This window comes from Gymnodinialimonas phycosphaerae (assembly GCF_019195455.1).
In the GTDB taxonomy this organism is placed as follows: Bacteria; Pseudomonadota; Alphaproteobacteria; order Rhodobacterales; family Rhodobacteraceae; genus Gymnodinialimonas; species Gymnodinialimonas phycosphaerae.
This window is the reverse complement of sequence record NZ_JAIMBW010000001.1, coordinates 505,809-733,411: the sequence shown is the minus strand read 5'-3', so window position 1 is coordinate 733,411 and position 227,603 is coordinate 505,809. Positions and strand designations below refer to the sequence as shown.

Annotated in this window: 211 protein-coding genes, 2 tRNA genes, 2 pseudogenes and 1 riboswitch (1 of these 216 only partly in view); of the genes and pseudogenes, 96 read left to right on the top strand and 119 right to left on the bottom strand. The window is 63.2% G+C overall.

The window, feature by feature from the left end; translation table 11 throughout:
• Positions 1-83: 83 nt before the first annotated feature.
• From KUL25_RS03650 to KUL25_RS03605, 10 genes are all read right to left on the bottom strand, one after another.
• Complete coding sequence (locus tag KUL25_RS03650) at positions 84-1,013, bottom strand: XdhC family protein (protein ID WP_257891688.1); 930 nt, start codon at positions 1,011-1,013, stop codon at positions 84-86.
• Entirely contained in the window at positions 994-1,449 is a 456-nt protein-coding gene (locus tag KUL25_RS03645; RefSeq protein WP_068361970.1) for an SRPBCC family protein, read from the bottom strand. Before KUL25_RS03645 ends, KUL25_RS03650 begins: the two co-directional genes overlap by 20 nt.
• A 108-nt stretch (positions 1,450-1,557) precedes the next feature.
• Positions 1,558-2,166 (bottom strand): nucleotidyltransferase family protein, encoded by a 609-nt coding sequence (locus KUL25_RS03640; protein ID WP_257891687.1) that lies wholly within the window; start codon positions 2,164-2,166, stop codon positions 1,558-1,560.
• Positions 2,153-2,932 (bottom strand): XdhC family protein, encoded by a 780-nt coding sequence (locus KUL25_RS03635; RefSeq protein ID WP_257891686.1) that lies wholly within the window; start codon positions 2,930-2,932, stop codon positions 2,153-2,155. The genes KUL25_RS03640 and KUL25_RS03635 overlap by 14 nt, the downstream gene beginning before the upstream one ends.
• The gene (locus KUL25_RS03630) at positions 2,929-4,110 is read right to left on the bottom strand and encodes a vWA domain-containing protein (protein WP_257891685.1); all 1,182 of its coding nucleotides are present in this window, start codon (positions 4,108-4,110) and stop codon (positions 2,929-2,931) included. The genes KUL25_RS03635 and KUL25_RS03630 overlap by 4 nt, the downstream gene beginning before the upstream one ends.
• Positions 4,107-4,982 (bottom strand): AAA family ATPase, encoded by an 876-nt coding sequence (locus tag KUL25_RS03625; protein ID WP_257891684.1) that lies wholly within the window; start codon positions 4,980-4,982, stop codon positions 4,107-4,109. Before KUL25_RS03625 ends, KUL25_RS03630 begins: the two co-directional genes overlap by 4 nt.
• A gap of 106 nt (positions 4,983-5,088) precedes the next feature.
• Positions 5,089-7,515 carry an aerobic carbon-monoxide dehydrogenase large subunit gene (locus KUL25_RS03620; protein ID WP_257891683.1) on the bottom strand — a complete coding sequence of 809 codons (2,427 nt, stop codon included), beginning with the start codon at positions 7,513-7,515 and terminating at the stop codon, positions 5,089-5,091.
• Positions 7,512-8,006, bottom strand: a complete 495-nt coding sequence (locus KUL25_RS03615; RefSeq protein WP_068361952.1) for a (2Fe-2S)-binding protein — start codon at positions 8,004-8,006, stop codon at positions 7,512-7,514. Before KUL25_RS03615 ends, KUL25_RS03620 begins: the two co-directional genes overlap by 4 nt.
• A 13-nt stretch (positions 8,007-8,019) precedes the next feature.
• Positions 8,020-8,874 carry an FAD binding domain-containing protein gene (locus tag KUL25_RS03610; protein ID WP_257891682.1) on the bottom strand — a complete coding sequence of 285 codons (855 nt, stop codon included), beginning with the start codon at positions 8,872-8,874 and terminating at the stop codon, positions 8,020-8,022.
• 117 nt (positions 8,875-8,991) lie between these two features.
• Positions 8,992-10,122, bottom strand: a complete 1,131-nt coding sequence (locus KUL25_RS03605) for an MHYT domain-containing protein (protein WP_257891681.1) — start codon at positions 10,120-10,122, stop codon at positions 8,992-8,994.
• Between the two features lie 251 nt (positions 10,123-10,373).
• On the opposite strand from KUL25_RS03605, the gene KUL25_RS03600 reads away from it, so the two are divergent.
• From KUL25_RS03600 to KUL25_RS03590, 3 genes are all read left to right on the top strand, one after another.
• Positions 10,374-10,562, top strand: a complete 189-nt coding sequence (locus tag KUL25_RS03600) for a hypothetical protein (RefSeq protein ID WP_257891680.1) — start codon at positions 10,374-10,376, stop codon at positions 10,560-10,562.
• 75 nt (positions 10,563-10,637) lie between these two features.
• Complete coding sequence (locus KUL25_RS03595) at positions 10,638-10,832, top strand: hypothetical protein (RefSeq protein WP_257891679.1); 195 nt, start codon at positions 10,638-10,640, stop codon at positions 10,830-10,832.
• A 58-nt stretch (positions 10,833-10,890) separates the two neighbouring features.
• Complete coding sequence (locus KUL25_RS03590; protein WP_257891678.1) at positions 10,891-11,121, top strand: hypothetical protein; 231 nt, start codon at positions 10,891-10,893, stop codon at positions 11,119-11,121.
• Here KUL25_RS03590 and KUL25_RS03585 read toward each other — a convergent pair.
• The 4 genes from KUL25_RS03585 to KUL25_RS03570 are packed head-to-tail and all read right to left on the bottom strand — an operon-like array spanning position 11,118 to position 17,666.
• Positions 11,118-11,618, bottom strand: coding sequence for a cyclic nucleotide-binding domain-containing protein (locus tag KUL25_RS03585; protein WP_257891677.1), 501 nt, complete (start codon positions 11,616-11,618; stop codon positions 11,118-11,120). The two genes, KUL25_RS03590 and KUL25_RS03585, sit on opposite strands and share 4 nt — an antisense overlap.
• Positions 11,618-14,239, bottom strand: a complete 2,622-nt coding sequence (locus KUL25_RS03580; protein WP_257891676.1) for an ATP-binding cassette domain-containing protein — start codon at positions 14,237-14,239, stop codon at positions 11,618-11,620. The genes KUL25_RS03585 and KUL25_RS03580 overlap by 1 nt, the downstream gene beginning before the upstream one ends.
• 2 nt (positions 14,240-14,241) lie before the next feature.
• Complete coding sequence (locus KUL25_RS03575) at positions 14,242-16,389, bottom strand: NHLP family bacteriocin export ABC transporter peptidase/permease/ATPase subunit (RefSeq protein ID WP_257891675.1); 2,148 nt, start codon at positions 16,387-16,389, stop codon at positions 14,242-14,244.
• Positions 16,389-17,666, bottom strand: coding sequence for an NHLP bacteriocin system secretion protein (locus KUL25_RS03570; protein ID WP_257891674.1), 1,278 nt, complete (start codon positions 17,664-17,666; stop codon positions 16,389-16,391). Before KUL25_RS03570 ends, KUL25_RS03575 begins: the two co-directional genes overlap by 1 nt.
• 171 nt (positions 17,667-17,837) lie before the next feature.
• On the opposite strand from KUL25_RS03570, the gene KUL25_RS03565 reads away from it, so the two are divergent.
• On the top strand, positions 17,838-19,331 hold the full coding sequence (locus tag KUL25_RS03565; RefSeq protein ID WP_257891673.1) for a class I SAM-dependent methyltransferase: 1,494 nt from the start codon (positions 17,838-17,840) through the stop codon (positions 19,329-19,331).
• An 86-nt stretch (positions 19,332-19,417) separates the two neighbouring features.
• Positions 19,418-19,672: a hypothetical protein gene (locus tag KUL25_RS03560; protein WP_257891672.1), complete on the top strand. Its 255-nt coding sequence runs from the start codon at positions 19,418-19,420 to the stop codon at positions 19,670-19,672.
• A 482-nt stretch (positions 19,673-20,154) separates the two neighbouring features.
• Here the strand turns inward: KUL25_RS03560 and KUL25_RS03555 are convergent.
• From KUL25_RS03555 to KUL25_RS03510, 10 genes and pseudogenes are all read right to left on the bottom strand, one after another.
• Positions 20,155-20,740: pseudogene (locus KUL25_RS03555) on the bottom strand (transposase); the annotation flags it as partial.
• 805 nt (positions 20,741-21,545) lie between these two features.
• Positions 21,546-22,844, bottom strand: a complete 1,299-nt coding sequence (locus tag KUL25_RS03550) for a TRAP transporter large permease (protein WP_257891671.1) — start codon at positions 22,842-22,844, stop codon at positions 21,546-21,548.
• Positions 22,841-23,350 carry a TRAP transporter small permease gene (locus tag KUL25_RS03545; protein WP_257891670.1) on the bottom strand — a complete coding sequence of 170 codons (510 nt, stop codon included), beginning with the start codon at positions 23,348-23,350 and terminating at the stop codon, positions 22,841-22,843. The genes KUL25_RS03550 and KUL25_RS03545 overlap by 4 nt, the downstream gene beginning before the upstream one ends.
• Before the next feature lie 7 nt (positions 23,351-23,357).
• The gene (locus KUL25_RS03540) at positions 23,358-24,335 is read right to left on the bottom strand and encodes a TRAP transporter substrate-binding protein (protein ID WP_257891669.1); all 978 of its coding nucleotides are present in this window, start codon (positions 24,333-24,335) and stop codon (positions 23,358-23,360) included.
• Positions 24,336-24,593: 258 nt separating this feature from the next.
• On the bottom strand, positions 24,594-26,147 hold the full coding sequence (locus tag KUL25_RS03535; protein ID WP_257891668.1) for an FAD-dependent monooxygenase: 1,554 nt from the start codon (positions 26,145-26,147) through the stop codon (positions 24,594-24,596).
• A 2-nt stretch (positions 26,148-26,149) separates the two neighbouring features.
• Positions 26,150-27,595: an aldehyde dehydrogenase family protein gene (locus KUL25_RS03530; RefSeq protein ID WP_257891667.1), complete on the bottom strand. Its 1,446-nt coding sequence runs from the start codon at positions 27,593-27,595 to the stop codon at positions 26,150-26,152.
• A gap of 1 nt (position 27,596) precedes the next feature.
• Complete coding sequence (locus KUL25_RS03525; protein ID WP_257891666.1) at positions 27,597-28,613, bottom strand: amidohydrolase family protein; 1,017 nt, start codon at positions 28,611-28,613, stop codon at positions 27,597-27,599.
• A complete protein-coding gene (locus KUL25_RS03520) occupies positions 28,610-29,386 on the bottom strand; it encodes an IclR family transcriptional regulator (protein WP_257891665.1) in 777 nt (258 codons plus the stop codon). The genes KUL25_RS03525 and KUL25_RS03520 overlap by 4 nt, the downstream gene beginning before the upstream one ends.
• Complete coding sequence (locus tag KUL25_RS03515; protein ID WP_257891664.1) at positions 29,383-31,332, bottom strand: TRAP transporter permease; 1,950 nt, start codon at positions 31,330-31,332, stop codon at positions 29,383-29,385. Before KUL25_RS03515 ends, KUL25_RS03520 begins: the two co-directional genes overlap by 4 nt.
• Positions 31,333-32,286 (bottom strand): TAXI family TRAP transporter solute-binding subunit, encoded by a 954-nt coding sequence (locus KUL25_RS03510; RefSeq protein ID WP_257891663.1) that lies wholly within the window; start codon positions 32,284-32,286, stop codon positions 31,333-31,335.
• Positions 32,287-32,429: 143 nt separating this feature from the next.
• Here KUL25_RS03510 and KUL25_RS03505 point away from each other — a divergent pair, with 143 nt between their 5' ends.
• Genes KUL25_RS03505 through KUL25_RS03495 form a run of 3 tightly spaced genes read left to right on the top strand, consistent with a single transcriptional unit; the run spans position 32,430 to position 35,687 of the window.
• A complete protein-coding gene (locus KUL25_RS03505) occupies positions 32,430-34,139 on the top strand; it encodes a thiamine pyrophosphate-requiring protein (RefSeq protein ID WP_257891662.1) in 1,710 nt (569 codons plus the stop codon).
• Positions 34,108-34,872, top strand: a complete 765-nt coding sequence (locus KUL25_RS03500; protein ID WP_257894812.1) for a sulfite exporter TauE/SafE family protein — start codon at positions 34,108-34,110, stop codon at positions 34,870-34,872. The genes KUL25_RS03505 and KUL25_RS03500 overlap by 32 nt, the downstream gene beginning before the upstream one ends.
• 23 nt (positions 34,873-34,895) lie before the next feature.
• Positions 34,896-35,687: a nitroreductase family protein gene (locus KUL25_RS03495; protein ID WP_257891661.1), complete on the top strand. Its 792-nt coding sequence runs from the start codon at positions 34,896-34,898 to the stop codon at positions 35,685-35,687.
• Here KUL25_RS03495 and KUL25_RS03490 read toward each other — a convergent pair whose 3' ends face one another.
• Both KUL25_RS03490 and KUL25_RS03485 read right to left on the bottom strand, forming a co-directional pair.
• Positions 35,688-36,884, bottom strand: a complete 1,197-nt coding sequence (locus KUL25_RS03490) for a cytochrome P450 (RefSeq protein ID WP_257891660.1) — start codon at positions 36,882-36,884, stop codon at positions 35,688-35,690.
• 248 nt (positions 36,885-37,132) lie between these two features.
• Positions 37,133-37,915 (bottom strand): helix-turn-helix transcriptional regulator, encoded by a 783-nt coding sequence (locus tag KUL25_RS03485; RefSeq protein ID WP_257891659.1) that lies wholly within the window; start codon positions 37,913-37,915, stop codon positions 37,133-37,135.
• Between the two features lie 147 nt (positions 37,916-38,062).
• On the opposite strand from KUL25_RS03485, the gene KUL25_RS03480 reads away from it, so the two are divergent.
• The 14 genes and pseudogenes from KUL25_RS03480 to KUL25_RS03415 all read left to right on the top strand — a co-directional run.
• Positions 38,063-39,592, top strand: a complete 1,530-nt coding sequence (locus tag KUL25_RS03480) for an aldehyde dehydrogenase family protein (protein ID WP_257891658.1) — start codon at positions 38,063-38,065, stop codon at positions 39,590-39,592.
• 55 nt (positions 39,593-39,647) lie between these two features.
• Positions 39,648-40,847 carry an amino acid ABC transporter substrate-binding protein gene (locus tag KUL25_RS03475; protein ID WP_257891657.1) on the top strand — a complete coding sequence of 400 codons (1,200 nt, stop codon included), beginning with the start codon at positions 39,648-39,650 and terminating at the stop codon, positions 40,845-40,847.
• 65 nt (positions 40,848-40,912) lie between these two features.
• On the top strand, positions 40,913-41,779 hold the full coding sequence (locus KUL25_RS03470; RefSeq protein ID WP_257891656.1) for a branched-chain amino acid ABC transporter permease: 867 nt from the start codon (positions 40,913-40,915) through the stop codon (positions 41,777-41,779).
• The gene (locus KUL25_RS03465) at positions 41,776-42,711 is read left to right on the top strand and encodes a branched-chain amino acid ABC transporter permease (protein ID WP_257891655.1); all 936 of its coding nucleotides are present in this window, start codon (positions 41,776-41,778) and stop codon (positions 42,709-42,711) included. The genes KUL25_RS03470 and KUL25_RS03465 overlap by 4 nt, the downstream gene beginning before the upstream one ends.
• Before the next feature lie 2 nt (positions 42,712-42,713).
• A complete protein-coding gene (locus KUL25_RS03460; RefSeq protein ID WP_257891654.1) occupies positions 42,714-43,445 on the top strand; it encodes an ABC transporter ATP-binding protein in 732 nt (243 codons plus the stop codon).
• Complete coding sequence (locus tag KUL25_RS03455; RefSeq protein WP_257891653.1) at positions 43,438-44,580, top strand: ABC transporter ATP-binding protein; 1,143 nt, start codon at positions 43,438-43,440, stop codon at positions 44,578-44,580. Before KUL25_RS03460 ends, KUL25_RS03455 begins: the two co-directional genes overlap by 8 nt.
• Position 44,581: 1 nt before the next feature.
• Positions 44,582-46,057 carry an aldehyde dehydrogenase family protein gene (locus KUL25_RS03450; protein ID WP_257891652.1) on the top strand — a complete coding sequence of 492 codons (1,476 nt, stop codon included), beginning with the start codon at positions 44,582-44,584 and terminating at the stop codon, positions 46,055-46,057.
• Entirely contained in the window at positions 46,057-46,863 is an 807-nt protein-coding gene (locus KUL25_RS03445) for a coniferyl-alcohol dehydrogenase (protein ID WP_257891651.1), read from the top strand. The genes KUL25_RS03450 and KUL25_RS03445 overlap by 1 nt, the downstream gene beginning before the upstream one ends.
• Positions 46,864-46,879: 16 nt before the next feature.
• On the top strand, positions 46,880-48,433 hold the full coding sequence (locus KUL25_RS03440; RefSeq protein ID WP_257891650.1) for a flotillin family protein: 1,554 nt from the start codon (positions 46,880-46,882) through the stop codon (positions 48,431-48,433).
• Positions 48,434-48,959: 526 nt separating this feature from the next.
• Positions 48,960-49,574: a PIG-L deacetylase family protein gene (locus KUL25_RS03435; RefSeq protein ID WP_282563139.1), complete on the top strand. Its 615-nt coding sequence runs from the start codon at positions 48,960-48,962 to the stop codon at positions 49,572-49,574.
• Positions 49,571-50,527 carry a VOC family protein gene (locus KUL25_RS03430; RefSeq protein WP_257891649.1) on the top strand — a complete coding sequence of 319 codons (957 nt, stop codon included), beginning with the start codon at positions 49,571-49,573 and terminating at the stop codon, positions 50,525-50,527. The genes KUL25_RS03435 and KUL25_RS03430 overlap by 4 nt, the downstream gene beginning before the upstream one ends.
• A 4-nt stretch (positions 50,528-50,531) precedes the next feature.
• Positions 50,532-51,203: a 4-carboxy-4-hydroxy-2-oxoadipate aldolase/oxaloacetate decarboxylase gene (locus KUL25_RS03425; RefSeq protein WP_257891648.1), complete on the top strand. Its 672-nt coding sequence runs from the start codon at positions 50,532-50,534 to the stop codon at positions 51,201-51,203.
• A 68-nt stretch (positions 51,204-51,271) separates the two neighbouring features.
• Entirely contained in the window at positions 51,272-52,321 is a 1,050-nt protein-coding gene (locus tag KUL25_RS03420) for a 4-oxalomesaconate tautomerase (RefSeq protein WP_257891647.1), read from the top strand.
• 34 nt (positions 52,322-52,355) lie between these two features.
• Positions 52,356-52,491: pseudogene (locus tag KUL25_RS03415) on the top strand (transposase); the annotation flags it as partial.
• Positions 52,492-53,113: 622 nt separating this feature from the next.
• Here the strand turns inward: KUL25_RS03415 and KUL25_RS03410 are convergent.
• From KUL25_RS03410 to recA, 13 genes are all read right to left on the bottom strand, one after another.
• Positions 53,114-54,229 (bottom strand): site-specific integrase, encoded by a 1,116-nt coding sequence (locus tag KUL25_RS03410; protein WP_257891646.1) that lies wholly within the window; start codon positions 54,227-54,229, stop codon positions 53,114-53,116.
• A gap of 6 nt (positions 54,230-54,235) precedes the next feature.
• On the bottom strand, positions 54,236-54,382 hold the full coding sequence (locus KUL25_RS21825) for a DUF6538 domain-containing protein (RefSeq protein WP_345790921.1): 147 nt from the start codon (positions 54,380-54,382) through the stop codon (positions 54,236-54,238).
• 142 nt (positions 54,383-54,524) lie between these two features.
• Positions 54,525-54,614: transfer RNA gene (locus tag KUL25_RS03405), tRNA-Ser, on the bottom strand.
• A 159-nt stretch (positions 54,615-54,773) separates the two neighbouring features.
• On the bottom strand, positions 54,774-55,496 hold the full coding sequence (locus KUL25_RS03400; RefSeq protein WP_257891645.1) for an alanyl-tRNA editing protein: 723 nt from the start codon (positions 55,494-55,496) through the stop codon (positions 54,774-54,776).
• Positions 55,493-57,859: a DUF3772 domain-containing protein gene (locus KUL25_RS03395; RefSeq protein ID WP_257891644.1), complete on the bottom strand. Its 2,367-nt coding sequence runs from the start codon at positions 57,857-57,859 to the stop codon at positions 55,493-55,495. Before KUL25_RS03395 ends, KUL25_RS03400 begins: the two co-directional genes overlap by 4 nt.
• Positions 57,856-58,881 carry a cysteine synthase A gene (locus KUL25_RS03390; RefSeq protein WP_257891643.1) on the bottom strand — a complete coding sequence of 342 codons (1,026 nt, stop codon included), beginning with the start codon at positions 58,879-58,881 and terminating at the stop codon, positions 57,856-57,858. Before KUL25_RS03390 ends, KUL25_RS03395 begins: the two co-directional genes overlap by 4 nt.
• Positions 58,882-59,034: 153 nt before the next feature.
• Positions 59,035-60,162 (bottom strand): NUDIX domain-containing protein, encoded by a 1,128-nt coding sequence (locus KUL25_RS03385; RefSeq protein WP_257891642.1) that lies wholly within the window; start codon positions 60,160-60,162, stop codon positions 59,035-59,037.
• The gene (locus tag KUL25_RS03380; RefSeq protein ID WP_257891641.1) at positions 60,163-60,603 is read right to left on the bottom strand and encodes a TrgA family protein; all 441 of its coding nucleotides are present in this window, start codon (positions 60,601-60,603) and stop codon (positions 60,163-60,165) included.
• A 35-nt stretch (positions 60,604-60,638) separates the two neighbouring features.
• Complete coding sequence (locus KUL25_RS03375; RefSeq protein ID WP_257891640.1) at positions 60,639-61,850, bottom strand: SAM-dependent methyltransferase; 1,212 nt, start codon at positions 61,848-61,850, stop codon at positions 60,639-60,641.
• Positions 61,851-61,946: 96 nt separating this feature from the next.
• Entirely contained in the window at positions 61,947-63,353 is a 1,407-nt protein-coding gene (locus KUL25_RS03370; protein ID WP_257891639.1) for a cryptochrome/photolyase family protein, read from the bottom strand.
• A 54-nt stretch (positions 63,354-63,407) separates the two neighbouring features.
• Positions 63,408-63,695: a DUF1330 domain-containing protein gene (locus KUL25_RS03365; RefSeq protein ID WP_068363008.1), complete on the bottom strand. Its 288-nt coding sequence runs from the start codon at positions 63,693-63,695 to the stop codon at positions 63,408-63,410.
• An 18-nt stretch (positions 63,696-63,713) separates the two neighbouring features.
• A complete protein-coding gene (gene alaS / locus KUL25_RS03360; protein WP_257891638.1) occupies positions 63,714-66,395 on the bottom strand; it encodes an alanine--tRNA ligase in 2,682 nt (893 codons plus the stop codon).
• A 162-nt stretch (positions 66,396-66,557) separates the two neighbouring features.
• Positions 66,558-67,631 carry a recombinase RecA gene (gene recA / locus KUL25_RS03355; RefSeq protein WP_068363011.1) on the bottom strand — a complete coding sequence of 358 codons (1,074 nt, stop codon included), beginning with the start codon at positions 67,629-67,631 and terminating at the stop codon, positions 66,558-66,560.
• A 219-nt stretch (positions 67,632-67,850) separates the two neighbouring features.
• Here recA and KUL25_RS03350 point away from each other — a divergent pair, with 219 nt between their 5' ends.
• The gene (locus KUL25_RS03350) at positions 67,851-68,447 is read left to right on the top strand and encodes a gamma-glutamyl kinase (RefSeq protein WP_257891637.1); all 597 of its coding nucleotides are present in this window, start codon (positions 67,851-67,853) and stop codon (positions 68,445-68,447) included.
• An 8-nt stretch (positions 68,448-68,455) separates the two neighbouring features.
• On the opposite strand, the gene KUL25_RS03345 is transcribed toward KUL25_RS03350, so the two are convergent.
• The 6 genes from KUL25_RS03345 to KUL25_RS03320 form a co-directional block, all read right to left on the bottom strand.
• On the bottom strand, positions 68,456-70,714 hold the full coding sequence (locus tag KUL25_RS03345; RefSeq protein WP_427854475.1) for an ATP-binding protein: 2,259 nt from the start codon (positions 70,712-70,714) through the stop codon (positions 68,456-68,458).
• A 196-nt stretch (positions 70,715-70,910) separates the two neighbouring features.
• Positions 70,911-72,080 (bottom strand): RsmB/NOP family class I SAM-dependent RNA methyltransferase, encoded by a 1,170-nt coding sequence (locus tag KUL25_RS03340; RefSeq protein WP_257891635.1) that lies wholly within the window; start codon positions 72,078-72,080, stop codon positions 70,911-70,913.
• A 36-nt stretch (positions 72,081-72,116) separates the two neighbouring features.
• The gene (gene guaB / locus KUL25_RS03335) at positions 72,117-73,565 is read right to left on the bottom strand and encodes an IMP dehydrogenase (protein WP_068363021.1); all 1,449 of its coding nucleotides are present in this window, start codon (positions 73,563-73,565) and stop codon (positions 72,117-72,119) included.
• A 69-nt stretch (positions 73,566-73,634) separates the two neighbouring features.
• On the bottom strand, positions 73,635-74,363 hold the full coding sequence (locus tag KUL25_RS03330; protein WP_257891634.1) for an RlmE family RNA methyltransferase: 729 nt from the start codon (positions 74,361-74,363) through the stop codon (positions 73,635-73,637).
• A gap of 20 nt (positions 74,364-74,383) precedes the next feature.
• Positions 74,384-75,019: an MSMEG_1061 family FMN-dependent PPOX-type flavoprotein gene (locus KUL25_RS03325; RefSeq protein WP_257891633.1), complete on the bottom strand. Its 636-nt coding sequence runs from the start codon at positions 75,017-75,019 to the stop codon at positions 74,384-74,386.
• Positions 75,020-76,231 (bottom strand): Ppx/GppA phosphatase family protein, encoded by a 1,212-nt coding sequence (locus tag KUL25_RS03320; protein ID WP_257891632.1) that lies wholly within the window; start codon positions 76,229-76,231, stop codon positions 75,020-75,022.
• A 324-nt stretch (positions 76,232-76,555) separates the two neighbouring features.
• On the opposite strand from KUL25_RS03320, the gene KUL25_RS03315 reads away from it, so the two are divergent.
• Entirely contained in the window at positions 76,556-76,867 is a 312-nt protein-coding gene (locus KUL25_RS03315) for a virulence factor (protein WP_257891631.1), read from the top strand.
• Positions 76,868-76,907: 40 nt separating this feature from the next.
• Entirely contained in the window at positions 76,908-77,846 is a 939-nt protein-coding gene (locus tag KUL25_RS03310; protein ID WP_257891630.1) for a methylenetetrahydrofolate reductase, read from the top strand.
• Positions 77,847-77,946: 100 nt separating this feature from the next.
• On the opposite strand, the gene KUL25_RS03305 is transcribed toward KUL25_RS03310, so the two are convergent.
• On the bottom strand, positions 77,947-78,135 hold the full coding sequence (locus tag KUL25_RS03305) for a hypothetical protein (RefSeq protein ID WP_257891629.1): 189 nt from the start codon (positions 78,133-78,135) through the stop codon (positions 77,947-77,949).
• Positions 78,136-78,283: 148 nt separating this feature from the next.
• Between KUL25_RS03305 and KUL25_RS03300 the strand changes: the two genes are divergently transcribed.
• The 5 genes from KUL25_RS03300 to KUL25_RS03280 all read left to right on the top strand — a co-directional run bounded on the left by KUL25_RS03300 (position 78,284) and on the right by KUL25_RS03280 (position 85,345).
• A complete protein-coding gene (locus KUL25_RS03300) occupies positions 78,284-80,098 on the top strand; it encodes a helix-turn-helix domain-containing protein (RefSeq protein ID WP_257891628.1) in 1,815 nt (604 codons plus the stop codon).
• A gap of 113 nt (positions 80,099-80,211) precedes the next feature.
• On the top strand, positions 80,212-81,279 hold the full coding sequence (locus tag KUL25_RS03295) for a methyltetrahydrofolate cobalamin methyltransferase (protein ID WP_257891627.1): 1,068 nt from the start codon (positions 80,212-80,214) through the stop codon (positions 81,277-81,279).
• A gap of 4 nt (positions 81,280-81,283) precedes the next feature.
• Complete coding sequence (locus KUL25_RS03290) at positions 81,284-81,976, top strand: hypothetical protein (RefSeq protein WP_257891626.1); 693 nt, start codon at positions 81,284-81,286, stop codon at positions 81,974-81,976.
• Positions 81,977-82,036: 60 nt separating this feature from the next.
• Positions 82,037-83,209 carry a CaiB/BaiF CoA transferase family protein gene (locus KUL25_RS03285; RefSeq protein ID WP_257891625.1) on the top strand — a complete coding sequence of 391 codons (1,173 nt, stop codon included), beginning with the start codon at positions 82,037-82,039 and terminating at the stop codon, positions 83,207-83,209.
• Positions 83,210-83,302: 93 nt separating this feature from the next.
• Complete coding sequence (locus KUL25_RS03280; protein WP_257891624.1) at positions 83,303-85,345, top strand: ASKHA domain-containing protein; 2,043 nt, start codon at positions 83,303-83,305, stop codon at positions 85,343-85,345.
• Here KUL25_RS03280 and bchJ read toward each other — a convergent pair.
• The gene (gene bchJ / locus KUL25_RS03275; protein WP_257891623.1) at positions 85,342-85,956 is read right to left on the bottom strand and encodes a bacteriochlorophyll 4-vinyl reductase; all 615 of its coding nucleotides are present in this window, start codon (positions 85,954-85,956) and stop codon (positions 85,342-85,344) included. The two genes, KUL25_RS03280 and bchJ, sit on opposite strands and share 4 nt — an antisense overlap.
• Entirely contained in the window at positions 85,928-87,580 is a 1,653-nt protein-coding gene (bchE, locus tag KUL25_RS03270) for a magnesium-protoporphyrin IX monomethyl ester anaerobic oxidative cyclase (RefSeq protein WP_257891622.1), read from the bottom strand. Before bchE ends, bchJ begins: the two co-directional genes overlap by 29 nt.
• 213 nt (positions 87,581-87,793) lie before the next feature.
• Here bchE and KUL25_RS03265 point away from each other — a divergent pair.
• Positions 87,794-87,867 (top strand) — tRNA-Gly (locus tag KUL25_RS03265).
• A gap of 28 nt (positions 87,868-87,895) precedes the next feature.
• On the opposite strand, the gene KUL25_RS03260 is transcribed toward KUL25_RS03265, so the two are convergent.
• Both KUL25_RS03260 and gph read right to left on the bottom strand, forming a co-directional pair.
• Positions 87,896-88,078 carry a hypothetical protein gene (locus KUL25_RS03260; RefSeq protein ID WP_257891621.1) on the bottom strand — a complete coding sequence of 61 codons (183 nt, stop codon included), beginning with the start codon at positions 88,076-88,078 and terminating at the stop codon, positions 87,896-87,898.
• 29 nt (positions 88,079-88,107) lie between these two features.
• Positions 88,108-88,749, bottom strand: a complete 642-nt coding sequence (gene gph, locus KUL25_RS03255; RefSeq protein ID WP_257891620.1) for a phosphoglycolate phosphatase — start codon at positions 88,747-88,749, stop codon at positions 88,108-88,110.
• Between the two features lie 64 nt (positions 88,750-88,813).
• Here gph and KUL25_RS03250 point away from each other — a divergent pair, with 64 nt between their 5' ends.
• The gene (locus KUL25_RS03250; protein ID WP_257891619.1) at positions 88,814-89,302 is read left to right on the top strand and encodes an acyl-CoA thioesterase; all 489 of its coding nucleotides are present in this window, start codon (positions 88,814-88,816) and stop codon (positions 89,300-89,302) included.
• Here the strand turns inward: KUL25_RS03250 and pgi are convergent.
• From pgi to KUL25_RS03210, 8 genes are all read right to left on the bottom strand, one after another.
• Entirely contained in the window at positions 89,299-90,912 is a 1,614-nt protein-coding gene (gene pgi / locus KUL25_RS03245; RefSeq protein WP_257891618.1) for a glucose-6-phosphate isomerase, read from the bottom strand. The two genes, KUL25_RS03250 and pgi, sit on opposite strands and share 4 nt — an antisense overlap.
• Before the next feature lie 5 nt (positions 90,913-90,917).
• Entirely contained in the window at positions 90,918-91,592 is a 675-nt protein-coding gene (gene pgl / locus KUL25_RS03240) for a 6-phosphogluconolactonase (protein WP_257891617.1), read from the bottom strand.
• On the bottom strand, positions 91,589-93,031 hold the full coding sequence (gene zwf, locus KUL25_RS03235) for a glucose-6-phosphate dehydrogenase (protein WP_257891616.1): 1,443 nt from the start codon (positions 93,029-93,031) through the stop codon (positions 91,589-91,591). The genes pgl and zwf overlap by 4 nt, the downstream gene beginning before the upstream one ends.
• Before the next feature lie 127 nt (positions 93,032-93,158).
• Positions 93,159-94,358 carry a 4Fe-4S dicluster domain-containing protein gene (locus KUL25_RS03230; protein ID WP_257891615.1) on the bottom strand — a complete coding sequence of 400 codons (1,200 nt, stop codon included), beginning with the start codon at positions 94,356-94,358 and terminating at the stop codon, positions 93,159-93,161.
• A complete protein-coding gene (locus KUL25_RS03225) occupies positions 94,355-95,311 on the bottom strand; it encodes an agmatinase (protein ID WP_257891614.1) in 957 nt (318 codons plus the stop codon). Before KUL25_RS03225 ends, KUL25_RS03230 begins: the two co-directional genes overlap by 4 nt.
• Before the next feature lie 122 nt (positions 95,312-95,433).
• Complete coding sequence (locus KUL25_RS03220; protein ID WP_068354083.1) at positions 95,434-96,030, bottom strand: HNH endonuclease; 597 nt, start codon at positions 96,028-96,030, stop codon at positions 95,434-95,436.
• A 172-nt stretch (positions 96,031-96,202) separates the two neighbouring features.
• Complete coding sequence (locus tag KUL25_RS03215; RefSeq protein WP_257891613.1) at positions 96,203-96,868, bottom strand: alpha/beta hydrolase; 666 nt, start codon at positions 96,866-96,868, stop codon at positions 96,203-96,205.
• Positions 96,865-97,476, bottom strand: coding sequence for a DNA-3-methyladenine glycosylase family protein (locus tag KUL25_RS03210; RefSeq protein ID WP_257891612.1), 612 nt, complete (start codon positions 97,474-97,476; stop codon positions 96,865-96,867). Before KUL25_RS03210 ends, KUL25_RS03215 begins: the two co-directional genes overlap by 4 nt.
• Before the next feature lie 96 nt (positions 97,477-97,572).
• On the opposite strand from KUL25_RS03210, the gene KUL25_RS03205 reads away from it, so the two are divergent.
• The gene (locus KUL25_RS03205; protein ID WP_257891611.1) at positions 97,573-98,805 is read left to right on the top strand and encodes an MFS transporter; all 1,233 of its coding nucleotides are present in this window, start codon (positions 97,573-97,575) and stop codon (positions 98,803-98,805) included.
• A 51-nt stretch (positions 98,806-98,856) separates the two neighbouring features.
• Here the strand turns inward: KUL25_RS03205 and KUL25_RS03200 are convergent, their stop codons facing one another.
• The 5 genes from KUL25_RS03200 to cysS all read right to left on the bottom strand — a co-directional run bounded on the left by KUL25_RS03200 (position 98,857) and on the right by cysS (position 103,996).
• Entirely contained in the window at positions 98,857-99,603 is a 747-nt protein-coding gene (locus KUL25_RS03200; protein ID WP_257891610.1) for a squalene/phytoene synthase family protein, read from the bottom strand.
• Positions 99,600-100,325, bottom strand: a complete 726-nt coding sequence (locus KUL25_RS03195) for a class I SAM-dependent methyltransferase (RefSeq protein ID WP_257891609.1) — start codon at positions 100,323-100,325, stop codon at positions 99,600-99,602. The genes KUL25_RS03200 and KUL25_RS03195 overlap by 4 nt, the downstream gene beginning before the upstream one ends.
• The gene (locus tag KUL25_RS03190) at positions 100,322-100,798 is read right to left on the bottom strand and encodes a hypothetical protein (RefSeq protein WP_257891608.1); all 477 of its coding nucleotides are present in this window, start codon (positions 100,796-100,798) and stop codon (positions 100,322-100,324) included. Before KUL25_RS03190 ends, KUL25_RS03195 begins: the two co-directional genes overlap by 4 nt.
• The gene (gene cimA, locus KUL25_RS03185; RefSeq protein ID WP_257891607.1) at positions 100,795-102,417 is read right to left on the bottom strand and encodes a citramalate synthase; all 1,623 of its coding nucleotides are present in this window, start codon (positions 102,415-102,417) and stop codon (positions 100,795-100,797) included. Before cimA ends, KUL25_RS03190 begins: the two co-directional genes overlap by 4 nt.
• Positions 102,418-102,655: 238 nt before the next feature.
• Positions 102,656-103,996, bottom strand: a complete 1,341-nt coding sequence (cysS, locus tag KUL25_RS03180; RefSeq protein ID WP_257891606.1) for a cysteine--tRNA ligase — start codon at positions 103,994-103,996, stop codon at positions 102,656-102,658.
• A 226-nt stretch (positions 103,997-104,222) separates the two neighbouring features.
• On the opposite strand from cysS, the gene KUL25_RS03175 reads away from it, so the two are divergent.
• Entirely contained in the window at positions 104,223-104,549 is a 327-nt protein-coding gene (locus KUL25_RS03175; RefSeq protein WP_257891605.1) for an MmcQ/YjbR family DNA-binding protein, read from the top strand.
• Between the two features lie 79 nt (positions 104,550-104,628).
• Positions 104,629-105,840: a pyridoxal phosphate-dependent aminotransferase gene (locus KUL25_RS03170; RefSeq protein ID WP_257891604.1), complete on the top strand. Its 1,212-nt coding sequence runs from the start codon at positions 104,629-104,631 to the stop codon at positions 105,838-105,840.
• Positions 105,841-105,859: 19 nt separating this feature from the next.
• Here the strand turns inward: KUL25_RS03170 and KUL25_RS03165 are convergent, their stop codons facing one another.
• The 10 genes from KUL25_RS03165 to KUL25_RS03120 form a co-directional block, all read right to left on the bottom strand.
• Positions 105,860-106,450, bottom strand: a complete 591-nt coding sequence (locus KUL25_RS03165; RefSeq protein WP_257891603.1) for an outer membrane protein — start codon at positions 106,448-106,450, stop codon at positions 105,860-105,862.
• A 223-nt stretch (positions 106,451-106,673) separates the two neighbouring features.
• The gene (locus KUL25_RS03160; RefSeq protein WP_257891602.1) at positions 106,674-107,300 is read right to left on the bottom strand and encodes an outer membrane protein; all 627 of its coding nucleotides are present in this window, start codon (positions 107,298-107,300) and stop codon (positions 106,674-106,676) included.
• Between the two features lie 203 nt (positions 107,301-107,503).
• Complete coding sequence (gene eda / locus KUL25_RS03155; protein ID WP_257891601.1) at positions 107,504-108,145, bottom strand: bifunctional 4-hydroxy-2-oxoglutarate aldolase/2-dehydro-3-deoxy-phosphogluconate aldolase; 642 nt, start codon at positions 108,143-108,145, stop codon at positions 107,504-107,506.
• Between the two features lie 172 nt (positions 108,146-108,317).
• On the bottom strand, positions 108,318-110,135 hold the full coding sequence (gene edd / locus KUL25_RS03150) for a phosphogluconate dehydratase (RefSeq protein WP_257891600.1): 1,818 nt from the start codon (positions 110,133-110,135) through the stop codon (positions 108,318-108,320).
• A 101-nt stretch (positions 110,136-110,236) separates the two neighbouring features.
• A complete protein-coding gene (locus KUL25_RS03145; RefSeq protein WP_257891599.1) occupies positions 110,237-110,602 on the bottom strand; it encodes a DUF2200 domain-containing protein in 366 nt (121 codons plus the stop codon).
• Between the two features lie 92 nt (positions 110,603-110,694).
• Positions 110,695-111,828 carry an ABC transporter ATP-binding protein gene (locus KUL25_RS03140; RefSeq protein ID WP_257891598.1) on the bottom strand — a complete coding sequence of 378 codons (1,134 nt, stop codon included), beginning with the start codon at positions 111,826-111,828 and terminating at the stop codon, positions 110,695-110,697.
• A gap of 12 nt (positions 111,829-111,840) precedes the next feature.
• On the bottom strand, positions 111,841-113,502 hold the full coding sequence (locus tag KUL25_RS03135; RefSeq protein WP_257891597.1) for an alpha-glucosidase: 1,662 nt from the start codon (positions 113,500-113,502) through the stop codon (positions 111,841-111,843).
• A 24-nt stretch (positions 113,503-113,526) separates the two neighbouring features.
• Positions 113,527-114,747, bottom strand: coding sequence for a carbohydrate ABC transporter permease (locus KUL25_RS03130; RefSeq protein WP_257891596.1), 1,221 nt, complete (start codon positions 114,745-114,747; stop codon positions 113,527-113,529).
• Between the two features lies 1 nt (position 114,748).
• A complete protein-coding gene (locus tag KUL25_RS03125; protein WP_257891595.1) occupies positions 114,749-115,726 on the bottom strand; it encodes a carbohydrate ABC transporter permease in 978 nt (325 codons plus the stop codon).
• 195 nt (positions 115,727-115,921) lie between these two features.
• The gene (locus KUL25_RS03120; protein WP_257891594.1) at positions 115,922-117,271 is read right to left on the bottom strand and encodes an ABC transporter substrate-binding protein; all 1,350 of its coding nucleotides are present in this window, start codon (positions 117,269-117,271) and stop codon (positions 115,922-115,924) included.
• A 274-nt stretch (positions 117,272-117,545) separates the two neighbouring features.
• Here KUL25_RS03120 and KUL25_RS03115 point away from each other — a divergent pair, with 274 nt between their 5' ends.
• From KUL25_RS03115 to KUL25_RS03105, 3 genes are read left to right on the top strand one after another with little or no spacing between them, the layout of a single operon-like run.
• Complete coding sequence (locus KUL25_RS03115; RefSeq protein ID WP_257891593.1) at positions 117,546-118,580, top strand: substrate-binding domain-containing protein; 1,035 nt, start codon at positions 117,546-117,548, stop codon at positions 118,578-118,580.
• A gap of 18 nt (positions 118,581-118,598) precedes the next feature.
• Positions 118,599-119,900 (top strand): GH1 family beta-glucosidase, encoded by a 1,302-nt coding sequence (locus KUL25_RS03110; RefSeq protein WP_257891592.1) that lies wholly within the window; start codon positions 118,599-118,601, stop codon positions 119,898-119,900.
• 19 nt (positions 119,901-119,919) lie between these two features.
• The gene (locus KUL25_RS03105) at positions 119,920-120,867 is read left to right on the top strand and encodes a glucokinase (RefSeq protein ID WP_257891591.1); all 948 of its coding nucleotides are present in this window, start codon (positions 119,920-119,922) and stop codon (positions 120,865-120,867) included.
• Positions 120,868-120,932: 65 nt separating this feature from the next.
• Here the strand turns inward: KUL25_RS03105 and KUL25_RS03100 are convergent, their stop codons facing one another.
• On the bottom strand, positions 120,933-121,823 hold the full coding sequence (locus tag KUL25_RS03100) for an aldo/keto reductase (protein WP_257891590.1): 891 nt from the start codon (positions 121,821-121,823) through the stop codon (positions 120,933-120,935).
• The gene (locus KUL25_RS03095) at positions 121,820-122,974 is read right to left on the bottom strand and encodes an LLM class flavin-dependent oxidoreductase (RefSeq protein WP_257891589.1); all 1,155 of its coding nucleotides are present in this window, start codon (positions 122,972-122,974) and stop codon (positions 121,820-121,822) included. The genes KUL25_RS03100 and KUL25_RS03095 overlap by 4 nt, the downstream gene beginning before the upstream one ends.
• A gap of 110 nt (positions 122,975-123,084) precedes the next feature.
• Between KUL25_RS03095 and KUL25_RS03090 the strand changes: the two genes are divergently transcribed.
• Positions 123,085-123,807: a GntR family transcriptional regulator gene (locus KUL25_RS03090; RefSeq protein WP_257891588.1), complete on the top strand. Its 723-nt coding sequence runs from the start codon at positions 123,085-123,087 to the stop codon at positions 123,805-123,807.
• A gap of 22 nt (positions 123,808-123,829) precedes the next feature.
• On the top strand, positions 123,830-124,912 hold the full coding sequence (locus KUL25_RS03085) for a Gfo/Idh/MocA family protein (RefSeq protein ID WP_257891587.1): 1,083 nt from the start codon (positions 123,830-123,832) through the stop codon (positions 124,910-124,912).
• Positions 124,913-124,972: 60 nt separating this feature from the next.
• Here KUL25_RS03085 and KUL25_RS03080 read toward each other — a convergent pair whose 3' ends face one another.
• From KUL25_RS03080 to KUL25_RS03070, 3 genes are all read right to left on the bottom strand, one after another.
• Positions 124,973-126,841 carry a polysaccharide biosynthesis protein gene (locus KUL25_RS03080; protein WP_257891586.1) on the bottom strand — a complete coding sequence of 623 codons (1,869 nt, stop codon included), beginning with the start codon at positions 126,839-126,841 and terminating at the stop codon, positions 124,973-124,975.
• A gap of 228 nt (positions 126,842-127,069) precedes the next feature.
• Positions 127,070-127,789, bottom strand: a complete 720-nt coding sequence (locus KUL25_RS03075; protein ID WP_257891585.1) for a VIT1/CCC1 transporter family protein — start codon at positions 127,787-127,789, stop codon at positions 127,070-127,072.
• Positions 127,789-129,192 carry an FAD-linked oxidase C-terminal domain-containing protein gene (locus tag KUL25_RS03070; protein WP_257891584.1) on the bottom strand — a complete coding sequence of 468 codons (1,404 nt, stop codon included), beginning with the start codon at positions 129,190-129,192 and terminating at the stop codon, positions 127,789-127,791. The genes KUL25_RS03075 and KUL25_RS03070 overlap by 1 nt, the downstream gene beginning before the upstream one ends.
• A gap of 73 nt (positions 129,193-129,265) precedes the next feature.
• Between KUL25_RS03070 and KUL25_RS03065 the strand changes: the two genes are divergently transcribed.
• Positions 129,266-129,745 carry a hypothetical protein gene (locus KUL25_RS03065; RefSeq protein WP_257891583.1) on the top strand — a complete coding sequence of 160 codons (480 nt, stop codon included), beginning with the start codon at positions 129,266-129,268 and terminating at the stop codon, positions 129,743-129,745.
• Positions 129,746-129,757: 12 nt separating this feature from the next.
• Here KUL25_RS03065 and ispG read toward each other — a convergent pair whose 3' ends face one another.
• From ispG to KUL25_RS03045, 4 genes are all read right to left on the bottom strand, one after another.
• Positions 129,758-130,891 carry a flavodoxin-dependent (E)-4-hydroxy-3-methylbut-2-enyl-diphosphate synthase gene (gene ispG, locus KUL25_RS03060; protein WP_257891582.1) on the bottom strand — a complete coding sequence of 378 codons (1,134 nt, stop codon included), beginning with the start codon at positions 130,889-130,891 and terminating at the stop codon, positions 129,758-129,760.
• Positions 130,892-131,087: 196 nt separating this feature from the next.
• Complete coding sequence (locus KUL25_RS03055) at positions 131,088-132,491, bottom strand: helix-turn-helix domain-containing protein (RefSeq protein ID WP_257891581.1); 1,404 nt, start codon at positions 132,489-132,491, stop codon at positions 131,088-131,090.
• Positions 132,492-132,827: 336 nt separating this feature from the next.
• Positions 132,828-134,051 (bottom strand): 5-aminolevulinate synthase, encoded by a 1,224-nt coding sequence (gene hemA, locus KUL25_RS03050; protein ID WP_257891580.1) that lies wholly within the window; start codon positions 134,049-134,051, stop codon positions 132,828-132,830.
• 211 nt (positions 134,052-134,262) lie between these two features.
• On the bottom strand, positions 134,263-134,841 hold the full coding sequence (locus tag KUL25_RS03045; RefSeq protein WP_257891579.1) for a recombinase: 579 nt from the start codon (positions 134,839-134,841) through the stop codon (positions 134,263-134,265).
• A gap of 210 nt (positions 134,842-135,051) precedes the next feature.
• Between KUL25_RS03045 and KUL25_RS03040 the strand changes: the two genes are divergently transcribed.
• On the top strand, positions 135,052-136,455 hold the full coding sequence (locus KUL25_RS03040) for a M20/M25/M40 family metallo-hydrolase (protein ID WP_427854384.1): 1,404 nt from the start codon (positions 135,052-135,054) through the stop codon (positions 136,453-136,455).
• Between the two features lie 278 nt (positions 136,456-136,733).
• On the opposite strand, the gene KUL25_RS03035 is transcribed toward KUL25_RS03040, so the two are convergent.
• The 3 genes from KUL25_RS03035 to KUL25_RS03025 form a co-directional block, all read right to left on the bottom strand.
• Positions 136,734-138,089 (bottom strand): MATE family efflux transporter, encoded by a 1,356-nt coding sequence (locus tag KUL25_RS03035; RefSeq protein WP_257891578.1) that lies wholly within the window; start codon positions 138,087-138,089, stop codon positions 136,734-136,736.
• Positions 138,090-138,587: 498 nt separating this feature from the next.
• On the bottom strand, positions 138,588-139,511 hold the full coding sequence (locus tag KUL25_RS03030) for a nickel/cobalt transporter (RefSeq protein ID WP_257891577.1): 924 nt from the start codon (positions 139,509-139,511) through the stop codon (positions 138,588-138,590).
• Positions 139,499-140,167, bottom strand: coding sequence for a DUF1007 family protein (locus tag KUL25_RS03025; RefSeq protein ID WP_257891576.1), 669 nt, complete (start codon positions 140,165-140,167; stop codon positions 139,499-139,501). The genes KUL25_RS03030 and KUL25_RS03025 overlap by 13 nt, the downstream gene beginning before the upstream one ends.
• Before the next feature lie 177 nt (positions 140,168-140,344).
• Between KUL25_RS03025 and KUL25_RS03020 the strand changes: the two genes are divergently transcribed.
• The 7 genes from KUL25_RS03020 (at position 140,345) to KUL25_RS02990 (ending at position 145,717) form a co-directional block, all read left to right on the top strand.
• Positions 140,345-140,845: a hypothetical protein gene (locus tag KUL25_RS03020; RefSeq protein ID WP_257891575.1), complete on the top strand. Its 501-nt coding sequence runs from the start codon at positions 140,345-140,347 to the stop codon at positions 140,843-140,845.
• A gap of 357 nt (positions 140,846-141,202) precedes the next feature.
• Positions 141,203-143,164, top strand: a complete 1,962-nt coding sequence (gene parE, locus KUL25_RS03015; RefSeq protein WP_257891574.1) for a DNA topoisomerase IV subunit B — start codon at positions 141,203-141,205, stop codon at positions 143,162-143,164.
• Positions 143,157-143,588, top strand: coding sequence for a hypothetical protein (locus tag KUL25_RS03010; protein ID WP_257891573.1), 432 nt, complete (start codon positions 143,157-143,159; stop codon positions 143,586-143,588). The genes parE and KUL25_RS03010 overlap by 8 nt, the downstream gene beginning before the upstream one ends.
• A gap of 257 nt (positions 143,589-143,845) precedes the next feature.
• Positions 143,846-143,977 (top strand): hypothetical protein, encoded by a 132-nt coding sequence (locus KUL25_RS03005; protein ID WP_255359640.1) that lies wholly within the window; start codon positions 143,846-143,848, stop codon positions 143,975-143,977.
• Positions 143,978-144,031: 54 nt separating this feature from the next.
• A complete protein-coding gene (locus KUL25_RS03000; RefSeq protein ID WP_257891572.1) occupies positions 144,032-144,448 on the top strand; it encodes a PaaI family thioesterase in 417 nt (138 codons plus the stop codon).
• Positions 144,449-144,571: 123 nt separating this feature from the next.
• Positions 144,572-145,258 carry a hypothetical protein gene (locus KUL25_RS02995; RefSeq protein WP_257891571.1) on the top strand — a complete coding sequence of 229 codons (687 nt, stop codon included), beginning with the start codon at positions 144,572-144,574 and terminating at the stop codon, positions 145,256-145,258.
• Between the two features lie 15 nt (positions 145,259-145,273).
• Positions 145,274-145,717, top strand: coding sequence for a DMT family transporter (locus KUL25_RS02990; protein WP_257891570.1), 444 nt, complete (start codon positions 145,274-145,276; stop codon positions 145,715-145,717).
• Here the strand turns inward: KUL25_RS02990 and KUL25_RS02985 are convergent.
• The 5 genes from KUL25_RS02985 to KUL25_RS02965 all read right to left on the bottom strand — a co-directional run bounded on the left by KUL25_RS02985 (position 145,714) and on the right by KUL25_RS02965 (position 149,845).
• Positions 145,714-147,522, bottom strand: coding sequence for an ABC-F family ATP-binding cassette domain-containing protein (locus KUL25_RS02985; RefSeq protein WP_257891569.1), 1,809 nt, complete (start codon positions 147,520-147,522; stop codon positions 145,714-145,716). The genes KUL25_RS02990 and KUL25_RS02985 overlap by 4 nt on opposite strands.
• A 143-nt stretch (positions 147,523-147,665) precedes the next feature.
• Positions 147,666-148,265: a peptidylprolyl isomerase gene (locus KUL25_RS02980; protein WP_257891568.1), complete on the bottom strand. Its 600-nt coding sequence runs from the start codon at positions 148,263-148,265 to the stop codon at positions 147,666-147,668.
• Entirely contained in the window at positions 148,258-148,761 is a 504-nt protein-coding gene (locus KUL25_RS02975; protein WP_257891567.1) for a peptidylprolyl isomerase, read from the bottom strand. Before KUL25_RS02975 ends, KUL25_RS02980 begins: the two co-directional genes overlap by 8 nt.
• 33 nt (positions 148,762-148,794) lie before the next feature.
• Entirely contained in the window at positions 148,795-149,307 is a 513-nt protein-coding gene (coaD, locus tag KUL25_RS02970) for a pantetheine-phosphate adenylyltransferase (RefSeq protein ID WP_068365038.1), read from the bottom strand.
• A gap of 103 nt (positions 149,308-149,410) precedes the next feature.
• The gene (locus KUL25_RS02965; RefSeq protein WP_068365035.1) at positions 149,411-149,845 is read right to left on the bottom strand and encodes a CBS domain-containing protein; all 435 of its coding nucleotides are present in this window, start codon (positions 149,843-149,845) and stop codon (positions 149,411-149,413) included.
• Positions 149,846-150,292: 447 nt separating this feature from the next.
• Between KUL25_RS02965 and KUL25_RS02960 the strand changes: the two genes are divergently transcribed.
• Entirely contained in the window at positions 150,293-150,991 is a 699-nt protein-coding gene (locus tag KUL25_RS02960) for a class I SAM-dependent methyltransferase (protein ID WP_257891566.1), read from the top strand.
• Between the two features lie 194 nt (positions 150,992-151,185).
• Here the strand turns inward: KUL25_RS02960 and KUL25_RS02955 are convergent, their stop codons facing one another.
• Complete coding sequence (locus KUL25_RS02955; protein WP_257891565.1) at positions 151,186-152,088, bottom strand: LysR family transcriptional regulator; 903 nt, start codon at positions 152,086-152,088, stop codon at positions 151,186-151,188.
• Between the two features lie 170 nt (positions 152,089-152,258).
• Here KUL25_RS02955 and KUL25_RS02950 point away from each other — a divergent pair, with 170 nt between their 5' ends.
• Together KUL25_RS02950 and KUL25_RS02945 are read left to right on the top strand one after the other, a co-directional pair.
• Positions 152,259-153,758 (top strand): CoA-acylating methylmalonate-semialdehyde dehydrogenase, encoded by a 1,500-nt coding sequence (locus KUL25_RS02950; protein ID WP_068365081.1) that lies wholly within the window; start codon positions 152,259-152,261, stop codon positions 153,756-153,758.
• A gap of 93 nt (positions 153,759-153,851) precedes the next feature.
• Positions 153,852-154,277, top strand: a complete 426-nt coding sequence (locus KUL25_RS02945; protein WP_257891564.1) for a hypothetical protein — start codon at positions 153,852-153,854, stop codon at positions 154,275-154,277.
• Positions 154,278-154,610: 333 nt separating this feature from the next.
• Here KUL25_RS02945 and KUL25_RS02940 read toward each other — a convergent pair whose 3' ends face one another.
• Both KUL25_RS02940 and KUL25_RS02935 read right to left on the bottom strand, forming a co-directional pair.
• Positions 154,611-155,186, bottom strand: a complete 576-nt coding sequence (locus KUL25_RS02940) for a hypothetical protein (RefSeq protein WP_257891563.1) — start codon at positions 155,184-155,186, stop codon at positions 154,611-154,613.
• 327 nt (positions 155,187-155,513) lie between these two features.
• On the bottom strand, positions 155,514-155,975 hold the full coding sequence (locus KUL25_RS02935; RefSeq protein ID WP_257891562.1) for a DsrE family protein: 462 nt from the start codon (positions 155,973-155,975) through the stop codon (positions 155,514-155,516).
• 259 nt (positions 155,976-156,234) lie between these two features.
• Here KUL25_RS02935 and KUL25_RS02930 point away from each other — a divergent pair, with 259 nt between their 5' ends.
• Positions 156,235-157,362 carry a carboxylate-amine ligase gene (locus KUL25_RS02930; protein WP_257891561.1) on the top strand — a complete coding sequence of 376 codons (1,128 nt, stop codon included), beginning with the start codon at positions 156,235-156,237 and terminating at the stop codon, positions 157,360-157,362.
• A 68-nt stretch (positions 157,363-157,430) separates the two neighbouring features.
• Here KUL25_RS02930 and KUL25_RS02925 read toward each other — a convergent pair whose 3' ends face one another.
• Entirely contained in the window at positions 157,431-158,114 is a 684-nt protein-coding gene (locus KUL25_RS02925; protein WP_257891560.1) for a VPLPA-CTERM sorting domain-containing protein, read from the bottom strand.
• A gap of 288 nt (positions 158,115-158,402) precedes the next feature.
• On the opposite strand from KUL25_RS02925, the gene KUL25_RS02920 reads away from it, so the two are divergent.
• From KUL25_RS02920 to mmsB, 3 genes are all read left to right on the top strand, one after another.
• The gene (locus tag KUL25_RS02920) at positions 158,403-159,548 is read left to right on the top strand and encodes an acyl-CoA dehydrogenase family protein (protein WP_257891559.1); all 1,146 of its coding nucleotides are present in this window, start codon (positions 158,403-158,405) and stop codon (positions 159,546-159,548) included.
• 69 nt (positions 159,549-159,617) lie between these two features.
• Positions 159,618-160,661: an enoyl-CoA hydratase/isomerase family protein gene (locus tag KUL25_RS02915; protein ID WP_257891558.1), complete on the top strand. Its 1,044-nt coding sequence runs from the start codon at positions 159,618-159,620 to the stop codon at positions 160,659-160,661.
• On the top strand, positions 160,661-161,533 hold the full coding sequence (gene mmsB / locus KUL25_RS02910) for a 3-hydroxyisobutyrate dehydrogenase (RefSeq protein WP_257891557.1): 873 nt from the start codon (positions 160,661-160,663) through the stop codon (positions 161,531-161,533). Before KUL25_RS02915 ends, mmsB begins: the two co-directional genes overlap by 1 nt.
• Before the next feature lie 8 nt (positions 161,534-161,541).
• Here the strand turns inward: mmsB and KUL25_RS02905 are convergent, their stop codons facing one another.
• Entirely contained in the window at positions 161,542-162,042 is a 501-nt protein-coding gene (locus tag KUL25_RS02905; protein ID WP_257891556.1) for an SRPBCC domain-containing protein, read from the bottom strand.
• A gap of 168 nt (positions 162,043-162,210) precedes the next feature.
• On the opposite strand from KUL25_RS02905, the gene KUL25_RS02900 reads away from it, so the two are divergent.
• The 4 genes from KUL25_RS02900 to KUL25_RS02885 all read left to right on the top strand — a co-directional run bounded on the left by KUL25_RS02900 (position 162,211) and on the right by KUL25_RS02885 (position 164,678).
• On the top strand, positions 162,211-162,627 hold the full coding sequence (locus KUL25_RS02900) for a DUF2852 domain-containing protein (RefSeq protein ID WP_257891555.1): 417 nt from the start codon (positions 162,211-162,213) through the stop codon (positions 162,625-162,627).
• A 253-nt stretch (positions 162,628-162,880) separates the two neighbouring features.
• A complete protein-coding gene (locus KUL25_RS02895; RefSeq protein ID WP_257891554.1) occupies positions 162,881-163,318 on the top strand; it encodes an RDD family protein in 438 nt (145 codons plus the stop codon).
• A gap of 113 nt (positions 163,319-163,431) precedes the next feature.
• The gene (locus KUL25_RS02890) at positions 163,432-164,286 is read left to right on the top strand and encodes an arginyltransferase (RefSeq protein ID WP_257891553.1); all 855 of its coding nucleotides are present in this window, start codon (positions 163,432-163,434) and stop codon (positions 164,284-164,286) included.
• Positions 164,286-164,678, top strand: coding sequence for a VOC family protein (locus KUL25_RS02885; protein WP_257891552.1), 393 nt, complete (start codon positions 164,286-164,288; stop codon positions 164,676-164,678). Before KUL25_RS02890 ends, KUL25_RS02885 begins: the two co-directional genes overlap by 1 nt.
• Positions 164,679-164,818: 140 nt before the next feature.
• Here the strand turns inward: KUL25_RS02885 and KUL25_RS02880 are convergent, their stop codons facing one another.
• The 4 genes from KUL25_RS02880 to KUL25_RS02865 all read right to left on the bottom strand — a co-directional run bounded on the left by KUL25_RS02880 (position 164,819) and on the right by KUL25_RS02865 (position 171,679).
• A complete protein-coding gene (locus KUL25_RS02880) occupies positions 164,819-167,173 on the bottom strand; it encodes a TRAP transporter large permease (RefSeq protein ID WP_257891551.1) in 2,355 nt (784 codons plus the stop codon).
• Between the two features lie 51 nt (positions 167,174-167,224).
• The gene (locus tag KUL25_RS02875; protein ID WP_257891550.1) at positions 167,225-168,133 is read right to left on the bottom strand and encodes a TRAP transporter small permease subunit; all 909 of its coding nucleotides are present in this window, start codon (positions 168,131-168,133) and stop codon (positions 167,225-167,227) included.
• A 124-nt stretch (positions 168,134-168,257) separates the two neighbouring features.
• Positions 168,258-169,343 (bottom strand): TRAP transporter substrate-binding protein, encoded by a 1,086-nt coding sequence (locus KUL25_RS02870; RefSeq protein ID WP_257891549.1) that lies wholly within the window; start codon positions 169,341-169,343, stop codon positions 168,258-168,260.
• A gap of 452 nt (positions 169,344-169,795) precedes the next feature.
• On the bottom strand, positions 169,796-171,679 hold the full coding sequence (locus KUL25_RS02865; RefSeq protein ID WP_257891548.1) for a PhoX family protein: 1,884 nt from the start codon (positions 171,677-171,679) through the stop codon (positions 169,796-169,798).
• A gap of 485 nt (positions 171,680-172,164) precedes the next feature.
• Between KUL25_RS02865 and KUL25_RS02860 the strand changes: the two genes are divergently transcribed.
• The 5 genes from KUL25_RS02860 to KUL25_RS02840 are packed head-to-tail and all read left to right on the top strand — an operon-like array spanning position 172,165 to position 176,300.
• The gene (locus KUL25_RS02860; protein WP_257891547.1) at positions 172,165-173,910 is read left to right on the top strand and encodes an acetolactate synthase 3 large subunit; all 1,746 of its coding nucleotides are present in this window, start codon (positions 172,165-172,167) and stop codon (positions 173,908-173,910) included.
• Positions 173,907-174,476, top strand: a complete 570-nt coding sequence (locus KUL25_RS02855; protein WP_257891546.1) for a hypothetical protein — start codon at positions 173,907-173,909, stop codon at positions 174,474-174,476. Before KUL25_RS02860 ends, KUL25_RS02855 begins: the two co-directional genes overlap by 4 nt.
• On the top strand, positions 174,473-175,120 hold the full coding sequence (locus tag KUL25_RS02850; RefSeq protein ID WP_257891545.1) for a hypothetical protein: 648 nt from the start codon (positions 174,473-174,475) through the stop codon (positions 175,118-175,120). Before KUL25_RS02855 ends, KUL25_RS02850 begins: the two co-directional genes overlap by 4 nt.
• A 14-nt stretch (positions 175,121-175,134) precedes the next feature.
• Positions 175,135-175,692, top strand: coding sequence for an acetolactate synthase small subunit (gene ilvN / locus KUL25_RS02845; RefSeq protein ID WP_257891544.1), 558 nt, complete (start codon positions 175,135-175,137; stop codon positions 175,690-175,692).
• A gap of 2 nt (positions 175,693-175,694) precedes the next feature.
• Entirely contained in the window at positions 175,695-176,300 is a 606-nt protein-coding gene (locus KUL25_RS02840) for a hypothetical protein (protein ID WP_257891543.1), read from the top strand.
• A 222-nt stretch (positions 176,301-176,522) separates the two neighbouring features.
• Here KUL25_RS02840 and KUL25_RS02835 read toward each other — a convergent pair whose 3' ends face one another.
• Complete coding sequence (locus KUL25_RS02835) at positions 176,523-176,792, bottom strand: EF-hand domain-containing protein (RefSeq protein ID WP_068364248.1); 270 nt, start codon at positions 176,790-176,792, stop codon at positions 176,523-176,525.
• A 315-nt stretch (positions 176,793-177,107) separates the two neighbouring features.
• Between KUL25_RS02835 and KUL25_RS02830 the strand changes: the two genes are divergently transcribed.
• From KUL25_RS02830 to KUL25_RS02820, 3 genes are all read left to right on the top strand, one after another.
• Positions 177,108-177,692, top strand: a complete 585-nt coding sequence (locus KUL25_RS02830; RefSeq protein ID WP_257891542.1) for an RNA polymerase sigma factor — start codon at positions 177,108-177,110, stop codon at positions 177,690-177,692.
• 133 nt (positions 177,693-177,825) lie between these two features.
• Entirely contained in the window at positions 177,826-178,968 is a 1,143-nt protein-coding gene (locus KUL25_RS02825; RefSeq protein WP_257891541.1) for an aromatic ring-hydroxylating oxygenase subunit alpha, read from the top strand.
• Between the two features lie 4 nt (positions 178,969-178,972).
• Positions 178,973-179,194, top strand: a complete 222-nt coding sequence (locus KUL25_RS02820; protein WP_257891540.1) for a hypothetical protein — start codon at positions 178,973-178,975, stop codon at positions 179,192-179,194.
• 12 nt (positions 179,195-179,206) lie between these two features.
• On the opposite strand, the gene KUL25_RS02815 is transcribed toward KUL25_RS02820, so the two are convergent.
• Together KUL25_RS02815 and KUL25_RS02810 are read right to left on the bottom strand one after the other, a co-directional pair.
• On the bottom strand, positions 179,207-179,800 hold the full coding sequence (locus KUL25_RS02815; RefSeq protein ID WP_257891539.1) for a hypothetical protein: 594 nt from the start codon (positions 179,798-179,800) through the stop codon (positions 179,207-179,209).
• Positions 179,784-180,257, bottom strand: coding sequence for a lytic transglycosylase domain-containing protein (locus KUL25_RS02810; protein WP_345790918.1), 474 nt, complete (start codon positions 180,255-180,257; stop codon positions 179,784-179,786). Before KUL25_RS02810 ends, KUL25_RS02815 begins: the two co-directional genes overlap by 17 nt.
• Before the next feature lie 287 nt (positions 180,258-180,544).
• Here KUL25_RS02810 and ssb point away from each other — a divergent pair, with 287 nt between their 5' ends.
• The 4 genes from ssb (at position 180,545) to trpE (ending at position 185,850) form a co-directional block, all read left to right on the top strand.
• On the top strand, positions 180,545-181,075 hold the full coding sequence (ssb, locus tag KUL25_RS02805) for a single-stranded DNA-binding protein (RefSeq protein ID WP_257891538.1): 531 nt from the start codon (positions 180,545-180,547) through the stop codon (positions 181,073-181,075).
• A 117-nt stretch (positions 181,076-181,192) separates the two neighbouring features.
• Entirely contained in the window at positions 181,193-182,380 is a 1,188-nt protein-coding gene (locus KUL25_RS02800) for an aminotransferase (protein WP_282563138.1), read from the top strand.
• 95 nt (positions 182,381-182,475) lie between these two features.
• Positions 182,476-184,329: a SurA N-terminal domain-containing protein gene (locus KUL25_RS02795; RefSeq protein WP_257891536.1), complete on the top strand. Its 1,854-nt coding sequence runs from the start codon at positions 182,476-182,478 to the stop codon at positions 184,327-184,329.
• Between the two features lie 12 nt (positions 184,330-184,341).
• Positions 184,342-185,850, top strand: a complete 1,509-nt coding sequence (gene trpE, locus KUL25_RS02790) for an anthranilate synthase component I (protein WP_257891535.1) — start codon at positions 184,342-184,344, stop codon at positions 185,848-185,850.
• 283 nt (positions 185,851-186,133) lie between these two features.
• Here the strand turns inward: trpE and KUL25_RS02785 are convergent, their stop codons facing one another.
• Complete coding sequence (locus KUL25_RS02785) at positions 186,134-187,927, bottom strand: divergent polysaccharide deacetylase family protein (RefSeq protein ID WP_257891534.1); 1,794 nt, start codon at positions 187,925-187,927, stop codon at positions 186,134-186,136.
• A 250-nt stretch (positions 187,928-188,177) separates the two neighbouring features.
• Here KUL25_RS02785 and KUL25_RS02780 point away from each other — a divergent pair, with 250 nt between their 5' ends.
• The 7 genes from KUL25_RS02780 (at position 188,178) to lexA (ending at position 193,699) form a co-directional block, all read left to right on the top strand.
• Positions 188,178-188,759 carry an anthranilate synthase component II gene (locus tag KUL25_RS02780; RefSeq protein WP_257891533.1) on the top strand — a complete coding sequence of 194 codons (582 nt, stop codon included), beginning with the start codon at positions 188,178-188,180 and terminating at the stop codon, positions 188,757-188,759.
• Entirely contained in the window at positions 188,756-189,772 is a 1,017-nt protein-coding gene (gene trpD, locus KUL25_RS02775; RefSeq protein WP_257891532.1) for an anthranilate phosphoribosyltransferase, read from the top strand. The genes KUL25_RS02780 and trpD overlap by 4 nt, the downstream gene beginning before the upstream one ends.
• Positions 189,773-189,902: 130 nt before the next feature.
• Positions 189,903-190,421 (top strand): DUF3592 domain-containing protein, encoded by a 519-nt coding sequence (locus KUL25_RS02770; protein ID WP_257891531.1) that lies wholly within the window; start codon positions 189,903-189,905, stop codon positions 190,419-190,421.
• Positions 190,422-190,437: 16 nt separating this feature from the next.
• A complete protein-coding gene (gene trpC, locus KUL25_RS02765) occupies positions 190,438-191,232 on the top strand; it encodes an indole-3-glycerol phosphate synthase TrpC (protein ID WP_257891530.1) in 795 nt (264 codons plus the stop codon).
• The gene (gene moaC, locus KUL25_RS02760) at positions 191,232-191,711 is read left to right on the top strand and encodes a cyclic pyranopterin monophosphate synthase MoaC (RefSeq protein WP_257891529.1); all 480 of its coding nucleotides are present in this window, start codon (positions 191,232-191,234) and stop codon (positions 191,709-191,711) included. Before trpC ends, moaC begins: the two co-directional genes overlap by 1 nt.
• Positions 191,708-192,904 (top strand): molybdopterin molybdotransferase MoeA, encoded by a 1,197-nt coding sequence (locus KUL25_RS02755; RefSeq protein WP_257891528.1) that lies wholly within the window; start codon positions 191,708-191,710, stop codon positions 192,902-192,904. The genes moaC and KUL25_RS02755 overlap by 4 nt, the downstream gene beginning before the upstream one ends.
• Positions 192,905-193,012: 108 nt before the next feature.
• Positions 193,013-193,699 (top strand): transcriptional repressor LexA, encoded by a 687-nt coding sequence (gene lexA / locus KUL25_RS02750; RefSeq protein WP_257891527.1) that lies wholly within the window; start codon positions 193,013-193,015, stop codon positions 193,697-193,699.
• Positions 193,700-193,900: 201 nt separating this feature from the next.
• Here the strand turns inward: lexA and KUL25_RS02745 are convergent, their stop codons facing one another.
• Positions 193,901-195,439 (bottom strand): FAD-binding domain-containing protein, encoded by a 1,539-nt coding sequence (locus KUL25_RS02745; RefSeq protein ID WP_257891526.1) that lies wholly within the window; start codon positions 195,437-195,439, stop codon positions 193,901-193,903.
• Positions 195,440-195,535: 96 nt separating this feature from the next.
• On the opposite strand from KUL25_RS02745, the gene pepN reads away from it, so the two are divergent.
• The gene (pepN, locus tag KUL25_RS02740) at positions 195,536-198,109 is read left to right on the top strand and encodes an aminopeptidase N (protein ID WP_257891525.1); all 2,574 of its coding nucleotides are present in this window, start codon (positions 195,536-195,538) and stop codon (positions 198,107-198,109) included.
• On the opposite strand, the gene KUL25_RS02735 is transcribed toward pepN, so the two are convergent.
• A complete protein-coding gene (locus KUL25_RS02735; RefSeq protein ID WP_257891524.1) occupies positions 198,106-198,843 on the bottom strand; it encodes a heparan-alpha-glucosaminide N-acetyltransferase in 738 nt (245 codons plus the stop codon). The genes pepN and KUL25_RS02735 overlap by 4 nt on opposite strands.
• Before the next feature lie 151 nt (positions 198,844-198,994).
• Here KUL25_RS02735 and KUL25_RS02730 point away from each other — a divergent pair, with 151 nt between their 5' ends.
• A complete protein-coding gene (locus tag KUL25_RS02730; RefSeq protein WP_257891523.1) occupies positions 198,995-199,408 on the top strand; it encodes a hypothetical protein in 414 nt (137 codons plus the stop codon).
• A 3-nt stretch (positions 199,409-199,411) separates the two neighbouring features.
• On the opposite strand, the gene KUL25_RS02725 is transcribed toward KUL25_RS02730, so the two are convergent.
• Together KUL25_RS02725 and KUL25_RS02720 are read right to left on the bottom strand one after the other, a co-directional pair.
• Positions 199,412-200,362: a lytic transglycosylase domain-containing protein gene (locus tag KUL25_RS02725; protein ID WP_257891522.1), complete on the bottom strand. Its 951-nt coding sequence runs from the start codon at positions 200,360-200,362 to the stop codon at positions 199,412-199,414.
• Positions 200,363-200,480: 118 nt separating this feature from the next.
• Complete coding sequence (locus KUL25_RS02720; RefSeq protein WP_257891521.1) at positions 200,481-201,113, bottom strand: transglycosylase SLT domain-containing protein; 633 nt, start codon at positions 201,111-201,113, stop codon at positions 200,481-200,483.
• 231 nt (positions 201,114-201,344) lie between these two features.
• On the opposite strand from KUL25_RS02720, the gene KUL25_RS02715 reads away from it, so the two are divergent.
• The 5 genes from KUL25_RS02715 (at position 201,345) to KUL25_RS02695 (ending at position 205,641) form a co-directional block, all read left to right on the top strand.
• Positions 201,345-202,949: a calcium-binding protein gene (locus KUL25_RS02715; RefSeq protein ID WP_257891520.1), complete on the top strand. Its 1,605-nt coding sequence runs from the start codon at positions 201,345-201,347 to the stop codon at positions 202,947-202,949.
• Positions 202,950-203,010: 61 nt separating this feature from the next.
• A complete protein-coding gene (gene gatB / locus KUL25_RS02710) occupies positions 203,011-204,525 on the top strand; it encodes an Asp-tRNA(Asn)/Glu-tRNA(Gln) amidotransferase subunit GatB (RefSeq protein WP_257891519.1) in 1,515 nt (504 codons plus the stop codon).
• 106 nt (positions 204,526-204,631) lie between these two features.
• Positions 204,632-204,859, top strand: a complete 228-nt coding sequence (locus tag KUL25_RS02705) for a hypothetical protein (RefSeq protein WP_257891518.1) — start codon at positions 204,632-204,634, stop codon at positions 204,857-204,859.
• A gap of 4 nt (positions 204,860-204,863) precedes the next feature.
• Positions 204,864-204,995 (top strand): hypothetical protein, encoded by a 132-nt coding sequence (locus KUL25_RS02700; protein WP_255359636.1) that lies wholly within the window; start codon positions 204,864-204,866, stop codon positions 204,993-204,995.
• 217 nt (positions 204,996-205,212) lie between these two features.
• Complete coding sequence (locus tag KUL25_RS02695; protein ID WP_257891517.1) at positions 205,213-205,641, top strand: DUF4177 domain-containing protein; 429 nt, start codon at positions 205,213-205,215, stop codon at positions 205,639-205,641.
• Here KUL25_RS02695 and KUL25_RS02690 read toward each other — a convergent pair.
• Positions 205,603-205,875 carry a BolA family protein gene (locus KUL25_RS02690; protein WP_257891516.1) on the bottom strand — a complete coding sequence of 91 codons (273 nt, stop codon included), beginning with the start codon at positions 205,873-205,875 and terminating at the stop codon, positions 205,603-205,605. The two genes, KUL25_RS02695 and KUL25_RS02690, sit on opposite strands and share 39 nt — an antisense overlap.
• A gap of 78 nt (positions 205,876-205,953) precedes the next feature.
• On the opposite strand from KUL25_RS02690, the gene KUL25_RS02685 reads away from it, so the two are divergent.
• A complete protein-coding gene (locus KUL25_RS02685; protein ID WP_068358491.1) occupies positions 205,954-206,586 on the top strand; it encodes a J domain-containing protein in 633 nt (210 codons plus the stop codon).
• Between the two features lie 128 nt (positions 206,587-206,714).
• Positions 206,715-207,911, top strand: coding sequence for a BaiN/RdsA family NAD(P)/FAD-dependent oxidoreductase (locus tag KUL25_RS02680; RefSeq protein ID WP_257891515.1), 1,197 nt, complete (start codon positions 206,715-206,717; stop codon positions 207,909-207,911).
• A 71-nt stretch (positions 207,912-207,982) separates the two neighbouring features.
• Here KUL25_RS02680 and KUL25_RS02675 read toward each other — a convergent pair whose 3' ends face one another.
• Positions 207,983-209,431 carry a TrkH family potassium uptake protein gene (locus KUL25_RS02675; protein ID WP_257891514.1) on the bottom strand — a complete coding sequence of 483 codons (1,449 nt, stop codon included), beginning with the start codon at positions 209,429-209,431 and terminating at the stop codon, positions 207,983-207,985.
• 201 nt (positions 209,432-209,632) lie between these two features.
• On the opposite strand from KUL25_RS02675, the gene KUL25_RS02670 reads away from it, so the two are divergent.
• Positions 209,633-209,845 carry a hypothetical protein gene (locus KUL25_RS02670; protein WP_257891513.1) on the top strand — a complete coding sequence of 71 codons (213 nt, stop codon included), beginning with the start codon at positions 209,633-209,635 and terminating at the stop codon, positions 209,843-209,845.
• 66 nt (positions 209,846-209,911) lie between these two features.
• Positions 209,912-210,229 carry a hypothetical protein gene (locus tag KUL25_RS02665; protein ID WP_068358482.1) on the top strand — a complete coding sequence of 106 codons (318 nt, stop codon included), beginning with the start codon at positions 209,912-209,914 and terminating at the stop codon, positions 210,227-210,229.
• A 94-nt stretch (positions 210,230-210,323) separates the two neighbouring features.
• Here KUL25_RS02665 and folE2 read toward each other — a convergent pair whose 3' ends face one another.
• The 4 genes from folE2 to metZ all read right to left on the bottom strand — a co-directional run bounded on the left by folE2 (position 210,324) and on the right by metZ (position 214,006).
• Positions 210,324-211,412: a GTP cyclohydrolase FolE2 gene (gene folE2, locus KUL25_RS02660; protein ID WP_257891512.1), complete on the bottom strand. Its 1,089-nt coding sequence runs from the start codon at positions 211,410-211,412 to the stop codon at positions 210,324-210,326.
• A gap of 118 nt (positions 211,413-211,530) precedes the next feature.
• On the bottom strand, positions 211,531-212,325 hold the full coding sequence (locus tag KUL25_RS02655) for a glutamine amidotransferase (protein ID WP_257891511.1): 795 nt from the start codon (positions 212,323-212,325) through the stop codon (positions 211,531-211,533).
• Positions 212,322-212,816, bottom strand: coding sequence for a GNAT family N-acetyltransferase (locus KUL25_RS02650; protein WP_257891510.1), 495 nt, complete (start codon positions 212,814-212,816; stop codon positions 212,322-212,324). Before KUL25_RS02650 ends, KUL25_RS02655 begins: the two co-directional genes overlap by 4 nt.
• Positions 212,813-214,006, bottom strand: a complete 1,194-nt coding sequence (gene metZ, locus KUL25_RS02645; RefSeq protein WP_257891509.1) for an O-succinylhomoserine sulfhydrylase — start codon at positions 214,004-214,006, stop codon at positions 212,813-212,815. Before metZ ends, KUL25_RS02650 begins: the two co-directional genes overlap by 4 nt.
• Positions 214,007-214,064: 58 nt before the next feature.
• Positions 214,065-214,143, bottom strand: a riboswitch (SAM riboswitch).
• Positions 214,144-214,479: 336 nt separating this feature from the next.
• On the opposite strand from metZ, the gene KUL25_RS02640 reads away from it, so the two are divergent.
• From KUL25_RS02640 to KUL25_RS02620, 5 genes are all read left to right on the top strand, one after another.
• On the top strand, positions 214,480-215,415 hold the full coding sequence (locus tag KUL25_RS02640; protein ID WP_257891508.1) for a 5-bromo-4-chloroindolyl phosphate hydrolysis family protein: 936 nt from the start codon (positions 214,480-214,482) through the stop codon (positions 215,413-215,415).
• 4 nt (positions 215,416-215,419) lie between these two features.
• Positions 215,420-216,622, top strand: a complete 1,203-nt coding sequence (locus KUL25_RS02635; RefSeq protein WP_257891507.1) for a toxic anion resistance protein — start codon at positions 215,420-215,422, stop codon at positions 216,620-216,622.
• Between the two features lie 7 nt (positions 216,623-216,629).
• Positions 216,630-217,562, top strand: a complete 933-nt coding sequence (locus KUL25_RS02630) for a DUF2927 domain-containing protein (RefSeq protein ID WP_257891506.1) — start codon at positions 216,630-216,632, stop codon at positions 217,560-217,562.
• Positions 217,563-217,637: 75 nt separating this feature from the next.
• The gene (locus tag KUL25_RS02625) at positions 217,638-218,417 is read left to right on the top strand and encodes a VPLPA-CTERM sorting domain-containing protein (protein ID WP_257891505.1); all 780 of its coding nucleotides are present in this window, start codon (positions 217,638-217,640) and stop codon (positions 218,415-218,417) included.
• Between the two features lie 199 nt (positions 218,418-218,616).
• Complete coding sequence (locus KUL25_RS02620) at positions 218,617-219,729, top strand: SPFH domain-containing protein (protein WP_257891504.1); 1,113 nt, start codon at positions 218,617-218,619, stop codon at positions 219,727-219,729.
• A gap of 710 nt (positions 219,730-220,439) precedes the next feature.
• Here the strand turns inward: KUL25_RS02620 and KUL25_RS02615 are convergent.
• The 6 genes from KUL25_RS02615 to KUL25_RS02590 form a co-directional block, all read right to left on the bottom strand.
• Complete coding sequence (locus KUL25_RS02615; RefSeq protein ID WP_257891503.1) at positions 220,440-220,985, bottom strand: cytochrome b; 546 nt, start codon at positions 220,983-220,985, stop codon at positions 220,440-220,442.
• 80 nt (positions 220,986-221,065) lie between these two features.
• Positions 221,066-221,317, bottom strand: a complete 252-nt coding sequence (locus tag KUL25_RS02610) for an HP1242/YdcH family protein (RefSeq protein ID WP_257891502.1) — start codon at positions 221,315-221,317, stop codon at positions 221,066-221,068.
• Positions 221,318-221,332: 15 nt separating this feature from the next.
• Positions 221,333-222,211 carry a polyphosphate kinase 2 gene (ppk2, locus tag KUL25_RS02605; protein WP_068358444.1) on the bottom strand — a complete coding sequence of 293 codons (879 nt, stop codon included), beginning with the start codon at positions 222,209-222,211 and terminating at the stop codon, positions 221,333-221,335.
• A gap of 209 nt (positions 222,212-222,420) precedes the next feature.
• The gene (locus KUL25_RS02600; protein WP_257891501.1) at positions 222,421-224,559 is read right to left on the bottom strand and encodes a malate synthase G; all 2,139 of its coding nucleotides are present in this window, start codon (positions 224,557-224,559) and stop codon (positions 222,421-222,423) included.
• 63 nt (positions 224,560-224,622) lie between these two features.
• Positions 224,623-224,763, bottom strand: coding sequence for a DUF2256 domain-containing protein (locus tag KUL25_RS02595; RefSeq protein WP_082916587.1), 141 nt, complete (start codon positions 224,761-224,763; stop codon positions 224,623-224,625).
• Between the two features lie 87 nt (positions 224,764-224,850).
• Entirely contained in the window at positions 224,851-226,920 is a 2,070-nt protein-coding gene (locus KUL25_RS02590; RefSeq protein ID WP_257891500.1) for a ComEC/Rec2 family competence protein, read from the bottom strand.
• 195 nt (positions 226,921-227,115) lie between these two features.
• Between KUL25_RS02590 and gltX the strand changes: the two genes are divergently transcribed.
• Positions 227,116-227,603: the 5' portion of a glutamate--tRNA ligase gene (gltX, locus tag KUL25_RS02585; RefSeq protein WP_257891499.1), read on the top strand. It continues 910 nt past the right edge of the window; the window shows 488 of its 1,398 coding nt (coding positions 1-488); it begins with the start codon at positions 227,116-227,118; the stop codon falls past the right edge of the window.

The following is a 227,603-nucleotide window of genomic DNA, read 5'->3' as shown; positions in this document are numbered from 1 at the left end:
CGGGGGGGCTGCTTCAATTATCGTTTGATATCAGATTCGTATCACGAAAGGGCCTCCCCGGCAAAGCCCCCCGCGAACCAGCGCTAGGGGCGCAGGGTCGCAATGACCTCGGCCAGGGCCGACACGGCAATGGAGGAGGCATCGCGCAACGACGGCACCAAGCCGATAGGCCCGCGCAGGCGCGCCAGAGATGCCGCGTCAACGCCCATCTGCCGCAACGCTTCCTTGCGCAGGGCATGGGTGCGCTGGCTGCCAAGGCTGCCGATGAACCGTGCCTCCGTGTCCAGGGCGGCGCGCAGCAAGGCGGGCTCCCAATCATGGTCATGGAACAGGGTCAGGAAGGCCGAATGGGCATCCAGCATGGAAAGGCGCGGCGCGGCGTTCGGAGAGGTCAAATGGATCGGGGCGGCGTCCAGCACGGGTGCCACGGCCTCAAGATCGGCGGCATCGGGGGACATTGCATGTACCTCATAGCCCGTTGCCGCGCCGATCTGCGCCATCGCCCGGAAGATCGCCCCGCGCCCGGCCAGAACGAGCCGATGGCGGGGCGGATAGGTGAAGGTACGCGTCAGGACGGGCGCATCCTCTTCAGGGCCGTCAAAGCGCAACGACACGGTCTCACGGGCGGCGAATCCCGCCGCCGCCGCCACGATCGCGGCGCGATCGGGGGCCGGATCGATCAAGACCGACAGCGCCCCGCCGCAAGGCAGTTTCAGATCCACATATCGTGAGCCGTCGCCGTAGCGGATCAGCTTCTTCGACCCGCTGCGAAGAGCGTCCTGGGCCTGCAAGCGGATGTCCCTGTCGATACAGCCGTTCGACAGATACCCGGTCATCTCTCCGGCCTCATCCACCAGCGCGAGCGAGCCCACCTCTCGTGCTGCACCCCCTTCGATCGCCAGCGACGTGATCAACACGAACGGCCGATCCGCACGCACCAGCGCCGCCGCCGACGCGATCACGTCCGAGGCATGTTCCGCGTAGGTCAGGCTGTCAGGCGGCAGCGTCTTCATTGACGACCTCGGCGAAGGATTTGAAGAACTTGGCGGCCAGCTTCTTCGCGGTGCTCTGGATCAGGCGGCTGCCCAACTGGGCAAGTTTACCGCCGATGTCCGCCTTGGCTTCATAGCGCAGAATGGTCACATCCGGGCCATCGGCCGTCAGCGTCACATCCGCGCCGCCTTTGGCATGACCCGCCGCACCGCCATTGCCTTGCCCCGTCAGCGAGAACGCATCTGGCGCGCCCGTGGTGTCAAGCTGCACATCGCCACTGAACTTGGCCTTCACGGGGCCGACTTTCAGAACCACCTTGGCCTCCAGCTCCGTATCGGAATGCTTGGTCAGCTCTTCACATCCGGGGATGCATTGCTTCAGGATTTCAGGATCATTAAGGGCCGCATAGACAACGTCCTTGGGGGCGTTGATGATGATTTCGTCTGCCAGTTCCATTGCGATGTCCTTCTTAGCAACAGGGAAATTTGATCGAGGCCAGGATTTCGGCCTGCGCGGGGGTAAGCGCCGCTTTTCGGCGCCAACGACTTGCGAGGCGTCTGAGCGCTAACATGGGGACGCGCCTTCATTCAGGGCGTCATAGGCCTCGGGCGTGTCGATATCTGCATAGAAGCCCGGGGCGCTCAGCGGGTGAAACTGCACGTGCTCGGGGTGAGCGCGGGTGAATTTCTTGCACCCGGGCGAGGCTGGATCTTCCAGAAGACGCGCGCGCAGGGCTGCGGGGATGACAATCGGATTGCCGCGCCGGTCGTTGTGCAAGGGGATCGAAATGCGGTCCCGGTCACCCGCAAGATGCGCGGCGATCAGCGCACGCAGGTCTTCAGCGCTCAGCAATGGCTGGTCGCCCAGGCCGATCAGAAGAGGCAAATCCGCTGGCGCCGCGCGCAGGCCACAGGCCACCGATGTGGGTTGGCCCTGCGCGTAATCACGGTTGAAAACGATGTCCGCCCCGCTGCCCGCCAACGCGGCTTCGATCTCGGGCGCCTCGTGGCCGGTGACGACGATGACAGGTCGCGCAGTGATCCGGGCATAGACACCCACCATATGGCGGATCATCGGCAAGCCCCCCACGGGCAGAAGCAACTTGTTGCGCGCACCCATGCGCCGCGACAGGCCCGCCGCCAACACGATGACCGCAACGTCATGCTTCGGCATGTTTCACCGCCACCCGGCGCGTCTGCACCAGTTGCGCCAGGATCGACAGCGCGATCTCTTCCGGCGTCACGGCCCCCAGGTCGAGCCCTGCTGGCGCCTGCACCCCGTCGATGCCGCCCTGATCCACCCCCGCCATCGCCAGCTTCTCGGCCAGCACGGCATATTTGCGGCGGCTGCCCACAAAGGCCACGTAGTCGGCCCCGGCGGCGAGCGCCTGGGTCAGGGCGTCCAGGTCGCCCTGCCCTTGGGTCGCCACCACGATGAAGCGCTTTTGGCCCGGCTTCGCCACGCTTGGATCGGCGGCAATGGCCCAATGAAACTGGGGTGCCAGTCGGACCAGTGCCTGCGCCACCGGCGAGGTTCCCATGACCACGAGTTGCGGCGTGGGCAGGCACGGCTCGATAAAGATGTCGACCGTGCCCCGCGACGGGCAACCGTTACGTGCGAACCGAGTGCCGTCGACCTCGTCCCCGGCAGCCACGCCCTTTTCGGCCAACAAATCCTCGGGCGCGACGGACACGAGTTGCGGTACGCCGCTTTTCAATGCCTCCAGCGCGGCACGTTTCACCGCGCCCCGTGTGCAACCGCCCCCAAGCCAGCCCTGCACGATAGTACCATCGGCGCTCAGCAAGGCCTTGGCCCCCGGTTTCGCCGCCGTGGATCCCGCCGTACGCACGATGGTGGCGAAGGCAAAGGCCTCGTCCTTGGCGCGCAGGGCCGATGCCGCTTCGGCCAGATCGTCGGAAAGGATCTCTGCGGGCGTCATAGGCTGGCCAGCTCCGCTTCCAGGGCCGCAAGATCGGCCAGCGTATTGGCCGCCTTGAAGGCGGCCAGATGGGGCAAGGCTGCCGCCATACCTTCGGCCACCGGGGCGTAATCCGCCCACCCTTTCAGGGGGTTGAGCCAGATGATCTTGCAGCCTCGCTTGCGCAGCTTTGCCAGGGCCTCGTCGATCTGTGCGGGCGGTTCGGTATCGTAGCCGTCCGACAGGATCAGCACCACGCTGCGTCCATCGACAAACCGCTTGGCGTAGGTGTCCGCGAACCGCATCAGCGAGGGTCCGATCCTGGAGCCGCCGCCAAATCCATCAGCCATCAGCGACATTCGCCCGATCGCGCGCATCGCATCCTTATCGCGCAGCGCCTCGGTGATGCGCACAAGGCGGGTGTGGAACAGGTAGGCATCCGCCGCCGTGTCAGCACGCAAAAGGCCCGCAAGAAACGCCAGGAATACCTGCGCATAGACGCTCATCGAGCCAGAGACATCGCACAGCGCCACGATCTTGCGGGTCCGGTCCGGGCGCTTCTTACGCAATAGGCGCAGGGGCTCGCCGCCAGTCGCAAGGCTCTGGCGGATGGTCTTGCGGAAGTGCAGCCGGTCGCCCCTGCGCGCCGCGATCCGGCGGCGAGAGCGTCTGTCGCGCAAGGCTGCGCCAAGGCGGCGGGCGACCGCTTCTGCCTCGGCGATTTCCTCAGGGCGCACCAGATCACGCAGGTCGCGGCGATTGAGGTTGCGCTGCCGGGTCGCGATCAGCTTTCCGGTGCCGTCGCTGTCGGCCTCTCCGCCCTCGGCATCTGGCGCGGTGGCGCTGCCGCTGGCGCCTGCGTCTTCGCCCTGGGCATCGCGCGAGGAATGGACATCATCGTTCGCCGTGGCGGTTTGCTTCGGGATCACCTTCTGCTTCACCCGGCCCATGTCCATCCAGAAACCATCGAAGAGATCATCGAACCGCTCGGCCTCTTCCTTGCATCCGGTACAAACGGCCCGCAGCGCACGGCGCGCGTCGTCGGGGCGAATGGCGTTGACATGGGTCAGGGCGGCCAGGGCAACGTCGGCCTCCGCCACGCCCAGGCGCAAACCATTCTGGCGCAGATGGGCGATGAAACCCGCGACGCGCGCCGCGGGACCGGGGTCGCGACCGGCGAACTTGGTGACCCGGCTCATGCCGCCTTGCCCGCAATGCGGCCCGCAACCTCGGACGTGATCTGCGCCTGGTCGCTTTGGGTCTTCAAGAGCGTGGTGAGCGTGGATTGCAAAATAGCCGGATCATCGGTCAGGTCCGCAATGCCAAGCCCCATCAGCGCCGCCGCGAAGTCAAGCATCTCGGCCACACCCGGCGTCTTCTCCAACTCTTCCTCGCGCAGCTTTTGCACGAACCCCACGATCTGATCGGCGAGCCTTGCCTCGACCTCTGGGCAGCGCGCCCTGAGGATCGCCAGCTCCGTCGCACGATCGGGATATTCAACGTAGGTATACAGGCACCGGCGGCGCAGGGCGTCAGACAGATCCCTTGTGCCATTGGAGGTCAGGATCACAATCGGCCGGGTGGTGGCCGTGATGGTGCCAAGCTCAGGAATGGAAATCTGAAAATCCGACAGGATTTCCAGAAGGTAGGCCTCGAACTCCTCGTCCGCGCGATCAATTTCATCTATAAGAAGAACGGGTGCGACGTCCTGCGTAATCGCCGCCAACAGCGGACGTTCCAACAGGAATTCCCGTGAAAAAATGCGCTCTTCCACGGTTTTACCCGTTTCTCCAGCCTCGGAAGCCGCGCGGATCGTCAACAATTGGCGCTGGTAGTTCCATTCGTAAATCGCCTGTGCCGCGTCCAGCCCCTCATAGCACTGCAACCGGATCAGCGCGGTGTCCTTGACCGTGGCCAGCGTGCGCGCGACCTCGGTCTTGCCAACGCCCGCCGCCCCTTCCAATAACAACGGCCGCCCCAGCGACAGCGCCAGTTGCAAGGCCACGGCCAGATCGTCCGAGGCAACATACCCACAGGCCGCCATATCTTCCTGCAATGCGCGATAGGTCATTGACGCTCTTGTCCCTTTCATCTTGCCAGAAAAACTCCGGAGGGGGTCCGGGGGAGGCAGCGCCTCCCCCGCGTGGTCGGATTTCGCGAAGCGAAATTCGAAGCCTCTAGTCGTGCAAGCCCAACTCGTTGGCTGTGCGCCAGATGCGCCAATGATCGTGGGGCATGTTGGTATGCGTGTTGCCGAAGGGCCGGAACGCATCCTGCACCGCATTGGAGAAACACGGCACGCCGCCCACGTGGGGGCTTTCGCCCACGCCTTTTGCGCCAATCGGGTGGTGCGGCGACGGCGTGACGGTGAAGTCGGTCTCGTAATTCGGGACCTCCCAGGCTGTGGGCAAGAAGAAGTCCATCAGCGTGCCCGTCTTCACATTGCCCATGTCGTCGTAGGCAATCTCCTGCCCCAGGGCCACGGCGAGCGCCTCGGTCAAGCCGCCGTGAACCTGCCCTTCGATGATCATCGGGTTGATCCGTGTGCCGCAGTCATCCAGCGCATAGAAGCGGCGGATTTCCGGCACGCCGGTGTCCACGTCGATATCCATGACACAGACGTAGGCGCCGAACGGATAGGTCATGTTGGGCGGATCGTAGTAGCTGACCGCCTCCAACCCCGGCTCTAGTCCCGGAATGGCCTGATTGTAGGCCGCGAAGGCGATTTCCTTCATCGTCTTGAACCGCTCGGGCGCGCCCTTGACGACGAAACGATCCACGTCGAATTCCACGTCGTTGTCGTGGACCTCCAACAGATAGGCCGCGATCATCTGTGCTTTCGCGCGGATCTTGCGGCCTGCCATGGCCGTGGCCGCCCCCGCAACGGGGGTGGAACGCGACCCGTAGGTACCAAGGCCATAGGGGGCCGTATCGGTATCGCCTTCCTCGATGGTGATGCTGTCGGCTGGCAGGCCGATTTCCGAGGCGAGGATTTGCGCGAATGTCGTCGCATGCCCTTGCCCTTGGCTGATCGTGCCCAACCGCGCGATGGCCGAGCCTGTGGGGTGAATGCGGATCTCGCAGCTGTCGAACATGCCGAGGCCGAGGATATCGCAGTTCTTCACCGGGCCTGCACCCACGATCTCTGTGAAGAAGCTCAGGCCAATCCCCATCAACTTGCGCGTCTTGCCCGCCTTGAAGTCTTCGACCCGCTGGGCTTGCTCTGCCCGCAGCCCGTCATAGTCGACGGCCTTCAGCGCCTTGTCCCAGGCGGTGTGATAGTCGCCGGAGTCGTATTCCCACCCCAGCGCTGCGGTATAGGGGAACTGCTCTTTCTTGATGAAGTTGATCCGGCGAAGCTCTGCCGCGTCCATGTTCAGCTTGATGGCCAGAACCTCGACCATCCGCTCGATGAAATAGACGGCCTCCGTCACCCGGAAGGAACAGCGATAGGACACGCCGCCAGGCGCCTTGTTGGTGTAGACACCATCGACCTCAAGGTAGGCGGTCGGAATGTCGTAGGACCCGGTGCAGATGTTCATGAAGCCCGCCGGGAACTTGGTGGGGTCGGCGCAGGCGTCAAAGCCGCCGTGGTCGGCTGTCACGTGGCACTTGAGGCCGGTGATCTTGCCCTCTTTCGTCGCGGAGATCTGGCCCGTCATGTGGTAGTCGCGGGCGAAGGCGGTGGTCATCAGATTGTCCATCCGGTCTTCGATCCACTTGACCGGCTTGCCCGTCACGATGGAGGCCACGACCGAGCAGACATAGCCCGGATAAGCCCCCACCTTGTTGCCGAAGCCACCGCCGATATCGGGCGAGATGACGCGGATGTTGTGTTCCTCGATGCCCGAGATCAGCGACACCACCGTGCGGATCGCGTGGGGGGCCTGGAACGTGCCCCATAGCGTCAGCTTGCCGTTGACCTTATCCATGCTGGCCACGCAGCCGCAGGTTTCCAGCGGACAGGGATGGGTGCGGTGGTAGTACATGCTTTCTTCGGCCACGACCTCGGCGTTGGCGATCACCTCTTCGGTCGGGTCCTTGTCACCCGCTTCCCAGGTGAAGATGTGATTGTGGTGCTTGCGCGGTCCGTGGGCACCCGGCGGGATGGTCCCATCCTCGGCCACCAGATCTTCGCGCAACACGACGTCTGACTTCAGCGATTCAAACGGATCGACGATCACGGGAAGCTCTTCATAGTCGACCTCCACCAGTTCGATCCCGTCGGCGGCGGCGTAGCGATCCTCGGCCACGACAAAGGCGACCTCCTGGCCTTGGAACAGCACCTTGCCGTCGGCCAAAACCATCTGCTTGTCACCTGCCAGCGTCGGCATCCAATGGAGGCCAAGCGGCTCCAGATCCGCAGCCGTCAGAACGGCGAGGACGCCGGGGACTTCCATGGCGGCAGAGATATCGATGTTCTTGATCCGGGCGTGGGCATAGGGCGAGCGGACGAAATCGCCAAACAGCATCCCGTCCAGCTTGATGTCATCGACATATTTGCCTTTGCCTTGGGTGAAACGGGCGTCTTCGACGCGCTTGCGCGAGCAGCCCATGCCTTTGAGGTTATCAATACGATCCTCGCGTGAAACTTCGTCCTTCATTCCGCAGCCTCCTTTGCAGCTGACATTTCAGCCGCGGCGGCCTGAATGCTTTTCACGATGTTCTGGTAGCCGGTGCAGCGGCAGAGGTTGCCGGCCATCCCGAAGCGGATTTCCTCTTCCGTGGGGTTGGGGATTTCCTCCAACAACTTGGTGGCCCGCGTGATCATGCCCGGCGTGCAGTAGCCGCATTGCAGGCCATGGTGTTCCTTGAAAGCGGTCTGCAAGGGATGCAGATCGTCCGGCCCCCCGATCCCTTCGATCGTCGTGATCTCGGCCCCTTCGGCCTGGACGGCGAACATGGTGCAGGACTTCACCGACTTGCCGTCGATCGTGACCGTGCAGGCCCCGCAATGGGACGTCTCGCAGCCAATGTGCGGCCCGGTGATGTTGAGCCGCTCGCGCAGGGTGTAGATCAACAGTTCGCGCGGCTCGGCCAGGAACTCTTCCTCTTTGCCGTTCACCTTCAACGTGATGTGCATCTTTTTTGGCATCTGCTTTCCTCCCTTACGCCCGCGACCAGGCGCGCTCGATGGCGCGGCGCAGAATGACGCCCGCCACATGGTTCTTGAATGCGACGGGGCCGCGGTTGTCCTCGGTCGGGTCGATGTCGCCCAACATCGCTGCCAGAGCCGCCTTGAGGGCTGCATCGTCCAGCGAGGTGCCGACCAGCGCAGCACCGGCCGCTTCGGAATAGATCGGCGTGTCGCTGAGGTTGGTCATCGCGATCGCTGCCGAGGCGCAGGTGTCACCTTCCTTGACGATCTGCACGGCGGCGGCGGCAGTGGCATAATCACCAATCTTGCGCTTCTGCTTCTCGTAGGCGTAGCCGCCCCTTGGCATCGGAAGCGTGACCTTGGTCAGAACTTCGTCGTCCTCGCGGGCGGTCATGTAGGCCGCCTCGTAGAAGTCCCGAGCCGGGATATCGCGGGGACCACCGCGCCCGACGACGGTGAACACCGCATCCAGGCACTGCATCAGGCCGGGCATGTCGTTGCCGGGGTCGCCATTGGCGACATTGCCGCCGACGGTGCCCATGTAGCGCACCTGGGGATCGGCGATCTGCAAGGCCGCCTCACGCAGGATCGGCGCCGCCTCGGCCAGGGGGCCGTGGTCGATGATGTCCGCCTGGGTGACCATGGCGCCGATCGAAATCGCGTCGCCGCCGATCTCGATATCGGACATGCCGCCCACATCCTGAAGATCGATCAGATGCGGCACGTCGGCCATGCGCAACTTCATCATCGGGATCAGGCTGTGCCCCCCCGCCATGACGCGCGCATCGTCTCCGTGTTCTTCAAGAATAGACAGCACGCCGTCCATGTCCTTGGGGCGATAATAGTCAAATGCCGCTGGAATCATCGGCTTTCTCCTCCCTTGAAGCGAATGTTCTGGCTTGAAGGAGAAGCTGCATACCAAGGCATGCGAGGGCACTAGAAAATCAATGAAATACTGCTCTTTTGCACGAAATGCGCCCGCTCACGCACCAATTGCGCCGGCCTGTAGTGTCAGCGCATCTTGGATCAGCTTCAGCTTGGAGCGGCTGACCGGGGCGGGCGGCATGCCGTCGCCCTCGAAGATGCACCGCCCCTTGTCCTTGGTCCTCTCGAACCGCGAGACGCGGGCCGGATTGACCAGATAGCTGCGGTGCGTCTGCAAGAACCCGACAGGCAGAAGGCGCTTGCACGCCTCGGTCACGGGCCACGCGCAAAACAACCGCTCGGACCCGGTGTAGATCTGTGTGTAATGGCCATCGGCCCGCACGAAGAGAACATCGTCGGAGCGGATGAAAACCTTGGCGCCATCCCGCTCGCAAGGGATTTGAAGGCCATGGCCGCGCGCATTGGGCACCGCGGCGGCTGTGGGCTGGTTTTCGGGCGCGCGGGACGCGGCCTCAGCGGGGACCAGATACGTTACGCTGACCCAAAGGCAGGCCCCGAAGATCACAAAGCTGAAGAAGATCACCCCAAGCGCCAGCGTCTCATTGCTCATGGCGGGGCCGAACTCGGCCACGCTTGGCTCTGCAACGAAACGGGTGCCCGACACCGCCAGAAAATGCACCGAGCACACCGCAATCGCAAAGCAGATCGTCCCCAGCACGATATTGCGTTTGGTCCGCTGTCCGTAGGCGATCCAGAACGCCAGCATGCACAGCCCGATCGCCACGACCGACGAGAAGACGACCCCCGGCACCGTGTAGGTGGCGCGGCACATCTCCAATCCCGCCATCCCGATGTAGTGCATCACCAGGACGCCCACCCCAACGATCGCCCCCGCTGCCGCAATCATCACAGGCGTGCGCTCGGTAAAATGCAGCAAGATCAGGGCCGCCCCCACCAGCAAGATCGCACAAAGCGCCGAGACCAGCGTGATCGCCGCGTCATAATAGAATGGGATTGGCATCTTCAGCCCCAACATGGCGACGAAATGCATCGCCCAGATGCCGCCCCCAAGGGCCACCGCCGCCAGCGCGATCGACGCCTTCTTCTGGAACAGCGGCTTTTTCGAGAGGTCGCGCGTCAGCGACAGGCCTGTGAATCCCGCCACAAGCGCCACGACACAGGACATCGCAACCAAAAAGCCGCTGTGACTGACACTCAGGATTTCCATATCGCACAAGATGACCAAATCTTGTGCGCTTTGCAAACCCCGTAAGCCCCACGCCAGTGCCGGATGCCAGACGACACCCGGGATCAAGAGAAGAGAGCGGCGGACAATGGCCACAAGCACGCCGCCAGGCGCGGATTGCGTCCCTGAGTATCAGATTCGTTTCATTGTCAAGACCGGACTCCCTTCGTTGCGCGAAATGGAGTATTGTAGCTTTGTATGTTCATCGAAATTGAAGACTGAAGGACTTTTAAATGACTGACAAAGCGAAAACCGAAACTCTCACCGACGCAGATCTGGACGACGTTCAGGGCGGCTATGAGAAAATCGAATGGACCGTTCGCAAGGACTCGGGCGAAGCCCACTTGAAAGGCGCCGACGGCAAAGGCCTGAAGCAACAGCGCGATGGCGACGGTTATCTCAAGATCACGATGGAGAATTGATCGCAGGCGATCACACCACGCGCGCCATTCGATTTTCGGGTGGCGCGGTTGGGCTTTATTTAAAGGATCGATGCCATGACCGATAAACCCGAAACCAACGACCTGACCGACACGGACCTTGATGGCGTTCAGGGCGGTGGCCTTCTGCTGCCCGCCGTGCAAGCCGCGCGGGACAGCAAGGCCGTCTTGCAGTTTGACGAGGCGGACGCGGTGAAGCGCGCCCCGCGCGACAAGCGCATCGTGGCCCAATCGGGCGACGGCAGCATCTAGCGCGGCGCTTGTTGCGCTGACGGCGAAATCCCCTCTCAGTGACCATAGGAGATATCCCATGACCGACACCACGAAACCCGCAAAGCCACAGGTCGAAGACCTCACGGCGGAAGAGCTCGACTCCGTCACCGGCGGCTACCTCAAGATCGGCGATATCGCGGGGGAGTCCATGAAACTGCGCCGGAGCGTGGATCGCAAAGGCATGATCCTGTCGCGCGATGGCCGGAAGCCCTACATCGGCGAGACCGAGAAGAACATCGTGGCCCAAGCGGGCGATAACGAAATCTAGCGCTGCTGCCCTTCCAACAGGCTGATCAAGCGTAGCATCCGGTCGCCTGCGACATGCAGCGTGTCCAACAGGCCCTCGTCCAGCTCGTCCGCGTCCGCACCCGGTGCCATGGACCGCAAGCGATCCGACAGGAACACCGCCAACGCGCGGTAGAAGCGGGCGGCAAAGCCTTCGTCATCGCGAAACTGCGCCAGTAGCGCCTTTTGCGGGACGGCCAGAACGCGCGAGGCCTCCGCCACCGTGATCGTGGCGCTGGCGCCCGCCTTTTCCACGAACGACATCTCGCCCATGATATCGCCGACGCCAAGCTGCGCGACGCGGGCCCCCTGCACCGTGACGTCGCAGCCGCCTTCGGTGATGATGAACAGATCGCTCACCTGCTCCCCCTCCGTGATCAGACGGTCGCCTGCCGAGAGCCGCCGCAGCGTGCCGTTCTGCGACAGCCAGATCAGGTCCTGATCCTTCAGATCGCCCAAGATAATCAACCCCTTGCGCATCACACGTCCTCTTCCGTCAATTGCCGTCGCGCCAAGTCAGCGAAGCGCCCGTTCTGGGCCATGAGATCGTCAAACCGCCCCTGTTCGACGAATTTCCCGTCTTCCAACACGCAGATCTGGTCCGCGTGGCGCACGGTGGACAGGCGATGCGCGATGGTGATGCGCGTGACCTGAAGCCGATCGAGCGTTTCTGACACGACGGCCTGCGTGGCGTTATCCAGCGCCGAGGTCGCCTCGTCAAAGAACAGGATGTTGGGCTTGGCCGCCAAGGCCCGCGCGATCAGGATGCGCTGGCGCTGCCCGCCCGACAGCGTGCTGGCGCCTTCGGTGATCGGCGTGTGGATGCCCATGGCGAAGTATTCCAGATCCCGCGACAGCCCGGCCTGATCGGCGGCGCGCAGGCAGTCTTCAAGATCCGTGTCCGAAGCCCCGCGAATGTTGTCGAGGATCGACCCCGCGAACAACTCGGAGGCTTGCAGCACCACGCCGATCTGGCCGCGCACGCGGGTCAGGTCGAGGTGGCTGAGTTCCTGCCCATCGTAAAGGATGGTGCCGGTCTGGGGGGATTCGAACCCCAGCAACAGGCGCAGAAGTGTCGATTTACCGGACCCAGATGCGCCGACAACGGCCATGTGCTGACCGGGTTTGACCTTGAAATCCAAGCGGTTCAGCACCGGCGCACTTCCCGGCTGGTAGGCGAAGGTCAGGCCCGAGGCCTCCAGTTCGCCGCGCAGGACACCGGGGTCCTTGCGCCCCAACGCGACCTCGGGGGCGGCCTCAAGGATGGGGCGTGCACGGTCCATCAGGGGTTGGGCTGCGTAGATCTCCAGCAGCGCCGACGACAGGCCGATGAAAGCCCCCTGGAACGCCCCGAAGGCGGCCAGAAAGCCGATGAAGACACCCGCCGGGGCGTCCGCTGCCGCCAAGGCGCCAGCCCCCGCGAAGAGGATCATCAAGGTGATGGTCTGATACGCGTCCGAGAACGCGCCAAATCCCACCCCGATCTTGCCGGCCTTGATCTGCACCGCGCGTTCCTTGGCATAGACATCCAACCAGCGAGCAATGGCGCGATCCTCGGCGGCAGAGGCGCGCAGCTTGGCGACCCCGTCCAGCGTTTCATAGGTCAGCGCCGAGATATCGCCATCCAGCGCTGCCGCTTCGCGCAGCGGCCCCATCTGCAACACCCGCGCGATGGCCACGGCGACGATATAGACGGCCACAAGGCCAACCCCGATCAGCGCCAATTGCGGATCATACGTCAGCAGGACGGCCAGATAGACCAGCGACAGGACGGTCGTCAGCACAGCGCTGAACGCGATGGAGATCACAAGGCCGCGCATCTGTTGCAGGTGGCCGATGCGTTGGTTCAGGTCGCCCGGCGCGTAGCCCTTGAAGAAGCTCGTTGGCAGCCTCAGCAGACGGTCCGTCACCGCTGAATCCAGCGCCACGGCCCCTGCCCCGCCAAGGCGGGTGACGGCCAGACTTTGCGCGGTGCTGAGCAGCGTGGAAAACAGCGCCGCCACGCCGAGGGCGACGGCCACGCCAAACAAGAGCCCCACCATGCCCGCAGGCACGATGTCGGACAAAAGCCAGACGATGGCCAGCGGCGTCAGGACACCGAGCCCCGCCATGATCAGCGCCGCGAAGGCCGCCACCATGCCGTCGCGCCGGTTGCTGGTGCGCAGCACGTAGCGCGCGAGGGACCAGAAGCCCAAGACGTCCTCGGGCAGCGGGGCCGAGACGGTGTAGGCCACGTGGTCGACATCCTCCGCCGCGCGCGCGCTCAGGCGCACGCCGTCCGGGTCACGGTAGCGGCGACCGTCCCAAATCAGGGCCTCGCCCCCCCCGGGCGTGGCGGGCGCGTGGGACGTGTCGCTGCGGCGAATCAAGAGCGGGCCTTGGTCGCGCTTGTGCCATCCAGCCTCTAGCACGACGGCGCGCGCGCGCAGTCCCGCGCGGCGGCACAGGGACGGCACCTGCCCGTCGGCACGCAACGCGGCCAGGCTGCCCGCCTCCATCGGCACCCCCAGCGATTGCGCGATGGCACCCAGCGCTGCCGCCGTGCGGTTGGCGGGCACATCGTCGTCGGCCGTGCCGCGGGACAGGCGCGACACGAGGCGTGCGTCCTCCCCTTCCCGGCCCTGTGCGTAGTCTTGCGCCAGCGCCGCAATGGCCGCCTCGGTCGCCTCGAACGGGTCCACGATATCGACGGCGTCCAGGTCTGAGGTTTCCAAGTCTGCGGTGTCCGGGTCGGCGGTGTCCGAGGCGGCGGCGTCCAGATCGGTGGCGTCCGGGCCGGGCATCAAAGCCGTCAGGCGATCCAGCCACTGCTGCGCCACGGCGCTGAATGCAGGGTCATTTTGGTCAAGGGAGGTCAGGCGCGCGGGTTCGGTGGCCACGATCTGCAAATGCACATCTTCCGGGCCGCGCATCGCCAGCAGCCCGTCGCCAACCGATAACTCGGCCAGAAAATCGCGCCCCGTGTCCCCAACGACATATACCTCGACCTCTCCGGCCTCGATTACCCAGGCGATGGACCCAATGGGCAGCACGATCGGCGCGCCCCGGTCCACCGTCAGGGGGGAGAGAGTGTTCGCAGTGGAGTTGGGAAAATCCATCATCCCTATGCCTCGATCAAATGGGCGTAGAGGCCCCGGGCAGCCATCAGGTCCTGGTGGCGCCCCTGCTCGGCGATCTGACCCTGATCAAGGACGATAATCTCGTCACAATCGCGGATCGCGGACAGGCGGTGGGCGATGACAATAGCGGTGGTGCCGCGCCGCCGGATCGCCTCCATCACCCGGTGCTCGGTCATGGCGTCCAGCGCCGAAGTCGCCTCGTCCAACACGATGACGGACGGGTTCGTCGCCAAGGCGCGCGCAATCTCCAGCCGCTGCCGTTCCCCGCCCGAGAAGTTCTTGCCGCCCTCTGTCATTTCGGCGTCATAGCCGCCCGGGCGCTGCGCGATGGTGGCGTGGATCTGCGCATCATGGGCGGCGCGCACCAGGTCGGTTTCCGGGATCGTGTCATCCCACAACGTCAGGTTTTCGCGCACCGTGCCTTTGAACATCACCACATCCTGGCGGACGTAAGCCAGGCGCGCGGCCAAGGCCTCACGGGTCCAACCGGCATGGGGCCGCCCGCCGATCTCGACCGTGCCGGCGCTGGGATAGGCCATGCCGGTGATCAGCTTGCCCAGCGTCGATTTGCCTGACCCGCTGGTCCCGACCAAGGCCACCCGTTGCCCCGGGTGCATCGACAGGTTCAAACCGTCCAGCAAAGGCGCTTCCAACGGGCTGTATCCGAAGGACACATCGCGCAACTGCACCGAGCCCGAGGGGACTGCATCCGCCCGCACCGGCCTGTCAGCGGCAAATCCGGGATCAAGGTCTTGCTCCATGATGTCATCAAGGCGCTGTGTGAAGGAGCGGACTTGCTGCAACTCGGCCCCGAAGCCTGCAAGGCCCGTGACAGGTGCGGCAAAGGACGCAGCCAGTGATTGCAGGGCAACCAACTCGCCCAAGGTCAATTGCCCCTGCATCACCGCGTAACCGCCCGCGATCAGCACAAAAATCCCGATGATAATCGAGACGAGCCCCGGAAGCGGCGAAAGCCACGCAGACGCGCGCGCGGCGGCCTGGGTGCCATTGGTTAGATTGGCCAACAGCCCGGTCCAGCGCGTGTAAAGCATGTCCTCCGCGCCCGAGGCCTTGAACGTCTCCATATCCTTGAGGCCCGCAACCTTGGCCCCGGTCAGCTTGCCGCTTTCGATCGAGATCTTGCGAAACCTCTCGGACATGAGGCGGGTCGAGACCGCCAGAATGACCACGTTCAGCGCCGCCAACCCCGCCACCCCCAGGGTGATCATCGGGTGATAGGTCAGCATCGCCACCAGAAACAGCGTCGCCGTGATGACGTTGAGGGCGGCGCCTGTCAGTTGCGCCGTCAGAAGCGACACGAGGTCTTCGTTAAGGCGCACACGATCCGCGATCTCGCCGGAAAAGCGTTGCTCGAAAAAGGCAATCGGCAGGCGCATCATGTGTTGGAACAGGTCTTGCCCATTCCTAAGCGTCATCGCCTCGCCCAATCGCAGAAGCGTCATGCCCTGAAGCTGGATCAGGATGAAGCGGGCCACCGCCGTCAGCCCCATGCCGATCAGCAAGGGCACCAACCAATCCTCCAACGACCGCACGAGGATGTAATCGACAAAGATCTGCGAGAAAAACGGCACCAGAATGCCCGGCACCACAAGGGCCAGGGACACAAGGAACGCAAAGAACAGCGCGCCGCCAAAGCCGCGCATCCGGCGTAGGAGCGACGGGATCAGGGCCGGACGCGTGTCGCCGCGCTTGAAGCCCTCGCCCTTGGCAAACGTCAGGACCACGCCGGTGAAACTGTCCGAAAACTCGGACAGCGTTTCGACCCGGCGGCCCGAGGCGGGGTCGTTGATGTAGACCCGGTTGCGCCGCACACCTTCGACCACAAGGAAGTGGTTGAAATTCACGAAGGCGATCATTGGGCCCTTCATCGTGCGCAGCGCCTCCGGCTCAGCCTTGAGGCCCTTGGCGGTCAAGCCGAAGCTGCGCGCGGCCTTCAGAAGCGACGATGCCTTGGCCCCGTCGCGCGACACGCCGCACAGCGTCCGCAACTCATCCAAAGGCGCAAAGCGGCCGAAATACCCCAGCACCATGGCCAGGGACGCCGCGCCGCATTCAGCGGCCTCAAGCTGCAAGACGCTTTGGGTGCGCGCCCGGCCCGTCGCCCCAAACATCAGGGGGTCGCGTCCTCAAGAAGCCGCGCCAACCGCACGGAGGCCCCGGGGATCACGAGATCGATGATCGGGCGTTCCTCCAGCACGATCTGCCCGCCCAGAAGCGTACCGGCATTCACCCCCGACACCGGCCCGTCCGAGGCCGACCACGCAAACCCCGTTTCCGTGTCCGCATCAGGCAACAGGCGGATGCGCACTTCGATCGGCGCGCCTTCCAGCGAAAGCTGCTGAACCAGTTGATCATTCTGCAAGACCCGGCGCATGCCCTCCGGCGTTGCCGGAAGTTCCGAGACGGCAATCACCTCGCCGTGGATATGCCCGAAAACCTCACGTTCGACCGTTGTGGGCGCGATCTCGGCCAACATGCCGGGCTCGATCCGTTTGCCCTCTTCCGGTGGCACGAACATCAGCGCCACCAAGGCGCGCCCCTCTCCGGTTTGGGTCAACGTGGCCAGGGTGCCGCCCAGGGGCAGCACGTCGCCCGCGTTCACCTGCAATTCGACCACACGGCCTGTGTAGGGGGAAACGATCACACGCTCTTCGGACAATTGCGCCTCCAGGCGGGCAATCACGCGGACCCGTTCATCAATCGCCAGGCGTTCTTCGAGCAATTCGAATTCGCGCGTGGCCTCCCGTTCGCTGGCCTGAAACTCGATATCCTGCGCGTCCTCCACCAGGTTGGATATCCGCTCTTCCAAATCCGCCACCGCGATCTGCGCTTCAAGCAGACGGCTTTGGGGGACCACGTTGCGCTCGGCCAGGGGCACAAGCTCCAGCGCCAGTTCTTGCAGGACCGGAAGACGTGCGCGCAGGGCTTCCAAGGTCCGCTCCAACGCGGCCAGACTGCGGGCATCTGCGCTGGTCTCGCGCGCCAACCGCGCGTCCTGGGCCGCAAGAAGCTGGCTGTAGCGTTCCTGCTGATCCGCCAGAAGCGCCTGAGCACCCGCCAGTTCGCGGCGCAGTTCCGAGCGGGACAGGCGGGCGACCACTTGCCCTTCCTCGATCAAATCCCCAGGCGCGATGTCGATGGATTGCAGCAATCCGCCCTGTTCCGAGACGAGTTCCACCAGCCCCGCCTCATCGATCAGGATCCCTTCGCCCCGCACCTTGATCGGGGCCATTGTCACGCCCGCCCAAAACACGCCCGCACCGATCAGTGACGCAAGGCACAGAAGGACCAACCAACCCGACGCCCCAACCAGTCGCACCGGCCGATCCAGTCGTTCCGGGCTGGCCATCCGTTCCAGCGCAGCTTGGCGAAAAATCTTGCGCGCCACCTAAATCTCCTCAAACAATGGAGGGGAGTGTAAACAAAAGGCGTTACATCACAATAGGTAACGGCGCGTTGTTGCGGCCCGCAGAGCGGTACCGGTTGCAACCAACGTAATCGAGCGGGCCCCTTCGGTGGTGCAACAGCCGAACCATGACAGCGCAGGCGGATCGCGACAATGTCAAATGAGCTTGATGGATACTTCTCTGAAACCGCCTACCCCAGCCTGTTTCATGAACGTCTGACCCCCGCCAATCTTTCCGCCATGGCGCGGCGGCACGGATGGGCCGCCCCCGACCTTTGCCGCGCCTTCCGAATGCTGGATATCGGTTGCGGCGACGGGCTTGGATTGGCGCTTACGGCGGCCAGCCACCCGGAAGCACGGTTCGAGGGGCTTGACGGAATGGCCGAGCACATTGCGCGGGGACGCGCCTTCGGGGCCGGGTTGGACAACCTGGACCTGACCCACGCCCTGTTTGACGAGGCGCTGGCGCAGCAGGGCCCGCCCTGCGATTTCGTCACGATGCATGGGGTGATCGCCTGGGTGCCGCCGCTTGTCCGCGGCCAAGCGATGGATCTGGCGGCGCAGCGCACCGCCCCCGGTGGCATTTGCGCAATCAGCTACAACGCACTGCCGGGATGGACCGACGATCTTATCTACCAGCACACGGTGTATAATTTGGCGCGCAGCAAGGACGGCAGTGGGTTTGAACGCTTTCGTGCCGCCCATGATCAGGTCCGCGCGATGGCAGAGCTGAATTTGCCGGGCCTCGGCGCAGACGTAGCGGATCGCGTCGAAGAAACGTTCGCGCAAATGCCGCCCGACTATTTTCCCCACGAATACCTCAACGACGCGTGGCAGCCGCTCTGGAGCGCTGACGTCAAAGCACAGATGGCCGCGCGGGGGCTGACTTACCTAGGCCAGGCCATCATGGACCGCACGCGCCCGGACCTGACCCTCAGGTCCGGTCAACGGGCCGCGCTGGAAGAGGTTGAGGATGACATTTATCGCGATAGCCTTGTGGACGTGATCCGAAACACCCGGTTTCGCATCGACCTTTACGGCAAGGACCCGCAGCACGAAGCGCCCGAGGCATTCGATACCACGTGGCTCGTTGCCCATTGTGACGCGGATGTTGAGCTGATGGTGCGCGGGCCTGCGGGCACGATCCGCTTTGACAATCCCGCCGCGCGCGGCGTCGTGACAGCGCTGCAAAGCGGCCCCGCGCGGCTGGATCGCTTGGCCGAGGATCTTGGTCTTGGGCTACCCGATATCCGCAACGCGGTCGACTGCCTGCTGATCGCGCGCCTTGTGAGACCTGCGGCACCACCCGCTGCGACGGAGGTCGCCGAAGCGCTTAACACGCGACTGGCGAATAGCGCGCTGACGCCGCAAGGCCCCGATATCCTTGCCTTGGCCGGAGCCCATGGGCCAATGGACGCGCGCGCCATCGAGGTTGCCTTGCATGCAACGTCACCCGCAGACATCCTGTCTGCCGCCGCCTCGGAACCGGTGATCCGCGCGCGATACCTTGCATCGGATGCCGATCTGGATGACCCAGAAACGGCGATTTCCGCCGCCGAGATCAGCCAGGAAGTCCGCCGCCGCATGATCCGATTGGGCGTTGCGGTAAGGAATTCCTCCCTCCCGGAACCGCGGGCGGCGCGTTAAAAGTATTGATGCGTGCGACCGGCCTGCATAACGTTTCGCCCGCAAGATACAGCCTTTGAAAGATACCATTTAGTTAGGAGATTGCTATGAGTGACATGAAAAAGACCACCGAGAACAGCAAGGTCGAGTTGACCGACGATGAACTGGACGGCGTCCAAGGCGGCTACACGGCTGCGGATGGCGCGCACAAGGGCGGGACGCCACTGCGGGGTGGCATCATGAAAGAGCACGACGTGAAGGGGTACACGGAAAATGACAGCAAGGGCAAAGGCGGCAAGTCGTTCCAGGACGGCTCGGACCTGCGCATCGGCGCGTCCAAAGAAAGCTTCCTGAAGCGCTGATCGGTACGGACCGCGCAAGCGGATATCGCCAGTCGATTGACCAACACGCCCGCGCCCCCGGTCCCAGACGGTTTCATCTCCGGGGGCGTCGCTGTTTCAGGACACCGCAAGGCTTTGGTCTCGGCGGCCAACAGCCTCGGACCCCTCCATCCGAACGCGTCGCCTGAAGGTGGTGTCAGCAGGTCAAGTGGGGACGGAGTAAAAAAGGACGACCTTCGAAACAAGCACCATGCGCTCAAGCGGTCGGAGGCGGCAGCGCGATAAGGGAAATGGCGGACAGACAGTCCGAAGGCAGCAAACCTGAAAACAACTATATTATTGTTTTAGTTACATTTGTTCAATCTGCGTGCTGCAAGTTGTGCAGCAAGAAATGACGAGGGAAGATAGGGATTCAAAGACATTCGGGCTGGAAAAGCCCTGTCGCCTTCGAACGGAAGGTGGCTTAAACGAGCGCTAAGGACGGCATAAAAACGGGACAGGTCGACATTGCTGGTCGTGACTTCGACAGCCTGAACCTCCAGCGTTTCTTCGTCGATCCCCGTATGTATCTTGCGCCAAATGCGCCGCTTCGAGCCGCCATGTTTGCGGGCGTTTCATTAACTACCCGGAAGGCGCATGCAAGGCATGTTGCCGAGAGGGCGCCTTCCCCCTCAACCTTGATACCGGAGCTGTCGATGAGAAGATTAAGCGGGCCGGTTCCACCTCTATATGGACGACTGACATTCAGTTTCTTCGGGCCCCTCTCACACATGTAGCATGTGTCGCCGGACAATGGACGGCACAGCGTACTGAAATCAGGCGCAGCCCAATCCAGGCCGACCAATTACAGTAAGATTTCCACGAAGCCAGTCGTCTGCCGCAGCGGTAGCCCGAACGGCAGCTTCAAGCTCAGACAGGTTTGGATCGCAGCATCGCCGAACTGCTGCTGCCGACCACGTTTGCCTGTCGGCACTGGCATCCAGATCATTTCAGGATCAAACCAAATCGACAACGATCCGTGCTGCTTCAGGCTAGCATTGTAGGACGACCAATTCGTCGTCTTGTACTCGTACGGGTCCAACTGCTCATGGCTACCAGCTATCATGCTGTACTCGCGAGATGAATCCCCTCATTCCATTTGTGCAAAAAGGCCCGCGCGACAGTAACAGTGCTTATTTGCGCGCTTGAGATGACTATGAATTCTGTACGTTGAAGCTGACCGCCTCAGATACGACTGGTATGGCGCAGATAGGGAATTGGTCTGCCTCGTCCGAGGCATTGGAGCGGCGCGTTGAGGCGATTGAGACCAGCGATTACACCACCCACGGATGCGCCGAAGGCGACCAGAGCCATGGGCGCGTTCCGGTCCGAAGATCCGTTTGGCCATTTGTTTGAGATCTATTGCCACACCAACCGCAATAGGGCCAATGACACCGATCAAAACGGCACTAAAGAACCCCGCCCAAGCGTTCACAAGGGCAGCCCCGCGGCGGTCCGACAATGGGCGCATCGGTGCGTGCTGGTTCACGATCAACAACAAGACGTAAGATCTTGCCTGCACCGAGTAACAAGGCGATGCCAAGGGTCGTCCGCACCAGTCACCTACGCCACCGATCAGCGCGAAAGCACTCCACGCGCCGCTGACATTTTTCTGCAAGACGGTATCCATATTGAGACGAGCCGCCATAAGCATGCCATTCAAGGCACGTTCTTTTTGTATGTAAGGGAACCTGCGGGCAACCGGAAGGGGTTGGCAAATGCGGGCGCACGCCTGATCCGAGCGCCGGATTGGGGAACCAGTGTGCTGGACCGAGACGGACCTTAAGAGGGGCCACGCATGGGGCCTCGAAACGTTCGAGGCATTCCAAACCCACGGCACGCCGCCTGCCAAGCGCTAGTTGATCATCGCGTTGGGCAGCATCAAGGCAATCTGCGGGAAGGCCAGCAAGATTAGGATCGTCACCAACATCATGAGCCAGAACGGGATCACGCCAACGAAGATGTCTGACAGCGGCACCTTGGGCGCCACGGACTTCACGATGAACACGTTGAGGCCCACAGGTGGCGAGATTAGTCCCATTTCAAGCGTTAGCACCACAAGTACGCCGCACCAAATCGGATCGATGCCTTGCGCCACGATGATCGGAAAGAAGATCGGCAGCGTGAGGACCAGCATGGCGAAGCCCTCTAGGAACGTGCCGAGGATCAGATAGATCAGCAAGATCAGCCCAAGGATCGCCATCGGCGACAGGCCCAACGCGTCGATGAACTCCCCCACTGCAGACGGGATATGGCTGAGCGCGAGGAACGGGTTGATCATATGGGCGGCGATCAGGATCAACATGACCGTGGCCGTCGTGACAACACTGCCGCGCAGAGCCTCAAACAGGATTTTGAACGTGAGTGTACGGCGGATTAGGGTAATCACCATCACCGCCCCGACAGCGGAGGCCTCGACGGGTGAGAAATAGCCGCCATAAATGCCACCGATGGTCAGCGCAATAACGCCAAGGATCGGGGCGGCAGCAACAAACGCGCGGGTCTTCTCGGACAATGTGGTGCGCGGGCCAGCGGGGCCGAACTCTGGCTTGATGACACAGATTGCGGTGATCGCCAGTACAAACAGGGTCAGCAAAAGGATGCCCGGTAGGATGCCCGCAAGGAACAGGCGGCCGATGGATTGTTCCGTGAGGATCGCGTAGATCACGAAGCCCGTCGACGATGGGATCAGGATGCCAAGTGTGCCGCCAGCTGCCACAGCTCCCGTGGACAAGCGTTGGTTGTAGTTGAAGCGGTCCATCTGCGACAGCGCCACGCGGCCCATGGTCAGGGCCGAGGCGACAGATGATCCCGACAGCGCGGCGAAACCTCCGCACCCCAGGATCGTGGCGGACGCCAAGCCGCCTTTAACAGATCCAATAATCGCGTAAGCAGCATCGTAAAGCTGTCGGCTCATTCCCGTGGCAGCAGTGATATTGCCCATCAAGATGAACAATGGGATCACAACCAGTTCGGGCGACGACGCAAGGGTGAAGCTTTCAGATGCCATCAGGTTGAAAGCCGACGACATGCCGTTGAGCACCGATATTCCGATAAATCCTACCAAAAAAATTGCGAATGCCACGGGCACCCGCAGCATTAAGAGGATCAGGAGGGCGCCCATTCCGAGTAGCCCGGTTGCGGTATCTGTCATTGGAGGTGTGTCTCATCACGGCGCACGTCGCGCCCAGTGAACGCGATTTCAACCGCGCGAAGGACCATGCCAAGAGCCGTGAATATCGCCAATCCACACAGGGCGTATTGGAACCACGCCTTAGGCAGGCGCAACAGGTTAGTGGAGAGGTTCAACATCTCCGAGATTTGGGCGCTCTCGTATACGGCCCAAGCTAGTGTCACAAAGATCACGGCACCTAGAACGGCGGACCCTGAATCAATGGCGCGGTTCAAGGCCGGCGGAAAGGACCGCTCCAACAGATCAACTGAAATATGGCCACCGCGACGGTCACACAAAGCCATGCCACCAAAGACGACGATAACCATGGACATGATCGTGACATCCAGCGCCCCATAAATCGGCATACCAAATTGGCTGCCAATGACATCCGCTAGAATAACGCCCACCAGCACCGCCAACGCGATTGAGCCGATAAGCGCGGACAGGCCGATCAGCCTGTCCGCAATGGTTCTGACAAGGTCCATAAGGCCCTCAGTTGCCGTTCATCGCGGCCAACGTCTCGGCACCACCGACGGCCTCAACGTAGCCGTTGCTCACTTCCGAGACGGCTGCCGCGAAGACTGCAATTTCTTCCTCCGTCAGATCAATGATGACGTTGCTTGCATCGGAGCGTGCTGCGATCATGGCTTCATCTGCAGCGGCATACCATGCCTCTTCCGCGGAGCGGGACAATGGCATCCCGATAGAGGCGTCCAATGCCGCGCGGTGCTCATCTGACAGGCCGTTATAGACGCCTTCGTTCATCACGGTGAAGACCGTCAGACGGCCCAAAGGCGCGCCTACGGTGATCGAGTCCGCGACTTCATCCAAACGGAAATCAATCAGCGTCGAGGCTCCCGTAATCACGCCGTCAATCTCGCCCGTGTCCAAGGCTTGGTAGACTTGGCTGATCGGCATCTGCTGCGGCGTCGCGCCCAAGGCCACTGCCACATCCGCCGCCGTTGCCCCCGCCACGCGTGTGTCGAGGCCAATCAGATCGGCGGGCGAGCGGACTTCAACGCTGCCCATTATCAGCACGTTCGGCTCGGACGTCCAAAGTGCCAATGGCACGGTACCGGGGAATTCACCTGCAAGGTGATCTCCGTAGGCCGCCCAAAGCGCTTCATACCCCGGCAAATCTACAGGGATAGCGCCCGGAAGTTCGGCAATCATCGTCTGCTCAAACTGCGAAGAAGTGTAGCCCGGAAGAACCCATGTGATCTCAGACACGTTTTGCAACGCGCGCACGTATTGCTCCACCGGCCCGGCGCCCAATTCGCCGCCGTGATAGCCGCACACGATCAGCTCTCCATTGGTGGCAGCAGTCACCTCGGTGTTCAACCGCTCAATCACGGATGCGTTGATGGTGTGAAAGGGCGGCGTGAAATTCGCGAACTTCAATTCTTCGGCGTAAACGGCTGTTGTGGCGAGCAAAAACGCCGCCCCAGCCAGAACTGGTTTGATGAACATTGGTATCCTCCCGGTGCCCCCAATTGGGGACCTGTTACCGGGCCACGGCCCCGGTGCCGTCACCATGCTGGCCTGAGTGTTCCCGGTGCTGTCACGATCGTCGTTGATTGGCCAGATGCCAGGCATTAGGCCGATGAGTTGTTTGATCGGACACACCCCTGTCCGACCAGAATGCGCCCCACGTTCAAGCTATAGCATAGGCTGGCGTCCCCAAGAACTGACCATGCTCTGTTGCACGCTGTTGTCTGAACTGGCTCCTCATGACTGCGCACCAATTGCCATCCGCAGGATCTGGTCCGCATCGCCGGCTTGTCCGCACCACGACACAAATCCATCTGGCCGCACGAGGATAAGCGGCTGCACGTAATCGCGCCGCTCCTCCTCAAATGTGTCCGCCACAATGGTCAGCGGAATGCTCAAGGCCTGCGCTGCCTCGGCAAAATCCACACTATCCACCCCGAAGGCAAACAAGGTGAAGCCAGCGCCCAAGGTCTGATAGGTCGTGCGCCCGTCAGACAGGGCGCGCGGGGCGATGTGGTGGCCCGCGCGGGCGTCAAACCTGTGGTCGCCGCGCGCGCTCGGAGTGCCATCCCCGTCTACAATGGGCGAGCCTTGGTAGTTAGGCTCGTACGCAAGAACCTCCTCGTCGCCCTCATTGCGGGCGCTCCACTTGGTGGCAAATTCTGCCGGGTCCTTCTCCGGACTATAGGTTTGAAGGAAGTCACGGTCCTCCTCGATGAAGTTTCCGATGAAGTCGCGCCCGAGGGAAGCGAAAACGGGTCGGCGTTCTGCGTCGTAACTGTCCAGCAAGGCGTCACCTGCCCATCCATCCAGCGCGGCCGCAAGTTTCCAGCCAAGATTGCGCGCATCCTCAAACCCGGTGTTGATCCCATAGCCGCCGTAGGGGGGGTGACTGTGGCTGGCATCCCCCGCCACCAACACACGATCCTTGCGATAGCGATCGGCCAGCGCAAACCGCAGGTCCCAAAAGCCAACGTAAGATATGTCGATCTCAAACGACGCGCCGACAGCCTCTGTCAGGATCGCCTCGAAGTCCGTATTTTTGCGTGTCGTGTCCGTGGGCACGGGGGCATGGAAAAACCACTCCGTCACACCATCGACGCGGCCCAAAAATTTCCAATAGCCGTTCAACTCTGGATCGAGCGCGTTGTAGAAGGACCGGGGCGGATGGTACTTGGCCAGCAGATCGCTGAGGTCGGGCGATTTGAAGACGATCAGAACCATCTTGCGGTCGTGAGCAGTAATGGTCTGCGTGATGCCCGCAGCATCGCGGGTGGCGGAGTTGCTGCCATCGCAGGCCACCGCATATCGCGCGCGCAGGACACTGCCGTCATCCGCTGTGATCATCACGCCGTCGTCGTCTTGGTCCAGCCCTTTAAACGACAGCCCATAGCGTAAGTCTATTGTATCGAGCTCCGCCGCACGGGCGCGCAACACCTTCTCCGTCTGGTATTGCGGCATTCGGTCCACGCGCTGCCCGTAGTAGGGCTGCACATTTTCTCGTGCCAGCCAATCATAGGCGTAATCGCTTAGGATCGTGCGGTACGTCACCAGCCCGCCGTTGGCCAACCCCGGTGGCATCACCCTTGCGGCCCGCATCTTGGGCTCACATCCCCAACTATCGATATTTTCCAAGGAGCGTTGGGTCAGGTTCTGACCCTTTGGCACCATCTGCGGTTCTGGATGGCGTTCCACCACGGCCGTTTTGATGCCCCGTTGGCCGAGGTCGATGGCAAGTCCCATACCCACAGGGCCGCCGCCAATAACGATAACTTCGTGGGTGAAATCCATTGCTAGACCCCCTGCCCGACCGTGCCGGGTTCAAAATAAACATGTTTGGTCTCAAGAAAATCCGACAGGCCCTCGCCACCATGTAGCCGGCCCATTCCCGACTGCCCGAAACCACCGGTTTCCGCTTCGGCAAACAGGCGAAGGTGTGAATTCACCCAGACCGTGCCAGCGCGTATGGCCCGGCTAACCCGCATTGCGCGTGCCACGTCTGTTGTGAAGACCGACGCCGCAAGGCCGAACACGGTCGCATTGGCCTTGGCAATGGCTTCAACTTCATCTGCGAAGGTCTCGATGGACACGATGGATCCAAAGAGTTCCTCTTGAATGAGGCTCGTTTGCAAGTCATCGATGCGGAACAGCGTGGGTGACAGGAACGCGCCGATGCCCTGCGCTTCGCCACGCAGAACCATCTGTCCCTCATCGCCTGCTTGCTCGATAAGCCGCAACAGACGCGCTTGATTGGGCATATCGATCAACGCGCCCATCTGGCTGGACGGATCGGTGCCGGGACCCACGCGCACCGCGCGATACGCAGCGATCATTTTGTATTCGAACGTCTGAGCTACGCTCTCGTGGACCAGGAACCGTGCTGCCGCGACACAGATTTGCCCCGCCATGTTGAGCGACCCGTGAGTCAGTTCGCGCACGGCCTTGTCCAAATCCGCATCGGCGAAAATGACGGCGGGCGCTTTGCCTCCCGGCTCTAATCCGACCCGTTTCAACGTCTTCGATGCACCTTCCATGATTTTCTTGCCGGTGGCGCTCGACCCGGTGAAGGAAATCACGTCGATGTCGGGTGAGGCGACCACGGCTTGGCCCACTTCGATCCCGTTTTCGTTAACGGAGTTAACCACCCCTGCGGGCAGGCTCGGTGCGCCTGCGATGCATTGCATGATCCGCGCATGAACCAGCGGCGTCTGAGCGGCGGGCTTGATCACGCAAGTGCACCCTGCGGCCAAAGCAGGCGCCAGTGAGCGCACCAAAAGCGTGACCGGCGCGTTCCACGGCACGACGATCGCTGTTACGCCAGCAGCTTCGCGTGCGAACAGCGACATGGCACCGGGGCCGATTTCCTGCATGGTGCCGCGTACGGATCGCGCGAGGCCTGCATAATATCGCATCTCGGACACACCGGCCATGGTCTCACCCATGGCCGCTGCGCGCAGTTTGCCGTTCTCTGCCACGACCAGTGCTGCTATCTCATCCTTCGCGGCCTCCAATGCGTCCGCAATCTCATACATCGCCGCTGCACGAATACGGGGGGACGAGGCCCATGTACCTTCCAGGAAGGTGGCGCGCGCAACTGTTGCAGCCTCTTCCAACAACGCAGCTGATCCCGGCAAAAATTGCCCCACGACCGAGCCGTCGGCCGGGTTCGTGCTGTCACAGGGCGCGCTGCCATCGTCGCGCCATGCGCCCGCAATGAAATGTTGTGCGATCCGCGTCATTCTACAGCTTCAACCCCAACAACTTCACCGCGTTGTCTTGGAATATCTTCTGGCGCTGCGCGTCAGTAATTTCCAATTCTTCAATGATCTTAATGGTTTCACGAATGTACATGGGACCTTGTTCGGGATCGAATGGCGCATCAGACGCAAACAACACGCGATCATCCGAAAAGAAATCCATGGCATGGGTGATAGCGCGGGACGATCCAAAGGTTGCCGTATCCGCGTAGTATTCCTTGAAATATTCCAGATGTGGCCGCTTCAATCCGCGCCGCACGGCGGCAAGGTCTTTGTCGGTCGTCCGCGCCCCCATCTGGTCCCAACCGGCGCCGACACGGCCTTCAAAAAAGGGCACCATGCCGCCTGCGTGGTGTGTGATGATGTTGAGGCCGGGGTAGCGGTCAAAGTGGCCTGAGAAGACCAGCCGTGCCATGGCGGCAGAGGTCTCGTAAGGCCAACCAAACGTCCACCAAATCTCAAACTCCGACTGCTCCTCCGCCAGATAATCGGTGAAGTTCGCCCCGCGTGCTGGGTGCATCCAGATCGGTTTGCCAGCCGAATGCATGTATTCAAAGAACGGCTCGAACTCAGGGCGGTCCAATGGCCTGCCAGATACGTTGGTGAAAACCTGCATCCCACACGCGCCGAGGTCCTCGATATTGCGGCGCGCGTCCTCCACCATCGCGTCAGGGTTCGACATCACTGCCGTGCCGATAAAACCGGGGAAGCGGTCAGGATACTTTTGGCACAACTCCGCCATGCTATCCGATGCTATGGTCGCCAGTTCCAGCGACTTTGCGGGGGCCGCGTATTTCTCATAGGGAGGTGACGCGATGGAGAGGATTTGGCAGTAATCATCGCCGAACATATCCATCACCTCGAACCGGCGGTCGAGGTTCGTCATCATCGGTACAGCCTCAGACCTGCGCGTGATGTCGGTTGTGGAGCCCAGATGATCAATCAGCGCATCGTGGAATGGCTTCGGCCAGATGTGGTTGAATACGTCGATCTTTTTCATGTGAATTCTCCGACAGATTTTTGGGCAAGAGGCTGCTGTGTGTCCGCCATAGCGGCGCTAATGCTTTTGGTGGCCGCGCGAAGCGCGGAATGAAGCGCGGCATGGTCAATCCCCGAGTAGTCTGCCTCCTCCATGCTGACGCACAGCGACGCGATTGGGTTTTCTCCGGCGTCAAAGACTGGCGCTGCGGACCCGACGATGCCGGGCGTGACTTCTCCATGAGCTACAACGAATCCATCTTGCCGGATGGTGCGGAACACCTCCTGCACTTCAGCCTCAGAAGTGGCGATCCGGTTGGCATCGGGTCGTTGCGCCAGAATTTTGCGCTGTCGGCGTGGCAAGAAGGCCAAGATCGCTTTGGATGCAGCCCCCCCCAAAAGTGGCATCGGGCGCCCGCGTGGGTAGCTGGTGCGCGCCATGGCGTCGCGGCTGACGGAGGCGACGCATAAAGACCGTTCGCCGTACCAGCGCACCAAGAATGCGGTGCCGGGAAATTGCGCGGACAGGTATTTTAGGTGGTCCTGCCCGAAAGTGACCAATGGGTCTGATTGGCGGGCGAGAAAGTCCATTTCAACGAAGCGGGGGCCAAGCCCGTAAGCCGCCCCGTGAACTGGCGCAAGGAATCCGGTTTCCTTCAGCACCTTCAGGTAGCGGTAGAGGGTGGGACGCGAAAAGCCTAGGACCTCCATCATGTCCTGCGGGGTCCATTCCAGATGATCCTCGGTGAACAGATCCAGGATGCTTAGCAGCCGCTCGCCGCTGCCCGCGCTCATGCGCTTTGCTCCCGACGGGTGGCGCGGTTTCGAATGACATCCAGCGCCATAAGGCTTAGGCCGCCCGCAACGCCTACGATATCCGTGACAGCCGCACCGGGGAACGCCCCTGCTGGGACCAGGGCGATCAATCCGAACGCCGCAAACCCTACGCGCATCACCATCGACAAATGACCCGAGAAATAGCCCGCGAGCGCGCTTGAAACCAACCAAACGCCCATGCCCGCGCTGGCGATCGCGATTGTGATGTCCCAGCTTTCGCCTTGCAGCAACAGCGTGGGCGACAAAACGAACAGGACCGGGATCACATAGGCGGACCAACCAAACCGCATCGCGGCCCATCCTGTCGCCATTGCGGGCGCTTTGGCGATGGAAGCGGCGGCAAAGGCCGCGAGTGCAATGGGCGGGGTGATCATTGACATCATTCCGAAGTAGAGGACGTACAAATGCGCCCCAATTTCATTGATGCCGACTGCCACCAAGGCGGGCGCAACCAAGGCCGCCAACAAGACGTAGACGCCAAGTGTCGGAAGACCCATACCAAGAACAATGCAGACAAGTGCTGACAGAAACAGCAGCAGCGCCGCTGAGCCACCGCCGATTTGCACCAGCAGATACGTCAGGTTGAACGACAGTCCCGTGACGTTCAGGACGCCGATCACGATACCTGAAGCGGTTGAGATCAAGATGATCTCAGTCACGCCATGGCCGCACTTTGACAGGCTTCCTGCTATGGCACGCAAGCTGGGGCGTGCGCCGCGATAACCGATCAGCAAGGACGAGGCGATCAGCACAAGGCAGGCCCATGTTGCGGCCCTTTCCGGCTGATAGCGCAGCCAAAACAGCATGTAGATCAACGCGGCGAAGGCGAATGCGAAGTGGACACCGACGATAACCATACGTCCTTTGGGGATTTCAGACCGAGGCACAGGGCGGATGCCAAGGCGTGCCGCTTCCAGGTCCGCTTGGATGAACAAGGCCACATAATAGAGGATCGCAGGCACGAGAGCCGCCAAGACGATATCGGCGTAGGGAACGGCCAGGAACTCGGCCATCAGAAACGCAGACGCGCCCATCACGGGCGGCATGAGTTGCCCTCCGGTCGATGCGACGGCTTCAATCGCGCCAGCCTTGTGGGCGGGGTATCCGTCCCGTTTGATCATTGGAATCGTGACCACGCCGGTCCCAACGACATTGGCAACGGCAGAACCTGAGATGGAGCCAAACAGGCCCGATGCCAGAACCGCGATTTTCATCGAACCACCCCGGAACCTCCCCATCGCGATCATCGCCGCATCAGTGAAGAACTGTGACCCTCCGGTGATGCCCAAAAGCGTGCCGAAGAGGATGAAGGCGACCACGATGGTTGCGGCAACAGACATCGGCAATCCCAACATGCCGTTGCTGTCCAAAGCCATATAGCCCGCCAGCAATTGCCAATTCTGGGCACGGCCTTGCAATCTGCCGGGAAACACGTCTCCAAATAGCGCGTAGAGGATGAACACGGCGATGATGATCACCAAAGCCCATCCCGTCGCGCGCCGAAGCGCCTCAAGTGTCAATAAAACGATGATGAGGCCGGGCAGCCAGGCGTCCACGGGACGCGAGAAGATCGTCAGCACGAGGCGTGGATATTCGACCGCTACATAGCCCGCCATCGCCGCCGCAATCAGTGCAAGCGCGACGTCGGTGTAGGGCACGCGGACCCGCTGGGTCCCACGCACGCGGGGCAGTATCAAGTAGGATACCGCAAGTGTCAGTCCCAGAATGGCTGCGAAAAGCTGTTGCGGGTAAATGTTTAGGCCAATGACCCGCTGAAACGACACCGCCCACCCGATGGCCAGCAGCGTCATCAACGCGGCCAACACATCTGCGACCGGTCGCCAGATGTTGGAGGACAGGCCGGACCCGGCCCCTCCCCCCGTGATTTCAGGTGTTGCGTTCACCTATTCCAGTCCGACTTCTTCGAAGAAGGCCAAAGCACCGGGGTGATACTGGGTGACGCCCAAAGCGCCACGCATGTTTTCGGGCCGGAACGCACGCATTGGAGGGAAGGTTTCGCCCATGATCGTGCCGCCCTCATACATGGCACGTGCCATGGCGGCGACCACATCATCGGGCACATCTGCGTGGGTAAAGACGACCTGTGGGAACGCGATATACGTGGTCTCTTCCAAGACACCGGGCATGGCACCCTCAGGCAGCGACATGAAGAACGCGGTCGGCCAATGCGCCTGCGCGGAGGCCAAGGCTTCATCGCTGTCGTCGCCCACACCCAACGCGCGCAAACCGCCTACTGCGGCGTCCGCTTCACGTACCTTGCCCGCACCATGGGCGAAGATGAAACCAACGGTATCGCCCGCCATGAACGCATCTGCGCCCGCCACGACCGAGGCCACATTGACCGGAACAATGTCATCGCGGGTCATCCCTGCGGTGGCATAGAAGGCTGACAGCTGCGGCAGAATGGTGTTTTGCGCGGTGTAGCCATCCGTCATCGGCAGGCCGGCCAGGTCTGCGACTGACATGATACCGCTGTCGGCGCGTACGAAAATAGCCTCAACCAACGGCTGAAGGTGGCCAACGATGCGCAAATTCGGGTTCTCGACCCCGTTCCACCACTCCGCTCCGGTGATCGCGTATTCAACCTCTTGCAGATTCGCCACGCCAAACTCGATCCCACCAGTATTGACGAAGGGGATAAATTGGTTGGGGCTGGTGGCGGGTTGGATCGTGGCATTCAACCCGCTTGCGTTGGCCGCGTTTGCCACTGAGGTACCGATGTTGTGGAACAGTGATCCCGGGTTGGACGTCGCGATACCCACGGCTTGCTGTGCGTGCGCCGCACCACCAAGCCCAAGTGTAGTGGCGACAAACGCGCCGAAGAGTACCTTATTCATGGTCTATTTCCTCCCTGGAAAGTTGCGATCGCCCTCCCCGGAAACCGCAAAAATCTCACATAATGAGATTCGTGACGAATATTGCTTGCGAGAGGAAACAATTCAAGACAATTTGAGAGAGTGGCGGATTTTTGGGGGGCGCCGTGGACACTCACGAACATCACAAGCCAGCAACTGGGGCGGAGGCGTTGCTGACTGGTCTCAAGTCCAGCGGCATCGACTATGTTTTTGCGAATGCAGGCACGGACTTCCCCCCAATTATTGAGGCTATGGCCCGACTGCCCGTTGATGCCTCTCCGGTTGCAATCACCGTTCCCCATGAAACCGCAGGCGTCGCCATGGCGCACGGGCACTACCTTGTCACGGGGCGCGCGCAGGCGGTGATGTTCCACGTGAACGTCGGCCTCGCGAATGCGGTCATGGGGGTGATCAATGCCGCCAGCGACAATATCCCCGTCCTCGTCATGTCAGGGCGCACGCCGATCACGGAGACGGGTCGACCCGGCCACCGGGTGACACCGATCCACTACGGCCAAGAGATGTTCGACCAGACGTCATTGCTGCGCGATGTGGTGAAATTCAATTACGAGCTTCGGTACCCAGAACAAGCGGGAGAGCTGGTGGGCCGCGCCATGGCTTTGGCGAATTCTGCACCAGAAGGCCCCGTTTATCTGAGCCTCCCACGAGAGCCATTGGCAGAGGCCTGCCCCGACTGGAACAGCCCTCAGCCCACTACGAGACCAAGAGCGACGCCAGCCGCCCCTGATCCAGCCGCGATTGTGACGCTCGCCGACTGGTTGCGCGCCGCCGATAGCCCGACAATCCTGTGCCAACGCGGTGACCCAGACGGCCAGCTTGGCGCGGCGCTTTCTACCTTCGCCACTCACCACGGCATCCGCGTTGTCAGCCCGTTCATGACACGTAACCTGCTGTCCTCGGATCATCCAAACTTCGCGGGCTTTGCACCGGATGCGGTGTTCGATCAGACGGACCTTCTGATCGTTCTCGACAGCCCAACACCTTGGATTGCGGCAACTAATAGTCCACCGCCCAGTTGCAAAGTTGTCCACATCGGCCCCGATCCCCATTTCGCCCGGTTGCCGATGCGCGGGAACCAGACGGATATCGCAGTGCAGTCCGATCCGCTTTTGGCCCTTGCAGCGCTGGATGCGGCCCTTGCGGCACCCTTGATCAACGCAGACAAACGGAACGCTGCGCTGGCAGGTCAATCCGCTGCGCGCCGCACGAAGCTTGCCGCCGTCGCGCGCAATGCTGTTGGAGAGCCGATGGGCGCGGAATGGCTCAGTCACTGTATCAGTAACGCGATGGGCGACGACGCCGTGGTTTTCTCGGACCTCGGCGTGTTGCCGGGTTCCATGGACCTTGCCGGGCCGAACCGTGTCTTCATCAGCCCTCATTCCGGTGGCCTTGGATGGGCGATGAACGCAGCCCTTGGCGCGCAGCTTGCGGACCGGGAACGTTTGGTAATCGCATGCGTGGGCGACGGGTCGTATATGTTCGCCAACCCCGTAGCAGCCCACCAAATCGCGGAAGCCTTGCAGCTTCCGATCCTGACCATCGTCAAGAACAACGCGATGTGGAACGCTGTGCGCCGCTCCGTCATCGGGGCCTACCCGGACGGGGCCGCCGCCAAGGCCAACGAGATGCCGCTGACATCCCTTGCCCCTCTGCCCGACTTCACGAAAGTCGCACAGGCGAACCGTGCGCACGCAGAAAAGGTTGCGTGCGGGCAGGACCTGCCCGCAGCCCTCAAGCGCGCCATCAAGGTCATCCGAACCGAGCGACGCCAAGCCCTGCTTGATGTGTGTGTGGCCGTATCAGATGCCCATTGATCCATTGTCCATTGCGCTCGCGATCATAGGCATCGTGATTGGCGGCATCGTCAAAGGAGCAACCGGCGCCGGCGCGCCCATCGTGGCCGTTCCGCTCTTGGCAGTCGCTTTCGATGTGCCAACAGCAGTCACAATCTTTACGATCCCCAATCTGATTTCCAACATGTGGCAAGCGTGGCAATATCGCGAACATAACCTTTCGCGGCGCTTCATCTTGCCCCTTTTGATCGCCGCTTTTGTCGGTGCGGGACTTGGCACTGTGATGCTGATTAGTTTGCCATCGGAATTCCTGACCACGGGCGTCGCGATCGGGTGCATCGCCTACATCGCTTTCCGTCTTGCACGTCCCGATTGGAGCTTGTCGCTAAAGACCGCAACCCGCGTTGTTGCCCCCGTAGGGCTTGCCGCTGGGGTCCTGCAAGGTGCCATCGGGGTCTCTGCCCCGATTTCCGTTACCTTCCTCAGCGCCCTGAAACTTGACCGCCCCGTTTTCATCGCCACAATCTCAGCTGTGTTTGTCGCGATGTCTTATGCGCAGATCCCATTGATCGCGAGCGCAGGGTTAATGACGCCCACGCTGATCGTGTTCGGGTTCGCCGCGCTTGGCCTTGTGCTTATTACAATGCCGTTGGGCGCAGCCTTAGCGCAGCGCTGGTCGCCTGCGGTGTTCAGTAACATCATTCTGGTGATGCTGGCCGTTATTGCTTTGCGCCTGCTCGCCAACTTGTTCTGACCACTTCCCCGAAAGGATATGACATGGAAACTACCCCGGCAGTGGACCTCGCAAAAGCGGAGGCTGAAGTTGATTTGCCCGAAATCGGGGATCGTAGCCGCTATAACGCGTTGATGGAGGTCATCCGCAACCGCGTGACCGTGCGCAAGTTCGACCCGGATTACGTCGTCCCGGAAGAGCATTATGACATGATCATGGAAGCCGCCCGCCACGGCCCGTCAGGCGCAAACGCACAGCCGTGGCAGTTCATTGTCGTCAAGGAAGCGGACAAGAAGGCCAAGATGGCCGACTATTTCGTGGCCGAGCAACGGTTCCGCGCGAAGGCCAAGATGAAGTTCCCGACGCCTGATTATCGTGGCCTCGCCACGGCGCCCGGCTTTGTTGTCGTCTGCTCGGACATGCGGTGGGTTAACGCCTTCCCAATCCTGAACGACGGATCCGATCTGGACGCGCGCTACAAGGAAAATGCGGAGCGGATTTTGCTTCAATCCGTAGCCGCCGCGACGATGTCCGCCCATTTGGCCGCTGCATCCCTTGGCTATACGGTCTGGTGGGTCACGGCGATTGGACAGGAAGAGGCCCAAAAGGAACTGCGTCCTCTGCTTGGAATTCCGGAGGAAATCTCAGTCCTTGATATCTTCCTGTTCGGACCACCTGCGAGCGCACCCTACAAGCGTTGGCGCAGACCTATCGAGGAAATCCTGCATCAAGATACCTACAACACGGACCACTTTATGTCGGATGAGGATATGGCGGAGTGGATCAAAACCCGCCGTCACAGGGTGATGTTCAAGGATGCGTCAAAGATCGATTGATCATGCCAGACGAACTGGAAGGTTGATCGGTCCCCGAAATCCAAACCCGCGCCATTCCACCACAGACGGGTCAGGCAAATCCATATTGGGGAACCGCTCGAACAGCTTTGGCAGCATGATGTCAGCAATGGCACGACGTGCCACATGGGTGCCTTGGCAGAAGTGCGGGCCGTTGCCAAAGGCTTGGTGCGGCTTCTTTTCGCGGTAGACGTCATAGAATTCCCCGTCCCCGTAGATTTCTTCATCGCGGTTGGAGGACGCTTGGATCGTCATTACCGTGTCACCCTTGGGGATCACATAGCCGCGAATTTCCGTGTCCTCCTTTACCAGCCGAGACGACGCTTGGATCGGTGCCACCCAACGCACGCCTTCTTCAAACGCGCCACTCCAATTGTCGGTGCGCTTGACCTCTTCCAACTGATCGGGATTTGTCAGAAGTCCGTAGAGGATCGTTGACAGCGCATCGCGCGGCTCATTGATGCCGCCGCCAATGGCGATCTTGATGTTGGCGTAAATCTGGGATTCTGGGATCGGGTCGTCAGAATTGACCATCACCGACAGCGCCGAGGAATTGGGATTGGCGCGGTGGGCCACGGACACGCGATCAAACAGCGCATTCATCTCTGCATTGGCCTGGTCTGAGTGTTCAAATGGTTCGGGCCGCCAGCCAAAGTTACCCGATCCGTCGATCAATATCTGGCTCCACCGCTGCATCTCCTCGTCTGTGGCCTCAGGTATGCCCAACAGCACCGCCAACCCCCGCGCCGCGTAGGGCCCAGACAGAAGCTTATGCAGATCAACGACTTCACCCTTGGGCAAACGATCCAGATATTCGTCCGCGATGTCGCTGTAGGCGGGCATCCATTCGCCCTTGATGACGCGCGGATTAAAGGCCGGCGCCATCGCCATCCGTTCACGCAAATGCTCTTCCCCATCTTTGCGCATCAGCGTGTGCGCGTTGAACGCGCGCTGCATCGGCGTGTTGGGATCATCCGAGCTGAAAATTTCAGGGTGGTCTTTGACATACTTCGTATCCGCCGCCTTGGTCAGCAACGTGCGGTTGGCGGACTGGACGCGCAATACCGGCGATTGGGCACGCAGGCGGCGGTAAATCGGATAGGGATCGCGGTCCAACTGATCCAGCGATATCTCTGTATCAAGTGGTGCAAACGCGCTGTCAGCGGTTCGTGCTCCCATAACGATATTCTCCCGGTACGGCTTAAAGACACAGGAACGATCACTCGTCCACACATGCAGATCGTGCATATCAAAACGGCGTTTGGAGCGTTTCGTCCATAGCTAATGCTGCGATCCTTGCCGCCTATGATTTTTCAATCAGTTCCCGCGCAAAGATTCTTGACCTTGGATTGCGCCTAGAAAATGTCAAAGAGCAGCGCTGGGGGGGGACCCAGACCGGAAATATCCGAGGAAGCCAACGCGCGTAGTTACGGCCAATCGGCGTAGGTCCGCGATTGCAGGAGTTCCGCGACGTTGTCCCTACGCCGGATGGCTTTGCGGAATGCGCCCGGTGGAAATCCGGTATGGGTTTTGAAGAACGCGCTGAATTGCGGCGTGCTGCGAAACCCAAGATAGTCGGCGATCTGATCGAGCGTTAAGTGTGAACGTTGCAACAGGGCCTGCGCTTCCACTGTCAGCCGGTCCAAGACAAGACGCTGAGGCGGAATACCTAATTTGCGCGTGCAGATATCGTGCAGCCGGTCTGATGACATTCCCAACTCCTGCGCAAAACGTTGCACGGGCCAGCGGTCGCACAGATGCGACTCGACCAGATGACGAAACGTCTCCAACGTCAGATCCACATCGCGGTGATCGGCGGCTGGGGTAACGTCTGCCGTGCCCACCCGCCAAAGCGAGACCATCAGAATGCGGATCTGCGCCTCGATCACGGTATCCATTCCCGTCTCGACCGCGTCCAACTCCCGCAGAATGGCGGAAAAACAAGCGGCGAGGCTTTGCTCAATGTCCGACTTCATGGACAGATCGAGGGTAAAGTCGCGCGCTGACATCAACCGCAGGGCGGCGACTTCGGGTTTGTGACCTATGGCATTCGATAACGTGGCCTCCCCCAGCGTCATGATCGCCCCATTGCTTCCCGCATGGGCCCGAATACGAGTGTTTGCATCTTTCGGCCCCCAGATGATCGCGGGGGCCGCGACCGTTTCCTCTCGGTCGGCTTCAAGGCGCGTGATAGCCCCAGAAGAGACCATGATGCATTGTGAGGTGCGTCCTGGAAAATCGACAAGACCACCCAGAATGCGATCATGCAGCCCGCTGCGAAACGCCTCTGCGTGGATGGTCGATTGGTGCGCCAATGGCACGGATTTGAGGGAATGACATGAGTTCACCCCCCGATAATGACATTACTTTCCCGGATATCAATATTTTTTGCCCGATTTCTGGGGCGTAGGGTAAACGGACCGCGGTTCACAGTATCCGGCTGCGGGACACCGCGCTGCCATGGGAAGGCTTGCTGCGGAAATGGGGGAGGACACCTAGTGAGCGTGGCGAAGCCTGCTTTGGGCACATTGCAGACGAGCGGCACACATGTGGCCCCCTCGTCATCGCATAGTGTTGAGACCGCTACATCGGCTGCCGCGTCAGCCTTTGCCGATTGGTCCCATCGGCCGATTGCAGAGCGCGCCCGCACGATCGCGTCCATGGCTGATCTATTGGAAGACCGACGAGGTGATCTGTACGCCGTAGCCGAGGAAGAACTGGGCGCCACACGTTCGTGGATCGATTTCAACATCGACTTGGCCAAAGGCATCCTGAAACATGTTGCAAGCTTAGGTCCTGCCCTTGAGGACAAGACCGTGGTGCATGGAACGCCCGAGACCCGGTCTATCATTCGTCGTCAGGCGGCAGGTGTGGTTTTAGGGCTGGTTCCGTGGAATGCCCCGATAACGCTTGGCGTGCGCGCCGTGGCGGGGCCGCTGATGTGCGGCAACACGGTGGTGATGAAGGGTTCTGATATCTGCCCGCGCACCCATCAATTGCTGGTCGATATCCTAAATGGATCTGGCCTGCCCGAAGGTGCGCTAAGCTGCGTCGTCGGTACGCAGGATGATGCCCATGACATCATGGTCGCGTTGATTGCGGATCCTTGCGTGCGGCGGATAAATTTCACCGGATCGACCCGCGTGGGCCGCGATGTTGCGATTGAAGCTGCACGCCATTTGAAGCCTGCGCTTCTCGAGCTGTCTGGAAAAGCGCCGCTCATCGTGTTGGAGGATGCGGACCTCGACGCCGCAGTGGAGGCTGCTTGTTTTGGCGCCTACTTCAACCAAGGCCAGATTTGCATGTCGACCGAGTGGATTATTGTCGTGCACTCCATTGCAGACACCTTTGTGTCCAAGCTGACGTCCCGTGTGGCCCAGCTTGCGGCAGAGACCGGACCTGACCGTGGCCGAATGATCTCGGCCAAGGCAGTTGAACGGGTGCGCGCTTTGGTCGAGGATGCAGTCTCGAAGGGTGCTCGATTGTTGGTTGGGGGCGAAACAGCGGCCGACCAGATGCAGCCGACACTTCTGGATGGCATAGCGTCCAACATGCGGGTGTTCCGAGAGGAAACCTTCGGGCCACTGGCAAGTGTGATGCGGGTGCAGGATGCGGAAGAAGCGATTTCCATTGCCAACGCATCCGATTACGGCCTGAACGCCGCTATCTTCACCGCAGACCTGAACCGCGCGCAAGCGATGGCAGAGACGCTTGAATACGGCGTGGTGCAAATCAACGGACCCACAGTTCACGATGATCCCGCGATGCCCTTTGGCGGTATGAAATTAAGCGGTCACGGGCGATTTGGCGGCGAGAGCGTCATTCACGAATTCACCGAACAGCGCTGGATCGCGATCCACGAGGTTGGGAGCACACCAAGACTGTAACATCCCCGGCGGGCCCCTGCCCGCGCGAGGAAATATTGCAAATGGAGGATACGCAATGAACCGCAGACCATTTTTGAAGCTGACAAGTGCCATCGCAATCGCGGCGGCCCTGACAGGCACAGCCGCCGCCGCCGATACGATCCGAATTGGCGCTGTAGCGCCGCGTACCGGTCCACTTGCCGGTGGCGCGACCGTGACCCAATGGCCCTCGATCGAGTTGTGGGTCCATCAAGTGAACGAGGCCGGCGGCCTCAATGTCGATGGCGAGATGATGCTGATCGAGCTGATCGAATATGACGACCAAACCAACCCCGGCGAGACGATCCGCGCCGTGCAGCGTCTGGCAACCCAAGACAATGCCCACTTCATCATCGCACCCTACGGCACAGGTCTGAACCTTGCCGCAGCGCCGTTGTTTGATCGCTACGGCTATCCACAGATCGCGGTTTCGGCCATCACCGACCAGCAAGGCGCATTGGCCGAGCAATTTCCAAACATGTTCTTCACATTGGGCACCACGACGGCCCTCGCATCGGACCTTGTGGATGTGTTGGAAGGCATGCGGGACGCGGGTGATCTGGGCAACCGGGTGGCGATGGTGAACGTGGCGGATGCTTTTGGGATTGAGCTTGCCACCGCAGCTCGCCCCCTGTTTGAAGAGGCCGGGTTCGAGATTGTCTATGACACCTCCTATCCCCTTGGAACACAGGACCTTTCCCCGGTCATCAACGGAGCGGCCGCGGCGGAACCTGATGCGTTCGTCGCGTGGTCCTATCCACCCGACACATTCGGTTTGACCGAGCAGGCGATGATCGCAGGGTTGGATGTCGACGCCTTCTACACCGCCGTGGCCACCCCCTTCCCCGGCTATGGCGCACGCTTCGGTCCGGCGGCTGAAGGGGTTCTGGGCGCGGGCGGTGTGAACCCCGACAGCGAAGCATTCCAAGCCTATGCGGCAGCGCATCTGGAAGTCACGGGGGCCGAGCCTGACTACTGGGCATCGGCCACCACCTACGCTTCGCTTGAGATCCTGGCACAGTCGATTGAGGCCGTCGGCCTCGACCGGGCGGAGGTGTCTGACTACCTGCGCGAAGCCACGTTCGAGACCATTCTTGGCCCGATCAGCTTTGATGAGAACAACTCCAACGCGGCCTTCTGGACCGTAGGTCAATGGCAAGGCGGTGTGTTTCGCGGTGTCGCATCACGCGACCGTGACGGGGCTGTTCCGGTCATCCTGAAAGATGGCTGGGAGTAAACCTCAATCTTCCGGGGCGGCGAAGGTTTCGCCCCGGCTTTCTTCTTAGATCATGGCGGTTGCGCGTGGAAATTCTGATAACAGGTCTTTTGCTTGGCGGCACCTACGCACTGATCGCGATGGGGCTGAACCTGCAATATGGCGTGGCGCGGATCATGAACCTCGCCAATGGCGAGATTCTGGTGGCGGGCGGCTATGTGGCCTTCATCGCCTATACCGCCGCGCAGTTAAGCCCGCTTCTGACCATCTTCATCGTGGCCCCGCTGGCATTCGGAATAAACTGGCTGATCTACCGCATCATGCTGCAACCGCTGGTCACACGTGCCAAGAACCGCGGCCAGCTGGAGACCGATAGTATCCTTGCCACCTTCGGGCTGTCTTTCATCGGCGTGGGCCTGATGCTCAGCTTTTTCGGCGGTGATTACTTTTCTTACAGCTTCATGGCGGTCCCGGTCGAACTTTTGGGCAATTCCTATGGCGCGAACCGGGCGATTTCCTTCGCCATGGCCGTGGTGATCTGCGGCGCGCTTTATATCTGGCTCAACCGCTCCCGCGCGGGCCTGTCGATCCGTGCGATTGCAACGGCCCCGGCGTCTGCACGGCTGGTGGGCATCGACGTCAAGCGCTTGTCGGCACTGGCCTTTGCCCTTGGTGGCGCGGTGACGGCGGTGGGCGGTGCGTTGATCTCCACCTACCTGACCTTGGACGCCTCCACCGGCGTCGTATTCACGCTAAAGGCGCTGATCATCGTTATCATGGGCGGGGTCGGTGACGTGCGCGGCACGATCGTCGCAGCGCTTCTACTGGGAGTGCTGGAGACAACCGTGGCGACGCTGATTGATCCCGGTCTCACCCTTGCAGCGGCCTACGTCATGTTCCTCGGCATCTTGTTGTTCCGCCCACAGGGCCTGTTCGGAAAGAAGACAACGTGAGCCTGACTTCAGTCGATATCCGTACCCTTGTACTGGCTGGATTGGCACTGGCCATTTGCGCCGGTTTGCCCCTGATTGATCAGGGCTATTGGCTAGGCCTAGGCGTCACGGTCATTATGTTCACCGTATTGGCCACATCCTGGGCCCTGTTTTCAGGGCCGACGCATTACATCAGCCTCGCGACTGCGGCATTCTTCGGGGTTGGCACCTATGTCACTGGATTGGGGTTCGATACGCTGCCGTTCTGGTCACTGGTGGGCATTGCAGGGATCATCGGGGCGGTATTGGCGGCCCTTGTGGGGCTCGCGACACTGCGCCTGTCGGGAGTCTACTTCGTGATTTTCACGCTGGGTCTGGCCGAGTTGGTGCGGCAGGTGATCACATGGGTTCAGAACTCCACCGGCGCACGCGGGCTCTATGTCCTGATGGATCTGGATGAGGCCGATATCTACTGGTGGTTGCTGGGTCTGGCTGCCGCGGTCTTCCTGACCGGTTGGCTGGTGGGTCGATCCCGCCTTGGGTTCGCGCTGCGTATCATTGGCGATGATGAAACGGTTGCCGCCCATTCCGGCATCAACACGGCGCGCGCCAAAGTGCTGTTGTTCATGGTGCCCGGTGCCGTCGCCGCAATGACCGGCGCGATCCTTGCGCCGCGCTATGTCTATATCGAGCCGTCGCTGGCCTTCGCCCCCATCCTGTCTTTTCAGGTGGTCATCATGGGGCTTCTGGGCGGGGCCTCGCGCCTCTGGGGGCCACTGTTAGGTGTGATCCCGTTCACCATCCTTTTGGAGACCGTCTCGTCTAACTTCCCGAACCAGACGACACTGGTGATCGGCATCGCGTTTCTGGTCATCGTCTATGTCCTGCCCGGCGGGTTCGTCGGCCTCATGGATCGCGTCACAGCGCGGATCAACCAACAGGGAGGGTCGTAGCCATGACGCAGACTGTCTTGTCATTAAGCAATGTGACCAAGCGTTTTGGTGGCCTGATTGCCGTGAATGCGATGGATTTTGATGTGGCCGAGCATGAAGTTCTGGGGCTTCTCGGGCCTAACGGTTCGGGCAAATCAACGACGCTCAACCTGATCTCGGGTGCCCTGCCCTTGAGTGGCGGACATGTCAGTTTGTGGGGCAACCGGATTTCGGGCCTGCCCGCGCAGACCATCACCCGCAAAGGCGTCAGCCGGACGTTTCAATTGGTCCGCCTGCTTCCGTCCATGAACGTGCGTGACAACGTGGTGGCGGGCGCGGTTTTTGGCCATCGCCGCCGCTGGGGGCGCGAGGCGATCGATCATGCGGATATGTTGCTGGAAAAGGTCGGCCTTGGTGGCAAGGGCGACATGCCGATTGGGCAACTGACCTATATCGATACCAAGCGGGTCGAATTGGCGCGCACCTTGGCGAGTGATCCAAAAGTGCTGTTGCTGGATGAATGGCTTGCGGGTCTGAACCCCACGGAATTGCAGATCGGCATCAGCCTGATCCGGTCTTTGCGGGACGAGGGGCGGACGGTCATTCTGGTGGAACATGTGATGGATGCGATCCGATCACTTTGCGACCGGTGCGTGGTCATGGCGGCGGGCGCGAAGATCGCGCAGGGCACGCCGACGGAAGTGTTGTCAGACCGCGAAGTGATCCGTGCCTATCTGGGAGACGACGATGCTTGAGTTGCACGATGTCACCGTCCGCTATGGCCAGCACCGCGCGCTGGAGGGGGCCTCCGTCCATGTGGCGAAGGGTGAAATCGTGGTTATTCTTGGCGCGAACGGCGCGGGAAAGTCGACGCTTCTGAAGGCCGCCAGCGGGATTTGCGAAGGGGTTGTCGAGGGCAGTGTCCGACTGGATGGGACCGACCTGACGCGGCTTGCGCCCAACAAGATCGTGGATGAAGGGCTTGCGCTGGTGCCAGAGGGGCGCGGGGTGTTTGCCGATCTGACCGTGCGAGAGAACCTGACATTGGGCGCCTATTCCGCGCGCGCGCGCCATGAAGAGCAGGTGACGTTGGACCGGGTGTATTCCCTCTTTCCCAAGCTGCGCGAACGCGCCAGACAAATCGTGAGAACGATGTCTGGGGGCGAGCAGCAGATGGTCGCCATCGGGCGCGCCATGATGTCAAACCCTACGATCCTGACGCTGGATGAGCCGTCGCTTGGTCTGTCGCCGCTCTTGTCGAAGGAGTTGTTCCATAACCTCGCAAAGGTGCGCGACCTTGGGATCGGCGTGTTGATGGTGGAGCAGAACGCCAAGCAATCGCTTGGCATCGCGGACCGGGGCTATCTGATCGAGAACGCCCATGTCGTGCACGAAGACACCGCGGACAACCTGATGAAGGACCCGGCGGTCCAGGCGGCCTATCTTGGTGCGGGCAGTGACGCCCCTGCTTCGGTGGCAGAACCTGATATGCCGGAGACGGTGGTTGAGGCCTTCGCGATCAAGCCGCGCAGTCAGCAAACGCAATCAGCGGACGCGATCCTCGGTCGCTCCGTCGCCGACATGGTGGCCGCCGCAAGCCAACAAAGCGTGACAGCGACGGCGGTGAAACGCCCAACAACAAGCGTGCCAAGCCAGGTGCCAACAGACCGCCTCGCGGGCGCGATGGCCGAGATTGAGCGTGCAGCAAAGGCGGCCCGCAATCGACCCCGAACCGCCGCACCTACGCGCAGTTCGCAGGCCCCTGCCCCCGCGGCACCGCACCCGAGCGCGCCGCAGGACAAACCAACGCCTGTGATCGAAGTCTACCGCGCGCCGCGCGTCGAAGTGTATCGCCGACAGCCAGACGGCGCCGGCTTTGAGAGGACCTGAGATGTTAGACAGCCCAAGCAATTCCGCCCATATCAAGGGCATGTTCATCGGCGGTGACTGGGTTCCCGGCACCCGCACCTTTGAGGATATCAACCCTTCCACAGGGGCGGTTTGGGCCCATATCCCCGATGGGGGGCGCAGTGAAACACGCGCCGCCATCGACGCCGCGCAGGCCGCGTTCCCCGCTTGGGCCGCGCTGCATTTTCAAGAGCGCGCGATGATGTTGCTCAGGGCCGCCGACATCTGGGACCGACGGAAGATGGATTTCGTCGCTGCCGCCCAGGCGGAGGGTGGCGGCTGGTTTGGCAAAGGCATGTTCGAGGCGGGCTATGTGCCCGAAGTGTTCCGGGCAGCTGCTGCAATGTGCTACAATGCGATTGGCGAAATGCTGCCGTCGTCCCATGGCAAGGTTTCAATGGTGGAACGGGTGCCGATGGGGGTGGTCTCAGTGATCAGCCCCTGGAACATGCCCGGCATTTTGACCGCGCGTGGCTTCGCCTTTCCCCTGGCGGCAGGCAATACGATTGTCCTTAAACCATCTGAGGATACGCCCTATGCGGGCGGTTTGTTATTTGCCGAAATCATGGAAGAGGCGGGCATCCCCAAGGGCGTGTTCAACGTCATCACGTGCTCGCGTGACCGCGTATCGGAGATGGGTGACGAGATGGTCGAGAACCCGCAGGTTAAAGGCATCTCGTTTACCGGATCAACGCCCGTAGGTCGCCAAATTGCGGCCAAGGCTGGCGCGCACCTTAAGAAGGCCTGCGTGGAATTGGGCGGCAAGGACAGCCTGATCGTGCTGGAGGATGCGGATATGGACCGCGCCACATCCGCCGCCAGTTTCGGCGCGTTCATGCATCAGGGCCAGATCTGCATGTCAGTCGAAAAAGTACTGGTGCAAGAGAGCATTTACACCGATTTCTTGCGCCAATTCGTAGCCCGCGCGGCCAAACTGAAAAACGGCGACACCGCCGACAAGGACAATGTCATTGGCCCGCTGATCAATGACCGCCAGGTGGAGCGTGTGAAGTTTCACATCGAAGATGCACTGGCCAAGGGGGCCGAGGCCGTGCTGGGTGGCCGCGTCTGGGACCGTTTCGTTGAGCCTACGATCCTGACCAACGTAACGCCCGATATGGCCGTGTGGCGGGATGAGACCTTTGGGCCGGTGGCCGTCGTCGTGCCCTTCAAGACGGACGCAGAAGCCATCGCGCTGAACAATGACACCGAATATGGGCTGAGCTCCGGGATTATCACGGCGGACGAGAACCGCGCGCTGGAGATGTCCCGAAAGTTGGAGACGGGCATGTGCCACGTCAATTGTTCCTCCGTGAACGATGAGCCGCACGTGCCGTTTGGCGGGTCCAAAGCGTCTGGCGTCGGCAAGCACGGAGGGAAATGGTCGATGGAAACCTTTACCGAGACGCGCTGGATCACGCTTGATCGCGGCCATCGTCCGTTTCCGCCGGTGTTTTGATGGGCTGGGAACGGGCACAGATCCTTGAGGGGAAGACCATCCTCGTCACCGGGTCAGCCTCGGGCATCGGGCTGGAAACCGCGCGGGTCTGCACCGCTATGGGTGCGCGCGTGTTGGGCGTAGATCTGACAAAGCGCTTTGACCACGTGGAAGAATTCTACCGCGCCGATCTATCGGACGGCGCCACAATCGACGCGCTGATCGATGTCCTGCCCAAGGGGATCGACGGCATCGCGAATATCGCGGGCCTGCCACCGACCGCACCTGCAGATAAGGTGCTGGCCGTGAACCTGTTCGGGCTGAAACACCTGACGCTTGGACTGATCCCCAAGCTGAATGACAGCGCCAGCATCGTGAACTTGGCGTCCTTGGCAGGCTTCGGCTGGCAAGGCTCCATCCCTGCAATCCGCGCCAGTGAAACCGTGCATGTCGACGGTGCCGCGCGCTTTGCAGCAGAACATCAGATCACCAATGAGGGCGGGCGGAGTTACTTCTTCTCCAAGGAAGCGCTTGTCACCTGGACGATGCAAAATCGCTGGACTTGGCGGGATCGCGGTATCCGGATGAACAGTCTTAGCCCCGGCCCGGTCGATACGCCGATCCTTGGCGACTTCCTTGAAACGCTCGGCGCGCGCGCAGAAGAAGACGCGCGCGTCATGGATCGCCCCGGCACGCCTGCCGACCTCGCCCCTATCATCGCATTTTTGCTGTCAGACATGACCGCATGGATTCGCGGCACGAATATTCCCGCCGACGGCGGCATGTCATCCAACATCCTGTGCGAAATGCACGGGCTGTCATCTTGAACCGGAGGCCTCACCCATGACCGCACTGGCTTGGATTATCATCATTCTGGTCGCTTTGGCGATCATCATCGCACTGGCCGCAACCTTCTATCAGCGCGCCACGAACGAAGTCGCTTTGGTGCGCACTGGCTTGGGCGGCAGGCGCGTTGTGATCGATGGCGGGGTCTTGGCGATCCCGTATTTCCACGAGATCAACCGGGTGAATATGCAAACCCTGCGCATGGATGTCGCGCGATCGGGCGAGTCATCCCTGATCACCAAGGATCGCCTCCGGGTGGATGTGGGCGCAGAGTTCTATGCCAGCGTCACGCCCAATGACGACGCTGTTACCCGGGCCGCCCAAACCCTTGGCAAACGGGTGTTTCAACCCGACCAACTCAAGGGATTGATTGACGGCATGATGATCGACGCGTTGCGGTCAGTGGCGGCGCAAATGACCATGGATGAATTGCACGAAAACCGCTCTGACTTCGTGCGGCAAGTGCGCGATGCATTGACCGAGACACTTGCCAACTACGGCCTGCAACTCGACAGCGTGTCGCTTACCGCGTTGGACCAGACGCCTTTCGCGGCGTTGGATGAAAACAACGCCTTCAACGCGGTCGGCATGCGCAAATTGGCTGAGGTCATCGCCAAATCCAAAAAGGAACGCGCCGAGATTGAGGGAGATAGTCAGGTCTCCGTCGCCCGCGCCGCGATGGAGGCGGAGCGCCGCAAGCTGGAGATTAACCTTGACCAGCGTCGGGCCGAAATCGCCCAGACACAGGAGATTGAGACGCTGATCGCAGCGCAGATGTCCGAGATTGCTGCGCGGAAGGCCGATAGCGAACGCGCTGCCGCCCACTCACGAATCCAAATGGAACAGGACATCGCCAGTGCAGATATCGCTAAGGAGCAGGTGTTGCGACAAGCTGAGATTGCGCAGGCGCTCGCCTTGGAAGTGGCTGAGCAAGACCGAGCAATATCCTTTGCCGCCAAATCGCAAGAAGAAAGTCGCGCTCATGCGGACGCCGATACCGCGCGGATCGAGGCGGTGACCGCAGCAGAAGCCGTCCAGACCGCCCGCCAAATGGCGGAGGCGGAACGACGTAAGGCGCTGGCCCTGATCGCAGCACAGGAACAAGCCGAAGCCGCCGCAGCGCGCGCCGCCATCACGGCCGCCAGCGACAAGGCAACGGCCGCTGACAAGACCGCCGCAAAGCGCGAAGAGGCCGAGGCGATGAAGGCTATGCGTATGGCGGAAGTCGAAGCCAACCGCGCCCAAATTGACGCAGAAAATGCGCGCTCAGAGGCCCAGGTGGAGATGGAGTTGGAGCTGGCACGCCTGAAGGCGATGCCGCTCGTGGTTGCGGAAATGGTGAAACCTGCGGAGAAGATCGATGGCATCTCCATCAATCATTTCACTGGAATGGGTCGCACCGAGGACGGTCAATCCACCTCTCCGGTCAACCAGACTGTTGATGCAATTCTTGACATGGCTGTGTCGCTTCCGGCGATGCAGAAGTTGGGGGATGCCGTCGGCGTAAATCTCGAGAAGACGATGTCTCCCAAGCGCGGCAAGTATAAATAGTAACCGCGTGCCGGAGATGCGACTGGATTAACCCGACCGCAGACTTCGATGGTGCGTTGCACTATCTTCCGTTTCTGCTTGCGCTATGCAGTTTGGGGGCGTTGGGCCTCAACCACGATATTGGCGCTGCAATAAGGTAAAGAATTTGATATGTATCATGCTGCGCCAAGGCGCTCAGGGCGCTCCTCGAACCGTCTTTTTTGCAGCACAATTCGTTGGGCAATTTGCTGCAAAAACGCGGGTGTTTCCCGTAGCGGGCATCGCTGGACGGGATAGCCCCCTACTGACAGGAACAAAATTCGGAATGCGCGCTATAGCAAAAGTTTATCATTTGTCGCACGTTTCCGATTTCTATTCTCATGCGTTCTGAGGTCATTTTCGGATCATGGACACTATGCAGAGGCTGCCAATGGAACACAAAAAAACCGCTCTTGTCCTGTCCGCACATGCCGCAGATTTCGTTTGGCGGTGCGGTGGTGCTATCGCGCTTCATGCTGAGTTGGGGTACGATGTGACCATCGCGTGAATGTCTTTTGGTGAACGGGGCGAAAGCGCCAAACTATGGAAAGAAGGCAAGACACTGGATGAGGTAAAATCCATCCGCCGGGCCGAGGCGGAAGCCGCCGCAGATGCTCTTGGGGCAGCGCATCTGGAGTGCTTTGATCTGGGTGACTATCCGCTGGAACTGGACCGGGACGACAAGGGCAAACTCGTCGATCTGATCCGCAAGGTGCAGCCATCGTTCATGATGAGCCACAGCCAATACGATCCCAATAACACGGACCACATGTATTTGACGCAAGTCGCGCTGGAGGTCCGGATGATCGCACAAGCCTGGGGTCACAACCCCGGCGAGAAGGTCCTTGGTGCGCCGCAACTCTACCTATTTGAGCCGCACCAGACCGAGCAGATGGGCTGGAAGCCCGATACTTTCCTCGATATCACGCCCGTCTGGGACAAGAAGCGTGCCGCCATGGAACACATGCAAGGCCAAGTTCATTTGTGGGACTACTACACGCGTGTCGCGCAACAGCGTGCGAACCATTTCAAGCGCAACTCTGGTGGCATGTCTGGCGGGCGGGATTGCAAATATGCCGAAGGCTTCCAGTCGATCTTCCCGCGCACGGTGGATAAGTTATGAGCGGGCCGTGCACGGATATAGCCCATTTGGGCCAGGTGGAGATGTTGACGGATCGCTTTGAGGAAAGCCTGGACTTTTTCACGCGTGTCTATGGGTTGAAGGTGTCAGCGTTGGCGGGCGACAGTGCCTATCTGCGCGCGTGGGACGATTATGAGTTCGCCACTTTGAATCTGACCGCCTCGCACACAACCGGCGTGGCGCACATCGGCTACCGCGCCACCTCGCCCGAAGCGCTGGAGCGGCGGGTAGCGGCGATTGAGGCCAGCGTTTACAAAGTGCATGGCTGGACCGACGGCGACCAAAGCCACGGGCGCGCGTTCCGCTTTGAAGACCCGTTCGGCCATGTGTTTGAGATTTACTACGACACAGTGCGCTACCAAGCGGACGCCGCCGGCCGCCCTACCCTGAAAAATACTGCCTCAGCCTTCACTGGTGCCGCCCCAAGGCGGATCGATCACGTTAACCTTTTGGCCCCCGATGTCGCGGAGTTTCGTACGTTCATGGAGACGTGCTTGGGCAGTCGCGTGACCGAATATATCCAACTCGACAATGGTCGCACTGGCGGCGCTTGGTTCACGATCAACAACAAGACCTACGATCTGGCCTGCACGGAAGATCACTCGGGTGGCACGGCGCGATTGCACCACCTGACCTATGCCACGGACCAACGCGAGGACATCCTGCGCGCGGCCGATATCTTCCTGCAAAACGGTGTGCATATTGAGACAGGCCCCCACAAACACGCGATCCAGGGCACGTTTTTTCTGTATGTGTGGGAGCCTGCGGGCAACCGGGTGGAGCTGGCAAATTCAGGCGCGCGTCTGATCCTTGCGCCTGATTGGGAGCCCGTGTGCTGGACCGAGGCGGACCGCAAAAAGGGCCAGGCGTGGGGGTTGAAGACGATCGAGACATTTCACACCCACGGCACGCCGCCCGCCGCCAAGAAGGAGTGAAGCAATGGGTATAGTGAGACAGCACATTGACCGAGCAGACCCCGCAATCATTGACGCCTTGGGCCGCGCAGGCGTGGCAACGGTCCATGAAGCGCAGGGCCGGACCGGCTGCCTTGCGCCGCATATGCGGCCCATATTCCGCGGGGCGCAAATCGCGGGATCAGCCGTGACCATAAGCGCTCCACCGGGGGACAACTGGATGCTTCATGTGGCGATTGAAGAGCTACAGGCAGGCGACGTTCTGGTGCTCGCGCCGACATCCCCTTGTACGGACGGCTACTTCGGCGATCTGCTGGCCACCTCTGCCATGGCCCGGGGCTGTCGGGGGCTGATCATCGACGCAGGCGTGCGCGATGTGCGCGATCTGGAGGCGATGGGGTTTCCCGTATGGTCCAAAGCGATCTCGGCCCAAGGCACGGTGAAAGAATCGCTTGGGTCGGTCAATGTGCCATTGGTTTGCGCGGGTCAATCCGTAGAGGCGGGTGACGTGATCGTGGCCGATGACGACGGCATTGTCGTGGTGAGGCGAGCGGATGCGGAAGTGGTCTTGGCGGAGGCTGAAAAGCGCCTTGCGATGGAGGAGGCCAAACGTGTGCGATTGGCCTCTGGCGAGTTGGGTCTCGACATGTATGAAATACGCGAACGGCTAGCTGCCAAAGCTCTGCATTATGATTGAAACTTTTGGAAAACGCCAGATGCTTGACGGATATCTGTGGCATATCTCCGGTATATCCTGGCCGCGGGATGTCTGAAGGCGTGCGCTGCATGTGGATGCGCGGCGGTACGTCGAAGGGTGGCTACATTTTGGCCGAAGACTTGCCCAATGATCGCGATGCTTTTCTGATGCGCATCATGAGCAGCCCAGATCCGCGCCAGATTGACGGGATGGGCGGGGCTGATTCCCTGACGTCCAAAATCGCGGTCGTATCCAAGTCCGCGCGCGATGGTGTGGATGTGGACTACCTGTTCCTGCAAGTGGGCGTGGAACGGGAAATTGTGTCGGACGGTCAGAACTGCGGCAATATCCTTTCCGGTGTCGCGCCCTTCGCAATTGAGCGTGGCTTGATAACCGCGCAAGACGACTATACGCGCGTTGTGGTTTACATGGAGAATACCGGGCAGACAGCTATTGCGACGGTACAGACGCCGGATGGGATGGTGAGCTACTCCGGGAACGTTGCGATCGACGGCGTGCCGGGCACGGCCGCGCCTATCCCTTTGGAGTTTGTGGGCACAGCGGGCTCTACCTGCGGCGCACTATTGCCAACGGGCAACGTGGTGGATGTGATCGAAGGCGTGGACGTCACGATGATCGACAACGGCATGCCTGTGGTGATCTTGCGTGCTTCGGACATGGGCGCTACGGGCGCTGAGACCCGCGAAGACTTAGACGCCGACACGGACCTGAAAGCGCTGCTGGAGGTGATCCGGCTGGCTTGTGGCCCACTGATGAACCTTCGTGATGTCTCCGACAAAACGGTGCCCAAGATGACCCTCATCAGCCCACCGCAAGACGGCGGCGCGATCTCGACCCGGACGTTCGTCCCGCACCGTTGCCACGCCAGCATCGGTGTGTTGGGAGCGGTCAGTGTGGCGACGGCTTGCCTGCTCCCGGGCGCGCCTGCGGCGGAACTGGCACATGTACCGGCCGGCTCGGAAAAGGTCTTGGCCGTGGAGCACCCAATCGGCGCGACGAAGATTGTGGTGCAGGTCTCAGACGCCGGAGACGTCACCTCTGCCGCGATCCTGCGCACCGCGCGCAAGTTGATGGACGGCAAGGTGTTCACGTCATGACCGACAGGCCATTGGGAAGCAATGACCGAGAGGGAGCGATGCGACCTTCCACAAATGGCGGTCCAAATTCGGCGGCATCGAAGTATCGAATGCGAAAAAACTAAGGGGTGCTGGCGGCCGAGAATGCCAAGCTAAAGAAGCTGCTGGCCGAGCAGATAATGCACTGCGCGGCAGGCTAATTAAACCAACCAGATGAGCCAAACTCGCTCCTAGTTCACGTCGCTCTTGGTTCCAACAACCCTGACGACGGACAGCACTCCACTGGCACCGATATTGACTCACGATATCAGATAGTTGCTGGATTTTCCGGCACTGCGGGCTTCGACCCGGCACGCAAAAAATCAAACGACAACAACACCTTGGCACGCCACCGTGCCAAGCCTTTTATCTTGCGATACATCCTGCGATACATCCTGACTGTCCCGGCACACCCATCGACCGTGTCTGTCTGCTGCCGCCACGGGTGGAGCGCTTGAGAGATAAACCGTCCGATTTGTACGCCGCTTCTGGCCGTATTGCGACCAACGCGCTTTGGCCCTGCAAAGTGCCGGTCGATGGACCCATGCTGCTCAGTATGAAGACGCCGCTGTCCATTCGAAGTCCCTGTGCCAATCCGAGCCAGTCGGTCGATGCCGAGCGGATCGAGGCGGAGCTCCTGAAGGTGGCAAAGCTGGTGGCGCAGGACCCGGCCTTTACGCCGGTCTTCGAGCGGTTGGAGGCGGAGTTGGCCGCGACCGTGAAGGAGGATAGCCGGATGTCAGAAGCGCAGCGCCGGGCGCGGGCGTTGCTGGCTCAGAAGGCGATGCGTCCAACGAGATCCGCGACGTGTTCCAGCGACGCGCCTTTACCGTACCGCTCGCGGTCAAGTCGATGACCGAAGAGATCCCGACGGATGCGATCGTCGATGCCAGAAGCGAGCATGCGATCCTCGAAGGAATGACGCAGCGAGTAGAAGGAATGGCGCGGCGTCTCGAGCAGCCCATTGGTGCGCAGGAATTTGTTTACTACGACACTGAGGCTTGCACTGTTGCGATAGCGCGGGAAGCCGTCGGGGAAATTCTTGAAGGCTTCAAGCGAAACACCAGTAAGCGGGATCACCCGCCGCGCAAAGTGCGACTTCAGCTGACGGCCATCGGCTTCAATCGAGATATGCGGCACTTCGCAATCGAGCCGGATCGTGTCCGTCGACAACGCAGCCCCTTCAGAAGGGCGATAGCAGGTGTTGATCATTCCGAGGAAAATGCCACGCGCCTGATCGTTCAGCCCATTCAGCGCTCCAGGCACGAGCAGACGGATCCTGATCCAGTCTTCGCTGAACGGCGGACGGGTCCGGGCCTCACCCTGTTTGAACGACAACTCACCCAACGGCAGATCCAACCCGAGCCGCTTCATCGTGTTCTCAGTCTTAAGCACGTCACCCAGATGGATCAGGTCCTTGTTGGCCGAGTTCGCCGTGACCTCGCCCGCCTCGATCCGGTCGAGCCAGTGCTGCCGGAAGTCCAGCATGTCGTCACGGGTGATGTTGGCGATGTCTTTGTCGCCAATGATTGCGACGAAGTTTTTGATGGCCTTCTTGCGGGGCGCTTCCCAGCGGCACAATTGGTCCTCGCTTTTGCCAAAGGTCTTCTCGTGGGCAAGCGTCCAATAGAGATCGAGCGTCTTTGTGACCGTCATACAAGGCTGAGGAGTCGTCCCAAGAAGGGTAGCCCCGTCAATGGGGTCAGGTTGGTCAACCAGAGCAGGAATGGCCTCCACACGCTCGACAACGTCTTCTACAGGCAACTTCGCGACGGCACCGACGTCCAGATACTGAAAGCCTCGAACACGAGCCAAGTCACGTGCTGCCTCATAACACACTTCAGCATCTGCACTGTTCCCGGCCAAACGCGCTTCCCACGCCTCAATCATCAGGCTCTAGGACCGATCCGCCTTGCTTTGGGCGACAGTCTCCGAGTCTGTGTGCAAGCTGATCCAAACCGTTCCGCGCGGCTCAACCCCGCAATACCGTCGCGGAACGCGGCGGCGGAGATGGTAGAGACGACCTCTTTTTGTGATGCTCATGGCGGAAATTCTTCGCGTTTGTGCAGAAAATTGTGTAGCAAAATGTGCAGCATATCAAGCGGACCGAGAGACACCGTAAGCGCGAAAATGCCGAACTTCGCACTATTATCAATAGGTTATGCGAGTACTACAGAAGGGAGAATGGCGGACAGACAGGGATTCGAACCCTGGAGACGGTCTCCCGCCTACACACTTTCCAGGCGTGCGCCTTCGACCACTCGGCCACCTGTCCGTTGAAGGAGCGTTTAGCGGCTATCAGGTCATGTTTGCAAGGGGGCAATCCCGAGAAATATCAGCGCGGCGTTGCCTTGAAATCGCAACAGTGGCCGAAATGCAAAGGCGGGGCTGCCTGCAACGACAGACACCCCTGGCCAATAGCCCATCTGAATGCTCAGGATGCGAACGCGATGGTGACGCGGCGGTTCTGCTTGCCCTTGTTCTCGACCTTGGTGATGACCAGTTTTCCGACCTCTCCGGTACGTGCGACATGGGTGCCACCGCAGGGTTGCAGGTCCACCTGGTCGGTGTCCTCTCCGATCCGCACAAGGCGGATCCTGTCGGCCCCGCGCGGTGGCTGGACAGAAAGCGTCTTGACGAGGCCGGGGTTGGCGTCCAACGCCGCTTCGGTCATCCAATCGACGCTGACGGGCAGATCCCGCGTCACCAGCGCGTTCAATTTACCCTCCAGGATCTTCTTGTCCTCAGGCGCCTCCGGCATGTGGAAATCGAGCCGCCCCTTGTCAGCGGCAATCGAGCCGCCCGTCACCGGCAGAGGGATCACCACGGACAGCAAGTGCAGCGCCGTGTGGATGCGCATGTGACCCATGCGGCGGTCCCAATCGAGGCGCTGCTCGACCTCGGCGCCCACCGGCGGCAGGGACGCGGGCTCAGCGGGGACCAGAACGATGGTGCCCCCTTCCCCCTTCATCGCCGTGGCGATGGGGATACGGCCACCGTCCCAGATCAACGTGCCGCTGTCACCGGGCTGCCCGCCACCGCGCGCATAGAAGATCGAGCGGTCGAGGATTACCCCGCCCTCCTCGGACTGACCGATCACGCGGGCCGTGGCAGAGGTACGGTAGGGGTCATTCAGGAACAGGGTCTCGGTCGTCATTCTTCAACGTCCTTCACGGGAACGGGCTGCGGCTGCGGCTGGGACAGGGCCTCGGGGTTGCGCAGCCAGATGTCGCGCTGTGCGAAGGGGATCTCGATCCCTTCACGGGCCAGGGCCTCGGCGATGCGATGGTTCAATTCCGTGCGCACGTTACCAAACAGGTTGATGTCGCGTAAAATCACCCGGACGCGGAAATCGAGGCTGTCGGCACCGAACCCCATGAAATCGACGCCAGGTTCGGGGAATGTGACCACATCGTCGTGGCTCTTGGCGACTTCCATCAAGATATCGGCCACGCGCCTCGTGTCAGTGCCATAGGCCACGCCCACGGTCAGCATGACCCGGCCCACGGTGTTGCCGCGCGTCCAGTTGGTCACGGTGCCCGAGATGAAATCGGCGTTGGGCACGATCACATCGGTCTTGTCGAAGGTCTCGATCGTGGTGGACCGCACGGAGATGTCCTTGACGATCCCCATGTTGCCCGCAACCTCGATCCAGTCCCCTTCGCTGATCGGCCGCTCAATCAGTAGGATGATCCCCGACACGAAGTTCGACACCACGTTTTGCAGGCCGAAACCGATGCCAACGGACAAAGCGCCCACGACAAAGCCCAAGGCGGTCAGGTCGATGCCGGCGCTTGTCACGGCAATCACGCAGGCCAGCGCGATGCCGACATACCCTACCCCCGCCGTGACCGCATTGCGGGCGCCCACATCCAGCTTGGTCCGGGGCAGCACGGTCGATTTTAGCGCCCCTTGCAAAAGCCGCGTGGCCAGAAGTCCTGCCGCGAAGACCAGGATCACGGCAAGCACGACACCGGGGGTGATCCGGGTGTCGCCCACGGTGAAGCCTTCGATCACGCGGGCATAGAGTTCCCCCAGCCGTTCGGCCCGCACGCCCCATGCCAACGCCACCAGCGGCGCCGCGACCAGGAACAGGAGGAAGTTGACCAGCACAGGCAGCAGCGCCTCGGACGCGGCCTCGGGCGTGGCACGGAAGATCACGGCGTAAAGATCCCGCACGACCGCCTGCAATACCTGCAAGACACCCAGCGCGAATAGCGTAATCGCGGTGGGCACCATCAAGGCCTCGGCCGCGTTCAGATAGCCGATCAGCGACAGGATCGGTCCAACGACCGCCACCAGCGACAACGTGCGTCCAAGGATGTTCACCACCCCCAGGCTGAAGCTCGACACCTCGCCGTCGGACGCCTCGCCCCGGATGCGCTGCATCAGGCTGGCAAAGCGCCAATACATCCAGGCCAGGCCAACATAGACGGGCAGCACCAGAACGCCCCGCGCGTCGGGCGGCACGATATCAAGGGCCGCCACCACCTCCATGACATTGGCAAGGCCCGTGAACACGCCAATGAACACCATCGTGCGACGCACAGGCCCGCGCAGCAACAGCCCTGCCTCGAACAAGGCCGCGCGTTCTTCGTGCTTCGGAAACAGCCGGCCTGCCAGCCACAGCGCGGCATAGGTCGACAGAATCAGGCCCAGGGTGGCATCGGCCAGCATCTGCCCGTCCTCGGTCAGAAAGCCCGACACATCGATCGCGCCGACCAGCAAGACGCACCCGATCAAGGGCAGCAAAAACTGCCCCAGCGAAACGAGGAAGCCAAGCGCGACCCGACCGCGCCGATGGTCGGCATCCAGAAACCGGTCGCCGATACGCGCCACCAAAGGGCGCCCCCGCAGGATCAAGGCGATGCCGATCAGCAGCAGACCCAGGATCACCGGCGCGTTATCGACGATCTCGGCGCGGACTTCGGGGTCTTGCAGGCGCGCGTTGGTTTCCACCCGTTGCTCACCTGCCAGATCAGCCAGCGCAGCCAGGGCCCTGGCCCAGTTGACCGGATTGGCTGGGGTCGGTTCCAGTTCCAGCAATTCCTGCGTCTGGCGTTCTGCGACGATGGCATCGATCTCGGAAACCAACCCGTTCGCGCGGTTGAAGGCCTCATTTGCCTGCAAACTGGGGGCTTGGGCGGCGCGCAGGGCCTCGTTCAGGGCCGTGCGACGGCTGGCGATGGTTTCAGGCTCGGTTTCGCCCTCGGCAGGTGCCGCGCCAAGGGCGTCGATCTGGCTCTGGATCGTGGCGATGCGTTCATCGTTGCGCGCGTCCTCGGCCAGAAACCGGGCGCGCCATTCCACCAGATCACCACGGCGCGCGGTCAGCAGCGAGGTGGAGGCCCGCCCCCCCTCGATCAGCGCCTCGGTCGAGGCCGCCGCACGTTCCCACGCGTCATAATCCGGCTGTTCCGCCGCCGCGGTCGTTTGCGCGTGACCTGGCAAGGGCATCGCGGCAAGCGGCGCAAAAGCGAGGAACAGGGTCAGAAGGAAGCGAATGAGCGGCATAATCATTCCGCGAACACGGACGGCACGTCGCGGCCCGCTCCGTCCATCCACGGCGGCACCGGCAGGCCCTTTTCGCGCAGGAATTCAGGGTTGAAGAGCTTGGATTGATAGCGCGTGCCATAGTCGCACAGGATCGTCACGATCGTGTGCCCCGGCCCCATGTCGCGCGCCATGCGGATCGCACCCGCCACGTTGATCCCGCTTGATCCGCCAAGGCACAGGCCTTCATGGGCCAGGATGTCGTAGACAAGCGGCAGGGCTTCGGCATCGGGGATCTTGTAGCAGTCATCCGGCGTGAAACCTTCGAGGTTGGCGGTGATACGCCCCTGCCCGATGCCTTCGGTGATGGAGTTTCCGCCCGCCTCCTGCCCCGTGTAGAGCTTGTAGAGGCCCGATCCCTCGGGGTCCGACAGCGACACTTTCACGCCCTTGGGCTGCAACGCCATGCCCACGCCCGCCAGCGTCCCACCAGATCCCACGGCACAGGTGAAGCCGTTCACGCGGCCTTCGGTCTGGTCCCAGATCTCGGGACCCGTCATGTCGATATGGGCTTGGCGGTTGGCCACATTGTCGAACTGGTTGGCCCAGATCGCGCCGTTGGGGTCGCTTTGCGCCAGACGCTCGGCCAAACGACCGGAGTATTTCACATAGTTGTTAGGGTTCGCGTACGGGACCGCCGGAACCTCGATCAATTCAGCGCCCGCGATGCGGATCATGTCCTTCTTTTCCTGGGACTGGGTGTCGGGGATCACGATCACCGTCTTGAACCCAAGCGAGGCACCGACCAGCGCCAGGCCGATCCCGGTGTTGCCCGCCGTGCCCTCCACGATCGTGCCGCCCGGGCGCAGATCGCCGCGCGCCACGGCGTCACGGATGATAAACAGCGCGGCACGGTCCTTGACCGACTGGCCGGGGTTGAGGAACTCGGCCTTGCCGAGGATCTCACAGCCCGTCGCCTCGGACGCGGCACGCAGACGGATCAGGGGCGTATTGCCGATGGCAGAGGCAAGGTCGGAATGAATCGTCATGGCGCGGGCCCTCGGTGGCTGTCGGCGCATACCCATGCGCGGTGAAAATCGGCGCATCTCCATGCGCGGGGTAGGTCTTGCGCATGTCCATGCGCGGGGGGATTCAGGGCATGGATAGGCGGGCGCGCGGGCGAACTCAACCCAACCTGCCCCTCACCCCAATCTAACGGTCGAACGCAGGCGGTCGCGATGCATCATCAGGTATTGCATCGTCAGGATCAGCGGCGCATTCGCCATGTCGCCCTCTGCCAGCATCCGGCAGGCCAGATCGTAGGGCACAAGGTGGCTGAGGATATCCTCCCCCTCGCCCGCGTGGCCGCCAAGCCCCGCGACGCCGCCCGGCAGATCCGCAACGGCGAGATACGAGAACAACACCTGGGCGATGCCGCCCGGCGTGGGGTAGTAGCGTCCGACGAAATGCAGTTGACCAAGCGTCAGGTTGGCCTCTTCGCGCGCCTCGCGGCGGGCCGTGGACTCGGGCGTTTCTCCGGCGTCGAGGATACCCGCGATCGGCTCCAGCAGCCATGGCACGGCGTCGCCGTGGGCGTAGGGGCCCATGCGGAACTGTTCGATCAGCAGGATGCGGTCACGCACCGGGTCGTAGGGCAGAACGGTCACCGCATCCGCCACCCGGTAGACCGACCGGTTGAGCGGCCCCTGGGTCGCGCCATCAAAGCGCGTGTGGCTGAGGCTGCGTTCTTCGGTATTGAAGAATCCGTCATGGATATGGGTCGTGCCGTGGTCCCTGACGTTATCCCGCGTCAATCCCGCCCCCACGTGGGCGGGCCTGCGCCAGTGCCCTGCGCGCACCGTGGCTTCGGCGCGGGCGTGGATGATCGGGAACCGGCGGCCGACGTCCAGCGGGTCCTGCTGACCCATCTGGCGCATCATCTCGGCGGCAGCGTGCAGCTGCACCTCGCCCCACTGCCGCGCCCATGTGGGCAGTGACCAGTCCGCGCCGGGCGTGCCGGTCTGCTCAAGAGGAAACCACGCCTCTGCGTCGATCTCTGTCTCGTCCCAGATCACTTTCACGGCGCGGCGCTTGTAGCCGAAGCAGGCCTCGTAGAAATCCAGCCGCAAAAGCGATTGCGGCTCCGGGATGATCAGCACACCCTGGGCGCTGGCGTCATCGCGTTTTTCCAGCATTGGCCAGGGCTTTCCCGCCACCCAGGCGGCACGATACCCCGCCAGCGAGGCCGGCTCCATGCGCACTTCGGTGCCCGCCACCAGATCCAGCAACGGCTGGTGGCACAGGGTGCCGAACAAAAAGATCGGGGTCATCTAGCGCCACGCCCGCCCGGCGATTTCCGTCACGATGCCGCCGATGATCCCCCCCAGCAGCAATACGCCCCAAATCCCCGGCGTCAGCGATTGCTGGAAATACTGCAAGAACAGCTCCATCGCTTCAGTCAACGCCTCTCCGGGGGCAGAGTAGCGCAAATCCATCGAGCGCAAGAACATGGTGCGCAGCGCGAACAGCGCGAGGCCGAAAAGCGCGATCTGCGCCCCCGCCCGCATGCCATTGGAAGCCGCGAAAACAAAGCCCGCGCCAGCCCGGCGTCCGACGACCATCCACCCCTGCAAGAAGCCGATGATCGCGATCGTGATGTTGAAATAGGTCGCGGGCGTGCCTTCCTCGAAGGTCAGCTTCGCCTGCATCGCCGCGTAGTAACCGATCGCGAAGAAAACGATCGAGCCTACCAATTTTGCGCCCGTGGGCATGTGCCTGTCCCTTACCCTATCGGTGCGGGGCCGTATTAGATCGGCTTGCGCACCGTGATCTGCGTCACGTCGCAGTTTCCAAAATGGAACGTTGCGGCGCAAGAGGCCAGGTAAAAATTCCACATCCGCCGGAACCTGTCATCGAAACCAAGGGCGGCGATCTGGTCCCATTTCGCGTTGAATGTCTCGTGCCAACGGCGGCAGGTCTGGCTGTAGCTCTCGCCGAATTCCACCGAATGGGCGATGTGAAGTCCGGCCTTTTCCACCTGCTCTTTCAGCACCTTTGGGGCGGGCAACATGCCACCGGGAAAGATGTATTTCTGAATGAAATCAACACCATTGCGATAAACCTCCCACCGCTTGTCCTGCACCGTGATGATCTGCAAGGTCGCCTGCTTTCCGGGCTTAAGACGGTCGCGCAGGGTATCGAAGTAGACGGACCAGTATTGCTCTCCAACGGCCTCGAACATCTCGATGGAGGCGATGCCGTCATATGTGCCCTGTTCGTCACGGTAATCCTGCATCTTGATCTCGACCATGTCGCTAAGGCCTGCATCGGCAATGCGTTTGACCGCGTAATCGTGCTGTTGTTGGCTGATCGTAAGGCCCGTCACCTTGATGCCACGCTCGCGCGCCGCGTATTCCGCAAAGCCGCCCCAGCCGCAGCCGATTTCCAGCACATGGTCGCCCGCCACGGCACCCATCTGATCGACCATGGAGGCGTATTTGGCGATTTGTGCCGCCTCCAGGCTTTCCTGTCCGGTCTCGAACAGGGCGCTGGAGTAGGTCATCGTATCGTCCAGCCACAGGCCATAGAAATCGTTGCCCAGATCATAATGGGCCGAAATGTTCTTGCGCGCCTGCTTCTTCGTGTTGCGCATCAGCCAAAAGCGGAACTTTTCATAGGCGCGGATGATGCCCATGCCCAGGAAACCGTCATACACCTCGTCATTGTCGGCATGGACCACGTCCAGAAAGCCTTGCAAATCCGGCGTAGACCACCACTCATCGAGATAGGCATCACAAAAGCCCAGATCGCCCTCGCGGATCAGGCGGGCGAAGATATCAACGTTGTGAATGTCCAACTCGCCCACCGGGCCAGGCTTGGACCCTTCCACGCGAAACAGGCGTCCATCGGGCAAGCGAAAGTCGATGCGGCCATGCTCCAGCCCCTGTGCCCGTTCAAACACCGCCTTGAAATATCGTGGGAGGTCTTTTTGCCCCTCAACTGACGTCAGTACATTCATTTTCTTGCCCTTATCCCGATCGCATACATGTAAGCCGTCCCGGATTTGGGCAAGTGGCTTTTGTGCCTTATGTAAGCGTTTCTGGACACGTTTCGGTTAGAAGTCCCGGTTTTCATAGGCATTTAGCGCCCTCTTTCGCCCGTCTGCGGCACTAACGATGGGCGCGTCGGGGTAATCCATGTCAGGGCCAAGATCCCACGTGCGCGGCACGGCGTCAAAGTAGGCCAGCGCGGTGTCTTGGGGTTGGCGGGTGATCTCGGCCAGCCAGCGCATTCGGTAGCGCCCGGCCTTGTCGAACTTTTCGGCCTGGGTTTCGGGGTTGAAGACCCGGAAATACGGCGTCGCATCGGGGCCGGAGCCCGCCGACCACTGCCACCCCATCGCGTTGGAGGCCGGATCCCAATCCACCAGGCACTCCTCGAACCAGTCCATGCCGATTTTCCAATGACACATCAGATGCTTGGTCAGGTAGCTGGCCACCAGCATCCGCGCGCGGTTGTGCATCCGGCCCGTGACGTACATTTCGCGCATGGCGGCATCGACGATGGCCATACCGGTGCGGCCTTGTTTCCAGGCCTTCACCTCTTTGAGACGTTCATCCTCATTCCAGGGGAACGCGTCCCACTCCTCGCGCCAATTGGCGGTCGTGATGCGTGGCGTGTGGTACACGAGGTGGTAGGCGAAGTCGCGCCAGACGATCTCTTTCAGAAATGTCTCCGCCCCCGGTTTGCCGTCGGCCATGGCACGTTGGCCCGCGTGCCAGCAGGCGCGGGCAGAAATCTCGCCATAGGTCAGGTTTTCAGACAGCAGCGACGTGCCGTTCTTGGCCAGGTTGTCACGGGCATCGGCGTAGTCGTCGATGCCATCTCCCATGAAAGACCCCAGCCGCCCCTGCGCCGCCTGTTCGCCCACGTTAAGGTGCGGGGCCACGATGTCAGCGCCCCGGTTCATCGCGTCGCCCAGGCCCCAGTCCGCAATATCGTCCGAGGCGGGCCAACTGCCGGGGGCCGGGATTTGCGGCACAGGCAGCGCCTCCCCCGGTGAGCGGTCGCGCACCGCCTTCCAGAATGGCGTGTAGACCTTGTAAAAACCGCCCGTCTTGGTCTCGACCGTCCAGGGCTCAAAGAGGACATGGCCGTTGTGGCTGACGGCCTTGATCCCATCGTCCTTCAGCCCGGACTTCACCGCCTCGTCGCGCTTGCGGTTATCGGGATCGTAGAGGCGATTCCAATGGACGCCGTCCGCTCCGACCTCCGCGATAAGGGTCCGCAGCACCTCCAGCGCGTTGCCGCGGCGCAGGATCAGCCGCGATCCGACCGTGCGCAGCGCGTCGCCAAAGGCTTCCACCCCAAGGCCCAAGCGCCACTTCGGCGCCGCGCCGTGCCCCTCGACCACCTCGTCGCAAATAAACACCGGCACCACAGCGCCGCTTTCACAGGCTGCCACAAGCGCCGGATTGTCCGAAAGGCGGAGATCCCGCCGTACCCAATAGATCGTTGTCATGCTTGCCCCTTACCTCTGGCGAAAGCTAGGGCGAGACGCGCGGCGTCAAGGCCCTCACGACGCCTCGACCAACACCAGATCCCGTTCCGATGCGCCGACGGCGTGGGTCATGGCCTGCTTGTAGCCGTCCGACTCGTAGCACGCATTTGCCGCCTCAAGGCTGGGGAACACCGCCACCACGTTACGCGGATGGGCGCGGCCCTCCTTCTGGATCGCGGGGCCGCCGCGCGCCAGAAAGCAGCCCCCGTGGGCGGTGATCACCTCCAGCGCCAGCGCGGCGTAGCGCGCATAGGCGGCGTCATCGGTGACGGTCACATGGGCAATCCAAAAAGCCTGGGGCATGGTGCTATCCTTCTTGTTTCATTGGGCCAGAACGGCTTTTGCCGCCGCAATCGCAGCCTCCGCGTTGGAGGCATCCGCCCCGCCCCCTTGTGCGAAATCGGGACGCCCGCCGCCACCCTTGCCGCCCAACTCGGCCACGGCCGCGCGCACCAGATCAACGGCGCTGATCTTGTCCTTCAAGTCATCCGTCACACCCGCAGCCACCGCCGCCTTGCCGCCGGTGTCTGCAATCAACAGCACCGCGCCGGACCCCAGACGCGCCTTGTGCTCGTCCACGATCCCAGCCAGATCCTTGCCCGTCACGCCGCTAAGCGCCTGAGCATGGAACGCGATGCCATTCACTTCGGTCGCCTCGGGGGCCTGCGCACCGCCTGCCATCGCCAATTCGCGGCGCAATTGCGCCACCTCGTTCTCCAGCTTCTTGCGGTCGTCCTTCAGGGCCTTGACGCGGTCGATCACATCGCCGGGTTGCGCGTTCAGCTCCAGCGCCAGCGCGCCCATCCGGTGATCCTGCGCGCTGAGATAATCGAACGCGGCAGGCCCCGTCAGGGCCTCGATCCGGCGCACGCCCGCCGACGACGCGCTGTCGCCCAATGTCACGAAGACCCCGATGTCGCCGGTGCGCCGCACATGGGTGCCGCCGCAAAGCTCCAGCGAATAGGTGTTGCCGTCCGCCCCTTTGCCCGAACCGTCCTGCACCCCCATCGAGACGACGCGGACCTCATCACCGTATTTCTCGCCAAACAAGGCCTGCGCCCCAAGGCCGCGCGCGTCGTCCGGCGTCATGATCCGCGTCTCGACGGGGGCGTTCTGGCGGATATAGGCGTTCACCTCATCCTCCACCTTCGCCAGGTCTTCCAGTGAAAGCGCCTTGCCGTGGCTGAAATCGAACCGCAACCGATCCGGCGCATTGAGCGATCCGCGCTGCGCCACATGGTCCCCCAACGCGCGCCGCAGCGCCTCGTGAAGCAAGTGCGTGGCCGAGTGGTTGGCGCGAATGGTCGTGCGGCGGGAATGGTCGACCTCCAACCGCACGGCCTCGCCGATCTTCAGCGTGCCGCTTCGCACGGCCAGCCGATGGCCGAACAGACCCCCGCCAAATTTCTGCACGTCTTCGACATCCGCCGCGAAGCGTTTCTGGGGATCATCATGGCCTGCCTCAAGGCTGCGCACATATCCCTGATCCCCGACTTGACCGCCGGACTCGGCGTAAAACGGCGTCTGGTTGAACACGACCCAAGCCGTTTCACCGGTCTTGAGCGACGCCACCTCGGCGCCATCGGCCACGATGGCCAGCACCACGCCTTCAGCCACTTCAGTGTCGTAGCCCAGGAATTCCGTCGCGCCGTTCTTTTCGGCCACGTCAAACCAGATCGTCGCATCCGCCGCATCGCCAGAGCCAGACCACGCCGCGCGCGCCTTGGCTTTCTGCTCGGCCATTGCCGTGTCAAAGCCCTCGGTATCCACGGCGCGCCCCTGCTCGCGCAGCGCGTCCTGCGTCAGGTCGAGCGGGAAGCCATAGGTGTCATAAAGCTTGAATGCCGCCTCACCGGGCAAATTCGCGCCCTCGGCCAGACCAGCAACCTCTTCATCCAGCAGCTTGAGGCCGCGATCCAGCGTGGTGCGGAACCGCTCTTCCTCCAGCTTCAGCGTCTCGGTAATCAGCGCCTGCGCTTGCCCAAGCTCGGCATAGGCCTGCCCCATCTGGCTGACCAACGCAGGCACCAGGCGATACATCAACGGATCCTTTGCGCCCAACAGATGCGCATGGCGCATGGCGCGGCGCATGATCCGACGCAGCACGTAGCCGCGCCCGTCGTTGGACGGCATCACCCCATCGGCGATCAGGAAGCTCGTGGAACGCAGGTGATCCGCGATCACCCGGTGGTGCACGTTCTGGTCCCCGTCCAGATCGGTGGAGGACGCGTGGGCCGAGGCCTCCATCAGCGCCCGCATCGTGTCGGTGTCATAGTTGTCGTGGCTGCCTTGCAACAGCGCGCCGATCCGCTCCAACCCCATTCCGGTGTCGATGCTCTGCATGTCCAGTGGCACCATGGAGCCATCGGCGAACTGCTCGTTCTGCATGAAAACGATGTTCCAGATCTCGATGAACCGATCCCCGTCCTCCTCGGGCGAGCCCGGAGGTCCCCCCCAGATGTGATCGCCGTGGTCGTAGAAAATCTCGGTACACGGCCCGCAAGGCCCCGTTGGCCCCATCTGCCAGAAGTTGTCGGAGGTGGCGATGCGGATAATCCGATCCTCGGGCACACCGACCTTCTTCCAGATATCATAGGCTTCGTCATCGGTATGATAGACCGTCACCGACAGACGGTTCTTGTCGATCCCGAAGTCGCGGGTGATCAGTTCCCACGCATAACGGATGGCGTCTTCCTTGAAGTAATCTCCGAAGCTGAAATTTCCCAGCATCTCGAAGAACGTATGGTGACGCGCGGTGTAGCCGACGTTGTCCAGATCGTTGTGCTTGCCGCCCGCGCGCACGCATTTTTGAGACGAGGTAGCGCGCACGTAGTCGCGCCGTTCGACCCCCGTGAACAGATTCTTGAACTGCACCATGCCAGAGTTGACGAACATCAGCGTCGGATCATTGCGCGGCACCAGGGGGCTGGAGGGCACGATCTCGTGCCCTTGTCGCCCGAAATAATCAAGGAAGGTCGAGCGGATATCGTTGAGGCTGGTCATGGCGCGGCGGTCCCGTGGCTGGAGGTGCGGCGCATGATGTACCCTCGCGCCCAAGCGCTGTCCACGGTCCCGTCACGAAAAAGGGTGGCCTCGCGACCACCCCTTCCCTGCTTGTTCATCCTGCGGCGGGGCCAGCTCAAGCATTCCCCCGCTGCGGCGTCTTCATTCGTCGTCGTCAAGAATTTCCGGATCGTCCTTGGCCATGTCGAAGTCAAGGCCATGGGACGCACGGATCTTGTCTTCGATCTCCAGCGCGGTCTCGGGATTGTCGCGCATGAAGGACTTGGCATTCTCACGCCCCTGCCCGATCCGCTCATCTCCGTAAGAGAACCAGCTGCCGGACTTCTCGATGATGCCCGCCTTCACGCCCATGTCGATCAGCTCACCGTTCTTGGAGATGCCCTCGCCGTACATGATGTCGAATTCCACCTGCTTGAACGGCGGCGCCACCTTGTTTTTCACGACCTTGACGCGGGTGGAGTTGCCGACGATTTCGTCGCGATCCTTGATCGCGCCGATGCGGCGGATGTCCAGACGGACGGAGGAATAGAACTTCAGCGCGTTGCCGCCTGTCGTCGTCTCGGGCGAGCCGAACATGACGCCGATCTTCATGCGGATCTGGTTGATGAAGATCACCATGCAACCGGAACGGTTGATTGATCCAGTCAGCTTGCGCATCGCCTGGGACATCAGACGCGCATGAACCCCGACCGAGCTGTCGCCCATGTCGCCTTCCAGCTCGGACTTCGGCGTAAGCGCGGCGACGGAGTCAACCACCACCATGCTGACGGCACCCGAGCGCACCAGCGTGTCGACGATTTCCAGCGCCTGCTCTCCGGTGTCGGGCTGCGAGATCAGCAACTCGTCCAGATCGACGCCCAACTTGCGCGCATATTGCGGATCAAGCGCATGCTCGGCGTCCACGAAGGCGCAAACCCCGCCCTTTTTCTGCTCTTCCGCGATGGCATGAAGCGTCAGCGTCGTCTTGCCCGAGGATTCTGGCCCGTAGATCTCGATGACCCGGCCCTTCGGCAGCCCCCCGATCCCCAGCGCGATATCCAGCCCGAGCGACCCGGTGGAGGTCGACTCAATGTCCTTTAGGACATTGTCGCCGCCCAGTTTCATGATGGAGCCCTTGCCAAACTGGCGTTCAATCTGCGCCAGAGCAGAGTCGAGGGCTTTTTGCTTATCCGCAGATTTACGATCGGTCATGTCGAGAAGGTTCGCCGTTGCCATGGAGTTCAGGTCCTTATGTCATGCCGCAGGGTCTGGCGGCAATGGGGCCGGTTGTGGGGCGATCCCGCTTGCCCGGCATTGTCATGTTCTTGCCTTGTTCTCAAAATCGTTAACAAACAAAACGAGAACAATTCAAGTTAATTCTTCTGTGCTGTGATCTTTCACGGGGAGGCGTTAACAATCGGTTACTCGAATGCGGAAAAGTGAAGGGATCGGCACGTGTTGGTGTTTTGGAAGGCGCGATTGGTGCTTTTGGCGGTCCCCAAGACGGGCACGACCGCCTTGGAGCAGGCATTGCTGCCCTATGCGGATTCGGCGATTCTGAACCCGCCCCAGCAAAAGCACTGCACCGTTCGGCGATACCGCAACCAGGTGCAGAAGTTTTTCGAACAGCGCGGCCAGCGGAAGTTGGAGCTGATGGCCGTAGTCCGCGAGCCCGTCGGATGGCTTTCCAGCTGGTACCGTTACCGCGCCCGCGACGAAATCCGCGGGACGGCAAACTCCACCGCCGATATCAGCTTCGACGACTTCGTCGCCGCCTGGCTGCAGCACACACCGCCTGAATTTGCCAAGGTTGGTCGGCAATCACGGTTCGTGTCCGAGGAAGATGGCACGCTCGGCGTCGATCATCTGTTTCGCCATGACCAGTTGGACCGCGCGGTCGCCTTTCTCGAAGGGCGCGTGAAAGCGCGCCTCGATGTCGGGCGAAGCAACGTGTCCCCGGCGCGTGACGTGGGTCTGAGCACCGAGATGGACGCGCGGTTGCGCGCGGAGGCGCCTGAAGAGTTCGCGCTTTGGGCCCGGTTGGGCAGCTGACCAAGGCGTCAATGCAAGTGCCGCCGCACCGTTTCCGTCAGGTCCGTCAGCGAGAACGGCTTGGGCAGGAAGACAGAGCCCGGCACGCCGATTGACCCCTCCTCCATCGCGTCCTCCGCATAGCCGGACACGAAGACGACCTTCGTGCCGGGCCGATCTTTCAAGGCCTCACGCACCCAGGTCGGACCGTCCATGCCCGGCATGATCACATCGGTCACGAAAAGATCGATTTCGAGGCCCGCATCGGACAAGGTCTCCAGCGCCTCTTCGGCGCAACCGGCCTCCAAGACCGTATAGCCGCGCAAACGCAGCGCCCGCGAGGCAAAGGCCCGCACCGGTGCTTCATCCTCGACCAGCAACACCACGCCGGGACGATCATCCGTCAACGTCTCGTTGATCTCCGTCGCCTTAGCCTCGATCACTGCGGGCGTGGCTTCGGTTTTCACTGCCTCATGGGCGGGAATATAGATGGTGAACGTGGTGCCCGAGCCCACAACGCTGTCGACGAAGATATAGCCGCCCGTTTGCTTCACGATGCCGTAAGCCATCGAAAGGCCGAGGCCAGTCCCCTCCCCCGTGCGCTTGGTGGTGAAGAACGGCTCGAAGATCCGGTGGAGTTTGTCGGGTGGAATACCGTGGCCCTGATCGCGCACGCGGATCGTCACATAAGAGCCGACCGGCACAACCGCCTGATCGCGCGCCATCGGCTCGGTCAGATGCACCATGCGGGTCTCGACCCGCACTTCGCCGCCGTCCACCATCGCGTCGCGTGCATTCACCACGAGGTTCATGATGACCTGGTCGAGTTGGCGCCGATCGGCCCGGATCTGCGCAAGACCGGGATCGTTCGAGAGAGACAGCGTGATCCGCTCGCCCACCAGCCGATTGAGAAGATGGGTCAATTCACCGATCGAGTCGCGCAGGTCCAGAACTTCGGGTTCCAGCGTCTGCTTGCGCGAGAACGCCAGAAGCTGCCCCACGAGACTGGCTGCACGGTTGGCATTCTGATTGATCTGCACCAGGTCCGCGTAGTCGGGGTCGCCCTGATCATGGCGCAAAAGCAAAAGGTCGCAATGGCCGGTAATGGCAGTCAGCAAGTTGTTGAAATCATGGGCCACACCACCCGCCAATTCGCCGATCGCCTGCATCTTCTGGCTTTGGACGAATTGCTGCTCCAGGGTTTTCAGCTCGGTCGCGTCGTGCAAAACCGCCAGAAGCGACGGCCCGGTGCCATCGACGATCCGGCTGAGCGAGATCTGCAGAAACGTCTCATCCCGGCGCTGCTTGGCGCGCGCCACTTCCGAGCGGTTGGACACCCGTTCAGCCAGCGTATCGGCCACCCAATCGCCGACCGGACGGCCCAGGTTCTCGACAAATCGAGACATCGGGCCCGTCATAGATGCATCGATCCCCAAAAGCTTTTGGGCGTGGTGATTGGAGGCCAGAACCTCACCATCCGCACTGATATGCAGCAGCGCCACGGGCAGAGATTCGAACGCACGCGCGGCGACGGAGGCGGCAGGTGGCTCGGCCAGGCCTGGCACGGCGTAGACTTCCCGACGACCGTCCTTGGAGGGCACGACAATGGGAATGACCTCGATCTTGCCATCAGCGCCAGACAGGCTGGACCGTCGGCCCGCCACAAGCGGATGATCCGGAAAGACATCTTCAAGTGTCGTTGCGCGCCGTCCCAAAACCTCCCGCATCGCGGAATTCATCGACAAGATCGTATCGTTGTGGCTGACCACCATCATCGGCAGGCCAATCCACTCTCCATGACGCGAGTTCGCATCGGCCATATCATCAATGCGCCAAATGACACCGCCGTTCAAACGGTGCGCGGCCAAGCGGACGGTGCCACGAGGGGTCACCACGATCTCATGGGCAGAGGGACGCCGCCCCAGCGCGGTTTCCTGACGGAATACAACCGCGGCCGCATTGGGAAACAGGGACGATACGGCGCGGGCCATCGGCAGGCCCAAGCGTTCCCCGAAGCGCCGTTCAGCGGCGGCGTTCTGCAACACGATCGACCCGTCGTCATCGGTGCAAAAACACGGTGCGGGGTCATGCTGGATCAAGGCAAAGGCGGACTGGAAGGTATTCTGCACCCGCCAGATCCGCCAGATATCACGCAGCGCCACAAGGGCCGCCGCGGCAAGGCAGCCGCCGGTTGCGGCCATCAACCCAAAACGCAGTTCTGGCCCCGGTGCAAGCAGCGTTGCAACACCCGCGACCGCCCCCAACACCAGCAAAACCGTGGGCTGCACGAAAGGTTTGATCCCCCGTGCATCGGTCACTACGCGATCGACAGCCTCGTCAGTCAAAATTCAATTCGCCTTCTCTTGGATACCGTCACCGCCACGCGGCGTTGGCCCGACGTCCTCGGAAACCTGAGCCGAAATGGTTAAATTAACCTTAAGGTCATCTCGAAGACTGTATGATTTCTCATCACATGGCCAGATTTTACAGCGGGTGAAGTTCCGCCGCAAAAAACCCGTCCGATGCGGTCAGGGGTGTATCACAATGGCTCGCGCCGGCTTGCCAGCCGGGATGACGCGCCAGAAACGCGGCGATTTGTGCCTCGTTCTCGGCCTCGAAAAGCGAACAGGTCATGTAGACCAAACGACCACGAGGCGCGACCAGATCAGCCGCTTCTTCAAGGATGGAGGCTTGGGTTTTCACCAATTCTTCAAGGGCTTGCGGGCTAAGGCGCCACTTGGCCTCGGGATCACGCCGCCACGTGCCGGACCCGGAGCAAGGCACATCGGTCAACACCAGATCAAAGGGCCCACGCGCGTGCAGCTGATCGCTTGTCAGCGGTGTGATCCGCACGTCCGCACGCGTCGCGCGCGGCTCAAGATCCGCCATCCGTTGGGGCAGCGCATCATGGGCGAAAACCTGCGCCCGTGTCCGATCTGCAATAGCCAACGCCTTGCCCCCGCCCCCGGCGCAATAATCAAGAATGCGCCCGTCGTCCGGCCAAGCCACCCGCTGCATCGCCGCCTGCACGGACAAATCCTGAGGCTCCACCAAGCCCGCCAAGTAGCTGGAGGCCTGCCGCAGCCGCCGCGCGCCCTCGGTCACTTCAAGCGCTGTTGCCACCTCAGAATGCGGCTGCGTGACCAATCCATCCTCGGCCAACGCACGGGCGGCGGCCTCCCTTGTCCCACGCCGCAGGTTCACGCGCAGCCACAGGGGGGCGCGGTGCGCGAAGGTTTCCAGAAGATCCGCCAATGCATCGGGCGCGCGCGGTGCCAGAAGCGGCAAGGTCCAGTCGGGCACGTTCAAAGCCGGATCAAGGGGCGGGGCGTCCACGTCCCTTTCCGCTTCCCTTTCCGCTTCGTCCAGCGGGTCTGGCGCGTGACCTATGCCGGAGAATATCTCGTCCAAAGCAAGGCCCTGCAACCGCGCCAACCCCAGGATCAAGCCGCGCCCCGCAGGACCGCCGACTGCCTCGCAACTGCCCTTCCGGCGCAGTACGTCATAGACATGATCGCGCACAGCCGCACGATCCTTGGAGCCCGCATAACGCGCCCCGCGCGCCCACCGCGTCAGGGCCTGTTCAACCGGCGCACCGTCACGCCATGCGTCCAGAACCTCGATCGCCGCCGCATAGCGTGCTGCCGGTTGCATCTTAAACCATCACTTCAAGAGCGTTGCACAACCCACTCATCCAATACGATAATTCGGGCTTTCACGCGTGATTTGCACATCGTGAACGTGGCTCTCTTTCAGACCGGATCCCGTGATCCGGACGAACTGACACTTCGTGCGCATTTCTGCGACAGTGGCCGACCCGGTGTAGCCCATCGCGGCGCGCAGGCCACCGATCAACTGGTGCACCACCGCCCCCGCCGAGCCCTTGTAAGGCACCTGCCCTTCGATCCCTTCAGGCACCAGCTTGTCACTGGCTGCGTCCTTCTGGAAATACCGATCCGCCGAGCCCCTTGCCATGGCGCCAAGCGACCCCATGCCCCGGTAGGATTTGAACGATCGGCCCTGGTACAGGATCACCTCGCCAGGGCTTTCGTCCGTGCCCGCGATCATCGAGCCGACCATCGCACAATGGGCCCCCGCCGCGATCGCCTTGGCAAAATCGCCAGAGAACTTGATGCCGCCATCCGCGATCACCGGAATGTCGCCCGCCGCTTCCGCGCAATCGGAAATCGCCGTCAGCTGCGGCACGCCCACCCCCGCCACGATCCGCGTGGTACAGATCGAGCCCGGCCCGATCCCCACCTTCACCGCATCCGCGCCCGCGTCGATCAGGGCGCGCGTGGCCTCGCCGGTCGCGACGTTGCCCGCCACGACCTGGACCTCATTCGACAGGGATTTCACCCGCTCCACCGCAATCGCCACGCCCTCGGAATGACCATGTGCCGTATCGATGACGATCAGGTCGCAGCCTGCCTCGATCAGTGCCTGGGACCTCTCGAACCCCGCGTCGCCCACCGTCGTGGCTGCCGCCACCCGCAAGCGCCCCAGCGGGTCCTTGCAGGCCATGGGGTTCAGAACGGCCTGCTCGGTGTCCTTCAACGTCAGAAGGCCCGTCAACACCCCCTTGCTATCGGTGATCAACAGCTTCTCGATCCGCCGCGCCCGCATCAGGCTGATCGCCTCGTCGCGGTCCGCGGGTTCCCGCAAGACCGCAAGGTTCTCGGAGGTCATCATCGCGGCGACCGGCGTCTTGTCGTCCTGGGCAAAGCGCATGTCGCGATTGGTCACGATCCCCAGCACGCGCCGGGCCTCGTCGACGACCGGGAAACCCGAGAACCCATAGCGTTCCATCAGCGCCTTGGCGTCGGCCAGCGTCTGATCCGGCGTCAGTGTCACGGGCGAATACACGATCCCGCTCTCGAACCGCTTCACACGGCGCACTTCACGCGCCTGCGCCTCCACGTCCAGATTGCGGTGAATGACGCCCATGCCGCCGGCCTGCGCCATGGCAATCGCCATGCGCCCTTCGGTCACGGTATCCATGGCGGAACTCAGCAGCGGGATGTTCAAAGCGATGCTTTTGGTCACCCAGGTCCGCGTGTCGGCGTCGGACGGCAGGACCGAGGATTTGCCGGGAACCAGCAGAACATCGTCGAATGTGAGGGCCTCGCGAATCTCCATCAGGAGCACTCCTTTGAAGGGGTTCGGTTGGCACGTCGCTATCCCATGGGGCGACCAGAGGGGCAAGGCCTAAATGTGGTGTTGCGCGCCCTCGTCCCGGCCCCGGAAGCCGGTCGCCACGACGAATTTCTCCGAGCTGTCGGCACGCGACGCGCCGGGCTTCACATTCGCGACCTTCTTGAAGCGCTGTTTCAGCAACGTCTGCAACGTCCCCTCCGCGCCGCCAGCAAGAACCTTGGCCACAAAGGTGCCGCCGGGCTCCAGCACGTCGAAGGCCAGGTCAGCCGCCGCCTCACACAGCGCCATGATGCGCATGTGGTCGGTCTGTTTGTGCCCCGAGGCTGAGGCCGCCATATCGCTCATCACCACATCGGCGTTTCCGCCTAGCCATTCCTTCACCTTCAGGTCCGCGTCATCTTCCATGAAGTCCAACTGGTGCAGCTCACAGCCTGCAATCGGCTCCATCTCTTGCAGATCGAGCCCGATGATCCGGCCCACGGCCTTGCCGCTTTTCTCGCCCAACGCATTGACGCGCTTCACGGCCACCTGACACCATCCCCCGGGCGCACAGCCCAGGTCCACGACCCGCGCGCCGGGCACGAGGAAGCGATATTTGTCATCGAGATCAATGATCTTGTAGGCCGCACGTCCCCGGTAGCCGTCGCGCTTGGCGGCGGCCACGTAAGGGTCGTTCAACTGCCGCTCCAGCCACCGGGTGGAGGACAACTTGCGCCCGCGCGCGGTCTTTACCTTGACCTTCAGATCGCGCTGACCGCGTCCGCTGGTGTTCTTAACCATCTTGGCCTCACTCGCCTGCCTCATTCATCATAGAGGCGGCCTTCATCATTGTATTTAAGGCGCTTCTCCACGTCCTCCAAGGGGACGTCAAGGCGGCCTTGGTCGTGGATCGCCTGACCATACGTCGGAAGTGCGTCCACCGGCCCGGCATTTTCCGGCTTCCACAGACCCGACCGCAGGATCGCCTTGCCGCAATGGTAGAACGCCTCCTCCACTGTCACCACCACCGCGAAATCCGGCACCCGGCCCTTGATCGCCATCGCCTCGCGCAGGGGCAAATCCCGTGCGATCACCGCCGCGCCGTTAACCCGCACCACCTCATTGCGGTTCGGGACAAGAAACACGAGGCCGATGCGCCCGGTCTCAAGAATATTGCCGAAACCCATGAACAGGTGATTGCCGGGACGGTCGGGAATGGCGAGCGTCTTGTCATCCAACACCTTCACGAAACCCGCCGGATCGCCCTTGGGCGAGGCATCCACGCGGCCGTGCGCGTCCACGGTGGACATCACCAGAAACGTGGAGTGTTCGATCCACACGCGACAGTGGGTGTCGATGTGATCCAGAACCTTGTGGCGTTGGGCGATGTGGATGCCGTCCACGACGGCGCGAACCTGCTCCTCCGAGGTTACGGGATCGGTAACGGTGTAGCCCACTTAATACGGCCCGTCTTCCAGCACCCCGTCGCGGCTCATCTGTGCGTAAAGAAGCCCCTCGCGCAGCCCCCGGTCCGCAACGCTCAACCGATCCGTGGGCCACGCCCGCAAGAGCGCCTGCAAGATCGCAGCGCCGGACATGATCAGCGTCTGGCGATCGCGCCCGATGCGCGGATCGCGGCGGCGGCCATCGGGGCCAAGGGCAAGATAGCCGTTGATCACCGTATCGATCTGCGTCGATGTCATCCGCAGCCCGTCCACCTTGTTGCGATCATAGCGGCGCAGGCCGAGGTGCGAGGCCGCAACGGTTGTGACCGTCCCGCTGGTGCCGATGATCTGGAAACCTTCCAACGTCTGGTCTGCCGCATCGGTATAGGGCGAGAACTCCGCCAACTGCTCCTCGAAATACCATGACATCAGCGCGAACCGTGCGCCATCGTCGGCCACGTCGTCATACATGTCCTTCAGGGTCGCCACGCCCAGCGGGATCGAGATCCAATCCACAACCTTGGCACGCGGGAAGATGCTGTCGTCGTAGTCAAACCCCTGGTGCAGCCGCATGATCGCCTTGGGCCGTTCCAGCTTGGGCACGCGGGACAGGTCGATCCACACCAACTCGGTAGAGCCGCCACCGATATCCACCACCAGAAGCTGCTCGGTCCGCGTGGACACAAGCGGCGCGCAGCTGACGACCGCCAATTGCGCCTCTTCCTCGGGCTTGATGATCTCCAACTCAAGGCCGGTCTCACGCTTCACCAGTGCAATGAATTCGGCCCCGTTCACGGCCCTTCGGCACGCCTCCGTCGCCACCAATCGCGCGCGCTCCAACTCTACCCGGTGCTTGCTCAACTTCTTCTGGCAGATCTTCAGGGCACCGACCGCCCGCGCCATCGACGCGCGGCTCATCCGGCCCGAAGCCTCCAGCCCATGGCCCAGCTGCACCGACTTGGAGAAGCTGTCGACCACGTGCAACTGCGACCCCTTGGGCTGCGCAATCAGCATCCGGCACGAATTCGTGCCGAGATCCAGCGCGGCATAGAGATCATCCGGGTCAGGCCCGGACTTGTGGGCCTTGGCAGGCCCTGTGCGGCGTTCAACGGGCGAGACGCCGATATGCGTCCCCTTTGGGCCGACGCCGGGCGCCCCTTTCGGAGCCACCGGCGCGACGGGTCTGGGGAACGGGCCGTCTGAGCCGGGGCGCTTGGGCGACATGGCGCGGTCCTATCCAAATACGTGTTGGCGCAAAGCCTACCGCGTTCACCGATTTCAAACAATGCCTGTGACACGGTGCACGTCATGATGATGATGCACCTCATGATGATGATGAGCGTTTTGGGCCTGCCCCGCTCTGGCCGGCGGCGGGCCTTGCCCGATATCAGGACCCACACAAAAGGGCGCGCGTCGTTTTGATCGGACGTGATGTCGAAAACAGGACCACTGTGCAGCCCCACGCCGCATAATGTGCCTCAACCGGGCCGGATTCGCGGCCCCAACCGGAGCCCGGGCGCGGATGCGCCCCTGTGTTGGAGAAAACCCATGCCCGCCATCACCCATGTCTTCTGGCGCGATATCCCCGCGCAGGTGATCATCGGCAAGGGTCGCACCGGCGCGAAAGCCCCCCTGCCCGAGCGGTTCGAGCAAGCCATTGACCGCGCCGCCATGAAGGTCGGTGCCAAGGATGAGGACGCCTACCTGGCCGGATTCCACCGCGTCGTCGTCGGGCAGGCCGAGGGCGATCTGCTTGAGGTCGCGACCGCCGAGGCCGCGAAACTGGACGCCGCCTATGACAATGAGCGTCTCAAGACTCTGATCGACGCCCAGGGGCATGACCCCGCCAAGACCGCCTAGACCCTTGCCCTCAAAAGCGCCAACCCGGTGGGAGACACTCATGGCCCTTCTCAATTTCCGCAAGCCCGCCCCCGCGCAGACCGGCCCCTCGCCCGAGATGGAGGCGCTGCTGCGCGGCTATTCCATCGAGGTCATGCCCCGCACGGCCGAAAAGGTGGACGACTTCCGTCACTACCTGCCCGCAGGCACCCGCGTCTACATCGCGCACATCGACGGCACGCCGATCGAGGACATGGTGGCGACAGCGGCGCGCATCCGTGCGGAAGGCTATGAGCCGATGCCCCACTTCGCCGCCCGCTCCATCCCCGATGCGGCCACGCTCTCCGATTGGATCGCGCGCTACCAGGGCGAGGCCGACGTGCGCCAGGGCCTGATCCTTGCGGGCGGCATTGCCGAGCCGCGCGGGGATTTCCACTGCTCCATGCAGCTTCTGGAAACGGGGCTTTTCGACAAGGCCGGCTTCACCCGCCTCCACGTCGCGGGCCACCCCGAGGGCAACCGCGATATCGATGTCAAAGGCGACGCGGGCGTGATGGAGGCGCTGCGCTGGAAGCAAGCCTTCAATGACCGCACCGACGCCGCCATGGCCATGGCCACTCAATTCGCCTTTGAATCCACCCCCGTGATCGCCTGGGCCGAGCGTCTGAAGGCCGAGGGGATCACCCTGCCGATTCATCTGGGCATCGCGGGCCCCGGCAAGCTGCAAACGCTGATCAAATTCGCCATCGCCTGCGGGGTCGGAAACTCGCTGCAAGTGCTGCAAAAGCGGGCCAAGGATGTCACGAAACTGCTGCTGCCGTTCGAGCCGAATGAGATCATGGCGGATCTGGCCACCTACAAGGCCGCCCACCCCGACAGCCTGATCGAGGCCATCCACTTCTTCCCCCTCGGCGGGATCAAAACGAACGCGAAATGGGCGATCCAGAATGGGGGGGCATCGACCGAGCCCGTCAACGGGCCGGAGGCGGCGTTTGCATGAACTTTGCCCCCCTGCTCAAGCTTGAGCAAGGGGCTAAGTATCTGATATCAAAAGAAAACAGAATTTCATTAACCTTTTGCTCAGGGTTTTACCGCGCGTCTCAGTGCCTGCTGGCCCAGGCCAAAAGGGCATGCAGGATCAGCCCCGGCAGGTAGACCTCGGGCTTGCCGGTGACATAGGCGACGTAGCCGTACCAGCCGGAGAGTTGGCAGTAGAGGCTGCACTTGCAGGCGTAGAGGCGGGCGGCGGTGCGGATGCCGTCGCGGAACGTCTTGGGTTCGGTCTTCATGTCTTTGGTCCTTGCGATGAAGGACCCGCGGGTCAGTTGATTTCTTGGTCGACTGCCCCGAATATGAACGAGCGCCACGGCAAAGGACCGGCCGCAAATATCAGAACTTGTTGGCGTTTGTCGGCTTTCGTTGGGGTTTGTAGGAAAAATGGAAAGCCATTTCGGCCAACGCTTCGGCGTCCTGATCGCGCGCAAACGCGAAGAGCGCGGTTGGAGCCTCGCGCAACTGGCCGTTGCGGCTTACGGCGATGACAGCAATGGCGGGGAAACCCGCAAAGCAGACGTGCAAAAGCTTGAAGCCGGAAACTCCCGTAAACCCAACGCCGCCACGATCCGCAAATACCGCCTCGCCCTCGATCTGACGCAGGAGGAAATCGACGCGTGCCGGACACCGGAAGAGATTGAACTGGCGCAGTTCGCAAAGGCCCTCTTTGACGTTATCGCCGAAGGGGCCAAGGCCGCAGGCCTGACCGAAGACCTCGCACTGGCCGTGTCTGAAAACTACGCCGAAAACAACCACGGCAATTTTAAGGGCGCTTTGGCCAGTTTGAAGGATGCTTTGTCCAAGGCCGCCGAGGCGCAACGGCGGGGCGACTTCGGTTCCAACTTCGAGACGGACGCCGAAAAGTTCATCCAGCACATCAACGCCCGCAACCGAGAAGGCGAAATCGACGAGGCCTACACCGACCTCCAAGCCGAGGCCGCGAGCCGCGCCGAGCGGCGCGAAGCGATGCTGGCCGAGGACACCCGCATCCTCGACCTGCTGATCACCCAAGCGGCCATGGCCAATGATGCCGACGGCTATGCGCAGGCGCAGCTGCAACGGGTGCAACTCGACAGCCCTAGCGCAGAGGACACGTTCAAGCGCCTGCGCGCACTCCAAGGCGAACGCTACGAAGAGGGCCTCCGCCTCGGTACGCCCTTCGCGCTGACCGCCGCCGCAGGCCTCGCACGCAAATGTGCCGAGATCGCGCCCACGCCTTACCGCCGCACCATGGCACAAAACGACCTAGCCATCGCGCTGGAAGCCCAAGGCATCCGCACCCAAGGGGCGGCGGGCAATACCCTGCTGACGGAGGCCGTGGACAGCTACCGCGCCGCCCTGCGGGTCTACATTGAGGCCGACCACCCCGTGGACTGGGCCATGACGATGCAAAACCTCGGCGGCGCGCTGCAAACCCAAGGCAGCCGCACCCAAGGGGCCAAAGGACATGCCCTGCTGACGGAGGCTACAGACAGCTACCGCAGCGCCTTGCGGGTTTTCACCGAGGCCGACCACCCCGTGGACTGGGCCGGGACCATGCAAAACCTCGCCGTCGCGCTGGAAACCCAAGGCAGTCGCACCGACGGACCCGAGGGCCCTGCTCTGCTGGCGGAGGCCGTGGAGAGCTACCGCAGCGCCTTGCGCGTCTACACCGAGGCCGAACGCCCCGTGCAGTGGGCCGGGACGATGCAAAACCTCGCCATCGCGCTCAAAAATCAAGGCACCATTACTCAGGGGGCTGAGGGCAACGCCTTGCTGGCCGACGCCGTGGACAGCTATCGTTCCGCTCTGCGGGTCACCACCGAGGAGGACCACCCCGTGCAATGGGCCATGACGATGCAAAACCTCGCCATCGCGCAGCAAAACCAAGGCACCCGCACCCAAGGGGCGGCGGGCAATGCCCTGCTGAAGGAGGCCATGGAGAGCTACCGCGCCGCCCTACGCGTCCGCACCGAGGCCGACCACCCCGTGGACTGGGCCATGACCCAGGAAAACCTCGCTGTTGCCGAAGTTGCCCGCGCCGCGCACGACACCACCCCCGACCCGCGCCCGCACCTCGACGCCGCCCTTATCCATGTGGACAATGCCCTACGCATCTACGACCCGGTGCACATGTCCTACGACCACGCCAGAGCCGCGCGCCTCCGCACCGAAATCCTCAAAGCCCTCGACGCCCTGCCCCCCTCATCATCTTCATGAGCGCAATGGCCCGTGACGTCGCGGCCAAGCGCGGCTATGTCGCCTCTGTGCCGTCGCCCCTGCGCCGCCCCCACTAGGGTCGCGCAAAACGGCCCATCAAGGAGAGCGGAACCGTGACGCGTACCATCATTGAATCGAAAACCAAGACCACCGTCATCGGCTTTGATGAGCCGTTCTGCGTCATTGGCGAGCGGATCAACCCCACCGGCCGCAAGATCCTGAACCAGGAGTTGGAGGACGGCGATTTCAGCCGCGTGGAGGCCGACGCGATTGCTCAGGTCGCCGCGGGCGCGACAGTGCTGGACATCAACTCGGGCGCGGTCTTTTCGGGCAAGATGGCCGAGGACCCGCGCTATGCGGACAACAACTTCGTCGAGCCGCCCCTGATGAAGCGGCTGATCGAGATCGTGCAGGCCGTGACCGATTGCCCGCTGTGCATCGACAGCTCCGTGCCCGGCGCGCTGGAGGCGGGGCTTGCGGCCTCTGAGGGGCGTCCGCTGCTGAACTCCGTCACCGGCGAGGAAGAGCGGCTGGAGGTGGTCCTGCCGCTGGTCGCCAAATACAACGTGCCCGTGGTGGCGATTTCCAACGACGACACCGGCATCAGCGAAGACCCGGACGTGCGCTTTGCGGTGGCCAAGAAGATCGTGGAGCGGGCGGCGGATTTCGGCATTCCGGCCCATGATATCGTGGTGGACCCGCTGGTCATGCCCATCGGCGCGATGGCGACGGCGGGGCACCAGGTGTTTACGTTGGTGCGGCGTCTGCGCGAGGAATTGGGGGTGAACACCACCTGCGGGGCGTCGAATATCAGCTTCGGGCTGCCCAACCGGCATGGCATCAACAACGCCTTCCTGCCGATGGCCTTCAACGCGGGCATGACCAGCGCGATCATGAACCCCGTGGCGCTGCCCGTGGGGCCCAAGGCGATCGCCGCCAAGAAGGCGCTGGTGGAGGCCGCCGGGATCATCTTGCCCGAGGGCATGGATGATGAGGCCTTCGTGAAGATGTTCGGCATGGGGTCGACCAAGCCGCGCCCCGGCAAGGAGATGGAGGCGATCCGCGCCGCCAACTTCCTGCTCAACCACGATGATGGCGGCGGCGCGTGGATCGCGTTCAACAAGGACCCGGATGCCGCCCCCCGCCGGGGCCGCGAAGGCGGACGGCGCGGGCGGGGCTAAGCGCGTGCCCCAGCCGGGACAAGACCAGCGTCCCGGCCCATGGCTTGCCCGCATCGCCTTGCGCCTTCTGCTGATCGCGGCCATTGCCCTGGTCGCGAGCAAGCTGATCTCGCTCTCCATGGATCTGACCGCGCGCTTGCCCGAAGCGGGCCAGGGTCCGATGCAACTGGTCCTCGTGCTGAGCGCCCTGGCGATCTACGCCTTGCTGATCGCCATCCCGTTCGTGCCCGGCATCGAGGTCGGCATCGCCCTTCTGCTACTTCGCGGCGCGTCTATTGCGCCCGCCGTCTACCTGGCGACGCTGACCGGGTTGCTGCTGGCGTATTTCATTGGCCGCCTGGTGCCGGATGCAACGCTTGAGCGGGCGTTCCGCGACGTCCGCCTGCATCGCGCGGCTGACCTGATCGCGCAAAACGCGGCGATGACGCCCGAGGAGCGTGAAGGCGCGTTGCACGCCCGCCTACCCCTGTGGCTACGCGCGGCCCTGACCCGCTATCGCTATGTGACCCTTGCGCTGCTGATCAATCTGCCGGGCAACGCCTTTCTGGGGGGCGGCGGTGGGTTGATGATTGCGGCAGGCCTCAGCCACCTTTTCGCGCCGCGCCAAACGATCCTTACGCTGATGCTGGCCGTGCTGCCGTTCCCCTTCACCATCTGGTGGTTCGGTACCGGCATGTTGGGACTGTCATCAGGGTGATATCCATGACCAGATAGGCATCTGCCAGACTTCCCTTGGACCGGACCGGAGCCGCCCCACATGCCCTCGCCCCTTGAAAACCTGATGATCCTTGACCTGACCCATGTGCTGGCGGGGCCGTTCTGTTCGCAGTCCCTTAGTGCGCTGGGGGCACGGGTCATCAAGGTCGAGCGTCCGGGAACCGGCGACGACACCCGCGCCTTCCCCCCGTTCAAGGACGGCGAAAGCGTCTATTTCAACGGCCTGAACCACGGCAAGCAATCCATTGCCCTTGACCTGAAAGCCCCGGAAGACCGCGAAATTTTCGAACGCCTGCTGGCCCGCGCCGATGTGCTATTGGAGAACTACCGCCCCGGCGTGATGGATCGTCTCGGCTATGGCTATGAGGCCCTGCACGCCCGCTTTCCGCACCTGATCTATGGCTCTGTGTCGGGCTATGGCCAGACCGGGCCGGATGCCTTGAAACCGGCCTATGACATGGTTGTGCAGGCCCGCGGCGGCGTCATGTCGATCACCGGTGAAAAGGGGCGCGAGCCTGTGCGCGTCGGCGCCTCGGTCGGGGATATCGTCGCCGGGATGTACCTGGCCCAGGAGGTCCTCGCGGCGCTCTATGATCGCGACCGCACGGGGCTGGGGCAGATGATCGATGTGGCCATGCTCGACGGGCAACTGTCGATCATGGAACATGCCGTCGCCATGGTCGCGGCAGGCGGCCCCGCGCCCGAGCCTGCGGGCGCGCGCCACCCCTCGATCACACCGTTCGAGACGTTCCACGCGGAAGACGGGCTTTTCGTCATCGCCGCAGGCAACGACACGCTGTTCCAGCGCCTTTGTGACGCGCTCGGCCACCCCCATTGGGCGACCGCGCCGCGCTTTGCAACCAACGCCGCGCGCTGCGAAAATGCCCGCCTTCTCAAGCGGATGATCGAGCTGGAGACCCTGTTGCGCCCCAAGGCCCACTGGATCGACCTGTTGGAAAAGGCCGGCGTGCCCACCGGCGAGGTTCAGAACGTCGCCCAGGCCATGCAAGACCCGCAGATCCTGGCGCGCAACATGGTGATCGAGGTCGCGGGGCGGGACGGCCGCGCGCCGCAAAAAGCCGCCGGAAACCCTATCAAGATGAGCGGCCTGCCGGACCCCGCCACGCGCCCGCCCGCGCCCGCGCTCGACGGGGATCGGGCCGCCATTCTGGCATGGCTGGATGAGGGGCCGGATGCGGGGCCTGCAACCTGACGTTTCCCGCCCGCCCAAGGCCGCATTTCGGCTGTCCCCGCCGGGCCTTTGCGCTAGTCTCCGGCCCATGACTTCCAGCGCGGACACAGCCCCATGACCGACCAGACCCCCCTTGTGATCTTCACCCCCTCGGGCAAGCGCGGCCACTTTCCCGTGGGCACGCCGATCCTGACCGCCGCGCGGCAGTTGGGGGTGGACCTTGATAGCGTCTGTGGCGGGCGGGGCATCTGCTCCAAATGCCAGATCGCGCCTGCCTACGGGGATTTTCCCAAGCACGGCGTCACCGTCCGCGATGGCGCACTGAGCGACTGGAATGAGGTCGAAGCGCGCTATGACCGCGTGCGCGGCCTGAAGAAGGGCCGCCGTCTGGGCTGTCAGGCCAAGGTGGAAGGCGATATCGTCGTCGACGTGCCGCCTGAAAGCCAGGTGCACAAACAGGTCGTCCGCAAGGCGGCCTCCACCAAGCCCATCGTGATGGACCCGGCCACCAAGCTGGTGATGATCGACGTGGTGGAACCGGACATGCATTCGCCGTCCGGCGATCTGGAGCGGGTCGCCGACGCCCTGCAAGCGCAGTGGGATATCGGCCCGGTCACGGCACGCCTGCCCGTGCTCAAGGCGTTGCAACCGGCGCTGCGCAAGGGCAAATGGCAGGTTTCCGTCGCGGTGCACACGCCTGCGGGCAGTGACACCAGCCAGATCCTTGGCGTCTGGCCCGGCTTCCATGAAGGGGGGCTTTACGGGCTGGCGGTTGATCTGGGCTCCACCACCATCGCGGCCCATTTGTGTGACCTGTCCGATGGGCGCGTGCTGGCGTCATCGGGCCTGATGAACCCGCAGATCCGCTTTGGAGAGGACCTGATGAGCCGGGTCAGCTACGTGATGATGAACCCCGGTGGCGATGCGGAAATGACCGCCGCCGTGCAAGAGGCGCTGAACACGCTTGCCGTGGATATCGCGACAGAGGCGGGCATCGACCCCGCCCTGATTTTCGAAACGGTGATCGTCTGCAACCCGGTCATGCACCACCTGCTTTTGGGCATCGACCCGGTGGAACTGGGCCAGGCGCCCTTTGCGCTGGCGACCTCTGGCAGCCTGACCCTGGATGCGCGCGACATTGGCCTGTCCGACATCGCGCCCACCGCGCAGCTGTATCTGCTGCCCTGCATCGCGGGCCACGTGGGCGCGGATGCGGCCGCCGTGGCGCTGGCGGAGGAGCCCAACACCTCGCAAGACCTTGCGTTGATCGTGGATGTCGGCACCAATGCCGAGATCCTGTTGGGTGACACCAACGGCGTCCTCGCGTGCTCTTCCCCTACCGGGCCTGCGTTCGAGGGCGCGCAGATCAGCGCGGGCCAGCGGGCGGCGCCGGGGGCGATCGAGCGGATCGAGATTGATCCCGTGACCAAGGAACCGCGTTTCAGGGTCATCGGTGTGGATGCGTGGTCTGACGACGCCGATTTCCCCGCCGACACCCAGATCACCGGCATCTGTGGCTCTGGCATCATCGAGGCGGTGGCCGAGATGCGCATGGCGGGCCTGCTGGATGCCTCCGGCCTGATCGGCAGTGCGGAGGCCACCGGCACCGCGCGCTGCGAGCCCACGGGCCGCACCCACGCCTACCTGATCCATGATGCCACGGCGACGGGCGGTCCCCGCGTTACCGTAACCCAGGGCGATATCCGCGCCATTCAACTGGCCAAATCGGCGCTCTATGCGGGCGCGCGCCTGCTGATGGACCAGCGCGGCGTCACCAAGGTGGACCGCGTGGTGCTGGCGGGTGCGTTTGGCGCGCATATCAGCCCCAAGCACGCGATGGTGCTGGGGATGATACCCGATGTGCCGCTGGACAAGGTTCAATCGGCGGGCAATGCGGCGGGCCACGGCGCGCGCATTGCGCTGTGCAACCGCGCCGCGCGGACGTCCATTGAGGCGATCGTCCGCGATATCCACAAGGTGGAGACGGCGGTGGAGCCGCGTTTTCAGGAGCATTTCGTCAACGCCAATGCCATCCCCCATGCCACCGATCCGTTCCCGGAACTGGCACAGGTCGTGACCCTGCCCAACGTGGCGTTCGGTGCCAGCGGCTCGGCCCCGGGCGACGGCGGCGGGCGACGCAGGCGACGACGCGGTTAGGCCCGGCGCACCTCGAACCGGCAACGGGTGCCGGGGGCCTGCGCGCCGCAGGAGACCTCGGTGCAGGTGGCGCGCGGTGTTACCAGCGTTTGGTAGAGGTGCCCGAAAACGCCCGCATGCCAATCACACAGGCAGTGTTCACTGACCTCCCCTGCGATCAGCGGGTTGGCCTCGATCTCGAAGGTCCAGGCATCCCGGACGTGCAACGTGCCCGAGCCGACAAAGGTCCAGGCGTTCCGGGAAATCGCCCTGGACAGCAAACGCGCGGCGGCAAAGGGTGGCAGGGCCTTCAGCACACGCTGCGCGGGGCGCGGGATCCGGTGCGCGAGGATGTAATCGGCCGTTCGCCGCCCCGCCTCCGCCGCCATGGGCGCGGCCCGTTCAGGCGCGTCATGGCGCAACTGGCGATGCAGTCGCGCCGCGTCCTCTTCAGGGATCATCCGGGTGCCGTCGGGCACTTGGTCAATACCCGCCGCCGCCAGTATCCGCGCGCGCCCCTCCTGCCCGCCCCATTGGTCAAGCACCGGCAGCATCTGCAAGATCGCGTTCGGTCCAATCAGCGCGGCGGCGTTCTGGCCATCCTCAGACGTCCTCCATTTGCTGCGTGCCACCCCCACAGGCCTTTACTCTAGCACCGTTCGGCATCTTGAAGTCACGCTTGCGCTCGATCGTCTGGGCCTTCACCGCCTCACGCCGCTCGGCCGCCTTGGCTGCCTTGTCGGCGGACGCCTCCCAATCATCCATCTGCGCCTCGGCAATGGTGCGGGTCTCGTCAAAATGGAAATCCAGTTTGTGCTTCGACTGTGGCCCCGTATAGCCGACCTTGCCAAGGTCATAGAACGTGCGCCCCACGCCCGCCTTCAGGAAGGCATAAAGACACCCCAGCAGATACCGCCGCCGGAAGCCCGTGCCGCGCCAGGGGTAATGGAACAGCGCCTTTTTCATGTAGAAGCGGCGGTAGTTGTTCATCACCCCGTCCAGCAATTCCCCCCGCTCCATCGCGGCGGGCTTCATGATCGGGGTCACAAAATTATACCGAGAGAAATCAAACACTTCCACCTGGTCCTTCAACTCCTGGAACAGCGGCGTGAAGGGCCAGGGCGTATACATTGACCAGTTGGCCAAATCCGGCTGCCAGTCCCATGCCATCTGGTAGGTTTCCTCCAACGTCTCGGGCGTCTCGTTGTCGAGGCCCACGATGAACTGCGCCTCCACCAGGATATCGGCCTCTCGCAGGAGGCGAATGGCTTCCTTGTTCTCCTCGACCTTTGTTTCCTTGTTGAACACGTCCAGCTTCATCTGCGCCGCCGCTTCCGTCCCAAGGCTTACATGCACCAGCCCCGCCTTGCGGTAGAACTTCAACAGATCGCGGTCGCGGTAGATGTCCGTCACCCGCGTGTTGATGCCCCATTTCACACGGTCGGGCAGGCCCCGGTCGATCAATTCCTGGCAGAAGGCCACGAATTTCTTCTTGTTGATGGACGGCTCCTCGTCGGCCAGAATGAAGAAGCCGACGCCATGATTATCCACCAGATCCTCGATCTCATCGACGACGTCCTTGGGGTCGCGAACGCGGTAGTCGCGCCAGAATTTCCACTGCGAACAGAACGAGCAGGTGAACGGACACCCCCGCGCCAGGTTCGGGATCGCGACACGGGTGCCGAGGGGAATGTAGATGTACTTCGACCACTCCAGCACCGACCAATCGGGCTTGATCTTGCTCAGGTCCTTGACCGTTGAGGCCGCAGGCGTCGCCACGATCTGGTCGTTATCGGTGAACGCCAACCCCTTTATCTTGTGCCTCTCGGCCGGGAACCGCCCGTCTTCAATGGCCAGCATCAGCTCGGTGCAGATCTCTTCCCCCTCACCGCGCACGATCACGTCGACCCAGGGCGCCTCGCTTAGCACCTGCTTGTACATGAACGTCGCATGCACGCCGCCCATGACCCGCACCGCCCTGGGCACCACATCCTGCGCGATCTTCAGAACGTCTTCTGCCCGGTAGATCGACGGCGTGATCGCCGTGACCCCCACCACATCGGGGGCGACTTCCTCGATCTGTTTTGCCAGATCGGCGTCAGTCAGATTGTCCGTCATGGCATCGATGAAGTGAATGTCGTCAAAGCCCGCTTGACGCAGATGACCCGTCAGATACGCCACCCAGGCCGGCGGCCAGGTCCCGGCAATTTCTGCGCCCCCAGACCTGTAGTTCGGATGTACGAAGAGTATGCGCATGTCGGCCCCCTGAAATATGTACATCTAAGTTGACACATAAAATGTCAGGATAACTTGACACAGATCAAAGACCCCGGCGCAAAACCGGCCCCCGCCCGCCAGCCACGCCGACCCGACCCGGCCCGGCGCGCGCCCCGGCACGTGGGCGCAATGCATCACCGATACCGCCACAGGTTGACGAGCCCCCGACCCTCGCTTATCTCACAGGCAAGGGCGGGTATGGTGAAAAGGTATCACGGCAGCTTCCCAAGCTTTAGTTACGAGTTCGATTCTCGTTACCCGCTCCAAGAACTTCCTGAACTTTTGCGACGCCTTCTACCGCGTCGTCCGGCCGCCGCCTTTGCGGTGTTTCCTGCGGGCCCTGCGTGTACGGGCCCTACTGTGGTTGCGCGTGTTGGGCGCCTCTCGGTCGCGCACGAAAACGACCCAAAGGGCTGCGGCGATGATCGCCGCGACCACGGCAGCGACGCCACCAAAGGCCCACAACATGATCTCCACGGCGCGTCTCCTGCTTCCAACGCCCGGCGTCACACCCCGAGGCTGACGATCACATTAGGGATCTCGGACCAATCGTCAAACGCGGCGGTGTGGGGCAGATCCTCCACCGGCGTGGTGCGATATCCGGGTGTGAAAAGCACAAACGGCACGTGCGCGCGTGCGGCGGTTTCGGCATCCACATCACTGTCGCCCACATAAATCGACGGCCCCGTGCCCAGGGCGTCGAAGGCCGCCAGAAGGGGCGCGGGGTCAGGCTTTCGCTGGGGCAGGCTGTCGCCGGTCAACACCGTATCAAAGAGATCAGCCCACCCCAGATGCGCCAGCACCGCTTGCGTCGGAAGGTGCGGTTTGTTGGTGCACAGGCCAAGGCTGTGGCCCCGTTGCTCCAACCGCGCCAGGGCCGCCTCTACGCCGGGGTAGATCAGCGTCTGCGTCACCGCGCCCTCATAGTGGTGGAGGAAGCGCGGCACCAAGGGTGCGGGGTCGGGAAGGTCGCGCGCCCGCGCCATCCGCTCAACGAACACCACCGCGCCCGCCCCCACGAAACTGCGCGCCTGGTCGACGGACAGCGGGGCTTCGCCCACCTCTGCCAGGGTCGCATTGGCGGCGGCGGCGATATCGGCCACGCTATCGATCAGCGTGCCATCAAGGTCGAACACGATCCGGGCCATGGAAGGCTCCCTTGCCAATGCACTTCGCCTGGTGATTACATCATCGCGCACCGGAGGACCATGAATGCCCGACATCCCCTATCACACCCCCCTGCCCGCCGAGACCCTGCGCGCCCTTGGCATCCCCGCGCCGTGGACCTTCGGCCTGGCCGACCGGGTCCGGTTCGGAGAGTTGGACGCCATCGGCCACGTCAACCACACCGCCTATCTGCGCTGGTACGAAAGCTTCCGCCTGCCCTTCCTGGCCGCGCGTGGGGTGACGGATTACGGCCCCGCGTCGCCGAAGCTGGTGCTGAAACAGGTGCAGTGCAGCTATCTGGCCGAGATGGGGATGGGTGAGGATTACGTCGTCACAGGCCGTGTCAGCCACTTTCGCACGACATCCTTCACCATGGCCTTTGCCGTCTGGCGCCTGGGCGACACGATGGACTGCACGTCCGAGGGCAGCGCCATCGTCGTTCTGCTGAACCGCGATGCGCCGGGCCGCTACGCGATCCCTGACGCGGGCCGCGCGGCGTTCCTGTCCGAGGACGGCGCAGTGGCAGAGGGCTAGATGCCGCCCGCCGCCCTTACCGCCGCCACCAGCGCAAGTGTGGAGCCATCCTTGCCCGCCCCCTCATCGGCCCCGGACAAGACAGGCTCCAGCGCGACGGCCAGCTCCTTGCCCAACTCAACGCCCCATTGATCGAAGGAGTTGATGCCAAGGATTACCCCCTCCACGAACACACGGTGTTCATAAAGCGCGATGATCTGGCCAAGGGTAAACGGCGTTAACTGATCATAGAGCAGCGTGGTAGAGGGGCGATTGCCCGAGAAGACACGGTGCGCAGCCTGTCGCGCCAACTCCGCCCCCTCAAGCCCCTTCGCGGCCATCATTTCGCGGGCCTCATCCAGGCTGCGGCCCCGCATCAAGGCCTCGGACTGTGCCAGGCAATTCGCGACAAGAAGGCGGTGGTGATGCGCAAGCTCTGGCTCGTGGCCCTTGGCGGCGACAAGGAATTCGCAGGGGACGACGCGCGTGCCCTGATGGATCAACTGGTAGAACGCGTGCTGTCCGTTGGTGCCGGGCTCGCCCCAGACGACGGGACCAGAGTTCATCGCCAATGCGCTGCCGTCCATGGCCACGGATTTACCGTTGCTCTCCATTTCCAACTGCTGAAGATAGGCGGGCAAACGGCTTAGACGGTTGTCATAGGGCAACACGGCGCGGGTCGCGTGGCCTTGCACCTGATTGTGCCACATCCCCACCAGCGCCAACAGCACCGGCAGGTTGTCCGCCAGATCGGCGTCCTGGAAATGCCGGTCCATGGCGGCCGCGCCGTCAAGGAAGTGTTGGAACGCCTGTGCGCCCACGGCGATCATCAGGCCAAGTCCGATCGGCCCCCAAAGCGAGTAGCGCCCGCCGACCCAATCCTCGAACCCGAACGTGCGCCCGGGCGGGATTCCAAATTCCCCCGCCTTGTCGGTGGCCGAGCTGAGCGCGACGAATTGCTTTGACGGATCCGTGACGGTCCTCGCCATCCAATCGCGCGCCGTACGCGCGTTTGTCATCGTCTCGATCGTAGTGAATGTCTTTGACGCCACGATAACCAGAGTTCGTTCTGGATCAAGCCCTTGCAAGGCGTCGTTAATGTCAGCCCCATCGACGTTGGAGACATAATGCACCCGAGGACCATCGTGATACGGGGCCAAAGCCAGTGTCGCCATTTTGGGCCCAAGGTCCGAGCCCCCGATGCCGATGTTGATCACATCGGTGTAGCTACCGCCCTGCCCGACGATACTGCCATCACGCACGGCCTGTGCGAAATCCAGGCATCTTGCGCGGGTCGCCAGAACCACTGGCATGACATCTTCGCCATCCACAAGGATCAGCCCAGAGGCCGCGCGCAGGGCCGTGTGCAGAACGGCGCGCCCTTCGGTCTCGTTGATCTTCTCACCGGAAAACATCGCCGCGCGGCGCGCTTCAACACCTTTGACACGCGCCAGTTCCAGCAGCAGCGACAGCGCCCCGTCGTCCAACTGCGTCTTGGAAAAATCGAAGTACAGCCCATCCGCCCGCGCCGAAAACTTGGCGACACGGTCTGACTTATTGAACAGTTCCAGAATCTTACTCTGTACCTTCGCCGCGTTGTGCGCCCGCAGTTCTGACCAGATCTCACCCATCATCGTCACTCCGTCCAATGGACTGTTGCGCCAGCCAGGACCGCTCGGATCGGCGCCTGTTCAACTGGCAAATGACGCGCGCGCTCCAGCGCCTCGCGTTTCTCGGCACCGGTGATTACCACGTGCTTGCTCATCGCGCCGTTCAGGACCGGCGCCGTCAGGGTGATGCGTGGCTCGCCCGCGCCCTCGGCACGCATCGGCATCAGCAAAGGCGCGTCCGAGGCCAACGCCGCCGCCAGATTGTCGGCACCGGGAAACAGGCTCGCAGTATGCATATCCGCGCCCATTCCCAGCAACAGGACCGAGATCGGCAGATGCGGCGCAAGGCCTTCGGACAGCTCTGCCATCGCATCCTCTGCGGCCATTCCAGCCTTGAACAATGGGATCAACGTCGCGCTGGAAGCCTTTGATACCAATAGCTTTCGCCTTAGCAATGCCGTGTTGGAACGGGGGCTGTCTTCATCAACCCACCGCTCATCATTCAGCACGACCGAGACCCTGTCCCAATCCAGTGCCTGCTCGCTCAAGACATCGAAAATGGGCCCCGGCGTGGTCCCCCCCGGCACGCAGAGCGTCGCGCGGTCGTTACCGCGCAGAGCCGCTGCAAGCTCTCCGGTCAAGCGATCCGCGAGGTCCAGCATCATCAAGTCACGGTCGGGGTATTCGACGAATTCCTTCATGCCAAATCCCTCCAACGGCGGCCATCGCGATGCATCAGCATCAACGCCTCTTCCGGGCCAGTGCTGCCTGTCTCGTAGTCGACCGGTTTGTCGTTGCGGGCCTTCCAGCCCTCGATGATCGGGTCGGTCCAGGCCCAGGCTGCCTCTACCTCATCGCCGCGCATGAACAACGTCTGGTCGCCCCGAATGACATCCATGATCAGCCGCTCATACGCGTCCGGCACATGGCTTGCGTCATGGCCCAGCGCGTCGGCGAACGACATGTCGAGGGGCACATCAACAAGGCGCATCCCCCCCGGACCCGGTTCCTTGATCGTGACCCGCAGATCGATGCCCTCATTGGGCTGCAACCGGATCGAAAGCACATTGGCCTTGTTGCCGGCGTCTTCTTCGAAGATCGAATGGGGCGTCTCCTTGAAATGCACCACGATCTCGGACCCGCGCGCCTTCAGGCACTTGCCCGTGCGCAGGTAGAACGGCGTGCCGTTCCAGCGCCAGTTCGCCACATGCAACTTCATCGCGATGTAGGATTCGGTGCGCGATGCCGGGTCTTCAACGTCGTCCAGATAGGACGACTTCCCCACATATTGCCCCCGCACGATATCGGTCGAGGCCACCGGATCCAGTGCCCGGATCACCTTCAGCTTCTCGTCTCGCACGGCGTTGGGCTCGAACCTGTTGGGCGGCTCCATCGCTGTCAGGCACAGCAGCTGCATCAGGTGGTTCTGCACCATATCGCGCATCGCGCCGGACTTGTCGTAGTAGGCCCCACGCCCGCCCACGCCGACTTCTTCGGCCACGGTGATCTGGACGTGATCCACGTATTGAGCGTTCCACAGCGGCTCGAACAGGACGTTGCCAAAACGGATCGCCATGAGGTTCTGGACCGTTTCCTTGCCCAGGTAATGGTCGATCCGGTAAATCTGGGTCTCTGCGAAATGCTCGGCCAGCGTCGCGTTCAGCGCCTGCGCCGAGGCAAGGTCACGCCCGAACGGCTTTTCCACAACGATGCGCGCGTCGGCACGCGCGATTCCATTGGAGTGCAGCCGCTCGGCCAAGGCACCGAACAGGCTGGGAGCGACCGAGAAATAGAAGGCCTGCGTGACGTCATCACGCATCTTGGCCTTCAGTTCCGGCCAGCCCGCCTCGCCCACGGCATCAATCGCCAGGTAGTCCAGACGCTCCAGAAACGCCTTCACAAGCGTCTTGCCCAGTTCTTCCTTCGGGAGGAATTCCTTCAGGGCCTCATGGACCCATTTGGTCCATGCCGCAGCGGTTTGCTTGGTGCGCGCCGCCCCGATGATCCGGGCGTCCTCGGGCATCTGACCATCGCTGAACCGCCGGAACAGGGCGGGCAAAATCTTCCGCCGGGCCAGATCGCCTGTGCCGCCAAAAATGACCAGATCAAACGGGTCGACCGGAATGACGCGCGAGACCATGACAGGTCCTCCTCAAATTGCGTTAGCGCTAACAGCGCCCTTCTATCCGACACCGCAACGGAATGTCTAACAAAACCGACGCGGGCAAGACCAGTCTTTGACGGGTCGCAAAAATGCGCCACCCAAGTCAGGGACGTCGGGCCGCCCACCATTCGCGGGGCTTGACCCGCGCCCGCGCGCGCCGTCCGGCCCAGCGCCGTGCAACCTTACGGCCCCACCCGCCCAACTCGCCGACCGCAAGCCGATACCACAGCCGATCCAGCACGCCCCGGCGCGGCATCGTGAACGGGCAGACCCGCATGCAGATCGCGCAATCGGACCGCAGCTTCGCCCAATATCCAAAGCACGCCTCCGCGTCCGAGGTCCATTTCTTGACGCCGTTGATCGCGGACGGCCCCTTGCCCCCGAACGCCGGTGCGCCAAACGGCAGCGCCTTGACCGGGCAAGCCACCGCGCAGACATCGCAGCCCTCACAATAGTCCTTCAATCCCAAGGGCTTCACGGCATCGACGGCCAGAGGCATGTCGGTAAAGATCTTCGAGAACCGGACCCGAGGGCCATACTCTGGCGTCAGCACCATCTGGTTGCGTCCGTATTCCCCCAACCCCGCCTTGACCGCGTAGGGAATGACAAGGGCCGTGTCGTTCATGCTGGCCACCGCGCGGTAGCCGAGGTTGCGGATATAGGCCGCGACCTGCATCACAATTGCCGCCTCGTGCGAATATTCGCGCCCCGTCGCCGCCCCCGCCAGTGCGCTGGGATAGGTCTCGACAAGATCCGCATCCATGGCGTGGCCCATGACGATCACCTGGCCCAGACCCTCGGGGAGGTCATTCGGCACAGCCTCCATCGTGCGCACATCGGGCCGGGCGGAATAATGCCAACGCGCATCGAAATCGGTGATGCCCACCAAATCGGCACCAAACAGCTTGGCGATGGCCTTCATCTCTGCCGCCTCCGCCTCGGGCGTGCCAAGCTCGGCCTTGTCGGGCGCCACCGGCGTGTCGTCGCGGATCGCCCCCTGAAATCCCTCGCGCAGACCCTCCGCCGCGCTCCGCTCGGACACAATGTCCGAAATCAGCCACGCCGCATTGCGCAGCGCGAAGTCCTTCTGCGTGAACCCGTCGCCCCGGCGCGGCGCGGCCTCCATCCGGTAGCTGGCAAAGAACGCGTCGGTGTCGTTGGATGTCACCCGCTCGTCCCAGAACGCGCGGGTGAAAATGTCGTTGCGCTGATCGAACCGCTCGAAATCGTCCGAGATCTCGAACCCCGCCGCCTGGTCGCTCGCCAGCAAATGCTCTGGCGTTCGGTTCGCCGGGTAGCTCACGGCTGCATCGCGCAAATCAGCTCGAACATTACCGAGGCGCCCAACCACGACGTGATCCCGCCATTGTCGAACGGCGGCGAGACTTCCACCAGATCGGCCCCGATCACATCCAGCCCCCGCAAGGCCCGCACACAGGAAATCGCCTCGAACGAGGTGGGCCCACCGACCTCGGGTGTGCCGGTGCCGGGCGCGAAGGCGGGGTCGACGAAATCGATGTCGAAGGACACGTAGGTGGGTGCGTCGCCCACGACTTCGCGGGCGACCTGCATGACGCTGCCCCAGCCCCGCTCCATGCATTCCTCGATCGGCAGGATCCGAACGCCCTTTTGCGCGCCGTAGTCGAAGTCCGAGGTGTTGTAGGACGTCCCCCGCATCCCCGCCATGACGCAGCGGGTCGGGTCAAGGCACCCCTCCTCGATCGCTTGGCGAAACGGGTTGCCGTGGGTCAGGGTCTTGCCGCCGAAGTACGGCGGATAAAGATCCGTATGACTGTCCAATAACACCAACCCAAACGCCTCGCCGCGTGCCGCACGCAATTCCCTTAACACCGTTAACGTACACAGATGATCGCCGCCCACCATGAAAGGCAGGATGTCTTGCCCCAGGACCCCGCGCACAAACGCCTGCGCGCTTTCCAACGCCTCGTCCTGATCTACCGGCGACATCGCCACATCGCCCAGGTCCGCGATATTCGCGGCCTGGAACGGCAATTGCCCGGTCGCGCGGTTCATTTCCCGGATCATCGTCGAGGCGTCGCGCAACGCGCGCGGTCCATGGCGTGCGCCGGGCCGGTTCGATGTGGCCCCGTCCCAGGGCAGCCCGAAGATGCCGATATCCACCTCGGCCCGCTTGGGGTCATTGGCGGCCAGGTAGGGCAATCGCATGAACGAGGGCACGCCCGCGTAACGCGGCAAATCTGTGCCCGAGGGCGGCAGGAAGAACGGATCGGACATGGGAACTCTCCTTGGCAAGACCTTCAGCTACGCTAGCCCTGCGCGTCGGCCCTGTCACCCCGCGCACCGCGCTCCTTCATCTTGCCAAATACAACTCAAATCCCAAAGTCGGCCCCAGTCGCCTAGGCCTCCAATTCGGAATCCCAGTACAGGAAATCCATCCAGCTTTCGTGCAGATAATTGGGAGGGAACCGCCGCCCCTGATTGTGTAACTCAGCCGCCTCCGGCTGTCTCGGTGCGCGGCGCAGCGACAACCCCGACTGCCGCAGGGATTTCGAGCCCTTGCGCAGATTGCACCGCGAACAGGCCGCCACCACGTTTTCCCATGAGGTGATGCCGCCACTGGCCCGTGGCACCACGTGGTCGAAGGTCAGATCGCCCTTCGCCCCGCAGTACTGGCAACTGAAATGATCACGCAGGAACAAGTTGAAGCGCGTGAACGCGACCCGTTTCTGGGGCTTCACGTAGTCGCGCAGGACCACGACAGACGGGATGCGGATCACCGTCGAGGGGGAATGCACGAAGTCATCGTATTCCGCCACGATCTGCACCCGGTCCAGATACACCGCCTTCACCGCTTCCTGCCACGGCCAAAGCGACAGCGGCAGATAGCTGAGCGGGCGGTAGTCCGCGTTCAGGACCAACGCCGGATTGTGTTTCAACGCCCCCGGGGCGCGCACAAACGATGTCTTGAAATCATTTTCGTCGCTGGTCTGCATCACAGTCCTACCCACCCGGTTCGCCCACTCAAGCGCCAGGGCGAGAGCACCCGCCCAAGCCATGACGCCACTATATCTAGGTGCGACCACGGGGCAAGCAAAACGACATGATGTGGTCACACCCGAATCTTAGGGCGCTCATGCAACGATCAGATGACAGCGAAATCGCACGCTACTCCGGCAGTTTGTCCCGCAGGAATGCCAGCGCCACCGATAGGCCATCGGGCGCAATGCCGTGGGCCGTGCCTTGCATGACGTGGGCGTAGACCTCTTCCCACCCGGCGGCTTCCAGGCCTTCGGCGGCCTCGGGCAGCGATTGCGGTGGCACCACGTCGTCGGCATCGCCATGGATCAGCAGAACCGGCGGGCGCACCACGACGTCATCGACCAAAGCCTCCGGGTCCAGCAACCGGCCCGAGAAGCCGACGACGCCCGCGAAGGCCTCATCCCGGCGCGGCGCGACATGCAGAGAGATCATCGTCCCCTGGCTGAAGCCCACCAGCGCCGTTTCCGCCGCCGTCACGCCATGTTCCGCCATCACATGGTCGAGGAACGCATTCAGGTCGATCACCGCGCGGGCCATGCCTTCGGCTGCGGCCGCCTCGCTGGATCCGTCGATCCAGGGGATCGGGAACCACTGAAATCCCGCCGGGTTCATCGCCGAACGCTCGGGCGCGTCGGGGGCCACGAAGACCGTGTTGGGCAAATGCTCTGCCAGCGGATCGGCAAGGCCCAGGAGGTCGCGGCCATCGGCACCGTAGCCATGCAGGAACACCACCAGGGACGTCACATCCCCCGAATGAGACGGCTTGGTCCCATAATCCAACACATCAGTCATATCGCGCCCTCTCGCTTGGTCTTTTCCCGGTAGTAGGCCCAGAGCGCGCGCGCGGCAATGGCCCGAACCGGGGACCATGCCTCGGCCATTGTGCGCATCTCTTTCTCGGACGGGCGTGCGGGCAGGTCGAACAGCAGCTTCGCCCCCTCCTGCAACGCCAGATCCCCCGCCGCGAATACATCGGCGTGGCCCAGCGCGAACTTGGCGTAGATCTCCGCCGTCCAGCGCCCGATGCCGGGCACGGTGATCAGCGTTTGAACGACGTCCGACGCCGAGGCACCGCGCAACGCGCCGTAGTCCAGCCGCACCTCGGCCAGCGCGCGGGCGTAGCGCACTTTGGGACGCGACAGTCCACAGCGCTTCAAGTCCTCGTCCGTGCTTTGAAACACGGCCTCTTCACGGTCGAACCCCGCCGCTTGCAACCGGCTCCAGATTGCGGCCGCCGACGCGGTGGAGACCTGCTGGCCGACGATCGCATTCATCAAGGCCCCGAACCCGTCCGGCCGCCTGCGCAACGGCAAAGGCCCTGATATCATGGTGAATTTCGGCTCCATCTCGCAGAGCTGCGCAAACCCTCTGGCCAGGTCTTCTTCGGTCTCGATCCGCATTGCGCTTCCCTTGTCCCGGCCCCGATCGACCGCCGTCCCCAAATGTGACATCCGCTCATCTGGACGCCCGTTTGCAAACCCTATACCGCTCTCACCATGACCGACAGCACCCCCCTTTTATCGCACCCAGACGATACCGCGGCCAAGCGCAATGTGATTGTTCTGGTCATGGCACAGGCGCTTCTGGGCGCGCAGATGCCGATGTTGTTCACGATCGGAGGTCTCGCGGGCCTGATGATCGCACCGTCGCCTGCCCTGGCGACGCTTCCGATTTCGTTGATCGTCTTCGGCTCCATGACGACGGCACCATGGATTTCGCCGCTGATGCAAAAATATGGCCGTCAAATCGGCTTCTATGTGGGCGCCCTGGGCGGCGGTCTGGGGGCCGCGATCGCGGGATATGGCCTGTGGATCGACAGTTTCCCGGTCTTTCTTCTGGGCTCGTACTTCAGCGGCATCTACATGTCGGCACAGGGCTTTTACCGCTTCGCCGCGACGGATACCGCCTCGTCCGCGTTTCGCCCCAAGGCGATTTCCTACGTGATGGCCGGGGGGCTTATATCGGCGCTGATTGGCCCGCAATTGGTCAAGGCCTCCAGCGAGGCGACGGTGATCCCCTTCGTCGGCACCTATGCCTTTATCTTTGCAATCAACCTCATAGGGTCCGGTCTGTTTGCGTTCCTGCAATTGCCCAAGCCCAAGGCCGCCCATGCCGATGATCCACGGGGGCGCACGCGGGCCGAGTTGCTGCGCGATCCCAAGATCATCGTGGCGATGATCTGCGGGGCCGTCACCTATTCGCTGATGAACCTGATGATGACGTCAACGCCGCTGGCCGTCGTGGGCTGTGGCTTCACGACCGGCAATGCGGCCGATGTGGTTTCGGCGCACGTCATTGCCATGTTCGCGCCCTCGTTCTTCACCGGCCACCTGATCGCACGGTTCGGGACCACGAAAATCGTCGCCACGGGCCTTTTGCTGCTTGCCGCTGCGGGCGTCGTGGCCATGACCGGGGTCGAGCTGTTCCAGTTCTTCGGCGCCCTCATTCTTTTGGGTGTCGGCTGGAATTTCGGTTTCATCGGCGCCACTGCCATGTTGACCGCCTCCCATGCGCCGGAAGAGCGGGGCACAGTTCAGGGCATGAACGATTTCGTCGTCTTTGGGTCGGTCTTCATCGCTTCGCTCAGTTCCGGCGTGCTGATGTATTCGGGCGGCGAGGATGTCGTGGCCGGCTGGACGTCGGTGAACCTTGCGATGGCCCCGTTCCTTGCCTTGGCGGGTGCGGCACTGATCTGGCTGGCGATGCAGCCGCGCCAGCGCGTGGCCTGACACCGCTCGTGTCACCAGCCACCTGACGCGTTCCAAGTGGCGCTATGACGCCTAGAGCCGCCGCAAGAAGGCCGCCGCAAGAAGGCTGAGTTTCTCGCGACCGGGCGGCAGGTCCAGCCGCCCCTCGGCCACGGCCAGGGGATCGGCCACGGCGCGCTTCAGGATCGCCTTTGCGCCCGCCACCTCGAACAGCGCCGCCTGCGCAGGCATCGCCACATCAATACGCCCCGGCCACGCACGCAACGCGTCTTGCGCCAGCGAGGATATTGCCGCCGCCCGCCCATCAAGCAGCGGCACTCGCCCACGGGCTTCAAGCGCAGGCACCGCCACCAGATACCGCGCCAAGCCAGCGGCATAGCCGATGGCGTCCGTGGCGGGCGTTGGCGTGCCGCCCAAGGCTCGCAGGGCGGTGTCGATCAACCCGCCAGAGGTGCGTTGCAGATACTGCGAAAACGCTGCCTCGTCCTCGAACGGATCCTTGTAGATGTCCCAACGCCGGGCCGCGATCACCTGATCCAGCGTCGCCGCGCCCTGCGCGTCCAGAAACCCCAGCGCATCGACCACCTCGTGCCGCCGTGCCCGCCCATCGGAGATCTCTTCAAGGGCATCGCGCCACCATTGCAGGCGCATCTCGGCGATCATCGGCTCTTGCGTCACCCACGGCGCGCGGCTGACCTCGATGTTGAACGCATAAAGCGGCAGCAGCACCTCGCGCGCCGCCAAGGGCGCGGCCATCGCGGCGCGAAACCGGCGCGGATCGCCGCGCGCAACCAGATCTGCACAGGCCTGAACGCTCACAGCGGCCTCACCACGGACAGAAGATAGCCCGTTTCGGTGCGGTTGGCGCGCCAGGCGGCGATCTCGGCTTCGGCCTCGTCCAGGGCGGCGTGCATGCGGGTGTCGGCCGTGCGGCGCAGCTCTGCGATCCGTGCCTCCATCGGACGATAATAGCTTTCCCACGCTACATCCGACAGCTTGCGCGTGGCCAGCGTCTCGTACCCCGCCAGGCGCACCTGCGCGGCGATGCCCTGCGCATCGGTCAGGCGCGGGTAGTCTTCCCAAAGGGCCTTCACCACATCCGAGGGCGGCCCATCGGTGAACACGCACGGCTCCGAGAAGGCAATCGCGCCCCCTTCGGCCAAGGCCGGACGCCAGAGCGGCAGAAGCTCTGCGATGCCATGGAAATAGACCGCGCCTGCGGACCAGATGAAATCAAACGGGCCGGTGATCCCGGTGTAATCGCCCGCGACCAGATCAACCCGCCCATCCGCGCCCCAGCGCGCCTTCGCCGCGTCAATGAACGGGGCGTGGGCATCAATCGCCGTCACATGGGCGTCCTTGGCGGCGCGCAGCAACGCGCCGATATCGCCCCCCGGCCCCGAGCCTGCATCGCAGATGCGCGCGCCCGGCACGAGGTCAGCAACCTCCGCCGCCCAAGCCACATCCGCCGTCTCCCCCGGCCCTTCGCGGGGCAGGTCGGCGTGGATGGTAAAGAAGCTTTCGCGGTCCCAAGTGCTCATGGCCAATCTCCACAGGGGTCGGCAAATATGGGATGATCCGCGTCGACCTGCACCAGCGTACGGTCGAAGAACTCCCGGGTGTCATTCATTCCGAAAGCCGCGATGACCTCGAAAATCGGGTTGTCCGGCCCCGTGCCCACCCAACGCCCGCCCGTGCCGTCGGCAAAGCGTACATCCAGCATATCGAAAAGCGTATCGGCACCCGGCATGGTGTCCATCGTCATGGGCAGGCCCGCCAATCCGGGCGACAGCCGCGCCCAGGTCTGCACGAAACGCCCCGGCTCACGCAGGGTCACCAGATCACCACCGCCGTCTTCCTGGCCGAGGCCCACGATCACACGGTCATCTGCCAGGACGATTTCCACGACCGGGCTGCCATTTCCGTAAGAGGCGACGTTGCACAGGCGCACCGGTTCCGACGCCGCAAGCTGCGTGGCGCTGAGGCACAGGGCAACAGAAAGCGTCGATTTCATTGAACCTCTGCCCCCTCATGGACCAGCTTCCATGTCACCGCATCCAGCAGTGCTTCGAAACTGGCATCCACGATGTTGGGCGACACGCCCACGGTCGACCAGCGCCGCCCATTGCTGTCTTCGCTGTCGATGATCACGCGGGTCACGGCCTCGGTCCCGCCCTGGGTGATGCGCACCTTGAAGTCGACCAGATGGATATCTTCGATCAACCCCTGATAGGGCCCCAGATCCTTTGCCAGCGCCTTGGCCAATGCGTTCACCGGCCCCCGGTCGCTGCCCGTCGCATCCATGCTTTCACTGACCGACAGCTTCTTTTCGCCGCCGACCTTCACGACGACCATCGCCTCGGACAGGCTGACCATCTGGTTGTACTTGTTCTTGCGCCGCTCGATCGTGACCTTGTAGCGCTTGACCTCGAAGTACTCGGGCAAGAGGCCAAGGGCACGGCGGGCCAACAGCTCGAAAGAGGCCTGAGCCGTGTCGAAGCTGTATCCCTGATCTTCGCGTTCCTTGATCGTATCAAGAATTTGCGCCAGCGCCGGGTCGCTCTTTTCGACCGATAGCCCCGCCTCGGCCAGCCGTTTGCGCAGGTTCGATTGGCCCGCTTGGTTGGACATCGGGATGATGCGGGTGTTGCCGACCGTTTCGGGGTCGATATGCTCGTAGGTGGTGGGGTTCTTGACGATGGCACTGGCGTGCAGACCCGCCTTGTGGGCGAAGGCGCTGGCGCCGACGTAGGGGGCCTGGCGCTGGGGCACACGGTTGAGAATGTCGTCGAGCATCCGCGAAAGCCGGGTGAGACCCAATAGCTTCTCGACGGCGATTCCGGTCGTGTAGCGGCTTTTGTAGGGCTCCTTGAGCAGCAGCGTCGGGATCAGCGTGGTGAGGTTGGCGTTACCGCACCGCTCCCCCAGGCCATTCAGCGTGCCTTGGATCTGGCGCGCGCCGGCCTCCACCGCTGCAAGGCTACCGGCCACGGCGGTTTCCGTATCGTTGTGGGTGTGGATGCCGACGTGCGTGCCGGGGATGCCGGAGGCGATGACTTTAGCGGTGATGTCAGCGATTTCCGAGGGCAATGTGCCGCCGTTGGTGTCGCACAGAACAACCCAGCGCGCGCCCGCAGTGTGGGCGGCATGGACGCATTCGAGCGCGTAATCGGGATTGGCCTTGTAGCCGTCAAAGAAATGCTCGGCGTCGAACAGCGCCTCGCGACCCTGCGCCACCAGGTGCGCGATGGAGGCGCGGATATTCTCGACATTCTCGGGCAAGGTGATGCCAAGGGCCTCGGTCACGTGGAAATCGTGGGACTTGCCGACGAGGCAGACGGTCCCGGTGTTCGCGTTCAGGACGGCGGCCAGAACGTCGTCATTTTCGGCCGAGCGCCCTGCCCGTTTGGTCATGCCGAAGGCAGTCATCCTGGCTTGCGTGGCGGGAGCGTCATCGAAGAAGGCGGAATCCGTGGGGTTCGCGCCGGGCCAGCCGCCTTCGATATAATCGAGGCCGAGGGCATCGAGGGCGTTTGCGATGCGGATCTTCTCGGGGGTGGAGAATTGCACGCCTTGCGTCTGCTGACCGTCGCGCAGGGTGGTGTCGTAAAGGTGGAGGCGGGTTTTGGTCATTGGGGGCCTCCGGCGGGGGTGCTCAAGCTTGAGCATTTATGTAAGCTGTTGTTTTCGCTGCTTTTTGATTTGTACGTTAACGCATCTTTAGCCATTTCAGAGCCACTTCGGGCGGGTCGCTTGCGGCCCGTCCAGCCCCTGACCGCCCCGTCGCACCATAGGTGAGCCCCTACGGGGCGACGCGGGGGCTTCACCCCCACCCGCGGTCCGGGGCTGGACTTGTGTTCTGTGCAAGACATTAGAGGCCCTCCAGTTTGGAGGGGTCGAAATCGGGGCCGGGTAGGAGCTCTACGCCCTCTTTGGACATGCGGACTTCGATGCCAGCGGCAGTGAGGGCCGTCTTGAGCGCATCCACGACGGAGAAATCTTTGCTTTGCATCGCTTTCTCCCGCGCGTCCGAAAGACATTCGACAAAGGCAGATAGATCCACCCCATCCTCTTGCGCCCACTCCGGCACCGCGCCGCTCCACAGGCCCATCACCGACAGCGACGCTCCAAGTTCGGCGCCGTCAAGTTTGTGCATCTCGGCCAAGGCCTGATGGGTGTTGAGGTCATCGGCAAGGGCGGCGACAACTGCCTTGGGCACCGCGTCTCCGGCCTCTGCCAGCCCATACCACTTGCGCAGCGTCTTCTCGGCCTCTGCCCGCTTCTTCTCGGTCCAGTCCATCGGCTTGCCGTAGTGAGTACCAAGGAAGACCATGCGGATCACCTCGCCCGGCACACCACTGTCCAACAAATCGCGCACGGTGAAGAAGTTGCCAAGGCTCTTGGACATCTTCTTGCCCTCGACCTGCAACATCTCGTTGTGCATCCAGATGTTCGCGAACTTGTGGCCTGCCGCGCAGGACTGCGCGACCTCGTTTTCGTGGTGCGGGAACATCAGGTCTGCGCCGCCGCCGTGGATGTCGAATTGCTCTCCCAAGATCGCGTGGGCCATGGCGGAGCATTCGATGTGCCAGCCGGGGCGGCCCCTGCCCCATGGACTCTCCCACCCCGGAATGTCATCGGCCGACGGCTTCCACAGCACGAAATCCATCGGGTCCTCTTTGTAAGGGGCCACTTCGACGCGCGCGCCCGCGATCATGTCATCGACCGAGCGGCCCGAGAGCTTGCCGTAATCCTCGAACGAGCGCACCCGAAACAGAACATGGCCGTCGCGGGCATAGGCGAAGCCCTTGGCGATCAGATCCTCGATAAAGGCAACCATTTCAGCGATGTAGCCCGTCGCGCGCGGCATATGCGTCGGGTCAAGCACGCCCAAAGCGCGCGTGTCGTCCAGATACCATAGCGCCGTCTCGGCGGTCAGATCCGCGATCTCGCGCCCCTCCTCGGCCGCGCGGGCGTTGATCTTGTCGTCCACGTCGGTGAAATTGCGCACGAAGGTGACGTTGTCCTTGCCATAGACATGGCGCAGCAGGCGAAACAACTGGTCGAACACCACCGCCGAGCGCGCGTTGCCGATGTGAGCGCGGTCATAGACCGTGGGCCCGCAGACATACATCGAGACCTTCCCGGGCACGATTGGGTCCAGCACCTCTACACGGCGGGTCTTGGAGTTTTTCAGGCGGATATCGACCATGGGGCAAGCTTTCGGCAGGCGGAAAAAGGGCGCGCGACCGGGCTAGCAGATAGGAAGAACCATTAAAACCACACGTGCCCGGACCGCTTGAATTAGCGGGGAATACAGATCGTCGTACAGGGCAATGTGTAAAACATGGGGCACGGGCTAGCACATTTGTATCTGCGATAACAAGCCGCAGGTACTTGCACCTGCAATAATTTCAACGCGCCACTATCTTGCGACCATGCAGGAGCTCTTCGTCGACATATACGCCAAAGGCCTGTTGGGCACCGCCCGTACGACGCCCTTCGGCGAGGGCATGGTGATCTGGACCGTGCATGGCCATATGTTCGCCGCCTACACAACCGGCGGCGAGGGCCTGTCCCTGCGCATTGGCAGCGACCTGATGGCGCAAATGCTGGTGGGACAAAAGCGCGCTGTGACCTCTGCGTACCTGAAGGGCACGGGCTGGGTTCTGTTTCCGTGGAACACCCCGCCGACCGAGCTGCGCGACTGGATCGGCCGGAGCTACCGATTGGTGCTGAGTGACCGCAACGCGGGCGCGCCGTAGGGGGCCGTAGGGGGTTGCGCCCGCGCGCCGGTGCACGCACCTTCGCGCCACCACACCCCTCGATCCCGGAGCGCCGCCCATGCCGACCTATTCCAACCGCCTCATGGGGCTGACCGGTGGCGGCGACGATGGCTGGGGGCTGTTCTACCGCGCCCGTGCCCTGAAGGACGCCGGAGAGCCGGTGCTGGAGCTGACCATCGGCGAGCATGACACCCGCACGGCCCCCGACATCCTGGACGCGATGGATGCCTCGGCACGGGGCGGACACACCGGCTATGCGGCCGTTCCGGGCACGCGATCCCTGCGCGACGCCGTGGCCAAGCGTTTGTCATCATTCAGCGAATTGACCTATGGCCCCGAAAACATCCTGATCACCCCCGGCGGACAATCCGGCCTTTTCGCAGCCCACAGCCTGGCCTGCGACCCCGGCGATACGGCGCTTCTGATCGATCCCTATTACGCCACCTACCCCGGCACGATCCGGGGCGTCGGCGCGGTGCCAAAGCCCGTGGCGACCCACCCCGAGGATGGCTTTCAGCCGCGTGAGGCGGATCTGATGGCAGCCAGCCTGGGTGCCAAGAGCCTTCTGATCAACACGCCCAACAACCCCACCGGCGCGGTCTATTCCGACGCTACGCTGGAGGGCATCGCGCGGGTGGCCGGGGCGCGGGACCTTTGGGTGATTTCGGACGAGGTCTACGACAGCCAGATCTGGGAGGGCACGCACCGCCCCTTCGCCAGCCTGCCCGACATGTTCGAGCGGACCTTGACGGTGGGGTCCCTGTCGAAAAGCCACGCGATGACGGGGTCTCGGTTGGGGTGGGTCGCAGGGCCCGCGGGAGCGGTGGCGCAGATGATCAACCTGGCCACCCACACGACCTATGGCGTGCCGGGCTTCATCCAGGACGCCGGGTGCTATGCCCTGTCGCTGGGGGTGGAGGCGGAAGCGGCGGTGGCCGCGCCGTTCCTGCGCCGGCGCAACATGGTGCTGGAACGCCTGGCACAGCAACAGGCGAGCAACTCCTTGCAGATCAGGGCCATTCCCCCGTCCGGGGCGATGTACGTGATGCTGGATATCCGCGCCACGGGCCTGAGCGGAAACGACTTCGGCGAGGCGTTGTTGGAGGAGGAACGCGTGGCGGTGATGCCGGGCGAAAGCTTCGGCGTGGCGGCGGCGGGCCATATCCGCGTGGCGCTGACGCTGCCCGATGAGGTGTTCGCCACGGCGCTTGACCGTTTGTTCGCCTTCGCCGCCCGCCAGATGGACGGACGCTGCGCGGCGACAGCTTAACGCCGTTAACGATTGGGACCTAGAAGTTGAACGTTGCCGTCAGGCTGACCGTATTCAGGTCAATATCCGTGTTGGGCAGCGGAAAGTCGGTGAAGCGGTGCTGGATGATCTCGGCACCGAGGGTGATGTCATCGTTCAGGGCGTAATCAACGCCGACGCCAAAGAAATAGCCAAGGCCCGAGGCGTCGAAGTTGGGCAGAATGACCGGCTCTTCGAAGCGTGCGGTGGAAACACCGGCCGTGGCATAGGGCAGGAAGACGCCGGCATCATAGCCAACCTCCAGACCGCCGCTGAACAGCCTGCTCATCTCCCGCGTGGGCACGCCGGGGGCCTCGATGGCGCCGTTGGTCCACTCCACCTCGACGCCGATGACAAGATCGCCCAGATCCTGGCGGTAGCCCGCCACAAGCCCGTAGTGCAGGCCGTCGATCTCGGGCTGTCCGGTGGGCGTGCCTTGGCCGTAGATGACATTGGCGCCCGCATAGAAACCGGTCCACGTCATCTCGACCGGCGGATCAATCATCAAGGGGGGCCGAGCGGGATCTGTCACACCGCCTGCGAAGACAGGGGCCGCAACGAATAGCGATATCAGGGTCAACGCAGTACGCATGGGTGCCTCAGGGGTTTTTTTTAGCTTCTTTTCCTGTCTGATAGCCTGACCGGCATCCCTGCGACAAGCGCCGCGACGGCCCTGCGTGTGGAGTTATCCACAGCCGTTGCCGAATTGTCGGCCCGTTGTCAGGGGCGCCAGGAAAGGCCCGCGCCCCTCCTGTGAAGGGCGCGGGCCGTTGTCTGAAATCATTGTCTGGGAATCGTTGTCTGCAAATCCCGGATCAGAAGCGGAAGGCCGCGCTGACGCCGAAGGTCGTGGCCGAGATGTCGAGGCCGGAGTTGTCGAAATCCTCAAACTCGTGCTGCAGCACTTCAGCACCCAGGATGATCTGGTCGGTGACGAGATAATCGACGCCAGCGCCGAAGAAATAGCCGTTGTCTTGCAGATCCGCGCCCCCCACGGTGGCGGATGCCTGCGCCACACCGACGGTACCGTAAAGCAGCGCCGGGCCGGCATCATAGCCAACCTCTGCGCCCAGACGGTGCACGGAATCAAGCGAGCCGATCGTGGTGCCCACGGGATCGTCCAGATCGATATCGGCCCAGTTCAGGTCCAGTTCCGCACCCACGACAATGTTGCCCAGGTCGTAGCGGTAGCCGCCAAAAACGCCGTAAAGCACACCATCGCCATCGGCGGCGTCCGCACCGGCAAGGGTGTTGGCATCGACATCGCCATACTCAAGCTGGATACCGCCATAGAAGCCGGACCAATCATAGCCGACCGGTGCAGGGGCCGCGGCGACAGGGGCGACGGGCGCCGGATCTGCCGGGGCCACGTAGCCCCCTGCAAAAGCCGCCACGGGGCTCAGGAGAACCGCAAGCGTGCCTGTGAATACTGCGTATTTCATTATAAGATATCCTCTTGTTCGTGTCAGGGTCCGGAGCGCATCCGGGTCTCCAACGCATTGATCGCGCGTTGGTTCCTGCTGACACCTACGAGGATCGTGCGAGATTTCACCTCACACCCGCGTGAGGGCGCGGCGACGGCCAGAACCTGCTGATCGGCCCCTTCCGGATCAGCAAATCGCCGCCACGTCCGTCCTGTTTTCGGCTATCGCGGAAGGGCGGCCGCCTCGCGGGCCAAACGCTCGATCTCGGCCCAATCGCCCGCTTCCACGGCGGACTTGGGCGCAACCCAGGACCCGCCCGCGCAGACCACGTTGGGCAACGACAGGTAATTGTTCACATTGGCCATGGTCACGCCGCCGGTGGGACAGAAGGAGACCTGCGGGATCGGCGCGCCGATGGCCTTGAGTGCAGGCGCACCGCCATTGGCCTCGGCCGGAAAAAACTTCAGCAGGTCATAGCCTTGCTCGAACAGGAACATGACTTCGGACGCGGTGGCGGCACCGGGCAGAAGCGGCAGTTCATTGGCGGTACACGCGTCGATCAGATGCGCCGTGGCGCCGGGCGAGACACCGAAGGTGGCGCCTGCGGCCTTGGCGTTTTCCACGTCCTGGGGCGTCAGCAGCGTGCCCGCGCCCACAACGCCGCCTTTGACCTTCGCCATCTCGGTGATGACCTCCAACGCGCAAGGGGTGCGCAGCGTGACTTCCAGCGCCGGCAACCCGCCCTTGACCAGCGCCGTGGCCAGCGGTGCGGCATGGGCCACGTCATTGACGACGAGGACAGGGATGATCGGGGCCAGGGCTGCGATGCGGTGGGCGGCGAGGGATTGGGCTTGGGGGGTCATGGCAGGCTTTCAGGGTCAGGCCGGGGTGTGTGGGGCGAGGACGGGAGCCTCCGGCGGGGATATTTTAAGAACGGGGAAATGGGGGATCGCGCTTGCGGGTGGATTGGAGGGGGACGGGTTGGAGGAGGTCGGGTTGGAGGTTGGCGGGTTGGAGGTTGGCGGGACGGCTGGCTTAAACCACAACGCCCGCGCCAGTGGTAGCCGGACCTGCGGTTTGGCGGAAGATTTCGAACAACTCACGCCCCACGCCGTGGGAATTGGCCGACAGGTCGGGGGTGGCGTGGGGGCGGGCCTCGACACCTTCGGTGAGGACATCGAGGGTGCCATTGGTGGCGTCGACGCGGATCATGTCGCCGTCTTGCAGCTTGCCGATAAGGCCGCCGTCAAGCGCCTCGGGCGCGACGTGGATCGCGGAGGGGACTTTGCCGGATGCGCCCGACATGCGGCCATCAGTGACGAGGGCGACGCGATGGCCCCTGCCCTGAAGGATGGAGAGGAGCGGCGTCAGCGAGTGGAGTTCCGGCATGCCGTTGGCCTTGGGGCCCTGAAAGCGGACGACAACGACCACGTCGCGGTCCAGTTCCTTGTTTTTGAACGCTTCTTTCACCGCCTCCTGGGAATGGAAAATGGCGGCGGGTGCCTCGATGCAGTGCCTCTCGGGATCAACGGCCGAGACTTTCATCACGCCAATGCCAAGGTTGCCTGAAAGCTCTGCCAGGCCGCCGGTTTTGGCGAAGGGGTCCGCGGCGGGGCGCAGGATCTTGTCGTTGAGGGTGGTCGTGGGGCCGGGGCGGTAGTGGAAGGCGCCGTTGTCGAGCGCGGGTTCTTGCGTGTAGAGGGACAGGCCGTCGCCTGCGGCGGTCTTCACGTCGTCGTGCATCAGGCCCGCGTCCAGCAGTTGGCCGATCATATAGCCAAGGCCACCGGCGGCGTGGAAATGGTTCACGTCGGCCAACCCGTTGGGGTAGACCCGCGCCATGAGCGGCGTGGCGGCCGATATGTCGTTGAAATCGCTGCATTCCAGGATGATGCCCGCCGCCCGCGCCATGGCGATGAGGTGGATGACGAGGTTGGTGGAGCCGCCCGTGGCCATGAGGCCCACGAGGCCGTTCACGAAGGCTTTCTCGTCAAGAATATCGCACACGGGCGTATAGGCATTGCCAAGCGCGGTAATGGCCGCCGCGCGTTCGGTTGCGGCCACGGTAAGCGCGTCGCGCAGGGGGGTGCCGGGATTGACAAAGGACGCGCCGGGCAGGTGCAACCCCATGAATTCCATCAACATCTGGTTGGAGTTCGCGGTGCCGTAGAAGGTGCAGGTGCCGGGCCCGTGGTAGGAGGCCATCTCGGCCTCCATCAGCTTGTCGCGGCCCACTTCGCCGTTGGCGAATTGGTTGCGGACGCGGGCTTTCTCGTCGTTGGGCAGGCCCGAGACCATGGGGCCTGCGGGGACGAACAGCGCGGGGATATAGCCGAAGGTGGCCGCCGCGATGACGAGGCCGGGGACGATCTTGTCACAAACGCCGAGGTAGAGGGCGGCGTCGAAGGTGTTGTGGCTTAGCGCCACCCCGGCGGCCATGGCGATCACGTCGCGGGAAAACAGGCTGAGTTCCATGCCGACCTGGCCTTGCGTGACACCATCGCACATGGCCGGCACGCCGCCGGCGACCTGGGCCGTGGCCCCTGCCCCGCGCGCGGCGTCCTTGATCTTTTGCGGATAGGTTTCAAAGGGTTGGTGGGCGGAGAGCATATCGTTGTAGGCCGTCACGATCCCGATATTGGGCGCACGCGCCGCCACCAGAGCCCCCTTGTCGTCGCCCATTGCGGCATAGGCATGGGCCTGGTTGCCGCAGGTCAGATGGGCGCGGCGCGGGCCGTCCTCGGCCAACTTGCGCATGCGGTCGAGGTAGGGCTCCCGCGTGGGGCGGGACCGCTCGATGATGCGGTCGGTGATGGCGGCGATACGGGGATCAACATGAGATGCGGCGGACATGGGCTTGCTTCCTTGAATCTGTTGCCGGGCACATATCATGTTAGCGCTAACATGTCTAGAGGCGAACAGACGGGGCGCGACGGCGTGCGTGGGCGAAAAAACTACGACCCGCGCAGGATCTTTTCCATCTTTCGTCCCTTCGCCAGTTCATCGACCAATTTGTCTAGATACCGGACCCGCTGGACCAGTTGATCATCGATGTCTTCGACGCGAACGCCGCAGATGACGCCGGTGATGCCACTGGCGTTGGGGTTGATTTCCGCGCGGTCAAAGAAGGTCTCGAAGGTGGCGTCCGCGTCGAGGTAGTGTTGCAGCGCCCCGTCATCGAAGCCAGTCAACCAGTTGATAACGCGGTGCAATTCGTCCCGCGTACGGCCCTTCTTCTCGACCTTGGCAAGATACATCGGGTAGACCTTTGCGAAGGACATCTTCGCGAAGGTTTCATGGGCTGATTTCGGATTTCCCATTGTGACCTCGGGCAATTTGGACCGCCCGAACTATAACATACGTCTCGCAGTAGGCTGAACCGTCCTGTGTCACGTGCAGTCCCCTGCCCGCCTCAGTGCGGCTGCACACCCGGCAAAAACACGTCTTCGTCGCGGTAGAGCAGCGACACGCCGTCCTTGAACACATGCACCTTGTCCGGCGTGGCGTTCAGCTTCACCGAGGTGCCGCGCAGGGACTTGTGGATGCCTGCAAGCTTGCCGATGACGGGCTCATGATCCGGGTGCGCGCGCTCGAAATAAAGCAGGGTGACTTCACCAAGCGCCTCGGTAATCTCCACCTTGGCCTGGAAGGCGAAATCGTCGGCGTTGGTTTCCACCATATCCTCGGGGCGGATGCCGACCTCGACCACCGCGCCCATATCCTCGGGATTGGAGGGGTAGTTGGAGGTGATCGTGCCCCCGCCCTCGTTCATTTCCAGCGTCGTCACCTCGCCAGTGCCGACGATCTTGCCGCCCAGAAGGTTCATCGCGGGCGAGCCGATGAACTTGGCCACGAAAGTGGAATTGGGCCGTTCATAAAGTTGCAGGGGGCTGCCCACCTGCGCCACGCCGCCGCCCGCCAGCACGACGATGCGCGAGGCCAGCGTCATCGCTTCCACCTGGTCGTGGGTGACGTAGATCATCGTGCTTTCGGGCATCTCTTCCTTGAGTTGCGCGATCTGGATGCGGGTGGCGACGCGAAGCGAGGCGTCGAGGTTGGAGAGCGGTTCGTCAAACAGATAGACCTTCGGGTCCCGCACGATGGAGCGCCCGATGGCGACACGCTGGCGCTGGCCGCCCGAAAGCGCCTTGGGCAGGCGGTCGAGGAAGTTTTCAAGCTGCAACTTCTCGGCCGCCGCGTTGACCTTGCGGTCGATCTCTTCCTTGCTGTCGCCCGCGATTTTCAGGGCAAAGGCCATGTTGTCGCGCACGGTCATGTGGGGATAAAGCGCGTAGGACTGGAACACCATCGCGATGCCCCTTTCGGACGGCGGCACGTCGTTGACGACCTGGCCGTCAATTTGCAGCTCGCCGCCGGTGATCTTTTCAAGGCCCGCGATCATGCGCAAAAGCGTGGACTTGCCGCAGCCAGAGGGGCCGACGAACACGATCAACTCGCCCTTTTCGATATCCAGGTTGATATCGCGCAACACCTGAACGGTGCCGCCATAAGTCTTTTCGACATCGGTGAGTTTGAGATTTGCCATCTGCGTCGCTCCCTATTGATTTACGCGCAGCGCAAGGGCTGGCTGCCATGGGCCGAGGTGTAGTTTTCCATCCGGCGCAAGGCCAGTCGATCCGAGTTCTTGTCCGACTTGCACCCAGTGCCCCGCAGGCGCGTCAAGCGCGGCAGGCTCGCCCGAGAGGTTGATGGCGACAAACAGCGTCTCGTCGCCCTGGGTGCGGGTGAAATGCAGCACGTCGCCGGTGGCCGTAACATCCGCGTGGGTGCCTTTCACCAGCGCCTTATGGGTGTGACGGAAGGCAATTGCGCGGCGATAATGGTGCAGAAGCGATCCGGGATCAGCCTCTTGCGCGGCGACGGAATAGGCCAGGTGTTCGTGGCTGACCGGCAACCACGGCTGCCCGTTGGAAAAGCCGCCGTTCTGGTTCGACGGTTCCCACACCATGGGCGTGCGGCACCCATCGCGGCCCTTGAACTCGGGCCAGAACTCGATGCCATAGGGGTCTTGCAGCGCCTCGAACGGCACATCGGCCTCGTGCAGGCCCAATTCCTCGCCCTGATAGAGGCACAGCGATCCGCGCAGGCACATCATTAACGTCGTTAACGCCCTGCTTGCTGCTGGCGGCAAGTCCCAACGCGTGGCATGGCGCACCACATCATGGTTGGAGAACGCAAGGCAGGCCCACCCATCGGGCGCGGCCTTGTCGATGCGCGTCAGAACATCGGCAAAACGCGCCGCGGTCGGGCGCTCTTTCGCCAGGAATTCGAACGAATAGCACATGTGGACCATGTCATCGCCCGCCGTGTACTGGCCCATGATCTCCAGCCCGAACTGCGCATCCCCGACCTCGCCCACGGCCGTGGCGGCGGGGTATTCATCCAGCACCGCGCGGAAGCGCTTGAGGAAGTCGAGGTTCTCGGGCTGGTTCTTGGAATAGAGGTGCAGCTGGTGGTTGTAGGGGTTCACCGAGGGCGCAATCGTGTCGTCGCGCTTTTCCTTCGGTAGCGCGGGGTTGGAGCGCAACTCGTCATCGTGGAAGTAGAAGTTGATCGTATCGAGCCGGAAGCCATCCACGCCGCGATCCAGCCAGAACCGCACCACGTCCAGAAGCGCGTCCTGCACCTCTGCGCAATGGAAATTCAGGTCGGGCTGGGAGACGAGGAAGTTGTGCAGGTAATACTGCTCGCGCCGGGCGTCCCAATGCCAGGCCGATCCGCCGAAGATCGACAACCAGTTGTTGGGGGGCGTGCCATCCTCTTTCGGGTCCGACCAGACGTACCAATCGGCGCGGGGGTTGTCGCGATCCTCGCGGCTTTCGGCGAACCAGGGGTGCTGGTCCGACGTATGCGACAGCACGAGGTCGATCATCACCTTCAGGCCCAAGGCGTGGGCCGTCTCGATCAAAACGTCGAAATCGCTGAGCGAGCCGAACATCGGGTCCACATCGCAATAATCGCTGACGTCGTAGCCGAAATCCTTCATCGGAGAGGTGAAGAACGGGCTGATCCAGATGGCATCCACCCCAAGGGACTGGATGTGCGACAAACGCGAGGTGATCCCGTTGAGATCCCCGATTCCGTCGCCGTTGCTGTCCTGGTAGCTGCGCGGATAGATCTGATAGATCACCGCACCCCGCCACCAATCGGCATCGGCGGCAAGGATTTGATCTTTCGACAAGGTTTGGTGGGCGGTCATGGGCAAGAACTCTGTGCTTGAGATTTACTTCACGGACCCGGCCAGAAGGCCGCGCACGAGGTAGCGTTGCATGGAGAAGAAGACGATCAGCGGGATCGCGATGGAAACGAAGGCCGCCGTCGCAAGAATGCCCCAGTCCCCCCCGCGTGAGCCCAGAAGATCGTCGGCGATCTTCACGGTCATCACCTGCGCGTCCCCGGTCGAGGGCAGGAAGACCTTGGCCACCAGCAGGTCATTCCAGGTCCACAGGAACTGGAAGATCGCAAAAGAGGCCAGCGCCGGGAAGGACAGCGGCAGGATGATCTTGGTGAAGATCTGGAAGTCTGTCGCGCCGTCGACCTTGGCGGATTCGATGATGTCGCGCGGCAGGCCGACCATGTAGTTGCGCAGCAGGTAAATCGCCAGCGGCAGGCCGAACCCGGTATGGGCCAGCCATATCCCCAGGAACGATTGCCCGATGCCGATCTGGTTGTGCAGGTTCAGCAGCGGCACCAACGCCAGTTGCAGCGGCACCACCAGAAGGCCCACGACACAGGCGATCAGGAAACCACGGCCCGGAAAGTCCATCCACGCCAAGGCATAGGCCGCGAAGGCCGCGATCAGGATCGGGATGATCGTGGCCGGGATCGTCACGGTCAGCGTGTTGATGAAGTTGCGGAAAATCCCCGCCTCTTCGAACAGAAGATCTCCGAATGTCGCGCCCGAAGCGATCTCTTGCGCGCGCTCATCCTCGTCCAGACCGGTCAGGACCTGGGCATAGTTGTCCATGGTGAAATCGGGTGGGCTTTCGGCCAGAAAATAGAGCCTTGGGCCCCGTTCATCGATCGGCTCGGGCGAGGTATAGACATAGCTGCCATCGGCATTGACCACGACCGTCCCGCCGTCGCGGTTGTCGACGGTTTCCCCGGCGGCATAGGCCCCCGGTTCGCGCCCGACCAGACCGAAGGCGGCGATGGAATTCGCGCCCGAGGTGAATTGATCCTGCACCTCTCCGGTCTCGAAGATATTGCCTTGGGCCACGTAAAGATCACCGTCGCGCGTCGGCGTGTCGTCGGCCCTTGTGCGGTACGTCAGCTCCACCGAGAACGGCGCCTCCCACCAGCCCGAGACGCTGATCTGGTCGCGGTCCCGAAACGAGGACACGAAAAGACCCACGGTCGGGATCAGCCACAAGATCACGATGATGAAGACGGCGACGTTGGTGACGATGGAGAGGCCAGACTTGCGCCCTGCAATATTATCCATATCAACGCATCTCCTTGCGGGCTTGTACGATGTTCCAGATCATCACCGGCAGAACCACCAGCATGATCACGAAGGCCACGGCAGTCGCCTGCCCGTCATCGCGGAACATGAAATCCATCATGAAGGACGGCAGGATCTCGGTGCCGTAGTTGCCCCCGGTCATCGTGTAGACGATGTCGAAGACCTTCAGGACGAGGATGGTGATCGTGGTCCAGACCACGACGATGGTGCCGATGATCTGCGGCACCTTGATCTTGAAGAACACCTGGAACGGGTTGGCGCCGTCGATGATCGCGGCCTCGATGGTTTCCTCGGGCACACCGCGCAGGGCGGCGGACAGGATCACCATGGAAAAGCCGGTCTGGATCCAGATCAGGATCACCATCAGAAGGAAGTTGTTCCAAAACGGGATTTGCAGCGGATCGACCGGATCAGCGCCAAAGCTGGTTGCGATGGCGTTGATGATGCCAAGGTCCGGGTCTTGCGCGTAGACGAATTTCCAGATCAGCGAGGCCCCCACGAAGGAGATCGCCATCGGCATGAAGATGATCGATTTGGCGATATTGCCCCACTTCAGGCGGTCGGTGAGTTGCGCGATCAGCAGGCCCATGAAGGTCGTGACCGCAGGCACCACGAGCGCCCAGAGGATGTTGTTGAGGAAGGCCTGCCGGAAATCGGGGTTGTTGAACAGGCGCACGTAGTTGCCCGCGCCCACGAACTCGGTGCCCGCGCGGTCGTACATCGACCGGAAGAACGAGCCCACGACGGGGTACATCAGGTAAAGGCCAAGGGCGAAGATCGCGGGGAACAGGAACACCCAGGGGCGGATCATGTTCGCGCGGTTGATATTACGGCCCGCATTGGTCCCCTTGGCGGGGAACAGCACCTTATCGAGGAACAGGTTGGCGAAGTAGAAGTAGCCCACACACCCGCCGACACCGACGACGATGGTGATGATGCCTTGTAGAACTGGCGACATGCGCGCGCCCTCCCCCCGAGTGCTATGTTTGGCCGGTGACGCGCTTCGGTAGCCGCCCGCCCGCAATCCGGGCCTTGGCCCGGGGTCTTCATCGCAATCCGGGCCTTGGCCCGAGACCTTCATTGCAGACCGGGCCTTGGCCCGGGGTCCGCCCCCCCGTCCGAGACGGAGGGGCGGCTGTTTCAGATCAGAGGCTTACTGGATTTCAGCCCAACGGTCCTGGATGCGGCCCGCCACGGAGGCAGCGTCTTCGCCGCCCACATAGTCGACCATGCCGGACCAGAAGATGCCCTGACCGATCTCGGACGGCATCAGGTCGGACGCATCGAAGCGGAAGGTCGTGGCCCCCAGCAGGATGTCGTTCATCTGACGCAGGGTGTCCGAGGCGAACAGCTCGGAGTTCACACCGCTATGCGGTGTCAGGAAGCCGGATTGCGCCATCCACACTTCGTGGCTGATTTCCGTTTGCAGGAACGCCATGAAGGCTTGAGCGGCCTCACTGTCCTGCGTGATGCCGAACAAGGTGCCTGCGCCCAGAACCGGAGAGCCCAGATCTTCACCTTCGAACGCGGGGAAGTAGAAGAAATCGGCGTCTGCATCTTCGGGGAAGAACGTCGGGATGAACGACGCCTGACGGTGCATGTAGCACTCGGCCGGGAAGGTGAAGAGGCCCAGGGGGCTTTCGCGGAAGTCGGTGGCGGACACGGCTTCCACGCCGCCGTTCACATAGTCGCCGTTGCGGGCGAACACGCCGAAAGTCTCGATCGCGTTGATCACTTCAGGGGCGTTGAACGGGATCTCGTTGGAGACCCAGGCGTCATAGACCTCGGGCGATTGGGTGCGCAGCATGATGTCCTCGACCCAATCGGTCGCGGGCCAGCCCGTCGCGCCGCCCGATCCCAGACCGATGCACCACGGTGTCGCGCCATCGGCCACAATCTGATCGTTGAGCGCCAGAAGGTCTTCCATCGTCTCGGGGATGTCATAGCCGGCTTCGTCAAACGCCTCGGGCGAGTACCAGACCAGCGATTTCAGATCGACTTTGTAGAAGAAGCCGTAGAGGCCTTCGGTGCCATCTGCCCCCACTGCGGTCCCCAGCGACACCCAGCTGTCACCGGCGGCATAGTTGGCACGGATCCAGTCGGCAGTCTCAGGCGCCAGCGGCGTCAGGGCGCCGCGCGAGGCGAGGTCCGTCATCAGGCCGGGCTGCGGGAAAACGGCGATGTTGGGGGCAGAGCCCGCCTGCGTCGCGATCACGATGTCCTGCTCGAAGTTGTCGGAGCCGGAATATTGCACCGTAGCACCCGTCGCGCTTTCGAAATAATCGAGGACCGAGTTCACCAGTTCCGCGTCCGCGCCCGTCCAGGGGCCGGTGATCGTCAGCTCTTGACCGCTAAGGTCGAAGGCATCGGCATAGGCGGTGTAGCTGTCCCAGTTGAAATCGCCCTCGCCCACAGGAAAGATGTGCGCGATGTGGCCATCGGCCAATGCGCCACTAGCGGACAAAGCCAGCGCCGCGGCGCTGGCCAGATAAATCTTCTTCATTGGTGACCTCCCAGTCATTCGCCGCGCGCAGGGGCCAAAGGCGTCGTGCCACGGCAGTCTCGTATCAGGGCCCGGCGCGCGTCTTCCAAAGCGCTTTGGGGTGGCGGCACCCTTGCCCATGCGACGCCCGCTGTCAATCCATCTGTGAAGATTCGCATAAGACACTTGAATTTAACCTATTTTCTTTACTCGCGCAAAAATTGACCCTTTGACATCACCGCCGCCCTTTGCATAACTTTCGCGGACAACTTAAGCGCTTTGGAACTCTTCCACGATGAACCTCCGGGAATTGTCCGAGTCCCTCGGACTCAGCCAGACGACCGTCAGCCGTGCCCTCAACGGCTATCCCGAAGTTCGGGAAGCCACGCGCCTGCGCGTGCAGGAGGCGGCGAAGGCGGCAAACTACTTGCCCAATGCCCGTGCGCGCCGCCTGGCGACGGGCCGCGCCATGTCCATCGGCCACGTTATGGTCTTGAATGGACGCGAAGAATTGGTGAACCCGATCTTCGCCGACTTCATCGCAGGCGCGGGCGAAGTCTACGCCCGCGAGGGATATGACCTGCTGTTGTCGATGGTCCCCGTGGAGGGCGCCGAGGCCGCCTATCGCCAGATGGCGGCCAATGCCTCCGTCGATGCGGTGATGGTGCAGGCCCCCACGCTTGACGACCCGCGCGTGCCCCTTCTGCAAGAATTGGGTCTGCCGTTTCTGGTTCATGGCCGCACCGCTGCACCCGAGGGGTACAGCTGGCTCGACGTCGCCAACGTGCGCGCGTTCCGGCGCGCGACGGACCTGCTGCTGGACCTTGGGCACCGCCGAATCGCCCTGCTCAATGGGCAAGAGAACCTTGACTTCGCCCTGCGCCGCCGCCGTGGCTTTGAAGAAGCGATGGCCGCACGCGGGGCCGCCGTGCACCCGGAATTCATGCACGCCGAGGTGATGACCGAACAATATGGCTACCGCACCGCCTGCGCCCTGCTGGACCGGGACGACGCGCCCACCGCTTTCGTGGTGTCGTCGATCATTCCCGCCATCGGCGTGCGCCGCGCCGCCGGAGAGCGCGGCCTGCGCACCGGTCGCGACGTCTCGATCATCTGCCACGACGATGTGCTCAGCTACCTCGATAACGACGGTATCAACGCGCCCGAAGGGCCCGCCTTCACTGCCACTCGGTCCTCCATCCGTGCGGCGGGGCGGCGCTGTGCCGAGATCCTGCTGTCGCTGATCGATGACCCCGACCAGCCCCCCATCCAGGAGCTTTGGGAAACCGACCTGACCCTGGGCCGATCCACCGGACCCGCACCAAGTTAACGCCGTTAAGGATATTCAATGGACTTCAAACGCTCCGACTTCCCCAAGGGCTTCCGCTTCGGGGTCGCGACCTCTGCCTACCAGATCGAGGGCCACGCAAAGGGCGGCGCGGGCCTGACCCACTGGGACAGTTTCGCCGCAACGCCCGGCAACGTCGTGCGGTTCGAAGACGGCGCTTTGGCCTGCGATCACTACGACCGCATGGACGAGGATCTTGACCTGATCAAAGGCCTGGGCGCGGATGTGTACCGCTTTTCAACCTCCTGGGCGCGGGTGATGCCCGAAGGGCGCGGCCCGGTGAACGCCGAAGGGCTGGACTTCTACGACCGCCTGGTCGACGGGCTGCTTGCGCGCGGGATCGATCCCGCCGTGACGCTTTATCATTGGGAATTGCCGCAACCGCTGGCCGATCAGGGCGGGTGGCGCAACGCCGACATGCCGAACTGGTTCGCCGATTACACCGAAGCCATCATGGGCCGCATCGGCGACCGGACATGGTCCGCCGCCCCCATCAACGAGCCGTGGTGCGTCAGTTGGCTGTCGCATTTCGAGGGGCACCACGCGCCCGGGCTGCGCGACATCCGCGCCACCGCCCGCGCCATGCACCACGTCCTGCTGAGCCATGGGCGCAGCATTCAGGCGATGAAAGCCCTGGGGGTGAAGAACCTGGGCGCCGTGTGCAATTTCGAATGGGCGACGCCCGCCTCGGACAGCGCGGCGGATGCCGCCGCCTGCGCCCACTACGACGCGATCTACAACCGCTTCTTCCTGGGCGGGTTGTTCAAGGGCGCCTACCCGGAAGAGGTGCTGGACGGGCTGGCCCCCCACCTGCCCCACGGCTGGCAGGACGACTTCGCCACGATCCAGTCGCCGCTCGATTGGGTCGGCCTGAACTACTACACCCGCAAACGGATCAGCGCTGTGGACGAGCCCTGGCCCGCCTACGCCTACGCCCCGCCCCAAGGCTCCCTGACCGACATGGAGTGGGAGATTTATCCCGATGGGTTGAAGAATTTCCTGACCCGGACCGCTCGCGAATACACCGGCGACCTGCCGCTATACGTGACGGAAAACGGCATGGCATCCGCCACCACGCCCGACCCGGACCGCATCTCCTACCTCACCGATCACCTGCGCAGCGTGCAGGCCGCCGTCGCCGAGGGCGCGCCCGTCGCGGGCTATTATGTCTGGTCGCTGATGGACAATTACGAATGGGCCCTGGGCTACGAGAAACGCTTCGGCCTTGTCCATGTGGACTTCGAGACCTTGGCAAGGACGCCCAAAGCGTCCTATCACGCACTAGCCGACTGGTGGCGTTAACACCGTTAAGGAATTGAACATGGTCCCCGCAGCCCTCTCGCTGGTCGCCGATATCGGTGGCACCAACACGCGCGTGGCCCTGGCCAATGCCGCCACGGTGCGGGTGGACAGCGTGCGCCGGTATCGCAACGCGGATTTCGACGGCATCGGCTCGGTCATTGCGCAATTCCTGGCCGACAGCGGCCAGGATGATACCTGGATTACAGGGGCTTGCGTCGCCATGGCGGGGCCTGTGCACGACGGTGTGGGCACGCTGACGAACCTCGACTGGCGCATCGACAAGGCAGTTCTCGCCGACGCGCTGAGTGCGGAACGGGTCGCCGTCCTCAACGACCTTCAGGCCCAAGGCCACGCGATCGGCAACATCGCGGCGGCGGATCTGACAGAGGTCTTGCCGCAGCCCCCCGCCGCGGAACTCGCCGCAAAACTGGTCATCGGGCTTGGCACCGGCTTTAACGCCTGTCCGGTGTTCGACACGGCGGCAGGGCGCTTCGTGCCGCCGTCAGAGGCCGGCCATGTGAGCCTTCCGACCTCGATCATCGAGCTGCATCCACTGCTGGAAAACCTGTCGGATTCCGGCGGCTACCCGTCCGTGGAAGAGGTCCTGTCCGGGCGCGGCGTCAGCCATCTGCATGCGGCGCTTCACGGGGAAAAGGTCGATCCCGCCGATGTTCTGGCGCGCATTGGCGACGGGGAGGCCCTGGCCTGCGACACGGGCGCCTTGTTTGTGAAAGTCCTGGGCGACGTCGCTGGCAACCTGGCGTTGTCGCACCTGCCGTTCGGCGGCGTTTTCCTTGTCGGTGGCGTGACCCGCGCCTTCGCGCCCTATCTGGATCAGTTCGGGTTCGTGGAGGCGTTCCGCTCCAAGGGCCGATTCTCGACCTTCATGGAGCAGTTCGGCGTGTCGGTCGTCAGCGACGACTATGCGGCGCTGACCGGGTGCGCGAGCCATCTGGCCCGGGGCTGACGCCCCTTTTCCGGCCGCTCCCTCCTCCGGTTTTCGCCTGTCGGGCGAACACCGTCCTCGCAGCTTCAGGCGACCTCGTGACCAAGGGCGGCGGTGTAGATCTCATACCAGTCCTGACGGTCCAGCGTGACTTTAAGAGCGTCCGACAAGCCGCTGATACGGCTCAGGTTATTTGTGCCCATCACCGGCAGGATCTGGGCCGGGTGACGCAATAGCCACGCCACGGCAACGGCATCCGCACCGACACCATGGTCCGCGCCGATCCGCTCCAGCACGGCACGAACCGCCGCGCCCTCGTTCCCGAACAAGGCCCCTCCCGCCAGCGGCGACCACGCCATGATCGGCTGCCCTTGGCGCTGGTGGAACGCCACGTCGCCGTTGGTGAACGGCGTATGAAACAGGACCGAGGCCTCGATCTGGTTGGTGGCCAGCGGGGTCTGCATCGCGGATTGCAGCAGGTCCCAATCCCAGGGCCGGAAGTTTGATACGCCAACCGCCCGCACCTTGCCCGACGCCACCAACTTGTCCAGACACGCGCCCGTTTCCGCATGATCCATGAGCGGATCAGGCCGATGGATCAGCAGCAAATCGATCACGTCAATATTCATCAATTTCAATGACCTATCGACCGACGTTGAGAAATATTCCGCGCTGGTATCGTAGTATTTCACCCGCTTGTCGGTATGCATTCCGATGGGTGCCACGATATCGCACTTCGTCACGATCTCGATCTGGTCGCGCAGCGCGGGGGCGGCCTTCAGGGCGTTGCCCAAAAGTTCTTCCGCCGCGTAGCCGCCATAAATGTCGGCCTGATCCATCGTGGTGATGCCTTGCGCCAGGCAGGCCTCCACCTTCGCCTGCACGTGGGCGGGCGAGGTGTCCTCGTCATCGCCCAGACGCCACATGCCGTACACAATACGGGACATGTCTATCCCGCCTACATTAACGCGCTTCATCGTCTTTCTCCCACGCCCAAGGGCGTCGCTGGTGCCGAGGCGGGGACGCGCCCGTAAGCCTCTGGCAATGAACATGTTTTCAACTCGGGCATGACCAAACGTCCGAAGTGCTTGCACTCATCCATATGGGGATAGCCCGAGAAGATGAAGGCGCGGATGCCCATCTTCGTGTAGTCTTCGATCTGGGACAGGACCTGATCGGCAGAGCCCACCAAAGCCGCCCCGCAGCCAGACCGCGCACGGCCAATGCCAGTCCACAAATGCGGCTCTACGTAGCCGAATTTATCGGCCAATTCGCGGGCCTTGGCTTGGTGTGAGACACCAAGGGAGCCGCTATCGAGCGCGCGTTCGCGGATCAACTGCCCGTATTCGTCATCAAGCTTGGAGGTCAGGTGCTCTGCATATTCCCGCGCCTCGGCCTCGGTATCGCGCACGATCATGTGGACGCGCAGGCCGTAGTCCAGTGTTCTACCATATTTTTCAGCGACTTGGTGGACGTCCTTCATCCTCTGTGCCAGCGCCTCTTTCGGCTCGGGCCACATCAGGTAGACATCGCAATGTTGGCCGCACAGCTCCAGCGCCGCAGGGGAGTAACCGCCGAAATAAAGCAGCGGCCCGCCGGTCTGATAGGGTTTGGCTGGGTCTGTGGTTAATCCTTTGAAGTCATAGACTTCACCGGTGTAGTTAATCTCATCCTGGGTCCAGGCCTGCTTGAGGATTTCAACCACCTCCCGGGAACGCTGGTAGCGGTATCCACTATCGGCCTTCTCCCCCGGAAAATCGCTGGAGATGATGTTGACCGTTAAACGACCCTCCAGCATGTGGTCGAGGGTTGCGATCGTGCGTGCCAGCATGATCGGCTGCATCTCGCCGCAGCGCACGGCGGCCAACATGTTGATTTTGCTGGTGATTGGCGCGCAGCCCGCGACGAATGACAGGGTGTCCTGGCCGACCTGATAAGACGAAGGGCACAGGATGTTTCGGAAGCCCTGCGCCTCGGCCTCCTTCACCAGACCGCTGCAATGACCCCACGACGACCGTAAGCGCCCGTCAGGCACGCCCAGGAACTCGTAATCGTCCGAGCAGAGCGCCGAGAACCAGCTGACCTCCGCCGCGTCCAGATCTGCCGATGTGACCGGAACAACCGTCATGCGTCGCCTCCCATTTCGTTCAAGCTTGACCGCCCTTGGACCAAGGCGTAGCAATCCAAGGAGGGTATATCAATGGTATATCAATTTCGGACCGCGCACGGGAGGGCGTCATGACCGAGCCCACCACCACCGGCGCGCTTCCAACGTATCTGCGCATCGCCGAGGCGCTGACAATCGACATCGGCGGCGGGCGCTTGTCGCCCGGAGAGAAGCTGCCCCCCGAACGCACCATGGCGGCCGAGCGGGGCGTGGCCGTCGCCACCCTGCGCAAGGCGCTGAAGCTGCTGGTCGAGCGTGGGCTGATCGAACGGCGGCAGGGGTCGGGCAATTACGTACTGGGCGGCGGCAAGAACATCGGGACCTACGCGCTGTTCCGGCTGGAGTTGAAAGACATCGGCGGCGGCCTTCCCACGGCGCGGCTGTTGGACATCAAGAAGACCGCGAAGCCCGAGGGGCTGCCCAATATCGGGCGTACGTTCGACACCGGCATTCGGATGCGGCGGCTGCGGTTTCTGGCCGACTGGCCTGTTGCGGTGGAAGAAATCTGGCTGGACCTGCGCTGGCACGACGACAATGGGTTGAACGCGCGCACCGTCTCGGAATCGCTCTACCGGACCTACGCGGAGCGGCTGCACCTGCATATCCAGCACGCCGAGGACGTGATCAGCGCGGCCCCCCTGCCCGATTGGACGCCGCCGGAGTTGGGTCTGGCGCCGGGCACGCAAGTGGGCTTTATCGAACGGCGCGCCTATGACCAGCATGGGCTGCCCTGCGAGGCGTCGTGGACATGGTTCGACCCGGCGCGCGCGCAATATTTCTCCAAGGTGCCATGACGGCCAACAAGGGACAGACGACATGACAAGATACGGCCTGATCGGGGCGGGCATGATGGGCCAGGAGCACATCCGCAACATCGCGCTTCTGGCGGAGTGCGCCGTGACCGCGTTTTTCGAGCCCGATGATCCGATGGCCGCGAAAAGTGCCGCGCTGGTGCCGGATGCCGTTCGGTGTGACAGCCTCGACGCGCTGTTGGCGCGCGATGATCTGGACGCGCTGGTCATCGCCTCGCCGAACCATTGCCATGTGGGGCAACTCAAGCAGATCGCGGCGACGCGCGCGCTGCCGATCCTGTGTGAAAAGCCGCTTTACACAGCACCCGCCGACGCCGCCGAGATTGCCGCGCTGGAGGGCTACGCCGCGCCGATTTGGGTCGCGATGGAATACCGCTTCATGCCGCCCATCGCCAAATTCCGCGAGATGGTGGCGGAGGCCACGGGCGGGATCAAGATGCTGACGATCCGCGAACATCGGTTTCCGTTCCTGGAAAAGGTCGGCGATTGGAACCGGTTCAACCGCAACTCCGGCGGCACGTTGGTGGAGAAATGTTGCCACTTCTTCGACCTCATGCGGTTGATTCTAGAGGACGAGCCGGTGCGCGTGATGGCCAGCGCCGGGCAATCGGTTAATCATCTTAACGAATCCTATGGCGGCGAGACTCCGGACATCTGGGACAACGGCTATGTCATCGTGGATTTCGCGGGCGGTGCCCGCGCGATGCTGGAGCTGTGCATGTTCGCCGAGGGCAGCGAGTACCAGGAAGAGATCAGCGCCGTCGGCCCGCGCGGCAAGATCGAGGCCCGCGTACCCGGCCCCACGCGCTTCTGGAACCATGACATTGGACCCGCGCCGATGCCCAAGGTCATCGTCAGCCCCCGCATGCCCACCACGGGCCGTGTCGTCCACGAGACGCCGGTGGACAAGGATCTGCTGACGGCGGGGGATCACCACGGGTCGACCTACTATCAGCATGTGCAGTTTCTGAAGGTGGTGCGGGGGCAGGCCCGCCCGCAGGTAACGCTTGGGGACGGCGCGGCGGCGGTGCGCATGGGCATGGCCGCGCAGGAAAGTGCTCGGACGGGTCAGGCCGTGACTCTGTAGAGCCCAAAGCCTTGCCCGTGGCGGGACACGTCCCCGCCTTGGGGCCGGCCCCTGGCGCCCCTAGCCGGTGGTGGGCCCGGTGCCGTCCTTCAGGGGCACGTGGTAGCCCTTGACGAAGCCCTCCACCGCCTTGCGGACGCGGGCCGTGTCGCTGGTGTCGATCGCGGTGCGCAGCTCTTTCATCATCCCGGCCACCTCGATCTGGCTCTGGCAATCCTCCTCGGCGCGCAGGATCTTCTCGTGGGGCGTGGCAACCATGGAGCCCTCGTCGATCAACAGCTCTTCATAAAGCTTTTCACCGGGGCGCAGGCCACTGATCTCGATCGCGATGCCGGGACCATCGGGTTTTTCCTGCACCACCGAGCCAGACATCTCGATCATGCGCTTGGCGATATCAAGGATGCGCATCGGTTTGCCCATATCCAGCACGAAGACATCGCCGCCCTTGGAAAAGGCGCCTGCCAGCAGCACGAGGCGCGCAGCCTCGGGGATGGTCATGAAGAACCGCGTCACCTCGCCATGGGTGACGGTCACAGGCCCGCCGGCACGGATCTGGTCCTGGAACAGCGGCAGCACGGACCCGGACGAGCCCAGAACATTGCCGAAGCGCACCATGGAAAAGCGCGTATTCGTGGGCCGGGAGGCCATGTCCTGAATGACCAGTTCGGCCATGCGCTTGGTCGCGCCCATGATATTCGTCGGCCACACCGCCTTGTCGGTTGAGACAAGGATGAACCGCTCACACCCCGCGGCCTCGGCGGCGGCGGCGACCGTCTGGGTCCCGAGGGTATTGTTGCGCGCGCCCTCCAACTCATTCTCTTCGACCAGCGGCACGTGCTTGTAAGCGGCGGCGTGAAGCACGATTTCCACCGCCTCCTGGGCCATCACATCCTTGACCCGGCGTGCATCCGTGACCGAACCCAAGCGCGCCGTCACATCGATGCCGCGCGCCAAAGCGGCGGCACGCAATTCGCGATCGATCTGGTACAGCGCCAGCTCGGATCGTTCAAAGAAAACGATGCGCGCAGGCTTGCATTCAAGCAACTGGCGGCACAGCTCGGACCCGATGGACCCGCCTGCCCCCGTCACCATGACCGACCGCCCGGCATAAGCCTTGGCGATTTCCGGCACATCCAAGGCGACCTTGTCGCGCCCCAGAAGTGCATCTAGCGACACGGTCTTTAGCCCGGCCCCTTTCCCCGAGATCAGATCCACGTAGGAGGGCAGGACCTGCACCTCGCAGGGCAATTCGGCCAACCCGGCCAGCACCTTATCCAGCTTCGGTTTCGGCAGCGACGGCATCGCCACCAGGATCCGCTCGACTTGGCCCTGCTCGACCATCTGGCGCAACCGCGCCGGGGCGGCCACCGTCAGGCCCGAGATGATCAAGCCCCGCAGCGAAGGGTTGTCGTCAACGAAGATGACGGGATGCACCTCTGCGCTTTGGCGCAGCGCCGAGGCCAATTGAATGCCCGCCGCCCCTGCCCCATAGATTGCCACCGGCACGCCCGCGACCTTGCGCCAAGGACGTTGCAACAGCAGGTAAAGAAGGGTGCGCCCCACGACCGACAGGCCGAAGAACAGGGCGGCGAAGATGATCGGAACGGACCGGGGCGCGCCGAGGCTGAGCAAATAGCTGGCAGCCATGGCCGCCACGCCGAACACCGCCGACGCCGCCGCGATGCGCGACAACTCGGAAATGTCGAGCGCCGTCAATTTGATCCACGGCAGGCGGAACGCCACGATCAAGAGTGGCCCGAATAACGTCATCACCACGAAAAGTGGCAAAGAGCTTATTGCCTGTTCCAGCGGCAACCCGGTGCCGAAACGGAGCGCGAATGCCAAATACAGAGCGATGGGCACCAAGGCACAGTCGAACGCCAAAAACATGAACTTCTTTTGCCGACGCGTCATGGACTTCAGGCTCATCGCGACCTCCGAACGGCGTGCGCATTGCCGGAAGGCAGGGCCCTGCACGCTCAATTTTGGAACCAATAAATTAAAGTTCGACTAAAAATCATTAAGGTTTGGTTAATGCATATTTCTATGCTGCGGCTATTCTACCTGATGGCCCCTGTCAAATATTCCCGCAAGGGTATTGAATGCCCCGACGGCGGCGTTTTGAGCGGCATTTCGCCGACATCGCGGCAGGGTGGTTCAGACCGCCTGACCCACCAGGGCGCCGATTGCCGTGGTCGCCGCCATCGCCAACGCCCCCCAGATCATCACGCGCGCCGCCGCACGCCCACGCGGGGCGCCACCGGCCTGAGCCCCCAGCGCCCCCAGCGAGCCCAAAGCAATCAGCGTGGCCACGGCCACCCACGGCACCACGCTGGTCAGCGGCGCGACCCAGGCCACCGCCAATGGCACCGCCGCCCCCGCCGCAAACGTCATGGCCGACACGACAGCCGCTTGCACCGGGCGCGGCGGCGACAGATCGGTCAGCCCGATCTCGTCGCGCAAATGGGCCGTCAGCGCATCTACCTCGGTCAGTTCCGTGGCGACGCGGGCGGCCAGTTCCGGCTGCAAGCCCCGCTCTTCATAGATCGCCGTCAATTCGGCCAGTTCGGCCTCGGGGTTGGTGGCAAGTTCGGATCGCTCGCGTTCGATATCGGCCTTCTCGACGTCGGCCTGGCTGGAGACCGAGACATATTCCCCTGCCGCCATGCTCAGCGCCCCGGCTGCCACCCCGGCAATACCCGCCAGGATGATCGTCGCCCGATCCCCCGAGCCCGCCGCCACCCCCGCCAACAGCGAGGCGGTCGACAGGATGCCATCGTTGGCCCCCATCACGGCCGCGCGCAGCCACCCCGAGCGGCCCGACAGGTGCGGCTCGATATGGGCGGAGGGGACGCTAGAGGATTCAGGACGCGCCATCAGAGGTTCATCTTTCCAGGGTTGAAAATGTTGTCGGGGTCTATGCCGCGCTTGATCGCGGCCATCATTGCCATGGCACCGGCACCCAGTTCCCGTTCCAGGTACTTCGCCTTGCCCTGCCCGATCCCATGTTCGCCGGTGCAGGTGCCGTCCATCGAAATCGCCAGATCGGCAAGCCAGCCGACATAGCCTTCGGCGCGCGCGATCTCGGAGGGGTTTTCCATGTCGACCAGCAGCAGCGTGTGGAAATTACCGTCGCCCACATGGCCCACGATGGGCGCTTTCAGGTCCAACTCGGCCAGTTTCGCTTCGGTCTGTGCGACGCAATCGGCAAGGCGTGACAGCGGCACGCAGACATCGGTGGAAATCCCCTGGGCCCCCGGGCGCAGTTGCAGGGCCGCCCAATAGGCATCGTGGCGTGCCTGCCACAGCCTGGTGCGGTCTTCCTCGCGGGTGGTGAAGGTGAATCCTGTGCCGCCGTGATCCGCCGCGAGCTCGCCAAAGGCCTCTGCCTGTTCGGTCACGCCGGTGTCGGAGCCGTGGAATTCCAGCAATAACAGGGGCGTCTCGGGAAGGGTCAGCTTGGAATAGGAGTTACACGCGCGCACTTGCAGCGCGTTGAGCAGTTCGATCCGCGCAACGGGGACGCCGTATTGAAAACACGCGATGACCGCGTTGCAGGCATCCTCGACCGTGGGGAAAGAACACGTCGCCGCCGAGGTCGCCTCGGGGATGCCCTGCAACTTCAGGGTCAATTCGGTGATCAGGCCAAGCGTCCCTTCGGAGCCGACCATCAGCCGCGTCAAATCATAGCCCGCGCTGGTCTTGCGCGCCCGTGCCGCCGTATTCACCACCTCGCCCGAGGGCAACACCGCCTTCAGGGCCAACACATTGTCCTTCATGGTGCCGTAGCGCACCGCACAGGTGCCGCTGGCCCGCGTCGCCGCCATGCCCCCAAGCGAGGCATCGGCACCGGGATCGATCGGGAAGAACAGCCCCGTGTCGCGCAGGTGGGTGTTTAGCGCCTTGCGCGTCACACCGGGCTGGATCACCACGTCCATATCTTCGGCATGGACCGCAAGGATCGCGTCCATCTGGCTGAAATCAAGGGATATTCCCCCCGCGGGCGCGTTCACGTGCCCCTCCAGCGAGGTGCCGGTGCCAAACGGAATGATCGGCACCCGGTGCGTGGCGCAGATGCGGACGATGTCCTGCACTTCTTCAGTGCTTTGCGGGAAAATCACCGCATCGGGCGGCTGGTTGCGCAGCCAGGTGGTCGTATGGCCGTGCTGTTCGCGCAGGGATTGCCCGGTCTCCACGCGGGGACCATAGGCTTGTGTCAAAACGGCAAGGGCCGTGGCGATGCCATCCTCATTGCGCGGTAGATCAGCGAGTAGCGCCATCTTGTCGTCTCCCCCGTACGTCCATTGCACCCGATCATAGGCAGCGCGGTTCTCGGAGACCAGTGGAGGATGCATGGACGGTAGAAACGTCGCAGTGATGGAGCGATCCATCACACTGCCCGCCCCCTTGGTCGCGGTACGCGATGCCATGACGCGGCCCGGCCTGATGCAGGCGGTCTGTGCGCCGATCCTTCGGTTCCGCTTGATCCATCCCCCCGCCTGGCCCGACCGCTTTGGTCCGGGCGCCTACGCGGTACAGGTTCGGTTCCTTGGTGTTCTTCCCCCGGGGCGACAGGTCATCAACATATCCTTCCCCCCCTGCCCGGAGGGACAATTCCTGATGCGAGACAACGGGCACGCCGCACTGATCGCGCGATGGGACCACCGCCTGACCGCCATAGCGGATGGGACGGGTCGCACGCGCTATACCGACCGGGTGGAAATCGAGGCGGGCTGGAAAACGGCCCTGGTCGCGGCTTTCGCGCGGGCCCTGTTCGCGCACCGCCAAAGGCGCCTGCATCACTTGGCAACGACCGGGTTCGCGGGGATCTGAGGGGCGCGGGGCCTATTGCGCCGCCTTCTCCGCCGCGATGCGCTCGGCCTCAAGCTCTGCGGCCTTCTTTTCCACCTGTTCGACGATGTGATCGACCATCTGGTCATTGCTTAGCTTGTGGCTCTGCTTGCCCGCCAGGTAGACCATTCCGCTGCCCGCGCCGCCGCCGGTGAAGCCCACGTCGGTCATCAGCGCCTCGCCGGGGCCGTTGACGACACAACCGATGATCGACAGGGACATGGGCGTCTTGATATGCTCCAGCCGCTGCTCCAGCTTTTCTACTGTCTTGATCACGTCAAAGCCCTGCCGCGCACAGGACGGGCAAGAGATGATGTTCACGCCCCGGTGGCGCAGGCCCAGGGATTTGAGGATCTCGAACCCGATCTTGACCTCTTCCACCGGGTCGGCGGACAGCGACACCCGCATCGTGTCCCCGATACCGGCCCAGAGCAGATTACCAAGGCCGATGGCGGATTTCACCGTGCCGCCCACAAAACCGCCCGCCTCGGTGATGCCCATGTGAAAGGGCGCGTCGGTCTGCTCGGCCAATTGCTGATAAGCGGCCGCCGTCATGAAGATGTCCGAGGCTTTCATCGAGATCTTGAACTCGTGAAAGTCGTTGTCTTCCAACAGCTTGATGTGATGCATGCCGGATTCCACCATCGCGTCGGGGCACGGCTCGCCGTATTTTTCCAGCAGGTGCTTTTCCAGGCTGCCCGCGTTCACGCCGATGCGGATGGAGCAATTGTTGTCGCGCGCGGCGCGCACCACTTCCTTCACGCGGCTCGCATCGCCGATGTTGCCCGGATTGATCCGCAGGCAGGCCGCGCCCGCCTCGGCCGCTTCGATCCCGCGTTTGTAGTGGAAATGGATGTCGGCCACGATCGGCACCGGGCTTTCGCGGCAGATCTCGTGCATCGCGCGGGCGCTTTCGGCGTCGGGGACAGAAACGCGGACGATATCGGCCCCCGCCTCGGCCGCCGCGATCACCTGCTTGATCGTGGCCTTCGCGTCGGTGGTCAGCGTGTTCGTCATCGTCTGCACAGAAATCGGCGCGTCGCCGCCCACGGGGACGTTGCCCACCATGATCTGGCGGGATTTCCGGCGGTCGATATTACGCCACGGGCGGATCGGATTGTGGGACATGGGAAGCCTTTTTGCGCTGCTTGCGGCTCAAGATAGACCTGTCAGGCGGACTGGACAACGGCGCGCGGGCGCGGTGGGGCAAAAAGACCCCGACGCCTGCGCGGGATGGTCGCGTCGGATTGAGTTGTATTTGGCAAGATGAACGGGGGAACGGCGCGCCAGGGATGGCTGGGATCGGGAATGTGGCCCCAGTGCATTAGGGGCGCTGTTGCGGGCGCGGGTCGCTGGCGGTGGGCGTCTGCACGGTGACAGGCAGCGCGTTGCTGGCGGTGATTGCGGCGGCCACATCGGCGGGGATCTCGGGGAACAGCCCCAGCGGTTGCGGCGCGGGGTCCGTGGGATTGTAGGCGGTCACGGGCGCTTGCGGCACGACGGGGGCGACATCGGGCACGGTAGTGGCATCGAACATCAGCGAGGCGACCTGGGTCAGGTCTGGATCGGCCTGCGTATCGGCGATCTGGTAGGTGGCGGTGACGGCATCGGCGGACAATTCCACATCGCGCACGATGGTGGCACCGGGGCCTGCGGGGCCAAGGGCCACACCGTTGACCGCAAAGTAAAGTGAGCCCGCATTGCCCGAGCGCAGACGCGGCGCGGAATCGGTCGTGGGGACCACGTAGCTGTCGCCCGCGTTCAAGGTCGCCTCATAGATCGTGGCCCCATCGGCAGAGGTCACGCGCACCCAGGTGGGACGGGTGGCGAAAATCATCACCTCATCGGCGCGGCCTGCGGTGACCCGCACCGTGCCCTCTGCCGCGGCTGTGGCCGGATCGGCGCTGGCGATCACGTCGGTGCCCGTGGCGGGCCGGGCGGTGCCACCGGCAAGCGTGCCAACCTCATCGGGGTTCAAACTGGCCAGCGCGCCGTCGCGCGGGGTCAGCACCGGCGCTTCAAGGGCTTGCGGACGATAGAGCGTGTTGCCCGCCTCGGGGCCGGGCATGGCGATATCGAAGGACTGATCGGCCCCGAAGGCCCCTGTCCCGGTCTCGACCCCCACCAGCGGGTCAAGCTGTGCCAAGGGCACGGCAGGGGCTTCATCGATGGGGGCGATTTGCAGGCGCTGGATGTCGTTCAGGATCGCCCAGGCCCCGTAGCCGATGCCGACGGCCAGCACGACCAAGACGGCAAAGGAGCCCAGCGCACCCGGCTCGATCCGCGAAAACAGGCTGTCGCGGGTGGGCGCGTAAGAGATGCGCGAGGATGACATCACCTCGTTCGGGTCCATCCGGCGCGGCGCGCTGGAGACCTGACGCTTGACCTCGGAGGCCTGATTGTTGGCGCCACCGTGGATGCCGCGAAAGCCCGTTTCGTCGCAAAAGCGGCGGAAGGTCCATTCCGGATCGATCCCCAGATACCGCGCGTAAGACCGGACGTAGCCCGCGATAAAGCCCTGCGACTGGAACGCGCCGACATCGCCGTTTTCGATGGCTGCAATATAGGTGGCGCGAATGCGCAGCTCCCGCTCCACATCAAGGAGCGATTTGCCGAGGGTTGCGCGTTCTCCGCGCATCAGATCGCCAAGGGGGACATCAAGCAGGTCATAGCCATCGAAGGCGGGAACGGCGGCGTTGCCCGGCGCGGCGGAAACGTCTTGAGACATGGCTTCAGACACGTCCGCCTGACCCGTTGCCTCATGGTCCCAATACTGACCGTTGTCCTGGCCCATGCGGCCTGCCCCGATTCTATGGCTAGCCCACCATGCCTAGTGGTCGAGCGCCCAAGTGTCCCTAGATGTTACCCCATATGGCATGATTCCCAAAGGATAACCGCAACCTTTTGACCCTGCTATCATGGGACGTTGCACGAATGCACCCCGCAAGCACGGCAAATTAGGGGTGTCGGCGGGTTTGCGCGCATCATTTCCATTGCATTTTAAGGGACTAGAAGAAGCCGACGGAGATGCGGCAAAATCACTGGCGCGCAGGATTTAGGAGCGTCAGCCCGCCAGTTCCTGCCTGTTCAACGCGCAATGGGACCATAGACCGTCCATCGCGCGGACCAGCCCGTCGATCATGCCCATGTCGTGCACCGGTGAGGGGGTGAAGCGCAAACGCTCGGTCCCGCGGGGCACGGTGGGGTAGTTGATCGGCTGACAGTAGATGCCGAAATCCGCCAGAAGGGCGTCGGAAATGGCTTTGGTGTGCACCGGATTGCCCACCATCACGGGCACGATGTGCGACCCATGATCGATCACCGGAAAGCCCATGACCTTCAGGCGCAACTTCAGCACCGCCGCGCGTTCCTGATGCAGATCACGCAGGGCCTGATCCGTCTTCAGATGCCGGACAGAGGCCGCAGCCCCCGCCGCCACGGCGGGCGGAATGGAGGTCGTGAAGATGAAGCCGGGCGCGTAGCTGCGTACCGCGTCACACATCTTGGCGCTGGCCGCGATATAGCCGCCGTGCACGCCGTAGGCCTTGCCAAGCGTGCCGTTGATGATGTCGACTCGGTCCATCAGGCCATCACGCTCGGCCACCCCTGCCCCGCGCGGGCCGTAAAGGCCGACGGCGTGGACTTCATCAAGGTAGGTCAGCGCGCCGAATTCGTCGGCCAGGTCACAAAGCTCTTTGATCGGGCCGAAATCGCCGTCCATCGAATAGATCGATTCAAACGCAATCAGCTTGGGCGCGGCCGGATCGTCGGCCTCCAGCAACTCGCGCAGGTGGGCCACGTCGTTATGGCGGAAGATGCGCTTGGCACCGCCGTTGCGGCGCACCCCCTCGATCATGGAGGCATGGTTCAGCGCGTCGGAATAGATGATCAGGCCGGGAAACAGCTTGGGCAGCGTCGACAGCGTTGCGTCATTGGCGATATAGGCCGAGGTGAAGACCAACGCGGCCTCCTTGTTGTGCAGGTCGCACAGCTCTGCCTCCAGCGCCTTGTGATAGACCGTCGTGCCCGAGATGTTCCGCGTCCCGCCCGAGCCTGCGCCCGTCGCTTCCAGCGCCTCGTGCATCGCCGCCAGCACAACCGGGTGCTGGCCCATGCCAAGATAGTCGTTGCCGCACCACACCGTGATCTCTTGCTCCGAGCCGTCGGGCCGGGTCCAGACCGCATGGGGGAACTGACCGCGCTTGCGCTCGATGTCGATGAATGTGCGGTAGCGGCCTTCCTCGTGCAGCTTGCCGATGGCTGCGTCGAGCGCGGTGTCGTAGTTCACTGGCGGTCTCCCTTACGGGGCGCGCGGTGGCCCCCTCAGATCGATGGCTTTGTGCAGGACGATTCCCGCGTTGGCCTGACATATGGTCCGAAGACCGTTTAGGCCAAGCTACATTTTGCCGCGATGGAAGCTTTGATCTGAGTCAATTCCGCCCCCCAAAACGGAAAATCGCCCCCGCGACGTGCCGCGAGGGTCAGGGTGCGCCCGCCGCCTATTGGCCGAGGCGCACGTCGAAGGCCGGGTAGCCAAGGCTGTCAGAGAAGGAAAACCCGCCGTGGCAATCGTGGCAAAAGCTTTGCTGGATGCCCATGGGATTGCCGTTGGGCTGGACGGCGGAATAGACCCAGCCGTCGGTCTCGGGGCTTTGGTCCGTGGCCACGCGGGTCATGATGAACAGCGGCCCAATGCGCGGCGCGCCGTCACGCAGGGTGTAGGATTCCTTGGCGATGACGGTGCCGACGGGCATCTCGAAGGCCTCATCGTCGCCCTCGTAACGGATGTACTCGGCATGGCCCACCTCATTGACGAAGGTGTTGAGGAACCGCCCGCCATGGAAGCCCGGCGCGGCGGGGCCGGTCGCGGCAGCCTGCCATTCGCGGTAGACAGCCGCGACCGCGTCGTCGCCTGCGCCATAGGCGGCGGGCAATTCATCGCGCACGCAGTCGTAGAGCGCGTCGATCTGTTCCTGCGTGAAGTCCGCGATGTCGGCCTCGAACGTGCAGTCCTGGGCCTGCGCAGCGGTGGCCGAAAGCGCAATCGCAGCGGCAGAAAGTAGAAGGCGGCTATTCATGGTGATGTCCCTGTTGTTTTGTGTCCCGTGGTATGCGGACGCTAATGCGCGGCAGGCGTCGATGGGAAATCACGCCCGATCACGAAGCAGCGAGGCGGCCTTGTTGAATGGCCGTGGGGGTCGAGGGGGGCATGCGCATTCGCGTTGCACCGCCCTGCCCGCCCCTTCAAGATGCGCAAAACGCCATTCACCGACAGGAGCCCTCCCCCCATGTCTGACATGTCTGACAAGTCCGCCACGTCCCTCGATAAGGTCCTGGACCACGTCGATGCCGACCTCGACGCTGCGATGGCGCGCCTGATGACCCTTCTGCGCGTGCCCTCGATCTCGACAGATCCGGCTTATGACGCCGATGTCGCCCGCGCCGCGCATATGCTGGCGGAAGATCTGGCCAGCCTTGGGTTCGACGCCTCGGTGCGCGAGACGACGGGCCATCCGATGGTCGTGGCCCATGGCCCCGATGAGGGGCCCCATGTGCTGTTCTACGGGCATTATGATGTGCAACCCGTCGATCCGCTGGAGCTGTGGCACCGGGACCCCTTCGACCCGGCGATCGAAGAGCAGAACGGTAAAAAGGTCATCCGCGGTCGTGGCGCAGCGGACGACAAGGGCCAGTTGATGACCTTCGTCGAGGCCTGCCGCGCCTGGAAAGCCGTGACGGGCAAGCTGCCCGCGAAGATCACGATCTTCCTGGAGGGAGAAGAGGAAAGCGGATCGCCCTCGTTGGTGCCGTTCCTGGAGGCCCATGCGGACGAGTTGAAAGCAGAGGTCGCCTTTATCTGCGACACGGGCCTATTCGCGTCGGGCGTGCCCGCCATCGTCACACAACTGCGCGGCATGTTGCAGGAGGAAATTACCGTGACGGGGCCGTCCATAGACCTGCACTCCGGCATGTTCGGGGGGATCGCGATGAACCCGATCCGGGTGCTGTCCAAGGTGCTGGCGGGATTGCACGATGACACGGGCGCGGTGACGGTGCCGGGCTTTTACGATGGCGTGCCCGACATCCCGGACGACTTGCGCGACAGCTGGGACGCCCTGGGCTTCAACGCAGAGGCGTTCCTGGGACCGGTCGGCCTGAGCCATCCGGCCGGCGAAGCGGGTCGGACCGGGTTGGAGATGATCTGGTCACGCCCCACGGCCGAGGTCAACGGCATCTGGGGCGGCTACACGGGCGCGGGTTTCAAGACCGTTCTGCCAAGCGAGGCCCACGCCAAGATCTCTTTCCGGTTGGTGGCGGGGCAAGACCCATTGCGGCTGCGCGAAAACTTCCGCGATTGGGTGCAGGCGCAGATGCCGCCCGATTGTTCGGTCAGCTTCACCGGCCACGGCGCCTCACCCGCCGGTCAGATGGACACGAGCCATCCGATCTTCGAGATGACCAGGCAGGCGCTGAGCGATGAATGGCCCAAGGAGGCGGCCTACATCGGGTGCGGCGGCTCGATCCCCGTGGCGGGGTATTTCAAGACGGTATTGGGGATGGATTCCGTTCTGGCGGGCTTCGGCAACGACGACGACGCGATCCACTCGCCCAACGAAAAGTATAATGTGGAAAGCTTCCACCGGGGTATCCGATCCTGGGTGCGGGTGTTGGGTGGATTGGCCGAGGGCTGATCCCGGTGGCTGATGGCGCGCCATGGGGGGCCAGCCCCCCACCCCCCCCGGATATTTGGAGAACGGGGAAGATGGCACGTAACGCTTTGTTAACCAGCGTTGGATAATCTGAAGACGCGGTACAGGCGGGGACGCCGATGGCCGTGAACGGGGAAGGCCCTCGGACGACCGGGGGCTGACCTCCCCCATTCCCCGTTCCTCAAATATCCCCGCCGGAGGCTCCGGACCGTGCCAAGGGCGCACGCGGCAGGCCTCCGGGCGATGGCGGTTTCACGTGTTCAGGCGGGACCGAGGTCCAGCCGTTTGGCAATGCGCCAGAACCGCACGACGAGAACGAGGCCCGCAACGGCCAGGCCGATGGCGAGCCCGGCCCAGATCCCCTCGCCCTCCCACCCCAGCGGAAAGCCCAGGATGTAGGCAAGCGGCACGCCGATGATCCAATAGCTGATGAAGGCGTAGACCATCGGGACACTGGTATCCTGGGCGCCCCGCAAAAGGCCCAGCGCCATGACTTGTGCCGCATCGACCAGTTGAAAGAAGCACGCCACGATCAGAAGGCTCGCGCCGATGGCGACGATCCGGGGCTTGAGCGGATCGGCGGGATCCACGAAGAGGCCCACCAGCGGTTCGGCGAAAGCGATCAGCAGCACGATGGTCGCCGCAACCATCAGGCCCGACAGAAGCAGCGCCGCAAGGGCCGATCGGCGCAGGCCAAGCGCGTCGTTATGGCTCCAGCGGCGGCCCACGCGCACGGTCGCGGCCGAGCTGAGGCCGATGTGCACCATGAAGGTAACCGAGATGATTTGCAGCGCGATCCCATGGGCCGCCAGCTCCAGCGTGCCGATCCAGCCCATCATGATCATCGTGGCCATGAACAGCCCAGCCTCGGACAGTAGCGTCACGGCGATGGGCCATCCAAGGCGGAAAACCTGGGCCATGGCCTCCCAATCCGGGCGCCAGAAGCGTGTGAAAAGCGCGTAATCGCGCAATCCTTCGGCGCGGGCGGCGTAAAGGGCGAGGATGGCAAAGATCAGCAGGTGCGTGAAGACCGAGGCAGCCGCCGCCCCCGCGATCCCCAACTCCGGCGCGCCGAGATTGCCGAAGATCAGCACCCAGTTCACGCCCGCATTCAGCACCACGCCGCCGACCCAGGCCCACAGAACGATGTTGGGCCGCTCCAGCGCGCTCAAATGCGAGCGTAGCACCACAAGCAGGACCCCCGGCCAGATCGCCCACCCCGCGATCCGCAGGTAGGTTTGCGCATCGGCCGAGACCTGCGGCGTTTGCCCGGCCAGAAGCAGCAGCGCCTCTGAGAACCAGAAAAGCGGCATGACGCAGGCGGCGAAAATCAACGAGATCCAAAGCCCCATCCGCGTGACCCGGCGCACCTGCGCCGCATCATCGCCCGCGGCGGCAGAGGCGACCATGGGCATGACGGCAAGTCCGAACCCCATGCCCAGGATCAGGATCAGGTGGAAATACGAGGAGCCAATGGCCACGGCGGCCAGTTCCTCCACGCCATACCAGCCGGTCATCACCGTATCGGTGACGCCAATGAAGACCTGCGCCAACTGTCCCCCGATCAGGGGAAGGCCAAGCTTCAGCGTGGCGCGGATATGATCTGCGAACGTCATGGATCGGCCATAGGGCCCGCGCGGCGCCGGGGCAAGAGACTGCCGCGCTCGGTGAAGTCGCCGTAACGGCTCTGTCGCGGCCCTGTCATGGCCTTGTCACGGCTCTGTCCGGAACCTGACCGGGATTGCGCCGGGATTGCGCCGGGTCCCAGACGCCCTTCGGGCGCCTGTGCCCCGTCGCCGGGGGGCGGGCCTTCAGGACGCTGCGCGACCTGAAGGCCCGCCCTCGCATCACGCCACACGTCTGGGCCTGTGGCCTCTGCACGTCTGGGCCATTGGCCTCTGGGGGGAAGACAAACGGAAGCGGTCAGCGCGCGACGCAAAGCCGCCTTTATCCAAAGCGCCACACCCGCCGCGATGCGCCCGCGCCGTGACGCGGGGCTGCCGCAGGCAGCGCCGCCCACGGCGCGCGGTCCGGCGAGGCAAAGGCGCCGCAAGGCGACGTCCGAGACGGAGACCCGCCCGCCACGCCCGCCACACTCGCCCCCCCCTGTGGCGCTACAGCGCCGCCAGTGCCAATTGCGTCGCCAGCACCGCCACAAGCGCGCCCACGGCCAACTCCAGTACCGGCTGCACCCGCGCCAAAGCCGCGCTTTCGGCCCAGCCCGCCAAAGCGCTGCGGCGCAGTCCAACCGCCGCGATCGCCACAACGACCGTCACGCTCGCCGTGCCCAGCGCCATGGCGAACGTCCCCATGACACCGGCCCAGAACACCCCCATCTGAGCCGTCAGGATCAGCACGAACAAGGCCCCCGTACAGGGGCGAATGGCGACCGCAGCAATCAGGGCCGCCACTTCGCGGGGACCTCCGGCACGCGAAATCTCCTCCGGCGAGGGGCCATGGGAATGGCCGCAGTGACCACAGGCCGCCCCACCCCCTTCATGGGCATGATCATGGACGCCCCCAATTCCGTGGCGCACGCTCCCCTGCAACCGCCACAGGCCCCGCGCACCGCGCCAGACCAGCCAAAGACCCACAAGGGCAATCGCGGCAAAGCTCAGCGGGGCGAACACCGCGTCGGCCATGTCCGTCATCCGCTCCCGGCTCCAGCCGATCAGCCAGACACCTGCGCCAACCAGCGCCACCGCAGTGGCCCCCTGCGCGACGCTCGAGGCCAGCGCCACCAGCGATAACCGCAACGCCCCCACCTGCCGGGCCGCGCCATAGCCGCCGATCAACAGCTTGCCATGCCCCGGACCCGCCGCGTGAAATAAGCCATAGCCAAAACACACCGCCATCAACGAGGCGACCGCCGCGCCGTCGCCCGCGCGCAAGCGGCGCAGGGCACTTGCCATGGCACCTTGCGCCTCGCGCTGTCCATCCAGCGCCCAGGCCGTCACGATCCTGTCCGCCCCCGACAGCCAAAGCCCAAGGCCCGCCGCAATCAGCACCACCGCAAGGCCCACCATTATCCAGCGCATTCGAACACCACCCGGTCGGCGAAAAGATCCCCTACGGCGGGGAAGTTGTCCTCTGCCGCCACCGCGCCGCCGATGGCGTCCATCGCGGCCTCCAACCCGGCGTAGGCCGCGTCGATGTCTGCGCGGATCAACTCAGGGGTGCAGGTGGCCCCCTCCACGATCATCTCTCCGATCATCTCGAAGGCCACATAGAATTCCGGATCGTAGATCTGCGCCTCTACCGTCCCGCTTCCGCCCGGATCGGTGACGGCGCGGCGATGGACGGTGCGCACCTGCCCCTCGCCGACCAACTCAAGCGACACCGGGGACGGCGCGCCAAGCGTCAGCTCTGCCTCTCCCCTATGCATCACCAGGCCGCCCTCGAACCCGTGGGACCAGTTGAGATCGAACCCCAGCGTCTGGGCGACCTCTTCTTCGGTCAGTACCAGGTCGAAATCGGGGTCGAGCCCGTAATCCTCCATCAAGATCAGGGAATACAGCTCATCGTAAAGCCATGTGACTTCAACCGCCGTGACCACGCCGCCCTCCACCACCAGCCGCAGGCCCGAATCCACGAAGATATGCGGATGGGCCGAGGGGGCCGAGGGCCACAGCCCGGCGCAGAGCGCCACGAGTGTGGGCAACGCCAAGCGGGAAGTGATCGGGGAACACACCATGGGCGCTTTATTGTCCGCCGCGCCGCGCCTCGCAAGCGCTCCTCCCCCGGTCATCTGCGGATTGTTGCTCAATCCGAATTCTATTGTTCCGAAATGGTACGCAAAGCGCCACATTGTTGCCCCGATCTGCGCGCAAAACGGTCAGACCAAGTATGAAGGCGTAGTTCAGTGATCGTTATGACCCATGTAACCAGATACCTGACGGATGACCGCGGTGCGGTGACGATCGACTGGACTGTCCTGTCGTCGGCGGCCGTAGGCCTTGCAATCGCCACGACGGCGATCATGACCGATACCCTCGATGTCCTTTCCATGCGTATGGATGATGAGTTGCGCTCCCGCCAGCTCAGCGACAACTGGATTCAGTTCCACGCCAGCCATTTTGAGCCGATCCTGGAGACCGGCGCGATTACCGAGGCTCAGGCCGAAGCCATCCATGGCGCGGCCAATGAGTTGATGAACTACGATCTGGTGTCCAACCTCACCAACGGGATCGAAGCGCTGGAAGCCGGCTCCATCACCGAAGAAGAGATTGTCGCGCTCGTGGCCCTCGCCTCTGTCGCCTACCAGCGCAACCTGGTGGATGACGGGGTCCTGAACCACTATTTCGGCTTCGATGGCTCCGATCCCTTCTACATGACGGTCGCTGCCGCCCCCGTGAACACGGGAACGAACTGACCCCCTTGCGCCCCGCCGTGCGCCGCGCGCATCCCCCTTTCGATATCCTCTGACGTGCACCGCACGCACAGGCCAGGCCCGTGCCATGGCTCTTGCGCCCTCCGCCGATTTGCGCGGCGGGTTTTTTGTTGCGCAATCCCAACTTGTTGACCTGCCCCGAAACGCGTTTCCCATGGCCGCCGCCGCCAAACCTTGCCCACGGCAACGATCCGGCACCCGCTTTGGCCGGGCCGCCCGTGATCTGTCGTTGCACGGCAGCGCGCGCGGTGCGAATGCGATAGACCCCTCGCGCACTCTTTCCCCTGCCCCCCAAACCTGCCATTATTGGGAAAAGCGCCCACAACATAGAGCAGAAACATGGCTGACGACCTCCTCACCGGCACGTCCGATCCAGCGGCCTATGATGCCTCCTCCATCGAGGTGTTGGAGGGGCTGGAACCGGTCCGCAAACGCCCCGGCATGTACATCGGCGGCACCGATGAACGCGCGCTGCACCACCTGGTCGCCGAAGTGCTCGACAACTCCATGGACGAGGCCGTCGCAGGCCACGCCACAAGGATCGAGGTGTCGCTGAACGCGGATTATTCCGTCACCATCACCGACAACGGGCGCGGCATCCCCGTGGACCCGCACCCCAAGTTTCCCGACAAATCCGCACTGGAGGTGATCCTGTGCACGCTGCACGCGGGCGGCAAGTTCTCGGGCAAGGCCTACCAGACCTCGGGCGGCTTGCACGGCGTCGGCATCTCGGTGGTCAACGCATTGTCCGATCACGTCCGTGTCGAGGTCGCCCGCAACCGGGAACTGTTCGCGCAGGAATTCTCGCGCGGGATCCCGCAGGGGCCGGTGGAGGCTGTCGGCGCCACGGCCAACCGGCGCGGCACCTCCGTCACCTTCCATGCCGACGAGCAGATCTTCGGCTCCCACCGCTTCAAACCCGCCCGCCTGATCAAGACGGTGCGCTCCAAGGCGTATCTCTTCAGCGGCGTCGAGATCCGCTGGAAAACCGCCATCGATGACGGCGAAACCCCGGCCGAAGCGGTGTTCCACTTCCCCGGCGGCCTGTCCGACTACCTCATGGAAACCCTCGGGAAAACCGTTACTTACACCGAAAAACCCTTCGCCGGAAAGGTCGAGTTCGGGCCCCGCTTCAACGTGCCGGGATCGGTCGAATGGGCGATCGCCTGGACGCCCGCGCGCGACGGCTTCATCCAGTCCTACTGCAACACCGTCCCCACGCCCGAAGGGGGCACCCATGAGGCCGGATTTTGGGCCGCGATCCTCAAGGGCATACGCGCCTACGGCGAGCTGGCAGGCAACAAGAAAGCCGCCAACATCACCCGCGACGACCTGTCTACCGGGGCCTGCGCGCTGGTGTCGTGCTTCATCTCCGAGCCTGAATTCGTCGGCCAGACCAAGGACCGCTTGGCGACGACCGAGGCGCAGCGGCTGGTCGAACAGGCCGTGCGCGACCACTTTGACAACTGGCTGGGGCAGAACACCAAGGAAGCGGGCGCGATCCTCGATTTCCTGGTCCTGCGCGCTGAAGAACGCCTGCGCCGCAAGCAAGAGAAAGAGACTCAGCGCAAGACCGCCACCAAGAAACTGCGCCTGCCGGGCAAGCTGGTCGATTGCTCGCAGACCGCGCGCGACGGGACCGAATTGTTCATCGTGGAGGGCGACAGCGCGGGCGGCTCTGCCAAGATGGCGCGCAACCGCAAGAACCAGGCGCTGCTGCCGCTGCGCGGCAAGATCCTCAACGTGCTGGGCGCCGCGTCCTCGAAACTGGGCCAGAACGCCGAAATTTCCGATCTTTGCCAAGCCCTTGGCGTCGGCATGGGCACCAAGTTCAACCTTGAAGACCTGCGTTATGACAAGATCATCATCATGACCGACGCCGACGTCGACGGCGCCCATATCGCGGCGCTGCTGATGACGTTTTTCTTCAGCCAGATGCGCCCGATGATCGACGGCGGGCACCTGTACCTCGCCTGCCCGCCGCTGTTCCGCCTGACCCAAGGCGCGCGGCGCGTCTATTGCCTGGACGAGTTGGAGCGCGACGAGATGCTGGAAAAAGGCCTTGGCGGTAAGGGCAAGATCGACGTCTCGCGGTTCAAGGGCTTGGGCGAGATGGACGCCAAGGACCTCAAGGAAACCACCATGGACCCCGGTTCGCGCAAGCTGATCCGCGTGTCGGTGGACGATGACGTACCGGGCGAAACCGGTGACCTGGTGGAGCGTCTCATGGGCAAGAAGCCTGAATTGCGCTTCCAGTATATCCAGGAAAACGCCCGCTTCGTGGAGGAGTTGGATGTATAAGTTAACGGCGTTAACCCTTGTCGCCGCGCTGGTCCTGACGGCCTGCGGTGGCGGGCCCGAAACCCTCATCATGTCGCGCCGCACCGGCCTGACCGGCTCGGGCGAGATCACCCAAGGGGCGCTGCGCAACTCTGGCGACATGACGATCATCACCCGTTTTGAGACCTTCACAGGCCGCTGGGTGGCGATGCGCGAGGGCGCGAACCAAAGCCTGGAACTGCTGAACTCCTACGCCTCCGGCTCTGTGCTGCGCGGCACGGCGCGGCTGTTGTCAGAGACGGAAGCAGGCTTCGGCACCGCGATCCTGACGTCCGACGGCGGCCGCTCCATGCGCTGCGAATTCCGTTACACCGGCATGCAGATCAACGCGATCGGCGTGTGTGAAACGACGGATGGCGAGGTGTTCGATCTACAGGTGTCGTAGGGTGTGGGGGGCACCCATAACGCTCCATCACCTTGCGGCGGTCTGACCGGTGGATTGCTTCCACCCCACCCCCGACTCATCTACCCAACCCCTTCCAACTGCGCTATCGTGCCGCCAGCGGGTCACACCCCGCCGCCTACCCGGACATCATCGCCCTTGCACGGCCCCCGGCTCCGCAAGGCAACCCTGATCGCCGTCTTCACGCAATCGGTCCCCCTCGGCATCCCGCCCTGGGGTCAAACGCACTGGAGTCCCACATGTCCAAGGAAAAATCACGCGGCAACCGCGAGGCCAAGAAACCCAAAAAGGAAAAGGTGAAGGTGCTCGCCACCTCCAATTCCAACGCGGGCAAGCCGCTTGATATCGGCAACGCCAAGAAAGGCAAGTAACCCGCCCCAAGGCCGCGCTTGCACCATCCCCATGGGGCGATTTACCCTCGCCCCATGGATACCACCCTTACCCCCGCCGCCGCCCGCACCCTTCTGGCCGATCATTTCGCGCCATGGGTGCTGGATCTGGGCCTTGACGTGATCCAGATCGACGCGGGCCAGACCCTCACCCGCATGCCCCTTACGCCACGCCTGATGCGCACGGGCGGCATCGTCTCGGGCCAGGCGCTGGCGGCCCAGGCCGACACGAGCATGGTGCTGGCGCTGGCGGGCTATGTGGGGGATTTCGTGCCCGCAGGCACGGTGACGCTGGACACACAGTTCCTGCGCCCCGGCACCGGCAGCGCGATCGTGTGCCGCGCGACGATCATACGGGCGGGCCGAAGCCTCGCCTTCGCCCGCGCCGAGTTGAGCGCGGAAGACACTGGCAAGCCCGTCGCCACGGCCACGGCGACCCTTGCGCTTCCTTGAAAAATCCTTAACAAAACTTGCGAAATATAGCGTTTTCAACGACTTGACCCATGTGCTCAAGCTTGAGCACCCCCGCTCAGATACCCGCTTTCCCAGGGCCGCGATTTCCGCCAAACTCCCCCCATGCGCGCCGTTTTCCTGATCCTGATGACCCTCATGCTCGCCGCCTGCGGCCGCCCCCTGACGGACGCCGAGGCCGCCTATATGGCCGAGCTACAGGGCGATACCTTTGATCCTCGACCGGTGCGCATCGTGCGGAACCCCTTGGTGGGCCTCATCACCCAGACCTACCCCACGCGCCCGCCCGTCACCTGCCGGGAAAGGATTTTCCCGCCGCCCCAGACGGCGACCGTCTCGTCCCAGACCGGCGGCATCGTTCTGTTCAACACGCTGCATCTGCGTGAAGATCTGGTGCTCGACGATTACACCCGCTTTCCCGACGGCACGCGCGGCCTCGTGGCGGCGATGTTCTTCGCCCACGAGATGACCCACATCTGGCAATGGCAGAACCGCGATCTCACCGGCTACCACCCCTTCCGCGCTTTCGCCGAGCACGCGGCAATCGAAGATCCGTATCTGTTCGAAAACGATGACCCACGCCCGTTTCTGGATTACGGGTACGAGCAGCAAGCCTCTCTGGTGGAGGAATACGTCTGCTGCCGCTCCACCGATCCACACGGCGCGCGCACCGCGCGGCTGGAGGCGCTGATCGGTGAGGTCATGCCCGTCACCCCCCTGCAATCCCGCGCCGACCGCACGCCCGTTTTCCTGCCGTGGGAAGATGCCCCGATCCGCGGAATCTGTTCCTAAGAAAAGGCCCACGCCATGCCGACCCAGGCCCTTGTCATGTTCGCCGCAGGTATCGGCATCCCGCTTCTGGCGGCGCTGAACGCGCGACTGGGGGCGAACATCGGATCTCCGGCGGCGGCGGCGACGGTGCTGTTCATTGTCGCCTTCGTAGCCGCCGCGCTGACCATGGTGGTCACCGGCCCCGAGGCCTTGCGCGCCATTCCCGCGCAACCCAAACACCTGTTTCTGGCGGGTGTTCTGGTGGCCTTCTACGTGCTCAGCATCACCTTCGTGGCGCCCACGTTCGGGGTCGGAAATGCGGTGTTCTTCGTGCTGTTGGGGCAGCTTGTCAGCTCGGCCGCGATCGACCATTTTGGCCTGTTCGGGGCGCAGGTCTCGCCCGTGACCGGCCTGCGCCTCACCGGGATCGCGGTGATGACCCTCGGCGTGGCGATCACGCAACTGGGCGCGGCGCGTTAGCCCGCTTTCTCTTCCAGCGTCAGCCATTCCAGCTCGGCGGCTTCCAGCAGGGATTGCCGCTCGGCCAGGGCGTCCGAGGCCTTTTGCGCCTTCAAGGCCTGCGTCGTGTAGATCGCCGGGTCCGACAACAGGTCGGACAGCTTGGCGATCTCGGCCTCCAGCCGTGCGATCACGGCGGGCAGTTCCTCCAGCCGGTGCTTCTCGGTGAAGGACAAGGCCGCCTTCGACGGCTTCACGGCAGCGGCTTCGGCCTTCGCGGCCTTCGTCCGCGCTTTCTCGGAATCGGGGCGCGGTTTGTCGCCCCGTTGTGCCAGCATGTCGGTCCAGCCGCCCGCGTAGGCCACCGCCCGGCCCGCCCCCTCCAACGCCACGGTCGCGGTTGCCACCCGGTCGAGGAAATCACGGTCGTGTGACACCAACAGGACGGTGCCGGGGTAATCCCCCAACAGATCTTGCAGAAGATCCAGCGTTTCGACGTCCAGATCGTTCGTCGGCTCGTCCAGCACCAGAAGATTGCTTTCCTTCGCCATGATCCGCGCCAGCAAAAGCCGCGCCTTCTCGCCGCCCGACAACGACCGCACGGGCGCGCGGGCCTGCGCCTCATCAAAAAGGAAATCCTTGAGGTAGCCCACCACGTGGCGCGGGGCGCCCCGCACCAGAACCTGGTCCGAGCGGCCCGAGACGCCGAGGGTCGGATCGTTGGTCAGGCTTTCCCACAGCGTCGCGTTGGGGTCCAACGCAGAGCGCGTCTGATCGAAGACCGCCATCTCGATGCCGGTGCCAAGCGTCACGTCGCCGGTGTCGGGCGCCAACTCTCCAGTCAGCATCTTCAGAAGCGTCGTCTTGCCCGCGCCGTTGGGGCCCACGAAAGCGATCCTGTCACCGCGCAGGACCCGAAGGTCGAAGGGATGCAAGATCACCGTGTCGCCATAAGCCTTTGAGATTTCACGCGCTTCAATCACACGCTTGCCCGAGGCGCTGCCCGCCTCCAACTGCATCGCCGCCGTGCCCTGCCGCCGGATCATGGCCGAGCGTTCCGCGCGCAACTCGCCCAAGGCGCGCACCCGGCCCTGGTTGCGTTTGCGGCGGGCGCTGATGCCTTCAACGGCCCACCGCGCCTCGGCCTTGATCTTGCGGTCCAGCTTGTGGCGCTGCATGTCTTCCTCGGCCCAGACGGTGTCGCGCCATTCCTCAAAGCCGTCGAACGCGCCATCGCGCCGCCGCACAACGCCCCGGTCAAGCCACAGCGTGCCCCGCGCCAGGGCTTTCAGAAACGCCCGGTCGTGGCTGATCAGGATGAAGCACGCGCGGGTCTGCTTCAACTCATTCTCCAGCCATTCAATGGCGTCGATATCAAGGTGGTTGGTCGGCTCATCCAGAAGCATCAGATCGGGCGCTTCGGCTAACAACCGTGCAAGCGCCGCGCGCCGCCGCTCGCCGCCGGAGGCCGCATCCACACGGGCATCGAGGCGCAGTTTCAGCCCCTCCGCCGCCGCCTCCACGCGCCATGCCTCGGACGGGCCAAGGGTGGCCAGTGCGAAATCGCCAAGGGTCTCGAACCCTTCAAAATCGGGGTCCTGCTCCAGATACCCAACGCTGGTCCCATCCGGCAGCACACGGCTGCCCGCGTCTGCCTCCACCAGTCCTGCCATCACCTTCATCAAGGTCGACTTGCCAGATCCGTTGCGCCCCACAAGCGCCATGCGGTCGCCCGCCTGCACCACAAGATCGAGAGAGGAAAACACCGGATCACCGCCGAAGGTCAGGGCGATATCGGAAAGCTGTAAAAGAGGAGGTCTGGCCATAAGCGCCAGCTAAGCCACCGCGCGTCGATGATCAAGCGCCCGCCCCTCTTTGTTCTTCAAATATGCAAATCCACCGGTCCCACAAACGAAAACGGGCGCATCCTCAAGCGGACACGCCCGTCAAGAAGTCCTTCAAGACCGGCCTAGTCGGACTCGGCCTCTTCTTCCGGCTCGGGGGCTACGGGATCGTAGTCGAGTACCCGCACGGCGGTCATGCGGTCCGGCTCTCCGGTGACGGCGCCATTGCGGCCCCGGCCCCGGCGGATCATGTCGACGACGTCCATGCCGTCGACGACCTGACCGAAGACCGTGTATTGGCCATCGAGGTGCAGCGCCGGCTCGAACACGATGAAGAACTGGCTATTGGCCGAATCCGGGCTTTGCGACCGCGCCATGCCAAGGGCACCGCGCTGGAACGGCAGGTCCGAGAACTCGGCCGGCAGATCGTCATAGCTTGACCCGCCCCGCCCCGCATAGCGCATGTCCTGGCCAAGGTTGCCAAATTCTACGTCGCCCGTTTGCGCCATGAACCCGTCGATCACCCGGTGAAACACCACGTCCTCGTATTCACCCTCGTTGGCCAGCGTCACGATCCGCTCCACGTGCAGCGGTGCGACGTCCTCGAACAGGTCAATGACGATCGTGCCTTCTGCCTCGCCCGTCACGTCGATCTCCAGCCCCATCGCGAAGGCCCCCATCGGAGCCGCTGCGAGGAGCGCAGCGAGGAGGGCCGCCTTACGCATCCGCAGCCACCTTGACCGAAATCATCACGTCCGGGTCTGCGGGCGGCTCACCCAGCGTGATCGCGTCCACATGTTCCATCCCCGAGATCACCCGGCCATAGACCGTGTATTGCCCGTTGAGGAAATCATTGTCCTTGAAGTTGATGAAGAACTGGCTGTTGGCCGAATTGGGGTTGCTGGAGCGTGCCGCGCCAAGCGTGCCGCGTGCGTGGGGCAGTTTGGAGAATTCCGCCGGAAGATCCGGCTTGTCCGAGCCCCCGGTGCCCGCGCGCCGCAGATCGCCGCCCTCTTTCTTGCCGTGCTGCACGTCGCCGGTCTGCGCCATGAAGTCCTTGATCACGCGGTGAAACACCACGCCATCGTACGCTCCGGCGCGGGCCAGTTCCTTCATCCGCGCGGTGTGCTCGGGTGCGACGTCGGCCAGAAGCTCGATGGTGACGGTGCCCCCCTTCAGCTCGATCAGGACAGTGTTCTCGGGATCTTTGATATCGGCCATTCCGGCGCTCCTAGATAGATGTATGTGACTTGCTCAGGCGCTCATGTGCCCTTTGCGGGGATATTTCTCAAGTAGGGCGGCATTGACCAGAGGCGTCACGAAGGACGACACATCCCCGCCCAAACGCGCGATTTCCTTTACCAGTTTCGAGGCAATTGCCTGGTGTTCGGCCTCGGCCATCAGGAAGACCGTCGTGATGCTGGCATCCAACTTGCGGTTCATGCCAACCATCTGGAATTCGTACTCGAAATCCGCCACGGCCCGCAGGCCCCGAATGATGGTTTCCGCGCCCACGTCTCGGGCGCAGTCGATCAGAAGGTTCTCGAAGGGATGGGCCACGATCTCGGTGCCGAAAGCCTCGGTCATCTTGGCGCATTCCGCCTCGACCATCGCCACCCGTTCTTCCAGTGTGAACAACGGCCCCTTATCGCGGTTGATCGCCACGCCGATCACCAGCTTGTCGACCAATTTGCAGGCCCGCTTGATGATATCGACATGACCCATGGTGATCGGGTCGAAGGTTCCCGGATATAGTCCCGTGCGCATGGACGCCTCCCTCGCGTTTGACCCGGCGACGGAAACACGATTGGCGCGGGGGTTGCAACCAAGTCGGCGGCCCAAACCCGGCGCCAATCGCGGGGGCGACCGCTCAGAAGCCCTTGATCATGCCTTCCAGCGCGGCTTTTTCCATGGACAGCTCAGCCAGTTGCGCCTTGACCACGTCCCCGATGGAGATCAGGCCGACCATTTCGTTGCCCTCCATCACCGGCATGTGGCGGAACCGGCCCTCTGTCATCTTGGCCAGCACGGAATCGACTGTTTCATCGCGCGTGGCCGAGATGATCTTGGACGTCATCAGGCTTTCCACCGGATCCGCAAGGCACCCCGGGCCGCCGCTGCCGATCGCCCGCACGATGTCGCGCTCGGACAAGATCCCCGCCATATCCGTCCCGTCCTTCGAGACGACCAGCGCACCGATGCGCCGTGCCGAAAGGGTTTTTGCGGCCTCTCCCACACTGGAGCCGGGCATGATCGTGACGACCTCACCCTCTGCCTTTTCTTTCAGGATCTGTTGTACCAGCATGACGAGCCTCCCTCATATTCATGTTATGGAATAGCGTCGTCCGTTGGTGGGCGATCTGTCAAGCTTTGCACATCTTTGGCAGGATCTGCCGACGCCATGGGATCCTTCACACAAAGCCCATTGTGGCAGCGATTTCCCCACCGTGCGGCCGCACCGTAGTGCCAGAACCCTCTGCGATATCTGTCAGACCAATTACGGTTGTCTGCTGACTTTCGCAGTCCTAGAGTGTTGCAATCTTTGACGTGTCATAGCGCCCATTTCAGCATTTCGGAGTGAACTATGCCAGCCACACGCGCGAACACTGGATCTGACGTGCATTGGGTCAAACGCCTTCCTCGTTCCGTCGCCAGAAGCGTGGCCTCCAAGATCTGGCCTGGGCGCTATGGCATGAGGAACAAGTCCCGAGATTTTCTGTTTGAGGGCCCCGCCCCCAAACCCCTTGAGGACATGGGCGTAAACGAACAGTATTTCTGGTCCAACGAAGGCACTGCAATCGACAAGTGGCACAGCTATCTGCCGGTGTATGACCGCTACTTCGCCCCCTTCCGAGACAAGGTGCCCCGCATGCTCGAGATCGGCGTACAGAATGGCGGCTCGATGCAGATGTGGCGCGATTATTTCGGCCCCGACGCGGTCTTGTTCGGCATCGATATCGAACCGGAATGCGCCAAATTGAATGGACTTGCCGGTCAAGTACGCATCGGATCCCAAGCCGATCGGGCATTTTTGAAGTCGGTAATCGACGAAATGGGGGGCGTAGATATCGTATTGGACGACGGCAGCCACCAAATGTCGCACATTCGGGCCAGCTTGCAGACCTTGATGCCCCTTCTTTCCGAAAACGGCCTATATTTCATCGAGGATTTGGCCTGCTCTTATTGGGGCAGTTTTGGCGGCGGACGCGGTCGGCCGGGCACGACGCTTGAGATGGCGAAAGACCTGATAGACGACATGCACCACTGGTATCACGACGGCCACGTCAATTGGCCAGAATTCAAGAACATGATCGGCGGTATGCACATCCACGACCAGATCCTCTTGCTCGACAAGGCAAGCGTCCCCGAACCGAAACGCACCATGCGCGGCACGGACCGCCCTGTCTGGAAGGGTCCGCCTACCGGCGGGACAAACGGCTCTGCCTCGTAGGCCGCGACGTCATTTCAATCCCCTGTAAGCCGCCCATAAGAAGACTGGTGAAATGCGCACTTTCTGCCGCCTTCCCCACGCTTGATCGGGGCACGATCGCGACAAATCTGTCATGGAGGATCGGCTGCACAAGCATCATCGCGCGTCCATCTTGAGCGAGGGAGCTTCCGCGTCGTTACTGGACCGCCAGACCATCAAGGATTTCGCGCAACCGGCATGGCCTCAAGACGGGCTATCTCATCCCGGATACCGTCCCGCAGCAACCCCGTGATCCGGTCGAGCCGCGCATCTTTGGGGCCTGCGTGGGTGGTCAGCCAGAACGTCCGTGTCAGCGCCACATCGCCGGGCAAGACGCGGGTCAGTTCCGGCGCCGTGGGCAGGGCGAAGTCATGGACCACGGCCAAACCGCCCCCGGCGCGGGCCATTTGCAACTGAACCGAGACCGAGGTGGAGGCCAGCGGCACCCGCGTCACACCCAGCGCCGACAGGTAATCCAACTCGGCGTCGAAGATCATGTCGGGGATATAGCCGATCATCCGCATATCCTTGAGATCGCTCACAGATTTCGGCACGCCGTGGGCCGCAAGAAAGGCGCGTGAGGCCGCCAGCGAAAGCTTGTAATCGCTTAGCCGTTCGCCGTGGAGGCGATCCGTCTTGGGCCGGCTGACGGTTATGGCCAGATCCGCCTCGCGCCGCGACAGGTTGACGATGCGCGGCAGGGCCAGGATTTGCAGATCCAGGTCCGGGTGCGCCTCGGCGATGCGGGCGCAGACCTGCGGCAACAGGTAGGTGGCGCAGCCATCGGGCGCGCCGATGCGGATGGTGCCGCCAAGCTGCTCGGCGCTGCCCGACAGCGCACCGATGCCACGCGACAAAGCGGTTTCCGCCTCTTCCGCATGGGCCAAAAGGCGCAGGCCCGCCTCGGTCAATCGGTAGCCCTGCGGCGATTTGAGAAACAGCGCCGCGCCCGCCGCCTCTTCCAGGCGCGTGATGCGGCGCGCGATGGTGGCCGGGTCCAGGCGCAAGGTGCCCCGCGCCGCCGTCAGGCTTTCGGCCCGCGCCGTGGCGAGGAATACGCGCATGTCGTCCCAGTTCATTATTTTATCCCTTCGGGACTGGGCCAATTCATTGTTTTTTCCCTTCGGGATTGGGCCAGTTCACAGGCCCTACCCTTGCATTATTGCAAAATGATCCTGCGAACCTGTCTCTTTTCCCGGCACAAATGCAAGGCTATAGTCTGCCCAATTCACATATGGAGGGGTTTCCCATGCAACAGATCGGTCACTGGATTAACGGCAAACATGTCGAAGGCACGTCGGGCCGCACGCAGGATGTGTGGAACCCCGCCACGGGCGAGGTGCAGGCCAAGGTCGCGCTGGCCTCCAAGGCAGAGCTTGACGCCGCCGTCGCCGACGCCGCCGAGGCGCAAATCAAATGGGCCGCCACCAACCCCCAGCGCCGCGCGCGGGTGATGATGGCCTTCGTCAGCCTTCTGCACCGCGACATGGACAAGCTGGCCGAAGCCCTGTCGCGCGAACATGGCAAGACCATCCCCGACGCCAAGGGCGACGTGCAGCGCGGCCTTGAGGTTGTGGAATTCTGCATCGGTGCCCCGCACCACCTGAAGGGCGAATACACCGACGGCGCAGGCCCCGGCATCGACATGTATTCCATGCGCCAGCCCGTGGGCGTTGCCGCCGGCATCACGCCGTTCAACTTCCCCGCGATGATCCCGCTGTGGAAGATGGCCCCTGCGCTGGTCTGCGGCAACGCCTTCATCCTCAAGCCGTCCGAGCGGGATCCCTCTGTCCCGATGATGCTGGCCGAGTTGATGCAGGAAGCGGGCCTGCCCGATGGCGTGTTGCAGGTCATCAATGGGGACAAGGAAAGCGTCGATGCGATCCTTGATAACGAGACGATCGGCGCGATCGGCTTCGTGGGCTCCACCCCCATCGCGGAATACATCTACGGGCGCGGCTGCGCCAACGGCAAGCGCGTGCAGTGTTTTGGCGGTGCCAAGAACCACATGATCATCATGCCCGACGCGGACATGGATCAGGCCGCTGATGCTTTGGTCGGTGCCGGATACGGTGCGGCAGGCGAGCGGTGCATGGCCATCTCGGTCGCTGTTCCGGTCGGGGAAGAGACGGCGGATCGTTTGATCGAAAAGCTGGTCCCGAAGATCGAGGCCCTGAAAGTCGGCCCCTATACCTCTGGCAATGACGTCGATTACGGCCCCGTCGTCACGCCGATGGCCAAGGAAAACATCCTGCGCCTCGTGCAGACGGGTGTGGACCAAGGCGCGGAGCTGGTCGTGGATGGCCGCGATTTCAGCCTGCAAGGTTACGAGGACGGCTTCTTCGTCGGCCCGCATCTCTTCGACCGCGTGACGCCGGACATGGACATCTACAAGCAGGAAATCTTCGGCCCAGTCCTGTCGACGGTGCGCGCGGGATCCTATGAAGAAGCGCTGAAGCTGGCGATGGATAACGAGTACGGCAACGGCATCGCGATCTTCACCCGCGACGGAGACGCCGCGCGTGATTTCGCCTCGCGCGTGAACGTGGGCATGATCGGTATCAACGTGCCGATCCCGGTGCCGCTGGCCTATCACACCTTCGGCGGCTGGAAGAAATCCGCCTTTGGTGACCTGAACCAGCACGGGCCGGATGCCTTCCGCTTCTACACCAAGACCAAAACCGTTACATCGCGCTGGCCCTCGGGCATCAAGGAAGGTGGCGAATTCACCATTCCCGTGATGGAATAACAGGCAATTTCTGCGGGGCGGTCTTTTTTGATCGCCCCGTCACGCTCGATCCCCTAAGTATGCCCTGCCCTTACACAAAATGAAGCAGCGCGCATGCCCCTGACCTATGAGATCTTCCCCAGCCGCGGCGTTGTCCTGATCACCTATTCCGGGCGGGCCGACATTGATGAAACGGCCCGCGTCTTCGCTGATTTCGCACAGCACCCCGAGGCGAAACCGGGGCAAAAGCACCTGCTCGACCTGTCGCGTGTCACCGATGTGGAAAGGGATTTCCCGCGCCTGATGGCCTTGCAGGCCCGCAAAGCGGGCGAATTGGGCCTGCCGATCATGCCGTCGATGCTGGTCTACTACTGCCCCACGCGGATCTCTCGCCATATGGCGGATATGGTTTACAAAAGCTGGGACGGCTTGAACGGCCCGGCGCTTGCGATCATCGAGGAAGAGGCCGAGGCACTGGCCCTTGTCGGATGTCCAGAGGCCTCTATCGCTGACCTCAAACGTCGTGTGTCCGAGGACTGAACCAACCGTCTTGCCCCCCCAAAAAAGCCCCCCGGAGGGTAATTCCGAGGGGCAAGTCCAACAGGGAGGGTCGTTTGGGTCAGCGGGCTTGGACGGCCACGCTGGAAAGGGGCTGCACCGGGGCGGCCTGCGCCGCGCCAAAGACGAAGGACGCAAGGACCGCAATGGTCAGGATGGATCGGATGAGCATGGCAGTGTCTCCTTCGGTGCGTTGCATAAGAGATAGCCGGTGAAGGGCGGCGGCGCGATGGCGGGAAACCTTACCTGCGCGCGCCCGATGGGGGAAAGCCGTGACCCCAAGCCCGCGTTTCGGGCCCGGAGCCAGGCGACCGGTCAGACCGCGTTGACGGTTACCTCCAGCCCGAACGACATTGGCGCGGGAACAGCGTGGGGCCGCACGGCAGCCTGCACGAGGCCCGCGGGGGAATTGCGCAGGGTCGCGCCCGCAGACAGGACGGCCATGATCATGGCGGCCACCCCTGCCCCCTGGAACTGGTCCCCGCCGATCACGGCGGAGGCGTCGCCCTGCAAGACACCATCGACGTTGAAGCGCGCCCGTGCGCCTGCCGCGCTGACGCCCTGCAACTCCCACGCCGTACGGTGGGTGTCGGAGCCGTTATAGCCGTTGAAAACAACACCGAAGCGGTCCCCGGCAGCGGCGGCCTGCAAAAGGGACACGGCGGCGGGGCCGAAGCGGGCATTGATGTCGGGCCCATCGGTGAAGGCCATGTTGACGATCCCATTGCCGCCCGAGCCGAAGCCCGGAATATCGACGGTGCCCGAGGCGCTTACGCCATCGGCCTCGACCAAGGTGGAGCCGGTGGAGCCTGCAATGGCCGGAAGGCTGCTGAATGACATGATCGCGGGGGCGGCCAGAAGGGATGTGGTCAGGAAAGAGCGACGGTTCATGATAGAGGGTCCTTGAAAATGGTTTCGGTCAAAAAGCTGCCCCGCTATCGGGGCTGGTGACGGAAAATTGCCTCAGCCGCCGCGCCCGGTCGATTGCGGAAATCCGGACCGACGGATACCGGAACGGGCGACGTGAGAGGCCCCCCGCGTCGCGAAGGGCGCGTCGGGGACGGGCCGGAAGCGCCCAAGAAAGTCAGTTTGCAAAGACAGATAGACGGTTTGCCCGAAGGCTAGCCCGGCAGTGCTTCGTCGTCCGCGTCACTCGTACAAAAAAGACCCCCGCCGTGGCGGGGGCCGTATTTGTTGCGCATCTCCGGGTGATCGCGATTACCACGCCAGCGTGCGCACATCCGGCCCGAAAAGCCAGCTTTCCACCACGGGCCAGGTGCCCATGACCACGCCATCGATGTAGTCCTCATGCGTAAGTCCTGCCGCCGCGGAACAGGCCGAACACATGATCACGGTGCCGCCATCGGCCATGAAATCGGGCAGCATATCGTGGATCGTCGTGCCGTCTTCGGCCATCAGACCCGGTATGTTCGAAGGCCGCGCCTCTTCCGCCAGATAGACCGCTCGGACATTCAACCAGATCGCCGTCCCATAGCCATTGGCGTGGGCGCGGCGGTGGGCAAACATGATCGCCTTGGCGGCCGACCAAGTGTCGTCTGTCGTAAGGTTGACGAACAGACGCGGTTGCGCGCGCTCGGCCTCCTGTGCCGTGGATTGTCCGACCATCCCGGTGAGCGCGATCATGATCACCATGGTCAGGGCGATTACCTTGATTTTCATGGGGTTTCTCTGTCCTCCTTTGTGTGAATTCAACGCGCCTCATCCCAGGCGTGATCGCGGAGCCTGAATTGATTTGAATCCAACCTTCCAGCGCGGGAAGGTTTGATCTTTCAAGGCCCCTTTCTGCCCTCGATATGCTTTGGACAGCGGCTGTTCCTGCAAGCGCCGGGCACGGCTTGCCGAGGCAGCACGCCCCTTTTCTCTTGCCCCGCATCGTTTCGACGGTTTTCCTGAGCGGGCGAAGACAGGAGTGAAGACTATGGGCGACACACCGGCATTCACCTTGGGCATCGAGGAGGAATACCTCCTTGTGGATCTGGAGACTTTCGATCTGGCCAAAGCACCCGATGCGCTGATGGCGGCCTGTGCCGAAAAACTGTCCTCGCAGGTCAGCCCCGAATTCCTGCAATGTCAGATCGAAGTCGGCACCGGCATTTGCGCCACCATCGACGAGGCGCGCACCGATCTGAAGCGCCTGCGCCGTACCGTGGCGGACTGCGCGGCGCGCTTCGGTCTCGCGCCGATCGCCGTGTCCTGCCATCCCTTCGCCGACTGGAAGGATCAAAGCCACACCGACAAGGACCGCTACAATCAGCTTGCCCGCGACCTTGGCGGCGTGGTGGAGCGGATGTTGATTTGCGGGGCCCACTGCCACGTCGGCCTGCCCGACCCCGAAACGCGGACCGATTTGATGCGGCAATTCACGTATTTCCTGCCGCATCTTCTGGCCTTTTCCACGTCATCCCCGTTCTGGCAAGGGCGAGACACCGGTCTGGCCAGCTACCGCTTGACGGTGTTCGACAACCTGCCCCGCACCGGATTGCCGCCCGAATTCACCTCGTTCGGAGAGTTCCGGCGCACCGTGGATCTGCTGGTGGAACTGGGGATGATCGAGGACAGTTCGAAAATCTGGTGGGACCTGCGCCCGTCGGCCAATTTCCCGACGCTGGAGACGCGGATCTGCGATGTCTCGCCCCGGTTGGAAGACCAGTTGTCGCTGTCGGCGCTGATCCAATGCCTGACGCGGATGCTGATGCGGCTGCGGTCGTCAAACCAGCGCTGGCGGGTCTATGACCGGTTCCTGATCAACGAGAACCGATGGCGGGCGCTGCGGTATGGTGTGTCCGAGGGTTTGATCGACTATGGCCGGGGGGCGGTTGTGCCCTTGCCGGAGCTGGCGGAGGAGCTGATAGAATTGACGGCGGAAGATGCGGAAGCGTTGGGCTGTGTCGACGAGGTGCAGCGCCTGCGCGTTCTTGCCACCGAGACCAGCGCGGATCGGCAACGCAAGGTCTACGCCGGCACCCGTGCGGCAGGCGGGTCGCACGATGCGGCCATGCGCAGCGTCGTGGAACACCTGATCGATGAATACCATGCCGACCTATAGGCCGACCTGACGAAATAAGGCGCCCCTTGTGGGACGCCCGAAATCATTACAAATGACTTTAAATATCCTCAGGCAGTCGCGCGTCGTCGCCTGGCAGACAATGCGCCCAGAGCGCCGAGCAGCAAAAACCCTCCGGCAGGGAGCGGCACGGGCGACGGTGGCAAAACGCCAAAAAGCTTGTCGCTTCCGGAACGGGTACTTGCTTGTTGATACCGCAAACCGACACCTTGGAATTGGTCCAGCGTCAGCAACCCTGTAGCGTCAGAAATGATGAACGACACAGAGGTCAGGCCATTCGTCGGACGACCATTCGGATTGCCCGTGCTTCTATAGCAAACGGCGATCTCGAATAGCGGCAACGACCCGCCAAACCCATTCAGGTTTGTGTTATTGCTACACAAGCCCGTGCTAATGCCATGCGCGGTAAACCCGTTGGCATCGGTATGATAGGTGAAATTTGACACTGACAACGCGGCGGCTGTCGGCGCAACGGCCAAATACGTCGTTCCGTTGACCGAGGTCGTTGGCGCTGCGACGTCAAAAAACACACCACCCAATGTGCCGACATCGCCTGCGCCTAGCGCAATTGTCACGGCGAATTGGTTCGCTACACTGTCATTAATAGTCACGGTTGGCGACAGCGGATCCGGATTGGTCGACGCGAAAGTATCAAAGGTAACAGTTGTCGCAGTTGCGGCACTGCCAACAACGAGGGATACACATAGCGCCACCCCAGACAAAATCTTACTCATTATTTTTATTCCCCAAACCTGCAAAAGCAGTCAAATAATGTTAACCCTTTTTTAAGGTTTCAATCAACTCAGCACACAAGAACCTGCCCCAAAAGACATGTTTTCTCACATGTTTGGGCATATAATTGCGCCAGTTCTGCGAGTTTGATGCCAGCTTCGCAACAATTCCGCGTGTTGCCAGAGGCATTCTGTGGCAGCGCTTGCCGAATCAGATGCAACACCTGCCCTTGCATTCCGAGCCCAAAGATGGACAATTGAACAAGCGTTCAATTCTACCGGGAGGGGTGAATGGATTTTGCACTGAGCGAAGAGGCCACGGCCATTTACGACATGGCGCGGGCCTTTGGTGAGGCCGAGATCGCGCCCCACGCCCGCGATTGGGAGCGGGAGGAAAGCATCCCCAAGGGCCTCTGGCCGAAGCTGGCGGAACTGGGGTTCGCGGGGCTTTACGTATCGGAAGAAAACGGCGGGTCGGGCCTGTCACGCCTGGAAGCGACGCTGGTGTTCGAGGCGTTGTCCGAGTCCTGCGCATCGGTCGCGGCGTTCCTGTCGATCCACAACATGTGCGCGAAGATGATCGAGTCCTATGGCTCGGACGATCTGCGCGCGGCGTTTCTGCCGCGAGCGTTGAGCATGGAAACGGTGTTCTCCTATTGTTTGACAGAACCCGGCAGCGGCTCGGACGCGGCAGCGTTGAAGACGCGGGCTGCGCGCAGCAACGACGGCTACGTGCTGAGCGGCACCAAGGCGTTCATTTCTGGCGGCGGATACTCGGACGCCTACATAGTGATGTGCCGCACCGGCGAGGACGGCCCGCGCGGGATCTCGGCCCTGATCGTGGAAGACGGCGCGCCGGGCCTGTCGTTTGGCGGGCTGGAGGACAAGATGGGCTGGCGGTCGCAGCCCACGCGCGCCGTGCAGATGGATGAATGCGCGGTCCCGGCCGCGAACCTTTTGGGCGAAGAAGGCAAAGGCTTCCGCTATGCGATGGCGGGGCTGGACGGGGGGCGGTTGAACATCGCCGCCTGCTCGCTTGGGGCCGCCGCCGCCGCCCTGCGCGCGACGCTGGCCTATATGGGCGAGCGCAAGGCGTTTGGGCAGCCGATCGATCAGTTCCAGGCCCTCCAGTTCCGGCTGGCGGACATGGAGATCGAGTTGGAAGCGGCCCGCGTGTTCCTGCGGCAAGCGGCGTGGAAGCTCGATACCGGGGCGCCGGATGCCACGAAGGCCTGCGCGATGGCGAAGAAGTTCTGCACGGAAGCCGGATCGCGGATTGCCGATCAGTGCCTGCAATTGCACGGCGGCTACGGATATCTGGCGGACTACGGGATCGAGAAGATCGTGCGCGATCTGCGGGTGCATCAGATCCTGGAAGGCACCAACGAGATCATGCGGATGATCGTGGCACGGCAGATGCTGGCGGATCGCGGCTGAGGCCTGCGCGGGGGGCGAGGCCGGGATTGAGTTGTATTTGGCAAGATGAAGCAGGGGAGCGGCGCGCCGATGGGCGATGACATTCATATTCGCATCGAAGGGAAAGCAGGGCGGATCACGTTGAACCGGCCCCAGGCACTGAATGCGGTGACGTATCAGATGTGTCTGGCGATCGAGGCCGCGCTGGATGCCTGGGCCGAGGATGACGCGGTGGCGCTGGTGATGATTGACGCCGTGGGTGAGCGCGCGTTTTGTGCGGGCGGTGACATTCAGGAGATGTATGACACCGGGGCGGCGGGTGATTTCGCCTATGGGCGCCGGTTCTGGGCTGATGAATACCGGATGAACGCGAAGATGTTCGCGTTTCCCAAGCCCGTGGTGACTTTTCTGCAGGGCTTCACGATGGGGGGCGGTGTTGGGGTCGGATGCCATGGCTCGCACCGGATCGTGTGCGAAAGCTCTCAGATCGCGATGCCGGAATGCGGCATCGGCCTGGTGCCGGATGTCGGTGGGACGCTGCTGCTGGCGCGCGCGCCGGGGCGGTTGGGGGAATACCTGGGTGTGACGGCCGCGCGCATGGGACCGGGCGACGCGATACACGCGGAGTTTGCGGATTACTACCTGCCCGAGGCCCGCTGGGAGGCCTTGAAGGTCGAGTTGATCACCGGTGATTGGGAGGCAGTGGACCGCGCCGCAGAGCCCGCGCCGGAAAGCTCCTTGGCCGCGCAGCAGCACGCGATTGACCATCTTTTCGGCGGTGAAACCCTGCGCGACGTGTTGGTGGATCTGTCCCATGCCCCAAAGGACATGGCCGATTTCGTGGCAGCAGCGCGCAAGATGATGGGGCGGAATTCGCCCCTCGCCATGGCCTGCACGATCGAACTGGTGCACCGGGCACGGGGCCGCGACGATATCCTGCACGCGCTGCGCAATGAGTATCGTTTCACCGCGCGCTCCATGGAACATGGGGATTTCCTGGAAGGGATCCGCGCGGCGATCATCGACAAAGATCGCACGCCCTCGTGGAAACACCGGACGGCGACGGATGTGACACCGGTGGAAGTGGCGCGCATGTTGCAGCCTTTGGGGCCGGATGAATGGAGGATAACGTAATGCGGATTGGATTTATCGGGCTTGGGAACATGGGCGCGCCGATGGCGGCAAACCTGGCCGCCGCAGGCCACGAGGTCGTGGGGTTCGACACCGTCGCGGGGGCGCCCGAGGGCGTCGCGCGCGCGGCGTCTGCTGCCGAGGCCGTTGCCGGGGCGGACGTGGTGATCACCATGCTCCCCAACGGTGCGATCCTGCGCGCCGTGGCCGCCGAGGTCATCCCGGCCATGGCCAAGGGCGCGGTCCTGGTCGATTGCTCCACCGTCGAGGTCGACGCGGCCCGAGAGGTCGCCGCATTGGCGGAAGCGGCGGGCCTGGGCTGGCTGGACGCCCCCGTCTCGGGCGGGGTTGGGGGCGCGGCAGGCGGCACGCTGACCTTCATGGTCGGCGGCGCGGAAGACGCCTTCGCGACCGTCACACCGCTGTTTGACATAATGGGCCAGAAGGCCGTGCTCTGCGGGCCCGCGGGCAACGGACAGGCGGCCAAGATCTGTAACAACATGATTCTTGGCGTCACCATGATCGCCACCTGCGAGGCCTTCGCCATGGCCGACAAATTGGGCCTGTCACGGCAGAGCATGTTTGACGTCGTCTCCACCTCTTCGGGTTATAGCTGGACGATGAACGCCTATTGCCCGGCGCCGGGCGTGGGCCCGCAAAGCCCTGCGGATAACGATTACCAGCCGGGCTTTGCGGCGGAGTTGATGCTGAAGGACCTTGGCCTGGCGCAAGCCGCCGCAGAGGCGGCGGATGCCGATACGCCGATGGGGGCCGCCGCCTTGGCGCTTTACCGACAGTTCGTAGAGAACGAGGACGGCCGGGGCCGGGACTTTTCTGCCATGTTGCCCCGGTTCGAGGAGCGGGGTCGCGGCTGAGGCCTGCCTCAGGCCGCCGCGCGCATCAGCATCCGGTCGAGGCACTGATACGAGGCCTCCACCCCATCGCAGAGGCCTTGGCCCACGACGTGGTCGCGCATTCCGGCATAGGGGTAGCGGATGGTCGTGGTGACGCGGCACCCTGCCCCGTCATCGCGGAAGACAGCGACGTTTTTCGTCGCGGCAGGGGCGGCCAGCCCATCACGCGCGCCCAGGTCGAAGACCTGCTTGTCGATCAGGCGCAGCCCAGGCTCGACGACGCTATAGGTGCCCTTGAAACCGACGGTCTGATCCGTTTCAGCGCAGCGCCAACGCCAGTGATAGCCCCCGCCCGGCTGCAAAGCGATCTCGCACAGGTCCATCGCCCATCCCGGCGGCCCCAGCAGCCATTGGGCCAAAATGGTACGATCGGTGAATGCTTGCCAAATCACGTGGCGCGGCGCGTCGAAGGAACGCGCGATCCTTATGGATCGATCACCTACCAAGTAAGCCTGTGCGGGCGTGGGCATTCTGGCCTCCTCCTATGCGAAACAGGGTATTTTAGGCCCAAACCTGTGAATCAACGGTTTATGTGAAAAAGATTCACTTCCCCCCCTTGCGTGGTCCATCACTCCTCCCATATGAGTTAATGTGATTAACATTTACATTCACCGATACCCAAACGAGGAGATACCCCCATGACCACCACACCCGCCCCCACCCTCACCGCCGAGAGCCAGGGTTGGTTTTCCAAGGCGGAGAACTGGCTCGATGCGCGCGGCAAAGGCGCCTGGATTGTTGCCATGGTCCTGGGGTTCATCTTCTTCTGGCCCATCGGCCTCGCCCTTCTCGCCTACATGATATGGAGCAACCGCATGTTCAACGGATCCTGCAAATCCCGTCGCCACCGCCATGGCCACAGCCACCGGTTCACCTCTTCCGGCAACAGCGCTTTCGACGCCTACAAGGCCGATACGCTGAAGCGGCTGGAAGACGAGCAAGGCGCATTCGAGGCCTTCTTGCAGCGCCTGCGTGATGCCAAGGACAAGTCGGAATTCGACGCCTTCATGGAAGATCGTGCCAAGGCGACCGACGCTGACGAAGCGAAGGCATGACCTGAAAGCCGGGCCCGCTTGCGCGGGTCCGGTCTTCTTCGCTTCACGCTGCCCGGCAACTTGAACGCGGTCTGGGCGAACGCCAGAGATCGACATGACGTCGACAGGTTCATGGATGATCGGGCCCGAATGTCCAGAAAAACCTCGTCTCGCCGCGCCGCCCCGCTCGCCACAGGCCCCTTTCCCACAAATGGGCCGCCGACGCCCCTTTTTCCCCTTTTCCAAGGCTGTTGAAACCCCCATGTCTTTGTCCATGACCCGCTCTCCCCTGCCCGATCCGATCTATGACGCCGCCTACTACGAAGGCGTGCTGCCCAAGCGCCTGTTCGCCTGGGTCATCGATGCGGGCCTTGTGTTTTCGGCGATGCTGATCCTCAGCGTCCTGACCGTGGGCATCGCTTTCATGCTTTGGATCCCGGTTCATTTCGCACTGGCGTTCTTCTATCGCTGGAGCACCCTCAAGGCGAAATCCGCTACGCTTGGGATGCGGCTCATGAACATTGAGCTGCGCGGCCCCGGTGGCGCGCCCCTGACCAGCGCCGAGGCCGCCTTGCACACCGGCAGCTTCCTGGTGTCGGCCACGTTCTTCTTTATCCAACTGGTCTCGATCGGGATGATGATCGGCCGCCCCTATAACCGCGGCCTGCCCGATGAAATCGTCGGGTCCGTGATGATCAACCGTCCCGTCTGAATTAACCTTTGGCAAGGTGCGACCCGTGCGCCGTTAACCTTGTTCCAGAAAGCTGTTGCCCCTTGCCCTAGACGTGTGCACTCTCTCATCAGACACGGCTTGGACCCTATTTCATGCGCCATACGCTTCCCATTGCCCCACAATTCTATGTGACGGCCCCCCAAGCCTGCCCCTATCTGGATGGCAGGCGCGAGCGGAAGTTGTTTACCGCGTTGCAGGGCGATCAGGCGGAAGCGTTAAACAATTCGCTCAGCAAACAGGGGTTCCGGCGGTCCCAGAATGTGCTCTACCGCCCGTCCTGTACCGATTGCGCCGCCTGCCTTTCGGCGCGCATCCGGGTGGCGGATTTCGCCCCCAAACGCGGCCACAAGCGGATCAGCAAACGCAATGAGCATTTGACCCGCAACCCACGCTCGGCCTGGGCAACGGAAGAGCAATACGCGCTGTTTCGCACCTATCTGGACACCCGCCACGCCGATGGCGGCATGGCCGATATGGATGTGTTCGAGTTCGCCGCGATGATCGAAGAGACCCCAGTCAAGACCCGCGTGATCGAGTATCGCGACCGCCGAGAGGACGATGACCTGGCCGCCGTCTGCCTGACTGACATCCTCGATGATGGGCTCAGCCTGGTGTATTCGTTCTTCGCGCCCGAATTGCAGAAGAACTCGCTCGGGACCTACGTGATCCTTGATCACATCGCCTTGGCGCTGGAGGCCGGGCTGCCCTATGTCTACCTCGGCTATTGGGTGCCGGGATCTGCGAAGATGGGCTACAAGGCCAACTTCCCGGCGCTGGAGGTCCATGTGAACGGTGCTTGGCAGGACCTCGGTGCGCCCGAGGATTACGATACCCAGACCCACCCCTTGTCCACCGATCCGATCGCACAGCAGGTGGCGCAAATCACCCTGCCCGACCTGCGCGGCAACAAGGCGCGCCGCCCTGGCGAGCCCTCTGAGAACACCTGATGCGCCTTGCGCTAGTGACGTTGATCGTACCGGATTACGACGAGGGCATTGCGTTCTTCGTGGGCGGCCTGGGATGGCGCTTGCTCAGCGATGAGGACCAGGGCCGCAAGCGATGGGTGACGGTGGCGCCGCCCGCAACCGCCCCCTCCTCGGAGGGTATATCCCTCCTCCTCGCAGTTGCCACAACTGAGGCGCAACAAAGGGCCTTGGGCCAGCAAACAGGCGACCGCGTCGGCTTCTTTCTGCAAACCGACGACTTCGCCCGTGACGCGGCACGCCTTACCGCCGCCGGGGGTGCCCTGATCGAAACTCCGCGCGTTGAACCCTATGGCACCGTCGCCCAATGGCGCGACCCCTGGGGCAACTTCTGGGACCTGATCGAGCCCGCGTGACCGCGCCTCTGCCAGCCTTTGCGCGCTCCTTCATCTTGCCAGATACAACTCATCCCCCGCGCAGGCCCCAAGCCCACCGCCTGCCGTAATGCAAAAAGGGAGGCCAAGGCCCCCCTTTTTCGATCTCACGTCTCCAAGCCTCAGTTCGGCAGCAGATCCGGCACGATCGTCACGATGCCCGGGAAGAACCACAGGATCGCAAGGCCTACGACCTGGATGCCGACGAACGGCAGCACCCCTCGGTAGATGTGCCCGGTCGTCACCGATTTCGGCGCGACCCCCCTGAGGTAGAACAGCGCAAATCCGAATGGCGGCGTCAGGAACGACGTTTGCAGGTTCACCGCGATCATGATCGTCACCCACTTCGGATCCAGCGTGCCGCCATAGATCACCGGCCCCACGATAGGGATCACGATGTAAATGATCTCGAGGAAATCAAGCACGAAGCCCAGGACGAACAGGATCGCCATGACCAGAAGGAAAACCGCCCATTCCTGATCGAACGATCTCAGGAACTGCTGGATGTAGTGTTCGCCTCCGAAGGCGATCAGCGTCAGGTTCAACACTTGGCTGCCGATGAGGATGGTGAACACCATGCTCGTCACCTTCGCCGTCTCGCGCACCACCGGGCCAAGGACCGAGGTCCGCAGCAAGGTCCAGCAGGCAAAGAGCAGGCCGAAGAAGGCGAAGTGATAGGCACCTTGGGTCACGATGTAGGCGATCCAATCGGCGAAGGTCACGGCTTCGCGGCCCATGCGCAGGTCGAAGTTCACCCCGACGATGATCATGATCACCACCGCGAACGCCGCTGCGATGACGATCTTCGCGCCGCGCCGATCGTCGCCGAACTTGCGGTAGGCCGCCAGCATGATCGCACCCGCCGCCCCCAGGGCCGCTGCCGGCGTGGGGTTGGTGATGCCCCCCAGGATCGAGCCCAACACGGCGATGATCAGGACCAGCGGGGGGAAGACCACGCGCAACAACTCGTTCTGCGCCAAGCGGGCCACGGCATGGTAGCACCCGTAGGCCGTCAGGAAGAACGGGATGGCAAGGATCATGAACGTCGCGCCCGGCCCCATCAGCGGATGGATAAAGGCGATGTCGACGATGAACGCCAGCACGACACCCAAGCCCCCGACAAGCAGGGGCGCGAGTGAGGACGAGGGCGAGATGCCACGTGCCAGCACCAGAACCAGCGCGAGGATCGTGAACATCGCCGCCACGCCACTGCCGATGGGCGCGGTCGCGTCCAGGGCCGCTTGCGTGGCCACGGCCATTTCCTCTTCCGAGCGCTCATGGGCGGCCTCATCGCCACCCGAGGCGACAATCGCGGCCTGCTCTGCCACCGCGGCGTCCCAGGCCTCCTGGCCATGCAACTCGATCATGCCCGCGGCACATTGCTCGGACACATTGGTGCGCAGGGCAGAGGTTTCAGCCGAGTCCGACATGTTGGAGACAGAAATCGTCTGCCCCCCGATCAGGCCCGCACTGGCGCCGATCACCACGGCCGCGATGATCGCAACCGGTACGCCAAGGAACCAGGTCAGGCCCTCGGCACGGGTCACCGGCTCGCCCGTGCCCTTGCCCATCTGCACCGCAGGGGCGCTGGACGGAAACACCAGCGCGTAGCCAAACGAATAGGCCCCGTAAAGGAAGGCCAGGAAGATCCCCGGCAACAGCGCCGCCTGAAACAGCGTGCCCACCGACAAAACCGCAGGTTCGCCCAGATAGGTCAGCGCATCGCGGCAGCCCGCCGCCACGGCGCGGGTCTCTTGCCCCGTAGCGTAGAGATCGCCCGCCAGCGTGCCAAGAAGGACGATCACGATGGAGGGCGGGATGATCTGCCCCAGCGTACCCGACGCGGCGATAACGCCGGTCGCCAGTTCAGGCGAGTAATTGTTGCGCAGCATCGTGGGCAGGGCCAAAAGGCCCATGGTCACGACCGTCGCGCCGACGATGCCGGTAGAGGCCGCCAGGAACGCACCCACAATCACGATGGACACGGCCAGACCGCCCGGCAGCGGGCCGAAGACGCGCGCCATGGTGGTCAGCAGGTCGTTGGCGATCTTAGAGCGTTCGAGCGTGATGCCCATCATCACGAACATCAGAACAGCCAGCAGGATTTCGATGGATTGGCCTGCAATCACACGCTCGTTCATGCGGTTGACGATGAACGACAGGTTGCGGTCCAGTGCCGTTTCCCAGCCACCGGGGAACAGGGCCTCATCGATGCGCGGGAGGTCCGGATACCTGAACGTTGATATGGTTTCTCGGGGGATGCCGTCGGCGATCAGCGCCATATAGTCGTCGGACCGAACGTCGACGGCCTGGTGAATCAACAGGCCCGAGCTGTCCAACGCCGCGATGATCGCGAAAGAGATCACCCCCGCCCCACCGATGGCGAAGGCCACCGGAAAGCCGGTCATGATCCCACCAAACAGGGTGAGGAACACGATAATCAGGCCAATTTCGACCCCGTCCAAACCAAAAAGCATCTTTTCCGTCCCTATGCTGCGCCACTCAAGGGCACATTGTCTTGTGGTGGATCAGGTCGAGCCTGACTGGATCGCGTGCTCGATTTCTTCTGCATCGTCGCCAAGGTAGTCCCGATCCAGGTATTTCGCCTCACTGGTCTCACCCTCTTTCCATTCCAGGTACGAGCGCCAGAACATCGACCAGGCTTGCAGGAACACCAGCACGCAATAGGCTACGATCAGCACCTTGAAGAGGAAATAGGCGTTGAAGCCGTTGGGGCTGAAGCCGATGGTCTCCACGTTCCAGCGCAAGGCGCGCGACTGCATCAGCATGCGCTCCAGCGTGCCGGAAGCCGAAGGGTTGGGCACCACCAGGTGGCGCCACATGAAGAACCAGGCGTACATGTACGTCAGCGTGACGACCGGCAGCATGAAGAACATCGCCCCGAACATGTCGAGCACCTTCTTGGTGCGGAATTTCACGGCGGAATAGACAAGGTCCACGCGGACATGGCCGCCCTGGACGAAGGTATAGGTGACGCACATGGTCACCACGATGGCGTTGTAAAGCTTCAGCTCTTCCGCCCACCACGACAGGTCTTGGGTGAAGGCGATGCCCAACGGGCCCATCGAGATTTCGGGCACCCGGAAAATGCGCTGCAAGAAGACGATCATCACCTGCTGCAAGACCATCAGAAGGCCGACCCATGCGGCGGTTCGGCCAATGGCGTTGGCAAAGCCCTCTTGGATGCGCACACAGGCCCAGAGGAACCGGCGATTGAAGAAACCCGCCACGGTGATCGCGCCGAAGATAAAGAACAATGCGAAGAACAGCTCGACCGAGGCCCCATAATACATGAACCGCGACAGCGATTCCGGGTTGGACCAATCAAGCCACGACGCAGGGCTGAGCAGCGCTGTAACGATGTTCACCGGGGCCATCACGAGCTCTGTCAGGGCCCAGAGGATCAGGTCTAGCATGTTGAGAAACTCCAGCCGAAGGTGTCCCGGTCACTGGATCCGCCCGCCTTGGGCCGTCCGACAGGGTCATTGGGGGTCCCCCGCCCGCACAGGCGGGCAAGGGACAAAGTCGAGAGAAAGGCGATCAGCCTGCGTTAACGCGGTTACGCTGACGCTGATACTCGCCGTCGGCGATCTCGTACCAACCGGCCGACTCGGCCTGCGAGGCGAAGTAGCTGTTGGCGATGTTCGCGTAGATCTCGTCGGACATGTTCTCTTCGCGAACCTCGGCGGCTGCGGCGCCGAAGGCGTCCCAGACGTCGTCGGGAAACTGGCGAACCTGAACACCACCGGCAACAAGACGCGCCAGGGCGGCCCCGTTTTCGGCAAGCGACAGCGCGGTGTTCTGCGCGTGGGCCGCTTCAGTGGCCACCTTGCAGATCTGCTGTTGCGTGGGCGTCAGCGATTCCCAGATCTCCAGGTTGAACCCGAAGTGCAGGGCCGAACCCGGCTCGTGGAAACCAGCGGCGTAGTAGGTGTTGGTAACTTCCTGGAAGCCCATCCGCTCGTCCGCGTAGGGTCCAATCCACTCTGCCCCGTCGATCTGACCGGACGACAGCGCCTGGTAGATTTCGCCACCGGGGATGTTCTGAACCGACGCGCCGAGGCGACCGAGAACCTGACCACCCTGGCCCGGCATCCGGAAGCGCAGACCCTGCAGGTCTTCTGCCGAATTGATTTCGGTGTTGAACCAACCACCGGGCTGCATGGCGGTCATACCGCACATTAGCGGCTTCAGGCCGAACAGCGACGACAGATCGTCGTGCAGTTCCTGACCACCGCGACGGTAGTACCAGTTGGCCATTTCCTGCGACGTCATGCCGAACGGCACGGAAGTCATGAAGGCAAATGCGGGGTGCTGGTTGAGGAAGTAGTACTCAGCCGAGTGATACACATCCGCCTGCCCCGAGGACACGGCGTCGAACACTTCGAACGCGCCCACAAGCGTGCCGGCGGAGTTCTTGTTGAAAGTCAGCTGACCATCCGTCATGGCGGCGATGTAGTCGATGGCAAGCTGTGCTGCGTCATCGAAAATCGCGAAGCCATCCGGCACGGAGGTCACGAGCGTCAGCTCGCGGTTGCCTTGAGCATAGAGCGGTGCTGCCAGTGTCGTGGACGCGGCCGCGGCCCCGCCAACAGCGGAAGTCCGCAAAAAAGAACGACGATCCATTGGTTATGTTCCTCCCCATTTTGGATCTTTCCCCTGGGCCCCTCCTGGGCGCCAAGTGGATTAGAAGTGTCGGCACGTTAGCGAGGGAATTGCGCCACGAAAACAGGTTTTCTTGTCTGAACGGGCATTATTTGTAAAATAATCTTACCAATCCGGCAATTTGGGGCGTTCTACGTCCCTGAGTTGTAGGCCGTTTGCGCTAACTGGCTTTCAGGTTGAAGAAATAGTGTCGCAGATACCTTGATCCGCATTCAAACGGGTCAAAACGCACAAGAATCGGGAACAGCGTACCGCAGCCCCCCCCACCCCCCCTCCGGTCACAGGGCGTGGGTTCCATGAGCGCCCCCCTGCTTTGACCCGACAGGTCGGCAGATCCAATGCAGGGCACCCACGAAAAAAAGGGGCCGCAGGTGCGGCCCCTTCTACGGGAATGCAAAATCCAGCGGCGGCCGTCAGCCGATGACGGCGCCATCCTCGCGCCAGACCGCGATCACCGAAGAGCGCGGGACCGATCCCTCGCCGTCGGGCCATGTGCCGCCTGGGTGCTGAATGCCGACGAAAGCCACGGTGCGGTCGCTGTTCCACATCAACCCCGTCACTTCCGAGCCGCTGGGACCGGTCAGGAAGCGCGCGATCTCTCCGGTTTCGGGGTGCCCGATCAGCATCTGGTTGTTGCCCATGCCGGTGAACGCGCCCTCATTGCTGTCGTCACCATCGGTCTGGATCCAGATCAGGCCCGTGCTGTCGACCATCATGCCGTCGGGCGAGTTGAACATGTTGCCCTCCGTCACGTTGTCCGACCCCGCGTAGTGGCCCAGGCCCACCACCGGGTTGCCCGCCATCACGTAGAGATCCCAGGTGAAGGTCTCTGCCCCGTGATCCGCCCCGTCGGGACGCCAGCGCACGATCTGGCCATAGCGGTTCTCGGCGCGCGGGTTCGGCGTGCCGGGGGCCGGTTCCGCCGCATCACCACCGGCGTTGGTGAAGCCCGGCGCGCGGCGCGAGTTGTTGGTGAGGCAGCAGTAGGCTTCGGGCAGCGTGGTGGACACGGCGATCCATTCGGGCCGGTCCATCGTCGTGGCCCCAACAGCCGATCCGGCCATCCGGGTGTGGATGCAGATCATCGCCTGATCCATCCCCGTCGTATCCGGCGTCAAGGCGCGCCATTCCCCGGTGCCGTCGGCGCTGAAATGCGCGGCATAAAGCGTGCCGTCATCCAGCAGGCCATCGGTAGGGCCACCCTCGGCATAGGTGCCGTTGGAGACGTATTTGTACATGAACTCACCGCGTTCATCATCGCCCATGTAGACGACAACACGCCCGTCATTGGCGATCGTCATGGCGGCGTTTTCATGTTTGAAACGGCCCAGGGCGGTGCGCTTGACCGGGGTGGAGGACGCATCGGCGGGGTCGATCTCCACGATATAGCCAAAGCGGTGCGCCTCGTTGGGCTCCTGGCTGATGTCGTAGCGGGCGTGGTACAGCTCATAGGCATAGCGGCTGTCGTGACTGATGCCATAGCGGTCGAACCCCTCGGGCAATTCCGCTGCCGCATCGGTGGAGCCGAAGTAGCCGTTGAAGTTCTCTTCACAGGTCAGATAGGTGCCCCAAAGCGTGCGGCCTGATCCACAGTTGTTCATCGTTCCCAGCACCTCTGTGCCGTCTGGATCGGCAGAGGTCTGCAACAGCGGGTGGCCTGCGGCGGGACCGGTCAGCACCATCGGCGTGTTGTGGTGAATGCGGCGGTTGAACGGGCTGTCGACAACAATGTCATACCCCTCTGCCCCGCGCGCCACTTCCATGACGGTCACACCTTGCAGGTTCATCAGCGTCATCACGTCATCCGCCGTCGGCACCGCATCGTCGGCCAAGGCCAGGTTGATGTCGGGGTTCACGTATTCATGGTTGACCGCGATGACCTCGGCGTCGCCCACGCGGAACAATTCCATCCCGTCGGTATTCTCGCCGAAGATCAGGTCCGAGCCGTCGACGCCGTGGCCGTTCTCGAACGTCGGCGCCCCCGAGAACAGCGCATCGCCCCAGCGGGCCACCGTGCGCCAGGTATAGCCCTCGGGCACATGCACGGTGTTGTCGGTGAAGGTGGGGATCGGCGTGAAGGCGAACGTCGCGTGGCCATCGGCAATCGCCGTGGTGCCCTTCAGCATCGCGGTGCCCATCACCGCCGCGCCCGATCCCAGCGCAACCAATGATCCCAACACGCCGCGCCGGGTCATGGCCGTTTCGACAACTCGGTCGAAGTCGGTCACCTCGGGGGCGGGACGGATCTGCTCGTCCCAGTCGTCCCAACTCATGTGGCTTGTATCGATGTCTTTCATCTCGATGTCCTAGCTTTGAAGAATACCATCCCGCGTTTTCCCCCACGCGGGTCAGCGCAACGCTAGGCGCGCTCCACGACAGGTCTGTGATGGTTGTATGAAAGATTTGTTAAGGGGGGGGGGCATCGGACTGTTGGGCATTTCAGGCCGGGATCAAACCATACCGCCCAACCGCCCCGCGACATTAGTTGCGCAAAACGCCGCTCAAACGACATTTTATTCATCCATCAGCCGTTTTGGCGGTTGACGCCCAAAACCCGCGCCCATAACGTCCGCCCACGCGAATAAAAGGAGGCTCGGACATGTCCGGCATTCTCGTACTTGTAGGACAAAGGCGCATGGGTCGGTAACGACGTCCATACTTGGAACCATGCGCCCCCGGATCACCTCCGGGGGTTTTTTTTTGGCCGCATTGGGTGAAACCCGCAAGGCTCGCATACGAAACGATTGCAGCGCGAAAGAAGGAACCAGCGCCCATGTCACAGATGACCGGAGCAAAGATGATCGTCGAAGCCCTGAAGGAACAGGGTGTCGATACCGTATTCGGCTATCCCGGCGGTGCCGTGCTTCCGATCTATGACGAGATCTTTCAGCAAAACGCGATCCGCCATATTCTCGTGCGCCACGAACAGGGCGCGGTGCACGCGGCCGAAGGCTATGCCCGCTCCACCGGCAAGCCGGGCGTGGTTCTGGTAACCTCCGGTCCCGGCGCGACAAACGCCGTCACCGGCCTGACGGACGCCCTGATGGACAGCATCCCGATCGTCTGCCTCACGGGTCAGGTGCCGACCTTCATGATCGGATCCGACGCGTTTCAAGAGGCCGATACCGTCGGCATCACGCGCCCCTGCACCAAGATGAACTGGCTGGTGAAGGAAACGGACCGTCTGTCCGACACCATCCACCAGGCCTTCCACATCGCCACCAGTGGGCGTCCCGGCCCGGTTCTGGTCGACATCCCCAAGGACGTACAATTCGCCACCGGCGAATACACCACCAAGCCCAAGGCGAAGATCAGCCACTACCAGCCCAAGGTGAAGGGCGATCTGGATATGATCACCGCGCTGGTTGAGGCGATGGAAACCGCCGAGCGGCCCTTGTTTTACACCGGCGGCGGCGTGATCAACTCCGGCGACAAGGCCTCCGCCCTGTTGCGCGAGTTGGTCGAGGCCACGGGCTTCCCGATCACCTCGACCTTGATGGGTCTGGGCGCTTACCCGGCGTCTGGCGACAAATGGCTGGGGATGCTCGGGATGCACGGCACCTATGAAGCCAACCTCGCGATGCACGGCTGTGATTTGATGATCAACATCGGCGCGCGGTTCGATGACCGCATCACGGGGCGGATCGCAGATTTCTCTCCCGGCTCGCGCAAGGGGCATATCGATATCGATCCCTCGTCGATCAACAAGGTGATCCACGCCGATTTCCCGATCATCGGCGACGTGGGCCATGTGCTGGAAGACATCCTGAAGGTCTGGAAAGCACGCGGACGCAAGGCGGACCGCACGTCCGTCCAGACATGGTGGACCCAGATCGAGGCGTGGAAAGCCGTGCGCTGCCTGGATTACAAACCGTCCGAGACGACGATCAAGCCCCAGTATGCGCTGGAACGGCTGGAGGCGCTGACCAAGCACCGCAAGGATCGTTTCATCACCACCGAAGTGGGCCAGCACCAGATGTGGGCCGCGCAGTTCCTGGGCTTTGACGATCCCAACCGCTGGATGACCTCCGGCGGGCTTGGCACCATGGGCTACGGCACGCCCGCCTCCGTCGGCGTGCAGGTCGCGCATCCCGAGGCACTGGTGATCAACGTCGCCGGTGAAGCGTCGTGGCTGATGAACATGCAAGAGATGGGGACAGCCGTACAATACCGCCTGCCCGTCAAGCAGTTCATCCTCAACAACGAACGCCTCGGCATGGTGCGCCAGTGGCAGGAGCTGCTCCACGGCGAGCGGTATTCCGAAAGCTGGTCCGAGGCCCTGCCCGATTTCGTGAAGCTGGCCGAGGCGTTCGGCGCCAAGGGCATCCTCTGCTCGGACCCCAAGGATCTGGACGACGCGATCATGGAGATGCTCAACTACGACGGCCCCGTGATCTTCGATTGCCTGGTGGAGAAGCACGAAAACTGCTTCCCGATGATCCCCTCCGGCAAGGCCCACAACGAGATGCTTCTGGGCGAGGCCGACACCCAAGGCGCCATCGGCGACGCGGGCGGCGTGTTGGTGTGAGACGGCTTGCCGCGCTTCTCGCGCTGGCCGCACTGCCCGGTCAAGCAAACGCGCAGGGGGCGGTCGACGCCCTCTTCGACCTCCTCTGCGGGCGGACCGTCCATTTCTACGACACCTCCGGCAATCAGATCGAATACACTGCCGGCGATGGGACGGCGTTTTTGTGGTATCACGATCTGCCCGACGTGATCGTCGGCTCCTGGGGTGTGTATTCCGACGCCGAGGTGGCAGAGCGTCTGAATGACGGCTCTGGCGATACGGGCCGCGATGGCGGCCTTGACAGCGGCGACCTGTTCGACCTGCCCACCAGCGGCGCACAGGTCTGCTATGAGTATCCCCCCGGCGGCTTCGGGCCGCTGGACCCCGGCGGGTTCCACTGCTGGGACGAGGTGCGCCTGTTCGAGACCGTGGTCGAGGGCGGCGTTTTCCCCGGCGACCGCTACGGGTTGCACGACGGCGAGCCGCCGTTCATCTTGCAGGAACATCCGTTCCAGGCGCTCGAGTCGTTCGACGCCGATTTCCCGCAATTGCCCCCCGAACCCGCCTGTGGCGTGCCGATCTCATGATCCGCGTCGTGGCCCTTTTTCTGCTCTGCGCCTTGCCCGCCAGCGCCCAGGATTTTCGGGGCCTGTTGCCTGGCATGCCTACGTCTGCGCTGGAGCGAATTGGCGAGCCTCTTGATCGACAAACCGACGATGGATTCATTTCTGCGATCTATCCACTGCCGTTCGAGCGCACACTTGGCGTCATGCACGCCGATGGTGAAATAATCGCGCTCACTTTGGCCGCTCTGCCGCCTACGCTGCTTCACCCCCCCCCGTCTGATGGATTTCAAGTCGGAGTAACGCGGTTGAGCGAGGCTTTGGCCCTCGCGGGATCGGAAGGATATGCTTTCGAGACCGCTGGGACGTGGCAAGGCCTGCCGCCCGGTGGTGGATTTCTGTCCTATACGTTGGCCGATCACCCCGAGGTCATACTCACGCTGGCGTTCTTCGGCCATTTGGACGCCGATCACGACGCCAACGACGTAACCAGCCTGGCAGACATGCCACCTCACGCGATTCTCATGTCCGCCACTTTGTTCGACCAAACGAGCGTCACGCACTATCCCATGCTGGCGGACATGCAACAAACCCCGCCGCCCCCCGAGGCCACCCCCTTCGCACTGCCGCTGGCAGAGGCCTTCCCCCTGACCATACTCCCGCAATAGAAAGTCCGCACCCCATGGCCCTCAACATCGAACAAGGCTCCACCAGCCATTCTGCCTATGACCTCCGCTCGCACCTGAGCGAGGATATCGAGACCCACACCCTCGCCATCCTGGTCGAGAACGAACCCGGCGTGCTTGCGCGCGTCATCGGGCTCTTTGCCGGGCGCGGCTACAACATCGAAAGCCTCACCGTGGCAGAGGTGGACCACAACGGCCACCGTTCGCGCATCACCATCGTGACCTCCGGCACGCCGCAGATCATCAACCAGATCAAGATGCAGCTGGGGCGCATGGTGCCGGTTCACGAAGTCTCGGACATGACCGTGGAAGGCCCCTTCGTGGCGCGCGAGCTGTCGCTGATCAAAGTCATCGCCAAGGGCGAGAAGCGCGTGGAGGCCCTGCGCATCGCCGAGATCTTCCGCGCCAATGTGGTCGACAGCACGCTGGAGTCGTTCGTGTTCGAAATGACCGGCATGCCCGACAAGATCGACGCCTTTTGCGAGTTGATGCGCCCCTTGGGCGAGGTGAAACTGGCGCGCACGGGCGTCGCCGCCATCGCACGGGGCCTCTGATCTTGCGCGCCCTCCTGGTGCTTGGGCTGGTGCTTGCCTGCGCCGGGCCCCTGTTCTACGGCGCGCCCCTGTCGGCGCAAACCGTGCACGGGATCACCCTGGGCGCGCCTGTTCCGGCCAGTCTGCCCCAGCCAGACGATACGCAAACCCAAGCGCCGCTTACCCGGCGCTATTGGGCGGATCTGGCGGGCCTGCAAGTGACAGCCATTGCCGATAGCGAGACGGGCGACGTGCATTTCGTTGAACTGCGCCCCGCGGCCGGGGGCCCGGTGGATACACCGATCTCCGGCATCCGGTTTGGGCAAACCACGCAAGCCGATTTGCAGGCGCGGTTCGGATCGGAGGGGATCGTTTTCGCCAACGTGGGCCGCGCGGGCGCCTTCGGAGAGGTCGCGGCCTACTTCACCACCTACGAGATCGAGGGGGGCGACACCGTCGTCTCCTTCACCACGACCGAGCCCTTGGCCGAAACGTCCGAGGGCACCTCGGCGCGATCCACCCTTGATAGTGTCGTGGTGGCCCAGGGCACATATCTTAATCAGGTCTGGGGCCTCAACAGAGGCCGCTTGCCGGGCTACGCCCCGATCCCGGATCCCTTTGGCGACTGACATCGCCACGGGGCCAAGAGCCTTGCAAGGCTCTTACAAGCCTTTTTCAAAAGGCTTGGGCACGCAAAAGCCTTGAAAGGCTTTTACAAGTTTTTTGCAAAAAACTTGGCGCGGGCGCAACACGAACGCCCGGGCGGGTATTCAAGACGCGGGGGCCGTCTGCCCCGCCCCCGCGCCTGCCCCCTGGCCCGCGCCGGACGCAGGCCAAGGGTGGGGACCACGTCAGCTGGCTGGAATAAGCCCCGCTTCTTGTGCGGCCCCGATCTCGTCACCGCTCAGAAGGCCGTCGGCATCGGCGTCGAGCGCCTGATATTCCGCTTCACTCAGGGCGGGCATCAGCACCAGCAGTTCGGCGAAGCTGACCATACCGTCGCCGTCCGCGTCGATGGTTTCGGCCTGCCCCATGGCAAGGCTTGCGCCGCCCACGAGAACAGCGAAGGCGGTCGCCGCGGTGATCGCGCCAAGGCGAGGTTTGTCAAATTGGGATCGCATGGGAAAGTTCCCTTCAGTTGGTTGCGTATCAGATGCGGCCCGCCGTCATTGGCGGCGCATCTACTAGGGAAGAGCTTGCCCGGGCCCGTTTCGTCCCGAGCCCGGGGGAAAGCGTGGAATGTCGGCGGCACCCTGCCCAAGGGGCGCAGGCGCAAGCGCGACGTCCCGCCGAGGCTTGTGGGCCTCGGCAAAGGACCGCCCGGCATGGGCGGCAATCGGGGCGATTGGGCCCGTCCCGCGCGCGCCACTTGCGGCGCGCATCCCGGGCGGCGCAGCGTCTAAGGCGCTGACGCAACCCCTGACAGTCGAGGCCCCATGTCCCCGTCTCCCCCTCCAGCCCCGCCCCTCCCCCTTGAGGAGGACGCCTCCGGCGCCCTGCCCCATAGCCGCATCTTCACCGCGCTGCTCACGGACCTGCGCCGCTCGGCCCGGCGCCTCGCCCGCTCGGGCGAGGACGCGGATGATCTGGTGCAGGACACGCTGCTACGGGTCTGGTCGCGCATGGCGATGTCGTTCGAGGCCGGTACCGATGCCGCCCCCATCGACGACCTGCGCGCCTATGCCTTCGCCACCCTGCGCCATCGGGCGTTCCGGCGCGGCTCTTTCGCACCGCCCATGGACATCGAGCCCGAGGACATCGTCGCCCCGCGCGGCTCGGACGGGGCCACGCGGCTGGCCTGCGCCGAGGCGCTGGAGGCGCTGGCCGCATTGTCGGAAGACCAGCAGGTGCTGTTGAAAATGCGCGCGATGGACGGGCTGTCCTACGCAGAGATCGCCCAGCGGACCGGATTGCCCCTTGGCACGGTGACATCGCGGCTGGCGCGGGGGCGCGCGGCGATGCGGCAGGCCCTTGATCTGCCACCCGGCGCACCGGTCACGGACCTTCTGGGCGGGCCGTAGGTCCCATCGCCCCCGCGCCATGCCGTGGGCACATGTCTTTGCACGTCCGGAATTTGTCGCTTTGCGGCAAGATTTGCGGGCGTACCAGCGCCACGCTTTGTCCGTCCGCCCCGGACGATTCAGGAGCGCCCCGATGCATGATGACCTCGCCCGCCCCCTTGCTGATGTCATGGCCCCGATCGACCGCGCCCGCGGCCTGCCCAACAGCCATTACATGGACCCTGTGACCATCGCGGCTGAAAACGCAGCCGTCCTGCATGCCGAATGGGCCGCCCTCGCCGTGGGCGCTGATGTGCCCGAGGTCGGCGACGCCAAGCCGATCGAATTCCTTGGCCAGCCACTTCTGCTGCTGCGCGACGACGACGGCGCGGTGCGCGTGTTCTTCAACATCTGCCGCCATCGCGGCATGATCCTTGTGGCGGAGCCGCGCAAGATCGAGGGCGCGATCCGCTGCCCCTATCATTCCTGGTGCTATTCCAAATCCGGCAAGCTGGTCGCCACCCCACACGTGGGCGGCCCCGGTCAGAACGCCCATCCCGGCATCGACCGTGCCGCCCTGGGCCTGGCCGAAGTGCGCAGCCACATCTGGCGCGACGTCGTCTTCATCAACCTGTCGGGAAAGGCCCCCCCGTTCGAAGAGGTCCACGCCGAGCTTCTGCAACGGTGGGCCGAGTTCGACCAACCAATGCACCACGGCGGCGCCGACAGCACCTTCACACTGGATCTGGCGACGAACTGGAAACTGGCCGTGGAGAACTATTGCGAAAGCTATCACTTGCCCTGGGTGCATCCGGCGCTCAACACCTACTCCAAGCTGGAGGACCACTATCATATCGAGGCGCCCGGCAAGTTCTCGGGGCAAGGGTCTTATGTCTACCGCCAATTGACCGGCGAGGATGACAAGACCTTCCCGGATTTCAAGGACCTCGGCACCTTCTGGGACACGGGCGCGGAATATATCTCGGTCTTTCCCAATGTCCTCATGGGCGTCCACCGCGACCACGCCTATGCCATCGTGCTGGAGCCCGTGGCCCACAACCGGACCCGGGAACATGTGCACATCTATTATCCCACGACCGACACCGACCCGGCCCTGCGCGCCAAGAACGCGCGGCTGTGGCAGAATGTGTTCGAGGAAGACATCTTCGTGGTCGAAGGCATGCAACGTGGCCGCGCGGCGGACGGCTTTGACGGCGGGCGATTCTCTCCGGCCATGGACGGCCCGACGCATCTGTTCCACGCGTGGGTGGCCTCCAGGATCGAGGCGGCGGGCTGACGCAATGGGAGAGGACCTCTTCGACATCTCCCTGCGCCACGCCCGCGCTACAGGCGATTGGTCGAGGGTGATTTCCCATTACGTGGCCGTGGCCAAGGGCGACAGCGCGGCCTTCTATCTGACCCACGCCTATGTCCATGCCCTCGAAGGGGCAGACCCGCGGGCCAGCGACTTGCGCGCACGGCTGGTGGCCCTGGGTGCCGAAGCGCCAGAGGCTTTGGCCTAGACCCCTATGCCGTCAGCGACGCGCCCATTCCTGCTGCCGTCCCCGGAACAGGCGCAGGAACGCCAAAAGGGTCCAACTGAACCAAAGGGGCCAGAACACCGGCTTGTAGTTGATCGGATGACACCCGCGCGTGGGCGTCCACGACAGCCCATCCCGGATCACGTCGAAAAACCCGTCATTGCGCGGCCCCGGGGCGATCCGCACCGTGGCCTCATCGAGGTTGGAGACGGTGACTGTCCCCCGGCTGGTCATCAGATCAATGATCAGATCCACGCCCTCCGCCTCGGTCCCGCGCAACTGCAAGGTGTCGGCCAATTGGGTGCACATGTTGGTGGCCGAAAATGACGTGGCCTCTCGGGGCTCAAGGCCCTGCGTGTAGACCGACCAGGGACTTCCCGCATGGGGGCCCACATAGGGCACGCAGGCCGCGCCGATGCAGGGGGTCACGGCAATCGGGTCGAAATCCACGCCGCGCATGCGGTCCGCGATCCAGAACAGGACAAGGGTCGACAGGCAGCAGAACAGGATCGCTTCAAGCACCCGCAACGCCCGGTCAAGGCGCGGCGGCTCACTGTCTGGCTCGCGCAGATCAGCTTCGTGTGCCAAGGATCACGCGGACATAATGCTGGGTCTCATCGTAGGGCGGCACACCGTCGTGACGCTCCACCGCCTCGGGGCCTGCGTTGTAGGCCGCGAGCGCAAGACGCCACGTGCCGAACCGGCGGAACTGCTGCGCCAGATAGCGCGCGCCCCCGTCAAGGTTGGCAACAGGATCCAGCGGATCAACGCCCAACAAGACTGCCGTGTCGGGCATCAACTGCGCCAGCCCCAACGCACCCGCGTGGCTGACGGCCTCTATGTTCCAACCCGATTCCTGCTGCACGAGGCGCAGGAAAAGATCCTCGGGCACGCCGTGACGCCGCGCGGCAGACCGGGCGACATCCAGAAACGGGCCGTCGTAGCCGCCTTCAAATGCCGGCAAGGTCCGCGTTTCAAGCGATTCGGGACGCAAGCGCGAGGAAAACTCATACTGCGTGGCCGCGCGCCCATCGAGGACGCCCATGGCCCGCTCCAACCGGTCAAGGCCGCTTTGGGCGCTGACAGGCAACGACAGAAGAGCGCCACAAAGAGCACCGGAGAAAGCAGCAAGGGGCAGACGAAATTGCAAGATCAGGCCTCGGGTCGCTCGGGAATGGTCCCATGGACATAGCGCGCGAGACCGCGCTTATCTAGGGGGGCGTCGAAGTCGCCCGGTTTAAGGCTTTTCTTACGCTTGATCGGATGCTCTAACCTCTCACCAATCGTGCGCCCGGAATCGGGGCGCGGCAAAGACAAGCAGGGGGAATAGCGATGGCCGGGTCCGTCAACAAAGTAATCTTGGTAGGCAACTTGGGGCGCGACCCTGAGGTGCGCAGTTTCCAGAACGGCGGCAAGGTCTGCAACCTGCGCATTGCCACGTCAGAGAACTGGAAGGACCGCAACACCGGAGAAAAACGCGAGCGGACCGAATGGCATTCCGTCGCGATTTTCAACGAGAACCTCGCACGTCTGGCCGAGCAATACCTTCGCAAAGGCTCCAAGGTCTACATCGAGGGCAAGCTGGAAACCCGCAAATGGCAGGATCAAAGCGGTCAGGATCGCTATTCCACTGAAGTCGTCTTGCGCCCCTATGCGGGGGAACTGACGTTCCTCGACGGCCGCAGCGACGGCGGCGGCGGTGGTGGTGGCGGCGGCTACGGTGGCGGCGGCGGCGGTTATGACGACCGGGGCGGCTCGGGCGGCGGCTTTGGCGGCGATGACCGGGGTGGCTCGGGCGGCGGCGGCGGCGGATTTGGCGGCGGCGGCGGTGGCTCGGATCTGGATGACGAAATTCCGTTCTGAGGATCCTGACCTGCCCGGATTATCACAGGTTCGGGCATGGGGCCGACGACAGGTTTGAGTTGTATTGGGCAAGATGAAGGGGGGAGCGGTGCGCGCGGCCCCTCAAGGGAGCGCGTGATGAGACCGTTGAACCCGAATATGGCATCGACCTTTCCGCCTCCGGTGATGGAAGCGCGGCGCTGGGTCGAGGGCAAGACCTTTCCCGACACCCGCCCCCTGATGAACCTCAGCCAGGCCGCGCCGGTGGACCCGCCCCCCGAGGGGCTGATGCAGGCCATGGCCGAGGCGATCCTGACAGACCCCTGCGCACATCTTTATGGCCCGGTGTTGGGCATGGATGACCTGCGGGCCGAGCTGGCCGCGCAATGGTCAGCCACCTATGGCGGCACGATCACGCCCGCGCAGGTGGCCATCACCGCCGGGTGCAACCAGGCGTTCACCGCCGTCATGTCCACGTTGGCACGGGCCGGTGACGAGGTGATCGTGCCCCTGCCCTTCTACTTCAACCATCAGATGTGGCTTGATATGCAGGGTGTGCGGGCGGTGCATTTGCCCACCGGCGATGACCTTCTGCCGGACCCCGAGCGCGCGGCAGGCCTGATCACGGATCGCACCAGGGCCATCGTGCTGATCAGCCCTAATAACCCCGCCGGTGTCGAATATCCCCCGGCCCTTCTGGCCGCGTTCCGCGACCTGGCCCGGACCCATGGCCTCGCGCTGATTGTCGATGAGACCTACCGCGATTTCCATTCTTCCGACGACGCGCCCCACACCCTGTTTACCGATCCCGATTGGGACGAGACCTTCATCCACCTCTATTCCTTCTCCAAGGCCTATCGCCTGACTGGCCACCGCGTGGGCGCGATCATGGCCGCGCCGGAACGGCTGGCCCAGGTCGAGAAGTTCCTCGATACCGTCGCCATCTGCCCGCCCCAGGTGGGCCAGATCGGGGCGCTTTGGGGGATGCGGAACCTGGGCGACTGGCTGGCGGGCGAACGGATGGAGATCCTTGCGCGGCGCGATGCGATACGGCAGGGCTTCGGGCAACTGCCGGACTGGCAGCTTCTGGGCTCTGGCGCCTATTTCGCCTACGTCCGCCACCCGTTCGACGCCCCCTCCGACGCCGTGGCCAAACAGCTTGTGGACGACGCCAGCCTGCTGGTGCTGCCGGGCACCATGTTCGGGCCGCTGCGCGCCGCCGGTGGCACGGGACAGGCGGAAGCCACCCTGCGGATCGCCTTCGCCAATGCCGACCGCGCCGGGCTTGGCGATCTTGTCAGCCGTTTGGGCGCGTTGACCGTGTGATCTACTTCACCCGCTAGGCCAGCACGCCCTTGCCCCCGTGGGGGCAAATGCGTATCCGTTTGCGCAACACACGCCACTGAAAGGGCCAGATCCAAATGGCACGCACCGCTGCGAAAAAAGTCTCGAACGTCTTCGTCTGGATCCTGATGGGCCTCTTGTTCGTGGCCCTTGCAGGCTTCGGCATCGGCTCGTTCAACGGCGGTGCCAGCCGGGTCGGCTCGGTGGGCGATGTCGAGATCACCGCCGAGGATTACTTCCGCGCCCTCAACAACGAGATCAACGCCCAGATCGCGCAAACCGGACAAGCCGTGTCCTTCGCCCAGATCCGTGCGCGCGGCATCGATGCGCAGGTCCTCGCCGGGCTTACCGCACGCGCCGCGCTTAGCCACGAGTCTGCCGAAATGGGCATTTCCGTGGGCGACGCGGAAGTCGCCCGCCAGATCAGCCAGATCGCCGCTTTCCAGAACACCGCAGGCCAGTTTGACCGCAATACCTACGAATTCGTGCTGCAACAGCAGGGCTCCAGCCCCCGCGACTTCGAAGAGGACACCCGCGAGGACGTCGCCCGCGCGCTTCTGCAAACCGCCGTTATCGGCGGCCTCACCCCGAACGAGATCTTTGCCGAGACCATCGCCGCCTACCAGGCCGAAACCCGCGATTTCACCCGCCTCGCCGTGACCGAGGGCGATTTGCCGACGCCCATCGCGGAGCCCACTGACGCCGAGCTTGAGGCCTATTACGAAGAATTCCCCGAACGCTTCACCCGCCCTGAGGCGCGCCGGATCACCTACGCCTGGATCACCCCCTCGGCCATCATGGACGACGTGGAGATCGACGAAGTGGCGCTGCAAGAACTCTACAACGACCGCATCGACGAATATGTGCAGCCCGAGCGGCGCCTGCTGGAGCGCCTGATTTTCGGCTCTGACGCAGAAGTGGAAGCCGCCCTTGCCGCCATCGCGGCGGAAGAAACGGACTTTGACACGCTCGTGGAAGACCGCGATCTGACCCTTGAAGACGTGGACATGGGCGTGATCGCGGCCGATGACCTCTCGGACGCGGCCGCCGCCATCATCTTCAGCGACGACGAGAGCGAGCTTCTGGGCCCCGTGCCCACCCCGCTCGGCCCCGCCCTCTTCCGGGTGAATGCGGTGCTGCAAGCCTCCGAAGTGCCGTTTGAAGACGCCCGCGACGATCTCAGCGCGGAACTGGCTCAGGAAAGCGCCCGCCGCGCCATCGATGACATGCGCGAGGAACTGGACGATCTTCTGGCCTCCGGTGCGACCCTTGAAGAAATGGGTGCAGACACGGCGATGACGCTTGGCACGATTGACTACACGCCCGCCTCCGAAGAGGGTATCGCCGCCTACGATAACTTTCGCGATGCCGCCCGCGCCGTTGAGCAAAGCGATTTCCCCGAGCTTCTGGACCTGTCCGACGGCGGCCTTTTCGCCCTGCGCCTTGACGAAATCGTCCCCCCCTCCCTGCCGCCCCTGGCCGAGATCGAGGGCGATGTCGCCGACGCATGGCAAGCCACCGCCCTTCGCGAAGCCGTCGCCGACCGCGCGGCGCAGTTGGTGGCGCAACTGGCCCAGGGCGCCACGCTGGAAGAACTTGGCGACACCTCCGAAGAACGCCTGATCCGCCGTCAGGATCTGCTGCCGGATCTGCCCGCCACCACCGTGGCGCAGGTCTTCCAACTCGACGCTCCCGGTGACGTGGTGATGATCCCCGGCCCCGAGGCCGCCCATATCGTGCGTCTGGATGCGATCAATTCAGGCGTGCGCAACGCGCCCGACACCTCGGTGATCCTCGCGATCATGAACCAGACCATCGCCCAATCCATGGCCACGGATATCTTCGAGGCCTACGGTCAGGCGTTGCAGGCCGACGCGGGCATCACCACCAACCAGGGCGTGATAAACTCGGTCCACGCCTCCTTCCCGTAAGGGGGCCGTCCCATGGCGCAGCTATCGGATTTCGAGGCGTTTCGCGCCGCGTGGGACCGGGGTGAAAACCAACTGGTCCACGCCCGTCTGGCCGCCGATCTGGATACCCCCGTCTCGGTCATGCTGAAGCTAACGGACGCGGGCCGCGATGCCTTCATCCTTGAATCCGTGACCGGCGGCGAGGTGCGCGGGCGCTACTCGATCATCGGCATGAAGCCCGATCTGGTCTGGGAATGCCATGGCAAGACCTCGCGCATCAACCGCGCCGCCCGCTATGACCGCGACACCTTCGACCCCGTGGACGCCGCGCCACTGGACGCCATCCGCGCCCTTCTGGCGGAATCGGCCATCGACATGCCCGCCGACCTGCCCGCCGCCGCGGCGGGCCTCTTTGGCTACCTTGGATATGACATGATCCGGCTGGTGGAACACTTGCCCGATGTGAACCCGGACCCCTTGGGCCTGCCCGATGCGGTGCTGCTGCGCCCCTCCGTCGTGGCCGTGCTGGATGGCGTGAAGGGCGAGGTCACCGTGGTCTCGCCCGCGTGGCAATCCAGCGGCCTCTCGGCGCGCGCGGCCTATGCGCAAGCGGCCGAGCGTGTGTCGGACGCCCTGCGCGATCTGGAACGCGCGCCAAGCGTCGCCGCCCGCGAGATGGGCGACGCGCAACCCCTGGGGGAGCCGGTCTCGAACTTCACCCACGCGAAATATCTCGCTGCGGTCGAGACCGCCAAGGACTACATCCGCAAAGGCGACATCTTTCAGGTCGTCCCCTCCCAACGCTGGACGCTGGATTTCCCCACGCCCCCCTTCGCGCTCTACCGCGCGCTGCGCCGCACCAACCCGTCACCCTTCATGTTCTACTTCAACTTCGGCGGCTTTCAGGTGGTGGGTGCCTCGCCCGAAATTCTCGTGCGGGTCTTCGATACCGAAGTCACCATCCGCCCCATCGCAGGCACCCGCCCCCGCGGCGCGACCCCGGAAGAGGACAACGCGCTGGAGGCCGATCTGCTGGCCGACCAGAAGGAACTGGCCGAGCACTTGATGCTGCTCGATCTGGGTCGCAACGACACCGGCAAGGTGTCGAAAATCGGCACCGTGCGCCCGACCGAGGAATTCATTGTCGAACGCTACTCCCACGTCATGCACATCGTCTCCAACGTGGTGGGCGAACTGGCCGAGGATCAGGACGCGCTGTCGGCCTTCATGGCGGGCATGCCCGCAGGGACGGTCTCCGGCGCACCCAAAGTCCGCGCCATGGAAATCATTGATGAGCTAGAGCCCGAAAAGCGCGGCGTCTACGGCGGCGGCGTGGGCTACTTCAGTGCAGGCGGCGACATGGACATGTGCATCGCGCTCCGTACGGCGGTGGTGAAGGACGAAAAGCTCTATATCCAGGCGGGCGGCGGCGTGGTCTACGACAGCGACCCAGAGGCCGAGTTCCAGGAGACCGTGAACAAATCCCGTGCGATCCGCAAGGCGGCGGAAGACGCCAGCCTTTTCACACGCGGCAATAGCTAGCGGCAATCAACCCCGCCAGACGATCCGGGCGCGCACCTCCCCTTTTCCCCGTTCCAAAAATATCCCCCCGCGGGAGCGTCGGGGCGCAGCCCCGAAATCAGCCTCGAAATCAGGCCCGAAATTAGCCCCGAAATCACCGTCGAATGCGCCATCGGATAAACGCCGAAGGGACGCGCGCGCACCGAAAAGGGCCGACCAGGACCTTAAAAAGACCTTAACAAAAAACCGATAATTTCGTGTTTTCAACGCTTTAAGGTGGGTGCTCAAGCTTGAGCACAAGGCCCTATTCGCCAGCCCCCCGCAGCAGGGTCGCCGACAAAGGCGCCAGGGCGACGGCTTCGAACCGCCCCCCCAAGGCCCAGGAAAACAGCGCCGTCACCGTGTCGGGCCGGGTCCGGCCCACCACGATCACATTGCCCTCCTGGGCCGCCGCAAAGGCCGCCCGCGACAGGATCCGGGTGATTACCGTGGCCTGCTGGTCCTCATCGTCAAGAAAGCGGAACACGGTCGCGGCGGGCACGCCCGCGCGGCTCGCCGATTGCTCGGCCGCGTTCAGCCCCCTCGGGAAGGCCACCAGCCCGTGGCCGCTCTCTCCCAGCGCCGCCACAAGCGCGTCGAGCACCGGGCGATCCCCCTGGATGCGCCCCTCGGGCGTATCCAATACCGCGACCGCTTCCGGCAATGTCGAGGCCGCCGCCGCAAGGGCCACCTCCGTATCCGCCCCCGTTGCACCATCGGCAATCATCGAGCCCAGGATCACCACTTCGAACCCGGCCTCCCGGTAGGCCGCCGCGCGCGCGCGCGCATCGGGGCTCAGAGGATCCACCGCGAAGGCGACCGGAAAGGTGAACCGCGTCAGCGTCGACAGGTCGATCGGGCTTTCGGGTTCATCAATCAGGACCACCGCCATCAGCGGACGCTCTTCGGCGGTGTCGAAGGGCGCTGCGAAGGCCTGGATCGCGGGCAGATCGCCCGGATCGGGCGCGTCGGGGGCGTCGCCCTCTGCGGGCGCGTCCGCCTCTGCCGCGTCCCCGGCAACCGAGGGGGCAACCGGGGGGGCTATCGCGGGGGCAACCTGTGGCAATGTGCTGGTTTGCGGGAAGGCGGGCGCGCTCAAGGTGGGCGAGACCTCTTCAACGGGCGTCTCCATCGCGCCCTCCAAGGCCACCTCCGACGGCATTTCCGGCGTAACGGCTGCGTCACCAGCCCCGTCCCCAATGCTTGGGAAGACGGGCGTTTGCAACGGCACGACTTCCGGCTCTTCGGCGGCCACGGCCACCTGCTCGGTATCCGTTTCGGGACCCTCTGCCGATACGTCAGCTTCCGGCGCCTCTGCTGCCACGTCCGTTTCGGGCGTTTCAGGCGTTTCGGGCGCTTCCGATGTCACGGCCGCGTCTTCCGTCACTTGCGGCAAGAACGCCGAGGACACCTGTGGCGTCGGGCTAGCTTCGGGTTGGGTCAGCGCGCTTGGGCCGCTTGCGATCACCGGGGCCGGAGCCGCCGCCGGGCTGGCGGGACCGCTGGCCTCTCCTGCGGCGGCCGCGATCTGCGCCGGGCCTTCCGCCGCAACCGAGGGCTGCGCGGCGGGTGCCGTGTCAAGGCTGGGGGCGCTGACGTCCCCGGACAGCGTCGGGGCTTGCGGCGCGGTGGCCGCCGGGGCGGCATCGGGGGCGGGCAAGGCCGCTTCGGGTTCCGGCGGGGGGCGGTTGAACTCGGAGCCCGAGGGCAAGGGGATTTCAGTTGCCGGCACGGTGGCCGCGCCGTCTTCAGCCCCATCCCCGGTATCTTCGGGCGTGACTTCCGGCATGAGTTCAGGCGTCTGAACGCTGTCACCCTCGCCGTCGCCGTCAGACGTCGGGCTATCAGCGTCCCCGGCGGCCTCTTCCAATGTGGCGTCTTCTTCTGCAGCGTCCCCGTCCAAGGTGCCCTCGGCCACGAGCGGGACGTCCTCGGCCTGCGGCGTCTCAACCGTCGCTTCCCCGCCTCGGGGCGGCAAGGGAGAGCTCAGCGACAGCGCCGCAAGCCCTACCACCGACACCAGGGTTCCCCACAATACACCACTCATCAGACCGCCCATGGTCCCGCTCCTGTCTGCTCGGCACGGGGCTTGCCCCGCACGGTTGGCTGGAGAATTGTCCTCTCAGCGCTCTTTTCTGCCCCGGCCTTGTGTACCCGGCCCGGCCTTTTGTACCCCGGAGGGCGCGGCCTCGGCTTGACCCCCGGCCCTTGCTTTGAAACATGTATAGCGCGGGCGCGCGGCGCCTTTAACCCTTTTTTAAGACCTCTGCCTGCACCACCCCCTCACGCCCGACCCAAGGACCCGTAGGATGCTTCTCCTGATCGATAACTACGACAGTTTCACCTACAATCTCGTCCATTACCTGGGGGAATTGGGGGCCGACGTGCGCGTCGTGCGCAACGACAAGATCACCGTCCAGGACGCCATGGCGTCCGGCGCCAGCGGGATCGTGCTCAGCCCCGGCCCCGGCTACCCGGCAGACGCAGGCATTTGCCTGGCGCTGACCAAGGCGGCGGCAAGCGCGGGGATGCCCCTGATGGGCGTGTGCCTGGGCCACCAGACGATCGGCGAAGCCTTCGGCGGCCAGATCGTCCAACACGCCGAGATCGTGCACGGCAAGCTTGGGGTCATGCAACACGCGGGACAAGGCGTGTTTGCAGGGCTGCCTTCACCGCTGAATGCGACGCGCTATCACAGCCTTGTGGTGGACCGCGCCACCCTGCCCGATTGCCTGGAGGTCACGGCAGAACTGGGGGACGGCACCATCATGGGCCTGCGCCACAAGCAGCATCCCATCGAGGGCGTGCAGTTCCATCCCGAAAGCATCCGGTCCGAGCACGGCCACGCGATGCTACAGAATTTCCTGAACACCACGAAAGAACCCGCATGACCGATGCCATGAAGCCGATCATCTACGCCGCCTCCGAAGGCCCGCTGTCGCGCGCCCAGGCGGAAGAGGCATTTTCCTTGATGTTCGAGGGCACCGCCACGCCCGCGCAGATGGGCGGGCTGATCATGGCGATGCGCGCGCGGGGCGAGTCGGTCGCGGAATATGCCGCCGCCGCCCAGGTGATGCGTGACAGATGCGTGAAAGTGGCCGCACCTGCGGGCGCGATAGACATCGTCGGCACCGGCGGCGACGGCATGGGGACGCTGAATATCTCTACCGCCACGGCCTTCGTGGTGGCGGGCGCGGGCGTGCCGGTGGCCAAACACGGCAACCGCAACCTATCCTCCAAATCTGGGGCGGCCGATGTGTTGAGCCAGATGGGCATCAACGTCATGGTCGGCGCCGATGTGGTGGAGGCCTCCCTAAAAGAGGCCGGTATCGGTTTCATGATGGCCCCCATGCACCACCCCGCCGTCAAACACGTCATGCCGATCCGCCAGGAATTGGGCTGCAAGACCATTTTCAACATCCTCGGGCCGCTCACCAACCCCGCGGGCGCCAAGCGGCAGTTGACCGGCGCTTTCGCGATCGACCTGATCTATCCGATGGCCGAAACCCTGAAGGAATTGGGCTCTGAGGCGGCGTGGCTGGTCCATGGCGCGGACGGCACGGACGAAATCTCGATTTGCGGCAAGACGGACGTGGTAGAGTTGAAAGACGGCAAGTTGCGCTCGCGCGTGGTCCATCCCGAGGACGCGGGCCTGCCCGTGCATCCGTTCCGCGACATCCTTGGCGGCACCCCCGACGAGAACGCGCAAGCCTTCCGCGACCTTCTGGAGGGCGCGACAGGTGCCTACCGCGATGCCGTGCTGATGAACGCCGCCGCCGCCCTGATTGTGGCGGGCCGCGTGACCGAACTGCGCGAAGGCGTTGAAATCGCGGTTGAGGCGATCGACAGCGGCGCGGCCAAGCGCGCGGTCGAGGCCGTCGCCCGCGTCACCTCTGCGGCGTGACGCGAGCGGTGTGCCAAAAGATGAGTGGTATTGGGCAAGATGAAGCAAGAGCGGCGCGCCCGGGGGACGGGTCAAGGCGCGCGGCGGGTGCGCGTCCGTGACGTTGCGCGGCAATCCTAGGGGTGTCGGCTTGGGGTTCCTCGCCATCGCGCTCGGCCTGTTGGGCATCGCGACGTTCATGGGCGTGCATGTCGTGCAGGAAACCCGCATCGGGCGCGGGCTGATCTTCGAGGGCGCGACCGCGCAAGCCCTCATTGTCACCGCAGAGCGCACGGAACGCACCCAATGCTCGCGCAGCCAGCGTTCCGTCTGCTGGCCTGCAAACACCCATGTCGCCACCGTGGTCTTCGAGGTCGAGGGGTTACGTTCGGGCGCAGAGCTGCGCCTGAGCCCCGACGAATATACCGCCTACGAAAGCGGCGCAGAGGTCTTCATCGACCTTATCTACCTTCCCAGTGACCCCACGCAGGTCGAGCGGACCCGAGGCGCGCGCTTGAATGCTGCCGAACGCGACACCGTGCACATTTACGTCCTTCTGGGCTTCGGCGTCCTCTTCGCTGCCATCGGCATCATTGCGCTGCTTCTGGGTCGCAAACAGACCGCGCCACCTCCAACGGACACGCCTCCCTCGACAGGCACGGGCCGCTAACCTAAGAACCAGAGCCATGAGCACCATTCTAGACAAGATCAAAGCCTACAAGCTGGATGAGGTGGCCGCTGCGAAGGCCGCGCGTCCGCTTGCCGATGTGGAAGCCGCCGCCAAGGCTGCGTCGCCCGTGCGCGGCTTTGCCGATGCGCTTTGGGCCGCGCAATCCAGCGGCTATGGCCTGATCGCAGAAATCAAGAAGGCCAGCCCCTCCAAGGGCCTGATCCGCGCCGACTTCGACCCGCCCGCGCTGGCGCAGGCCTATGCGGCGGGCGGCGCGACCTGTCTTTCCGTGCTGACCGACACGCCGTCATTCCAGGGCGCGCCAGAATACCTGCGCCAAGCCCGCGCCGCCGTGTCGCTCCCCTGTCTGCGTAAGGATTTCCTCTACGACACCTACCAGGTCGCCGAGGCCCGCGCCTGGGGCGCCGATTGCATCCTGATCATCATGGCGTCCGTCAGTGACACGCAGGCCGCCGAGCTGGAAGACGCCGCCCGCGCCCACGGCATGGACGCGCTGATCGAGGTGCACGACGGCGCGGAACTTGACCGCGCAATGGCCCTGAAATCCCCGCTTCTGGGCATCAACAACCGTAACCTGAATACGTTCGAGACCTCGCTCGACACCACCCGCACCCTGGCCGCCCGCGTCCCCTCGGACCGAATGGTGATCAGCGAATCCGGCCTCTTCACGCCCGCCGATCTGGCCGATATGGCCCGCGTGGGTGCGCGCACCTTCCTGATCGGCGAAAGCCTGATGCGCCAAGACGACGTCACCGCCGCCACCCGCGCCCTGCTGGCGGATCCTGTCTGATGGCTGAGCTGACCCACTTCGACGGCGCAGGCCACGCCCATATGGTTGACGTCTCCGACAAGGCGGTGACAGACCGCATCGCCGTGGCCCAGGCCTTCATCAAGATGGCCCCTGAAACGCTCGATTTGGTTGAACAGGGCACCGCGAAAAAGGGCGATGTTTTGGGCGTTGCACGGCTGGCCGGGATCATGGGCGCGAAACGCTGCGCCGATCTGATCCCGCTTTGCCACCCCTTGCCAATCACCAAGGTCGCGGTCGACCTGTCGCCCGACCGCACCCTGCCGGGCGTGCGCATCACCGCAACGGTCAAGACCTCGGGGCAGACGGGCGTTGAGATGGAGGCGCTTACCGCCGCCTCCACCGCCGCACTGACGGTCTATGACATGTTGAAAGCGGCGGAAAAGACGATGGAAATCGGGGGCTTGCGGGTCGTTCTTAAAGACGGCGGCAAGTCCGGGCGGTTTGAGGCATCCGAATGATCTCCGTCGAAGAGGCCCTTTCCGCCTGCCTCACCCTTGCGCAGCCCGTGGGCACGGAAACCGTGCCGTTGGCCCAAGCCGGGGGCCGGGTGCTGGCCGCGCCCGTGACGGCCACCCGCGATCAGCCGCCGTTCAGCGCCAGCGCCATGGACGGCTATGCCCTGCGCGATATGGAAGCCATTCCCGGCCGTCGCCTGAAGGTCGTGGGCGAAGCCCCCGCGGGCCACTATTGGCAAGGCACCATCGGCCCCGGAGAGGCCTTGCGGATTTTCACCGGTGCGCCCCTGCCCGAGGGCACGGACCGTGTCGTCATCCAGGAAGATGTGGAGCGTGACGGGGATCGGATCACCCTGTCCCGGTCCCTCGGGTCCAGCCTCAACGTGCGCCCCTCGGGTGCGGATTTCATGGCGGGCGATGGGATGAGTGCGCCGCGCCGCCTGTCGCCTGCCGACGTGGCGCTGGCGGCGGCCATGAATGCCCCCAAACTGACCGTCTCGCGCAAGCCCACGGTGGCGCTGATTGCCACGGGAGATGAATTGGTCTCGCCGGGCGAGACGCCGCGCCCGGACCAGATCATCGCCTCCAACACCTACGGGCTGAAGGCCCGGATCGAGGCCGAGGGCGCTGAAGCGCGTCTTTTGCCGATTGCGCGCGACAGACGCGAGAGCCTGGAGCAGGTGTTCGACCTGGCCGCCGGTTCCGATCTGATCGTGACCGTGGGCGGTGCTTCGGTCGGGGACCATGATCTGGTGGGCGAAGTTGCTGCGGCGCGCGGGTTGGAGCGCGCCTTCTACAAGATCGCCATGCGCCCCGGAAAACCCTTGATGGCCGGACGCTTAGGCGATGCCGTGCTGTTGGGGCTTCCGGGAAACCCGGTGTCTGCGATGGTATGTGGAGAGCTGTTCCTGATCCCGATGCTGCACGCGATGATGGGGCTTCCCGGCACCGCGCGGCCGCGCCTGCGCGCGCGGCTCGGTGCGGATCTAGATGCCAATGGCCCGCGTGAGCACTACATGCGCGCCGAAGTCTCTGCCGGGGACGATTTGCCGGTGATCACGCCCTACGGGCGCCAGGACAGCTCGCTTCTGACGGTCCTGTCGGGGGCCTCTGGTCTGCTGGTGCGCCCGGTCGACGCGGCGCGCGCGCGGGCGGGTGACATCGTGGAATACGTGGCGCTCAACGCGATGTTCTGATGATTCGTTGACAGGTTGTTTGGAACATGTATAGAACATAACCTGAACGGGCACGGAATGTGCCGCACTTCCGGCGGAAACCGCCGGACCATCGCGAGGGAGACGGGCATGCTGACGCGCAAACAACGCGACCTACTGGAGTTCATTCACAAACGGATGCAGCGCGATGGTGTGCCGCCCTCGTTTGACGAGATGAAAGAGGCGCTGGACCTGCGCTCGAAATCCGGGATCCATCGGCTGATCACAGCGCTGGAAGAGCGCGGGTTCATCCGCAGGCTCGCCCACCGCGCCCGCGCCATCGAAATCGTGAAAATGCCCGATGCAATGCGCGACGGCGGCTTTGCGCCACGGGTCATCGAAGGCGACAGGGTCGACCCTCCGGCGGGCGCGATGCCTGTGCAAGCGGCCAATGCGCGCGATGTGCCGGTGATGGGCAAGATCGCGGCCGGTGTACCGATCGAGGCGATCAGCCAGGTGGCTTCTCACGTGGCGGTGCCCGAGCAGATGCTGGGAACCGGACGTAATCATTATGCCCTTGAGGTCAAAGGCGACTCCATGATCGACGCGGGCATCAACGATGGAGACATCGTGGTGATCGAAGAAGGCTCGACCGCGGATAACGGCGATATCGTCGTGGCGCTGGTGGAAGACCATGAGGCCACCCTGAAGCGCTTGCGGCGCAAGGGCGGCATGATCGCGTTGGAAGCAGCGAACCCGGCCTATGAGACGCGGGTGTTCCGCGACGATCAGGTGAAGGTTCAGGGCAAACTTGTGGGATTGATCCGCACGTATTGAAGGGGCCTTCGCCATGGCCCCGGCCCGGCCACTTTGGCCAGGACGCCGGGGGAATTGCGCTCTTTCAGACAATCGCCGGGCAAGCCGCACGTTCAAGTGCGTGGCACGGTGGTGCGCCTCGGGCCGCAGGGCGGTCATTCTGAAAGACTTCGATGCCTCCGGCGGGGATATTTGCAGAACGGGGAATGAGGGACCTGCGCATCACAGGCCGAGGTCAAGTTGACCGTTGGGCGCCTTGTTGCGCGGGCGGCGGGGGGCGCGGTCGTTGACGAAATGCCGCCCGGCACCGCTATCCCTGCGGCTGGCGTGCTTGCGAATGATTTGTGCCGCCTCATGGTGGAACCGATCACCCCGGCGCAACGCGAAGGCGCGGTCACGGGCGGCGCGGGCGGCCTCGGCCACGTCGACGATGGGCGCGGGATACCGGCGCCCCAAGAGGCGCCCGGCCCCGTCCCAAGCCCAAGGCGTTTGCAGGTAAGCGTCTGGTACCTCTCGCAATTCCGGGCACCACGCCAGCGTGAACGCGCCACTTGGGTCCTGGTCCTGGCCCTGTTTCACCGGGTTGTAGATGCGGATCGTGTTCATCCCCGTCGTGCCCGATTGCATCTGCATCTGCGGCCAATGGATGCCGGGCTCGTAGTCGGTGAACATCCGCGCCAGATGCGGACCGGTGGCGCGCCAATCAAGCCACAAATGATAGGAGGCCACCGACACCAGCATGGCGCGCATGCGGAAGTTGAGCCAACCGGTGGCCACCAGCGAGCGCATGCAGGCATCCACGAAGGGGATGCCGGTTTGGCCCGTTTCCCACGCCCGCAGGCGCGCGGGGTCGGGCGTGCGCGGGCGAAGGTCTTCATAGGCGGAATGCAGGCAACGGATCTCGATCGATGGCTGCGTCTCCAGCTTTTGCATGAAGTGATCGCGCCAGGCCACGCGGGCCTCGAAGCTGCGCAAACTGCCAAGCCAGCCGTCTTTCGTCCCCTTTAGCTCAGCGCGCCGGGCGGCCACGCCGTGCAGCACCTCACGCGGTGACAGCGTGCCCCAGGCCAGGTGCGGAGACAGGCGCGAGCAGGCCAAGGCCCCGTCCAGCGGCGAGGCCATCGCGCGGCGGTAGTCCTGCCCCCGCTCGGTCAGGAACGAGGCGTAGGAGGCGAGACCCGCCGCGCGTCCGCCCTTCTGGCGACCGGGACAGGGGTCGAAGGCCAGCGCAAGGTCGCGGGCGTCGGGAATTGCGCCGATATCCTCTACCACGCCCGAAAGCCCCCTTGGAACAGGGACTTGCCCCTGCCGCATCATCGCCTGCCGCCCGCCTGCCCATCCATCGCGCGAGCGCAAGCGCCGCTGCACGCCCAACTGCGGCACCTCGGTCCAGACCACGCCAGCCCCCCGCGCCCATGCCGCGACACGGCGATCGCGGGCGTAGCTCCAAAGGTTGCCGGTCTCTTCCGTGCTGATGATCTCGCCCACGTTGTGGGCCGCGCAAAGCGTGGCGAGGACCTCCACCATCTCGCCCCGGCGCACCAGAAGCGGTGCCCCAAGCGCCGCCAGATCCGCCCGCAGTTCGGCCAGGCTTTCAGCCACGAACCGCCATTGCCGGGCGGAGGCGTCCGCCTGTGCCCAAGCCTCGGGCTCGGCCACGAAAACCGGCAACACAGCCCCGCCCCGCGTCGCCGCCAAAGCCAGCGCCGGGTTGTCCTGCACCCGCAGGTCACGCTTGAACAAAACAAGAACACCTTTCATCACGTCACAGGTAGCAGATTCGCAGAGGCATTCAAGCTGCCCCATTGCAGCCCCCGGCACCGCGCCCTACGTTCCCCCCAAACCGGAGGACCAAGAATGAATGCTGTCGCCCCACAACCTACGCGCCTTGCCGATTACACTCCTTTCAGCTTTGAAATCGACAGCGTCGAGCTGACCTTCACCCTCCACCCAACCGCCACGCGCGTCCGTTCAAAGATTGCTTTCCGACCCAATCCCGCCGCCACGGATCCGACCTTTTTCCTTCATGGCGAGGGGCTTAACCTTATCAGCGCCCATATCGATGGCACCCCCGTCACGCCCCGCGTCACCGACACTGGCCTGATCTGCGCCGTCCCCGACGCCCCCTTCACCTGGGAGGCCGAGGTCCAGATTAACCCCCAGGCCAATACCGCCCTCGAAGGCCTCTATATGTCGAACGGCATGTATTGCACCCAGTGCGAGGCCGAGGGATTTCGCAAGATCACCTACTACCCCGACCGCCCGGACGTGATGGCGCCCTTTACGGTGCACATCGACAGTGACCTGCCGGTGAAACTGTCCAACGGCAATGCCGATGGCGACACTTGGCACGATCCCTGGCCCAAGCCCGCGTACCTGTTCGCATTGGTGGCGGGCGATCTGGTGGCACATTCCGACACCTTCACCACCGCCTCCGGTGCCGATGTGGCGCTCAACATCTGGGTCCGGCCGGGGGATGAGGACAAATGCGCCTACGCCATGGACGCGCTGAAACGCTCCATGCGGTGGGACGAGACGGAATATGGCCGTGAATACGACCTGTCCGTCTTCAACATCGTCGCCGTGGACGACTTCAACATGGGCGCGATGGAGAACAAGGGGCTGAACATTTTCAACTCCAAGTATGTCCTCGCCTCGCCCGAGACCGCGACAGACCGGGACTATGCCTTCATCGAGGCCATCGTAGCCCATGAATACTTCCACAATTGGACCGGCAACCGCATCACTTGCCGCGACTGGTTCCAGCTGTGCCTGAAAGAAGGCCTCACCGTCTTCCGCGACCAGCAGTTCAGCGGCGACATGCGCAGCGCCCCGGTCGAGCGGATCGGCAATGTCCTGCAACTGCGCGCGCGTCAATTCCGCGAGGATGCAGGCCCCCTGGCCCATAACGTCCGCCCGGAATCCTATATCGAGATCAACAACTTCTACACCGCCACCGTCTACGAGAAAGGCGCCGAGGTTATCGGCATGTTGCGCACCTACCTGGGGGCGGACCTCTACCGTGCGGGATGCGAGCTGTATTTCAACCGCCACGATGGGCAGGCCTGCACGATCGAGGATTGGCTCGCCTGCTTTGAAGAGGTCGCGGCCACCGACCTTAGCCAATTCAAGCGTTGGTACAGCCAGGCGGGCACGCCGAAGGTCAGCGCGTCCTGGCGACGCGACGGCGACACCCTGCATCTGTCGCTCAGCCAAGAGGTCCCGCCGACCCCCGGCCAGCCGATGAAGGAACCTGCCAAGATCCCCGTTGTCCTTGGGCTGCTGGCGGGGGACGGCACCGAAATCCTGCCCTCAACGCTGATGGATCTCGACAGCCCCAACCTTGATCTGGTCTTCGACCTCAAGGATCTCGGCGGCGGCACCGCGCCGGATCACGTCGTGCCCTCGCTTTTGAGGGGCTTCTCGGCGCCGGTGGTGCTGGATGCCGCCCTTTCGGCCCAGGACCGCGCGTTGTTGCTGGCCCACGACACCGATCCCTTCAACCGGTGGGAGGCCGCGCGCAGCCTGCTGCGCGAGGTTCTGGTGGCGGAAATCACGGGGCAAGGGACCTCTCCTGAACAGGTCGCCCGGCGTGACATGGTCCTGAGTGCCCTGCAAGATTTTTGCACCGACGAAAGCCTCGACCCGGCCTTCATCGCGCTGGTGCTGACCTTCCCTTCCGAGGATGACCTGACCCAAGCCGTCGTCGACGCCGGCCTGGTACCCGACCCGCTTATCATCGCCCAGGTGCGGGATGGCCGGATGGCCGCAGTCGGGGACGGGCTGAAAGACATTCTGACGCGTTACTATCTCGACCTCGATCCCGGCCCCGACTACACCCCCGATGCCGACAGCGCGGGCAAGCGCGCCCTACGCAATACCGCGCTGATGTTGCTGAGCACGCCGCAGGATCTGGCCCTCGCGCGGGCGCAATTCGCGGACGCTACCAATATGACAGACCAGCTTGCGGCCCTGTCGGTCCTGATCAAGGGCGATGACCGCGAGGCGGCGCAGGCGTTCGAGGCGCAATGGCGCGAGGACCGCTTGGTGATGGACAAGTGGTTCATGATTTCCGTCGCCAGCGCGCCCGCCTCCGAGGCGCTACAGGTGGCACAAGACCTCAGCCGCCACACCTTGTTCGACTGGAAGAACCCCAACCGGTTCCGCTCTCTCCTGGGGGGGCTGATCGCCAACCCCGCCGCCTTCCACGACCCTTCCGGGGCGGGCTACGCCTTTGTCGCCGATTGGTTGATCAAGATGGACGGGGCAAACCCGCAAACCGCCGCACGCATGTCGACGGCCTTCGAGACGTGGCGCCGCTATGATGCGGACCGCCAGGCGCTGATGCTGGAGGCGCTTGACCGGATCGCCACCGCGCCGGGCCTGAGCCGGGATCTGGGCGAGATGGTCTCGCGCATGCGCGGCGACTAACGCATCAGTTGCGTGGCGCTCCAGACCAGGGCGATCAAGACGGGCTGGTGCACCAGGTAGATCAGCAGGGAATGGCGCCCCGGCAGCCCCGCCAGGTGGGCGGTGCGCGACGGGGTCGGCGTGGACAGGCGCGCCCAGAGCCCTACGTGCGCCGCCCATTTCGACGCGGCCATCCCCATCAGGAACGCAGCGAACCACGGAAAGACCGGCTCATAGTCCACTGTGCTTAAAGGGATGGTTTGCAGGCCCGTCCACCACCAGTACGGCGCGTTGAAGGCGTCGCTGCGCAGATAGTCCGGGGCGTAGAACACCGCCACAGCCAGCGCCGCGATTGCCACGACCGGGAGGCGCAGGGCGGCAAGGCCCAGCAGGCTGCAGAGCGCGATGGAATGGAGGATGCCGAAGAAGACGAAAGCGTGGGGGAAGGCGATATAGGTGCCGATGCTGACCAAGAGGGCCGCCCCGGCGATGATCGCGAAGCGGCGCCAGAACGCGGCCCAGCGGATGCCGCCCCCATGGGCCAGCCACAACCCTGCGCCCGCCAGCGCCAGGAACGCGCCCGCCGTGGCCACCGCCAACGCCCGCCACAGGCCGCTTGTGGCCGTACCGGGGGCAACGTGGCCGAACATCTCCAGATCGAAGACAAAGTGGAACAGCGCCATCGCCACCAGCGCGCCCGTGCGGGCGATGTCGAGGGCGGGAATGCGCGCGGGCGTCACGGACAAATCACTCATGCCTGCGGGTCTACCAGCCCGCGCTGATCTTGCCCATCGTCCAATCGTGGCCGGCGCGCCGCAGGGGCACCGCAAAATTACGCCAAGCGCGCCGCGCAGCGGCCCCGCGCGTTCCCTAATCTGGGCACAATTCGGCGGCTATATCATCGCCATGACAGATACATTCGAATATGCCACACGTCCCGGCAGCACCGGCCTTAGCATCCTCAGCTTTGCAGGACTGAGCGCCCTCACCGTCTTTCTTTGGCAAATCTCACCGGGCTATGTGCTGCTGCTCATGGTCCCCGCTCTGCTGATGTGCCTGTGGCAGATCACACGGGTGCCGACCTACGGCATCAGGATGACCGGATCGACCTGGAACATCATGGGAGGGCAGGACGACCTTGCCATTCCAACCGCCCAGATCGCCTACCTCAGGGTCGTGGAACGTGGCGCCAATCGCCGCATCGGTCTGATGCTGGAGGATGGCACCGAGGTGGTCTTGCCGCTGGAATGTCTGCCCGACCCCTACGATCTGATCCGTGAAGCCACGAACCGGGGCATCCCGGTGCGCCAACAGGCCTGAGGCCTATAGGCGCTGTGGACGCGGCACCGGGCGGAGCGTGGGACGCGCCATTGCGGCGGGCAGCACGTCGGACGCAGCCGCATCCGACGTCATCGCCCCTTCCGCCAAGCCGACCGGACGCATCACCGGCCGCATCCGGGGCGCCGGGGCCTGGCAATACTCCTGCTGACGGACCCAGTTGCGCATGTCCTCCCGCTTGCGGCTGGAATGGAACGGTCCCCAATCGGCTGCCACACCGCGCATGCCATCGGAAATGACATTGTCGCGGGGCACCGTGATGCCCATGATGCGGATGCCGCAGCGCAGGTTCGCCGTCCCGTTAAGCAGCGCCTCCCCCGAGCCGACGTCGCAATCGCGCCACCGCGCCGTTCCCGGCGCGATCTGCACCAACCCGAACCACTGCCCGCCGCCGCCAACGGCGCGGGGATCATGTGAGCTTTCATGCCATGCGAGGGTCGAGACAAGGCCAGTCCAGAACGCTGCCCGCTGTGCGGGGGTGGCCTCCAGGTAGCCGGGACACCAGGCGCGGATGTCGTTCGGCTCCGTCTCCAGCAAGGGCGCACCGGGGCCGCGCAGCGCCGACAGAACCGCCGCCGTCCACTGGGCGCCACGGGGGTGGTTGTCCCACCGCGCCACGGGCACGGCCCAGCTGTCGCGCACTACGGGACGCGGGCTGGACGCGGGCGCCAGCGCGCTGATCTCCGGCACGTCGTCCAACACACCTTCCAGCGGGATCAAATCCTCGGGCAGGATATCTTCTTCTACAGGAATATTCAGCAAGGCCGCGACGCCCGGCGGGTCCCCATCCAACGCGGCATCCGCCCCGACCACGCCAGAAGTCACATCGACATCCCCGGCGACATCTCCGGCGTCCTGCCCATAGGAAATCCCCGGCGCAAACGCCGCCATGGCAACGAAGCCGCTGGCAAAGCAGATCAGACGCAGGGCGTCCATAGGCAGCCATCCCCCCAGGTTTGGCACAAGTTTGAAACATGCCCGAAAAACAGGCAGCAAGGCAAGTGGGCGCACATGATCCATGCCGCCACCCAATCAGCATTTGCCTAAAGCGCGGTTAACCCGCGCAATAGGGCTGTTCGGAAATCCACTGGCGCATCTCTTCGCGTTTGGGGGCCTGCACGAACGGCCCCCAATCGGCGGCCACGCCGCCGCGTGACTGCGCCACCACGCCATCGCGCGGCACGGTCGAGGCCCAGATCCGCATGGCGCAGGAGATATTGGCAGACCCGTCCAGCAGCGCCTGGCCGCTTGTCGCCTGGCAGCCATAATGGCGCGCCGTCGCGGGGCTGATCTGCACAAGGCCGAACCACCGCCCGCCGCCCCCCACGGCCTCGGGGTTCCAGGTGCTTTCGTGGCGGGCAAGCGCCGACATCAACCCGGTCCAGAACGCCTGCCGATTCTCCAACGGCGCCTCCGGATAGGCCGGGCACCACGCCTCGATATCCTCGGGCACCAGCATTGGCAGGACGCTGGCATGGGTGTCCAGCGCAGCAAAGGCCATGGCGGTCCAATCGCCGCCCTCGGGATGGTGGTCCCACCGCATCACGGGCGTGTCGATCACCTCGGCCCCCCGCCCGAAAGAGACCTCCGACAACGCACCACACCCCGAAACCGAGACGACCAGCGCAAGGCCAACGGCAGCCCGAAACCCAACTGCGGCGCGCGCCGCAACAGACAAAACCGACATGAAACAATGAACTCATAATGGCAGACCCGTCGGAATTGCGCAGATGCGCCTGCGCGCGCAAGCCATGCGCCACTCTAACCCCCTGAAAACGGCTGTTTTCCGCTCAAATAACGGGTTTCTGGCCGCTTGACCCCACCATGGAGGTTTCCCGTACCTGCGCAATCGCGACTGTGCGCCCATGATCGACGCACGCGATTTCCGGTCATTTTCATTCATTCAGGATATGTTCCCATGCCCGTCTTTTTCCTCAGCAACCTTGCGGATTACCGCCAATTCACCTCTGCCGACGATGACGTACATGGGATGCGCGGCTCCGATTATCTGCATGGGATGGGGGGCGACGACAGCATTTACGGCGGGCGCGGCCACGACACGGTGATTGGCGGTGATGGTCAGGATTTCGTGTCGGGCGGCCGGGGCAACGACCTGCTTTATGGCGGCAACCTCGATGGCAGCGATACCGCGTCCAACACCGTCAGCGGAGGATCTGGCAACGACACGATGTACGCAGGCGCCCACGGGGACCTGATGTTCGGCGGCACAGGCAACGATCACATCTTCGGCGATGACGCCAGCGATACGATCTACGGCGACAGCGGCCATGACAGCATCCACTCCGGCTTGGGCTCGGACAGTGTGGACGGCGGCACCGGCGACGACACCGTGCACGCGGGCAATGGCCACGACACGGTTCATGGCGGCGACGGGCGCGACAGCATCACCGGCGGTAACGGCAATGACAGCATTCGCGGCGGCGATGATGCCGACAAGATCCGGGGCAATTCCGGCAATGACACGATCCACGGCGACGCGGGCGAGGACACGATCTCGGGCGGGGGCGATGCGGACAGTATCCGGGGCGGCGATGACGATGACTACCTGACCGGCGGATCAGGCGACGACACCGTCCTGGGCGACGACGGCGACGACAGGATCTATGGCAACTCCGGCAACGACTACCTGCAGGGCGGCGACGGAGACGACACGGTCTATGGCGGCGCGGGCGAGGATACGTTGTTCGGCGGCGACGGCAATGACTGGTTGATCAGCGCAGGCACCACGACCGGGCAGGAACGCAGCGAGCTGTTTGGCGGTTCGGGCAACGACAGCCTGTTCTCCTCTTCGGAATATGACTATCTCAGCGGCGGCCCGGGCGATGACTTCATCGCGGGGGGCACGGGCGAAAGCACGATCAGCACCGGCAGCGGCATTGATACCGTCACCGCAGGCGATGGCGACGACTACATCGACCTGTCCTCGACCGACGGTCTCGCCAATATCAACCATGTCAACGCGGGCTCGGGCAACGACTCGATCTATGCCACTACTTCATCCCATGACAGTATAGATGGTGGCTTGGGCGACGACGATATCTTTTCCCGCTACGGCAACAACATCCTGGAAGGCGGCGCAGGCGACGACTCCATCATGGGCAGCAGCGTCGTCGCTTTGGGCGACAACACCCTGTCCAACGAGATCATTTTCGGCGGCGACGGCAACGACATGATCAATGCGCGCGGCGGCAACAACTGGATCTATGGCGGCGCCGATGACGACGTGATCACCGTCATGCAAGGTGGCACGCAGTTCAGCGGCGTCGATGTCTTCATCTTCAACACCCCCCCGAACGGCGATTTCGGTAACGACACCATCTACGGCTTCGACACGGCCGAAGACCTTGTTCTGTTCGACAGCACCGGCGGCGGGCCCGACATCGTAGATGCCTCCGTCCAGGGTAACGGCGTGCTTCTGATCATCGAGAACGGCGGCGGCACGATCTTCCTAGATGGCGCGGCAAATGGCTGGTCCATCGACAACATCGACTTCATCTTCTAACGCCCTTGCCCGGCCCCGGCCCCTGCCCTAAACCGCTTCCAGACCAACGCCGGAGGCCGCCATGCTTGACCTGACCTATGACACCCCGAAACCCCGCGTGATCGCGGGCGCCAAGCAGGATTGGGAACTTGTGATCGGGATGGAGGTCCACGCCCAGGTCTCCACCAACGCCAAGCTCTTCTCCGGGGCCTCCACTCGCTTCGGGGCCGAGCCCAACTCCAACGTGGCCTTCGTCGACGCGGGCATGCCCGGCATGCTGCCCGTCATCAACCAGGCCTGCGTGGATCAGGCCGTGCGCACGGGCCTTGGCCTGAAAGCGCAGATCAACCTGAACTCGGCCTTTGATCGCAAGAACTACTTCTACCCCGACCTGCCCCAGGGCTATCAGATCAGCCAGCTTTACCACCCGATCGTGGGCGAAGGCGAAGTGCTGGTGGAACTGGGCGACGGCCGCGCCCGCCTTGTGCGGATCGAGCGCATTCACTTGGAACAGGACGCCGGCAAATCCATTCACGATATGGACCCGGCGCTATCCTTCGTCGACCTCAACCGCACCGGCGTTGCGCTGATGGAGATCGTGTCCCGCCCCGACATCCGCTCGCCGGAGGAAGCCGCGGCCTACGTCGTGAAGCTGCGCCAGATCATGCTGTATCTGGGCACCTGCGACGGCAACATGCAAAACGGCAACCTGCGCGCCGACGTCAACGTCTCGGTCTGCGCGCCGGGCCAGTATGAGAAGTACCAGGCCACGCAGGATTTTTCTCACCTCGGCACGCGGTGCGAGATCAAGAACATGAACTCCATGCGTTTCATCCAGCAAGCCATCGAGGTGGAGGCCAAGCGCCAGATCGCCATCCTCGAGTCCGGCGGCGAAGTGCATCAGGAAACCCGCCTCTACGATCCCGACAAGGGTGAGACACGGTCCATGCGCTCCAAGGAAGAGGCGCATGATTATCGCTACTTCCCCGACCCCGACCTTCTGCCGCTGACCTTCGATCAGGCTTATGTCGACGGCATCGCAGCCGATCTGCCAGAGCTACCTGACGCAAAGAAGGCGCGCTTTGTTAACGACTTTAGCCTTTCCGACTACGACGCCTCCGTGCTGACCGCCGATGTCGAAGCGGCACAGTATTTTGAGGCCGTCACCGCAGGCACCAAGAACGGCAAGTTGGCCGCCAACTGGGTCATCAATGAGCTGTTCGGCCGCCTCAAAAAAGACGAGCGCGGGATCGAGGACAGCCCCGTCACGCCCGCGCAACTGGCGGAATTGATCACGCTGATCGATGCCGACACGATCTCGGGCAAGATCGCCAAGGACGTGTTCGAGATCAGCTATACATCGGGCCGCTCTCCTGCTGAGATCGTAGAGACCGAGGGCCTCAAGCAGGTGACGGACACCGGCGCGATTGAGGCCGCCGTCGACGAAATCATCGCCGCCAACCCCGACCAGGTCGCCAAGGCTCAGGAAAACCCCAAGCTTGCGGGCTGGTTCGTGGGACAGGTGATGAAGGCCACCGGCGGCAAGGCGAACCCCAAGGCCGTCAACCAGATCGTCGCGGCGAAGCTGCGCTCATAAAGGGCACGGCGAAGCGTAACGGATAGCGCACGCCCATCGGGACGGTGGGTGGGGCGCCGCCCCCGGCGCGTGTCACCCTCGTCCGCCCCCCAAATCGGAGCCTCCCATGCCTCCCAGACGCCGTGACCCCCTCGCCACCCACAACGAGCGCGTCCGCCTGCGCTCGAACTTCCTCAACGCGCTCTCAATCGGTTTTCTGGGCTTCGCATTCCTGCGCCCGCTTGTTGACGGAACCTTAATCCTCAACGTGCTAACTTTGGCCTTTCTCGTGACCGGAGTTGTCTTGCACGGCGTCGCACACTATATTCTACGGTATCTCGAAACGGAGGACTGACGTCATGGACAACCTAAGCCTACTCGCCATCCCCGCCTTCGCCCTGGCCTTTGCGGCCTTCCTGCTGTGGGACACCCGCCGCACCGCCCGCCTTAACGAGCGAGCCGTGCCCGCGAAAACCAACTCTGACAAGTAACCGCGCGCCGGGCCAGGTGCCGCCCCACCACGACAGCGCCTTCCCCTCGGCCGGGCCTCGGCCCGGGACCAAGTCAACCTAAACGCACAAAACTCTGCGTTGACCCTGACTTTTTGCGAAGATCGTGTAATCGCAGAGTAACTGCCAGTTCCATACACCCGGTAATGGCTATCTCTCCCCCTTGCGTCCGGCGCGGTCTCGGCGCCATAACTCCCCCATGAAAACCGAATACAAAGTCGTCCCCGCCCCCGAAAAAGCCATTAAGCAACGCGGCCTCAAGGGGGCTGCCCTGTTCGCCCATTCCGTGGAAGCGTTGATGAACGAATTGGCCGCCGAGGGCTGGCAATACGTCCGCTCCGACACCCTCCCCCAGGAAGAGCGTTCGGGCCTCACCAGCAAGGTCACGATCTACCGTAATCTCTTGGTATTTCAGCGCATTATCGACGAACACGCGGCCGATTCCCCTGCCCCGGTCATAGCGCCAGCGCCATCCCCCGTCGTCGAGAGTGCGCCCAGGACAGAGGCCGCGCCCAGGACAGAGGCCGCGCCCGAAGCGGACGACGAAATCACCAACCTCTGGCACACCTCCGATGACACCCCCGAGCCGCTAGTCGCGGATCGTCAAAGCCAGCGCGTGGATCTCTGACATTAAATCAGGGCCAATGGCCGTGTGCACCATTCTGTGCCGGGCGATCCGGCTAAGACCCTGAAACTTATCACTTTCCACGGTTACGATGAAGTGGCTACCCCCCCCCTCCTGAAAACCCGCATGGCCGCGATGGCTCTCGCTGTCGTCCACAACCTGCACCACCTTTGGGGCAAATGCCTCTCTCAGCGCCGCTTCAATTCTCTCTGCCCTGGTTTTTTCTGGCCGCGTCATCATTTCACCCCTCAAAGACCTTCCCCTCAGCCACCAAAACACTAAACTGCTTACTCCCGATAGAACAGGTGCGTTCCCATGGCTGACAAAGATCCCTTCAATTTCGATCTTAGCGTCAAATCCGACAAGAAGAAGCGGCGCACCGGTCGGCGCGGCATGTCCGGCGCCGTCGAGACCTCGCAACGGGTCTGCGAAGCGCCCGATTGCGAAGAACAGGGCCAATACCGTGCGCCCAAAGGTCCTGATAACCTTGAAGAATTTCACTGGTTCTGCCGAGAGCACGTGCGAGAATACAATCTGAAGTGGAACTTCTTCGAAGGCACGACAGAGGCCGAGATGAATGCCCAGATGGACCGTGATCGGGTTTGGGACCGGCCGACCAAGCCGCTCAAGCGCTCGGCCGAGGAACGCGCCTGGCAGCGGCTCGGCATCGAGGATCCGCACCAGGTTCTGGGCCAGAACGCGACGCAAAACCCCGGTCGCGGCGCGGGCTCCAAAGGGCGCCGCCTGCCGCCGACCGAACGCCGCGCGGTCGAGATCCTCGAGGTCAAGGACAACGCCACCAAAGTGGAAATTCGCAAGGCTTACAAGGCGTTGATCAAGGTGCTGCACCCCGACATGAACGGCGGCGACCGCTCGGATGAGGAAAAACTGCAAGAGGTCGTCTGGGCCTGGGACCAGCTGAAGATCAGCCGCAACTTCGCCGATTGAGACATAAGCCCGCGTAGCGGCCACCGCGCGCGAGTCGAAGCCGAGCGCGCCGATGGCCACCATAATCGGGCTCTCGCCAAAACTGGTCGGCGCGCATCAGCGCGGCGCCCCCTCGAGGAGGCACCCCCATGGTCCATTCCGTCCAGACCCTGATCCTCGGCGCCGGCGCCGCGGGGCTGATGTGCGCCGCCCATGCGGGGCCCGACGTGCTGGTCGTGGACCACGCCAAAGCCCCCGCCGAGAAGATCCGCATCTCCGGCGGCGGGCGCTGCAACTTTACCAATATGTACACCGAGCCCGAGAATTTCCTGAGCGAAAACATTCACTTCGCCAAGTCCGCCCTCAGCCGCTACACGCAATGGGATTTCCTCGACCTCGTCACGAAACACGGCATTCCCCACCACGAAAAGACCCTCGGCCAACTCTTCTGTGACCGTTCTGCCAAGGACATCATCGCCATGTTGCTGGCCGAGATGGGCCCTGCCAAGCTATGGCTCCAGACCGAGATAGCAGAGGTCTCCCACCGCGACGGAGCGTTCCACGTCACCCTGACGCGTGAGGGCAAACGCCATGCCGTCGTCGCCCGCAACCTCGTCCTCGCCACAGGCGGCAAATCGATCCCCAAGATGGGCGCCACGGGCCTCGCCTATCGGCTCGCGGCGCAATTCGGCCACCGCGTGACAGAGACCCGCCCCGCCCTTGTTCCCCTGACGTTCGAGGGTGCGGCGAAGGCCCACTTCGCTGCCCTTTCCGGCACCTCCGTCCCCGCGCGCGTCGCCTGCAACGGCACCAGTTTCGACGAGGGCATGCTGTTCACCCACCGGGGCCTGTCGGGCCCCTCGATCCTGCAAATCTCATCCTATTGGACGGAGGGTGACACCCTCTCCCTGCACCTGTTGCCCGAAACTGACCTCTATGAGACCCTGCGCGCGCAACGCACGCAGGCGGGCGGCAAGGCCCTCACGACTATCCTGGCCGACCATCTGCCAAAGAAACTGGTACAGCACCTGGCCGAGGCCTGGGGGCTGTCCGGCAACCTCGCCGATCAATCCGACACCGCCCTGCGCGCGCTCACCGAGCGCCTCTCGGCATGGCATGTCACGCCGACCTCGTCCGAGGGATACCGCACGGCGGAAGTCACCCTCGGCGGGATCGCGACAGAGGGCCTGTCATCAAGAACCATGGAAAGCCAACACGTTAGCGGGCTCTATGTCATCGGTGAGGCCGCCGATGTGACCGGATGGCTCGGGGGTTACAATTTCCAATGGGCCTGGTCCTCGGGCGTAGCCGCCGGGCGCGCCATCACTGGGCAGCCCGGCCACTAGCCCCACGCGCCCAATTCCTTGAAGGAATTGTGAAAACTCTTGCAAGAGTTTTCCACCGCCCGTGGCGCGCCTCACGCCCGCCAGAAGGTCGCGGTGAACAGGACCAGGACCGCCATCAATTCCAGTCGCCCGATCAACATCGCCGCCGACAACAGCCATTTTGCCGTGTCATTGAGCGGCGCAAAATTTCCACTCGGGCCGATCACATCCCCGAGGCCGGGCCCGATGTTGGCCAGCGCCGAGGCCGCCCCCGACACGGATGTCACCACATCCAGCCCCGTCAGGCCCAAAAGTACGGCGAAGATGCCCAAAAGGACGAAAAACAGCACGAAAAACGCCATGACCGACGAGATGACTTCCTCGGCCACCGGGCGCCCCTCGAACCTTGGCTCGAAAATGCCATGGGGGGCGTAGATGCGTTTGACCTGTGTCGATATCGCCGCAAACAGCAATTGGTAGCGGAACACCTTGATCGAGCACGACGTCGATCCGGCGCAGCCGCCGATCAGACCGATGAAGAAGAACATCACCGGCACAGCAGGCCCCCACAACTGGTAATCAACGCTAGCGTATCCGGTGCCAGAAATGATCGAGGTCACGTTGAACACGCCCTCGCGGAAGCCATGTTCGAAGCCGTCACCATCGGCGATCAGCCGGTAGAGCGTGAAGATCAGCGTCAGGATCAGGATCAACCCCAGGTAGGCCCGGATCTGGGTATCCAGAAAGAACGGCTTCGCGGTCCCGGCGACCAGTTGGATGTAGCGCACAAAGGGCAAACTCGCCAGGATCATGAAGACCGACGCGACATATTCCGCCGGCCCCTGAAACGCCCCGAACGACGCGTTGTAATTCGAAAATCCGCCCGTCGACATGGTGGTCAGCGCATGCATCAAGGCATCGAAGGGGAGCATCCCCACGGCCAGGTAGGCCAACCCGCAAGCAATGGTCAGGCCCAGGTAAATAACCGAGATCCGGCTTGCGATTTCACCGGCGCGCGGCAGGATTTTTCCCATTGTATCAAAGGATTCGGACCGAAAGATCTGCATCCCCCCCACCCGTAGTTCGGGCAGGAACACCATCGCGACGACGATGATCCCGATGCCGCCAAACCACTGCATGAGCCCGCGCCAGAGGTTCAGGCCCACAGGCAGGTTGTCGAGGTCCGTGAGCACCGTCGATCCCGTGGTGGTCATGGCCGACATCGCCTCGAAAACGGCATCCACAAGGCGCGCGTCTACCGCGCCAAAGATGAAGGGCAGCGCGCCGAACAGGGGCAAGACCAGCCAGACGCCGGTGGTCAGGAAGAACGTCTGCTGGATCGACAGCCCCTGCGTGACGCCATTGGCGCAGGCCAGCGTCAGCAAGAGGCCAGTGACCACCGTGACCGCCGCAGATTCCGCAAACGCCCCCCAATGGCCGTTGTCCGCCCAGACATCGGCCCCCAGCGGGATCGCCATCGTCACCCCAAGGGTGAGGACCAGAAGGCCCAGAACATAGCCCACCGGGCGCAAATCGAACATGGGGCGGAGCGTTGGCGCGCCAACGCCTGCCTGTCAAGCGGGCCGCACCGGGGGCAAGGTGCAAGGACGCACTAAAGGATTGATTTGATGGGCTGCCGCGGCTACCGTTTTGTCAATAACACGGTCACAGCTGCCCGCCTGCCACGGCCCGCCGGTGACCCAAGTGCGATATCGCCCACAAAGGGGCGTCAAAAGACGGTGATGGTTGATATGTCGAACGAGGCTCCCAAAAACGGCAGCAAATCGTTGAGCGATGCCGACATCGCCACGTTTGCCCGTCGCGCGGGCCCCAGTTCGGGGGCTCCGGGCACGGATGCGGATGCCCATAGCGACTCCGATGTTCCCGCAGCGGCCACCGATCACGACACAGCACCCGCACCTAAAAAACCCCTTCATACCGATAAAGACAGTTAACCTATGTCGCGGCCCCGGCTGCCGACCCCCATTCAACCCAGCCAATTTGCAAGGGAGACCACCCAGATGGACGAAAACAGCAACGACAAGAAAAAGAACGCCTCTGCCGGAAAACCGTTGTCCGAAGATCAGATCAGCTCCAAGCGCATGGACCGTCGTACGGTACTGCGCAGCGTGGGCCTTGCGGGCCTCGGCGCCGGTACCGTAGGCGTCACCGCCTGTGTGCCCTACGGCATCACCGACGTGGACAACGGCAACATCACCGACCCCGTCGGCGCGGGCCGCGGCTCACCGCTCAGCTATCGCTCTGGCGTGACGGACCGCGATTGGGGCGGCAACATCACCGACCGCGTGGGCTACGGCCGCGGACGCCCTTACTACTGAACCGAGACTTGCATACACAATGAAAGGCCCCCGGCGTTTGCAGGGGGGGGCTTTTTGTTTTCAGCACGTTATACGATGATCTTCGTGTATCACTTTAACCGACGTGGATCAGCGACGGGAACAGCTTCGGGTCAAGACTGACCTCGGCAAAGGTCTCACCCTCGGTCAGCAAGCTGACCGCATCATGACTGTGCAGGCTTTCCTGATGGCTGGCCATAACCCGGAAATCGCCGACCGCCTCATGGCTCTGCAACTGCTCGGCGAAAAGGCGTGCGGCATCTTCCACGAAGATCGGATTGGCGGCGTTCAACTCGGCAAAGGCCTGCTCGTCCTCGCGCTTGACCATCACCTGCGTCTCGGTCGGCACGCCCTTGCGCGCCATCTCGATCAGCTCTTCGAACCAGACGCCCTCGCCTTTCAACTCCACCGACAGCCGCGCAACCGAGCGTTGGGAATGCGGCGTCGCCAATTGCCCCCGCGTGGCACGGGCGTGTTCAGACAGTTCAAGCGAACAGGGACAGGTGGAGGAATAGACGTAATCCAGATGCACGATGCGCTGACGCACCCCGTCCCGCTCCACCAGTTCCAGCGCGATATCGTAGTATTGCCAACCGGACAGGCCCGAGCGCAGGCTTTCGACTTGCATCGGGTAGCTCAGGCGCATCTGGATGCGCGCATCGAAACTGCCCAGATCGGCCTTGTAGTCATCCAGCGCCGCCTCGATCACGCCGAAGCCAAAAGCCGCCTCGGCGTGCTTGTAGAAGGACCGCATGATGCGGCTCATGTTGATGCCTTTATGATCCGCCTCAAGGCTGACCGTGCCAGTGACCGAGGTCTCAAGCATCACCTGGGCCCCATCACGGACATCGTAGCGGATCGGAAGGCGGAAGTTGGAAATCCCCACATGCTGAATACGCCGGTTCGCCCCCTTGATCAGCGATGCAGGCCCGTTCTGCAGGTCCGGTAGCGTGGCACGATAGGCAGCATCGACGGCGAAATCGTCGGGGTAGCTGCGGGAGAACTCCGGATAGGACTGCGCCCGCACAAGTCGGGCCAGCTTCGGGTCCAGGGCGTTGATCTGATCGGCAGACGCGTCCTCAGTCCAGGCGCTCAACAGTTCAAGCGCTTTTTGGATCTGAAGGGTCGATGGCCGTTGATCGGCGGTCTTAACATGAACGTTCATGTGCCACTCTCTCTTTGATGGTTTCGTCCCACGATATGGCGCAGGTTGTGCAAAACCCAAGTCTTGATTTACGCCTATTTTGATCCCGAGGGCTCGTTTGCAGCATTAAATCAGAGTTTTATCGAAAGCGTGTCACGAAATTGTGCAAGATACGCTCGGGCGCCACGATGTCTTCGGCCAGCACGGCCTTGGTCAGCGCGCCCGCATCCTCGGGGGCAAAATAGCCCCTGTCGCGGTAGATCTCGATGCGGTTGGCGAAGTTTTCACCGCGCGCCTCGGGGTGGAACTGAGTGGCGTAGACGTTGTTGCCCGCGCGGATCATCTGGAATGGACAAGGGCCCGACGCCACGAGGTGCACGGCCCCCTCGGGCAGATCCTCCACCGCTTCCTTGTGGCCGACCAGCGCGCGGAACGCTTTCGGAACGTCGTGCAGCAGCGGGTCACTCGCGCCCGCATCCGTGACCTCGCAGGCAACCCCGCCGATGGGCTCACCATAGCGGCCCTTGCCCACGGGCGCACCAAGCGCCGCCCCAAGGATGCCCATGCCATAGCAGCAGCCGAGAAACGGCATGTCGCGCGACAGGATTTCCGGCATCAGCCCCATGATGTCAGCCTCGATGCGGGCTTCCAGGGGGTTCTTGCTGGCCGGATCATCGGACACGCAGCCCGGCCCACCGCCGACGATGATGCCCGCGAAGTCGTCCAGCGACAGCGCCGGGATTGGTGCCTCGTCCAGGCGCACACGGCGGACTTCTTCGGCGGCCAGTCCGCCGCGCGCGAGGAAGGCGGCGAATTCCTCCTCTGCGGCCGCGTCCTCGGGGCGCAACTGCAAAATCAGGAACTGGCTTGCGCCGCCGTTGCGCGCCGAACGCTGCGTCGGGGCGCCCCCGCTATGCAAAGCCTGCTGGCTCATGCCGCCGCAAAGCGGCGTACCAGCCGCTTTTCCATTCGCGCGTTGGGGATTTTCACCCCGTGCCGCTCTACCTCCTGGCGCTGGATCACCCGCCAGCCGTGGCGGCGAAAGAACGGCTCGGCCAACAGGCTGGCCTCGGTTTCCAGCACCGTGTGGCCCTTGACCCGTGCGCGCCCTTCGATCACCGCATATAGGGCAGCGGCCACGCCTTTGCCCATCGCCTCGGGCGCGACATAGGCGAAATCAAGGAATCCGCTGTCGATATCAAGCGTCATGAACCCCAGAAGCGTGCCGTTTTGTTCCGCCACGATGGTCTCGGCCTCCTCCACCCGGGCGCGCCAGCCTTCGCTGGTGGGCGGCGCAGGCGACCAAGCGGCGCGCTGCGCGGCGTCGTATTTGCGCGACGCCCCCTCATTCACCGAGCGGTGGTACAGCGTCGCCAGGGGGATCGCATCGGCGGGCCGATAGGGACGGATGATCAAGCCATTCATGCCCGCGCCAATGCCCCCTTGAGGTCGGCGATCAGATCGTCGGTGCCTTCCAACCCGATCGACAGGCGCAACCATCCCGGTGTGATGCCCAATTCGGCCCGCTGCGCGTCGGTCAGACGTTGGTGCGTCGTGGTGGCGGGATGGGTAGCGATGGACTTGGCGTCCCCCAGATTATTGGAAATCGTGAAGATCTCCAACGCGTTGAGCGCGCGGAACGCGCCGTCCTGGCCACCGTCGGCTTCAACGGCAATCACCGTGCCGCCCGCACCCATTTGCGCTTGGCAAAGCGCGTGTTGCGGATGCGACGGCAAGCCCGGAAAGACCACGCGTGCCGCGCCGGGGGTGCCCTCCAGCGCCTCTGCAATCGCCTGCGCGCTATCCGCTTGCGCCCTCACGCGCAGGTCCATCGTCTCAAGGCCCTTCAGCATCACCCAAGCGGTAAACGGCGACATCGCCCCGCCGGTGTGTTTCAGGTAGGGCTCTACGGTCTTGCGGATGAACGCCTTCGTGCCAAGGATCACGCCGCCCAGACACCGCCCCTGCCCGTCGATATGTTTCGTCGCGGAATAGACCACAACATCAACGCCTTGCGCGATGGCGTCGCTGAAGGTGGGGGTGGCGAAAACGTTATCGCAGATCACGGTAGCGCCCACCGCGTGGGCGATCTCGGAGACGGCGCGGATGTCGATGACCTCTAGGGTCGGGTTGCTGACGCTCTCAAAGAACACGGCCTTGGTGTCCGGGCGGACCGCCCCACGCCATGCGTCAATGTCCGTGCCGTCCACGAACGTCACCTCAACGCCGAAGCGGGTCAGGATCTCGTCCAGAACATATTGGCACGACCCGAAGAGCGCCCGGGCCGAGACCACATGGTCCCCTGCCCGCAACATCGAGGTCAGCGCAGCCGAGACCGCCGCCATCCCTGAGGCTGTTGCAAAGGCGTCTTCGGCACCTTCCAGCGCTGCGATCCGCTCTTCGAACATCGCGACCGTCGGGTTGCCGTAACGGGCGTAGATGTATTCATCCTCGCCCGATGAGATAAACCGCTGCTCGGCCGCCTCGGCGGTCGGATAGGCAAAGCCCTGGGTCAGGAACATTGCCTCCGACAATTCTCCGTATTGCGACCGGCGGGTGCCCGCATGCACCGCGCGGGTGCGTTTGGACCAGTTCTTTTGGGACGAATCTGTCATTCCCCAATCTCCATTCATCGGGCGCGAAAGCCCACAATTATGGTCGGGGACGGCGCGATCACTCGCGGCCTCGACCTCTTTAGCGGAATGTTTTACGTGGCCCGCAATCCGGTTCACAAATCGCCACGGGCATGTGGCTACGCCTCCGCGCGCGACCCGTCAAGGCGCAAAAGCGTGAGGATCGGACCGGGATCGGGGACGCTGCGTGCTGCTTTCCCCCTTGCGAAAACGACCCGCGATGCCGATTTCTTAACCACACCAGCGCCAAGCCGCCGCGATCGGCCGTCCTTTGCTGGTTTTTGCGCGAGAACCTGCATATCGTTGCAGGTGACATCGACTGTCATTCATGGCAGGCACAACAAAACGTTTTACGGGGCCCATATGTCATCCACCTTTCTGCAAGGCGTCTCTTTCTTCGTGCTGGTCCTTGTGATCGTTGGCGCGATCTTCGGCGGGTTCGGAGTTCTTTAGGCATGGCAAAGCGATACGGCGGCGAACATAGCCCCACCGGCCAACGAGACGGCGACACCCCGCGCGAGATGGTGAGCCATCTGAAGATGGAAGTGGCCCCCTTCAAGGGCCGAAAGCCCATGCGCCACGGGGCGAAGCTGAACATGCTGTTCATCCTGCCCCTGCTGGTGATCCCGACGGTGATCTTCAATTCCGGCGTCACCCAGATGGCGGTGGACTTGGCCGGTGGCGCCATGCTGCTGCTTTCGGCCTGGCTGACCCGCGATGGCGTCCGGGCCGAGGATGCGTTCAATGAACGCAAAGTCGCCCGCAAGCCAGCGATCCCGCGCAAGATCTTCGGCGCCGTGGGCACCGGCATCGGCGTGGCCCTGCTGATCCTGGGTGGCTCGAATTTCGGCGTCCAGTCGATCATCTCTGCCAACGTGGTGGGCTTCCTTGCGGCGGGCCTACACCTGTTTTCCTTCGGGCTTGATCCGTTGAAAAACAAGGGGATGGAAGGGATGGATTCGTTCACCTCTGAGCGTGTGGCGCGCAAGATCGATGAGGCCGAGGCGATCTTGGCCGAACAAAAAGACGCCATTGCGCGGGTCCGCGACTCGCAGCTGGAGGCCCGCGTGGACCGCTTTCAAACCGTGGCACGTGGCCTATTCCGGCAGGTCGAAGAAGATCCCCGCGATCTTAACGCCGCGCGCCGCTATCTGGGCGTCTATCTGAAGGGCGCACGCGATGCGACGGTGCAATTCGCCAACCTTTATTCCCGCAAGACCGACTACAAGGTCCGCAGCGATTACATTACTTTCCTCGACGATCTCGAACAGAATTTCGCCGCCCGAAAAGAGACGCTTCTGATCGATGATCGTACCAATTTCGACGTGGAGATCGAGGTCCTGCAAGACCGCCTGAACCGCGAAACACAATATCTAGAACGACAGGGATAACGTTATGCAATCTAAAACCCACCAACAGGCTCAAGAGATCGAAACGATGGTTGATGAGCTGAACGCCGTCGTCCTTCCCGAACCCTCCGCCGACCTCATTCCCCTGCCCGAGGCCGATGCGCCGACGTCCGAGCAGATCCGCTCGCGCATGGCCGAGATCAACATGACCGACACAAATTCCATCGTGTCCTTTGGCTCCTCGGCGCAGGCCGAGTTGCAGCAGATTTCCCAAGCCATGCTGGCTGGCGTCAAGAACAAGGATGCAGGCCCCGCGGGCGACAGCCTGCGCGAAATCGTCGGCACCATCCGCGGCTTTTCCGTCGACGAGTTGGACCCCAACCGCAAGCAATCGTGGTGGGAGCGGCTCTTTGGCAAGGCCAAGCCAATCCACGAATTCATGGCGAAATATGAAGACGTCCAAGAGCAGATCGACAAGATCACCGACAACCTGCTGGAGCACGAGCATATCCTGATGAAGGACATCAAGTCCCTCGACAAACTCTATGAGAAGACCCTCGATTTCTACGACGAGCTGGCGCTTTACATCGCCGCCGGTGAGGAAAAGCTGCGCGAACTCGACGATATCACGATCCCTGCGAAGGAAGCGGAAGTGAACGCCGCGCCCGAGGATGACCAGGTCATCAAGGCGCAAGAGCTGCGTGACATGCGGGCCGCGCGCGACGATCTGGAACGCCGCGTGCACGACCTGAAGCTGACCCGTCAGGTGACGATGCAGTCCCTGCCCTCGATCCGCCTGGTGCAGGAAAACGACAAGAGCCTAGTGACCAAGATCAACTCCACCCTCGTCAACACAGTGCCCCTGTGGGAAACGCAACTGGCCCAGGCCGTGACCATCCAACGCTCCACCGAAGCCGCCAAGGCGGTGAAGGAAGCCACCGATCTGACCAACGAGCTGCTGACGCGCAACGCCGAAAACCTGCGCGAATCCAACAAGTTGGTCCGCCAAGAGATGGAGCGCGGCGTCTTCGACATCGAAGCCGTCAAGCATGCCAACGCCGAACTGGTCGCCACCATCGAAGAAAGCCTGCAGATCGCGGACGAAGGCAAGCGCAAGCGCCGCGAAGCCGAAGCCGAGATGGAGAAGATGGAGCGCGAGTTGCGCGACACGCTGTCGTCTGCCTCTGCCCGTCGTCCCGTTGCCGATGCGGATGTCATCGAAGGCGACGCGACGCCCGTGCAGTCCTGAGCCCTACGTGCGCGTCCCGGCCCTGATCCCAATGGTGATGACGCTGGTCCTTGCGGCCTGCGTCACCACCACCCCCGTCACCTCTCCGCTGCCCGAACCTCGGGTGGAGGAAGAGGTCGCGGCCACGACCCCCTCGAACCTCAGCCAAAGCCTTGCGCGCTACTACCGCAATTCCGAGGCACGACTGGTCAGCCGTGGCATGTTGCGCACTGACGGTGGCGGGCCGGATACGCCGTTCAGCGCCGATCAGCTGGCCGCGAACTTCGAGCGCATCGCGCTTTACGATGAATACCAGCTGGAAAACGGGCGTTTCGTGGCGCGGCAAACCCCCTCGACCCTGCGGCGCTGGAGCGGGCCGGTGCGCCTTCAGCCGCATTTCGGTGCGTCGGTAGAGGCCGGGCAACAGGCCGAGGACCGCTCGGTCCTGTCCACCTATGCCACCCGCCTGTCGCGGTTGACGGGGCACCCGATCAGCACGGTCAATTCGGGCGGCAACTACCACGTCTTGTTCATGAATGCCGACGCCTTGGCCACGTCCGGGCCGCTGTTGCGCCAGTTGGTCCCCAGCATCAACGACGCCACGATCCGCGAGATTCAGGACATGGGGCGCCTCACCTATTGCTCCATCTTCGCCTTTTCGCCGACCGGCACGTCCGAATACATCACCGCCATCGCGGTGATCCGTGACGAACACCCGGACCTTTTGCGCCGCTCGTGCATCCACGAGGAAGTGGCCCAGGGATTGGGTCTGCCCAACGACAGCCGCACGGCGCGGCCCACGATCTTCAACGACGACGAGGAATTCGCGCTTCTGACCCGCCATGATGAGCTGCTTTTGCGCATCCTCTACAATGACCGCCTGACCATCGGCATGACCCCGGATCAAGCCCGTCCCATCGTGCGCCAAATCGTCGGAGAACTGGTCGGCGGGCCAAGTTAACCGAGCGTCAACTTGACTGCCATCACCTTGATCTTGGCCACATGCTTGCCCACATCCGCCGTCAACTATTCATAAGTGTGTATTACGATTCTGGAGCTGCCAAAGTTCACCAAATATACTACCCTTGCCACCGCGATGGTCGTTTCCTTCGCCGGAGCGGCTTTTTCGACGACCGTAGACCCCACCGTGGGCACGTTTGGCGATATCTCCCTTGTTGGGACGACAGCGCCAAAGTCCTATTTTGGCGGGGCCGGGATCTCCACCGACGCGACCAACTACAAGGTCTTTACAGACCGCTTGGGCAACGCGCTGCTGCTTGGTCTGTCGATCACACCGCGTTTCAGCGCGGTGACGCCAGTCAATGACAACGACGGGTCCTTCGATGTCGAGCTCGGCGTCGTATCTGGCTTCACGGGCTGGAACTTCAGCTTCTACACCGAACTGTTGGAGGTCGTGCGCCCTGACCTCTCCATTGGCGATATCGAGGTGGAATTGCTCTACGATCGGGACTCGGCTGCCGATACGGATCTTTCCGATCTGGGCGTTCTTGACCTTTCTATCTTTGCGGCTCCCGAAGCCCTCATCTCGCAGGGAAGCTTCAACCTGATGCATGGCTTCCTTTCTTCGCCCTTCCCCGGCGTTGTCATGCCCGCCTTGGATTCATTCAGCCCCGACTTCGGCGAATACAGCTTCCTGATCCGGGCCAACGACTTCACGCCCGCAAGCATGGAAGGTATCGGCGTGATCGCCGATGCGGGCCCCTCGCCTGTCCCGCTGCCGGCCGCACTTCCGTTGCTTCTGGTGGCTTTGGGCGGACTTGGCTACGTGGGCCGTCGCCCGGCGCAAGGCGCCTGACAGACGAAGAAATCTAGTTTGGAAGGGCACGGCTTCAGCTGCGCCCTTTTCGTTTGCACTGTCGTCCGGGCCAGGGGCACCCCGTGCGGTGAAAACAGGTCAGGATTTCCCTCCCCCACTTCCCTATGGATCGGGGGCGATCATCCCTATATCATCTTGGAAAACCGAGACACCTTTTTAACGTGGGAGTTGCCGCCACATGGCCATTATGGATTTTCTCAAAGGTCAATTTATTGACGTCATCGAATGGACCGATGACAGCCGGGACACGATGGTCTACCGCTTCGAGCGCTATGGCCACGAAATCAAGTACGGCGCCAAGCTGACGGTCCGCGAAGGCCAGGTCGCGGTCTTCATCCATGAAGGCCAGTTGGCCGATGTGTTCACACCGGGCATGTATATGCTTGAGACGAACAACATGCCGATCATGACGTCGCTCCAGCACTGGGACCACGGCTTCGCCTCGCCCTTCAAGTCCGAGATCTACTTCGTCAACACCTCGCGCTTCACGGACCTCAAGTGGGGCACCAAAAACCCCATCATGATCCGCGACAGTGATTTCGGCCCCACCCGTGTGCGCGCCTTCGGCACCTACACCGTCAAGGTCGAGAACGCGGGCCTGTTCATGACCGAGATCGTCGGCACCGACGGTGAATTCACCACTGACGAGGTCACGCACCAGATCCGCAACATCATCGTGCAGCAGTTCAGCCAGGCGATGGCGGGGTCGGGCATTCCGGTCCTCGACATGGCGGCGAACACGGGCCAGATGGGCGAATTGGTGGCCGAGAAGATCTCTGCGACGATCTCTTCCTACGGCCTCACCTTGCCGGAACTCTATATCGAGAACATTTCGCTTCCGCCCGCAGTGGAAGAGGCCTTGGACAAGCGCACATCCATGGGCGTGGTCGGCGATCTGAACAAATACACCCAGTTCCAGACCGCCGAGGCCATGGCCGCCGCCGCCTCCACCCCCGGTTCCGGCATGGGCGAAGGTTTGGGCATGGGCATGGGCATGGCGATGGCCAACCAGATGGCCAGCAACATGCATCAACCGCAGCAACACCACGCGCCCGCTGCGGCGGCCCCGCCGCCCCCACCGGTTGAACATGTCTGGCACACGGCCGAAAACGGTGCCACGAAAGGCCCGTTCTCCAAGGCAGATCTGGGTCAGATGGCAGGAAACGGCGGACTGACCCGCGACACGATGGTCTGGACCGCAGGTCAGGATGGCTGGAAGAAGGCCGGTGACGTGGACGAACTGGCGCAGTTATTCACGGTCATGCCACCTCCCCCCCCGCCGCCGATGTGAGCGACCCATTAAAAAAGAAGCCCGGTGTACAATGTCACTTGGCTCTATCAATCATAAACGTGACCTTCAAGCCATTGATATCCTTCGTGGATTAGGCTTTCTCGATTGTATTCTTTTGTGATCTGGCCCATAGGTGGAGCACTGATTTCATTGGCAAGGCCCCAAAATGCGCTTTCTGAATCTCATCGTTATTCTGCCGTTCGTCACAGCATGTGTACCTGCTTCGGAAAGTGGGTATTGGCGCGACGGAGCGAGTTTTGCGCAGGTTGATCGGGCAATCACGCAATGCCAAGTACAAGCGTTGCGCGAAGTGCCACGCGCCACAGCGATTGGGACCAGACCAACATACACTACGCCTGTCCAAACGAACTGCTACAACACGGGCTACAGCGTTCAGTGCACCTCTACTGGTGGGCAGGTGATGGGAGGGCAAACCTATTCTTACGATCCCAATACAGCTTTGAGAAATCGTATCGAGACTCAGTGCATGTCTGATCGCGGCTACGGATTGGTATCGCTTCCGCGCTGCACCTCCGAACAACGCAGGTCCGACCAACTCCGCGCACTGCCCGCTACGCTCCCACCGCTGGCCTCAGTGGCTTGCATTTATGATGGAAGCTATCTCCCCATTTAGCTTGGTGACAGACGCTTAATTTTGGGCCACTGCAAAGCGCCCGACCTCTCCCGCGCGCCTCTTACTATTTGCCCCCTCACAACATCCGCTTTAACAACCCGTCTTTCTTGAACAGCTGATGCCTGAGGACCAGCCCGATGTGGCCGACCATGGCGGCCAGCAACACCCAGCCCGCCACGATATGCACCCATTTGAACACGTCGCGCAGGGTGTCGTCGCGGGGCAGCGGGCGGGGCATTTCCCACAGGCCGAACAGGTTCACCCCATAGTGGCCGTACATCACGTAGAGCCAGCCACTGATCGGCATCACCAGCATTGCGGTATAAAACACCTGCTCGACCCGGTGGATGAACTTCTTCTCGAAGCCCGACAGCGTCGGCGCCCAGGGCGGCAGTTGCCCCACGCGGCGGTTGATGATCCGGAAAATCGCGACCGCCAGCGCCACAAGACCCAGCGATTTATGCCAATTGTAATAGGTGTTGGTGCCGATCCCGGCAAACTCGGCGTTGAACCCGATGGCCACCATAATGTTGCCGCTCAGGTATTGGGCGGCGAACAGGATCACGATCAGCCAATGAAACAGCTTGGTCAGCGCGCCGTAGCCCGCGCTTGAATTGGTCATGCCCACGCGTCATCTCCCCCGGGCAGAAGCGCCCGCGGAGAGCGTGGCGGAAAACACCGCCACACTCAAGATTTACGCGTTCACGCCTGCGTTTGGGACGTCGTCAGATAGGCGTAGATCTCATCCTTCAGGCGCATACGCTCCTTGCGCAGGTCGGTCAGATGCTCGTCCGATGTCGGCTCCACATCGGTTTCGGCCCGGTGCACGGCGCGGTTGGCCTCGTGGTAGCTATCGTAAAGCTTGGCGAAATGCGCGTCAGAGCCGCGCAGCTCATGCATCTTTTCAACGTGCTCCGGGAAGTCGTCGGCCAATTCGTGGGGTGTGTGGGACATAGTGGTGGTCCTTTCTCAGCTCTTTCGGCTGTCGGGGTGAAGGGAGGAGGCAAGGATATGATCGGCGTTTTGTACCAGGTGAGTGGCATGAAGCACGATCTTCGGGTCCACCGGGGTGGCGACCTCGGGATCCTTGTCGGGATAGTCGAGCTGCGACAGGAAATGCCGCATGCAGTTGAGCCGCGCACGCTTCTTGTCGTTGGAACGGATCACGGTCCAGGGCGCATCGGCGGTATCGGTGTAGAAGAACATCGCCTCCTTGGCTTCGGTATAGTCGTCCCAACGGTCGATGCTGGCGCGGTCGATGGGCGACAGCTTCCAGCGCTTGAGCGGGTCCGTCTCGCGCGACGCGAAGCGCGCGGCTTGTTCTTCCTGCGTAACCGAGAACCAGTATTTGAACATCCGAATGCCCGACCGCGCCAGCATCCGCTCGAACTCCGGCGTCTGTCGCATGAATTCAAGGTATTCATTGGCCTCGCAAAAGCCCATCACCCGCTCCACACCCGCACGGTTGTACCAGGAGCGATCATAAAGGACGATCTCGCCGGTCGTGGGCAAATGCTTGATGTAGCGCTGGAAATACCATTGCCCGCGCTCTTCGTCGGTGGGCTTGTTAAGCGCCACGACGCGCGCAGCACGGGGGTTGAGGTGTTCGGTAAAGCGCTTGATCGTGCCGCCCTTGCCGGCCGCATCGCGCCCCTCGAACAACATCACGACCTTTTGGCCGGTCTCCTGCACCCAAAGCTGCGCCTTGAGCAGTTCAACCTGCAACGCGGCCTTCTCGGCCTCGTAGACGCCGCGGGCCAGTTTCTTGGGATAGGGATATTCTCCCTGCTCGAAGCCCAGAATTTCCGCTGTCCGGGCCTCGGCCTGTTTCGTTTCGGGTGCTGCCATACAAAATCCTCCTTGTTGAGCCAAGGATGACAGACCCATCCGCACGCGTCGTTGACACAGGTCAAGCAAGCACGCGCAAAGCACCCCTCATTCTGCGAGGAGGGCCCCCAAGGGCCCGAGGAGGGGCCGCGAAACGCCTTCCTCCCCTTCTCGGACGGGTGCGACGCAGGGCGACAGGCGCCGGGCCAAGCGCAAGGCCCGATCGATGCTTACGCCGCCTTCCACTCCAACCGCCGGGCGTGCAGCACCGGCTCCGTATAGCCCGAGGGCTGCGCCCGCCCCTTCAGCACCAGGTCCAGCGCCGCCGCATAAGCGATCCCGTTGTAGCCCGGCGCCATCGGTCGATAGAGCGGATCACCCGCGTTCTGTTCGTCCACCACAACGGCCATGCGGCGGAAGACATCGCCCACGTCGGCCTCATTCACCACCCCGTGGTGCAGCCAGTTGGCGATGTGTTGCGCACTGATCCGGCAGGTTGCGCGGTCCTCCATCAACTCGACCCCGTTGATATCGGGCACCTTGGAGCAGCCCACGCCCTGATCCACCCAGCGCACGACATAGCCCAAGATGCCCTGGGCGTTGTTCTCCACCTCGCGGATCACCTGGTCCCGGGTCCAGCGGCGGTAGGCGGCCAGCGGGATATCCAGAAGCGCCGTCACATAAGCGCGCTTGCCGCCCTTCTCCAGCGTCTCCTGCACGGCGGCGACGTTCACCTTGTGGTAATGCAGCGCATGCAGCGTGGCGGCGGTGGGCGACGGCACCCAGGCACAATTGGCGCCCGCGCGTGGATGCTCGATCTTCTGCTCCAGCATCTCGGCCATGGCGTCGGGCTTGGCCCACATGCCCTTGCCGATCTGAGCGTGGCCGCGCAGGCCGCATTCCAGCCCGATGTCGACGTTCTGGTTCTCGTAGGCCGTGATCCAGCCTTTGCGCTTGATGAAATCTTTGCGCGAGAATGGCCCCGCTTCCATCGAGGTATGGATCTCGTCGCCGGTGCGGTCGAGGAAACCCGTATTGATGAACGCCACCCGGTGCTTGGCGGCCCGGATGCATTCCTTCAGGTTCACCGAGGTGCGGCGTTCTTCGTCCATGATGCCGATCTTTACCGTGTGGCGTTCCATCCCCAGCGCGGCCTCGACGCGGGTGAAGATCTCGTCGGTGAAGGCCACTTCGTCGGGGCCATGCATCTTCGGCTTGACCACATAGACCGACCCGGCGACAGAATTCCCGCCTTCTTGCGCCAGATCATGCTTGGCGATCAGCATCGTCACCATCGCATCCATCAGCCCCTCGTAGACCTCGGACCCGTCGCTCAGCAGGACGGCGGGGTTGGTCATCAAATGCCCCACGTTGCGCACCAGCATCAGCGCGCGGCCCCTCACGGTCACCTCACCGCCATCCGGCCCCGTAAACACACGGTCCGGCGCCAGGGCGCGCGTCATTTGCGCGCCGCCCTTCTCGAACGTCTCGGACAGGTCGCCCTTCATCAGGCCAAGCCAGTTTGTATAAGCGATCACCTTGTCCTCGGCATCGACGCAGGCGACGCTATCCTCGCAATCCATGATCACAGAGACGGCGCTTTCCACCCGCACATCCGCCAGCCCCGCCTGATCCCGCGCGCCAATGGGATGGGCACGGTCGAAGACCAGCTCCACATGGAGGCCATTGTTGACCAACAACACCGAGTCAGGTGCCTTGGCACGGCCCGTGTAGCCCGCGAACTTTTCCGGCGATATCAGCGGCTTGTCATCTATGAGCAACGTGCACTTGTCGACATGATAGCGGCGCACATCGCCGTGGGACGCGCCCTCGATCGGGAAAGCCTCATCCAGGAACACCCGCGCCCGGGTTACGACGCGGGCCCCCCGGCCCCGGTCATAACCACCCTTGGCGGGTTTGGAGCCCATCGCGTCGGTGCCGTAAAGAGCGTCATAAAGGCTGCCCCAACGGGCGTTGGCGGCGTTCAGGGCGAAACGCGCGTTGGTGATCGGGACAACCAATTGGGGGCCTGCGACCGTGGCGATTTCGGGATCAATCTTCGTCGTTTCGATGTGAAACGGCCCACCTTCGGGGACGAGGTAGCCGATATCCTTGAGGAAGGCGTGATAGGCATCGGGATCATGGGGCGCGTCACGGTGGGCGATGTGCCATTGATCGATCTGCCGTTGCAGATCCTCGCGCCGCGCCAGAAGCGCCGCGTTTTTCGGCGCAAACTCATGGGCGAGGTCCGAAAAGCCTTGCCAGAAGGCTTCCGCCGTTACCCCACTGCCCGGCAGCGCCTGCGCGTCGATGAAATCCGCCAATTCCGTCGCCACCTGGAGGCCCGCTTTTTCCAAACGGTTGCTCATATCTTGTCCCTTCACCCTGTTGTGCATGCCGATCTATGCGAAGGCTTGGGTCCCGGCAATAGATCAGCGCAGGCGACGGCAGCGGTCCGAGCAAAAGCGCACGTCATCCCAGACCTTCGCCCACTTCTTGCGCCACGTGAAAGGCAGCCCGCACGCGGCGCAGGTCTTGGTGGGCAGGTCTGATTTCTTGCGCATCTTGGCCATGGATCAAGAGATAGGCGGGCGGCGGGGGATGTGTAGGGGACGGGACGCTCCGCGGGGAGTTTTTCGGGCAAGATGAAGCGGGCCAGTTCAGCGAGACCACAGACGTTGGCCCTGGTGGGCGCGGGCGGTGTCGATGACGAGGCCTTCTTCCGTGAGCGAGAGGGCAATGGCGCCACTGTCACGCAGGGCGCGCGGGGTGAGGAGCAGGCAAAGCGGTGCCGGGCTGGCGCGGACGGCACCCGGGGCGGGCTCTGGCGCGGCAAGGCGGGCGCGGGTGTCTGCCTCGGCCTGTTGCAGGGCCGGACTGGGATCTTCGGGGGGGAGGTTGGTGACAACGATGTCGTGGGCGACACAGGCCTCCTCGATCACGCGAGAGGCGGCGCGACCGGTGCCATGCCACAGGGTGAGCGTGCCGATTGTGGTTGTGCGGCCCGGATCGGCGTCGCGCCAACTGGCACGGGCGGCGGCGGCGGCTTGTTCCACAGGATCGCCGTCGTTCTCCAGCCAGATACCGGCCACGAAGCCATCGCCGCGCGGGCGACTGAGGGCACGGCCTGCGTCGGTCAGTTGGCCGACAAGGCCGCCGGGTTCCGAGATCAGGAATTCCGGGCGCGTGGCCCCTTGCCACAGCACCAGCCCCAGCGCCATGGGCGCCAGGGCGAGCCATCGCGCGCGTCCCAACCAAATGCAGATCGCAATGCCGCCCACTGCGATCAGGGGCAGCACGGCGGGCGACGGGCTGGCCACCATGCGGACGGCACCCGGCAGCTCTGCCACGTATTCCGCCACGCCGAGGATCCATTCCAGCGCCAGTTCCATGATCCAGAAGGCCAGCCACGACAGACCGAAAGGCGCAAGCAGCAGCGCCAGAACCGCGAAGGGGATCACGACCGAGCCCATCGCGGGCACCGTCATCAGGTTGGCGACCAGGCCATAAACCGCCAGCCGGTTGAAATGCGCCGCCGCGAACGGTGCGGTCGCCGCCCCCGCAATGACCGAGGACGCGACGAGCGACCAGACCCCTTTCACCCAGTTCGGCCACTTGCGCATCCAAGGGGCGCCTTGCAGGCCGGTGAAGGCGGCGACAAGGGCCGTGGTGGCCGCAAAGGACATCTGGAAACCTGGCGACATCAGCGTCTCGGGTCGGTGCAACAGCACGATGATCGCGGCGATCGCGACAGAGCGCAGGGTGATGGCGCGGCGGTCCAGCAGGACGGCGGTGAACATGACCGCAACCTGGATGAAGGCGCGCTCGGTCGCGACGTTGCCGCCTGACATCGCCAGGTAGAAGGCGCCCGACAGCAACGCCGCAACGGCGGCCCATTTGCGGATCGGGTAGCGCAGGGCGATGGCGGGGATCAGCGCCAGAAACGTGCGCAGGGCCGCGTAGACGAAGCCCGTCAGCAGACCCATGTGCAGACCGGAAATGGCCAGCAAATGCGCGATGTTGCTGTCACGCATATCTTGCGTGGAGGCCTGCGACAGGCCACTGCGGTCCCCGGTCAAAACCGCCGCCGCGAAGGCACCGGGTTGGCCCGCGATCTGGCTCTGGATTGCCGCCGAGAGACCCATGCGCAGGGTGAACAGTGGGGCCACGCCGTCCTCGGGCGGTTCCAGCAGCAGGACCGGCGCACGGGTGTAGCCGACGCCGCCGATGGACTGGAACCACGCATGGCGCTGGAAATCGAAGCCGCCGGGCTCGGCCGCGCCGCCCGGTGGCGAGAGGTGGCCGGTGGTGAAGATGATCGCGCCCGGTTGTGGCGCCATGAAACCTTGATCGCCGTGGAGCGCGATGCGCACGCGGCGCGGCGTGTTGCGCACATCATCCAACCGCACTTGATCCAGCGTCAGCCGAACCGCGTCCGAGTTCGAGCGGTCAATCCCCACGATGCGCCCCTCGATCGCGCCATAGTAGCGGAAATCGATCACCGGGCCGGCCACGGAATGAGCCCGAAAGCCCGCCACGCAGAAACCAAGGGCCACCAGCGAAACGGCCATCCCCATGGGGCCCAGGACCTCTCTGCGCCACAGGCCCAACGCCGCAGCAACCAGCGCCGCGCAAACCGCCACGGCATAGGCGGGCACGCCAGGCTCCACCGACAGGCTGAAATAGAGGGCCACGCCGCAGCCCAACGCCACGGCGGACCAGGGCATCATGGCGCCCCTCTGTCCCTGCTGAACGGCATTCACCGCGCGTAGGATCAATTCACCCACCTTCTTTTGTCCGGGCACCTGTCCGGCCCTTGCCCGGCTTCCCCGCCCAAGATACCACCCCCTCAACGGTGCCAGATGATGGTTTCCAAAAGGTTAACGCACCCGCCGGGACCGGCGGCGCAGAAGGATCCCCCCTCCATGTCCCAAGTCGTCACCCGCATCGCCCCCTCGCCAACCGGCACCATGCACATCGGCACGGCGCGCACGGGGCTGTTCAACTGGCTCTTCGCGCGCCAACATGGGGGCAAGTTCCTGCTGCGGATCGAGGATACGGATCGCGAACGCTCGACCCCCGAGGCGACGCAGGCGATTCTCGACGGGATGGCGTGGCTTGGCCTTGATTACGATGGCGAGGCGATAAGCCAATTTGCCCGCGCCGACCGTCACCGGGAGGTGGCCGAGGAGATGCTGGCAGCAGGCCATGCCTACAAGTGTTTCTCGACCCAGGACGAGATCGCGGCCTTCCGCGATGCCGCCCGCGAAAAAGGCGAGAGCACGCTGTTCCTGTCGCCCTGGCGCGACGCGACCGACCACCCGGATGCGCCCTACGTGATCCGCCTGAAAGCGCCCCGCAAAGGCACGACGGTAATCAAGGACCAGGTCCAGGGCGACGTGACGATCCAGAA

Excerpts from the sequence above, each read along its gene's own strand:
- KUL25_RS03650 (WP_257891688.1), bottom strand. The coding sequence starts at position 1,013 with ATGAAGACGCTGCCGCCTGACAGCCTGACCTACGCGGAACATGCCTCG.
- KUL25_RS03645 (WP_068361970.1), bottom strand. The coding sequence starts at position 1,449 with ATGGAACTGGCAGACGAAATCATCATCAACGCCCCCAAGGACGTTGTC.
- KUL25_RS03640 (WP_257891687.1), bottom strand. The coding sequence starts at position 2,166 with ATGCCGAAGCATGACGTTGCGGTCATCGTGTTGGCGGCGGGCCTGTCG.
- KUL25_RS03635 (WP_257891686.1), bottom strand. The coding sequence starts at position 2,932 with ATGACGCCCGCAGAGATCCTTTCCGACGATCTGGCCGAAGCGGCATCG.
- KUL25_RS03630 (WP_257891685.1), bottom strand. The coding sequence starts at position 4,110 with ATGAGCCGGGTCACCAAGTTCGCCGGTCGCGACCCCGGTCCCGCGGCG.
- KUL25_RS03625 (WP_257891684.1), bottom strand. The coding sequence starts at position 4,982 with ATGACCTATCGCGCATTGCAGGAAGATATGGCGGCCTGTGGGTATGTT.
- KUL25_RS03620 (WP_257891683.1), bottom strand. The coding sequence starts at position 7,515 with ATGAAGGACGAAGTTTCACGCGAGGATCGTATTGATAACCTCAAAGGC.
- KUL25_RS03615 (WP_068361952.1), bottom strand. The coding sequence starts at position 8,006 with ATGCCAAAAAAGATGCACATCACGTTGAAGGTGAACGGCAAAGAGGAA.
- KUL25_RS03610 (WP_257891682.1), bottom strand. The coding sequence starts at position 8,874 with ATGATTCCAGCGGCATTTGACTATTATCGCCCCAAGGACATGGACGGC.
- KUL25_RS03605 (WP_257891681.1), bottom strand. The coding sequence starts at position 10,122 with ATGGAAATCCTGAGTGTCAGTCACAGCGGCTTTTTGGTTGCGATGTCC.
- KUL25_RS03600 (WP_257891680.1), top strand. The coding sequence starts at position 10,374 with ATGACTGACAAAGCGAAAACCGAAACTCTCACCGACGCAGATCTGGAC.
- KUL25_RS03595 (WP_257891679.1), top strand. The coding sequence starts at position 10,638 with ATGACCGATAAACCCGAAACCAACGACCTGACCGACACGGACCTTGAT.
- KUL25_RS03590 (WP_257891678.1), top strand. The coding sequence starts at position 10,891 with ATGACCGACACCACGAAACCCGCAAAGCCACAGGTCGAAGACCTCACG.
- KUL25_RS03585 (WP_257891677.1), bottom strand. The coding sequence starts at position 11,618 with ATGCGCAAGGGGTTGATTATCTTGGGCGATCTGAAGGATCAGGACCTG.
- KUL25_RS03580 (WP_257891676.1), bottom strand. The coding sequence starts at position 14,239 with ATGATGGATTTTCCCAACTCCACTGCGAACACTCTCTCCCCCCTGACG.
- KUL25_RS03575 (WP_257891675.1), bottom strand. The coding sequence starts at position 16,389 with ATGTTTGGGGCGACGGGCCGGGCGCGCACCCAAAGCGTCTTGCAGCTT.
- KUL25_RS03565 (WP_257891673.1), top strand. The coding sequence starts at position 17,838 with ATGTCAAATGAGCTTGATGGATACTTCTCTGAAACCGCCTACCCCAGC.
- KUL25_RS03560 (WP_257891672.1), top strand. The coding sequence starts at position 19,418 with ATGAGTGACATGAAAAAGACCACCGAGAACAGCAAGGTCGAGTTGACC.
- KUL25_RS03550 (WP_257891671.1), bottom strand. The coding sequence starts at position 22,844 with ATGACAGATACCGCAACCGGGCTACTCGGAATGGGCGCCCTCCTGATC.
- KUL25_RS03545 (WP_257891670.1), bottom strand. The coding sequence starts at position 23,350 with ATGGACCTTGTCAGAACCATTGCGGACAGGCTGATCGGCCTGTCCGCG.
- KUL25_RS03540 (WP_257891669.1), bottom strand. The coding sequence starts at position 24,335 with ATGTTCATCAAACCAGTTCTGGCTGGGGCGGCGTTTTTGCTCGCCACA.
- KUL25_RS03535 (WP_257891668.1), bottom strand. The coding sequence starts at position 26,147 with ATGGATTTCACCCACGAAGTTATCGTTATTGGCGGCGGCCCTGTGGGT.
- KUL25_RS03530 (WP_257891667.1), bottom strand. The coding sequence starts at position 27,595 with ATGACGCGGATCGCACAACATTTCATTGCGGGCGCATGGCGCGACGAT.
- KUL25_RS03525 (WP_257891666.1), bottom strand. The coding sequence starts at position 28,613 with ATGAAAAAGATCGACGTATTCAACCACATCTGGCCGAAGCCATTCCAC.
- KUL25_RS03520 (WP_257891665.1), bottom strand. The coding sequence starts at position 29,386 with ATGAGCGCGGGCAGCGGCGAGCGGCTGCTAAGCATCCTGGATCTGTTC.
- KUL25_RS03510 (WP_257891663.1), bottom strand. The coding sequence starts at position 32,286 with ATGAATAAGGTACTCTTCGGCGCGTTTGTCGCCACTACACTTGGGCTT.
- KUL25_RS03500 (WP_257894812.1), top strand. The coding sequence starts at position 34,108 with ATGTGTGTGTGGCCGTATCAGATGCCCATTGATCCATTGTCCATTGCG.
- KUL25_RS03495 (WP_257891661.1), top strand. The coding sequence starts at position 34,896 with ATGGAAACTACCCCGGCAGTGGACCTCGCAAAAGCGGAGGCTGAAGTT.
- KUL25_RS03490 (WP_257891660.1), bottom strand. The coding sequence starts at position 36,884 with ATGGGAGCACGAACCGCTGACAGCGCGTTTGCACCACTTGATACAGAG.
- KUL25_RS03485 (WP_257891659.1), bottom strand. The coding sequence starts at position 37,915 with ATGGTCTCTTCTGGGGCTATCACGCGCCTTGAAGCCGACCGAGAGGAA.
- KUL25_RS03480 (WP_257891658.1), top strand. The coding sequence starts at position 38,063 with ATGACATTACTTTCCCGGATATCAATATTTTTTGCCCGATTTCTGGGG.
- KUL25_RS03475 (WP_257891657.1), top strand. The coding sequence starts at position 39,648 with ATGAACCGCAGACCATTTTTGAAGCTGACAAGTGCCATCGCAATCGCG.
- KUL25_RS03460 (WP_257891654.1), top strand. The coding sequence starts at position 42,714 with ATGACGCAGACTGTCTTGTCATTAAGCAATGTGACCAAGCGTTTTGGT.
- KUL25_RS03455 (WP_257891653.1), top strand. The coding sequence starts at position 43,438 with ATGCTTGAGTTGCACGATGTCACCGTCCGCTATGGCCAGCACCGCGCG.
- KUL25_RS03450 (WP_257891652.1), top strand. The coding sequence starts at position 44,582 with ATGTTAGACAGCCCAAGCAATTCCGCCCATATCAAGGGCATGTTCATC.
- KUL25_RS03445 (WP_257891651.1), top strand. The coding sequence starts at position 46,057 with ATGGGCTGGGAACGGGCACAGATCCTTGAGGGGAAGACCATCCTCGTC.
- KUL25_RS03440 (WP_257891650.1), top strand. The coding sequence starts at position 46,880 with ATGACCGCACTGGCTTGGATTATCATCATTCTGGTCGCTTTGGCGATC.
- KUL25_RS03435 (WP_282563139.1), top strand. The coding sequence starts at position 48,960 with ATGTCTTTTGGTGAACGGGGCGAAAGCGCCAAACTATGGAAAGAAGGC.
- KUL25_RS03430 (WP_257891649.1), top strand. The coding sequence starts at position 49,571 with ATGAGCGGGCCGTGCACGGATATAGCCCATTTGGGCCAGGTGGAGATG.
- KUL25_RS03425 (WP_257891648.1), top strand. The coding sequence starts at position 50,532 with ATGGGTATAGTGAGACAGCACATTGACCGAGCAGACCCCGCAATCATT.
- KUL25_RS03420 (WP_257891647.1), top strand. The coding sequence starts at position 51,272 with ATGTCTGAAGGCGTGCGCTGCATGTGGATGCGCGGCGGTACGTCGAAG.
- KUL25_RS03410 (WP_257891646.1), bottom strand. The coding sequence starts at position 54,229 with ATGATTGAGGCGTGGGAAGCGCGTTTGGCCGGGAACAGTGCAGATGCT.
- KUL25_RS21825 (WP_345790921.1), bottom strand. The coding sequence starts at position 54,382 with ATGAGCATCACAAAAAGAGGTCGTCTCTACCATCTCCGCCGCCGCGTT.
- KUL25_RS03400 (WP_257891645.1), bottom strand. The coding sequence starts at position 55,496 with ATGACGACCGAGACCCTGTTCCTGAATGACCCCTACCGTACCTCTGCC.
- KUL25_RS03395 (WP_257891644.1), bottom strand. The coding sequence starts at position 57,859 with ATGATTATGCCGCTCATTCGCTTCCTTCTGACCCTGTTCCTCGCTTTT.
- KUL25_RS03390 (WP_257891643.1), bottom strand. The coding sequence starts at position 58,881 with ATGACGATTCATTCCGACCTTGCCTCTGCCATCGGCAATACGCCCCTG.
- KUL25_RS03385 (WP_257891642.1), bottom strand. The coding sequence starts at position 60,162 with ATGACCCCGATCTTTTTGTTCGGCACCCTGTGCCACCAGCCGTTGCTG.
- KUL25_RS03380 (WP_257891641.1), bottom strand. The coding sequence starts at position 60,603 with ATGCCCACGGGCGCAAAATTGGTAGGCTCGATCGTTTTCTTCGCGATC.
- KUL25_RS03375 (WP_257891640.1), bottom strand. The coding sequence starts at position 61,850 with ATGAATGTACTGACGTCAGTTGAGGGGCAAAAAGACCTCCCACGATAT.
- KUL25_RS03370 (WP_257891639.1), bottom strand. The coding sequence starts at position 63,353 with ATGACAACGATCTATTGGGTACGGCGGGATCTCCGCCTTTCGGACAAT.
- KUL25_RS03365 (WP_068363008.1), bottom strand. The coding sequence starts at position 63,695 with ATGCCCCAGGCTTTTTGGATTGCCCATGTGACCGTCACCGATGACGCC.
- alaS (WP_257891638.1), bottom strand. The coding sequence starts at position 66,395 with ATGACCAGCCTCAACGATATCCGCTCGACCTTCCTTGATTATTTCGGG.
- recA (WP_068363011.1), bottom strand. The coding sequence starts at position 67,631 with ATGGCAACGGCGAACCTTCTCGACATGACCGATCGTAAATCTGCGGAT.
- KUL25_RS03340 (WP_257891635.1), bottom strand. The coding sequence starts at position 72,080 with ATGCAACCGGCAGCACGCTATGCGGCGGCGATCGAGGTTCTGGACGCA.
- guaB (WP_068363021.1), bottom strand. The coding sequence starts at position 73,565 with ATGGAGATTCGCGAGGCCCTCACATTCGACGATGTTCTGCTGGTTCCC.
- KUL25_RS03330 (WP_257891634.1), bottom strand. The coding sequence starts at position 74,363 with ATGGTTAAGAACACCAGCGGACGCGGTCAGCGCGATCTGAAGGTCAAG.
- KUL25_RS03320 (WP_257891632.1), bottom strand. The coding sequence starts at position 76,231 with ATGTCGCCCAAGCGCCCCGGCTCAGACGGCCCGTTCCCCAGACCCGTC.
- KUL25_RS03315 (WP_257891631.1), top strand. The coding sequence starts at position 76,556 with ATGCCCGCCATCACCCATGTCTTCTGGCGCGATATCCCCGCGCAGGTG.
- KUL25_RS03310 (WP_257891630.1), top strand. The coding sequence starts at position 76,908 with ATGGCCCTTCTCAATTTCCGCAAGCCCGCCCCCGCGCAGACCGGCCCC.
- KUL25_RS03305 (WP_257891629.1), bottom strand. The coding sequence starts at position 78,135 with ATGAAGACCGAACCCAAGACGTTCCGCGACGGCATCCGCACCGCCGCC.
- KUL25_RS03300 (WP_257891628.1), top strand. The coding sequence starts at position 78,284 with ATGGAAAGCCATTTCGGCCAACGCTTCGGCGTCCTGATCGCGCGCAAA.
- KUL25_RS03285 (WP_257891625.1), top strand. The coding sequence starts at position 82,037 with ATGCCCTCGCCCCTTGAAAACCTGATGATCCTTGACCTGACCCATGTG.
- KUL25_RS03280 (WP_257891624.1), top strand. The coding sequence starts at position 83,303 with ATGACCGACCAGACCCCCCTTGTGATCTTCACCCCCTCGGGCAAGCGC.
- bchE (WP_257891622.1), bottom strand. The coding sequence starts at position 87,580 with ATGCGCATACTCTTCGTACATCCGAACTACAGGTCTGGGGGCGCAGAA.
- gph (WP_257891620.1), bottom strand. The coding sequence starts at position 88,749 with ATGGCCCGGATCGTGTTCGACCTTGATGGCACGCTGATCGATAGCGTG.
- KUL25_RS03250 (WP_257891619.1), top strand. The coding sequence starts at position 88,814 with ATGCCCGACATCCCCTATCACACCCCCCTGCCCGCCGAGACCCTGCGC.
- pgi (WP_257891618.1), bottom strand. The coding sequence starts at position 90,912 with ATGGGTGAGATCTGGTCAGAACTGCGGGCGCACAACGCGGCGAAGGTA.
- pgl (WP_257891617.1), bottom strand. The coding sequence starts at position 91,592 with ATGAAGGAATTCGTCGAATACCCCGACCGTGACTTGATGATGCTGGAC.
- zwf (WP_257891616.1), bottom strand. The coding sequence starts at position 93,031 with ATGGTCTCGCGCGTCATTCCGGTCGACCCGTTTGATCTGGTCATTTTT.
- KUL25_RS03225 (WP_257891614.1), bottom strand. The coding sequence starts at position 95,311 with ATGTCCGATCCGTTCTTCCTGCCGCCCTCGGGCACAGATTTGCCGCGT.
- KUL25_RS03220 (WP_068354083.1), bottom strand. The coding sequence starts at position 96,030 with ATGCAGACCAGCGACGAAAATGATTTCAAGACATCGTTTGTGCGCGCC.
- KUL25_RS03215 (WP_257891613.1), bottom strand. The coding sequence starts at position 96,868 with ATGACTGATGTGTTGGATTATGGGACCAAGCCGTCTCATTCGGGGGAT.
- KUL25_RS03210 (WP_257891612.1), bottom strand. The coding sequence starts at position 97,476 with ATGCGGATCGAGACCGAAGAAGACCTGGCCAGAGGGTTTGCGCAGCTC.
- KUL25_RS03205 (WP_257891611.1), top strand. The coding sequence starts at position 97,573 with ATGACCGACAGCACCCCCCTTTTATCGCACCCAGACGATACCGCGGCC.
- KUL25_RS03195 (WP_257891609.1), bottom strand. The coding sequence starts at position 100,325 with ATGAGCACTTGGGACCGCGAAAGCTTCTTTACCATCCACGCCGACCTG.
- KUL25_RS03190 (WP_257891608.1), bottom strand. The coding sequence starts at position 100,798 with ATGAAATCGACGCTTTCTGTTGCCCTGTGCCTCAGCGCCACGCAGCTT.
- cimA (WP_257891607.1), bottom strand. The coding sequence starts at position 102,417 with ATGACCAAAACCCGCCTCCACCTTTACGACACCACCCTGCGCGACGGT.
- cysS (WP_257891606.1), bottom strand. The coding sequence starts at position 103,996 with ATGGTCGATATCCGCCTGAAAAACTCCAAGACCCGCCGTGTAGAGGTG.
- KUL25_RS03175 (WP_257891605.1), top strand. The coding sequence starts at position 104,223 with ATGCAGGAGCTCTTCGTCGACATATACGCCAAAGGCCTGTTGGGCACC.
- KUL25_RS03170 (WP_257891604.1), top strand. The coding sequence starts at position 104,629 with ATGCCGACCTATTCCAACCGCCTCATGGGGCTGACCGGTGGCGGCGAC.
- KUL25_RS03165 (WP_257891603.1), bottom strand. The coding sequence starts at position 106,450 with ATGCGTACTGCGTTGACCCTGATATCGCTATTCGTTGCGGCCCCTGTC.
- KUL25_RS03160 (WP_257891602.1), bottom strand. The coding sequence starts at position 107,300 with ATGAAATACGCAGTATTCACAGGCACGCTTGCGGTTCTCCTGAGCCCC.
- eda (WP_257891601.1), bottom strand. The coding sequence starts at position 108,145 with ATGACCCCCCAAGCCCAATCCCTCGCCGCCCACCGCATCGCAGCCCTG.
- edd (WP_257891600.1), bottom strand. The coding sequence starts at position 110,135 with ATGTCCGCCGCATCTCATGTTGATCCCCGTATCGCCGCCATCACCGAC.
- KUL25_RS03145 (WP_257891599.1), bottom strand. The coding sequence starts at position 110,602 with ATGGGAAATCCGAAATCAGCCCATGAAACCTTCGCGAAGATGTCCTTC.
- KUL25_RS03140 (WP_257891598.1), bottom strand. The coding sequence starts at position 111,828 with ATGGCAAATCTCAAACTCACCGATGTCGAAAAGACTTATGGCGGCACC.
- KUL25_RS03135 (WP_257891597.1), bottom strand. The coding sequence starts at position 113,502 with ATGACCGCCCACCAAACCTTGTCGAAAGATCAAATCCTTGCCGCCGAT.
- KUL25_RS03130 (WP_257891596.1), bottom strand. The coding sequence starts at position 114,747 with ATGGATAATATTGCAGGGCGCAAGTCTGGCCTCTCCATCGTCACCAAC.
- KUL25_RS03125 (WP_257891595.1), bottom strand. The coding sequence starts at position 115,726 with ATGTCGCCAGTTCTACAAGGCATCATCACCATCGTCGTCGGTGTCGGC.
- KUL25_RS03120 (WP_257891594.1), bottom strand. The coding sequence starts at position 117,271 with ATGAAGAAGATTTATCTGGCCAGCGCCGCGGCGCTGGCTTTGTCCGCT.
- KUL25_RS03115 (WP_257891593.1), top strand. The coding sequence starts at position 117,546 with ATGAACCTCCGGGAATTGTCCGAGTCCCTCGGACTCAGCCAGACGACC.
- KUL25_RS03110 (WP_257891592.1), top strand. The coding sequence starts at position 118,599 with ATGGACTTCAAACGCTCCGACTTCCCCAAGGGCTTCCGCTTCGGGGTC.
- KUL25_RS03105 (WP_257891591.1), top strand. The coding sequence starts at position 119,920 with ATGGTCCCCGCAGCCCTCTCGCTGGTCGCCGATATCGGTGGCACCAAC.
- KUL25_RS03100 (WP_257891590.1), bottom strand. The coding sequence starts at position 121,823 with ATGAAGCGCGTTAATGTAGGCGGGATAGACATGTCCCGTATTGTGTAC.
- KUL25_RS03095 (WP_257891589.1), bottom strand. The coding sequence starts at position 122,974 with ATGACGGTTGTTCCGGTCACATCGGCAGATCTGGACGCGGCGGAGGTC.
- KUL25_RS03090 (WP_257891588.1), top strand. The coding sequence starts at position 123,085 with ATGACCGAGCCCACCACCACCGGCGCGCTTCCAACGTATCTGCGCATC.
- KUL25_RS03085 (WP_257891587.1), top strand. The coding sequence starts at position 123,830 with ATGACAAGATACGGCCTGATCGGGGCGGGCATGATGGGCCAGGAGCAC.
- KUL25_RS03080 (WP_257891586.1), bottom strand. The coding sequence starts at position 126,841 with ATGAGCCTGAAGTCCATGACGCGTCGGCAAAAGAAGTTCATGTTTTTG.
- KUL25_RS03075 (WP_257891585.1), bottom strand. The coding sequence starts at position 127,789 with ATGGCGCGTCCTGAATCCTCTAGCGTCCCCTCCGCCCATATCGAGCCG.
- KUL25_RS03070 (WP_257891584.1), bottom strand. The coding sequence starts at position 129,192 with ATGGCGCTACTCGCTGATCTACCGCGCAATGAGGATGGCATCGCCACG.
- KUL25_RS03065 (WP_257891583.1), top strand. The coding sequence starts at position 129,266 with ATGGACGGTAGAAACGTCGCAGTGATGGAGCGATCCATCACACTGCCC.
- ispG (WP_257891582.1), bottom strand. The coding sequence starts at position 130,891 with ATGTCCCACAATCCGATCCGCCCGTGGCGTAATATCGACCGCCGGAAA.
- KUL25_RS03055 (WP_257891581.1), bottom strand. The coding sequence starts at position 132,491 with ATGTCTCAAGACGTTTCCGCCGCGCCGGGCAACGCCGCCGTTCCCGCC.
- KUL25_RS03045 (WP_257891579.1), bottom strand. The coding sequence starts at position 134,841 with ATGAATAGCCGCCTTCTACTTTCTGCCGCTGCGATTGCGCTTTCGGCC.
- KUL25_RS03040 (WP_427854384.1), top strand. The coding sequence starts at position 135,052 with ATGTCTGACATGTCTGACAAGTCCGCCACGTCCCTCGATAAGGTCCTG.
- KUL25_RS03035 (WP_257891578.1), bottom strand. The coding sequence starts at position 138,089 with ATGACGTTCGCAGATCATATCCGCGCCACGCTGAAGCTTGGCCTTCCC.
- KUL25_RS03030 (WP_257891577.1), bottom strand. The coding sequence starts at position 139,511 with ATGCGCTGGATAATGGTGGGCCTTGCGGTGGTGCTGATTGCGGCGGGC.
- KUL25_RS03025 (WP_257891576.1), bottom strand. The coding sequence starts at position 140,167 with ATGGTGTGTTCCCCGATCACTTCCCGCTTGGCGTTGCCCACACTCGTG.
- KUL25_RS03020 (WP_257891575.1), top strand. The coding sequence starts at position 140,345 with ATGACCCATGTAACCAGATACCTGACGGATGACCGCGGTGCGGTGACG.
- parE (WP_257891574.1), top strand. The coding sequence starts at position 141,203 with ATGGCTGACGACCTCCTCACCGGCACGTCCGATCCAGCGGCCTATGAT.
- KUL25_RS03010 (WP_257891573.1), top strand. The coding sequence starts at position 143,157 with ATGTATAAGTTAACGGCGTTAACCCTTGTCGCCGCGCTGGTCCTGACG.
- KUL25_RS03005 (WP_255359640.1), top strand. The coding sequence starts at position 143,846 with ATGTCCAAGGAAAAATCACGCGGCAACCGCGAGGCCAAGAAACCCAAA.
- KUL25_RS03000 (WP_257891572.1), top strand. The coding sequence starts at position 144,032 with ATGGATACCACCCTTACCCCCGCCGCCGCCCGCACCCTTCTGGCCGAT.
- KUL25_RS02995 (WP_257891571.1), top strand. The coding sequence starts at position 144,572 with ATGCGCGCCGTTTTCCTGATCCTGATGACCCTCATGCTCGCCGCCTGC.
- KUL25_RS02990 (WP_257891570.1), top strand. The coding sequence starts at position 145,274 with ATGCCGACCCAGGCCCTTGTCATGTTCGCCGCAGGTATCGGCATCCCG.
- KUL25_RS02985 (WP_257891569.1), bottom strand. The coding sequence starts at position 147,522 with ATGGCCAGACCTCCTCTTTTACAGCTTTCCGATATCGCCCTGACCTTC.
- KUL25_RS02980 (WP_257891568.1), bottom strand. The coding sequence starts at position 148,265 with ATGCGTAAGGCGGCCCTCCTCGCTGCGCTCCTCGCAGCGGCTCCGATG.
- KUL25_RS02975 (WP_257891567.1), bottom strand. The coding sequence starts at position 148,761 with ATGGCCGATATCAAAGATCCCGAGAACACTGTCCTGATCGAGCTGAAG.
- coaD (WP_068365038.1), bottom strand. The coding sequence starts at position 149,307 with ATGCGCACGGGACTATATCCGGGAACCTTCGACCCGATCACCATGGGT.
- KUL25_RS02965 (WP_068365035.1), bottom strand. The coding sequence starts at position 149,845 with ATGCTGGTACAACAGATCCTGAAAGAAAAGGCAGAGGGTGAGGTCGTC.
- KUL25_RS02960 (WP_257891566.1), top strand. The coding sequence starts at position 150,293 with ATGGGCGTAAACGAACAGTATTTCTGGTCCAACGAAGGCACTGCAATC.
- KUL25_RS02955 (WP_257891565.1), bottom strand. The coding sequence starts at position 152,088 with ATGAACTGGGACGACATGCGCGTATTCCTCGCCACGGCGCGGGCCGAA.
- KUL25_RS02950 (WP_068365081.1), top strand. The coding sequence starts at position 152,259 with ATGCAACAGATCGGTCACTGGATTAACGGCAAACATGTCGAAGGCACG.
- KUL25_RS02945 (WP_257891564.1), top strand. The coding sequence starts at position 153,852 with ATGCCCCTGACCTATGAGATCTTCCCCAGCCGCGGCGTTGTCCTGATC.
- KUL25_RS02940 (WP_257891563.1), bottom strand. The coding sequence starts at position 155,186 with ATGAACCGTCGCTCTTTCCTGACCACATCCCTTCTGGCCGCCCCCGCG.
- KUL25_RS02935 (WP_257891562.1), bottom strand. The coding sequence starts at position 155,975 with ATGAAAATCAAGGTAATCGCCCTGACCATGGTGATCATGATCGCGCTC.
- KUL25_RS02930 (WP_257891561.1), top strand. The coding sequence starts at position 156,235 with ATGGGCGACACACCGGCATTCACCTTGGGCATCGAGGAGGAATACCTC.
- KUL25_RS02925 (WP_257891560.1), bottom strand. The coding sequence starts at position 158,114 with ATGAGTAAGATTTTGTCTGGGGTGGCGCTATGTGTATCCCTCGTTGTT.
- KUL25_RS02920 (WP_257891559.1), top strand. The coding sequence starts at position 158,403 with ATGGATTTTGCACTGAGCGAAGAGGCCACGGCCATTTACGACATGGCG.
- KUL25_RS02915 (WP_257891558.1), top strand. The coding sequence starts at position 159,618 with ATGGGCGATGACATTCATATTCGCATCGAAGGGAAAGCAGGGCGGATC.
- mmsB (WP_257891557.1), top strand. The coding sequence starts at position 160,661 with ATGCGGATTGGATTTATCGGGCTTGGGAACATGGGCGCGCCGATGGCG.
- KUL25_RS02905 (WP_257891556.1), bottom strand. The coding sequence starts at position 162,042 with ATGCCCACGCCCGCACAGGCTTACTTGGTAGGTGATCGATCCATAAGG.
- KUL25_RS02900 (WP_257891555.1), top strand. The coding sequence starts at position 162,211 with ATGACCACCACACCCGCCCCCACCCTCACCGCCGAGAGCCAGGGTTGG.
- KUL25_RS02895 (WP_257891554.1), top strand. The coding sequence starts at position 162,881 with ATGACCCGCTCTCCCCTGCCCGATCCGATCTATGACGCCGCCTACTAC.
- KUL25_RS02890 (WP_257891553.1), top strand. The coding sequence starts at position 163,432 with ATGCGCCATACGCTTCCCATTGCCCCACAATTCTATGTGACGGCCCCC.
- KUL25_RS02885 (WP_257891552.1), top strand. The coding sequence starts at position 164,286 with ATGCGCCTTGCGCTAGTGACGTTGATCGTACCGGATTACGACGAGGGC.
- KUL25_RS02880 (WP_257891551.1), bottom strand. The coding sequence starts at position 167,173 with ATGCTTTTTGGTTTGGACGGGGTCGAAATTGGCCTGATTATCGTGTTC.
- KUL25_RS02875 (WP_257891550.1), bottom strand. The coding sequence starts at position 168,133 with ATGCTAGACCTGATCCTCTGGGCCCTGACAGAGCTCGTGATGGCCCCG.
- KUL25_RS02870 (WP_257891549.1), bottom strand. The coding sequence starts at position 169,343 with ATGGATCGTCGTTCTTTTTTGCGGACTTCCGCTGTTGGCGGGGCCGCG.
- KUL25_RS02865 (WP_257891548.1), bottom strand. The coding sequence starts at position 171,679 with ATGAAAGACATCGATACAAGCCACATGAGTTGGGACGACTGGGACGAG.
- KUL25_RS02860 (WP_257891547.1), top strand. The coding sequence starts at position 172,165 with ATGACCGGAGCAAAGATGATCGTCGAAGCCCTGAAGGAACAGGGTGTC.
- KUL25_RS02850 (WP_257891545.1), top strand. The coding sequence starts at position 174,473 with ATGATCCGCGTCGTGGCCCTTTTTCTGCTCTGCGCCTTGCCCGCCAGC.
- ilvN (WP_257891544.1), top strand. The coding sequence starts at position 175,135 with ATGGCCCTCAACATCGAACAAGGCTCCACCAGCCATTCTGCCTATGAC.
- KUL25_RS02835 (WP_068364248.1), bottom strand. The coding sequence starts at position 176,792 with ATGCGATCCCAATTTGACAAACCTCGCCTTGGCGCGATCACCGCGGCG.
- KUL25_RS02830 (WP_257891542.1), top strand. The coding sequence starts at position 177,108 with ATGTCCCCGTCTCCCCCTCCAGCCCCGCCCCTCCCCCTTGAGGAGGAC.
- KUL25_RS02825 (WP_257891541.1), top strand. The coding sequence starts at position 177,826 with ATGCATGATGACCTCGCCCGCCCCCTTGCTGATGTCATGGCCCCGATC.
- KUL25_RS02820 (WP_257891540.1), top strand. The coding sequence starts at position 178,973 with ATGGGAGAGGACCTCTTCGACATCTCCCTGCGCCACGCCCGCGCTACA.
- KUL25_RS02810 (WP_345790918.1), bottom strand. The coding sequence starts at position 180,257 with ATGGGCGTCCTCGATGGGCGCGCGGCCACGCAGTATGAGTTTTCCTCG.
- ssb (WP_257891538.1), top strand. The coding sequence starts at position 180,545 with ATGGCCGGGTCCGTCAACAAAGTAATCTTGGTAGGCAACTTGGGGCGC.
- KUL25_RS02800 (WP_282563138.1), top strand. The coding sequence starts at position 181,193 with ATGAGACCGTTGAACCCGAATATGGCATCGACCTTTCCGCCTCCGGTG.
- KUL25_RS02795 (WP_257891536.1), top strand. The coding sequence starts at position 182,476 with ATGGCACGCACCGCTGCGAAAAAAGTCTCGAACGTCTTCGTCTGGATC.
- trpE (WP_257891535.1), top strand. The coding sequence starts at position 184,342 with ATGGCGCAGCTATCGGATTTCGAGGCGTTTCGCGCCGCGTGGGACCGG.
- KUL25_RS02785 (WP_257891534.1), bottom strand. The coding sequence starts at position 187,927 with ATGGGCGGTCTGATGAGTGGTGTATTGTGGGGAACCCTGGTGTCGGTG.
- KUL25_RS02780 (WP_257891533.1), top strand. The coding sequence starts at position 188,178 with ATGCTTCTCCTGATCGATAACTACGACAGTTTCACCTACAATCTCGTC.
- trpD (WP_257891532.1), top strand. The coding sequence starts at position 188,756 with ATGACCGATGCCATGAAGCCGATCATCTACGCCGCCTCCGAAGGCCCG.
- trpC (WP_257891530.1), top strand. The coding sequence starts at position 190,438 with ATGAGCACCATTCTAGACAAGATCAAAGCCTACAAGCTGGATGAGGTG.
- moaC (WP_257891529.1), top strand. The coding sequence starts at position 191,232 with ATGGCTGAGCTGACCCACTTCGACGGCGCAGGCCACGCCCATATGGTT.
- KUL25_RS02755 (WP_257891528.1), top strand. The coding sequence starts at position 191,708 with ATGATCTCCGTCGAAGAGGCCCTTTCCGCCTGCCTCACCCTTGCGCAG.
- lexA (WP_257891527.1), top strand. The coding sequence starts at position 193,013 with ATGCTGACGCGCAAACAACGCGACCTACTGGAGTTCATTCACAAACGG.
- KUL25_RS02745 (WP_257891526.1), bottom strand. The coding sequence starts at position 195,439 with ATGAAAGGTGTTCTTGTTTTGTTCAAGCGTGACCTGCGGGTGCAGGAC.
- pepN (WP_257891525.1), top strand. The coding sequence starts at position 195,536 with ATGAATGCTGTCGCCCCACAACCTACGCGCCTTGCCGATTACACTCCT.
- KUL25_RS02735 (WP_257891524.1), bottom strand. The coding sequence starts at position 198,843 with ATGAGTGATTTGTCCGTGACGCCCGCGCGCATTCCCGCCCTCGACATC.
- KUL25_RS02730 (WP_257891523.1), top strand. The coding sequence starts at position 198,995 with ATGACAGATACATTCGAATATGCCACACGTCCCGGCAGCACCGGCCTT.
- KUL25_RS02725 (WP_257891522.1), bottom strand. The coding sequence starts at position 200,362 with ATGGACGCCCTGCGTCTGATCTGCTTTGCCAGCGGCTTCGTTGCCATG.
- KUL25_RS02720 (WP_257891521.1), bottom strand. The coding sequence starts at position 201,113 with ATGTCGGTTTTGTCTGTTGCGGCGCGCGCCGCAGTTGGGTTTCGGGCT.
- KUL25_RS02715 (WP_257891520.1), top strand. The coding sequence starts at position 201,345 with ATGCCCGTCTTTTTCCTCAGCAACCTTGCGGATTACCGCCAATTCACC.
- gatB (WP_257891519.1), top strand. The coding sequence starts at position 203,011 with ATGCTTGACCTGACCTATGACACCCCGAAACCCCGCGTGATCGCGGGC.
- KUL25_RS02705 (WP_257891518.1), top strand. The coding sequence starts at position 204,632 with ATGCCTCCCAGACGCCGTGACCCCCTCGCCACCCACAACGAGCGCGTC.
- KUL25_RS02700 (WP_255359636.1), top strand. The coding sequence starts at position 204,864 with ATGGACAACCTAAGCCTACTCGCCATCCCCGCCTTCGCCCTGGCCTTT.
- KUL25_RS02695 (WP_257891517.1), top strand. The coding sequence starts at position 205,213 with ATGAAAACCGAATACAAAGTCGTCCCCGCCCCCGAAAAAGCCATTAAG.
- KUL25_RS02690 (WP_257891516.1), bottom strand. The coding sequence starts at position 205,875 with ATGACGCGGCCAGAAAAAACCAGGGCAGAGAGAATTGAAGCGGCGCTG.
- KUL25_RS02685 (WP_068358491.1), top strand. The coding sequence starts at position 205,954 with ATGGCTGACAAAGATCCCTTCAATTTCGATCTTAGCGTCAAATCCGAC.
- KUL25_RS02680 (WP_257891515.1), top strand. The coding sequence starts at position 206,715 with ATGGTCCATTCCGTCCAGACCCTGATCCTCGGCGCCGGCGCCGCGGGG.
- KUL25_RS02675 (WP_257891514.1), bottom strand. The coding sequence starts at position 209,431 with ATGTTCGATTTGCGCCCGGTGGGCTATGTTCTGGGCCTTCTGGTCCTC.
- KUL25_RS02670 (WP_257891513.1), top strand. The coding sequence starts at position 209,633 with ATGGTTGATATGTCGAACGAGGCTCCCAAAAACGGCAGCAAATCGTTG.
- KUL25_RS02665 (WP_068358482.1), top strand. The coding sequence starts at position 209,912 with ATGGACGAAAACAGCAACGACAAGAAAAAGAACGCCTCTGCCGGAAAA.
- folE2 (WP_257891512.1), bottom strand. The coding sequence starts at position 211,412 with ATGAACGTTCATGTTAAGACCGCCGATCAACGGCCATCGACCCTTCAG.
- KUL25_RS02655 (WP_257891511.1), bottom strand. The coding sequence starts at position 212,325 with ATGAGCCAGCAGGCTTTGCATAGCGGGGGCGCCCCGACGCAGCGTTCG.
- KUL25_RS02650 (WP_257891510.1), bottom strand. The coding sequence starts at position 212,816 with ATGAATGGCTTGATCATCCGTCCCTATCGGCCCGCCGATGCGATCCCC.
- metZ (WP_257891509.1), bottom strand. The coding sequence starts at position 214,006 with ATGACAGATTCGTCCCAAAAGAACTGGTCCAAACGCACCCGCGCGGTG.
- KUL25_RS02640 (WP_257891508.1), top strand. The coding sequence starts at position 214,480 with ATGGCAAAGCGATACGGCGGCGAACATAGCCCCACCGGCCAACGAGAC.
- KUL25_RS02635 (WP_257891507.1), top strand. The coding sequence starts at position 215,420 with ATGCAATCTAAAACCCACCAACAGGCTCAAGAGATCGAAACGATGGTT.
- KUL25_RS02620 (WP_257891504.1), top strand. The coding sequence starts at position 218,617 with ATGGCCATTATGGATTTTCTCAAAGGTCAATTTATTGACGTCATCGAA.
- KUL25_RS02615 (WP_257891503.1), bottom strand. The coding sequence starts at position 220,985 with ATGACCAATTCAAGCGCGGGCTACGGCGCGCTGACCAAGCTGTTTCAT.
- KUL25_RS02610 (WP_257891502.1), bottom strand. The coding sequence starts at position 221,317 with ATGTCCCACACACCCCACGAATTGGCCGACGACTTCCCGGAGCACGTT.
- ppk2 (WP_068358444.1), bottom strand. The coding sequence starts at position 222,211 with ATGGCAGCACCCGAAACGAAACAGGCCGAGGCCCGGACAGCGGAAATT.
- KUL25_RS02600 (WP_257891501.1), bottom strand. The coding sequence starts at position 224,559 with ATGAGCAACCGTTTGGAAAAAGCGGGCCTCCAGGTGGCGACGGAATTG.
- KUL25_RS02595 (WP_082916587.1), bottom strand. The coding sequence starts at position 224,763 with ATGGCCAAGATGCGCAAGAAATCAGACCTGCCCACCAAGACCTGCGCC.
- KUL25_RS02590 (WP_257891500.1), bottom strand. The coding sequence starts at position 226,920 with ATGATGCCCTGGTCCGCCGTGGCGTTGGGCTGCGGCGTGGCCCTCTAT.